175 protein-coding genes and 9 pseudogenes (2 of these 184 cut by a window edge) are annotated in these 230686 nt (G+C 70.6%); 107 read left to right on the top strand and 77 right to left on the bottom strand.

The window, feature by feature from the left end; all coding sequences use genetic code 11:
* A protein-coding gene (locus LNW72_RS02235) for a TetR/AcrR family transcriptional regulator (RefSeq protein ID WP_250973743.1) crosses the window boundary here: on the bottom strand, positions 1-180 show its start. It extends 444 nt beyond the left edge of the window; 180 of the gene's 624 nt are visible here — the first part of the coding sequence; the start codon lies at positions 178-180; its stop codon lies beyond the left edge, outside the window.
* A gap of 76 nt (positions 181-256) precedes the next feature.
* Between LNW72_RS02235 and LNW72_RS02230 the strand changes: the two genes are divergently transcribed.
* Genes LNW72_RS02230 through LNW72_RS02220 form a run of 3 tightly spaced genes read left to right on the top strand, consistent with a single transcriptional unit; the run spans position 257 to position 2253 of the window.
* Positions 257-949 (top strand): NAD(P)H-binding protein, encoded by a 693-nt coding sequence (locus LNW72_RS02230; RefSeq protein WP_250973742.1) that lies wholly within the window; start codon positions 257-259, stop codon positions 947-949.
* On the top strand, positions 946-1374 hold the full coding sequence (locus LNW72_RS02225) for a TIGR03618 family F420-dependent PPOX class oxidoreductase (RefSeq protein WP_250973741.1): 429 nt from the start codon (positions 946-948) through the stop codon (positions 1372-1374). The genes LNW72_RS02230 and LNW72_RS02225 overlap by 4 nt, the downstream gene beginning before the upstream one ends.
* Positions 1375-1380: 6 nt before the next feature.
* Positions 1381-2253: a haloalkane dehalogenase gene (locus tag LNW72_RS02220; RefSeq protein WP_250973740.1), complete on the top strand. Its 873-nt coding sequence runs from the start codon at positions 1381-1383 to the stop codon at positions 2251-2253.
* On the opposite strand, the gene LNW72_RS02215 is transcribed toward LNW72_RS02220, so the two are convergent.
* Positions 2213-3151: a LysR family transcriptional regulator gene (locus tag LNW72_RS02215; protein WP_250973739.1), complete on the bottom strand. Its 939-nt coding sequence runs from the start codon at positions 3149-3151 to the stop codon at positions 2213-2215. The genes LNW72_RS02220 and LNW72_RS02215 overlap by 41 nt on opposite strands.
* A 184-nt stretch (positions 3152-3335) precedes the next feature.
* On the opposite strand from LNW72_RS02215, the gene LNW72_RS02210 reads away from it, so the two are divergent.
* Both LNW72_RS02210 and LNW72_RS02205 read left to right on the top strand, forming a co-directional pair.
* A complete protein-coding gene (locus LNW72_RS02210; protein ID WP_250973738.1) occupies positions 3336-3692 on the top strand; it encodes a DoxX family protein in 357 nt (118 codons plus the stop codon).
* A gap of 107 nt (positions 3693-3799) precedes the next feature.
* Positions 3800-6934: a BTAD domain-containing putative transcriptional regulator gene (locus LNW72_RS02205; protein WP_250973737.1), complete on the top strand. Its 3135-nt coding sequence runs from the start codon at positions 3800-3802 to the stop codon at positions 6932-6934.
* Here the strand turns inward: LNW72_RS02205 and LNW72_RS02200 are convergent.
* Both LNW72_RS02200 and LNW72_RS02195 read right to left on the bottom strand, forming a co-directional pair.
* Positions 6915-7700, bottom strand: coding sequence for an ABC transporter permease (locus LNW72_RS02200; RefSeq protein ID WP_250973736.1), 786 nt, complete (start codon positions 7698-7700; stop codon positions 6915-6917). The two genes, LNW72_RS02205 and LNW72_RS02200, sit on opposite strands and share 20 nt — an antisense overlap.
* A complete protein-coding gene (locus LNW72_RS02195) occupies positions 7697-8668 on the bottom strand; it encodes an ATP-binding cassette domain-containing protein (RefSeq protein ID WP_250973735.1) in 972 nt (323 codons plus the stop codon). The genes LNW72_RS02200 and LNW72_RS02195 overlap by 4 nt, the downstream gene beginning before the upstream one ends.
* Before the next feature lie 177 nt (positions 8669-8845).
* On the opposite strand from LNW72_RS02195, the gene LNW72_RS02190 reads away from it, so the two are divergent.
* Both LNW72_RS02190 and LNW72_RS02185 read left to right on the top strand, forming a co-directional pair.
* Positions 8846-10048, top strand: coding sequence for an FAD-dependent oxidoreductase (locus LNW72_RS02190; protein ID WP_250973734.1), 1203 nt, complete (start codon positions 8846-8848; stop codon positions 10046-10048).
* Between the two features lie 113 nt (positions 10049-10161).
* On the top strand, positions 10162-11058 hold the full coding sequence (locus LNW72_RS02185; protein ID WP_250973733.1) for an RNA polymerase sigma-70 factor: 897 nt from the start codon (positions 10162-10164) through the stop codon (positions 11056-11058).
* Positions 11059-11163: 105 nt separating this feature from the next.
* Here LNW72_RS02185 and LNW72_RS02180 read toward each other — a convergent pair whose 3' ends face one another.
* The 4 genes from LNW72_RS02180 to LNW72_RS02165 form a co-directional block, all read right to left on the bottom strand.
* Positions 11164-11940 carry a helix-turn-helix domain-containing protein gene (locus tag LNW72_RS02180; RefSeq protein WP_250979988.1) on the bottom strand — a complete coding sequence of 259 codons (777 nt, stop codon included), beginning with the start codon at positions 11938-11940 and terminating at the stop codon, positions 11164-11166.
* 93 nt (positions 11941-12033) lie between these two features.
* Complete coding sequence (locus LNW72_RS02175) at positions 12034-12876, bottom strand: alpha/beta fold hydrolase (protein ID WP_250973732.1); 843 nt, start codon at positions 12874-12876, stop codon at positions 12034-12036.
* Between the two features lie 141 nt (positions 12877-13017).
* Positions 13018-13500 carry a MarR family transcriptional regulator gene (locus LNW72_RS02170; RefSeq protein ID WP_250973731.1) on the bottom strand — a complete coding sequence of 161 codons (483 nt, stop codon included), beginning with the start codon at positions 13498-13500 and terminating at the stop codon, positions 13018-13020.
* A gap of 215 nt (positions 13501-13715) precedes the next feature.
* The gene (locus LNW72_RS02165) at positions 13716-15128 is read right to left on the bottom strand and encodes a lamin tail domain-containing protein (RefSeq protein ID WP_250973730.1); all 1413 of its coding nucleotides are present in this window, start codon (positions 15126-15128) and stop codon (positions 13716-13718) included.
* A 680-nt stretch (positions 15129-15808) separates the two neighbouring features.
* Between LNW72_RS02165 and LNW72_RS02160 the strand changes: the two are divergent.
* From LNW72_RS02160 to LNW72_RS02135, 6 genes and pseudogenes are all read left to right on the top strand, one after another.
* Positions 15809-16795 (top strand): annotated as a pseudogene (locus LNW72_RS02160) (alkaline phosphatase family protein); the annotation flags it as partial.
* Positions 16793-18118 carry a chitosanase gene (locus LNW72_RS42010; RefSeq protein WP_374117392.1) on the top strand — a complete coding sequence of 442 codons (1326 nt, stop codon included), beginning with the start codon at positions 16793-16795 and terminating at the stop codon, positions 18116-18118. The pseudogene LNW72_RS02160 and the gene LNW72_RS42010, both read left to right, overlap by 3 nt.
* A gap of 87 nt (positions 18119-18205) precedes the next feature.
* Positions 18206-19495 (top strand): MFS transporter, encoded by a 1290-nt coding sequence (locus tag LNW72_RS02150; protein ID WP_285369205.1) that lies wholly within the window; start codon positions 18206-18208, stop codon positions 19493-19495.
* Complete coding sequence (locus LNW72_RS02145; protein WP_250973729.1) at positions 19492-20487, top strand: hypothetical protein; 996 nt, start codon at positions 19492-19494, stop codon at positions 20485-20487. Before LNW72_RS02150 ends, LNW72_RS02145 begins: the two co-directional genes overlap by 4 nt.
* Positions 20488-20690: 203 nt before the next feature.
* Positions 20691-21530, top strand: coding sequence for a methyltransferase domain-containing protein (locus LNW72_RS02140; RefSeq protein ID WP_250973728.1), 840 nt, complete (start codon positions 20691-20693; stop codon positions 21528-21530).
* Positions 21531-21746: 216 nt separating this feature from the next.
* Entirely contained in the window at positions 21747-22133 is a 387-nt protein-coding gene (locus tag LNW72_RS02135) for a hypothetical protein (RefSeq protein WP_250973727.1), read from the top strand.
* Positions 22134-22244: 111 nt separating this feature from the next.
* Here the strand turns inward: LNW72_RS02135 and LNW72_RS02130 are convergent, their stop codons facing one another.
* Complete coding sequence (locus LNW72_RS02130; protein WP_250979986.1) at positions 22245-22685, bottom strand: MarR family transcriptional regulator; 441 nt, start codon at positions 22683-22685, stop codon at positions 22245-22247.
* On the opposite strand from LNW72_RS02130, the gene LNW72_RS02125 reads away from it, so the two are divergent.
* Positions 22635-23225 (top strand): NAD(P)H-dependent oxidoreductase, encoded by a 591-nt coding sequence (locus LNW72_RS02125; protein ID WP_250979985.1) that lies wholly within the window; start codon positions 22635-22637, stop codon positions 23223-23225. The two genes, LNW72_RS02130 and LNW72_RS02125, sit on opposite strands and share 51 nt — an antisense overlap.
* Positions 23226-23320: 95 nt before the next feature.
* On the top strand, positions 23321-23638 hold the full coding sequence (locus tag LNW72_RS02120; protein ID WP_250979984.1) for an NIPSNAP family protein: 318 nt from the start codon (positions 23321-23323) through the stop codon (positions 23636-23638).
* Between the two features lie 108 nt (positions 23639-23746).
* On the opposite strand, the gene LNW72_RS02115 is transcribed toward LNW72_RS02120, so the two are convergent.
* Both LNW72_RS02115 and LNW72_RS02110 read right to left on the bottom strand, forming a co-directional pair.
* Positions 23747-24295: an FABP family protein gene (locus LNW72_RS02115; protein ID WP_250973726.1), complete on the bottom strand. Its 549-nt coding sequence runs from the start codon at positions 24293-24295 to the stop codon at positions 23747-23749.
* 254 nt (positions 24296-24549) lie between these two features.
* Positions 24550-25773 carry a serine hydrolase domain-containing protein gene (locus LNW72_RS02110; RefSeq protein ID WP_250973725.1) on the bottom strand — a complete coding sequence of 408 codons (1224 nt, stop codon included), beginning with the start codon at positions 25771-25773 and terminating at the stop codon, positions 24550-24552.
* Between the two features lie 211 nt (positions 25774-25984).
* Between LNW72_RS02110 and LNW72_RS02105 the strand changes: the two genes are divergently transcribed.
* Positions 25985-26341, top strand: coding sequence for a HEAT repeat domain-containing protein (locus tag LNW72_RS02105; RefSeq protein ID WP_250973724.1), 357 nt, complete (start codon positions 25985-25987; stop codon positions 26339-26341).
* Between the two features lie 256 nt (positions 26342-26597).
* Here the strand turns inward: LNW72_RS02105 and LNW72_RS02100 are convergent, their stop codons facing one another.
* Together LNW72_RS02100 and LNW72_RS02095 are read right to left on the bottom strand one after the other, a co-directional pair.
* Positions 26598-26981 carry a VOC family protein gene (locus LNW72_RS02100; protein ID WP_250973723.1) on the bottom strand — a complete coding sequence of 128 codons (384 nt, stop codon included), beginning with the start codon at positions 26979-26981 and terminating at the stop codon, positions 26598-26600.
* 103 nt (positions 26982-27084) lie between these two features.
* Positions 27085-28389, bottom strand: a complete 1305-nt coding sequence (locus tag LNW72_RS02095; RefSeq protein ID WP_250973722.1) for a GNAT family N-acetyltransferase — start codon at positions 28387-28389, stop codon at positions 27085-27087.
* A gap of 371 nt (positions 28390-28760) precedes the next feature.
* Between LNW72_RS02095 and LNW72_RS02090 the strand changes: the two genes are divergently transcribed.
* The gene (locus LNW72_RS02090) at positions 28761-29345 is read left to right on the top strand and encodes a TerD family protein (RefSeq protein ID WP_250973721.1); all 585 of its coding nucleotides are present in this window, start codon (positions 28761-28763) and stop codon (positions 29343-29345) included.
* A 118-nt stretch (positions 29346-29463) separates the two neighbouring features.
* Here the strand turns inward: LNW72_RS02090 and LNW72_RS02085 are convergent, their stop codons facing one another.
* Entirely contained in the window at positions 29464-30132 is a 669-nt protein-coding gene (locus tag LNW72_RS02085) for a DUF4097 family beta strand repeat-containing protein (protein ID WP_250973720.1), read from the bottom strand.
* 222 nt (positions 30133-30354) lie between these two features.
* Between LNW72_RS02085 and LNW72_RS42005 the strand changes: the two genes are divergently transcribed.
* From LNW72_RS42005 to LNW72_RS02060, 4 genes and pseudogenes are all read left to right on the top strand, one after another.
* Positions 30355-31098 (top strand): helix-turn-helix domain-containing protein, encoded by a 744-nt coding sequence (locus LNW72_RS42005; protein WP_374117113.1) that lies wholly within the window; start codon positions 30355-30357, stop codon positions 31096-31098.
* A pseudogene (locus LNW72_RS42000) lies at positions 31092-31503 on the top strand (phosphotransferase); the annotation flags it as partial. The gene LNW72_RS42005 and the pseudogene LNW72_RS42000, both read left to right, overlap by 7 nt.
* 395 nt (positions 31504-31898) lie before the next feature.
* Positions 31899-32474 carry an XRE family transcriptional regulator gene (locus tag LNW72_RS02065; protein ID WP_250973719.1) on the top strand — a complete coding sequence of 192 codons (576 nt, stop codon included), beginning with the start codon at positions 31899-31901 and terminating at the stop codon, positions 32472-32474.
* Between the two features lie 51 nt (positions 32475-32525).
* The gene (locus LNW72_RS02060) at positions 32526-33587 is read left to right on the top strand and encodes a low specificity L-threonine aldolase (RefSeq protein ID WP_250973718.1); all 1062 of its coding nucleotides are present in this window, start codon (positions 32526-32528) and stop codon (positions 33585-33587) included.
* Positions 33588-33896: 309 nt separating this feature from the next.
* Here the strand turns inward: LNW72_RS02060 and LNW72_RS02055 are convergent, their stop codons facing one another.
* Positions 33897-34235: a hypothetical protein gene (locus LNW72_RS02055; protein ID WP_250973717.1), complete on the bottom strand. Its 339-nt coding sequence runs from the start codon at positions 34233-34235 to the stop codon at positions 33897-33899.
* Positions 34236-34434: 199 nt separating this feature from the next.
* On the opposite strand from LNW72_RS02055, the gene LNW72_RS02050 reads away from it, so the two are divergent.
* The 3 genes from LNW72_RS02050 to LNW72_RS02040 all read left to right on the top strand — a co-directional run bounded on the left by LNW72_RS02050 (position 34435) and on the right by LNW72_RS02040 (position 37443).
* Positions 34435-35253, top strand: a complete 819-nt coding sequence (locus tag LNW72_RS02050) for a hypothetical protein (RefSeq protein ID WP_250973716.1) — start codon at positions 34435-34437, stop codon at positions 35251-35253.
* Positions 35250-36014, top strand: a complete 765-nt coding sequence (locus LNW72_RS02045; RefSeq protein ID WP_250973715.1) for a class F sortase — start codon at positions 35250-35252, stop codon at positions 36012-36014. Before LNW72_RS02050 ends, LNW72_RS02045 begins: the two co-directional genes overlap by 4 nt.
* Before the next feature lie 316 nt (positions 36015-36330).
* The gene (locus LNW72_RS02040; protein ID WP_250973714.1) at positions 36331-37443 is read left to right on the top strand and encodes an ABC transporter substrate-binding protein; all 1113 of its coding nucleotides are present in this window, start codon (positions 36331-36333) and stop codon (positions 37441-37443) included.
* Here LNW72_RS02040 and LNW72_RS02035 read toward each other — a convergent pair.
* Entirely contained in the window at positions 37431-38822 is a 1392-nt protein-coding gene (locus LNW72_RS02035) for a glucose-6-phosphate dehydrogenase (RefSeq protein ID WP_250973713.1), read from the bottom strand. The genes LNW72_RS02040 and LNW72_RS02035 overlap by 13 nt on opposite strands.
* A 272-nt stretch (positions 38823-39094) precedes the next feature.
* On the opposite strand from LNW72_RS02035, the gene LNW72_RS02030 reads away from it, so the two are divergent.
* Positions 39095-39271 (top strand): DUF805 domain-containing protein, encoded by a 177-nt coding sequence (locus LNW72_RS02030; RefSeq protein WP_308402135.1) that lies wholly within the window; start codon positions 39095-39097, stop codon positions 39269-39271.
* Here the strand turns inward: LNW72_RS02030 and bla are convergent.
* Together bla and LNW72_RS02020 are read right to left on the bottom strand one after the other, a co-directional pair.
* On the bottom strand, positions 39268-40194 hold the full coding sequence (bla, locus tag LNW72_RS02025; protein WP_250973711.1) for a class A beta-lactamase: 927 nt from the start codon (positions 40192-40194) through the stop codon (positions 39268-39270). The two genes, LNW72_RS02030 and bla, sit on opposite strands and share 4 nt — an antisense overlap.
* Before the next feature lie 245 nt (positions 40195-40439).
* Positions 40440-40835: a hypothetical protein gene (locus LNW72_RS02020; protein WP_250973710.1), complete on the bottom strand. Its 396-nt coding sequence runs from the start codon at positions 40833-40835 to the stop codon at positions 40440-40442.
* Positions 40836-41051: 216 nt separating this feature from the next.
* Between LNW72_RS02020 and LNW72_RS02015 the strand changes: the two genes are divergently transcribed.
* The 3 genes from LNW72_RS02015 (at position 41052) to gap (ending at position 45069) form a co-directional block, all read left to right on the top strand.
* Positions 41052-42707 carry a helix-turn-helix transcriptional regulator gene (locus tag LNW72_RS02015; protein ID WP_250973709.1) on the top strand — a complete coding sequence of 552 codons (1656 nt, stop codon included), beginning with the start codon at positions 41052-41054 and terminating at the stop codon, positions 42705-42707.
* Positions 42708-42998: 291 nt separating this feature from the next.
* Positions 42999-43955, top strand: coding sequence for a GlxA family transcriptional regulator (locus LNW72_RS02010; RefSeq protein WP_250973708.1), 957 nt, complete (start codon positions 42999-43001; stop codon positions 43953-43955).
* 103 nt (positions 43956-44058) lie between these two features.
* Positions 44059-45069, top strand: coding sequence for a type I glyceraldehyde-3-phosphate dehydrogenase (gene gap / locus LNW72_RS02005; protein ID WP_250973707.1), 1011 nt, complete (start codon positions 44059-44061; stop codon positions 45067-45069).
* 48 nt (positions 45070-45117) lie between these two features.
* Here gap and LNW72_RS02000 read toward each other — a convergent pair whose 3' ends face one another.
* Positions 45118-46020: a hypothetical protein gene (locus LNW72_RS02000; RefSeq protein WP_250973706.1), complete on the bottom strand. Its 903-nt coding sequence runs from the start codon at positions 46018-46020 to the stop codon at positions 45118-45120.
* A 74-nt stretch (positions 46021-46094) separates the two neighbouring features.
* Positions 46095-47537: a serine/threonine-protein kinase gene (locus LNW72_RS01995; protein WP_250973705.1), complete on the bottom strand. Its 1443-nt coding sequence runs from the start codon at positions 47535-47537 to the stop codon at positions 46095-46097.
* Between the two features lie 212 nt (positions 47538-47749).
* Here LNW72_RS01995 and LNW72_RS01990 point away from each other — a divergent pair, with 212 nt between their 5' ends.
* The 6 genes from LNW72_RS01990 (at position 47750) to LNW72_RS01965 (ending at position 50960) form a co-directional block, all read left to right on the top strand.
* On the top strand, positions 47750-48241 hold the full coding sequence (locus LNW72_RS01990; protein ID WP_250973704.1) for a DUF2975 domain-containing protein: 492 nt from the start codon (positions 47750-47752) through the stop codon (positions 48239-48241).
* A complete protein-coding gene (locus tag LNW72_RS01985; protein ID WP_095878373.1) occupies positions 48241-48462 on the top strand; it encodes a helix-turn-helix transcriptional regulator in 222 nt (73 codons plus the stop codon). Before LNW72_RS01990 ends, LNW72_RS01985 begins: the two co-directional genes overlap by 1 nt.
* Positions 48463-48699: 237 nt before the next feature.
* Positions 48700-49212 (top strand): methylated-DNA--[protein]-cysteine S-methyltransferase, encoded by a 513-nt coding sequence (locus LNW72_RS01980; protein ID WP_250973703.1) that lies wholly within the window; start codon positions 48700-48702, stop codon positions 49210-49212.
* A 94-nt stretch (positions 49213-49306) separates the two neighbouring features.
* Positions 49307-50035: a 2OG-Fe(II) oxygenase gene (locus tag LNW72_RS01975; protein ID WP_250973702.1), complete on the top strand. Its 729-nt coding sequence runs from the start codon at positions 49307-49309 to the stop codon at positions 50033-50035.
* 139 nt (positions 50036-50174) lie between these two features.
* The gene (locus LNW72_RS01970; protein ID WP_250973701.1) at positions 50175-50627 is read left to right on the top strand and encodes a hypothetical protein; all 453 of its coding nucleotides are present in this window, start codon (positions 50175-50177) and stop codon (positions 50625-50627) included.
* Between the two features lie 171 nt (positions 50628-50798).
* Positions 50799-50960: a hypothetical protein gene (locus tag LNW72_RS01965; RefSeq protein ID WP_250973700.1), complete on the top strand. Its 162-nt coding sequence runs from the start codon at positions 50799-50801 to the stop codon at positions 50958-50960.
* 196 nt (positions 50961-51156) lie between these two features.
* Here LNW72_RS01965 and LNW72_RS01960 read toward each other — a convergent pair.
* From LNW72_RS01960 to LNW72_RS01950, 3 genes and pseudogenes are all read right to left on the bottom strand, one after another.
* Positions 51157-51354 (bottom strand): annotated as a pseudogene (locus tag LNW72_RS01960) (cold-shock protein); the annotation flags it as partial.
* 73 nt (positions 51355-51427) lie between these two features.
* Entirely contained in the window at positions 51428-52234 is an 807-nt protein-coding gene (locus tag LNW72_RS01955; protein WP_250973699.1) for an alpha/beta fold hydrolase, read from the bottom strand.
* Between the two features lie 181 nt (positions 52235-52415).
* A complete protein-coding gene (locus LNW72_RS01950) occupies positions 52416-53153 on the bottom strand; it encodes an alpha/beta hydrolase (RefSeq protein WP_250973698.1) in 738 nt (245 codons plus the stop codon).
* A 319-nt stretch (positions 53154-53472) separates the two neighbouring features.
* Between LNW72_RS01950 and LNW72_RS01945 the strand changes: the two genes are divergently transcribed.
* The 3 genes from LNW72_RS01945 (at position 53473) to LNW72_RS01935 (ending at position 55513) form a co-directional block, all read left to right on the top strand.
* Positions 53473-53835: a DUF1304 domain-containing protein gene (locus tag LNW72_RS01945; RefSeq protein ID WP_250973697.1), complete on the top strand. Its 363-nt coding sequence runs from the start codon at positions 53473-53475 to the stop codon at positions 53833-53835.
* The gene (locus LNW72_RS01940) at positions 53832-54398 is read left to right on the top strand and encodes a TetR/AcrR family transcriptional regulator (RefSeq protein WP_250973696.1); all 567 of its coding nucleotides are present in this window, start codon (positions 53832-53834) and stop codon (positions 54396-54398) included. The genes LNW72_RS01945 and LNW72_RS01940 overlap by 4 nt, the downstream gene beginning before the upstream one ends.
* 146 nt (positions 54399-54544) lie before the next feature.
* A complete protein-coding gene (locus tag LNW72_RS01935) occupies positions 54545-55513 on the top strand; it encodes a YhjD/YihY/BrkB family envelope integrity protein (protein ID WP_250973695.1) in 969 nt (322 codons plus the stop codon).
* A 56-nt stretch (positions 55514-55569) separates the two neighbouring features.
* Here LNW72_RS01935 and LNW72_RS01930 read toward each other — a convergent pair whose 3' ends face one another.
* On the bottom strand, positions 55570-56205 hold the full coding sequence (locus LNW72_RS01930; protein WP_250973694.1) for a carbonic anhydrase: 636 nt from the start codon (positions 56203-56205) through the stop codon (positions 55570-55572).
* Between the two features lie 385 nt (positions 56206-56590).
* Between LNW72_RS01930 and LNW72_RS01925 the strand changes: the two genes are divergently transcribed.
* Positions 56591-57955 carry a diacylglycerol kinase family protein gene (locus LNW72_RS01925; protein WP_250973693.1) on the top strand — a complete coding sequence of 455 codons (1365 nt, stop codon included), beginning with the start codon at positions 56591-56593 and terminating at the stop codon, positions 57953-57955.
* Between the two features lie 43 nt (positions 57956-57998).
* On the opposite strand, the gene LNW72_RS01920 is transcribed toward LNW72_RS01925, so the two are convergent.
* Positions 57999-59204 (bottom strand): DUF2254 family protein, encoded by a 1206-nt coding sequence (locus LNW72_RS01920; protein ID WP_250973692.1) that lies wholly within the window; start codon positions 59202-59204, stop codon positions 57999-58001.
* Between the two features lie 177 nt (positions 59205-59381).
* Between LNW72_RS01920 and LNW72_RS01915 the strand changes: the two genes are divergently transcribed.
* Positions 59382-60053 carry a GAP family protein gene (locus LNW72_RS01915; RefSeq protein ID WP_250973691.1) on the top strand — a complete coding sequence of 224 codons (672 nt, stop codon included), beginning with the start codon at positions 59382-59384 and terminating at the stop codon, positions 60051-60053.
* Positions 60054-60132: 79 nt separating this feature from the next.
* On the opposite strand, the gene LNW72_RS01910 is transcribed toward LNW72_RS01915, so the two are convergent.
* The 3 genes from LNW72_RS01910 to LNW72_RS01900 form a co-directional block, all read right to left on the bottom strand.
* Positions 60133-61488 (bottom strand): glycoside hydrolase family 15 protein, encoded by a 1356-nt coding sequence (locus tag LNW72_RS01910; RefSeq protein WP_250979982.1) that lies wholly within the window; start codon positions 61486-61488, stop codon positions 60133-60135.
* 17 nt (positions 61489-61505) lie between these two features.
* Positions 61506-62027 (bottom strand): trehalase-like domain-containing protein, encoded by a 522-nt coding sequence (locus tag LNW72_RS01905; RefSeq protein WP_250973690.1) that lies wholly within the window; start codon positions 62025-62027, stop codon positions 61506-61508.
* Positions 62028-62111: 84 nt separating this feature from the next.
* Positions 62112-62729 (bottom strand): hypothetical protein, encoded by a 618-nt coding sequence (locus LNW72_RS01900; RefSeq protein ID WP_308401866.1) that lies wholly within the window; start codon positions 62727-62729, stop codon positions 62112-62114.
* A gap of 15 nt (positions 62730-62744) precedes the next feature.
* Between LNW72_RS01900 and LNW72_RS01895 the strand changes: the two are divergent.
* Positions 62745-63023, top strand: a pseudogene (locus LNW72_RS01895) (DUF2252 family protein); the annotation flags it as partial.
* Between the two features lie 133 nt (positions 63024-63156).
* Here the strand turns inward: LNW72_RS01895 and LNW72_RS01890 are convergent.
* Positions 63157-63408, bottom strand: coding sequence for a hypothetical protein (locus tag LNW72_RS01890; RefSeq protein ID WP_250973689.1), 252 nt, complete (start codon positions 63406-63408; stop codon positions 63157-63159).
* Positions 63409-63913: 505 nt separating this feature from the next.
* Positions 63914-64630, bottom strand: a complete 717-nt coding sequence (locus LNW72_RS01885; protein ID WP_250973688.1) for a TetR/AcrR family transcriptional regulator C-terminal domain-containing protein — start codon at positions 64628-64630, stop codon at positions 63914-63916.
* Positions 64631-64806: 176 nt separating this feature from the next.
* Here LNW72_RS01885 and LNW72_RS01880 point away from each other — a divergent pair, with 176 nt between their 5' ends.
* Positions 64807-66456, top strand: a complete 1650-nt coding sequence (locus tag LNW72_RS01880; protein ID WP_250979980.1) for a CocE/NonD family hydrolase — start codon at positions 64807-64809, stop codon at positions 66454-66456.
* A 227-nt stretch (positions 66457-66683) separates the two neighbouring features.
* The gene (locus tag LNW72_RS01875) at positions 66684-67355 is read left to right on the top strand and encodes a DUF5701 family protein (RefSeq protein WP_250973687.1); all 672 of its coding nucleotides are present in this window, start codon (positions 66684-66686) and stop codon (positions 67353-67355) included.
* Positions 67356-67544: 189 nt separating this feature from the next.
* On the opposite strand, the gene LNW72_RS01870 is transcribed toward LNW72_RS01875, so the two are convergent.
* Complete coding sequence (locus LNW72_RS01870; protein ID WP_250973686.1) at positions 67545-67991, bottom strand: DUF1772 domain-containing protein; 447 nt, start codon at positions 67989-67991, stop codon at positions 67545-67547.
* 91 nt (positions 67992-68082) lie between these two features.
* On the opposite strand from LNW72_RS01870, the gene LNW72_RS01865 reads away from it, so the two are divergent.
* Complete coding sequence (locus LNW72_RS01865) at positions 68083-68661, top strand: TetR/AcrR family transcriptional regulator (RefSeq protein WP_250973685.1); 579 nt, start codon at positions 68083-68085, stop codon at positions 68659-68661.
* 134 nt (positions 68662-68795) lie between these two features.
* On the opposite strand, the gene LNW72_RS01860 is transcribed toward LNW72_RS01865, so the two are convergent.
* Positions 68796-69278: a hypothetical protein gene (locus LNW72_RS01860; RefSeq protein WP_250973684.1), complete on the bottom strand. Its 483-nt coding sequence runs from the start codon at positions 69276-69278 to the stop codon at positions 68796-68798.
* A 212-nt stretch (positions 69279-69490) separates the two neighbouring features.
* Positions 69491-69760: pseudogene (locus LNW72_RS01855) on the bottom strand (winged helix-turn-helix transcriptional regulator); the annotation flags it as partial.
* A gap of 710 nt (positions 69761-70470) precedes the next feature.
* On the opposite strand from LNW72_RS01855, the gene LNW72_RS01845 reads away from it, so the two are divergent.
* Both LNW72_RS01845 and LNW72_RS01840 read left to right on the top strand, forming a co-directional pair.
* Complete coding sequence (locus LNW72_RS01845; RefSeq protein ID WP_250979979.1) at positions 70471-71445, top strand: PhzF family phenazine biosynthesis protein; 975 nt, start codon at positions 70471-70473, stop codon at positions 71443-71445.
* A gap of 69 nt (positions 71446-71514) precedes the next feature.
* Complete coding sequence (locus LNW72_RS01840; protein ID WP_250973683.1) at positions 71515-73014, top strand: carboxylesterase/lipase family protein; 1500 nt, start codon at positions 71515-71517, stop codon at positions 73012-73014.
* 151 nt (positions 73015-73165) lie between these two features.
* On the opposite strand, the gene LNW72_RS01835 is transcribed toward LNW72_RS01840, so the two are convergent.
* The 6 genes and pseudogenes from LNW72_RS01835 to LNW72_RS01810 form a co-directional block, all read right to left on the bottom strand.
* Positions 73166-73837, bottom strand: coding sequence for an IclR family transcriptional regulator (locus LNW72_RS01835; RefSeq protein ID WP_250973682.1), 672 nt, complete (start codon positions 73835-73837; stop codon positions 73166-73168).
* Positions 73838-74231: 394 nt separating this feature from the next.
* Complete coding sequence (locus LNW72_RS01830; RefSeq protein WP_250973681.1) at positions 74232-77090, bottom strand: LuxR C-terminal-related transcriptional regulator; 2859 nt, start codon at positions 77088-77090, stop codon at positions 74232-74234.
* A 345-nt stretch (positions 77091-77435) separates the two neighbouring features.
* Positions 77436-78622: pseudogene (locus LNW72_RS01825) on the bottom strand (ABC transporter ATP-binding protein).
* A gap of 34 nt (positions 78623-78656) precedes the next feature.
* Positions 78657-79487, bottom strand: coding sequence for a carbohydrate ABC transporter permease (locus LNW72_RS01820; RefSeq protein ID WP_250979977.1), 831 nt, complete (start codon positions 79485-79487; stop codon positions 78657-78659).
* On the bottom strand, positions 79487-80413 hold the full coding sequence (locus LNW72_RS01815) for a carbohydrate ABC transporter permease (RefSeq protein ID WP_250973680.1): 927 nt from the start codon (positions 80411-80413) through the stop codon (positions 79487-79489). Before LNW72_RS01815 ends, LNW72_RS01820 begins: the two co-directional genes overlap by 1 nt.
* Entirely contained in the window at positions 80410-81687 is a 1278-nt protein-coding gene (locus LNW72_RS01810; RefSeq protein WP_250973679.1) for an ABC transporter substrate-binding protein, read from the bottom strand. Before LNW72_RS01810 ends, LNW72_RS01815 begins: the two co-directional genes overlap by 4 nt.
* 234 nt (positions 81688-81921) lie before the next feature.
* Here LNW72_RS01810 and LNW72_RS01805 point away from each other — a divergent pair, with 234 nt between their 5' ends.
* Both LNW72_RS01805 and LNW72_RS01800 read left to right on the top strand, forming a co-directional pair.
* Positions 81922-82872 carry an aldo/keto reductase family oxidoreductase gene (locus LNW72_RS01805; RefSeq protein WP_250979976.1) on the top strand — a complete coding sequence of 317 codons (951 nt, stop codon included), beginning with the start codon at positions 81922-81924 and terminating at the stop codon, positions 82870-82872.
* A 66-nt stretch (positions 82873-82938) separates the two neighbouring features.
* Positions 82939-83766: a MarR family transcriptional regulator gene (locus tag LNW72_RS01800; protein WP_250973678.1), complete on the top strand. Its 828-nt coding sequence runs from the start codon at positions 82939-82941 to the stop codon at positions 83764-83766.
* Positions 83767-83831: 65 nt separating this feature from the next.
* On the opposite strand, the gene LNW72_RS01795 is transcribed toward LNW72_RS01800, so the two are convergent.
* Positions 83832-84650: an MFS transporter gene (locus tag LNW72_RS01795; protein WP_250973677.1), complete on the bottom strand. Its 819-nt coding sequence runs from the start codon at positions 84648-84650 to the stop codon at positions 83832-83834.
* Here LNW72_RS01795 and LNW72_RS01790 point away from each other — a divergent pair.
* A complete protein-coding gene (locus LNW72_RS01790; RefSeq protein WP_308402134.1) occupies positions 84539-85459 on the top strand; it encodes a PLP-dependent aminotransferase family protein in 921 nt (306 codons plus the stop codon). The two genes, LNW72_RS01795 and LNW72_RS01790, sit on opposite strands and share 112 nt — an antisense overlap.
* A 132-nt stretch (positions 85460-85591) precedes the next feature.
* Here LNW72_RS01790 and LNW72_RS01785 read toward each other — a convergent pair whose 3' ends face one another.
* The 3 genes from LNW72_RS01785 to LNW72_RS01775 are packed head-to-tail and all read right to left on the bottom strand — an operon-like array spanning position 85592 to position 88669.
* Positions 85592-86830 carry an alpha/beta hydrolase gene (locus tag LNW72_RS01785; RefSeq protein WP_250973675.1) on the bottom strand — a complete coding sequence of 413 codons (1239 nt, stop codon included), beginning with the start codon at positions 86828-86830 and terminating at the stop codon, positions 85592-85594.
* Positions 86831-86861: 31 nt separating this feature from the next.
* On the bottom strand, positions 86862-87734 hold the full coding sequence (locus LNW72_RS01780) for a serine hydrolase (RefSeq protein WP_250973674.1): 873 nt from the start codon (positions 87732-87734) through the stop codon (positions 86862-86864).
* Positions 87731-88669 carry a LysR substrate-binding domain-containing protein gene (locus tag LNW72_RS01775; protein WP_308401865.1) on the bottom strand — a complete coding sequence of 313 codons (939 nt, stop codon included), beginning with the start codon at positions 88667-88669 and terminating at the stop codon, positions 87731-87733. The genes LNW72_RS01780 and LNW72_RS01775 overlap by 4 nt, the downstream gene beginning before the upstream one ends.
* A 264-nt stretch (positions 88670-88933) precedes the next feature.
* Here LNW72_RS01775 and LNW72_RS01770 point away from each other — a divergent pair, with 264 nt between their 5' ends.
* The 3 genes from LNW72_RS01770 to LNW72_RS01760 all read left to right on the top strand — a co-directional run bounded on the left by LNW72_RS01770 (position 88934) and on the right by LNW72_RS01760 (position 92815).
* The gene (locus LNW72_RS01770) at positions 88934-90409 is read left to right on the top strand and encodes a penicillin-binding protein 2 (RefSeq protein WP_250973672.1); all 1476 of its coding nucleotides are present in this window, start codon (positions 88934-88936) and stop codon (positions 90407-90409) included.
* Positions 90410-90767: 358 nt separating this feature from the next.
* Positions 90768-91859, top strand: coding sequence for a D-alanyl-D-alanine carboxypeptidase family protein (locus LNW72_RS01765; protein ID WP_250973671.1), 1092 nt, complete (start codon positions 90768-90770; stop codon positions 91857-91859).
* 209 nt (positions 91860-92068) lie between these two features.
* A complete protein-coding gene (locus LNW72_RS01760) occupies positions 92069-92815 on the top strand; it encodes a hypothetical protein (protein WP_250973670.1) in 747 nt (248 codons plus the stop codon).
* A 91-nt stretch (positions 92816-92906) separates the two neighbouring features.
* Here the strand turns inward: LNW72_RS01760 and LNW72_RS01755 are convergent.
* The 3 genes and pseudogenes from LNW72_RS01755 to LNW72_RS01745 form a co-directional block, all read right to left on the bottom strand.
* Positions 92907-93134 (bottom strand): annotated as a pseudogene (locus LNW72_RS01755) (glycoside hydrolase family 27 protein); the annotation flags it as partial.
* Between the two features lie 116 nt (positions 93135-93250).
* Positions 93251-95311 (bottom strand): phosphocholine-specific phospholipase C, encoded by a 2061-nt coding sequence (locus LNW72_RS01750; RefSeq protein ID WP_250973669.1) that lies wholly within the window; start codon positions 95309-95311, stop codon positions 93251-93253.
* A 429-nt stretch (positions 95312-95740) separates the two neighbouring features.
* The gene (locus LNW72_RS01745; RefSeq protein WP_250973668.1) at positions 95741-97012 is read right to left on the bottom strand and encodes an ROK family transcriptional regulator; all 1272 of its coding nucleotides are present in this window, start codon (positions 97010-97012) and stop codon (positions 95741-95743) included.
* Positions 97013-98129: 1117 nt separating this feature from the next.
* Here LNW72_RS01745 and LNW72_RS01740 point away from each other — a divergent pair.
* Positions 98130-100616 carry an RICIN domain-containing protein gene (locus LNW72_RS01740; protein WP_374117109.1) on the top strand — a complete coding sequence of 829 codons (2487 nt, stop codon included), beginning with the start codon at positions 98130-98132 and terminating at the stop codon, positions 100614-100616.
* A gap of 433 nt (positions 100617-101049) precedes the next feature.
* Entirely contained in the window at positions 101050-101388 is a 339-nt protein-coding gene (locus LNW72_RS01735) for an RICIN domain-containing protein (RefSeq protein WP_250973666.1), read from the top strand.
* 458 nt (positions 101389-101846) lie between these two features.
* Here the strand turns inward: LNW72_RS01735 and LNW72_RS01730 are convergent, their stop codons facing one another.
* Positions 101847-104546 carry an RICIN domain-containing protein gene (locus LNW72_RS01730; RefSeq protein ID WP_250973665.1) on the bottom strand — a complete coding sequence of 900 codons (2700 nt, stop codon included), beginning with the start codon at positions 104544-104546 and terminating at the stop codon, positions 101847-101849.
* Between the two features lie 745 nt (positions 104547-105291).
* Between LNW72_RS01730 and LNW72_RS01725 the strand changes: the two genes are divergently transcribed.
* Positions 105292-106455 carry a ricin-type beta-trefoil lectin domain protein gene (locus LNW72_RS01725; RefSeq protein ID WP_250973664.1) on the top strand — a complete coding sequence of 388 codons (1164 nt, stop codon included), beginning with the start codon at positions 105292-105294 and terminating at the stop codon, positions 106453-106455.
* Positions 106456-106612: 157 nt separating this feature from the next.
* Here the strand turns inward: LNW72_RS01725 and LNW72_RS01720 are convergent, their stop codons facing one another.
* The gene (locus LNW72_RS01720; RefSeq protein ID WP_250979975.1) at positions 106613-107602 is read right to left on the bottom strand and encodes a LacI family DNA-binding transcriptional regulator; all 990 of its coding nucleotides are present in this window, start codon (positions 107600-107602) and stop codon (positions 106613-106615) included.
* A gap of 296 nt (positions 107603-107898) precedes the next feature.
* Between LNW72_RS01720 and LNW72_RS01715 the strand changes: the two genes are divergently transcribed.
* The 3 genes from LNW72_RS01715 (at position 107899) to LNW72_RS01705 (ending at position 111122) form a co-directional block, all read left to right on the top strand.
* Entirely contained in the window at positions 107899-109218 is a 1320-nt protein-coding gene (locus tag LNW72_RS01715) for a sugar ABC transporter substrate-binding protein (protein WP_308401864.1), read from the top strand.
* A 186-nt stretch (positions 109219-109404) separates the two neighbouring features.
* A complete protein-coding gene (locus tag LNW72_RS01710) occupies positions 109405-110262 on the top strand; it encodes a carbohydrate ABC transporter permease (protein WP_250973662.1) in 858 nt (285 codons plus the stop codon).
* Positions 110259-111122, top strand: a complete 864-nt coding sequence (locus LNW72_RS01705) for a carbohydrate ABC transporter permease (protein ID WP_250973661.1) — start codon at positions 110259-110261, stop codon at positions 111120-111122. Before LNW72_RS01710 ends, LNW72_RS01705 begins: the two co-directional genes overlap by 4 nt.
* A 150-nt stretch (positions 111123-111272) precedes the next feature.
* Here the strand turns inward: LNW72_RS01705 and LNW72_RS01700 are convergent, their stop codons facing one another.
* Entirely contained in the window at positions 111273-111680 is a 408-nt protein-coding gene (locus tag LNW72_RS01700) for an ATP-binding protein (RefSeq protein WP_250973660.1), read from the bottom strand.
* A 105-nt stretch (positions 111681-111785) separates the two neighbouring features.
* On the opposite strand from LNW72_RS01700, the gene LNW72_RS41525 reads away from it, so the two are divergent.
* The 4 genes from LNW72_RS41525 to LNW72_RS01680 are packed head-to-tail and all read left to right on the top strand — an operon-like array spanning position 111786 to position 114701.
* On the top strand, positions 111786-112439 hold the full coding sequence (locus tag LNW72_RS41525) for an STAS domain-containing protein (protein WP_308401863.1): 654 nt from the start codon (positions 111786-111788) through the stop codon (positions 112437-112439).
* The gene (locus LNW72_RS01690) at positions 112439-113122 is read left to right on the top strand and encodes a response regulator transcription factor (RefSeq protein WP_250973658.1); all 684 of its coding nucleotides are present in this window, start codon (positions 112439-112441) and stop codon (positions 113120-113122) included. Before LNW72_RS41525 ends, LNW72_RS01690 begins: the two co-directional genes overlap by 1 nt.
* Positions 113123-113127: 5 nt before the next feature.
* On the top strand, positions 113128-114261 hold the full coding sequence (locus LNW72_RS01685) for a PAS domain S-box protein (protein WP_250973657.1): 1134 nt from the start codon (positions 113128-113130) through the stop codon (positions 114259-114261).
* Positions 114258-114701: a response regulator transcription factor gene (locus LNW72_RS01680; protein WP_250973656.1), complete on the top strand. Its 444-nt coding sequence runs from the start codon at positions 114258-114260 to the stop codon at positions 114699-114701. Before LNW72_RS01685 ends, LNW72_RS01680 begins: the two co-directional genes overlap by 4 nt.
* Before the next feature lie 57 nt (positions 114702-114758).
* Here the strand turns inward: LNW72_RS01680 and LNW72_RS01675 are convergent.
* A pseudogene (locus LNW72_RS01675) lies at positions 114759-115402 on the bottom strand (dihydrofolate reductase family protein).
* 1142 nt (positions 115403-116544) lie between these two features.
* A complete protein-coding gene (locus LNW72_RS01670; protein WP_250973655.1) occupies positions 116545-117189 on the bottom strand; it encodes an NAD(P)-binding domain-containing protein in 645 nt (214 codons plus the stop codon).
* Positions 117190-117283: 94 nt separating this feature from the next.
* Here LNW72_RS01670 and LNW72_RS01665 point away from each other — a divergent pair, with 94 nt between their 5' ends.
* Positions 117284-117667, top strand: coding sequence for a helix-turn-helix domain-containing protein (locus tag LNW72_RS01665; protein WP_250973654.1), 384 nt, complete (start codon positions 117284-117286; stop codon positions 117665-117667).
* A gap of 24 nt (positions 117668-117691) precedes the next feature.
* Here the strand turns inward: LNW72_RS01665 and LNW72_RS01660 are convergent, their stop codons facing one another.
* Positions 117692-118249 carry a transposase gene (locus tag LNW72_RS01660; protein ID WP_285369961.1) on the bottom strand — a complete coding sequence of 186 codons (558 nt, stop codon included), beginning with the start codon at positions 118247-118249 and terminating at the stop codon, positions 117692-117694.
* Between the two features lie 449 nt (positions 118250-118698).
* Complete coding sequence (locus LNW72_RS01655) at positions 118699-118851, bottom strand: hypothetical protein (RefSeq protein ID WP_250973652.1); 153 nt, start codon at positions 118849-118851, stop codon at positions 118699-118701.
* Positions 118852-119353: 502 nt separating this feature from the next.
* On the opposite strand from LNW72_RS01655, the gene LNW72_RS01650 reads away from it, so the two are divergent.
* Positions 119354-119794 carry a hypothetical protein gene (locus tag LNW72_RS01650; RefSeq protein ID WP_250973651.1) on the top strand — a complete coding sequence of 147 codons (441 nt, stop codon included), beginning with the start codon at positions 119354-119356 and terminating at the stop codon, positions 119792-119794.
* Positions 119795-120132: 338 nt separating this feature from the next.
* On the opposite strand, the gene LNW72_RS01645 is transcribed toward LNW72_RS01650, so the two are convergent.
* Positions 120133-121620, bottom strand: a complete 1488-nt coding sequence (locus LNW72_RS01645; protein ID WP_250973650.1) for an MFS transporter — start codon at positions 121618-121620, stop codon at positions 120133-120135.
* Positions 121621-121780: 160 nt separating this feature from the next.
* Between LNW72_RS01645 and LNW72_RS01640 the strand changes: the two genes are divergently transcribed.
* A complete protein-coding gene (locus LNW72_RS01640; RefSeq protein WP_250979974.1) occupies positions 121781-122428 on the top strand; it encodes a TetR/AcrR family transcriptional regulator in 648 nt (215 codons plus the stop codon).
* A gap of 74 nt (positions 122429-122502) precedes the next feature.
* Here LNW72_RS01640 and LNW72_RS01635 read toward each other — a convergent pair whose 3' ends face one another.
* On the bottom strand, positions 122503-122811 hold the full coding sequence (locus tag LNW72_RS01635) for a hypothetical protein (RefSeq protein WP_250973649.1): 309 nt from the start codon (positions 122809-122811) through the stop codon (positions 122503-122505).
* A gap of 350 nt (positions 122812-123161) precedes the next feature.
* Positions 123162-123722 carry an NUDIX hydrolase gene (locus tag LNW72_RS01630; RefSeq protein ID WP_250973648.1) on the bottom strand — a complete coding sequence of 187 codons (561 nt, stop codon included), beginning with the start codon at positions 123720-123722 and terminating at the stop codon, positions 123162-123164.
* Positions 123723-124126: 404 nt separating this feature from the next.
* Here LNW72_RS01630 and LNW72_RS01625 point away from each other — a divergent pair, with 404 nt between their 5' ends.
* A complete protein-coding gene (locus LNW72_RS01625; RefSeq protein ID WP_250973647.1) occupies positions 124127-124600 on the top strand; it encodes a hypothetical protein in 474 nt (157 codons plus the stop codon).
* Between the two features lie 399 nt (positions 124601-124999).
* On the opposite strand, the gene LNW72_RS01620 is transcribed toward LNW72_RS01625, so the two are convergent.
* On the bottom strand, positions 125000-125890 hold the full coding sequence (locus LNW72_RS01620; protein WP_250973646.1) for a helix-turn-helix transcriptional regulator: 891 nt from the start codon (positions 125888-125890) through the stop codon (positions 125000-125002).
* A gap of 179 nt (positions 125891-126069) precedes the next feature.
* Between LNW72_RS01620 and LNW72_RS01615 the strand changes: the two genes are divergently transcribed.
* The 3 genes from LNW72_RS01615 (at position 126070) to LNW72_RS01605 (ending at position 130359) form a co-directional block, all read left to right on the top strand.
* Positions 126070-126993, top strand: a complete 924-nt coding sequence (locus tag LNW72_RS01615) for an alpha/beta hydrolase (RefSeq protein ID WP_250973645.1) — start codon at positions 126070-126072, stop codon at positions 126991-126993.
* 658 nt (positions 126994-127651) lie between these two features.
* Positions 127652-128875 carry an erythromycin esterase family protein gene (locus LNW72_RS01610; RefSeq protein WP_250973644.1) on the top strand — a complete coding sequence of 408 codons (1224 nt, stop codon included), beginning with the start codon at positions 127652-127654 and terminating at the stop codon, positions 128873-128875.
* 641 nt (positions 128876-129516) lie between these two features.
* The gene (locus LNW72_RS01605; protein ID WP_250973643.1) at positions 129517-130359 is read left to right on the top strand and encodes a hypothetical protein; all 843 of its coding nucleotides are present in this window, start codon (positions 129517-129519) and stop codon (positions 130357-130359) included.
* A 438-nt stretch (positions 130360-130797) separates the two neighbouring features.
* Here the strand turns inward: LNW72_RS01605 and LNW72_RS01600 are convergent, their stop codons facing one another.
* Entirely contained in the window at positions 130798-131814 is a 1017-nt protein-coding gene (locus LNW72_RS01600) for an Lrp/AsnC family transcriptional regulator (protein ID WP_250973642.1), read from the bottom strand.
* A gap of 407 nt (positions 131815-132221) precedes the next feature.
* Between LNW72_RS01600 and LNW72_RS01595 the strand changes: the two genes are divergently transcribed.
* On the top strand, positions 132222-132596 hold the full coding sequence (locus LNW72_RS01595) for a hypothetical protein (RefSeq protein WP_250973641.1): 375 nt from the start codon (positions 132222-132224) through the stop codon (positions 132594-132596).
* A gap of 390 nt (positions 132597-132986) precedes the next feature.
* Here LNW72_RS01595 and LNW72_RS01590 read toward each other — a convergent pair whose 3' ends face one another.
* Positions 132987-134375 (bottom strand): hypothetical protein, encoded by a 1389-nt coding sequence (locus tag LNW72_RS01590; RefSeq protein WP_250973640.1) that lies wholly within the window; start codon positions 134373-134375, stop codon positions 132987-132989.
* Between the two features lie 515 nt (positions 134376-134890).
* Here LNW72_RS01590 and LNW72_RS01585 point away from each other — a divergent pair.
* The 3 genes from LNW72_RS01585 (at position 134891) to LNW72_RS01575 (ending at position 140018) form a co-directional block, all read left to right on the top strand.
* Complete coding sequence (locus tag LNW72_RS01585) at positions 134891-138142, top strand: BTAD domain-containing putative transcriptional regulator (RefSeq protein ID WP_250973639.1); 3252 nt, start codon at positions 134891-134893, stop codon at positions 138140-138142.
* Between the two features lie 72 nt (positions 138143-138214).
* The gene (locus LNW72_RS01580; RefSeq protein ID WP_250973638.1) at positions 138215-139630 is read left to right on the top strand and encodes an FAD-binding oxidoreductase; all 1416 of its coding nucleotides are present in this window, start codon (positions 138215-138217) and stop codon (positions 139628-139630) included.
* Between the two features lie 169 nt (positions 139631-139799).
* Positions 139800-140018: a hypothetical protein gene (locus LNW72_RS01575; RefSeq protein ID WP_250973637.1), complete on the top strand. Its 219-nt coding sequence runs from the start codon at positions 139800-139802 to the stop codon at positions 140016-140018.
* Positions 140019-140181: 163 nt separating this feature from the next.
* On the opposite strand, the gene LNW72_RS01570 is transcribed toward LNW72_RS01575, so the two are convergent.
* Complete coding sequence (locus tag LNW72_RS01570) at positions 140182-141288, bottom strand: winged helix DNA-binding domain-containing protein (RefSeq protein WP_250973636.1); 1107 nt, start codon at positions 141286-141288, stop codon at positions 140182-140184.
* Positions 141289-141495: 207 nt separating this feature from the next.
* Here LNW72_RS01570 and LNW72_RS01565 point away from each other — a divergent pair, with 207 nt between their 5' ends.
* The 3 genes from LNW72_RS01565 to LNW72_RS01555 are packed head-to-tail and all read left to right on the top strand — an operon-like array spanning position 141496 to position 149862.
* Entirely contained in the window at positions 141496-141933 is a 438-nt protein-coding gene (locus LNW72_RS01565; RefSeq protein ID WP_250973635.1) for a group II truncated hemoglobin, read from the top strand.
* 53 nt (positions 141934-141986) lie between these two features.
* Complete coding sequence (locus LNW72_RS01560; protein ID WP_250973634.1) at positions 141987-149114, top strand: non-ribosomal peptide synthetase; 7128 nt, start codon at positions 141987-141989, stop codon at positions 149112-149114.
* Entirely contained in the window at positions 149104-149862 is a 759-nt protein-coding gene (locus tag LNW72_RS01555; protein ID WP_250973633.1) for an alpha/beta fold hydrolase, read from the top strand. Before LNW72_RS01560 ends, LNW72_RS01555 begins: the two co-directional genes overlap by 11 nt.
* Before the next feature lie 16 nt (positions 149863-149878).
* Here the strand turns inward: LNW72_RS01555 and LNW72_RS01550 are convergent, their stop codons facing one another.
* The gene (locus LNW72_RS01550; RefSeq protein ID WP_250973632.1) at positions 149879-150652 is read right to left on the bottom strand and encodes a 4'-phosphopantetheinyl transferase superfamily protein; all 774 of its coding nucleotides are present in this window, start codon (positions 150650-150652) and stop codon (positions 149879-149881) included.
* Between the two features lie 162 nt (positions 150653-150814).
* Here LNW72_RS01550 and LNW72_RS01545 point away from each other — a divergent pair, with 162 nt between their 5' ends.
* The 8 genes from LNW72_RS01545 to LNW72_RS01510 all read left to right on the top strand — a co-directional run bounded on the left by LNW72_RS01545 (position 150815) and on the right by LNW72_RS01510 (position 167422).
* Positions 150815-152047, top strand: coding sequence for a hydroxymethylglutaryl-CoA synthase (locus LNW72_RS01545; RefSeq protein ID WP_250973631.1), 1233 nt, complete (start codon positions 150815-150817; stop codon positions 152045-152047).
* Positions 152048-152050: 3 nt separating this feature from the next.
* A complete protein-coding gene (locus LNW72_RS01540) occupies positions 152051-152830 on the top strand; it encodes an enoyl-CoA hydratase-related protein (protein ID WP_250973630.1) in 780 nt (259 codons plus the stop codon).
* A 53-nt stretch (positions 152831-152883) separates the two neighbouring features.
* Positions 152884-155118, top strand: coding sequence for an ACP S-malonyltransferase (gene fabD, locus LNW72_RS01535; protein WP_250973629.1), 2235 nt, complete (start codon positions 152884-152886; stop codon positions 155116-155118).
* Between the two features lie 162 nt (positions 155119-155280).
* Positions 155281-161481 (top strand): beta-ketoacyl synthase N-terminal-like domain-containing protein, encoded by a 6201-nt coding sequence (locus tag LNW72_RS01530; RefSeq protein WP_250973628.1) that lies wholly within the window; start codon positions 155281-155283, stop codon positions 161479-161481.
* Between the two features lie 45 nt (positions 161482-161526).
* The gene (locus tag LNW72_RS01525; protein WP_250973627.1) at positions 161527-163068 is read left to right on the top strand and encodes an MDR family MFS transporter; all 1542 of its coding nucleotides are present in this window, start codon (positions 161527-161529) and stop codon (positions 163066-163068) included.
* Between the two features lie 184 nt (positions 163069-163252).
* Entirely contained in the window at positions 163253-164149 is an 897-nt protein-coding gene (locus tag LNW72_RS01520; protein ID WP_250973626.1) for a DUF6039 family protein, read from the top strand.
* Complete coding sequence (fabD, locus tag LNW72_RS41520; protein ID WP_250973625.1) at positions 164146-166440, top strand: ACP S-malonyltransferase; 2295 nt, start codon at positions 164146-164148, stop codon at positions 166438-166440. The genes LNW72_RS01520 and fabD (LNW72_RS41520) overlap by 4 nt, the downstream gene beginning before the upstream one ends.
* 49 nt (positions 166441-166489) lie before the next feature.
* Complete coding sequence (locus LNW72_RS01510; protein ID WP_250973624.1) at positions 166490-167422, top strand: DUF6039 family protein; 933 nt, start codon at positions 166490-166492, stop codon at positions 167420-167422.
* A gap of 74 nt (positions 167423-167496) precedes the next feature.
* Here the strand turns inward: LNW72_RS01510 and LNW72_RS01505 are convergent, their stop codons facing one another.
* Entirely contained in the window at positions 167497-167862 is a 366-nt protein-coding gene (locus LNW72_RS01505) for a VOC family protein (protein WP_250973623.1), read from the bottom strand.
* Between the two features lie 129 nt (positions 167863-167991).
* Positions 167992-168399: a DUF3224 domain-containing protein gene (locus tag LNW72_RS01500; protein WP_250973622.1), complete on the bottom strand. Its 408-nt coding sequence runs from the start codon at positions 168397-168399 to the stop codon at positions 167992-167994.
* A 212-nt stretch (positions 168400-168611) separates the two neighbouring features.
* Between LNW72_RS01500 and LNW72_RS01495 the strand changes: the two genes are divergently transcribed.
* Positions 168612-169328 carry a PIG-L deacetylase family protein gene (locus tag LNW72_RS01495; RefSeq protein WP_250973621.1) on the top strand — a complete coding sequence of 239 codons (717 nt, stop codon included), beginning with the start codon at positions 168612-168614 and terminating at the stop codon, positions 169326-169328.
* Positions 169329-169389: 61 nt separating this feature from the next.
* Here LNW72_RS01495 and LNW72_RS01490 read toward each other — a convergent pair whose 3' ends face one another.
* Together LNW72_RS01490 and LNW72_RS01485 are read right to left on the bottom strand one after the other, a co-directional pair.
* Positions 169390-170124: a methyltransferase domain-containing protein gene (locus LNW72_RS01490; RefSeq protein ID WP_250973620.1), complete on the bottom strand. Its 735-nt coding sequence runs from the start codon at positions 170122-170124 to the stop codon at positions 169390-169392.
* A gap of 8 nt (positions 170125-170132) precedes the next feature.
* On the bottom strand, positions 170133-172178 hold the full coding sequence (locus LNW72_RS01485; protein WP_250973619.1) for an alpha/beta fold hydrolase: 2046 nt from the start codon (positions 172176-172178) through the stop codon (positions 170133-170135).
* Positions 172179-172412: 234 nt separating this feature from the next.
* Between LNW72_RS01485 and LNW72_RS41995 the strand changes: the two genes are divergently transcribed.
* The 10 genes and pseudogenes from LNW72_RS41995 (at position 172413) to LNW72_RS01435 (ending at position 201060) form a co-directional block, all read left to right on the top strand.
* Positions 172413-172658, top strand: coding sequence for a phosphopantetheine-binding protein (locus LNW72_RS41995; protein WP_374117391.1), 246 nt, complete (start codon positions 172413-172415; stop codon positions 172656-172658).
* The gene (locus LNW72_RS01475) at positions 172655-174211 is read left to right on the top strand and encodes an AMP-binding protein (protein WP_250973617.1); all 1557 of its coding nucleotides are present in this window, start codon (positions 172655-172657) and stop codon (positions 174209-174211) included. The genes LNW72_RS41995 and LNW72_RS01475 overlap by 4 nt, the downstream gene beginning before the upstream one ends.
* Positions 174212-174308: 97 nt before the next feature.
* A pseudogene (locus LNW72_RS01470) lies at positions 174309-185930 on the top strand (SDR family NAD(P)-dependent oxidoreductase); the annotation flags it as partial.
* 113 nt (positions 185931-186043) lie between these two features.
* Positions 186044-195418 (top strand): alpha/beta fold hydrolase, encoded by a 9375-nt coding sequence (locus LNW72_RS01465; protein ID WP_308402133.1) that lies wholly within the window; start codon positions 186044-186046, stop codon positions 195416-195418.
* Entirely contained in the window at positions 195415-196674 is a 1260-nt protein-coding gene (locus tag LNW72_RS01460; protein ID WP_250973616.1) for a hydroxymethylglutaryl-CoA synthase, read from the top strand. The genes LNW72_RS01465 and LNW72_RS01460 overlap by 4 nt, the downstream gene beginning before the upstream one ends.
* A 61-nt stretch (positions 196675-196735) precedes the next feature.
* Positions 196736-197038, top strand: coding sequence for a phosphopantetheine-binding protein (locus LNW72_RS01455; RefSeq protein ID WP_250973615.1), 303 nt, complete (start codon positions 196736-196738; stop codon positions 197036-197038).
* Positions 197035-198315 carry a beta-ketoacyl synthase N-terminal-like domain-containing protein gene (locus tag LNW72_RS41515; RefSeq protein ID WP_250973614.1) on the top strand — a complete coding sequence of 427 codons (1281 nt, stop codon included), beginning with the start codon at positions 197035-197037 and terminating at the stop codon, positions 198313-198315. The genes LNW72_RS01455 and LNW72_RS41515 overlap by 4 nt, the downstream gene beginning before the upstream one ends.
* Before the next feature lie 106 nt (positions 198316-198421).
* Positions 198422-199663, top strand: a complete 1242-nt coding sequence (locus LNW72_RS01445; protein ID WP_250973613.1) for a cytochrome P450 — start codon at positions 198422-198424, stop codon at positions 199661-199663.
* A gap of 75 nt (positions 199664-199738) precedes the next feature.
* Positions 199739-200335: a hypothetical protein gene (locus LNW72_RS01440; RefSeq protein ID WP_250973612.1), complete on the top strand. Its 597-nt coding sequence runs from the start codon at positions 199739-199741 to the stop codon at positions 200333-200335.
* Positions 200242-201060: an aminotransferase class I/II-fold pyridoxal phosphate-dependent enzyme gene (locus tag LNW72_RS01435; protein WP_250979972.1), complete on the top strand. Its 819-nt coding sequence runs from the start codon at positions 200242-200244 to the stop codon at positions 201058-201060. Before LNW72_RS01440 ends, LNW72_RS01435 begins: the two co-directional genes overlap by 94 nt.
* 212 nt (positions 201061-201272) lie before the next feature.
* On the opposite strand, the gene LNW72_RS01430 is transcribed toward LNW72_RS01435, so the two are convergent.
* On the bottom strand, positions 201273-201962 hold the full coding sequence (locus tag LNW72_RS01430) for a Crp/Fnr family transcriptional regulator (protein WP_250973611.1): 690 nt from the start codon (positions 201960-201962) through the stop codon (positions 201273-201275).
* 421 nt (positions 201963-202383) lie between these two features.
* On the opposite strand from LNW72_RS01430, the gene LNW72_RS01425 reads away from it, so the two are divergent.
* Genes LNW72_RS01425 through mtnC form a run of 4 tightly spaced genes read left to right on the top strand, consistent with a single transcriptional unit; the run spans position 202384 to position 205815 of the window.
* Entirely contained in the window at positions 202384-202773 is a 390-nt protein-coding gene (locus tag LNW72_RS01425; protein ID WP_250973610.1) for an inorganic phosphate transporter, read from the top strand.
* Positions 202774-202788: 15 nt separating this feature from the next.
* Entirely contained in the window at positions 202789-204507 is a 1719-nt protein-coding gene (gene mtnA / locus LNW72_RS01420) for an S-methyl-5-thioribose-1-phosphate isomerase (protein WP_250973609.1), read from the top strand.
* 13 nt (positions 204508-204520) lie between these two features.
* Positions 204521-205099 carry an acireductone dioxygenase gene (locus LNW72_RS01415; protein ID WP_250973608.1) on the top strand — a complete coding sequence of 193 codons (579 nt, stop codon included), beginning with the start codon at positions 204521-204523 and terminating at the stop codon, positions 205097-205099.
* Entirely contained in the window at positions 205096-205815 is a 720-nt protein-coding gene (gene mtnC / locus LNW72_RS01410; RefSeq protein WP_250973607.1) for an acireductone synthase, read from the top strand. Before LNW72_RS01415 ends, mtnC begins: the two co-directional genes overlap by 4 nt.
* 276 nt (positions 205816-206091) lie before the next feature.
* Here the strand turns inward: mtnC and LNW72_RS01405 are convergent, their stop codons facing one another.
* The 3 genes from LNW72_RS01405 to LNW72_RS01395 form a co-directional block, all read right to left on the bottom strand.
* Positions 206092-206541, bottom strand: a complete 450-nt coding sequence (locus LNW72_RS01405; RefSeq protein ID WP_250973606.1) for a hypothetical protein — start codon at positions 206539-206541, stop codon at positions 206092-206094.
* Positions 206542-207187: 646 nt separating this feature from the next.
* Entirely contained in the window at positions 207188-209023 is a 1836-nt protein-coding gene (locus tag LNW72_RS01400; RefSeq protein WP_250973605.1) for an adenylyl cyclase, read from the bottom strand.
* A 482-nt stretch (positions 209024-209505) separates the two neighbouring features.
* Complete coding sequence (locus tag LNW72_RS01395) at positions 209506-210231, bottom strand: TetR/AcrR family transcriptional regulator (RefSeq protein ID WP_250973604.1); 726 nt, start codon at positions 210229-210231, stop codon at positions 209506-209508.
* 95 nt (positions 210232-210326) lie between these two features.
* On the opposite strand from LNW72_RS01395, the gene LNW72_RS01390 reads away from it, so the two are divergent.
* Both LNW72_RS01390 and LNW72_RS01385 read left to right on the top strand, forming a co-directional pair.
* Complete coding sequence (locus tag LNW72_RS01390; protein ID WP_250973603.1) at positions 210327-211451, top strand: FAD-dependent monooxygenase; 1125 nt, start codon at positions 210327-210329, stop codon at positions 211449-211451.
* A 374-nt stretch (positions 211452-211825) separates the two neighbouring features.
* Positions 211826-212101, top strand: coding sequence for a GNAT family N-acetyltransferase (locus LNW72_RS01385; protein ID WP_250973602.1), 276 nt, complete (start codon positions 211826-211828; stop codon positions 212099-212101).
* Between the two features lie 1252 nt (positions 212102-213353).
* On the opposite strand, the gene LNW72_RS01380 is transcribed toward LNW72_RS01385, so the two are convergent.
* The 4 genes from LNW72_RS01380 to LNW72_RS01365 form a co-directional block, all read right to left on the bottom strand.
* Entirely contained in the window at positions 213354-214274 is a 921-nt protein-coding gene (locus tag LNW72_RS01380) for a M48 family metalloprotease (RefSeq protein ID WP_250973601.1), read from the bottom strand.
* 3 nt (positions 214275-214277) lie between these two features.
* Positions 214278-214661: a BlaI/MecI/CopY family transcriptional regulator gene (locus LNW72_RS01375; protein WP_250973600.1), complete on the bottom strand. Its 384-nt coding sequence runs from the start codon at positions 214659-214661 to the stop codon at positions 214278-214280.
* Positions 214662-214839: 178 nt separating this feature from the next.
* On the bottom strand, positions 214840-215598 hold the full coding sequence (locus LNW72_RS01370; protein ID WP_250973599.1) for a polysaccharide deacetylase family protein: 759 nt from the start codon (positions 215596-215598) through the stop codon (positions 214840-214842).
* Positions 215595-216950, bottom strand: coding sequence for a UDP-N-acetylglucosamine--N-acetylglucosamine transferase (locus LNW72_RS01365; RefSeq protein ID WP_308401862.1), 1356 nt, complete (start codon positions 216948-216950; stop codon positions 215595-215597). The genes LNW72_RS01370 and LNW72_RS01365 overlap by 4 nt, the downstream gene beginning before the upstream one ends.
* A gap of 386 nt (positions 216951-217336) precedes the next feature.
* On the opposite strand from LNW72_RS01365, the gene LNW72_RS01360 reads away from it, so the two are divergent.
* Positions 217337-218065: a hypothetical protein gene (locus LNW72_RS01360; RefSeq protein ID WP_308401861.1), complete on the top strand. Its 729-nt coding sequence runs from the start codon at positions 217337-217339 to the stop codon at positions 218063-218065.
* A 457-nt stretch (positions 218066-218522) separates the two neighbouring features.
* Complete coding sequence (locus LNW72_RS01355; protein ID WP_250973598.1) at positions 218523-219983, top strand: alkaline phosphatase family protein; 1461 nt, start codon at positions 218523-218525, stop codon at positions 219981-219983.
* A gap of 280 nt (positions 219984-220263) precedes the next feature.
* On the opposite strand, the gene LNW72_RS01350 is transcribed toward LNW72_RS01355, so the two are convergent.
* From LNW72_RS01350 to LNW72_RS01340, 3 genes are all read right to left on the bottom strand, one after another.
* Positions 220264-221778: a S1 family peptidase gene (locus tag LNW72_RS01350; RefSeq protein WP_250973597.1), complete on the bottom strand. Its 1515-nt coding sequence runs from the start codon at positions 221776-221778 to the stop codon at positions 220264-220266.
* A 379-nt stretch (positions 221779-222157) separates the two neighbouring features.
* Positions 222158-223306: a ferritin-like protein gene (locus LNW72_RS01345; protein ID WP_250973596.1), complete on the bottom strand. Its 1149-nt coding sequence runs from the start codon at positions 223304-223306 to the stop codon at positions 222158-222160.
* Between the two features lie 220 nt (positions 223307-223526).
* Positions 223527-224144: a phosphatase PAP2 family protein gene (locus tag LNW72_RS01340; protein WP_250973595.1), complete on the bottom strand. Its 618-nt coding sequence runs from the start codon at positions 224142-224144 to the stop codon at positions 223527-223529.
* Between the two features lie 143 nt (positions 224145-224287).
* Between LNW72_RS01340 and LNW72_RS01335 the strand changes: the two genes are divergently transcribed.
* The 4 genes from LNW72_RS01335 to LNW72_RS01320 all read left to right on the top strand — a co-directional run bounded on the left by LNW72_RS01335 (position 224288) and on the right by LNW72_RS01320 (position 229483).
* On the top strand, positions 224288-224683 hold the full coding sequence (locus LNW72_RS01335) for a BlaI/MecI/CopY family transcriptional regulator (protein ID WP_250973594.1): 396 nt from the start codon (positions 224288-224290) through the stop codon (positions 224681-224683).
* A 12-nt stretch (positions 224684-224695) separates the two neighbouring features.
* Positions 224696-225637 (top strand): M56 family metallopeptidase, encoded by a 942-nt coding sequence (locus LNW72_RS01330; protein ID WP_250973593.1) that lies wholly within the window; start codon positions 224696-224698, stop codon positions 225635-225637.
* A gap of 395 nt (positions 225638-226032) precedes the next feature.
* Positions 226033-227856 carry a glycosyltransferase family 39 protein gene (locus LNW72_RS01325; protein WP_250973592.1) on the top strand — a complete coding sequence of 608 codons (1824 nt, stop codon included), beginning with the start codon at positions 226033-226035 and terminating at the stop codon, positions 227854-227856.
* A 310-nt stretch (positions 227857-228166) separates the two neighbouring features.
* Positions 228167-229483 (top strand): HAMP domain-containing sensor histidine kinase, encoded by a 1317-nt coding sequence (locus tag LNW72_RS01320; protein WP_250973591.1) that lies wholly within the window; start codon positions 228167-228169, stop codon positions 229481-229483.
* 7 nt (positions 229484-229490) lie between these two features.
* On the opposite strand, the gene LNW72_RS01315 is transcribed toward LNW72_RS01320, so the two are convergent.
* On the bottom strand, positions 229491-230204 hold the full coding sequence (locus tag LNW72_RS01315; protein ID WP_250973590.1) for a response regulator transcription factor: 714 nt from the start codon (positions 230202-230204) through the stop codon (positions 229491-229493).
* 451 nt (positions 230205-230655) lie between these two features.
* Between LNW72_RS01315 and LNW72_RS01310 the strand changes: the two genes are divergently transcribed.
* A protein-coding gene (locus LNW72_RS01310) for a CoA transferase (protein ID WP_250973589.1) crosses the window boundary here: on the top strand, positions 230656-230686 show its start. The gene runs 1163 nt beyond the window's last position; the window shows 31 of its 1194 coding nt (coding positions 1-31); it begins with the start codon at positions 230656-230658; its stop codon lies beyond the right edge, outside the window.

The following is a 230686-nucleotide window of genomic DNA, read 5'->3' as shown; positions in this document are numbered from 1 at the left end:
GTGGTACGCGATGAGTGCCGCGTCGACCCCGGCGGCGCCGGCCACCGCGCGCAGGGTGGTGCGCCGGTAGCCGCGCTCCAGGAACAGCGCACGGGCCGCCACGACGATCGATTCGCGGGTCGGCGGGTTGCCGCGCGGGCGGCCGCGCGTGCGTGCGGGGGAGGGGGCGGTGATATTCATCAGCGTTGAGCTTGCGATTCATGATCGGCACAGTCAAGGGCGTTCCGGAAACCACACGGAGGGATGACCCGACATCATGCGTATCGCAGTCTTCGGCGCCAATGGACCGACCGGCCGCCACCTCACAGAACAGGCCCTCGCAACCGGCCACGAGGTCGTCGCCGTGACCCGCCGCCCCGGCTCCATCGCCGAGCGGCCCGGCCTGACCGTGGCCGTCGCCGACGCCACCGACCCGGCAGCCGTCGACGCCGCGATCGGCGGGACGGACGCCGTCCTGTCCGCGCTGGGCGCGCGCTTCAGCAAGGAGACCATCACCACGTACTCCGCGAGCGCCACCGCCATCACGGAGGCCATGCACCGGCACGGCATCAAGCGGCTGCTCGCCGTCAGCTCCAGCATCGCCGACCCGGACTGGCGTCCCAGCGGAGCGCACTTCTTCAACCATGTGCTGGACCCGCTGGTGAACCGACGCCTCGGCCGCACCCTCCACGAGGACATGCGCCGCATGGAGGCCGTGATCCGTCGGACGGACCTCGACTGGACCCTCGTGCGGCCGTCCGGCCTCTTCGAGCACCCCGTCGTCACGGGTTACCACACCGAAGAGACCAGCGCCGACGGCGTCTTCACCGCCCGTGCCGACCTCGCCGCGAGCATGCTGCGCGAGCTGGAGGAGCGGTGGTACGTGCGTACGGCCATGGGGGTCGTCACCACGGACGTGAAGCCGAACATCGCCAAGCTGATCTGGAACGAGGGCGTGAAGAAGAAGTGACCCGGGCGACCGTTGAACTCCCGGTCGTCACCAGGGCGTTCTTCGCCCGTCCGCACACGGCCACCTTCACCACCCTCCGTCCCGACGGCACCCCGCACGTCACGCCCGTCCGCTTCACGTTCCACGCGACCACGGGTCTTGCCCGGGTGACCACCCGGGCGGGAGCCCGCAAGGCCCGGAACGTGGCGGCGGGCGGCCCCGCGGCCCGGGTCGCGCTCTGCCAGGCGGACGGCTTCGACTGGGTCACCCTCGAAGGCCGTGCGGCCGTCACCGACGACCCCGCGCGCCTTGCCGAGGCGGTCCGCCGCTACACCGTCCGCTACCGGGCGGCGCCGCCCGCCCCGCCGGACCTGGTCGTCATCGAGATCGCCGTCGACCGCGTTCTGAGCCTCAACCTTCCCCTCCCCGTACTGAAAGCGAAGTGACCCGAGATGCCCACCCTTCCTGTTCTCGACTCCACCGTCCACTACCGGGAGTCCGGCGACCCCGACGGGCTGCCGTTCGTCTTCCTCCACGGCAACCCCACCTCCTCCCACCTGTGGCGGAACGTCCTGCCGGGGGTGGCCGCGCCCGGCCGCCGCCTGCTGGCCCCCGACCTCATCGGCATGGGCGAATCCGGCAAGCCGGACCTCGCCTACTCCTTCGACGACCACGCCCGCTACCTCGACGCCTGGTTCGACGCGCTCGGCGTCACCGAGGCGGTCCTCGTCGGCCACGACTGGGGCGGCGCGCTCGCCTTCGACCGTGCCGCCCGCCTGCCGGGCACCGTCCGCGGCCTCGCCTTCACCGAGACCATCGTCAAGCCGCTGGTCGGCGATGAATTCCCGGCGACCGGACGGGAGTTGTTCACCCTCCTGCGCACCCCCGGGGTGGGTGAGGAGATGATCCTGGAGAAGTCACTGTTCATCGAGGGACTCCCGGGCACGCTCACCACCCCGCTCGACCCTGCCGACCTCGATGTCTACCGACGCGCCTTCCCGACCCCGCACAGCCGCCGGCCGGTTCTGGCGTGGACGCGCATGATGCCGCTGGACGGCGAGCCCGCCGACGTCGTGGCCCGCATCGAGCACTACGACGCCTGGCTGGCCACCAGCCCCGACGTCCCCAAGCTGCTCGCCGCGTTCGAGCCGGGCCCGGGTGCGATGACCGACCAAGGGGCCGTGGCCTGGTGCGAGAAGAACATCGCGGGCCTGGAGGTCACCCGCCACGGCCTGGCCGGCCACCACTCCCCGGAGGACCGCCCCGAGGAACTGGCCGCGGCGATCAATGCCTGGGCCGACCGCCACCGGCTGACCCGCCCGTAGTCGCGTTGGGGGGTCTGGTGTCCAGGCAGCAGCGGACGAAGTCCTGGATGACGGGGTCGGTGTCGTCGGCGGGTGCCCAGGCGACGCCGACCTGGCTGGGGCTGACTCCGCTGACGGGTCGGTAGCTGACGCCGGGGCGGGCATAGAAGCGGGCGGCGGACTCGGGGGCGAGGGCGACGCCGTAGCCGTTGGCGATCGCGCTGAGCCAGTCGTCTGGTTGGTCGGTGACTGCGCCGATGCGGACCGGGTGGCCGTCGCGTTCGTCGGTGGCCAGCCAGTGGTCCCGCCACCAGCCCGATTCGGTTGGGGCTGCCACGAACGGCTCGTCCCACAGGTCCGGGAAGGGGATCAGGTCGCGGGTGGCGAAGGGGTGGGCCGCCGGGAGCGCGACCCAGCGGGGCTCGGTGAACAGCGACTCCACCCGCAGGGCGTCCTGGCCGGGGAAGGGCAGCCGCAGCAGGGCGACGTCGACATCTCCGCCGGTGAGCCCGGCGCTCGGGTTCGACCATGAGGCCTGCCGCATCTCCACCCTCCAGCCCGGCCGACGGTGGGTGAACGCCGCGATGATGTGCTGGGTGGCCTCGTTGGCGGCGCTGGCCATGAAGCCGATCCTCAGCACGCGAGCTGCCCGGCCCGCCGCGCCCTTCGTCTCCCGCAGCACCTGGTCCCAATCGGCCAGCAGGGCGGGTACCCGCTCCGCCAGGGCACGGCCCGGTTCGGTGAGGGCCATGCCGGCCCGGGAGCGGGTGAACAGCGGGACTCCGAGCTGGGCCTCCAGGTGCCTGATCTGCTTGGTCAGGGCCGGTTGGGAGACGAAGAGCCGTTCCGCGGCGCGGGTGAGGTTTCCTTCCTCGGCCACGGCGACGAAGTAGCGCAAGAGCCGGGTGTCGACATCCATGCCGTCAGGTTATCGATGCAGGTATTGGACGCGGGACCGGGGCGCGGCGAGGGTTGATGAACAAGCGGGCAACGGCCCGCCCCCGTGCACCGACGATGACGGAGACGCCATGCCAGTCCCGGTACCCCTACCTCTTGATGCCCTCGGTACTCACCGCGTTCTCGGCTGAACGGAGGGCGTGCGCATGTTCATCGCCTTCGCCGTCGTCACCGTCATCACGATCGTGCTCAACGCTGGAATCGCCATTGCTGACTTCTCAAGGGCCGGGTTCGTGCTCGCCAACTCGGCTGAAGTCGGCCTTCCACCGTCCCTGCTCCCGCTGCTCGCCACGCTCAAAGCCGCCGGAGCTGTCGGGCTCCTGCTCGGGCTGCTGGGTGCTCAGTTCGTCGGCATCGCCGCCGCGATCGGACTGGTGCTGTTCTTCACCGGCGCCCTCGCCGTCCACTTCCGTGCCCGGGTGTTCTACAACATCGCCTTTCCCGGTGCCTACTTCTCCGCGGCCGTCGCATCGCTCGTCCTCGCCGTCATGAGAATTACGTAGGTGGTGGCCGGCCGGGGGCGTCCAGGGTGCTGGGGGCGGTTGGCGTGTCGAGCAACGGCCGGAGGCTGCGGCGTCCGCCCGGCCGGCGCCTTGGCTAATCTGCACGGGTGATGACCGACCTGAGCCTGCTGCCCCGCGTCGCCTATCGCGGGCAGGAGGTCACCGCGCCCCGGCTCCGCGGGCTCCTCGCACTGCTGGCGGGCGAGTTGCGCACGGGCTGCAGCACCGAGCGGCTGGTGGCAGGGCTGTGGCCGGACGAGTTGCCGGAGCGGCCGGGAAAGGCGCTGCAGGTCCTCGTGTCCAGGGCGCGGGCGCAGCTGGGCCCCGACGTCATCGCCAGCACGCCGGCCGGGTACCGGCTCACCCTCGCCGAGGAACGGGTCGACAGCTCCGCCCTGTTGCTGCATGCCACCGCGAGCGCGGACCGGGCCAGGGCCGGGGAGCACGCGGCATCGCTGGCTGCTGCCGAGGCCGGGCTCGCGCTGTGGAAGGACACCCCCGACGAGGCCGGCGACACCTACGACCCCGTAGCCGCGTTGCGCACCGCGCGCGTCCCCGTCCGCGACACGCTCCTACGCGCGCGGGCGCTCGCGCTCGCCCGGCTGGGGCGGCACGCGGAGGCGGCCGGGCCGCTGGCCGTGGCCGCTTCGGAGCATCCGCGCGACGAGGAGGTACTCGCCGAGCTGCTGCGCGGCGAGGCGGCGACGGCGGGCCCGTCCACCGCGCTGACGCGCTACGAGGCGTACCGCCGTGAGCTGCGCGACGAGCTCGGCACCGATCCGGGCGCCGGTCTCCAGGCCGTGCAACAGGAGCTGCTGCGCGGCGAGGCACCCGCCGTCCGGCACGGCGTACCGCACGAGCCGAACCCGCTCCTGGGCCGGGAGGAGGACATCGCGGCGGTGGAGCGATTGCTGCGCGCTTCCCGCGCTGTCACCGTCAGCGGCCCCGGCGGCCCCGGCGGCCTCGGCAAGACCCGGCTCGCGCACGCCGTCAGCCGCCGGGCCGAGCAGCGTGTGGTGTATTTCGTGCCACTCGCGGGCGTCACCGCGGACGCGGACGTGACCGCGGAGGTGGCCTCCGCGCTCGGCGCGGGCGAGGGGCGGCCCGGCGCCATGAGCGGCCATGCACCGGCCGACCCGGTGTCCGGCATCCTCGGTGTGCTCGGTTCCGGGCCCGCGCTGCTGGTCCTCGACAACTGCGAGCAGGTCATCCGGGGCGCCGCCGACCTCGTGCAGGCCCTCGTCTCGTCCTCCGGGGACCTGCGGGTGCTCGCCACCAGCCGGGCTCCCCTCGGCCTGACGTCGGAGGCGGTGTACGCGCTGCCGGAGCTCGGCCTCGACACCGCGGTCGAGCTGTTCACGCAGCGGGCCCGGGCCGCCCGGCCCGGCGTGGAGCTGCCACCGGACGCGGTCGCCGAACTGTGCCGCCACCTCGACGGGCTGCCGCTCGCCGTGGAGCTGGCCGCGGCGCGGGTACGGGTGCTCTCGGTGCCGGAGATCGCCCGCCGCCTCGGCGACCGGTTCGCGCTGCTGCGCGGCGGGGCGCGGGACACACCGGAGCGCCACCGCACGCTGCACGCGGTCGTGGAGTGGAGCTGGAACCTGCTCCCGGAGGACGTCAGGAACGCGCTGCGCACGCTGTCCGTCTTCCCCGGCGGTTTCTCCGGCGAAGCGGCGGAGCAGGTGCTCGGCGAGGACACGCTGTTCCTGCTGGAACAGTTGGCCGGTCAGTCGCTGCTCACCGTCGCCGACACCCCGGTCGGCGTGCGGTTCCGGATGCTGGAGACCGTACGGGAGTTCAGCGCGGCCCGGCGAGCGGAGACCGGCGGGGACGAGGAGGCCGTCGGCCGGTTCCTCGCCTGGGCGCGGGACTTCGGGGTGGCGTATCACGACGTCCTCTTCAGCTCGGAACGGCCGGCCGCCTGGGAGCGGATCAGGGCCGAGCAGGACAACCTCGTGCTGGCCCTGCGGCACGCCCTGGCCCGTACGGACGGCCCCGCCATCGCCGCCCTCACCGCCGTCCTCTCCGCTCTGTGGTCCACCGCCTCCGACTTCCCCCGTCTCGCCGCCCTCGTCGAGGAGACCGGCCCGCCGCTGTCGCACTACCACCCCGGACCCGAGTACGTCGAAGTCGCCCGCGCCGCGGCGGTGTTGGGTACGGCGACCGTGTTCATGGGCCCCGGCCCGCGCGCCCTACGCCAGCTCGTCACCCTCCGGCGGCTGCCCCTGGCCCCGCCGGACACGCTGCTGCGCGCCATCGCGGTCGTGCTGAGCGCGGTTCCCGAGATGCTGCCTCCCGACTACGCAGTGCTGCGGGCACTCTGCGACAGCGAGCAGCCGCTGGTCGCCGGCCTCGCCGAGTGCGTCGCCTGCTACGTCTGGGAGTACGAGCACGACATCGACCGCGCGCTGGACTCGGCCCGCCGGATGGTCGTCGCACTGGCGCCGGTCGACAATCCGTCCGTGCGGCTCACGGTGCACTCCCGGCTGAGCGAGCTGTGCTTGCGGACGGGGCAGGGCGAGGAAGCGTACGAGCATCTCCAGGCGGCGCTCAAGGTGCTGCCGTGGCTCGGCGACGGGCACGACTACATCGGCATCCGCTCGCTCCTCGTCCTCGCCTGCCTGCAGCGCGACGACCCCGAAGAGGCCGAGTACTGGCTGCGGCAGGCGGAGGGCGACGACACCCCGCAGCAGGACACCTTCTACCGGCCGGACCTCGGCGGGCGCGCCGAGATCGCGCTCGCCCGCGGACTGACGGAGGTCGGGCTGGGACTGTGGCGCAGCGCTGTCGAGGGCATGCTCGCGGCCGGCTCGATGCACGGCGGCGACGCCTGGCGCGACCCGTGGGCGTTGCAGATCCAGTCGGTGCTGGTGACGGCGCACGCGCACGCCGGCCGTCTCGAGCTGGTCGCGGACCAGGTCGACCGGCTGTGGCAGCGCCTGCGGAACCTGCTCACCGGTCCGCTCGGCCCGTCGGAGCTACCGCTGCTCGGGACGGTGCTGCACGCGCTCGGCATGGCGGGGCTCGCGTCCGGCGACGCCTCCGCCGTACGGATGATCGCGCTGGCCGAACGGCTGCGGGTGCTGCGCGAGTTCCAGCCGACGATGTCGGCGGACCGCGCCCGGCAGGCGGCCGAGGAGGCCGACAGGGCGGCGTACGCCGACGCGGTGTCGGAGTACGCCGCCCTGGGGCGGGACGAGCTGCGGGCGGCGGCCCGAGCGTTCACTTCGGGTCGCGGTTGAACGACGCCGTCGACCAGCGGTAGCCGAGCGCGGTCAGGCCGACGCACCACACGATCGCGATCCACCAGTTGTCGCCGATCTCGGTGCCGAGCAGCAGGCCGCGCAGGGTCTCGATGGCGGGCGTGAACGGCTGGTACTCGGCGATGGGCCGGAACCAGCCCGGCATCGTGTCGGCCGGGATGAAGGCGCTCGAGATGAGCGGAAGCAGGATCAGCGGCTGTGCGCTGTTGCTGGCCCCCTCGGCGCTCGGGCTGGCCATGCCCATCCCGACCGCGATCCAGGTGAGCGCCAGCGAGAACAGCGCGAGCAGCCCGAGCGCCGCCAGCCACTCCAGAGCCGTGGCGTCCGTGGACCGGAAGCCGATGGCCACGGCGACGGCGCCGACGAGGACCACACTGGCGATGCACTGCAGCACACTGCCGACCACGTGCCCGACGAGCACCGAGCCGCGGTGGATCGCCATCGTGCGGAAGCGGGCGATGATGCCCTCGTTCATATCGGTGGAGACCGACACCGCGGTCCCGATCACAGTGCCGCCGATGGTCATCATCAGGATGCCCGGGACGAGGTAGGCGATGTAGTCGGAGCGGTCGGCGCCGCCGATCCCCGTGCTCATCACGTCTCCGAAGATGTAGACGAAGAGCAGCAGCAACATGATCGGCGTGAGCAGCAGGTTCAGGGTGAGGGACGGATAGCGGCACGCGTGCAGCAGGTTGCGGCGCAGCATCGTGGACGAGTCGCGGACGGCGAGGGAGAGGGCGCTCATCGGACATTCTCCTTGGGCTGGTTGGGGACGGTGGTGACGGCTGTCAGGGCGAAGAAGACGTCGTCGAGGTCGGGGGTGTGCACGGTCAGTTCGTCCGCTTCGATGCCTCTCGCGTCCAGCCAGTCGAGGATGGCGCGCAGCTCGCGCTGGCTGCCGCCGCTGGGGATCTGCAGCGCCAGCGCCTCGTCGTTGCGAGTGGCGTCGCGCAGCGCGACGGCGGCGGCCTGGTACGCGGCCGGGTCGGAGAAGCGGAGGCGTACGTGCCCGCCGGGGACCAGCCGCTTCAGCTCCTCGGCGGTGCCCTGGGCGGCGATCTTCCCGTCGCTCAGTACCGCGATGCGGTCGGCGAGTTCGTCGGCCTCCTCGCGGTACTGGGTGGTGAGGAAGACGGTGACGCCGCCCGTGACGAGTTCGCGGATGATCTGCCACATGTTGTGCCGCGAGCGGGGGTCGAGGCCGGTGGTCGGCTCGTCGAGGAAGATGATGCGTGGGCCGCCGACGAGGGTCATGGCGAGGTCCAGGCGGCGTTTCATACCTCCGGAGTACGTCGAGGCGGGCTTCTTCGCGGCCTCGGTGAGGTCGAATTGCTCCAGCAGTTCGGCGGCGACCCGCCGTCCCTCCTGCTTCGGCAGGTGGTGCAGGTCCGCCATGAGGAGCATGTTCTCCTCGCCGGTGATGAGGCCGTCGACGGCGGAGAACTGTCCGGTGACGCCGATCGTGGCGCGCACCGCCTGCGGGTCGGTGGCCAGGTCGTGGCCGCCGACGTGGAGGGCGCCGGCGTCGGCGGTGATGAGGGTGGAGAGGATCTTGACGGCGGTGGTCTTGCCCGCGCCGTTCGGGCCGAGCAGGGAGAAGACCGTGCCGGCCGGCACCTCCAGGTCGATGCCGTCGAGGACCGTCTTGACCCCGTAGGCCTTGCGCAGCCCCTTGGCCGCGATGGCGAGTGCGTGCGATGTCGTTGTCGTCATGCCGCAGAGCGTGCGGCAGGGCGCATTCAGCGCGGTTTCACGCTGGTTTCAGCGCCCTGGAACCGGGGTGCCCCGGCCCGCGCTCCACCCCCGTGGAGTGATCTGGCTCACAAGCTGTCACAGGGGCTCATCAGGCGGTGTCTTGTGCCCGAATCGCTGGAAACGATGGGAGACACCGTGACTGGGAAGAGCAATGTGGTCGTGATCGGCGGCGGATACGCCGGTGTCATGGCGGCCAACCGCCTGACGCAGCGCGACGACGTGACCGTGACGCTGATCAACCCCCGCTCGACCTTCGTCGAGCGGATCCGCCTGCACCAACTGGTGGGCGGGTCCGACGACGCTGTCGCCGAGTACGGAGACGTCCTGCGTGCGGGGATCGAGTTGGTGGTCGACACCGTGAGCGGGATCGACGCGGCCGAACGCGGCGTGACGTTGGCATCGGGCGGCACGGTCGGCTACGACTATCTGATCTACGCGGTGGGCAGCGGCAGCGCCGACCCTCGCGTGCCTGGAGCGGCCGAGTTCGCCTACCCGATCGCCAGTCTGGAGGAGGCGCAGCGGCTGCGGCCGGTCCTCGACGCCGCGCCCGCGACGGCCGCGGTGACGGTGGTCGGAGCCGGTCCCACCGGCATCGAGACCGCCGCCGAGCTGGCGGAGGCCGGCCACACCGTGACCCTGGTCTGCGGTGGGGTGCTCGGCCCGTATCTGCACCCCCGGGGCCGGCGTTCGGTCGCCAGGCGGCTGGCGAAGCTCGGGGTGACCGTGCTCGACGGCCCCGGCACGAAGGTCACGAGGGTGGCGCGCGATGCCATCGAGCTCGGCGACGGCCGCACCCTGCCGAGCGCGGTGACCGTCTGGACCGCCGGCTTCGGTGTGCCGGACCTGGCCGCCCGCAGCGGACTGAGCACCGACGCCCTGGGCCGGCTGCTCACGGACGAGACGTTGACCAGCGTGGACGACGAGCGCGTCGTCGCGGCCGGGGACTCCGCGGCACCGTCGGACCTGCCGCTGCGGATGAGCTGCCAGGCCGCGATGCCGCTGGGCGCGCGGGCCGCCGACACGGTGCTCAGCCGGATCGCGGGGGAGCAGCCCTCGCCCCTCAACCAGGCGTTCGCCGGCCAGTGCATCAGCCTGGGCCGCCGCGCCGGCATCTTCCAGTTCGCCCACCGGTACGACGTCGCGCTGTGGTTCCACATCGACGGTCGCTCCGGTGCGCGGCTCAAGGAGTTCGTGTGCAAGGGGATCGTCAAGCATCTGGCCGACGAGGCGGGCAAGCCCGGCTCGTACAGCCTGCACCGCGTCTCCGGAGGCGCCAAGCGCCAGCAGTTGCTGCGGGCCCGGCGCGACGAGGCACCGGCCACCGCGGACAGGCCCTAGTCCGGCACCCGTCGGATCGAACGGTTGCCGACGGATGAGAATCTTGCTGTGGATGCACGCTTGAAGGCCGTCGGTAACCCGGGCGGCCGGCCGCGAAGGAGAGGGGTCGAGACATGAGCGACCAGGCCACTGACCCGGCGACCAAAACGTTCGTCGCCCACCGCAACCTGCTCTTCACCGTCGCCTACGAGATGCTCGGGTCGGCGGCCGACGCCGAGGACGTCCTCCAGGAGACCTGGCTGCGATGGGTCAAGGTCGACCTGGAGGAGGTGCGCGACCAGCGCGCCTACCTGGTCCGGATCACGACCCGGCAGGCGCTCAACCGGCTGCGCGCGATGAGTCGCAGGAAAGAGGCCTATGTCGGCCAGTGGCTGCCCGAGCCGCTGCTCACCGCCCCGGACGTGGCCGAGGATGTCGAGCTCGCCGAGAGTGTGTCGATGGCGATGATGCTCGTCCTCGAGACGCTGTCACCGACCGAGCGCGCCGTCTTCGTGCTGCGCGAGGCCTTCGACGTCACCTATGACGAGATCGCGGCCGCCGTCGACAAGAGCCCTGCGGCCGTCCGCCAGATCGCCCACCGCGCCCGCCAGCACGTCGATGCCCGCCGCCCCCGCCAGATGGTCTCCCGGAGCGAGACCCGGGCAGCCCTGGAGTCGTTCCAGCGCGTGCTCGAAACGGGGAATCTGCAGGAGCTCCTCGACGTACTCGCCCCGGAGGTCGTCCTGGTGAGCGATGGCGGCGGCGTCAAGCGGGCCGCACTGCGACCGATCATCGGCGCGGAGAAGGTGGGCCGCTTCATGGCCGGTGGTCTCGGCAAGAACAAGAGCCCGATCACCTTCGCTCCCACCATGATCAACGGCAACCCGGCACTCCTCGTGCACCTGGACGGGGAGCTCGACGGCATCATGGCGGTCCGCATCGAGGACGCCCACATCACCGGCCTCTACTACGTCCGCAACCCCGAGAAGTTGTCCCGCGTCGCATCCGAGACCCCGCTCACCCTGCGATGAACAGCGGTGGGGCGACAGCCGCCTGGGGAGATCGGACGGAACAGTGACGGTGCGGCGAGGCGCGGACGGACGGTGCGCAGCCCGTCACGGGGTCACAGGGGCCGGTCACAGGGGTGCAGGGGTCCGGGCCGGCCATGAAGCGGGCCACGCGACGTCGTCGATGGCGAGCCACGGCGCGGCGGCCACGGCTGAGGGCGTGAGCCCGGTGAACGCCTTGACTTCATGGCTGAGGTGGGACTGGTCGACGTAGCCGCTGTCGGTGGCGACGCCGGCGGGGGCGAGGCCCGCCGCGAGGAGGTGGGCGGCGTGGTCGAACCGCACCAGCCGGGCGGCGCGCTTGGGTGTGATGCCGAGCTGGGACCGGAAGCGGTCCGACAGGCGCTTGCGACTCCAGCCGGTCTCCTCCGCCAGGCCGTCGACCCGCATTCGCCCCCGGCTGGTGAGCGTCCGCCGCCAGCTGTGGGCGACCTCCGCATCGACCGTTGGGCGGCGGTCCGTCATCCGTCGGCCGAGGATCTCCGCGGCGATCGCGAAGCGGTCGTCCCACGACACGGCGGCGCGCAGTCGGTCCTCGGCCTGCTCGGCGTCGTAGCCCCAGACATCCCTGAGGGACTCCACCGTCCCGCAGAACTCGATCGACGAGCCGAGCACCGCGGCCGCCGCGACCGGGTCCAGCCGGATCTGGAGGCACGCGCCCACCCGGCCGGATGCCCGAAGATCTCCGGGGAGGAGCCCGACGATGACACTGCCGCGCCCCTGTCGGCCATGGGAGCCGTAGACGAGGCCTTCTCCATCGCTGAGGTCGACGAGCAGGGTGACGGACGGGTGCGCGACCATGGCGATGTCCACGAAGCCGGGGACACGTTGGCGGAACCCGGCCATGCTGATGCCCGGCAGGCGGTCCGACGGGCGGGGGACCGCGATGTCCACGCTCGCCCAGTCGAATGGGGCCTCGGTCGGTAACACGCAACCAGCCTAGTCCTTCGAGGGGATCACGGATGAGGCGTCAGCACCCATTGCTGCGAAGCCCAGCAGCAGTTGGCCGGTGATCTCGGGCGCCTCCCACAGGGGTATGTGGCCGATGCCCGGCAACATCTCGAGCCGCGCGTTCGGTACCGCGTCGTACCGGTGCGCCGACGACGGGTCCCAGCGGGGATCGGCGCTGCCGAAGACCACCAGCACGGGGACATCAAGGGCGGCCAGACGCTCGGGTACGTTCCGTTCGGTGAGGTACGCGAGGTTCCGGCGCAGCACCGTCCGGAACGCCCGGTAGGTGAGGTCGCGTAGGTCGGCGACCACGTCGTCCGGGATGTCGACCGGGCGAGCGAGCGTCGCGCCGAGCCCTTTGCGGATCATCGCGTCCGAACGCCGCGGCCACAGGAACGGGCCGAAGGGCGGGGCCAGCATGACCCGCAGGATGACCGGCTGCGGAAGGAACGCATCGATGCTCGGGCCGGTGCTGATCAGCGCGAGCGACCCCACCAGGTCGGGGCGCTGCTCCGCGAGCGCGGTGGCGACGTAGCCGCCGCTGGAGTGCCCGACCACGCTGACACCACGGAGCCCGGCATCGTCGAGCAGCGCCGCCACCCGGCCCGCCTGCACGGGCACGTCGTAGGACGCCGCGGGCGGTGACTGGCCGCACCCGGGGAGGTCGACCCGGATGACGTGATGGTGACCGGCCAGTGCCGGGACCAACGGACTCCACGAGGTGCCCGAGGCACCTGATCCGTGGATGAGCACCATCGGTGGCGCCTGCCGGGGGCCGTCGTGGACCACGTGCATTCCGTGCGCGGTGTACTCAACGTCGTCCTCATGCATGCACAGCATGATGCGGGGGCTGCCGACCACCGGTCTTGTACAAATGTCGTCGCGGAGGTGACGACCGCATGCGCCCTTCGTCCGGGCGCTGCGCGCCGGACAGGTGGCCGGGGCGTTGCTGCCGGACGTCGCTTCGCGGGGTCAGGAGGTCCGGGTGTGGTGGTCCAGCAAGCGGGTGAGCAGCTCCACGAACTGGTCGCGTTCGGCCTGACTCAGCGGCGCGAGCAGTTCGTCGTGGAGGGCGTCCAGAACCTTGTCGAGGCGGCGCAGGTGACGGCGGCCCTGGGCGGAGATCGTGATGATGTTGCGGCGCCGGTCGTCGGGATCAGGGCCACGTTCGACGAGGTCCCGCTCGACGAGTTCGTTGAGCACGCCGACCATGTCGCTGCTGTAGACGCCGGTGCGCCGGCTCAGCGCCGCTTGACTGGCCGGCCCGTATTCCTGCAGTGAGGCGAGCGCGGCGTAGTGCCACTTGCGGGCGTCGGCCTGGGCCAGCCCTTCGGTGATCAGCCGGTCCGAGCGCGTGGACAGCTGCGACAACAGTCGGCTCGCCCGTTGACGCAGCCTGTCGGGCGTCTGGGGCACGCCGTCATCGGGCAGGTCGGCAGCTTCGGCTCTGGTCATGGCGCCCATCCTACCCATTGCGTTAGTTCCACTAGCGATATACGGTCACTCGCGCCGACACAGCTCCGAGATCCATCCCGGCACGGTCCACGGCTTCACCACGTCCGACACCCCGGGGGAACGGCACGAAGGCCGTGGTCCTCGTGGACCACGGCCTTCGTCGGTACTCCGCCGTCACTACGGGGTGACGGCTGCCCCGTCACGTCCAGTCGGCGTCAGGGAGTGCAGTTCAGGGTGCCGGCGCGCAGTGCGTGGCCGCCGTCGTTGCTGTCGTCGGACCAGAGGACCGGCTTGTGGCCGCCGGTGCAGGTCGTCTGGGGAGCGATGGCGAAGCCCTCGTTGTTGTAGTTGCCCATCCCGGTGGGGCGGTTGTAGGTGTGGGTGACGGCGAACTGGCCCTGGGCGTTGATGTCGAGGGTCGAGGAGTGGCCCTGGCAGGTGTCGTCGCAGACTGCCCACAGGTGCCCGGTAGCGGGCTCGAACTCCAGGTCCATCACGCTCGGGAAGCCGCTGGCGATGGTGGCGATACGGGTGTAGCCGCCGCCGGACAGGTTCAGGGCGTACGCGTAGACGGTGCCGTTGGCCTCGACGCCGGCGAAGAACAGGCCGCTGCCGTGGCCGGGGTAGGCGGCCGGGTTGTAGGTGGCGCCGGTGTGTTCGTCGCGGAAGCCGTGCGCGGTCAGGAAGGTGTCCGGGATCCACGAGATGCCTTCGGGCCCGGAGTTGGCCGGCAGGGAGGGCAGGTCGGAGGCGAGGTTCCACTCGGCGGTCGCGTTCAGCGAGGACGCGGTGGAGGAGGCGTTGAAGCGCAGGATCTTCGGCAGGCTGGTGGAATCGTGGCTGCCGTCGCGTTCGGTGGCGACGAACAGGCCGTCGGGGGTGACGACCACGCCCTCGGCGTCGGGGTCACCGCTGCCGCCCGCGTAGCGCAGGGCCTTGCCCGAGGACCAGCCGCCGGCCGTGTCGGGGCGCCACGTCGTTCCGTTGGGCACCAGCCGGTAGAGCTTGCCCGGACCGTTGTCCACCGCCCACAGCACACGGGGGCTTTCGAAGGACAGGCCGCTGAGGTTCTCCCCGAAGACGTTCGAGGCGTCGGCGACGGTGACCGCCGAGCCGCCCGGCCAGGCGGTGTCGGAAGGCTGCCCGCCCCCGCCGCAGGCGTTCGCCGTGCCCTTGGTCGGGGCGGTCGTGGTGGTGAACGCGCCGATGCCGTCCGCGCACCGCCCGTAGGTGGTGGTGGCGTGGGAGGTCCAGGTGTAGGAGTCCACCAGGGTGGAGCCGTCCGCCGTGAACAGCCGCGCGGAGTCCGAGCTGCCCAGGCCGAACGACGACTCGACGTTCAGCGCCAGGAACGCGTGCGGGGCCAGCGATGTGCCGGAGGGGATCTTGTAGGAGTGGGAGTTGTCGTTGTCCTTGACGATCCACTTGGACACGTCGACCGCGGCGGTGCCGGTGTTGACGAGTTCGATCCAGTCGCCGGGGCTGCCGTCGCTCGACTCGACCTCGTTGATCCGCACCGTGGACGGGGCTTGCGCCGAGGCCGGCGCGCCGGACAGGCCGAGGGCGAGCCCGAGGACGGTCAGGGCGGCGGCGGAGTTGCGGACTTGTCTGCGCCAGTGTGTACGCAAGGTGGCCGGTCCTCATTTCGGGAGTCGGGCAGGGGGAAGCGCGCTCGCGCTCCCGGCGAAGCTTCGGGCATGCCGGCGTCCAGGGGCTGAGCGGGCTGCGAACGGCGCGGGTGACTTACGGAACGGGCTTGCTTCCTGTCCCCGGCCGCCGGATCTGCTTCGGTGAATGTCTGGTTCGGTGAACGCGGTGAACACGATGAACGCGGCGACAGGGCGAACACCGTGACACGGCGGAAACGGAGCGTCCCGGGTAGGGCCCGTGCTGCGGGCTCCGGGACACCTCACCGCCGCGGTTGTTCATGCCGGAATGGGGCGCTCGGGGGGTTTGCGCAGTCAGGGTCACGGTCGCCGCGTGCCCTGACCTTGCCGTGTCCCGTGATTCCCCTTGGGAGACATCTGTTAGTTAACTTTCCTATCCGGAAGAACTATCAGCGCTGCCGACACCTCGTCAAGAGGCTGCGCCAAGTCCAAGCGGACCGCTTGACAGGGCATCGTCGAGCCGCGTAAGAATCCGGTCAGCGGCTCGGCGCGGACGTTCCGAACCTGACGCGCTCACCTGCATCCGTGTGGATGCAGCTGACCCGGCCGTCGCGGTCGTAGTCCGCCATGCCTGTTGCCGTAGTGCCGCATGTCCCGCACGCGTTCACCACCCCGCGCGTGCTGGCTCGCCGCCCTGCCGGATGTCGCTCAGGCGCTGCTCAGGTCCATCGCACCGACAGCATTTCCCGCCTGTTCAAGGAGATCAGCATGACGCCTCCCTACCCTCCCCTGCGCTCCCGGCGCGCCGAGCCCCCACCCGGGGGCACGGGGCACACGCGCGACGCGGCGAGCGGTCCCGGCGCGCCCTCATCGCCGCCGGCATGAGTGTGGCAGTGGGCCTGCTCGGTCTGACCGCGACGGCCATGGCGTCCTCCGCCGGCACGAAGGGCACGGCGGCGTCCCCGGCCGCTGTGACCGCCAACGGGATCCCCCAGTTCGACCACGTCGTGGTCGTGACGGAGGAGAACAAGTTCTACGAGGACGTCGTCGGCAGCGCCAACGCCCCGTACATCAACTCCCTTGCCGCTCAGGGCGCGTCGTTGTCCAACATGCACGGCACGACACACCCCAGCCAGGGCAACTACATCGCGCTCTTCTCCGGCTCCACGCACGGCGTCAACGACGACGACTGTCCGCACGACTACACCACGGACAACCTCGGCAACCAGCTCCTGACGCACAGCCGCACCTTCGTCGGCTACTCCGAGGACCTGCCGGCCGACGGGTCGAAGGACTGCGGCGACGACGGAAGCAGCGGCTACGCCCGCAAGCACAACGGCTGGGTCGACTTCACCAACGTCCCGGCGGCCTCGAACCTGCGCTACAGCCGCTTCCCCACGGACTACAGCAAGCTCCCCGACGTCTCGTTCGTGACGCCGAACCTCGACAACGACATGCACGACGGCACCGTCAAGCAGGGTGACGCCTGGCTGAAGAAGAACTTCGACGGCTACGTCCAGTGGGCCAAGACGCACAACAGCGCACTCATCCTGACCTGGGACGAGGACGACGGCGACGACTCCGACAACAAGATCGCCACCATGGTCGTCGGCGCGAACGTCAAGAAGGGCGCCACCTCCAGCACCAAGTACAACCACTACTCGATCCTTCGCACGCTGGAGGACATGTACGGGCTGCCCGCGCTGGGCAGCGCGGCCACGGCGAAGCCGATCACCGACATCTGGGACGTGACCGGCACCCCGCCCACCACCCCGCCCACGACGCCCCCCACCACACCGCCCACGACGCCGCCTTCCGGGTCGGTGAATCTGGCCAAGGGGAAGCCGACCACCACCTCGTCCACCGAGAGCACGTCGTACTCCGGCGCCAAGGCCGTGGACGGCAGCGCCACCACGCGATGGGCCAGCAAGGAGGGCTCCGACGCGCAGTGGATATCGGTGGACCTCGGCGCCGACACCGCGCTCAGCCGCGTCAAGTTGAACTGGGAATCGGCGTACGGGAAGTCGTACAAGATCCAGACCTCGACGGACGGCAGCACCTGGACGACGGCCTACTCCACGACCACCGGCAACGGTGGCACCGACGACCTGACCGTCAGCGGTCACGGGCGCTACGTGCGGATGTCCGCCAGCCAGCGCGGCACGGCCTACGGCTACTCGCTGTACGAGTTCGAGGTGTACGGCGCCGGGTCCGCCACCACGCCCCCGACGACACCGCCCACGACTCCTCCCACCACCCCGCCCACGACTGCCCCGACCACACCGCCCAGTGGGTCGAGCGCCGACCTGACGGACCCGCACAAGAAGGAGATCGCGATGGAGCTCGTCTCCAGCGCGGAGAACTCCTCACTGGACTGGAAGTCGCAGTACACCTACATCGAGGACATCGGTGACGGCCGCGGCTACACCGCCGGGATCGTCGGCTTCTGCTCCGGCACCGGGGACATGCTCGACCTCGTCCGGCACTACACCGACCTCAAGCCCGGCAACGCCCTGGCCGCGTACCTCCCCGCGCTGGAGAAGGTCAACGGCAGTGCCTCGCACACCGGACTGGACCCGAACTTCGAGGCCGCCTGGCACACCGCCGCCAAGGACACCGTGTTCCAGCGGGCGCAGAACGACGAACGCGACCGGGTGTACTTCAACCCGGCCGTCAGCCTGGCCATGTCCGACGGCCTGCACGCACTCGGCCAGTTCGCCTACTACGACGCCATCGTGATGCACGGCCCGGGCGACGACCCGACCAGCTTCGGCGGCATCCGCAAGACCGCCATGAAGAAGGCCAAGACCCCCGCCCAGGGCGGAAACGAGACAACGTACCTCAATGCCTTCCTCGACGCCCGCGCGGCGGCGATGAAGACCGAGGAGGCGCACAGCGACACCAGCCGTGTCGACACCGAACAGCGCGTCTTCCTCAACAACGGCAACCTCAGCCTGAATCCGCCGCTGCAGTGGAAGGTGTACGGCGACCCGTACACGATCAACGACTGATCCACCTCCTGCTCACGGGCCCGCCGGCCGGAGCGCTCCGGCCGGCGGCCCCCCGCCCCGTGAAGGCTCCCGCACGAGAGGACAGTCATGTACATCTCGACGAGCCGGGCCGCCGGCCCTCCATCCTCCGAGGTGACTGCCGCACCCGTTGTCCCTGCCGCTCCTGTCACCTCCGGCCGGCGCCGGGCATGGGCCGGCGTGGACTCCAACGTGCTCGCGCTCGGATCGGTCAGCCTGGTCACCGACATCTCCTCCGAGATGATCACCGCGGTGCTGCCGATGTACGTCATCTTCACCCTCGGCCTCAGCCCCCTGCAGTTCGGTGCGCTCAACGGCATGTACTTCGGGGTGACCGCCCTGGTCCGCGTCGCCGGAGGCCACGCCGCGGACCGCTGGCAGCGCCGCAAGCTGGTGGCGGGCAGCGGCTACGCGCTGTCGGCGCTGTGCAAGCTGGGCCTGCTCGCGGCCGGCTCCTCCGTACCCGGCCTCGGCGCGGTGATCGCCGCCGACCGTACGGGCAAGGGCCTGCGCACCGGCCCCCGCGACGCGCTGATCTCGCTGAGCAGCACTCCGGAGACACTGGGCCGCTCCTTCGGCGCGCACCGGGCACTGGACACCACCGGCGCCTTCCTCGGGCCGCTGGCGGCCTTCGCACTGCTGCTGGCCACGCCCGGCCGGTACGACACGGTCTTCGTGGCCAGCTTCTGCATCGCCGCGTTCGCGCTGGTGATCCTGGCACTGTTCGTCCGCGACCGTCGGCAGCCGCTGGAACAGCACGAGCGGGCGACCGTACGCGACGTGCTCGGCCTGCTGCTCCGGCCCGGATTCCGCCGGGTGGGCATCGGCGTGCTGCTGCTCGGCGCGGTGACGCTCAGCGACTCGTTCGTCTACCTCCTCATCCAGCAGCGCCTGGACATCTCCGCGGAGTACTTCCCCCTGCTGCCCCTGGGCACCACCGGCGTGTACCTGCTGATGGCGATGCCCCTCGGACAACTCGCCGACCGCCTGGGGCGCTTGCGGGTGTTCGTCGCCGGCTACGGGGCACTGCTTCTCGCCTACCTGGCGCTGTTCGGCCCGGTGGGCGGCCCCTTGCTGGTGATCACCACGCTCGTGCTGCACGGGCTGTTCTACGCGGCCACCGACGGGGTGCTGATGGCGGCCATCGGTCCGATGGTGCCCGAACACCTGCGGGCCGCCGGCATGTCGCTGATCCAGACCGGCCAGTCGCTGGCCACGCTGGCGTCCTCGCTGCTGTTCGGTGCCGCATGGTCGGCGTGGGGCCTGCACACCGCCCTCGCGGTGGCCCTCACCGTCCTGGCCGTCGCGATCGCGGCGGCGCTGGTGACCCTTCCCCTGCGTGAGGAGAGCCCGGCATGAGCGCCAGGAACCGGCTTCTGATCCTGCTGGTGACGGCCCTGGTCGCGGCAACCACCGTCACCGGGTACGTGCTGCGGTCGCGTGCCGACAGCGGTGCCGGCGGTGCGAGCGGGGTCGTACGGCTGGACACGGCCGGGCAGATCCTCTTCCGCGACACCGCGCCGGGCACCTCGTTCGGCCGGATCGCCTCGGTGCCCTTCGACCGCCCCGACGCGGCACGGACCACCGGCACGGTGCTGTGCGACCGGCTCTACGCAGCCCACGGCACCGGAATCTGCATGCAGCGCAAGGGCCCGGTCCCCTCCACCCACGTCACGGTGCTCGACCGCGACCTGCACCAGGTACGGCAGGTCAAGACCGAGGGCTTCCCCAACCGCGCCCGGGTCTCGGCCAGCGGGGCCATGCTCTCCTGGACGACCTTCGTCCAGGGCGACTCCTACCTGCGGGACGACTTCTCGACCCGGACCTCGATCCTCGACACCAGGACCGGCCACCTGGTCAACAGCATCGAGGAGATCCCGCTGACCCTCGACGGAAAGCCGTACCACGCCGCGGACCTGAACTACTGGGGCGTCGGCTTCGCTTCCGACGACAACACCTTCTACGCCACGGTCCGCACCTCGGGCCGCACCTACCTGGTCCAGGGCGACCTCCGGAAGTGGACCGCCCACACCCTGCGGACCAACGTCGAATGCCCGTCCCTGTCACCCGACAACACCCGCATCGTGTTCAAGAAGCGGGTCAACGCCAGCGCCAACAGGCCGTGGCAGCTCTACGTCCTGGACCTGGCGACCATGAAGGAGACCCCGCTGGCGGAAGAGCACAGCGTCGACGACCAGGCCGCCTGGCTCGACGACCACACCGTGATGTACGGGCTGCCCCGCCACGGAGGCGGCTGGGACGTCTGGGCCGCCCCCGCCGACGGCAGCGGCACCCCCCGCCTCCTCATCCACGACGCCAACTCACCGGCCGCGGTGACCCCACAGCGGTGACCCCACAGCGGTGACGCATTCCCCGCGGCTCCGCGGGAACTCACCACGCCCGGCGCGTCAGGAGGCGGCCCGCTGCGTTGCCGATCGGCGTGGTGGTGGCAACATCACCCGCCACGGGGGTTGTGCCGGCGCCGGAATGCGCCGATACCTGAGGGTGCGGTCCGCCGAGCGGCGGAGCGCTCTTCAGCATGGAGGTGGCGCAGATGACGCAGCGTTCCGGGGCGACGCAGCCCCCGATCCCGCCGGCGGTCCAGGAGACGTACGGTCCGGCGGATCTCGGTTCGCTGTCCCTGTTCGGCGGAGGCTTCATCAATTTCGGCTCCTGGCAGGGCATCGACCTGGAGCGGCCGCTGACGGAACAGGACCGCATCAGCAGTCAGCGGGCCCTGTACCGCCACGTGCTCAGTACCCTGGCCCCCAGCAAGGGAGAACGGGCCCTGGAGGTCGGCTGTGGGCTGGGAGTCGGTGCCGCGGTGGCGCTCGCGGAGTACGACGTCGCGCATGTCACCGGCATGGACATCCATCCACAGCAGCTCGAGCGCGCCGGGCGGGTCAACGCCGAGCTGCTGGCCCGCGAACCCGAGCAGTTGCGTTTCGTGCGCGGCGCTGCCGAGGAGATGCCGTTCGGCGATGGCGAGTTCGACTGTCTGTACAGTGTCGAAGCCGCCCAGCACTTCCGCGACCTGGGGGCGTTCGCCCAGGAGACCGCACGCGTGCTGCGGCCCGGTGGCCGCGCCGTCGTCGCCAGTTTCTTCGTCCCCGACGCCGATCCCGCCCGTGCCGGCCGGCTGGCCGAGCTGCTCGACACGTTCGCCAACGGCCTGGACGTTGCGCACAGCATCCCGACGCTGGTCGGCAGTCTGGAACGGGCGGGCCTGGCCGAGGTGCGCGTCACCTCGATCGGGGCGTCGGTGTGGCCCGGCTGGGACCGCTGGCTGGCGCGAACCTGGGAGCCGGGCACCTGGCCCCGCAACTTCCTGCGGGCCTTCGAGGAAGGGACCCTCGACTACTTCACGGTCACCGCGCAACGCCCCATGGCGTGACGGGCTCACATCGGGTCGACGGAGTCCTGTCCCGACCCCGGTCGCAAGCCGGCTCATCGTGAGACCGACGCCACCGATCGCGGCAGCGTGCCGATGTTCCCGGCGCCGGTCGGCGACCGTCTCGGGTTGAAGTAGCGCCGGCTGCAACCCGAGGGGTGGGCCACCGCACAGTAACCAGTGGAGGCCCGCGTCCGCGGACCCGGAGGGGGGACCGGCGTGAGTCCGTTCGGAATCGGCCGTGAACGTGAACAGCTCTTTGGCATCGTTCTGGCGAACGTGGACCGGGTCCATGAGGCCATCTGCGAGTGGATCATGAGCGGGCCGCGGCCGTCGGGTCTGGTGGAGGGGGAGTTCCCCGTACCCGACCGGGAATGGGTCGCTCGGCGCACGAACCTGACGGACGGCATGGTGCTCACCGCGTTGACCACGATCGCGGCAACCGGGGCCGTCAGCGTCCCTGCTCCCGGTGTCTGGCGCTTCAACCCCGACAGCGACACCCTCGACGCCGATGCCGCCCGGGAGCGGGCCACGACCGTCATCGACCTGTTCATCTCGTACGGCATACCCGCGGGGATACCGCGGCAGGCAGGGCCCGTCGACTGAGCGAGCGCCCAGCCGGCCGACTACGTCAACGTCAACTGGTTCGACTTCGGTCACCGGGGAGGACCGAGGGCCTCTCCGGGCCCGCCCCCTGGAGAGGCCCTCCGCGGACCGTCACGGTCCGGCGACGTCGCGCGGGTCGGATGTGGCGTCGCACGGGGCAGCGGCCACGTCCATGTCCCGGACGTCGCAGGCGATCCGGCTGAGCAGGGTGCGGAAGGCCTGGCGGTCACTCTCATCGAGTGTCTCCAGGAGCCGGCTCTCGGCTTCCCGTACCTGCCGCTGCAGCTGCCGGAGGGTGTTGACGCCCCGGTCGGTGGCGACGATCTTGCGCTGGCGGAGGTCGGCGGGGGTGAGCCGGCGCTCGACCAGGCCGGCCGTGACGAGGTCGTCGATCAGGTAGGTCATCACCGTGCGGTCGATCCCCAGGTACGTGGCCAGGGCGAGCTGATTCCGCTGGGCACCTCGGACGACGACGGCGAGCGTCTGGTAGCCGCGCGCGCCCTGCGGGACGTCGTCGAGGGCCGGCGCGACGACGGTCCGGTACGCGCGCATCAGGACGAGGAGGGAGAGGCCGAAGTCCGCCGTGAAGTCGACATCGCCTCGCGCCGCGACGACGCCACGTTCGAGCTCATCGATCTGCGTGACCACCCGCTGCCGCACCTCGACGAGCCACTGCCGCCGTCACTCGGCCAGTACCAGCACGATCACACCAAGCAATGGGCGGCCACGATCGCGCCGTTGGACGGGATCGTCATCGTGACGCCGGAGTACAACCACGGCATCCCCGGCTCGCTGAAGAACGCCATGGACTTCATCTACGCCGAGTGGAACAACAAGGCGGTCGGCTTCGCGTCCTACGGCGGGGTCGGCGGCGTGCGCGCCGTCGAACAGCTGAGGCTGGTCGCCGGCGAGCTCCAGATGGCCGACGTGCGCCAGCAGGTCACACTGTCGATCATCACCGAGTTCGAGAACTTCAGCGTCTTCAAGCCCGGCGACTACAACCTGTCCGCCCTGAACACGATGCTCGACCAGGTCATCGCCTGGAGCACCGCGCTTGCACCGCTGCGCTCGGCGTCGGCCGTCACCGCGTGAAACGCCGGAGCGCCTGAGCCGCCTGTCGAAGGGACGGCGGTTCGCAGTTCCCGCCCGGCTCGGACCCGCACGGGTGATGCGGCATCATGGCGCTCGTGATCACCATTCATCTGAAGTATGAGATCGACGCCGACAAGCTCACGGACTTCGAGGAGTACGGTCGCCGCTGGGTCCGGCTCGTCAACCGCTTCGGCGGAACGCACCACGGTTACTTCCTGCCGAGTGAGGGCGACAGCGATATCGCGTACGCCCTGTTCTCCTTCCCCGGCTTCGCGGAGTACGAGCAGTACCGCAAGGACAGCCTGTCCGACCCGGAATGCCAGGAGACGATGCAATTGGCCCGCACGACAGGCTGCATCAAGCGCTATGAGCGCCGCTTCCTACGGCCGCTTGACGGGGATGCCGGGCAGTAGGGTCCGCCGGCGCCGGGTACCCCGGTCGGCGGGGCGGCGTACGCAGACGCGCTGTCGGGGTACGCCGCCCCGGGGCGGGGACGAGACGCTGACGCGGTCGGACACCAGCTACTCGGCGCGCTCGCGGCGGAGCCGGGCCGCGAGGTGGTGCTGGAGCGGTTGGCCGACGGCCGCCAGGTCGTGGACGAAGTCGAGGGTGTCCTCGTCGGCCAGGGTGTAGCGACGGCGGGTGGCGGTGACCTTCTTGGCGGTGGGGGCGAGGGCCACCTGATCGGTGGCGAGGTCGATCACGCCTTCTGCGGCGCTCCCGACGGAGATCTCCGCGATGCCGGTGGGCTGGGTGATCAGAGCCTCGACGCGCCCCTCGGGCTGGATGCGCCACCAGCCGCACTCCCGGGCCGACGGCCGCAGCGGGGCGCCGTCCGCGTCGAGCAGCCAGGCGCGCGCCTCGTAGTGGAGGAAGGGCCGCCCGTCATGGCTGAAGGTGACCTCCTGTGCGTACTCGAACTCCCCACCGATCGTCGGATACCCGCCGCGGCCCCGGCCGGCCCAGGTCCCCAGCAACCCGCTCACCGGGGCGAGCAGTGCGTGTGGTGCGGGCGCTTCGTCCGGTCCGAGGGCGTCGGGAAACGGGTACTGCCGGGCGGGATCGAGCATGGTGTGCCCTCCTGGGTGGGTCGAGGCCGGTGCCGGGCCGGCACCGGCCCAGCGTATGTCTTTCGGATCATGGCGTGCGCGAGTGAGCCTCCCGCCCCTGGCAGGGTTGGGAGGCTCACTCGCATCGGGAACCCGGATCAGCGGTCGTCGTCCTCGTCCAGGTCCCACCGGACGCGCACGCTTGTCAGGATCCGTGTGTTGCTGTGCCGCATCGGCCTCGGGAGCCCCGGCACCGGTCTCCGTTCGGGGACGGCTCAGCCGAAGTCGGGGATCGGGTGGCCCGGGACGAGGGCGGCGGCGATGCGCTGGGTGATCGTCTGGGCCGTGTGGCCGTCAGGGGTGTGGGGGCCCTTGGTGGTCGAGACCGCGATGGCCAGGTGCTCGCTCGGGAGATAGGCCTGGGCGGCGGTGTAGCCGAAGAACAACGGGTGCTGGGAGATCCAGTCGTTCAGGACGAGCAGACCCATGCCGTAGTGGGTGGCTTCGGTGTTCGCGATACAGATCGTCGCCGGGCAGGTCTTGGTCGGGTGCCCCAGGCCCACCGTTCCCGGGTTCAGCAGTTCCTGGTACGCGGACGGGGAGAGCAACTCGCCCGAGCCGATGCCCACGGCCGAGCGGGCCAGGTCGCAGATGTCGGTGGTCTGTACCGCGCCGGGGGCGGTGCTCCATGAGGGGTTCCAGAAGCTGGACTCCTCGTACGTCCCGCGTTCGGCGGTGAAGGCGTGCAGGACGGGTGTCGGAATGTCGGGCGTGAAGCTGTTGCGGGTCTCGCTCAGGCCGAGCGGGCCCATGACCTGCTGCTGGAGCAGGACGTCGAGCGGCTTCCCGGTGATCTTCTCCAGGGCGGCGCCGAGGAGGACGAAGTTGGCGTGCGAGTAGCTCCAGTTGGTACCCGGCTCGTACCACAGGGGCTTGCTCGTCGAGATGGCCACCAGTTCCTTGGCCGTCCACTGGCGGAACGGGTCCGCGTAGACGGTGTCGGAGAATCCGGGGGAGGTGACGTAGTCGATGAGGCCGGACGTGGAGGCGCCGAGCATGCGCAGGGTGATCCGGTCGCCGTGCGGAAGGCCGGGCAGCCAGCGCGCGACGGGATCGTCGAGGCCGACCTTGCCCTCGTCGACCAGCCGCAGGAGCGCCGTGCCCATGTAGCTGATCGCGACGTTGCCGTTCCGGAAGTGCATGGCCGGCTCGGCCGGGACGCCGGTCATCGACTCGCCGAGCGCGGTGGTGATGACCTCGCGACCGTCGACCGTGACCCGCAGGATCACGGACTTGAGGTCCATCTCTGCCTTGGCCTGCTCGGCGATCCGCAGGATGTCCCGTGCCGGGCCGCGGTCGGGCCGCGGAGAACTGACGCAGGGTCGGTGGTGGCCGCCGTCGCCCGCCGCACCGCTGGCGGTCGTGATCGGGGCGCAGAGGGCGAGGAGGGCGGTGGCCGCGGCGAGGCGCAGCAGGGTGATCGGGCGGGCGGGTCTCATGGCCGCAGTATCGGCCGGGCGTTCCCGCGCACCGGCCCAGCAGCCCGCCGACCCGCACGAACATCACCCATCGGGCCCGCACTGGGGGTCAGGGATGTGGCGATCGTTCGCAGCGCCCGCGGTGGCGCAGTGCGTGGGCTTGGGCGCGTCGTTCCGATCGACGTGCGCATTTCGGGGTCACGGCCCCGGTCGTGGTCGTAGCCTGACGGGCGTGACGCAGAGGTTCCGTGAGGCGATGCGGTTGATGCGAACTCGCGATCCGCAACGCCGCGAGGACGGGTTCCACCAACTCCTCCCGCATGCCGCAGAGCATCTCGACGAGCTTCTCGAGCAGTTCGCACAGGAGCAGGACGATCAGGGTTTGCGCCGCTGGCTGCTCGAACTCATCGGGGCCGCCCGATCTCCCGCCGCTCTGCCGACTCTCGGCGCCCAACTCAACAGCCCCGACGAGGCCCTGCGAATCCGGGCGGCCGTCGGCCTGACCGAGCTCGACACCCGCGAGGCCCGGACCTTGCTCTGGAAAGCCCGCGCCAACAGCACGATCGAGTCGGCCGCCGTCAGAGAGTGAGCACGCGGACGAGCAACACCACCGACGTGCCCGCTGTGAACACGGACCCCGACATGGTGAACAGCAGGTCGACGGTCGCTACGTCCCACCCCGTGATCGCAAACCGGCGGGGGTCTTCCGGGTCGTATCGGGCCATTGCCATTCACGTTCCATGTGCTGTGCGACGCCTTTGCAGGGTCGCCGGTTGCGCGTGGGGTGACTGTGGCAGCCTGCCACCCCTGTTCATCGGGCTCGGGGCACGCGAGGACTCAGGTGGTCAGAGGGGCTGGAGCCGGGTGCGCAGGAGGCAGAATTCGTTGCCTTCCGGGTCGGCCAGGCAGTGCCAGCTCTCGGTGCCGGACTGGCCGACGTCGGCGGGCCTGGCGCCGAGGGCGAGCAGCCGTTCCAGCTCGGCGTCCTGGTCGCGGTCGGTGGCGTTGACGTCGATGTGCAGCGGGAGCTTCCCGGACCGAGGGTCGCTGCTGGGGCTGAGGACGAGGGTGGGCTGCGGGCCGCCGAAACCGGCGTCGGGCGGGCCGATCTCGATGCTTCCGTCGTCCTCCCGGCCGAGTTCGACGTAGCCGAGGACCCCGCTCCAGAACGCCGCGAGCCGCTCGGGATCGGCGCAGTCGATGACCAGTTCACTGATGCGGCATGCCATGCCCGTCAGTGTACGGAGAGAACCCGGGAGTCGATCGTCGGCCGCATGCTGAAGAGCGACGCGCCACGCGATCGCGTCCTGTGCGGGGTCGGCGAGCGCGGGGTCAGAACCAGTGCAGGCAGTGCGGGGAGCGTTCGGCGCGGAAGAGGGCGTCGGCGAGGGCGGCCGCGCCCGGGCGGTGGGCGCGGATGTGTCCGGCCCGCACGAGCGTGCTCGGGGCGGTGCCGCCGAGGTAGACCGAGCCCAGGTCGCTCACGTCCAGGGACAGGTCGGGCTCCCGGTCCGTCGGGACGCAGTCGGCCTTGCCGTCCCGGACGGTCAGCAGGTAGCGGCCGTGCTCGCCGAGGAACGGGTCGTCGACGTCGAGGACGAGCTCACCGTCCATGAACCAGCCGCGCGCGGTCAGCGCACGCGGGATGTCCAGCAGCCGCACCCAGAGCCAGTCGGTGTCGCCGCTCACCTCGCCGGCGCGGAAGTCCGCGAGCTGCCAGCGCAGCGGGTGGCCGGGCGGGAAGTGCTTGAACACGACCTGGGTCACCAGGTCGTGTTCGAGGACGAACCGGGCCAGCGCCGTGGAGACGGCGTCGGCGGTGGCGATGGTCTCGTCGACCGTCAAGGTGCCGGGTTTGTCGAGCGAGTAGCTGGCGTACCCGTCCGGAGTGCCGTCGGCGTCCCGGTGGACGGCGACATAGCGCGGCGCCGGAGAGATCGGGGGCTGCCCCGCGCCCAGGGCCCACCAGCGATGCGGCCGGGACAGCGCGCCGGGCTGTGCGCGTCGGTACCGGTCGTAGACCTCTTCGAGGATCTCGCCGCACTCGGCACGCCGGAGCAGCTCGATCGAGCCGGTGCCGGAGTCCTGGCCGGTGCCGGTGGTTGGGACGTCGGCCGATCCCGTGCCGGTGCCGGTGTCCGGGCCGGTGGTTGTGACGGTGGTTGAGACGTCGGCCGATGCGCGCGCCCGGGGGAGGGCGAGGGCCGCTCGGTGGCGCGGCACCGTCAGCCGCTGCGTGTAGGTCGCCGGCCCGTAGCCGAACCTGCGGTAGATCAGGGCCTGCGAGGCCAGCAGTACGGAGAGGAACTCCCCTCGGGCCCGCAGCTCGGTGAGCTGATGCCGCATCATCGCGCTGAGCACACCCTGCCGTCGGTGCGAGGGCAGGACGCCGACTGCGGTCACTCCGGCGGCCGGGGCGAGGATTTCACCGGGCAGGGTGAGCTCGAAGGAATACGCACCGGCAGTGCCGACGGGCCGCCCGTCCGCCGTCATGGCGAGCAGGTTGCGGTCCATTTCCAGCGCCGACCACCAGACCCCGCCGCCCTCGGTGGGGGTTTCCGGGAAGCGCCCGAACGCGGCATGGAGGGTGTCGACGAAGACGTCGAGGTCCTGGTCGGTCGTGGGACGGATCTCCATTGCTGCCGCTGTCTCCTCGAGCTACCGGCACCACGACTCATGGTGCCCCGCCACAGTGCAGCGTTGACGCGTGGCCGGGTCAAGCGAATTATGGCCGGGGCCCGCGGCCGGTCACGGCGCGGCCCGGCACCAGCTCGGCTCCGGGCGCCTTCGCGGATGTCACCGCGGTCATTGATGCGTCACAACACGCCACCGTACGTAACCGCCGACCCGTGCTCGCCCTCGAAGGGACCGCGGGCCGGTCGGTGACGACGCACCTCAGAGGTCTTGAAACGGCGCGGCGAGCGCTGCTTTCCTGGACCTGGTGGGCCGGTCGGCGATGGCACCAGGCACACTGCTGGTACGCAGTCTCATCATCAAGAGGATCACGCATGATCACGCTCACGAAGGAAGACGGCCCGGCGGATCTGGACGGGGTGACCCACCTGTCCATCGGGGTGTCCTGGGACCCGACCGTCGGAAGCAGCGGTGGACTGATGGGGAAGCTCCGGCAGAAGACCGGCACCGACCTCGATCTGATCGCCATCGCCATGCAGGGGACGGAGCCGGTGCGGCTGGCCGGGCTGGACTCCCTGGATCCGCTGGGCAACGGATCGTTGGTGCACAGCGGGGACAACCAGACCGGCCGTGGGGAGGGCGACGATGAGACGGTGACCGTCGACTTCGCCCGGGTGCCGACCAACATCACCTCCATCGTGTTCGTCGCCGCCGCGTACAAGAAGCACAGCGCCTTCCAGAAGGCGCGGAACATCAGCTTCAAGGTGTACGACGCGACGGGCGGCAGCACCCAGCAGGTCGCCGACATCTGGCCGAGCCTGCTCAGCAACGACAACGGGTGCGCCGTGGCCAAGGCGATCCGCAACGGCGCGGGCTGGAAGCTCCAGGTGATAAACGAGACCGGGAAGATCAAGCAGGGCGACGAGATGGCCCTGATGCGCTTCGCGATGAGCAAGTAGGAGAAGTTCGGGCGGGAGCGGGAGCGGGGCCCACGGAAGCGATGCTGTTGCGTACCGCCTGGCGGATGTAGGCCACCGCAGCCTGTTCGCTGCGGTGGCCTGGTCGGTCGCGTAGGAGTCAGAGGCTGTGGGCGGTGATGTTGCCGTGGGCGCTGGTGGCGTGGATGGCCAGGTCGGCGGTGCCCTCGGTGTTCTTGAGTGTGTTGTGGATGCGGCCGTAGGTGGTGCCGGCGTCGAGGCTGGCGGAGACTCCGCGGGCGGCGCCGACCGAGATCTCGCCGGCCTGGGTGTGCAGCGTGACGGTGCCACGGGCGGCTTCGGTGATGCGGATGTCGCCCCTTGCGGTGCTGATCTGCGCGGGGCCGCCCAGCCGGCCGATCTCGACGTCGCCGTCGATCGCGGTGAGGCGGACGCTTGCGGCCTCGTCGAGCTTGATCTGGCGGTACGCGCCGTCGAAGGCGACGTCGCCGAGGCGTCCGACACCGCGGAGCTCGGAGCTGGCGGTCTTGGCCTCGATGTGAGAGCCGGCGGGCAGTTGGACGGTCACCTCGATGGATCCGCTGTTGCCGAGGACCCGGTTCTTCGCCGGTGAGGCCTCGATCCGCAGGACGTCGTGGTCGTATGCGACCGTGGTCTGTTCCGCCGCCTTCACGTCGCGGCTCTTCGTGGGGTCCGCCGGCAGGATCTCGACGGTGGTGTCGGCGCGGTCGGCAGCGATGAACCGGACGCGTCCCGCGGGGATGTTCAGGACGGCGGAGATCGGGGTCGGGGTGTCGAACTTCTGCATGATGTTCTCCTGCAACTCGTTGTTTCCGATGAGGGAAACGCTACGTTGCGTTCAGTAATCTGACAACATAGGCGTTGCGCATCAATAGAATAAGCCCAGGTAGGGGCCGGTAAATCGTTGCAATGGCTCCGGAATTGAATGCAACGATCGACGCTCTGGCGTTGCAATGAGTTGAGAGTGAACGCTACACTTGAGGCACCACGGAGCCCTAAGGAGACCGCGATGCCGGGAGGCAGGCTCACTCAGCAGGAACGCCAGCAGATCGCGCTGGGTCTGGCCGACGACCTCGCCTACGCGGAGATCGCCAGACGCCTCGACCGTCCGACCTCCACGATCACGCGCGAGGTGACGCGTAACGGCGGCCCCACCGCCTACCGCGCCGACCTTGCCCACCGCGCCACCGAACACCGCACCCACCGGCGCAGCCCGGCCACGCCCCGGGGGTCGGAGGCGCCTCCGCAACCCCATGGGCGGGACGCCGAGGCGGTGCGCGCGTACGAGGAGGTGTTCACCACCGTCCTGATGCAGGCGGGCACGCCCAAGATGATGGCCCGGGTGCTGGTCTGCCTCTACACCACTGACGCGGGCAGCCTCACCGCATCCGAACTCGTCGAGCGCCTGCAGGTCAGCGCGGCATCCATCTCCAAAGCGATCACGTTCCTCGACGGTCAAGGCCTCATCCGCCGCGAACGCGACGAACGCCGTCGTGAGCGTTACGTCGTCGACGATGACGTCTGGTACCAGGCGATGGTGGCCAGCGCCCGGTCCAACGCCCAGATCATCGAGACCGCGCGGCAGGGCGTGGGCATCCTCGGCTCCGACACTCCGGCTGCGGCCCGCCTGGAGAACATCGCCCGCTTCCTCGACTTCGTCAGCGAAAGCATCACCCGCGCCGCCGAGCAGGCCCGCGAGGTCCTCCACACACAGGCCGGAACAACGTCGGGCGGCACTGCCGGGCCGAACTGACCCTGCCTCCCCTTGCGATGAGGACTGCGGAGACAACGTCGGACCGGATTGCGGCGGTTCAGGGACCGCCCACTCTGTGTGCGGTGGATGTGACAGAGCTGTGGGACGCGGCGCTGGACGCCCCCGCCTGGGATCGACCTCCGGTCTGGTTCCACGGCGGTTTCCCCACGCCGGCAACCTGCTGACCAGCGACGGACGCCTCGGCGCGGTCATCGACTTCGGCGGGCTCGGCATCGGCGATCCGGCCTGCGACCTGACCATCGCCTTCACCCTGATGTCCGCCGGGAGCCGAGCTGCCTTCCGCGCCGCGCTCGGTGTCGACGACGCCACCTGGGCCTGGGCCGCGGCTGAGCCTTGGCCACCGGCCTGAACACCTACAAGCTGATCCGGTCCGGTCCCTGGTGAGCGGTTGAGCCGTGCGCAACGGTCGACTGTGTGGGGGGTAGCCAGGCGGGGCTGGTCCTCGCCGTCATCTGCGGGAACGTGTGCGCGGGAGCCTGGCGCGCTGGGGGTGCCAGCGCAGAGTCCGCTGGATCGTTCACTAAAACGAACGCTGGGTCTACTGCCTCGATGGGTTCGGTATAGTGAACGCATGGTTCACCCGATCGAGTCTTTACGGGTCGGCGCACAGGTCAGCGCCCACCTCGATGACACCTACCTGCACCTGGAGCACGTGGATACGCGAGTGATCGCGGTCGGCGAGAGGGACGGGACGCCCTGGGCGGCCGTAAGGGCCGTATCCGCGTGTTCTGCACCGCAATGCACACAGCAATGAAGACCGCGACGCACAGGAGCCAGGGATGACACCCCCGCCGTCCGGCCGCCAGCCGGTGAGCAGTACCGCGGCCGCGGTCGGCGCGAAGATCCGCCTGCGCCGGCAGCAGCGCGGCATGAGTGCCGCGGAGATGGCCCGGCGCGCCGGGCTGAGCAAGGCCACGCTGTCGCAGTTGGAGGCCGGCAACGGCAATCCGACGATCGACACCCTGGACGCGATCGCGATCGCCCTGCGCATCCCGATCGCCGACCTGCTGGCCCGTGACGCCGACACCGGGCCGGTCTTCCGGCCGGGCACGGACATCGAGCCCGGCGAGGTCTCCCGGGAACTGCTGCGCCGCATCAGCAGCGGCAACAGCCTGGAGATCTGGCGGCTGCGCATTCCGCCCGACACGGAGCTGGCCGGCGTCCCGCACGCCACCGGCACGATCGAGCACCTGCTCATCGCCACCGGGCACGTCACCGCCGGTCCCGTCGACGCCCCGCAGGATCTGGGGCCCGGCGACATGCTCGCCTTCGCCGGGGACGCCCCGCACTTCTACCGCACCGGCGCCGAGGAAGTCGACATCACCGTCGTCTTCGCCTCGCCCATCAGCACCTGAGACCACGAAGCGCCCCCATCGGGACCAGAGCGAGACCAAGGAACACCCCTCATGAGCAACACCATTGCCATCACTCCCGCCAGCCGTGCGTTCATCAGCGACAACATGGCCGGGGCGTCCGAGCAGATAGTCCGGGCCGTCGCCGACGCGGCCGTCGGGCAGGTCCTGCCGTACGGCAACGATCCGTTCACCGACAACGCCCGCCGCAGGCTCGGCGCGATCTTCGAGCGGGACGTCGATGTCTTCCCGGTCTCCACCGGGTCCGCCGCCAACGGCCTGAGCCTGGCCGCCCTCACCCCGCCGTGGGGGAGCGTGCTCTCGCACCCCGGCAGCCACATCAACACCGATGAATGCGGCGCTCCGGAGTTCTTCACCAACGGCGCCAAGCTCGTCGGTGTCCCCGGCTCCGACAGCAAGATCGAACCGGAAGCGCTGCGGGCGGCGGTGCGCCGCCGGGCCGGTGACGTGCACAGCGTGCAGCCGTCCGTGGTGAGCATCAGTCAGGCCACCGAGAGCGGCAGCGTCTACACCCTGGAGGAGATCCGTCGCCTGTCGGCCATCGCCAAGGACGCGGGACTGCGCGTCCACATGGACGGCGCGCGCTTCGCCAACGCCCTGGTCCATCTCGGTGCCACCGCGGCCGAGATGACCTGGAAGGCCGGCATCGACGTCCTGTCCTTCGGTGCCACCAAGAACGGCGCGATGACGGCCGACGCCATCGTCTGCTTCGACCCCGCACTCGCCGCCGAGCTCGCGTTCCGCGCCAAACGGGCCGGGCAGCTCGCCTCCAAGATGCGTTTCCACGCGGCCCAGATCGACGCGTACCTCACCGATGACCTGTGGCTGGACAACGCCCGCCAGGCCAACGCGATGGCCACCCGGCTCGGCGACGGCCTCAAGGCGATCCCCGGCACCGGCCTGCTGGCCACGCCGCAGGCCAACATCCTCTTCTGCCGCCTGCCTCAGCAGGTCACCGAAGGACTCCTGGCCGAGGGGTACGCCTTCTACCACGACCGCTGGGAACCGGGAATCGTCCGGTTGGTCACCGCTTTCTCCCACAGTGCCGACGACATCGACCAGCTTCTCGACGAAGTCCGCCGTCACGCCTGCTGACGGACAGATCAGGTGGCGTCCCCTTCGCTACTGCTGACGGCGTGTTGCCCCATCGGAGGGCGTCGTGGGCCAGCAGGCTTCGGGCGCGGTCCAGGTCGGTCTCCGGGGCGGGTCGGGGCTGCCAGTCCAGGATCCGGTGGGCCTTGTCGGTGCTGTGGCGGTTGCGGCGGCCCAACGCGGGGGTGATCTCGCGCAGCGAGGGGTCGCGGAACCGGGCGACGAGCCTGACCAGGAAGTCGGGCACCTGCCGGGTCGACACCTTCAGACCTTCGGCCCCCAGCCCCTCGCGCAGTGTCTGGGCCATCTGCGTCATCCAGGCTGTACCACCAGGAGATCCAGAAGGTCATCGACCTGGCGCACACCCTTGCGGCCGAACTTCCCCCGCCGGACGCCCCTCGTCGCCGGTTCGACGAAGTCGCCCGCTACGGGCAGCTCAAATACGGTGTGGCCGAAGTGATCCACGCCGCGACCAACGGCGGCCTCGACGACGAGAACTACGAGCCCATCCTCGGCGCCATCGCCGTCCTGCTGGCCACCGGCGTCGCCGAAGGCACCCTGAAACCGGGAACCGATCCCGAGGACGTGCTCCTGCAGCTCAGCGTGTTGTGGCGCATCCCCCGGGACCGGACGGCCAGAAGCGCGCCGCACGCATCCTCGGCCTCGTCATCGACGGACTGCGCACCCGCCCGTCGGCATCCTGACGATCCGGGTCGGAAAGTTTTCAAAGAACCACCAATCCAACGGCGTTGGGGCTCCGAAGAAGCAGAGAGAACCTCCCCGGGATCTCGCTTCACCCCCGTACGATCTGCGGCTCCTCCCCTGGGAAGGCCGCGGAACAGGAGCGAATGTGATAGCCAAGCGCACCGGTCGCCTCGTGGTGTTCGCCGCCCTGCCTGCCGCCATGTTCCTGACCGTGGGACTCTCCTCACCGGCTCTCGCGGAGGACGGCAAGGCCTATCAGATCGACCTGCAGCAGCTGAACAACTCCGGTTCCCGGGGCACGGCCATGCTGAGCATCAAGGGCAACCAACTGACCGTGCAGATCGAGTCCGAGGGCATGGTGCCCGGACAGCCCTCGGCCCAGCACCTGCACGGCTCGACCAACGGCCATGACTTCCACTGCCCGGACGCCAGCGACGACACCAACGCCGACGGGGTTCTCAGCAACACCGAGGCCACCGTGGACTACGGCAACATCAACATCTCGCTCACCACGTCCGGCGACACCCTGGCGACCAGCGGTCTCGCCGTGGACCGCATGCCCGTCTCCGACAAGCAGGGAAAGCTCTCCTACAAGCGGACGCTCACCGTTTCGAAGGATGTGGTCGACCACATCAAGGACCTGCACATCGTGCAGCACGGCATCGACCGCAACAAGAACGACAAGTACGACTTCGATGGAGCCGGGCCGAGCGAACTCGACCCGAAGCTCCCTCAGGAGGCCACGGCTCCGACCAACTGCGGAATGGTCATGGGCGCGTCCGTGGGGTCCATCCCGGTGGGCGGTATTGAAACCGGGGGCGGTTCTCCGCAGAGCTCGGCGGTGCCGACGGCCTTGGCCGGGAGCGCGGCAGCCGTATCCGTGGCGGTGGTCGGCGCGCTGGTCGTCGTGAGGCGCCGGCGTGCGCTCGCCGTCCGGACGGAGTCCCTGGGGAGCGCCGCGTGAAGCCCGGTCACCCCTCCGTACCGACCGCGCATCCCGCACCGGACGCCGCTACCGGCGGCGGGCGGACGCGACCGAGAGGCCGCGGGGTTGCCGGCCTGACCGCCGTCCTCACCCTCGCCGCGCTGACTCTGACCGGGTGCGCGGGCCGGGACGCCGCCGCGCCCCCGGAGCGCCAGGCCCAGAATGCCGCGCAGGGCCAGGCACCGGCCGGCGGCGGTTCTGATGGCTCGTCAGCCGGAGGCCGGAGCGCGTCGCCGGGGTCCGGATCGCAGGGCGGATCGAACGCGGGAAACGCCGCCCCCGCCCTTGCCCGATCCGAGCCGCAGACGATCACCATCCCGTCCCTCGGCGTCTCCAGCAACCTGGAGACGCTGCGCCAGGACAAGGACGGAGCCATGAAGGCCCCGAAGGACCCCGATCTCGCGGGCTGGTACGAACCTGGGCCCACACCCGGCTCCATGGGACCGGCCGTGATCGCCGGCCATGTCACCTGGAACGGTGCGGCGGCGGTGTTCGCGAAATTGAAGACGATGAAAGCCGGCGACACCATCGAGGTGACCCGGCAGGACGGCAAGACGGCCACGTTCACGGTCGACCGGGTCGCCGAGTATCCGAAGGCCAAGTTCCCCACGCTCGAGGTCTACAGGAACCTCGACTACGCGGGACTCCGACTGGTCACCTGCGGCGGCGAGTTCGACCCGAAGAAGCATTACTACGACAGCAATGTGGTGGTGTTCGCACGCATGACGGCTGCCGCGTAGCGAGGACGGCGAAGCCGCGCGCTGGCACGCACCGGCGCGCGGCGAGAACACTGTGGGGAAGGGGAAGGGGAACGAGAAGGGCAGGGGCCGGGATTGAGGGTGTCCGGGCTGGGCGTCGGCCGACCACGCGGCCAGTCTGCCGCCATGCGAACAGATAATCGGTTGCCTGCCGGCGATGTTGGTGGATGCAATGTCCGGCATGGTCACCCAGGTTCGCACGCCACGGCGCGATGAGATCAATGCGTAACGGCCCAGCCGTGCCACTCTGCGTACCGGGCGGACTGCAACCGACGCTTCGCACGGGAGAGGCCACGGCATGACTACGCCACCATCGCCACCTGGAGTGGAGCGGACTGACGGATCATCCGTCCGGATCGGCGCTCTGGTTCCGCTGACTCGGCCCGGCTGGGTCGAGGCGGGCCGACACCTGCTCTCCGGCCTCGAACTGGCCGTTCGCGAAGTCAACGACGCCGGAGGGATCGTCGGACGGCCCCTCGAGCTGGTGGTCCGAGACACCGCGGCTGATCCCCAGCGGGCCGCCGCTGCCGTGGATGAGCTGGATCGTCTGGGCGTGGCTGCCGTGGCGGGGGAGTATCACAGCGTCGTGGCTCGCGCCGCCGCCGCCAGGGCCGACGCCCTCGGCCTGCCGTTCCTCTGCTCGTCAGCGGTTCTCGACGCGCTCGCCGAAGAGCCGACGCAATGGGTCGCGCGCCTCGCTCCGGCACAGTCCCATGGCTGGCAGATCTACGCGGACTTCCTCCTCGGCGCGGGCCACACCCGAATCGCCGTAGCAGCTGAGCCAAGTGTCTACTGGGCATCGGGGACCCGCATTCTGCGGGACTACCTCGCTCCGCGCGGCGGCACCGTCATCGAACTCGACATGCGCGCGCTCTCCCCCTCGGCCGTGTGCGACGAACTCGTCGCCCACCGCGCGACCGCCCTCCTTCTCCTGGTCGGCCACCCGGAGCCGGCCGTGCCGATCGTCAGGTCCGTCCGCCGCGACCAGCGCCTCGCCGAGATCCTGATGGGCGCTCCGGCCGGGCAACCGGAGTTCGCCGAATGGGCGACGTTGCTGGGCGACGACGGAGCCGGGATCCCGTTCCTGCGCTACCTGCCCGAGCGCCTCACCCCACTCGGCGCACGAGTCGGGACGGCCCTCCGCGAGCGCCTTGGCGAAGCCCCGTCGTTCGTCGCCTTCGAGGGCTACGACACGGTCACCGTCCTCGCTGATGTGCTGCGTTCCCACGGCGAGGACCGGGCGCGCACGGCCGAATCCTGGTCACGCGTTGCCGTCGAAGGCACCCGCGGGCAGATCCGGTTCTCCCGCGTGCCAGGCATCAACGTTTGGCAGTGGGCCCGGCCGCCGATCCAAGTCGTCGATCGAGATCCGGCGGAACCCGCTCGCTTTCGGATCCTTCACTCCGGCTGAGGCCCTTGGCCGGGCTGTGAGAGCCAGGGCAGCCGCCAGGACGTGTGGTCCGGGTTCTGTGTAGGCCCCCAGGAACCCCGTTCGTAGGGCACCGGCGCGGGCGGGTGATCCACCAGTGGCTGGATGACGCGCCAGGTCTCCTCCACGACGTCCTGTCGGGTGAAGAGCGAACGGTCGCCGGTCAGCGCGTCGTTGAGGAGCCGCTCATAGGGCTCGGGGGGCTTGCCGAGCTCGGCCGCGAAGGACAGGTCCAGGTGTACGTCTCCGGCCGAGTGGCCGGACGCCTTCTTGGACAGCATGTTGAGCCGCAGGCCCGCGTCCGGGTCGATCCGCAGCACCAGCTCGTTGGGGTCGGGATGCTGGGGCTGGTCCAGGAAGGCCAGCCGGGGCGGGCGCTTGAAGACCACACGCACCTCGGTGATCCTGGCGGCCAGCGCCTTGCCCGCCCTGATGGAGAACGGCACGCCACTCCAGCGCCAGTTGTCCACTTCCAGGGCGAGTTCGACGTACGTCTCGGTCAACGACCCCGGCTTGACTCCGGGGACGTCCAGATAGCCCTCGTACTGACCGCGCAGGCAGCGGGCCGGATCGACGTCGGCCATGGCCCGGAAGACATCGACCCGCCTGTCCCACAGCGCGTCGGGTCCGGGGCCGACCGGCGGTTCCATGGCGATCAGGGCGAGCACCTGGAGGAGGTGGTTCTGGACCACGTCGCGCAGCGCGCCGACCGGGTCGTAGAACGCCCCTCGGTCCTCGACCCCGAAGTCCTCGGCCATGGTGATCTGTACGGCCGCCACATGATCGCGATTCCAGACCGGTTCCAGGAGCGCGTTGGCGAACCGCAGGAACTGGATGTCCAGTACGGGCTGCTTGCCGAGGAAGTGATCGATGCGCAGGACCTGCTCCTCGGCGAGCACCCGGTGGAGGCGTGCGTTGAGTGCTCGGGCGGAAGCCAGGTCGTGGCCGAAGGGCTTCTCGAGCATCACCGTGGCCTGTGCGGTGAGGTTCGCCGCGCCCAGTGCCTCCACGACCGGGGCGAACAGCGAGGGCGGGATTTCCAGGTAGAACAGCGGCTTCTCGACGCCCTTCAGCCGGCCGGCCAGCGCCTGGTACGTAGCCGGGTCGGCGAAGTCGCCCTGCAGGTAGGTCAGCCGCCGGGCCAGCCGCTCGAAGGCAGCGGCCTCCACCGGCTCGCCGACCGTGTGCAGGGCCTCGCGCAGGGAGGAGACGAGGTGGTCGTGCGACCAGTCCTCGCGCGCGACTCCGATGATCGGGCAGTCCAGGAGCCCGGTCGCCTCCAGGCGGTAGAGCGACCGGAAGGTCATTTTGCGCGCCAGGTCACCGGTGATGCCGAAGATCACCAGGGCGTCGGCGTTCACCGCTCCGCGCCCCACGCCCCGGCAGGCACCATCGCCGTCACGGTGAGGGCGGCGTCAAGGCCGAACAGAAGTGTCCGAACCCGCCCAGGCAGACCATTGCTCATGAATAGGACCTTATGGCCCATTCTGTAAACCTGCTGGCAACGCAGCCATGCCGACCTGGCAATCCGCAGAGTCGGCTGACAGGAGCCTCGCGGTCCCCACCGCGCCACCCAGGACGCGCTGGGCTGTCCAGGGCCGGAAGCCGCGCTGGACCGAATGGGTGACCCTGGATCCTCACGACCTACGCCATCGCGACGACGCTGCCCACGCCGGCCGTCACCTGCCGACGCATGCACGACGCCGACCGGACGGGCTGGAACGTCCTGCGGGGCCTGATCCCGTGCATCGGCGGCGCCATGGTCATCGTGTTCCAGGCAACCGCGGGCATGCCGGGGACCACCGTCTAGGACAGTTTCCGGGCGATCACGGACGCTGCTTCCGCGAGGAGCTTGTTGTCGTAGGGGGCGTTTTTTGTGCCGCGATTGGTCATGATCGCCATGACGATGGGCGCGGCGTTGGGGGGCCACACCACGGCGATGTCGTTGCGGACGGCGTAGACACCGCCTCCGCCGGTCTTGTCGCCGACCGTCCAGCCTTTGGGGATGCCTGCCCTGATCAGCTCGTCGCCGGTGGTATTGGTCCGCAGCCACTTCGTGAGCTGAGCGCGTTCGTCGTTGCCGAGCGCGTTCTCGAGAACGTAGGCCCGCAGGTTGCCGGCCCATGCGCGGGGTGTGGTGGTGTCCCGAGTGGCGCCGGGGGTCCATTCGTTGAGGTCGGGCTCGCGGCGCTCCACCCGGGTTGCGGTGTCGCCTGCCTGGGCGAGAGCTGCTGCCAGGCCCTTCGGCCCACCGAGCGCATCGAACAGAAGGTTGGCCGCGGTGTTGTCGCTGTAGCGGACTGCGGCGTCGCACAGCTCACGCAGAGTCATCCCGGTTCCCGTGTGCCGCGCGGTGACCGGAGAGTGGTCCAGCAGGTCGTCGTGGGAGTACTTGATCACCTTGTCCATGCCGGCCAGGGAGTACTTGCGCAGAACGGCAGCGGCGGCGAACGCCTTGAAGGTGGAGGCATAGGCGAAGCGTTCGGTGTCCCTGTAGGCCAGTTCCCTCCCGTTGCCGGTGTTCACCGCGTAGACCCCCAGCCGTGCACCGTACGTGCGCTCGAGCCGCTGGAGGTCGCCGACGGACGGCTTCGCGGCCGGATCCGGCCGCGAAGCCGTGGCGGACGGAGCCGGTGAGGTCGGGGTACCGCCAGAGCCGCAAGCCGCCAGCGGGAGGACGGTGAGCACGGCGAGCCCGCCGAGAACGGCACGTCGCGCACGTGTGTACGGCATGGTTGAAACCTCCCGGTATCCCGTGACAGGGGCATCGGCGTCCCCTGCAAGACCTCGATCGATCTTAGGGACAACCGCTGCACGGGTTTTCCGGGATCAAGTGCTGGGCGTCGTCAGCCGTTCCGCTGCATCGACGGTCGGACTCGGGCCGGCCGGGCCTGTCCGCTCCTGTGGGAGGAACGAACAGGCCCGGCCGGGTTGGCTCGCCTGTGAGCTCAGTGGATCGGGTGGGCTCGTCGGTGGGCTCAGTAGATGATGTCGATCTGGGTGCTGCGGACGTTGCTGGGCCAGGGGCACTGCACGTCGGTGCGGCCGTTGCCGTAGAACCAGCTCGAGTACTGGGTGCTTCCTAACGTGCACGACACGTGCAGCCGCCAGTGGCTGGAGCCGCTGACTCCGGTGCACGAGCCCCAGGCCCAGTTGGTGGTGCCGCTGTCGACACCGCTGTAGCAGGCGCCGACGGAGGCCGAGGCCGGTTGGCTGACGGCCAGCGGCATGGCCAGCGCGGCGGCCGCCGCGAGCAGCCCGATCAGCGTGCTGCGCCGTCGGATCCTCGCCGTCCTCGCCGCCTTCGGCAGCGCCGGTACCCGTCCGCTGGTCGCGGCGTTGTCGCCGGTTCCCCGGCTGTGCTGTGTGATCATGGTCTATCGCCCTTTCTCGGGTTCCTGCCACGTTCCCTGGGTTCCTTTGTAGAGGTGTCGATCGCCTCTCGGGTCCGGTGTTTCCCCCCGGATTTCCTCGTGCAACGGCCGCCCCGCCGTGCCCCGACCTCTGCTACGTCCGGTCTGTCCGGCGCGTCCGGAAACCGTCTCGCCGTGGCGGAGAAAGGGGGCCACGTTGGAGGGACCCGGATAGCGATGGGTGAAGCCCGTGCGGGCGAGGGGGACGACGTGGTGCGAACGGCTACAGCCAGGCCGGCTGTCATCCGGTGGACTCCGTGGCAGGTGCGGGCCGGCTGGCTGCTGCGGGCACATCGACTGCGTCATGCCGAAACCGGGCTGCGGCGTCTGCCGGGGTTCGCCCGCGCCTACTGCAAGGACCTGCGGCACGCGGGCGGGATCAGCCCCAGCTCCCTGTCCCGCTGGGAGAACGGCCTCGTGCCGGTGACCGCCGGCTGTGTCCGCCGCTACGAGGATGTGCTCGGCCTCGCCCCGCACCGTCTGCTCCTGCCGATCCAGACCATCGCCCGCCACGAGGGAGGTCCCGCCGCGGCGGCGTTCCTGCGCGGAGGCGATGGCGCGCCGGACACGGACTGGGACCGGCGCATCGACCCGCTGCTCGATCAGGTCCTGGACGGGGGAGTGCTCACCGGTGCCGACTGGGACGGACTGACCCGATGGGCGGCCTATGGCGGCGGGCGGGTCTTCCCGGGCCGCATCCGCGAAGCGGTGGTGCACAGGCTGCTGGAGGAGACTCTGGTGTCGGACGGCAGTTCCTGGATGCGCCGCTTCGAGGCGCTGAGCCGGCTGATGGCCGACCCGCTCTGGGGGCCGGAGGCCATCGCCGTCTGCGCCGGTGTCGCGGAGCAGTCCGAGCACGCCGGTTCGATCGAGGCCGTGTGCGCGCTGGACGGCAGCCCGCACCCCGACGCCGGCCGGACGGTGCTACGGCAGCTCACCGACCCCACCACCGCCGACAGCCTGTACGGCGCCCTGCTCGCCGCCGCACGCAAGACGCGCAAACGCCACTTCACCGCCGAGCAGACCCGCACGCTCGTGGACGTGGTGGACGGCCTGCTCACCAGCGGCGCGCGCGTGGCTCTCCCGTTGTGCACCGTCGAGGCCGCTGCGGTCCTCCTGCACAGACTGCCGCTGTCCGCCGCCCACACCGCCCGGCTCACCGCCACCGCGGCCGACCGCTACCCCATCGTTCGCACCGTCGTCGCGCACGGCTCGCTGGCCGATCCGGCCACCGCCTCGATCATCACCGGCCGCTTCGTCGCCCAACTGGGGGACGATGAGGCGCCCCCACCGGCGGCCGCCGTACTGAGCGGCATCGTGGACGACCTCCTGCATCACCCTGTCGCCGATGTCCGGCTCTATGCGGCGATGCTGCTCAACGCCAGCCCCTACGGATCGCAGACCGCCATCGCCCTGGCAGCGGAACTGCGGCACAGCGCGACCGTACGCTCCGAGGCGCGCGCCGTTCCGGTGCTGCACGCTCTGCGCGTGCTCGGCGAGCCCGGCCAGCGCTGCGTGGTCGCCGACCTCACCCTGGCGGGCGGCCTGCCCCAGGGGGTCGTCCTCGCGGCCGTGCACGCGCTGGGGCACATCGGGGGCCGCAGCCCGGAAACCTACTGGCGCGCGGTCTTCCACCAGCATGCCAGGGCCGCCGCGGACGCCGCTGAGCAGCACCGTGTGCTCAAGCGGCTCGTGTACGGCTTCGCGATGGCCGATGAACTCGACCTGCTCACCGCCCTCATGGAGGACCAGGTCGAAGCCGCGCCCGCCCAGCACCTCTCTGGCTGGTGGAGTGGTCTTGCCCGCCACGTCCGCGACAGCGCCCGGCGCTAGGGCCTGTCCGGCCGATCACGAACGGCCCCTTCGCCGCCTGGCACGGCCCCTCGCGGCGTTGCCGAAACGCCCGAATACAACCGGTATACGGGCGCTTCGGCGCCTTGCGAGGCACCGCACCAGACGACGCCTGGGCCGCCCATGATCGACCGGACAGGCCCTAGCCGGCAAAGGCTGAAGGAGCTGAAGGAGTTCGACACGTACAGCTTCATCCCCCTGGGGACGAGCTGCCGGCAGGCGTCGGCGACCCGGAGGAGCTTTTGGGCGTCACGCCCCACGTACCCTTTTCCCGTGCCAGCCTCTCGCCTGTATCGGGTCGCCGTCCTCGTGCTTCAGGGTGCGAAGCCGCTCGATGTCGGAATTCCCGCGCAGGTTTTCACGACACGCGCGAGCATGCCCTACGAGGTGCGGGTGTGCGGGGCGACACCCGGTCTCGTGAACGGCGGCGATGGCCTGTCCTACCACGTCGCCCACGGCCTCGAGGCGCTGGTGTGGGCCACCATCGTCTTCGTCCCCGGTTACCGGTTCCCGGACCGCGACGACCCGCCGAAGGACGTCGTGAACGCGCTGACCGCCGCGCACGATCGGGGTGCGCGGCTCGCCGCCATCTCGACGGGCGCCTTCGCGCTCGCCGCCACGGGCCTGCTCGACGGCAAGCGCGCCACAACACACTGGCACTACACGCGGGCGCTGGCGGCGAAGCATCCCCTCGTGCAGGTCGACGAGAACGTTCTGTTCGTCGACGAGGGCAGCGTACTGACGTCGGCCGGCGCGGCCTCGGGCATCGACCTGTGCCTGCACATCCTGCGCGGCGACCTCGGAGTGGCCGCGTCGAACCATGCGGCCCGGCGCCTGGTCGCGGCTCCCTACCGCAGCGGCGGGCAGGCGCAGTACGTGCCGCGTAGCGTGCCCGAGCTGCTCGGCGAGCGGTTCGCGGCCACCCGCGAGTGGGCCCTTCTCCGGCTGGGCGAGCCCCTCACCCTCGAGCGGCTCGCCCAGCATGCGGCGGTGTCGCCGCGCACGTTCTCGCGGCGCTTCGTTGACGACACGGGATACACACCGATGCAGTGGGTCATGCGTGCCCGCATCGACATGGCCCGTGAGCTGCTCGAGCGTTCGGAGCGGAGCGTCGAGCAGATCGCCGCCGACGTCGGTCTCGGCACCGGTGCCAATCTGCGGCGGCACTTCCAGCGCATCCTGGACACGACGCCGAGCGAGTACCGGCGCACCTTCACCCGGGGCGAGTAGTCCGCCACCACGTGGCGCGATCCTTTCGAACCGTGGCGATCACGCCGCTGCCACCGGCCGATGATGCGCGAGAACCTGGTGGTGAACCGAAGGGACACCACTCATGACTCGCATCGCCATCAATGGATTCGGCCGCATCGGGCGCAACGCGCTGCGCGTGCTGCTCGAGCGCGACAGCACCCTTGAGGTCGTCGCCGTCAACGACCTCACGGAGCCGGCCGCCCTCGCGCGGCTGCTCGCCTACGACACGACGGCCGGCCGGCTCGGCCGGCCGGTCACCGTCGACGGGGACGGGGACGGGGACGCCCTCGTCGTCGACGGACGTCGCATCACGGTGCTCGCCGAGCGCGAACCGGCGCAGCTGCCGTGGGCCGAACTCGGCGTGGACATCGTGCTCGAGGCGACCGGCCGCTTCACGTCGGCCAAGGCCGCCCGCGCCCACCTCGACGCGGGCGCGCAGAAGGTGCTCGTCAGCGCGCCGTCGGACGGCGCCGATGTCACGCTCGCGTTCGGGGTCAACACCGACGCGTACGACCCGGCCGTGCACACGATCATCTCGAACGCCTCGTGCACGACCAACGCGCTCGCGCCGCTCGCCGCGGTGCTCGACGAGCTCGCCGGCATCGAGCACGGTTTCATGACGACGGTGCACGCCTACACGCAGGAGCAGAACCTGCAGGACGGCCCGCACCGCGACGCCCGCCGGGCCCGCGCCGCCGCCGTCAACATCGTGCCGACCACGACGGGTGCCGCCAAGGCCATCGGCCTCGTACTGCCGAACCTCGAGGGCAAGCTGTCGGGCGACTCCATCCGGGTGCCCGTTCCGGTGGGATCGATCGTCGAACTCAACACGACCGTCGCCCGCGACGTGACGCGGGACGACGTGCTGGCGGCGTACCGCGTCGCCGCGGAGGGGCCGCTCGCCGGCATCCTCGAGTACTCGGACGACCCGCTCGTGTCGTCCGACATCACGGGCAATCCCGCCTCGTCGATCTTCGACTCGGCCCTCACCCGCGTCGACGGCCGACACATCAAGGTGGCCGCATGGTACGACAACGAGTGGGGCTTCTCGAACCGCGTGATCGACACCCTCGAGCTCATCGCCACCCGCTGACCGGATGCCGGGGGTGTGGCGCCCGGTCGGGGCGTTGTGCGGGGTCGCTCATTGCCCTGGTTGGGGCGGGTTCTGGCTGCTGATGATCCATAGGGTGTTGTGCGGTACGCCGAGGAAGTCTGCGACGGTGCGGGGGTCGACCGATCGGGTGGTGGGTGGTGGGTTGACGGTGACGGGTTGGTCGTAGTCGGTGAAGTCGGTGCGGCTGCCGTCCTGGTAGTCGATGCGGACGGGGTAGGGCTTGCCGGTCAGGGCGACGTAGACGGTGCGGGCGCCGGCCTTGTCCAGGTCGCCGGTGATGTCGACCGGGATGACGCGTGTCCCGTTGAGGGTGATGGGGGTGCGTTTGGTGAAGGTGGTGATGTCCGGGTAGTCGGTGTCGTGGTTCCTGAAGGCGGCCAGGGTCTGGCACGGCCCGGTGAGTGTGCGGAAGGAGAGGGCGTCGGGACTCAGGTACGGGGCGGTGATCGCCTGTCCCGTGAAGTGTCCTGCTGCCTGGGTTCCGCGTTCGCCGGGCCCGTTGCCGGTGTTCTTCCAGTAGGTGTCGTCGAGCGTGGCCCACATCTGTCCTGAGCCCATGCCGAACCGGGCCTTCCCGCCGGGGCCGTAGTCGAGCCGGGCGTCGCAGTGCGGCGGGGTCTGCACGGTCTTCTGGCGGTCCACCCGTACTGAGATCGCGGGCTGTTCCCGGGTGGCTGCCGGGCGGGAGGTGACCGCGTGCACCGATGTGGCGTCCTGGGTGTACACCGCGAAGGACCGTGACAGCAGTGCCTTGGAGTCGAGCTGTTCCACTCCGTTGGGCGCCGCCGGGGTGAGCGGGGTGGAGGCTGTCGGACGTGGTGCCGGACCGTCCGTGGCACCGCCTGATACTGCGGGGCTGTCCACCGCGCCGCACGAGGCGAGCGCCAGCACCGCCAGCGGGCTCATGGATCCGATCCATCGACTCTTCATCACCGAAACCTACCCGCTGCCCGCTCTTGCGCCGCAGGTGGGAGGCGCGCCGCCCGGTCGCGGGCCTGAACGGGCTACCGCACAGCGACCCTGTTGGAGCGGCTGCCGGGGACCTTCCACCACAGGAGCCAGGCGCCGGTGCCGTAGAGCAACAGGTTGATGACCATGTCGCGCGGGACGTCGCTCAAGCCGGTTTCGGTCTCGCCGTGAAACAGCGCGGGCACGACAACTTGCTTGACGAAGAAGTACAGGGCCAGATCGAACACGACGAAGACGAGCCAGGCCACCGCCGGGTGCCAGCGGGGCCGGGGCACCGCGTTGATGAGTGAGAACACGCCGGTGATCGCGAGGACCGTGGGCAGGAGCTCGGACGGCACGGTGTCGAGATAGTTCCACGGCAGTATGGAGCCGAGGGCCCACAACAGCGCCATGCAGCCGATGAAGCGCAGCACCACCGCCCCGAAGGGGCTGACCTCCGAGCCTGCCCCAGCTCCGGCCCCGGCCCCGGTCGGGGCTCCGGCGGCGGCCGTCGGCTGGAAGTGGAGGCCGGGGCCGACGGGCGGGAAGGACTGCGCCGGCGGCCGGGCGCCGATCGACGGTGCGTGGGACGGCTGGGGCGGGAGCCACGCCCCGGCCGGCGCCGGAGTCACGACCTCGGTCGCGGTCGGGATCGGGATCGGAGCAGGCACCGCTGCTCCCGTTCGTGCCACCCCGTCCAGTACGGAAAGTGCCTGCTCGGCCGTGGGACGGCGGGCCGGGTCCTTCGTCATCAGCACGGCAAGCAGCGGCTGCAGGGCGCCCGCTCGCACCGGTGGTCGTGGCTCCTTGGTGACGACGGCGATGACGAGCGCACTGAAGGTGTCCCCGTGGAACGCCGGTGCGCCCTCGACGGCGCTGTAGAGCGTCGCGCCCAGCGACCACAGGTCACCCGAGGGGGCCGGCGGCTTGCCCTCCAGTTGCTCGGGGGACATGTAGGACGGGGTGCCGATGACCGCGCCGGTGCGGGTGAGGGCCGTGGTCGCGTCGGCCATGTGCGCGATGCCGAAGTCGGTGATGATCACCCGGTCGCCCATCAACAGCACGTTGTCCGGCTTGAGGTCACGATGGACGATGCCTGCCGCGTGGGCCAGTTGGAGCGCCTTCAGCATCGCCGCGCCGATCTCGGCGACCCGCTGGACCGGCAGCGCGCCGTCCTGGGCGAGCAGCGCCCCCAGCGACGTACCAGTGACGAGTTCCATGACGATGACGGGCGCGCCCTCGTGCTCGACCACGTCGTGCACGGTGATGATCCCGGGGTGGTTGAGCCGCGCGGCGGCGCGCGCCTCACGCGCCACGCGCTGGAGGAAGTGCTCGCGTTCGCCGCTGGTGAGGCCCTGCGGGAGCAGCACCTCCTTCACTGCCACGTCCCGTTCGAGAGCCCTGTCCCGCCCGCGCCACACCCGGCCCATACCGCCTTGGCCGATCAGCTCGACAAGCTGGTACCGGCCCCCGATCAGCGCCCCGCTCACTGCTTCCACAGGACGCCACCCTAGCGGGATCTCCCGCTGGGCAAAGGTGCTTTCGATCACTGCTGACGGGTCCGGTCACCTCCAACCATTGGTCGGTGTGACCGAGTTCGGCGGCGGTGTCCTGCCGCGGTGTGAAACCGCTGCCCACTCGCCGTCCCCGGACTTGCCTGGCCTATCGATATTCGATAGATTCCCATCGTAAGTCGATGGAGGGATGGGTCATGGGAAAGCTGACAGTGCGGGCGCTGCGCGCCGTGCTCGTGGTGGTGCTCGCAGGCACCGTGCTCGTACAGGTCTTGATGGTGTGGACGCTGGTCAGCGGGAGCGACCCGGAGGACGGGTCGGTCCCGCTGACCGCGTTTCGCGTGATCACGATCCTGGGCCTGGTGTCGGCCCAGGTCGCCCTGTTCTGCGTATGGCGGCTGGTGGCGATGGTGCGACGCGGAACCGTGTTCTCCCACGCCGCCTTCCGGTACGTGGACGGCGTGATCGGCGCGATCGTGGCGGCTGCCCTCGTGTGGTTCGCGGTCACGGCCGTCAACGCGCCGGGCCAGCGGGACGACCCGGGCGTCACCGTGATCATGGCCGGGATCGGCGTGGCCATCCTGGGGGTCGCGCTCATCGTGCTCGTCCTGCGCATGCTGCTCGCCCAGGCCCTCGTGCGCGACGTCGAAGCAGCCCAGATGCAGGCCGAGTTGGACGAGGTGATCTGATGCCGATCACCGTCGACATCGACGTGATGCTGGCCCGGCGGAAGATGTCGGTGGGCGAGCTCGCGGACCGCGTGGGGATCACTCCCGCCAACCTGGCGGTACTCAAGAACGGCCGCGCCAAGGCGGTACGGTTCGCGACGCTCGCCGCGCTCTGCGAGGTGCTCAAATGCCAGCCGGGCGACCTGCTGCGCTGGGAGGCCGAGGACGCCGCGAGCGGATGACGTGCCCCGGGCGGGCCTGAAGACGTTCGCCACCAACGGCCCGTGCCGCGGCTGGACGGGGGTGTGGGTTCAGGGGAGCAGGCCCAGGGCGCTGTACCGGAGCGGGCCGGGGTTGAGGCGGTCGCCGCCGCCTTACAGCGGCCGCGGGCACTGAACGCCGTGTCCGATTTCCGCCAGCTGCGGTGCCTCGTCCCGCGCATAGTCAGGGGTGAGAACAGTTAGGAAAGGACCACGATCATGACGCTCTACAGCATTGCCGAAAGCCAGCTCGGCGACCTTCTCCTGGTGGGTGAGGCGTCCGCCACGGCAAGGAGCGGCGTCGCGCTCGCGTCGCTGTCGATGCCCGGCCAGAAGGGCGCGGTGGTCGTGCAGGACGGCTGGCGGCGTGACGATGAGGTCTTCTCCGACGTGGCACGCCAGCTCCGCGCCTATTTCAACGGGACCGCGAAGAGCTTCGAGCTGGAGTTCGCGCCCACGGGAACGGAGTTCCAGCAGCGCGTCTGGCGGACGCTGGACGACATCCCGTACGGCACGACGACCACCTACGGGCACCTCGCGGATCAACTCGGGGTCGAGCGGGCGGAGATCCGCGCCGTGGGTGCGGCGATCGGGGCCAACCCGCTGCTCCTGGTCCGCCCCTGCCACCGGGTCATCGGGGCCGACGGCTCGCTGCGTGGCTACGCGGGCGGTGTCGAGCGCAAGCGGGACCTCCTGATCCACGAAGGGGCCCTGCAACCCGTTCTCATCTGACACGTATCCCGCCGGACGGCGGCGCCACCGCCGTACGACCGCGAGCCGCACAGACCGCGGATCGACCCCGGCACCACCCACTCCGGAGAACCGTATGCGTACCGCTTTCACCGTCGCCGAGGCCCGCCGCAGGGTGGCCGCCGCCGACTGGACGACCGTGGCCGCCGAGCTCGACGCCCAGGGCTGCGCCCTGACCCCGCCGCTGCTCACCCCTGACGAGTGCCGTGCCCTGACCGCGCTGTACGACGATGCCGACCGTTTCCGTTCCACCGTCGACATGGCCCGTCACCGCTTCGGCTCCGGTCAGTACCGCTACTTCACGCATGATCTCCCGGAGCCGGTACGGCAGTTGCGGCGAGCGCTGTACCCGCGCCTGCTCAGCGTCGCCCGGGACTGGGCGCAGCGGCTGGGGCGGCCCGCGCCCTGGCCCGACGACCTGGGGGAGTGGATCGAGATGTGCCACGCGGCCGGCCAGGACAGGTCCGCGCAGATCCTGCTCCGCTACGGTCCGGACGACTGGAACGCGCTGCACCGCGATGTCTTCGGCGACATGCTCTTCCCGCTCCAGGTGGTCGTCGGTCTCGACGCCTACGGGACGGATTACACCGGTGGGGAGTTCCTGCTGGTCGAACAGCGGCCCCGGGCCCAGTCGCGCGGCATCACCACCGTGCTGCCGCAGGGGCACGGCCTGATCTTCACCACCCGGGACCGGCCCATCCGCTCCACCCGCGGCTGGTCGGCCGGCGCTATGCGGCACGGCGTCAGCACCGTACGGTCCGGCCGCCGGCACGCCCTGGGCCTGGTCTTCCACGATGCCGCCTGACCCGGACGCGGCGGTGGCCGCGGGCTACCGGCCGTGCGCCGTCTGCCTGCCGGGGGAGTACCGGCAGTGGAAGTCCCAGCAGGAGAGCCCGGTAGGAGAGCTCCGCGTGCGGAGCACGCGGGGAAAAGGAGGGTACGACATGACCGGACGGCAGTCGCGGGATCTCGCCCGCTCCCCGCTGATGCCCGCGGCGCAGGCCGCTCAGTACGCCGCGGCCTCACCGCCCGCTCCGCACACCGAGGCCGAACTCCGTTCGCTGCTGGCCCTGTTGAGGGCGCCTGCCGCCGGCATCTCGACCGTCGCGGTCGGGCACAGCCGGGACGGGGCCTCACGGGCGGCGGCCGAAGCCTTCACCGCCGCGTGGCAGGCCGGCGGGGGCACGGTCGTCGCGGTCGTGGACTGGCCGGAGCAGGCGGCCTCCTGGTTACGGTCGGCCGTGCGGCTCACGGCGCAGAGCCCGGACGCGTGGGTCATCGCCGCCGCCCCGCTCGGCTGGGCCCAACTGTGCCGCAGGCTCAAGCTCAGCATGGACTGGGATCCGCACCGCACCTTCCTCCTCGCCTGCCGGGAGACGGACGTCAACGGGGTGTAGGCCTTCGTCATCGACCGTCTCACCGAGCGCCGCGAGTGGGGGGCGGCCCAGAGGACGTTTGGGGCCGCCGGTTGGTCCGCGGTTCAGCGGGGCGAACCGCAGGTCTTCGGCAGCATCGCTCTGGCCCGGGACGGGATCGACGTCGGAGGCGACGACCTCGCCTGGGACCTGGTGGAGGATCTGGGCGTCCGCAAGGGCTCCTTCGAGGTGACCGGCGGGGGCCGCCGCCGACCGCTGACCCGGCAGACCGACGACATCCCCCGGTTCACCCTGATGAAGGCCACGGCCGAGGCACTCCTTCAACACCAGCGGACTCTCCCGCGGATCGACTGACCGACCGGGGCGCCTCGTTGCGTCACGGAAGGACGATCACAACGATCGCGATGGCCAGGACGACGAGCGACAGGATGGCGGCCCCAGCACGTGGCGACCGCCATACCGCGGCATGGTCGGCCCCGTTCGCGTGCTGGTCCGGCACGGACGGTCGGGGCGGCCCACCGAGCGGGGTGACGCGACGAGCGATGAATGTCCCCTTCGCGTTCCGTTCGATGGCGAAGGAGACGTACTCACCGTCCTCAAGTGTCTTGTAGCCAGCCGTCTGAATATCCGCGTAGTGGACGAAGACATCCTCGCTACCGACCCGGATGTCCTCGTCCCGATAGCCCTGCACGGTGAGAAAGCCGTAACCCTTCACACTGTCGAACCACTTGACCCAGCCCTCAGCCATGCCCTGCCCCCACGTGCTCGCCGTGCACCGCCGTTGCCGGTATGCGGCCGATCTGGTTCCGCTTCCCGATGGTTCACCGTAGGGGATCGGCCCCGAAAACGTCGGAGCCGAGGAGGAGTTCGAGAAGTCGCCCTGGCGCCCGTAGCGGCAGGTAGTGGTCGGCGTGGGCGACCACCTCCAGGCGTGCGCCGGGGATGCCGTCGGCGAGGCGCCGGGCGATGACGCCGATCTCGGGGTGGTCGTGATCGCCGACGACGACCGTCGTCGGTGCCTCGATTCGGTCCAGACGGCCGACGGCGTCCTCCTCGGGGTCGAGCGCGTGTCCCTTCTCGGCGACGGCTCTGAGTTCGGCGTTCTCCCGCACCATGGGCTCGATGAGGTCGAAACCCGGGGCCCGGTCACCCAGGCCCGCCCAGAGGGTGAGCTCCGCCTCGGCAATGCGGCATGCGTCCGATCCGCGAAGGGCCGCGACATACGCGTCCATCGCAGCGCTCCGGGGCCACTCGTGCCCGCCGACGGACGCCGCGATCAGCGTCAGCGAGCGGACCCGCTCGGGATGTTGCAGGGTGAAGTCGAGCGCGACCTCTCCTCCCATGCTCAGGCCCACGAGCTCCGCGGCCTGGAAGCCGAATCGGTCCAGGACCGCCAGCAGGTCGTCTTCATAGAGGAACGGCGCGGTAGGAAGCGTCGAGCGTCCATGACCCCTGGCGTCGTAACGAACCACGGTGTGGTGCGGTGGCAGCGCGGCGAAGACGCGGTTCCACAGGCGGCTGTCGTGGACCGATCCGTGGAGCAGGACGAGCGGGGGGCCGTCCCCGGCCCGCTCGGCCCAGATGTGGCCTCCGCCGGCGACGGGGATCAACTCGGTGGTCGTCGTCATACCTCCGATTCGATCACACCGCCGCCGTCAACGGCGCCTCCACCGGTGGCAGGAGCCCACCCATGCGTGCCGACTGCCGACCGCTGGCCGCCAGCGCCCGGGCCGGGCCCGGGCGCTGACGGTCGAGTCGGGCACCCGCCTACCGGCTGCTGCCGGTCTGACGGCGGGGGTTGGTCGGCGGCTAGCTCAGATGCCGGGTGAAGAACCGGGCCGCGGCCTCCCCTGCGAACTGCGGGACGCCGGTGTGCCCGCCCATGTTGGCGTGCAGCGTCTTCTCTTTGGAGCCGAAGGCGTCGAACAGATCCAGGGCCACCTGCCGGTCGTTCCCTTCGTCGTCCCACTGCAGCAGGACGTGCAGCGGAATGGTGACCTGGCGGGCCTCCTCGAACATGACGGCGGGAACGAAACTCCCGGCGAACAGAACGGCGGCCTCGATGCGCGGCTCGACCACCGCAAGGCGGACGCCGATGGAGATCACACCCCCCGAGTACCCGACCGGGCCGCCGATCTCCGGCAGCGAAAGGAGGGCGTCCAGGGCGGCCTGCCATTCCGGGACCGCCTGGTCGACCAGCGGGAGGACGAGCCGGTCCACGATGTCCTCGGTGACCGGCTCGCCGGCCTCCAGCGCCCGGCGCATGTCGGCGCGGGCCTGCTCGGTGGCGGCGGAACGGGGCCGGTCACCGCTTCCGGGGAGCTCGATGGTGGCCGAGGCGAAGCCGTCCGCCGCGGAGTGCCGGGCCCGCCCCGCCAGCCGGGGGTACATCTTCTGCAGTCCGCCGGGGTGGCCGAGCAGGATCAGCGGTGCCGGTGCGGACGCGGATGCGGATCCGGGCGTCCACAGGGTGCCGGGGATCTCGCCGAGGGTGAAGTCGCGTTCGAGGACGCCGTCGTCGAGGCGTTGTTCAGAAGTGAAGTTCATGGTCGTGCCTTTCGGGAGAGCTCAGTAACGGCGCTCCCGGACGACCTATCGCCCGACCATGACCCCGGAGGGGAGCACCCATGTCGATAGTGCGTTCACGGGTACCACCTCCTCGTTCTCTTGCACGGCCTCCGGAAAAGTAGCAGTGGTCTCCGTGGTTCGCCAACGGGTTTTCGCGGCGGATCCGTGGCCGGATGCCGGCGCACCACGCAGGACAGCGGTCGCTTCCTTGGGCGGTACAGCGAGCGCGGATATTCTGGACGACTGTCCATGTATGATGGACACCTGTCCATAAAGCTTGCGGTAGACGGGAATGACAATGGAAACGACGGCGAATGTCCTGGTCGGCCTGGTGGCCGCGCTGCACGCGTACATCCTGGTTCTGGAGATGTTCCTGTGGGAGAAGGGGCCGGGCCGCAAGCTCTCCGGTTTCGATGCCGACATGGCCCGCGCCACCGCGCCACTGGCCGCGAACCAGGGCCTCTACAACGGCTTTCTGGCGGCCGGGCTCGTCTGGGGCCTGATCGCCGGCGACCCGACCGGATTCCGGGTCACGGTCTTCTTCCTGGTCTGCGTGCTGGTCGCCGGGGTGTACGGCGGCGTCACCGCGAACCGGCGCATCCTGATCGCCCAGGCGCTGCCCGGCGCGCTGGCCCTCGCCGCCGTCCTGGCGGCCCGGTGACAGCCCCGCCGGCAGACCCCCGGGCGGCCAGGACCAGGGCCCGGCTGCGCCAGGCCCTGCTCGACGAGTGCGCGCAGCACCCGCTCGCGGACGTCAGCGTCGCCGCCCTGGTACGCCGGGCCGGGGTCGGCCGTGCCACGTTCTACCTCCACTACGGCGGCCTGGAGGCACTGGCCGTCGACGCCTGCGCCGACGTGGTCCGCGACGCGGTGGACGCCCTCCACGCCTGGCGCGGCACCCCCGACCCGGAAAACCCGCCGCCCGCACTGGCCGCCTTCTTCACCGGCCTCGTCCCGCACGCCGGCCTCTACCGGACCCTCCTTCGCCCCGGTGGTGGCGGCCCCCTCGGCCAGGTACTCCATCAGGATCTGCGCGCCCGCAGTCGCGCCGAGCGCGCCCTGGTCGGGGCACCACGGCCCGACCTGATCGCCTCGGCCGTGGCCGCGACCTTCGCCGGCGTGCTCGCCGACTGGCTGCACGGGCTCATCGAGGCAACTCCCGAAGAGATCACCCATCAGATCTGGAACCTGCTCGTCACCCTGCACCGCACCCGACTGCTCTGACGGACCGGCACTGCTTCGCTCTTCACCACCCAAGGGCCGAGACGCACTGTTCGCAGCTCGGGGAAGCATCCGTGTCGCCCGTCGTGGACCTCCTGACCGTCCGTTAGGCTCGGCCGCCATACAGGATCCGCTGTACAGGATCCGCCATGCAGGTTCCGATCTTCACGGAGGGCAGGACGTCAAGGATCAATCGCGAGCGGCTGGTCAGAACACTGACGTTCTGGCTGCGTCCCGTCTTCGCGTTGCGAGTCATCAACCGGTTTCAGAGGATCGTCGGGTTCGACCGCTCGATGGCCCTGGCCTCCAGCGCTCTCACCGCACTGGTTCCGCTCGCGATCCTCGGCGGCGCCGCCCTGAGCGGAGTCGTCGACTACGACTCCGCGGACCGGATCATCAAGCGCTACGGCCTCTCCGGGGCGGGCGCCGATGCGGTCAACTCCCTGCTCTCCCCTGCCGAGAGCACCACCACGAGTGTGGGCGTCTTCGGGGTGGTGTTCCTGACGGTCTCCGTGCTGAGCTTCGCGCGGGCGTCGCAGCGGCTCTTCGAACAGACATGGGAACTCAAGCCGCTCAGCGTGCGCAACACCCGGAACGGCCTGTGGTGGATCCTCACTCTTGGCGCCTACGCACTGGTCACGGGGTGGCTCGCCGCAGCTCTTGGCGGGCGCCAGCTGAGTCTGGTGACCGCGGCCTGTGAGGCATCGGTATCGGGCGTGTTCCTTGTCTGGAGCGGCTGGATCCTGTCAGCCAAGCGGATCCCCTGGCCCGACCTGATCCCTTTCGGCGTCACCGCAGCCGTGTTGACAGCTGTGTATTCGTGGGGCGCAACCCTCTACCTGCCGCGTCTCTTCAACTCCTCCACCTCACGCTACGGGGTGGTGGGTGCGGTCTTCGCGATGATCTCGGCCCTCTTCGCAGCCATGCTCGTCCTCGTCGCATCGGCCGCACTGGGACGAGAAGTGCGGGACGAGCTCAGCCGGATCCGTCAGGGCCATCGCCCTTCAGACCATGAGGTCCGCCAGCAGTGGGACAGCCTGGTCGAGCAGACACGGTCGCGTTGGCGCACGGCACGGGAACAGGTCTCTCATCGTCGGACCAAGGGTGCGGACCACTGAGTCAGGTCGTTGAGGGATTCCGCGGTACCGCATCGGTGGCGCACACCCCGCGGGGTTCACGCTTGGTGGAAGTCCACGGCTCCCGAATCCAGTGAGTAGTAGGCACCGATGACGCGGGCCCGTCCCTGGGATTCGAGTGGTTCGAGCATCGAGTCATGGTGCAACTGCTCCACGGTCAGGCGGATCTGCGCCCGTACGGTGTTGTCCACTTGGTCGCCCGGAAGCGCCTTGGCCGCCTCGTAGGCCGGTCGGAGGGCCTCGACAACGTCCTCGAGGTGCGCGGGCGCCGCCCGGCCCGCGTTGAGTGTTTCCACCGCGAGACCGACCGCGCCGCAGCGTTGGTGGCTCATCACGACGAGCAGCGGCGTCAACGCCTCGTCCACTCCGTACTCCACCGCGCCCTGCACCAGGCCGTCGTTGGTGTGGGCCGCGGTCCGCACCACGAAGAGATCTCCGACACCGCAGTCGAAGACGATTTCCGGGGGCACGCGGGAATCGATGCACGAGAAGACGGTCGCCATGGGGTCCTGCCCAGCTGCCAGGGCCGCACGGCGCGCGACCGTCCCGTGCGGATGGACGAGCTGCCCGCCGACCCAGCGCCTGTTCCCCTCCAGCAGCCACTGCAGGACGCCCTCGGGCGTGATCGGGCCGCGCTCCCGTCCGCTGCGGGGAGGGACGGCGGGCTCCATCATGTGGGCGTCTCCTCAAGGAAGGCGGTGCCATGGCGTGCGACATCTCATCAGTAGTGACTCGAACGGCATGGCCGGGTCGACGGGCAGAGACGCGGCATCGCGACCCGCGCTCCGCGCTCCGCGCGAACTGCTGACGTCCAGTGAAATCCGTCGGTTCGACGCCCGCGACTCGTGCAGACCCCTCCGGGCACCCTGGGGGGCCGACCGGGGCGGGGTACCAAGCCCCGTGGTGCTCGGCACCGGGACGGGGACTCCGGATGCGGAGGGGTTGTCGTTGTGTTCGGATGCGACAAGGTGGCCAAGCGGAGCGTGGTTCGGCCGGTCGGGTGAAAGGGCTGCTTCATGGGGCCGGCGGACCCTCCCCACCCACCGTGGAGGAACGGTTATGGACACGAGTGATGGCGGCACGATGGCGGGTGCCCGGCTGCTGGCGCGGCTTTCGCTCCTGTGCGGGCTGGCAGCGGTGGTGATCCTGCTCGCGTTCACCGGGGCGGGCGGTCCGCTGATCCTCCTGATCGGGCTGGCGGGCCTGGTGGTCGCGGCGGTGGGGGTGTGGTGGGCGCTGGCGCATCGGGGCGTGGTGCGCGGCGCGGGTGCGCTGCTCGCTGTCGGGGCTCCGGCGGCGGTGCTGGTGTTCTATGCCCGGACGGGCCTCTGGGTGGTGGCGCTGGCGTCGTTGTTGCTCGGTGGCGCCGCGCTGACCTGCGGGCGAGTGGCTCTGCGCCGGGCGCGGCCGCACGTGGGCATGGCGGCGATCGTCCGTCCGGCGCCGGTACGGCCGGTGCTGATCATGAATCCGATGTCAGGGGACGGCAAGGTGGGGCGTTTCGGGTTGGTGGAGAAGGCTCAGCGGTTGGGTGCGCGGGTGCTCCTGCTGGATACCGCCGTGAGCACCGATGTGGCCGCCTTGGCGCGCCGGGCGGTGGCCGAAGGGGCTGACCTGCTCGGCGTGGCGGGCGGTGACGGCACCCAGGCCCTGGTCGCGGCGGTCGCGGCGGCACACGACCTCCCCTTCATGGTGATCAGCGCCGGGACCCGCAATCACTTCGCGATGGACCTGGGTCTGGACCGCACTGACCCCTCTCGCTGTCTGGACGCGCTCACCGATGGCGAGGAGCTCACGGTCGACCTCGGCGTCGTGGCGGGCCGCCCCTTCGTCAATACCGTCTCGTTCGGGGCCTACGCGCAGATCGTCCAGAGCCCGGAATACCGCACCGCCAAAGCCGGCACCGCCCTGAACGCCCTGCCCGACCTCCTCCTCGGCGACCAGGGCGAACGGCTCGACGTCCACGCGGACGGCACCCGGCTGGAGTCCCAGCAGGCGCTGCTCGTGAGCAACAACCCGTACGCCGCCGTCGACCCGCTCGCCGCCGGCCGCAGAACCCGGCTCGACGGGGGCACCCTGGGCGTGCTCGGCATCCGGGTGGACGGCGCGGTCCAGGCGGCCGAGCTGGCGGTGCGCGGAGGCCGGGCAACTGGGCTGCACGTACTGACCGCTCACCAGGTCACGGTCCACGCCGCTGCGGAGACCATTCCCGTTGCCGTCGACGGCGAAGCCCTGAACCTGCCGACCCCGGTCACCTGCAGCATCAACTCGGGCGTACTGCGGGTGCGGGTGCCCAGGAGCCGTCCCGGGGCGCCGACGGCCAACCCGCCCCTGAACTGGCGGCACCTCATCGCCCTGGCATTCTCCCGGTCGCGGTCGACTCCGGGCAGCGGTGATCGCACGGGGGAGGCGACCGGCACGTAAGCCCAGAATCAGGCCGACGCCCGCAGGGCAGGTGCCGCCATGGTCAATGGCTGTCGGTGTCGGCTGCCGGGTTCGGTGCCGAGGAGGCAGGGAAGCAGCGCGCAATCAGTTGCTCCACCCGGGTGAGCCGTTCCCGGAGTTGCGGGCGGCGTGTCTCGGGGCCGGCGTCCAGGACGTGCTGCAGCAGAAGACGGATCCGGTGGAGGGCCAGGGGGATGGTCTGCGCACTGTTGATCACGTCGTCGAGGGCGGTGCTGAGGTACCGGTCCCAGTCCGGGCCAGGCACCATGACCCGCAGCGTGCCGTCGGCGTCGTGGACCCGGCCGACGTCGAGATCGCGGTCGGCCAGCAGGAGCAAGAGGTCTTCGATGTGGTCCAGGGCCTGCACGGCGGTGGCCGGGTCGTTGATCGCCGGGGACAGACCACGCAGGGCGATGTCCGCCAGTAGCCGCATTCCGATCTCCGGGTCCTGGTCGAAGGTGCGTTCCACTCCTGGTGCCAGGGCTGCCAGGAGCGCGTCGGGTGGAAGCGTGCCCGCGTGGATGCGTGCCACGGGACGGTTCCTGACCAGCAGTTGGCCAGGAGCCTGGCACAGCACGATCAGGCAGTCGTGCGTGCGAGCCACCTCCACCAACGTGGGAACGTCGATCCCGCACAGCACTGCCCCGTAGTCGGGCCAGAGGACAGGAGACCCGTCGGCCTCGGCCGGCAGGCCGGACCCGGCCGAGGCCTGGTCGCCCAGCGGACGGTCGTGGACGGTGTTGACGACGTGTCGTGTCCGGTCGCTGATCGCGTGCAGGCAGGGGCCGAGTTGGATCGAGGCGAAGGCACGGCTCCGCAGCGTGTACATGAACGCCAGCGTGACCAGTGCCAGGATCATCGCGATCACCGGGACCGCGATGGAGACTTCCGTTCGGCTGATGATGGACAGCGCCGCGGCGATGCAGAAGACGAAGACCCCGAGGGAGAAGGCGAACGTGCGCCACACGATCGGGTCGTCGCGGAACAGGCCCAGACGCGGTGTGAACGTCGTCGCGGCCCACTGAACGACCAGGAACAGCAGCGAGAAGATGATGCTGACCAGGCCGATCACTCCGAAGCCCAGGGCGAACAGCAGATCGGCCGCGCGATCGGCACCGATCATCGGGTGAAGCGCGACGTGGGGGAGGAGCAGTCCCGCTCCCAGGCCGACCGTGACGCACAGGGGCCTGTGCCAGACTCCGTCGCCGTTCCCGCTGTCCGAACCCACCTGCCGACCAGGTGGGGCCGGGTCGGAGGCTGCCGCGGAGTGCGCTGAGATTGGCCACAATCTGCATTCTCGGCCCCCGGCCGGTCGAGCGACAGGCGGGACCGCCGCAGGAGTGGTGCAGGGCCGGACGAGGCGTGAACATGAGGGGACGGCCGGCCCGGTGAGAGGGGTGTGACGATGGTGCTCGACCTGGTCCTCATCGGTCTGGCCATCACGCTCTATCCCCTGCCGATCATGGCTTTCGTGCTGGTGCTCTCCTCACCCGGCGGCGTCTGGAAGGGGCTGGCGTTCATCCTGGCCTGGTTGGCGTGTCTGGTGGCCGTGATCGGTGCGGTCCTGATCCTGACCGGCGGTGAGCCGCCCGCGCCCAGGAGCCCGCCCTCCACAGCCGCACTGGCCGCCAAGCTGGCCATCGGCGTCTCCCTGGTCCTGTACGGCGAACACCGACGCCGCAGCCGCCGCTCCTCCGCTCCCATGGACACGGCTCAGCCCGCCCCGGACGCGGCCGCGCCGCCATCCCGGATGCACCAGGCGTCCGTGTGGTCGGCCGCCGGGCTCGCCGTGCTGCTGCAACCCTGGGGGATGGTCGCCGCCGCGGCCTCCACGGTCGTGGAAGCGGACCTCGCCCACGGCGCGACCTACGTCGCCCTGCTGGCCTTCTGCATCCTCGCCACCGCCAGCCTTCTGACGATGGAACTCCTGATGGTCTTCACACCAAGGAGGGCCGAGCGGATCTTGACCGGCCTGCGCTCCTGGCTGGCAGCACACCAGGACCAGGCCATTGTCGCCATCTGCTTGTTCCTGGGGATCATGCTGGCGGGCAGGGCCATCTTCGAGCTGACGAGCTGACGAGCTGACGAGCCGACGAGCCGACACGTTGACCCGAGCCCGCACGAAGCCCTTTCGGCACCGCCGGGCCCTTTGCGGCTCACCTCCCCTTCAGGTCCTTCCACCGGTCGATCCAGAAGGCGTCGGCGCCGGGTTGGGCGTGAGCGGGGTTCAGTACTGCTCCGATGACGCCGAGATGGCTGAAGCCCTGAGGGAAGTTGCCGAGCTGTTCTCCCGTGCCGGGGTCGATCTCCTCGGCCAGCAGTCCAAGGTCGTTGGCGCAGTCCAGGACCCGGGTCAGGTACGTCTCGGCGGCGTCGGTACGGCCGGCACGGGCCAGGGCGGACGCCATCCACAGGGTGCAGAAGACGAAGGTGCCCTCCTCGCCCTGCAGCCCGTCCTCGCCGAGGTAGCGGTAGACGTGACCGTTGCGCGTCAGTTCGGCTTCGATGCGGTCGATCGTCGCCAGGATCCTCGGATCGTCGGGCGGCAGGAAGCCCCGCAGGCCCACCTGCAGGGCCGAGGCGTCGAGCTCATCGTGTTCGAAGGCCCGCAGAAAGGCACCGGTCTTCGGGTCCACCCCCCGGGTCTCCAGGGCGGTGCGCATCTCCTGGCGCGCGTCCTGCCAGCGCTCACGCACCCCCGGGTCCTGGGTCAGCGCAGGGTTCAGGTCCAGGATGTGGAGACCGCAGTCCACGGCGAGCCGGGCCATCAACTTGGAGAAGACGAAGTGCCGCCGTCCTCCGCGGATCTCCCAGATCCCCTCGTCGACCTCCTGCCACCGCTTGATGTTCAGCTCCACCACGTCGCACAGAAAGGCGGCACCGCGCGGCGTCAGTGTCTGCGCGCCGCGCAGCTTCAGGACGAGGAAGGCCGCGGCCAGCAGTTCGCCGTAGGTGTCGAGCTGGAACTGGTCCCAGGCGCCGTTGTCCACCCGTACCGGGCGCGACCCGCGATAGCCCTTCCGATGGTCGAGGTCCACTTCGTGGAGCAGCCGCTCCCCACCGATGCCGTACATGATCTGCAGGTCCTCGGCCCGGCCTGCGGTGGTGCGCAGCAGCCAGTCCGCGAAGTGCTGGGCCTCTTCCAGGTACCCGATGGCGCCGAGGGCGGCCAGCATCGCAGCGGAGTCACGCAGCCAGGTGTAGCGGTAGTCCCAGTTGCGCTCGCCGCCGATCTCCTCGGGCAGCGAGGTGGTGGGTGCCGCGGCGAGGGCTCCGGTCTCGTCGTAGATGAGCCCCTTGAGGACCAGGGCGCTGCGCACCACGGCGTCGCGGTGCGGGCCTTGGTAGGTGCACCGGGCGGCCCAGTTGGTCCAGAAGGCGATGGTCTCCGCCGATCGGCCGCTCAGGTCCGCGCGGGAGAACCTGCGGACGGTCAGCGCCCCGGCCGCCGCGTAGGTGAGGGCGACGTAGGCCACCTGCCCCTGGTCCACGCTCGCACGAGACGTGCACATGCCGGTCTCGTCGGTGCTCAGCGCCCCCAGTTCGCTCTGCAGGAGCAGGGAGTCGGGGCCACCGGTGACCACGGCCAGGTCCTCGTCCGGGTGTTCGACGAAGGGAGTGGTGAGCCCGTACTCGAATCGGGGAGCGAACTCCAGCCGCAGTTCCACGGTGCCTGTCTCGCCGCGCACGGTGCGCAGGAGCAACCCGTCCGGGGGTCGGCGCTCGACGCGGCCGGGACGGGTGAGGTCTCGCGTACCGGCAGACAGTCGGTGACCGTCACGGCCCCGGTGGCGGTCTCGAAGCGGGTTTCCAGGACGTTGGTGTCCGGCAGGTAGCGCCGGGTGGTGGTGTACTCCGCGACCGGGGCGATGCGAAAGTAGCCGCCTCGTTCGCGGTCCAGGATCCGGGCGAATACCGAGCGCTGGTCGAAGCGGTGGAAGCACGCCCACTCCACTGACGCGTCGCGGCCCACCAGGGCCACCGAGTGGCAGTCGCTGAGGAACGCGTAGTCGGAGATCGGGGGGAAGCCCGTGTCGGTCGCGTCGGTCATGTCGGTTCCTTTGTGCGAGGGTCCGGCGGAAGGACATCTGTCGGGGGAGCGGATTCGCGGGGTGAGCGACGGTCGGAGTGCCGGTCAGGCGGTGAAGTCGAGGATGACCTTGATGTCGTCCGGGTCCCGGTGCAGTGCTTGGACGATGTCGTGCGGGGCGACGCGCCGGGTCACCAGTCCCTCCAGCCAGCCCCGGTCCGCCCGGCTGAGTGCCCGGGCGGCCAGGTAGTAGTGGCGGCGGTTGGCGTTGACGGAGCCGAAGAGCACGAGATTGCGCAGGACCGCGGTGGTGGCGAGCCCGCTCTCGATGCCGCCGGCCGAGCGGTCGGTCAACGACCCGACACCGGTCAGACACACGATGCCGCCGGGCGCCGCCACCTCGGCGGACTGCTGGATCAGCGCGGGCACCCCGGTGCACTCCACGACGATGTCCGGACTCAGCCCCAGGTCCGCCACCGCCCCGTTGTGATAGCGAGCCCCGAGCGCCTCGACGAGCACGGGTTTGGGGCCACCCGTGACCTGGTCCATCACATGAACCTCAAGCCCCCGCTGCCGAGCCAGCAGAGCGGCCAGCAGCCCGATCGGACCGGCTCCCACCACCAGCACGGTGCGCGGGTCCCAGAACGTCCGGTGACCGATCGCGTAGATGTGCTCCCACGCCTTGGCCACCACCGAAGCCGGCTCCAGCAGGACCCCCAGCACGCCCAGCTCCGGGTCCACATGCGTCAACTCCACGACTGGAAGGGCATCTTCGAGCCCTCCCTGATGGTGCCGAGGGGCATGCGTACGTTCGCGGAGCTCTGCGGCGCCACCCTCGCCCGCGCCCACGCCAGGTCCGGGGACCGCATCGCCATCGCCTCGTACCTGGGCCGCCGCGACACGTTCGACCGAGCCCTGGTGACGTTCTCCGAAAGCTACGCCGACCAGAACGAGAGCGACCACCGGGCGCTGACCGAAGCCGTCACGTCCGGCCGCGTCAGCGCCGAAGCCACCTAGCCTGCATGCGGCCGTCCTGCTGACGGCAGGCAGCCACTTCATCCCCGGTACCGCACTACGAGCCCAGCGTCGTGGCCCTGCTCGGGCCGGGACCGCTGATCGCGCGTAAACCCCGGTCGGCACCGACGACGTGTCAGTAACCCCAGCGCCCCCGGCTGCCGTCCTGGCGGCAGTAGATCATGCGCCCGTTCCCCGCGTGCGTGGAGTTGCCGATGTCGGCGTTGCGGCAGAACTGGCCCGCGTTGTAGCAATTCCCCGCGTTGGAAACGATCTCGCACTCGGCGGGCGCAGGCTTTGTTGTGTGCGGGGCCTTGGTGGTGGGCCTCGGTGTGGCCGTGTGCCGGGTCGTCGGGGCGGTGGTCGGCGTCTTCTGGCCGGTGCTCACGACGGGGGTGATCGAAGGGGAGGGTGCGGCGGTGGTTGAAGGCGACGGTGTCGGGACGGGGGAGGACGTGGTCGGGACCGCCGAAGCAGCGGTCGAGGACGGGGCGGTGGCGGGTGCGTCGCTGGGGACTGGGCCGCAGGCCACGGCGATCCCCGCCACCACCACGGCGACCAGTGCCCGTCGGACAGCTCCCCTGCGCCGTCCGCGCCGGATGCCGCCATCATTCATGTCGCTTCGGGCGTTGGTGTCGCTGTTCGGATCGGCGCTGTGCATCGGTACCCCCACCAGAAGCCCGCCAGAGAAGGCACATCATATGAACGGCCGTCCGGCTCTGGCGGGTTTCGGTTGAATCGTGACCAACGCTCCATGTACGGCAGGAGGCGGGGGTGGCGGCCACCGATCCGGGTGGTCGTCGCCACCGCGGCGGCCGGCGGGTGTCGGATCCCCCCTCACAGCCCTCGCAACCGGTCATTTGTGAGAACGGGCACGGTGCGACGGGGCGGGATCAGTCGGTGTTCAGGCCGTCGATCAGGCGGTTGAGGAACCGGGTGAAGGTGGCTTCGGGTGTGAGGGGGCGGCCGGGGGCGGCGAGGGCTTCGGCGAGTTCCGGGTGACGGCCGTCCGCAGCGACAGCGGTGAGGTAGCGGACTTCGGCTGCGACTCGGTCGGGGGACCGCAAGGCTGCGGCTCCCGCGATCTCATGGGCGACGTGCCCGGCCACGAATGCGGTGAGTTGGGCGAAGACCTCCAGCTTCGCCGCACCGTCCAGCCCGGTGGGCCGCAGGGCGGCAAGCGCGCGTTCCAGGAAGGCCAGGGTGTTGGGGCCGGGGATGCGGCGGCCGGCCAGAGCGGCGGGCAGCCAGGGGTGCCGCAGCATGTGGGCGCGCTGGAGGTGGGCGATGGCCTTCAACTCGGCACGCCAGTCGCCGGTGGGCGCGTGCGCGGTCGGCAGTTCGCCGCTGACGTGGTCGACCATCAGTTCCAGCAGCGTCTCCTTGTCGGGGGCGTAGCTGTACAGCGACATGGCGCCGGCTCCGACCTCTGCGGCGACTCTCCGCATGGTGACCGCTTCGAGCCCCTCCGCGTCCGCCAGGGCGACGGCTGCCGCCGTGATCGCCTCTCGGCTGTAGGCGGGCTTTCGGCCCCTACGGGGCTTGGTGGAGCCCAGCCAGAGCTGCTCAGGGTCGACACCTGGGGTGCCGGCCTCTCCTGCACGGGGCATGGTCCGCGCTCCTCCCTTGATCGAGGCGGCCCTTGCGGGTCTCATCCAAGCATGAGGTATTCTCGTACATCGTACGGATAAAGAGGAGGGGAACGATGGCAGCACGCACGAACGGTTCCGCGACGAGGCCGACCTGGGCACCACCTTCCGGTAAGCCGCCACTGGCCTCACGGATCATGAGGGCGACCTGGCGCGGCCTCCCGGCCAAGCGGCACGATGTCGGGTGGGAGCCCGGGCTGCTGGTGCCGGCCGCCGACGGCAGCCCGCTGATCACGGACCACTACTTCCCACGCGCCGAGGGCGACTTCCCCACCCTCTTGGTGCGCTCGCCGTACGGCAGGGGCCTGCCCTGGTCCCCCATGTACGGCATGCTCTTCGCCGAACAGGGCTTCCACGTGGTGCTGCAGAGCTGCCGCGGCACCGGTGGTTCCGGCGGCGAGTTCGACCTGTGGCGCAACGAGGCCGCCGACGGCCAGGCCACCGTGTCCTGGCTGCGCGGGCAACCCTGGTTCAACGGAACGCTGGGGACCGTCGGCCCCAGTTACCTGGGCTATGTGCAGTGGGCCCTCGCCGAGGACCCGCCACCGGAGTTGAAGGCGATGGTGGTGCAGGTGGGACTGCACGATCCGCACGCCTTGTTCCACGCAGACGGTGCGCTCCGCCTGGAGAACGCCCTCGCCGTCGGCGTCGGCATGACGTACCAGCACCAGGGGATGGCACCGTTCCTGAGGGCGACTCTGCGTCTGCAGTGGCGGCTGCGTGCTGTCACCGCCGCGTGGCCGCTGCGCGGGGCGTACGCGTCCGCCCTCGGGGGCGATGTGCCCTGGCTGGACGACGTGATGTCACACCCGGACGCCGAGGATGCGTACTGGCGCGGCGCGTCGTTGGCAGCGGTGGCGCAGCGGCTGACCGTGCCGACCAGTTTGATCACCGGATGGCACGATGTGCTGGGCGACCAGACCTTCGAGCAGTACCGCCGACTGCGTGCGGCCGGCTGCGAGACCGCCTTGCTCGTCGGCCCCTGGACCCACACATCCGCGCTGCAGCAGGGGTGGCCCGAGGTGTTCGCCGAGAGCCTCGCCTGGCTCCGCGCGCACCTGTACGCCGATCCCTTCGACCTCCGCCCCACCAGGGTGCGCGTGCACGTCGGCGGCGAAGACGACTGGCGGGACATCGACGACTGGCCGCCTGCCCCGGTCGTCAGCCCGTGGTTTCCCACCGCGCAGGGGGACCTCGCCCAGCAGGCTCCCACGGAATCCGCACCACTGATGTCGTTCCGCTACGACCCGAGCGACCCCACCCCCTCGCTCGGCGGCCCGCTGCTCTCCCGTACGGCCGGTCCTCGCGACAACAGCACCCTGGAGATCCGGGACGACGTACTGACCTTCACCGGCCCCCCGCTGACCGAGCCCCTGGACATTCTCGGCCCGGTCTCCGCGCGGCTGAGCATCTCCACGGACACCGGCCACGCCGACGTCTTCACCCGCCTGTGCGACGTGGACGCACAAGGCCGCTCCGTCAACATCTGCGACGGGCTGGGCCGACTGCGGACGGACGGGCAGGAGCCGTCGCAGATCACTGTGCCGATGAGTCACGCCGCCCACCGCTTCGCCGCCGGTCACCGCATACGCTGGCAGATCAGCGGAGGCGCCCATCCGCGCTACGCCCGCAATCCCGGCACCGGGGAGTCGCCGGTGGACGCCACCACCTTCACACCGGTGCGCATCACGCTCCATGCGGACTCAGCGCTGATGCTTGCGGCACCTGCCCACGGTTCCGGGCTCAGCCCCACGGTGAACAGCAGACACGCCGGACTCGACGGTTGACCGAATCACCCCAGGGCCTCGTTCTCCGCCTCCGTCGGGAAGTGAAACCGCCATCTGCGACAAGACCGGCAGCATGGCGGTTTCGGGCGGCAAATACATCGCCCGGAACAACGAGTGGGGTGCGGGAGCGGATCGCGGGCAGCGCCGGAGGTGGCAGGGGTGGGAATGTTCCGGCGGGCCGCCTCGTTCACTCGGGGCTCGTCCACGTCGCTACCCCTGGGAGCATTGTGCCTGAAACCATCCCCGTCACCTCCACCGTTCTCCCGGCCCTGCCGCCCTTGGGCGTGCAGGCCGAGCGTCTGATCGAGTTGGGGGTGCATGAGATCGCCGGGCTGCCCGCCGCCGAGTTTCGTACGTTCGCCGAAGCCGCCGAGAGTGCTGGCGCCGGCGAGGGCGCCCTGCTCGCTGTTCACCCGGACCAAGCCCCTGCCTCCGCCCTGGCGCCGCTGCTCCACCGCGACGGCAAGCCGGGTTTCGTCGTCACCGACATGCCCGACGTCGACGTGTTCGCCCCACTGGAAACGGTCGCGCTGCCCGACGCCCCCCTCTACCTCCTCATCGGCCTCGACCGCGGTGACCAGATGGCCAACTGGAGCCCGGACGAGGCGCTGCCCGCCCTCACCGCACAGGCCCGCACCCCCTTGGCGCTCACGGAGGGCATCCACTGGGTGATGCAGCAGCCCGCCGTCCTGGAGCGTAATCACTGCTTCATGACCATCGGTTCCCGGCTGCGCAAATCCAACGGCGCCCTGGACGCCCGTACTCCGGCGATCTGGATCAGCAACGGCACCGGGCGGGACTGCCGCGAGCGCCGCAACGCCCCCAAGGTCGGCTGGTGCTGGGCGGGCAACCGGCACACCTGGCTGGGCTTCGCCTCCGCAACGGCCCGCCGGGTCTAGGGCGGGTATCGGGCCGTACTCGCCGATCGGCGAGTACGGCCCGTACTCCGAGTGTTGCGCCGGCAGTTCGAGGGCGTGGCCTGGTGGGTCAGGGTCGGCAACCGTGTTCCCGGATGCCGGGATTGCGGTGGCTTGCTGCCGCCCGGGGAGTGGGATGGTGCGGCGCGTGCGCGGTGTCGGCCCGCGGGGTCAGACGAGGGCGGCGACCAGCAGGGTGAAGGCGGCGATGAGTATGGCGACGCGGACGTAGTGGAAGCGGTCCCATCGGTTCATCTGCTGCTTCCAGTCGGCGGGCCGGTTGTCAGGGGTCCACGTCTTGCTCCGGTTGTTGATCGGGACGAGCAGCAGGATCGACATGATCACGCTGAGGACCAGCAGTGCGCCGGCGGTGACGACGAGGCCGGTCCCGTCGTGGTGCCATCGGGCGATGGCCCAGACCGCGGCGAGGACGAGTGAGGTGATGTACCAGAACGGCATCACGGCGCCGAGCATCCGGCCCCCGTGGGCGCGGCCGAGTTGGCCGCTGTCCTCGGGGAGTGCGTTGAGGATCCGGTTGATGACGAAGGCGACGGAGAACTCCACCCCCACCATCACGCCGACGACCACGGTGGTGATGATCTCGAGTGCGTTGAGCATGATGGCCCCTCCTGGTATCTAGCATTGCTAGGTGATGAGGCAACGCTAGTACTACTGCCGCTCCATTGTCTAGCGGTGCTAGGATCGAATCATGTCGGTACAGGAACGCAAGGAGCGCGAACGGGCGGGCCGCGAAAGTCTCATCGTGGCGACGGCCCGCGAACTCGCCGAGCAGCAGGGCTGGGACGCGGTCACCACCCGCCGGCTCGCCGAGCGCATCGAGTACAGCCAGCCCGTCCTCTACAGCCACTTCCGCGGCAAACGCGAGATCATCGGCGCCGTCGCCCTCGAGGGCGCCGCCGAGATGGCCGCCGCGCTGCGGGCCGCGGCCCCCGTAGCGGATGGCCCGCGCGCCCGGGTCACCACCCTCGCCCGCACCTACCTCGACTTCGCCGAACGCAACCCGGCGGTCTACGACGCCATGTTCCAGCTCGACGGCGGCCTGGCCTTCGCGAACGAGGACACCCCGGAACCTCTCAAGGACGCCTTCGCCGCCCTGCTGGAAAGCCTCGGTGAGGTCGCTGGGGACGGCGTCCACCCGGGACTGTTCACCGAGGTGTTCTGGGCGTCCCTGCACGGGCTGGCCACCCTGACCCGAGCGGGACGGCTGCCGCCGGAGGACACCGAGCCGAGGGTGGAGCTGCTGGTGGACCGGCTCGCCATGATCTGACAAACACCATCCCGGCGGGCACGCGGCGGGCCCTCGGGCCCCGCCGCTGCCTGCCTGCGGCATCGCTTCCGGTCACTCGCGCCCACCCGGCGCAGCCGCGGATCGCCGGGTGACCTCGTCGCGGTCTTCTGTGGTCAGCCGCGTACGGGCATGATCCCGTGGATCCGGCGGGGTTTGGGGGCGTCCAGCATGGTGACGCCGTTGTAGCGGCGGCCTTGGAGGAAGAGCACGGGAGCGGCGACGAACGTGACGAAGATCGAGGCGACGCTGACGGGGAACAGGACCGGAAGCGACTGGCCCTCGGGCAGGGTGCGGCCGCCCTCGTGGATGGCGTATCCGAAGGCCAAGAAGAAGATGATGACGCTCAGGGCAGCCAGGATCAGCAGGGCGGCGCTGGTTCGGCGGGTGCGGGCCTCTGTGCGGACCTCGGCCAGCAGGGAGGCGTCGCACACGGGGCAGGTCAGTTCGACGCTCTGCTTGCCGGACGCCGGCCGGCGCACCCGGGACAGGTTGTCCTGCCAGGTGATCCTGCGGGTCCGGGTGAGGAACCCGGTCGTCCGGTCGCTGAGGATGTGGCGAACCGAGACTTCCACGGTGCCGGGTATCGGTCTGTTCATGTCCCTGCAGCCCCCTCCGTCGCACACCCCGGAGCGGGTGCGCAGAGAACACAGTGTCGGTTCGCGACGGCGGGGATCAACAACTCGCGAAAGGCTTTGCCTTGGCCATGCCTTCGGGGTGAAGGAGCAGCCGGTGCGGGCGCTGGTCGGACCTCTCGGTCCCGCTTCAGCGGCTGGCCCGTGTGGTCGGCCCGCTCATCGTGTTCGTGTTCCTGTTCCTGCTTCCGCGCCCACGTGTTCGCCCACTGGTCGAGCGGAGCGAGGGCGCGGCCGAGGTCCGCTCCAGTGGGGGTGAGCTCGTAACCGTCGGTGGAAGGGCTGATGATCCCGCTGGACGTGAGCTCGCGCAGCCGCTGGTACAGGACGCTGGAGGACAGGCCCTCGCACCGCGCGAGCAGAGCACGGGCGCCGATCGGGCCCGCGCGCAGTTCCCAGAGGATGCGCAGCGCCCAGCGGCGTCCGAACAGGTCCATCGCGGCCATGATCGGACGGCCGGTCGTCGAGCCGCGGACCGGCCCGCCTGGGCGTGGTGTCGGCATGACGCTCCTTGTGTTTCGTTATTCGAAACACTGGCATCGTTCGCCCCTGCTTCAGAATCCGGATCAGCACAACGGGAGGACCGATGGCACGGATAGAGCCGCTGGAGCCGCCGTACACCGAAGAGGCCGGCGCCCAGCTCGCGCACATGATGCCGGCGGGTGCTCCGCCGATCGGGCTGTTCCGGATGTTCGCCAGGAATCTGCCGACGACCGGCGCCATGCATGGGTGGGGCCGCTACGAGCTGGGCAGGCAGCTGACCCTGTCCCTGCGGGAGCGCGAGATCGTCATCGACCGGACGTGCGCGCGGTGCGGCTGCGAGTACGAGTGGGGCGTGCACGTGATGATGTACGCCGACCGGGTCGGTCTCACCCGCCAGCAGACGGCGTCGCTCGTCCACGGCGGACCCGCCGACGAGTGCTGGGCGTCCGAGCGGGAACCGGCTGCTCATCCTCGCTGTCGACGCCCTGCACGACCGCTCCGACATCGACGACGCGCTGTGGGCGCGGCTCGCATCGGCCTTCGACGCGCTGCAGTTGATGGACCTGCTCCTGCTGTGCGGCTGGTACCACGCCATCAGCTTCGCCGGGCGGGCCGGGCGCCTGCCCCGCGAGCCCGGCGCGCCCCGCTTCGCCGACGTCGTCCCCCGCACCCGATGAGCAGGCCCTCGCGTCGACCGGCGGTCCGCACCGGCCTGCCCGTCACGATCGTGCACGCGTGCCTGCGCGAGGGCGGTGGCGGAAGCCCGACCGCGGTCCTGGACGAGGCGTCATCATCCCTGTCCGGCCGCCTGTTGACCGATGACGAGCGCCGCGCGGCACCCGCCCTGGCTGGCACGTCCCACGCGGTTTTCCTCTCGCGGGACGGCGAACCGGCGGCCGGGGTCGGGCACGACCGGCTCGTGGTCGCGGCGCGGTTCTTCACCGCGGACGGGGAACTGCCCGCGTGCGGTCACGGCACCGTGGCCGCCTTGGCCTTCCTCGCTCAGCGCGCGGGCGGGGGCGAGCACCGGGCCGGACTGCGCGTGGCCGGGCGCGTCGTCGAGGGCCGCGTAGTGTGCGGGGCATCGTCTGTCGAGGCCGCCTTCGAGGCGGGACCGGTCGGCCTGCGTGAGCCCACGGCAGGCGAACTCGCGCTGCTCCTGCCCGCACTGGGGCTCGGTACGGCCGTCGCCGCCGAAGCGTGCATCGCCACGCTGGGACGTCCGCGGCTCCTCCTGCCCGTTCCCACCCGCTCCGCTCTCGCCGCCCTGGCCCCGGACCTCGACCGGCTCGCCGCCGCGTGCGATCACCTGGGCCTGCTGGGCGCCTTCGTCCACGCCCCGATGTCGCCCTCGGGCCGGGTCGTGGCCCGTATGTTCGCCCCATCGATCGGCGTACCGGAGGACATCGCCAACGCGAACAGCTCCGCCTGCCTGGCCGCCCACCTGCTCGGCCGACAGGGCGCCACCGGGATCTCCGTCGACATGGGCGATGCTCTGGGCCGCCCCTCCACCGTCACCGCCGACACACGCCACACTTCGTCGGGTGTGGTGGTCGACGTCAGGGGCGCCGCACGGATCGGGCACGAGCTCCGCTTGCCGGGACGGTTGGCTCCTCCCGGTGGGCGATGGGAGATCGAACAATATTGACGTCCGCCATAATTGCGCAATAACTTGAGGAGATCCAAGTCCCGCTCCTGATCTGGAAGGTGGCACTGCATGGGTCTCGCTCAGGACCGCACCGCACCCGTCGTGAACACTCGCTCGGGCCCGGTCCGTGGTGTCGCCGAAGATGACCTGGCGGTGTTCAAGGGCGTGCCGTACGCGGCGCCGCCCGTCGGGCCGCTCCGGTGGCGCCCCGCGCAGCCGCATCCGGGCTGGAGCGACACCCTCGACGCGACGGCGCACGGCCCCAGTTCGCCGCAAGCCGTCCGTCAGGTGGACCCGATACTCGGCGGCCACGGCCTTCCGCCGTTCGACGAGGACTGTCTGACGCTCAACGTGTGGACGCCCGGTACCGATGACGCCCGCCGTCCCGTCCTGGTCTGGATCCACGGCGGCGCCTTCATCTCCGGTTCCGGCGGGATGCCGAACTACTCCGGCGAGACCTTCGCGCGGGACGGTGACCTGGTGGTGGTGACCCTCAACTACCGGCTCGGACCGCTCGGCCTGCTCTACTTCGCGTCGGATGACGGCACCGAGCAGGGCAACCTCTGGCTCACCGACCAACTCGCCGCACTGCGCTGGGTCCACGACAACATCGCCGCGTTCGGTGGAGACCCCGACAACGTCACGGTCGCCGGCCAGTCCGCCGGCGCCCTGTCCACGGCGGCACTCGCGGGCCACGCCAGTGGCGGCAGGCTCTTCCGGCGTGCCGTCCTCCAGAGCGTCCCACTGGCCATGCCCCTCGCCACACCTGACGAGGCCCTGGCCCGCACTGCCGCCTACCTGGAGATGGTCGGCGCAAAGGACGGGGACGAACTGCGCGCGGTGCCGTGGCCGCGCCTGGTCGAGGCCACGGCCGGACTCCTCGCGGCCACCATGGAATGGGGCCACTGGACCGTGCCGTTCATGCCGGTGCTCGACGGGGGGACGCGGGCCCGGCAACCCGTCGACAACCTGCTCGCCGGTCCGGGCGCGGATATCGACGTCCTCATCGGCTGGACCAGGGAAGAGTGTGCTTTCACCTTCGCGCTGGGCGAGGCCTACGCGTCGACGACGAAGGAACAGGTGCTCCGCCGGGCACAGGACAGCTTCGGTGACGGTGCGGCCGAGGCGTACGCGTCGTACGAGGCCGCGCGCCCAGGCGCTCGGCCGATCGACGTTCTCATCGACCTGACCACCGACGAGCTGTTCAGGAAGCCCGCCCTGGCGTTCGCGGAAGCGCGGGCGGCAGGGGGTCGCCCGGTCTGGACGTACGAGTTCGACTTCCCCACACCTGCACACGACGGCCGACTGGGCGCCCCGCACTGCCTGGAACTGCCGTTCGTCTTCGACAATTTCGACAAGTGGGCGCACGCGCCGTTCCTGGCGGGGATGGACACCAGGATCAGGGACGGTCTCGCCAGGAGCATGCACCAGGCGTGGATCTCGTTCATCCGCACCGGCGACCCCAACCACCCGGCCATGCCTCACTGGGACCGATACGACCAGCGATCCCGCAGCACGATGCACTTCGACACCGTCACCCAGGCCGTTTCCCATCTCGGCCCGCACTGACGGAAGACCACAGCACTGGGGGCTCGGTCCGGGCTGAGCCCCCAGGGACCTGGACGAGGGGCCTGCCTTTGGGCTGCCACTACATCGCCTGATGGGCAGTGGAGCGAACGTGGCGGTGGTTGATAGGTCGTGGTCGCTGCGCGGTCGGCTCTCACCGGCCGCGCAGACCGGCGCTGATCGCCCTGCCGGTCAGCCGGACGGCGTCGGCAAGCTGTTCCAGGTTCTGTGCGGGATCGGTCAGGACGCACAAGGAGGCCACCGGTACACCGCCCGCGTTGTGCAGGGGCACCGCCACACAGCACACCCCCGCGGTCACCTCCTCCCGGTCGAACGCGACACCGCGGTTCCGGATCTCCGCCGCCTCCCGGCGCCAGACCGCAGGGAGCGGATCGAGGGGGAGGGCGGGGTGCACTCCGGCCACAAGGACCTTTCCCGCCGCGGTGAACCACGGCAGGGGCGTACCGCTTCGGGGCGGGGCCAGGGCTCTGTCCCCGCCGGAGGCCCAGTACATGACCAGGGTCCGTCCTTCCCACAGCACACTGATCCCCACCGACGTGCCGGTGGCCGCCGCCAGACGGCGTACAGGCTCCCTCGCCGCGGCCCGCAGTCCGGGATGCGGCTGCCATTCCTGCCCGAGCCGGAACATCCGCGGACCCATGCGGTACCCCGTGCCGCAGCGCTGGACGGCGCCCAGTTCGACCAACTGCTCCAAAAGCCGGTACGTGGTCGACTTGGGCAGGCCGCTCTGCGCCGCCAACTGGGTCAGCCGCGCCTCCCCGGCCCGGTCCACCGCCTCCAACAGCCCGAAGGCGCCCTGCAGCACGCCCCGCCCGCCGTCTCCCGGCGGCGATGGGGCCGGTCTGTCCAGGAAATCGTTCGGCTGCCTCACCGATGGGCCCCCGTTTTCGTGATCGTCGCTCGGTCGTGTCCACCACGGCGCAGGACGCGGCGAGCGTGCCGTTTGGTCACACAGCCGATGCCTGTGGCTGAACCACCCTGCGTCGGATCCGGCCGCCCAACATCCGTGGCCGCCACGGACCGAGGATTCCGTGGCGGCCACGGATGCCCGCCTCCTACGTCGGGACGCACACTCCTACCCGCAGGTGGATCGGGGACCGGCGCCGAAGAGCGGAGACGCGAATGATCACAACAACCGGCACCGCCGAGCGCTGTGTCCCGGCACCGGGCCGGACGAACCTATGACGGCCCGTCGACGGTCACTCCGCACCACGTGCGCCGGCCCCGGAAGCCGGACCGGCTGGAGGCAGGACCATGGCCGTCGCGCCCATCGTCGCGAGCACGGCCTCGCCCTGTGCTTGCTGCTCTCCGCCGAGGAACACGAGCGTGCGGGCCCACTGGTAGCGGCACCCGGCATCGGCAAGGGTCGCGGCAGCGATGGTCAACGCGTCGCGGCCGCCGTCGCGCCCGTTCACGGCCGCCGCACGGTCGACGATGGCGGCCGCGATCGAGTTGCCCGCCGTGGCCGAACGTGCGCGCTGGATGCGGGCTGTGGCGTCCTCGTTCCCGGACATGACGGCGGACTCGGCCCACAGGGCGGCGTACCAGGTACGCCACACGCTGTCGCCCCAATGGTTCATCTGCTCCGGGGGCGTGTTCAACACCTGCATCGCCTGCTGGGGCAGGCCGCGGTGCAGCAGGGCCAGGGCGTCGAAGACTTCGCCGCAGCGATGAAGTTCCGCCGTCGAGACCGGCGTCCTGAGGGCGTCCACGATGTCCAGCCACACATCCCGGGCGTCGTCGTCCCCTCGCAGCCCGTGGACCGTCGCCGCCGCGTACGCGGGGCCGCTGAGGTTGCCCGCACGTGGCCGACCGGCCCGCTCCCAACCCTCGCGGAATCGCCGCGCCAACGTGACCGTCTCGTCCCAGTCGCCCGCGAGTGCCGTGACGACGAGCAGCCGCCGTGTCGTCAGGTGGCCCTCCTCGCGGTAGAACGGCAGGTCCCCCAGCCGCTCGGCATGGCCCCTTGCGGCTCGTAGGTCACCGGCAGCGAGAGCGCAGTTGCAGGCCATGCCGAGCGCGTCGAAGAGCTCCACCGCAGACGCGGCCGTCACGTGCAGCGGGGCCAGCAGTTCGATGCGCTGCAAAGCGCCGGCCGCCGCGCCACGGATGTCCCCGCGAGCCAGCCGTACCGCGGTGAGCTGGTCGAGCACGGCGCTCTGGATCAGCGGGTCGTCGACGCGGCGGGCCAGTGTGAGCGCACGCTCGATCAGCTCGGCGGTGACCGGATCGGCCGGTGAGCTGTTGCAGGCCTCAGCGGTGAGCAGCCGGGCCTGCGCGGTCAGGTCGTCGCCGGCCAGCGACCACCCCTCGGCGATCAGCGCCTCCACCTCCCCGACCGCGGGCCCGGTCGCCATGAGCCCGGGGATGCGGTTGATCAGCTCGGCGTTCCGGGCGAGGTCACCGGCCGCACCGGCCCGGTCGCCGGCGCGCAGGGCCGCGTCGGCGGCGGCCCTGCGCAACCGAAGTGCCTCGTTGCCGACATGTCGTGACTCGGCGGCGCCCGCGGCGTTGCGCAAGGCATCGGCGGAGTCCCGGTCGTCCGCGGCGAGCTCGGCCGCCTGCTGGTAGCGCCGCTGCGACTCGCCGGGCAGGCCCCGGGTGAAGCTCAGTTCGGCCAATCCGATGGCCAACCGGTAAGCGTCGGGGCGGTGTTCGGAATTGCCTGCCGCCCAGGCCAGGGCGCCCCGCAGCTCGTCGGCGAGCCGATCGTAGGCAACTCGCCAGGACGGGATGGGCTCGTGGGAGGTGACCTGGAGATCCGTGCTCCTGTCCAGACACCAGTGGAGGTGGCGTGAGAGTGCCTCGTCCGACTCCTCTGCCTCTTCGAGCCGGTCCGCACCGTACTGACGGATCGTTTCCAGGGCGCGGTAGCGCGTCCCACCGGGCTCGGTGACGGCGATCAGCAAGCTCTGGTCCGCGAGCCCGGCCAGGACGGTTGCCATCGCGCCGGCCGACACCGGCGGCCAACCGGCCAGAACCGTAGCCGCGGCGCCGGCGGTGAACGGTCCGGTGAATACCGAGATCCGGCGCAGCACCGCCTGATCGGGGCCGGCCAGCAGCACATAACTCCAGTCGAGCGTCAAGCGCAACGAGCGGTGCCGGTCATCGATCCGTGGTCCGCCACTCAGCAACCGCAGCCGGTCGGCCAGCCCGGCTTCGAGCCCGTCGAGCCCTAGCGAGGCGTACCGGGCAGCCGCCAGTTCGATCGCCAGCGCCATGCCGTCCAGGCTCCGGCACACCGCGCCGATGCGCTTCCTGTCGACGGACACCGGCAGGCTCCCGCCGGCAGCGGCCCGCCCGAGAAACAGCTCGACCGCGTCACCCGGACCGCCGTCAGCGGCTTCGATGGACAGCCCCGGCACCGGAAAGACCCGTTCGAAGGGCACCAGCAACCGGGCCCGGCTGGTGGCGAGCACCGTCAGCCGGGGGCCGGCGGCGAGCAGCCGCTCCAGCAGGACCGCCACACCGTCCAGCAGGTGCTCGCAGTTGTCCAGCACGAGCAGCGTTTCCCGGCCTGCCATCCAGCCGGCGACGTGGTCCGTCGCCGAGAGGCCCTGACTCTCCCCGAGGCCGAGCGCGTCCGCGATCGCCGACGCGACCATCAACGGGTCGACCGTCGGTACCAGGTTGACGTACCACACGCCGTCGGCGAAGCGGTCGTTCGCGTCCGCAGCGACGCTCAGGGCCAGGCGGGTCTTGCCGACCCCGCCCGGTCCGACGGCCGTGACCAGTCGGTGCTCGTGCAGCGCTTGGGAGAGCGCCGCACGTTCGGCCGCGCGTCCCACGAACGACGTCAACGGCGACGGCAGTGCGGCGCCCGCGGTCGGCGTGCCCGCCGGACCGGAGGGCAGGTTCGCCGATACGGCGGCCAGGTCTCGGCGATCGTCCGCCTGTAACTTGCGCAGCAACGAGGAGACATGACTCTCGACGGTACGGACGGAGATGAACAGCCGAGCCGCGATCTCGGCGTTGGTCAGATGTTCGCCGAGCGCGGCAAGAACCTCGGCCTCACGGGCCGAGACGCCTACCTCGGGAGGAGTCCCCTGATTGGCCACGTTCAGATTGTGCACATGGGTGGGCCGGATGACGCAGGGGTTCGGCCGGAGTGAGCATTCGTTGCACCGAAATCCGGCCGACCGCATTCGCCGTCGGCGACCTCAGGGGACCAGGGTTACGGCGCCACGAGCCGGACCATCTCGCGCGGGCGCGATTCGCGCTCGTCGTAAGCGATGTCCAGCCCTGCCGCCTTGACGCGAGCAGCGTGCCTGGGTGCCGCGGTCCCGAACGGCACGTTCCGCGCAGCCGGCGCGTCAGGGCGTTCCCGACTGTACTCCGGAGGCCTTCGCAGCGCGGCTGTGCCTGCGCACCTGATGCGAGTCGAGCCGCCCCCGGGTCGCCGGTCAGGCCTCCGCTCGTTCGGGGTGGGTCAGGTTCGTCCCGGTGGCGGGGTCGAACACGTGGATCCGAGGGGTGTTGATCCACAGCTCCAGGGGTTCGCCCTCGGCGGCGCGGGTGGCGGGGCTGAGGCGGGCGACGATCTGGTGTCCCTGCATGCCGGTGTCCGCGCGGCCGGAGTCGGCGGCGAGTTCGGCGAGTTCGGAGGAGCCGGCGGGCCCGCCCTCCTCGGTGAAGTGGACGTACACGTCGGAGCCGACCGATTCACGCACCTCGACGGTGGCGGTGCACACCACCCCGGCCCCCGCTGTTCGGTCAGGGCGGCGTCCTCGAAGTCCTCGGGCCGGATGCCGACGATGAGTTCGCGGGACGCGTTCCCCCGTTCCAGCACGCGCCGCGCCCGGTCCTCGAGCGGGAGGTCACCGAGCGAGGTCCGCAGGACACCGTTCCCCAGGGTGGCATTGAGGAAGTTCATGCCGGGGGAACCGATGAAGCCGGCGACGAAGAGGTTGACCGGTGCGTCGTAGAGGTGCTGCGGCGTGCCGACCTGCTGGACGAGGCCGCCGCGCATCACCACGACACGGTCGCCCAGCGTCATGGCCTCGACCTGGTCGTGGGTGACATAGACGGTGGTGGTGCCGAGGCGGCGCTGCAGGGCGGCGATCTGCGTGCGCATCTGGACACGGAGTTTGGCGTCGAGGTTGGAGAGCGGCTCGTCCATCAGGAAGGCCTTGGGGTCGCGGACGATGGCGCGGCCCATCGCGACCCGCTGGCGCTGGCCGCCGGAGAGGTTGGCGGGTTTGCGGTCCAGGTGCTGGGTGAGGTCGAGGATGCGGGCGGCCTCCTCCACCTTGGCGTTGATGACGGCCTTGTCGGTCTTGGCGAGTTTGAGCGCGAAGCCCATGTTCTCGCGGACGTTCATGTGCGGGTACAGGGCGTAGCTCTGGAACACCATGGCGATGTCGCGGTCTTTGGGGGCGCGGTCGTTGACGACCTGTCCGTCGATCCGCAGGGTGCCCTCGGTGATGTCCTCCAGGCCCGCGATCATGTTGAGAGTGGTGGACTTGCCGCAGCCGGAGGGGCCGACCAGGATGACGAACTCCCCTTCGGCGATGGTGAGGTTGAAGTCGTTCACGGCAAGGGCGCCGTCGGGGTAGCGCTTGGTGATGCCGTCGAGGACGATCTCGGCCACGGTCTGCCTTCCTGGTCCCGCCCGGATGGGCCGGTTATCCCTTGACTGCGCCGGCGGTGAGGCCGGCGACGATGCGGCGTTGGAACAGCAACACGAAGATCACGATGGGTACGGTGATCACCACGGCGGCCGCGGCGATGGACCCGGCGGGCTGCTGGAACTGCGAACTGCCGGTGAAGAAGGCGATCGCCGCCGGGACGGTGCGGGCGGCGGTGGTGGAGGTCAGCGAGATCGCGAACAGGAAGTCGTTCCAGCAGAAGATGAAGACCAGGATCCCGGTGGTGAACACGCCGGGCGCGGCGAGCGGCGCGATCACCAGGCGGAACGCCTGGGCCGGGGTGGCGCCGTCCATCTTGGCGGCCTTCTCCAGGTCCCAGGGGATCTCCCGGAAGAACGCGGACAGCGTGTAGATCGCCAGCGGCAGGGAGAAGGTCATGTAGGGAATGATCAGACCCGGCCAGGTGTCGAAGATCCCCAGTACCCGCTCGATGTTGAACAGCGGTGAGACCAGCGAGATCGGTGGGAACATCGCGATCAGCAGCGACATCCCGATCAGCAGCCGCTTGCCGGGGAATCGCAGCCGGGCGACCGCGTAGGCGGCCATCGTGCCGAGGACGACCGCGATCGTGGTGGCGATCAGGGCGATGCCGATCGAGTTGATCAGCGCCCGGGTGAACTCCGAGGTCTGGAAGATGCCGCGGTAGTTCGCCCAGGTCCATTTGCGCGGGATGAAGTTGCCGTCGCTGAGGGTGCTCGGGTCCTTGAACGAGAGCGCCACGATCCACCAGACCGGGAACAGCGCGTACAGCACCACGATGAGGTTGACGATGCTCCAGCTGGTCAGGGTCTTTCCGCGGTGGGACATCATCGCCGCTCCGGTTCGCCGCCCGGCGCCGCGGCGCCGAAGATCTTGATGAAGATGAAGGCGAGCACCGCCACGCACAGGAAGATCAGCACCGAGATCGCCGACCCGATGCCGAGGTTGAGGGCGGTGAACAGGTTGTCGTAGCCGAGGATCGAGACCGATCCGGTGTCGTTCGAGCCGCCGGTCAGGACGTAGATGTTGTCGAAGATCCGGAACGCGTCCAGGGTGCGGAACAGCAGGGCGACCAGGATGGCCGGTTTCATCAGCGGCAGGATCACCAGCCGCAGCCGCTGCCAGAACGTGGCACCGTCGACCATCGCGGCCCTGACCGTCTCACCCGGGACGAGCGCCAGTCCGGCGAGCAGCAGCAGCGCCATGAACGGCGTGGTCTTCCACACCTCGGCGAGGATGATCAGTCCGATGGCCTGCCACTGGTCGGTCAGCGGCGCGCTGCCCGCCGGCAGCAGCGCCGCGAGGTAGCCGGTGCCCGGGGTCCACGCGTACTGCCAGGAGTACGCGGCGACGACGGTGACGATGCCGTACGGGATCAGGACGGCGGTACGGACGGCGCCCCGGCCGAAGACGGCCCGGTGCATCACCAGCGCCAGCGCCATGCCGAGGACCAGCTCGATCGCCACCGACACCAGCGTGATGAGGGCGGTCACCCACAGGGCCTGCCACCAGAACGGCGAGGACAGCACAGCCGCGTAGTTGTCGAACCAGATCCACCGGGCCTGCCCGGGGAACCGCAGGTCGTAGCGCTGGAGCGAGAGGTAGACCGCGTAGGCGATCGGGTAGGCGGTGACGGCGACCATCACGATCACCGCCGGCGCGCAGAGCAGCAGCCCGAGCCGCCGCTCCTGGCGGGCGCCCTCGGACAGTTCGGCCCGGCCGTGCCCGGCGGCGGCCTTCGTGGCGGTGCTCACGGGATCAACCCCTTGGAACCGAGGGCGTCCTCGATCTGGCCCCGGAGGTCGGAGACGGTGCTCGCGGGCCGGATCGCGGCCGGCGGCGAGAGGGTGTGTGCGATGGCGATCGACACGTTCTGGTAGGCGGGGGTCCGCGGTCGCACGCTCGCCGTGTCCAGCGCGTTCAGCACGTCGGCGGCGAAGGGGTAGCTCTTCGTCAGTTCGGCGGCCTGGTAGAGGCTGCGCAGCGAGGGCGGCAGCCCGCCCTTGAGGGCGTTGGTGAGCTGGTTGTCGCGGTCGCGCAGGCACAGCGTGGCCTGGAACGCGAGGTCGGGGTGCTTGCTGTAGGCGCCGACGGCGAGGTCGATGCCGCCGATGGTCACGGTGGCCGGCCGGCCGGCGGTCACGCCGGGGTAGGGGGCCCATCGGAAGTGTTTGAAGAGCTTCGGCTGGTTGGCCTTCATCGACGGGTAGACGAACGGGTAGTTGAGTTCGAAGGCCGCCGTTCCGGACTCCATGGCGAGCCGGTTCTCGTCCTCCATCTGGTTGGACAGCGACGGGTCCGCGGCGGCGGACCGGGCGGTGTCGCGCATGATTCCGGCGGCGACGACGGCCGGCGGGCCGAGCGAGGGCGCCTGGGCGTCCGGGGTGAGGATCGACCCGCCCGCGCTGGTGACCAGAGTGTTGAACCAGACCGTCAGGCCCTCGTACTGGGCGCCCTGGATCTCGACGTGGTGCGGCTTGCCCGCCTTCGCCAGCGCGTCGGCCTGGGCCAGCATCTCGGCCCAGCTCTTCGGGGGCACCGGCACCAGGTCGTCGCGGTACCACAGGAGCTGGGTGTTGGAGTTGTAGGGGACGGCGTACAGCCGGTCCTTCCAGGTCGCGGTCTGCACCGCGGCCTTCAGGGTGTCCGTGGTCGCCTGTTCCCTCAACGCCCCCGTCCACTCGCGGACCCAGCCCGCCTCGGCGAACTCCGCGGGCCAGGTGACGTCGAGGCCCATGATGTCGACCCCGGCGTCGTGTGCGGCCAGCCGCCGCACCAACTGCTGCCGCTGCCCGTCCGCCGTCCGCGGCAGTTTGTTGTACCGGATCTGGTACTGACCCTTCGAGGCCTGGCTGCACCGCTCGGCCGCCTGTTGCAACGCGCCGGAATCGTCGGGGAAGTTGTACCAGTTCAGCGTCACCGGACCGCCGCCACCGCTGCTTCCGCACCCCGCGAGAGCGGAGGCGAGCAGCGGAAGGGCCGCGAGGGCGGCCGGCCACCGCGCGCGCAAGGTCCGGCGCCTACGCATCTCACACTCCAGCTGTGGGGAACCCTCCTGGGGTGCTCACGGTAGGGAGACGATCGGCATCCGTCCGGTGACACTTCCGAAGTTCCGCCCGAACCGACCGGATGGCGCAGCGCCCGTGCCTTTCGTGGCGCCCATCTGCCGGCCTCGGCACGCAGGACGTTCCGCTTGACGACCCTGGACGGCGATCACCGCGGCCTCACGATGGTCCGGTCGTAGGGTGGCCCCGTGACGAAGATGGCGGAACAGACAGAGACCGGCCGGCTCATCTACGGGTGCATGGGGCTGGGTGGCAGCTGGGGCCACGAGCCCTACACCGCGCAGGACATCGCGGTCGCGGAAGCCGCCGTGGAAGCGGCCCTGGACAGCGGCATCAACACGTTCGACCACGCGGACATCTACCGGAGCGGCAAGGCGGAAGCGGTGTTCGGCGAGATCCTCGGCCGCGACCCGGAGCTGCGGAAGCGCATCGTCGTGCAGACCAAGTGCGGTATCCGCCTCAAGGACGGGGACCGTCCGGGGATCTACGACCTGCGCGGCACCACCATCGTGGAGCGCGTGGAACAGAGCCTGGCCCGGCTGCGCACCGACGTTCTCGATGTCCTGCTCCTGCACAGGCCGGACCCGCTGGCGGACCCCGACGATGTCGCCGAGGCACTGACCTCACTGCACCGGCAGGGCCTGGTGCGGCGCTTCGGCGTCTCGAACATGAGCGCCGCGCAGATCGCGCATCTGCAGGGGTCGCTGGAGATGCCGCTGGTCGCCGACCAGTTGGAGATGAGCCTGCGGCAGCGGGGCTGGGTCGAGGCGGGCGTCGTGGTGAACACGCCGCAGGTAGCGACGGTCGGGTTCCCGCTGGGAACGCTCGAGTACTGCCGCGCCAACGGAGTGCAGCTCCAGGCGTGGGGAGCCCTCGCCCAAGGGCGCTACTCCGGTCGCCAGGAGACACCCGACGAGCAGGCGACCGCGCGGCTCGTCGAGGCGCTGGCCAAGGAGAAGGACACGAGTGCCGAGACGATCCTCCTGTGGTGGCTGCAACGACACCCCGCAGGCGTGGTCCCGGTCGTCGGCACCGTCCGTCCCGAACGCATCCGGGCCTGCCGCGACGCCGCAACGGGGGAGCCACAGCTCAGCCACGCGGAATGGTACGACCTGTGGCTCACCGCCCGCGGAGCGCCGCTGCCGTAGAGCGTCGGCGTGGCCGCCCGTCCCGTCCTGCTCCACGGGGGCGTGACCGCGGGCATGATGGAGGCCATGACTCACACCGCCCGCCGCATGTTCGAGCTCCTGGAGCCGATCTGCCTGGTCACCTTCCTTGCCGACGAGTGCAACGAGGAGTTGGCCGCACTCGGCCACCGCACCTACTGGGACGGCTACTTCGCCAGCCGCGCCGCGCCGCTGGGGCGGGTGCCGGCGCAGGTCGTGCACGCGGCGTTCTACAGCTTCGCCGACGGGGAAGCCGCGCGGCACATCCCGAGTGCGTGGGAGACGATCCCGCCCGAGGCGTCCGTCGCCGCGCGGGAGCGGGGCAGCGCGGCCTCCCTACGGCGGATCCTCGGCCCCGAGCTGGCCGGCTCCCCGGGCCTGGTGCGCGCCGCCGACCTGACCACCAAAGCCGCGACGAACGCGCCCACGGAAGGCCGGGTGATGTACGCCGGGATGCGCGCCCTTCCGGTGCCCAGCGACCCGGCCGCCCGGCTGTGGCATTCAGCGACGATGCTGCGCGAGCACCGCGGTGACGGGCACATCGCCGCTCTCGTCGGCGCCCGCATCGGCGGCACCGAGGCCCATGTGCTGTCCGCGCTGGAGCAGGGCATCCACCCGCCGGAGTCGTTCGGGCGCATCCACCACCTGCCGAAGGAGCGGCTGGCCGCGGTCATGGACGGCTTGCGCGAGCGCGGGCTCGTCGACACCGACGGCCGGTTCACCGACGCCGGCCGCGAGGCGAAGGAACGCATCGAAGCCCTCACCGACGAGCTCGCCGCCCCGCCGTACGACGCCCTGTCTCCCTCCGAGCTCGACGAGCTGGTCGCCGAGCTCGAACCCATCACCGCGACGCTGGTGGCCGCGGGGTCGCAGTGACGAGCAGCGACTGACGGGACGAGGAGTCCGCCGTCCGGTACGGCGCCAGACCAGAGAACACAGGCTCATCGACGGTCCTGGCACGCCGGCCACAACGCGAGCAGCATCAACGCGGCGGTCAGTGCGAACGCTGCCGGATACCCGGTGTGTGCGGCGATCGCGCCGTAGCCGACGGCGCCGACTCCCATCCCGGCGTCGTACGCGAAGTTCCACAGGGCGCTCACCGTGCCGTAGCCGGACGCGGGCACGCGGGCGTACATCAAGGTGAGCGTGGCGTTCTGCGCGATGCCGAATCCGATGCCGAACAGCGTCACTCCGGCCAGTACCGCAACGGCGCTGCCGGTCAGCGCGGTGATGAGCAGTCCGGCCGCCGACAGGAGCAGGCCCGGCAGGACCAGCCCGGCGGCCCCGCGGCGGTCGCCGATCCGTCCCGCGAACCACCGCGCCACTGTGGCTGCGGCCGGCTGGATGAACAGCACCGCGGTGACCAGCCCGGACATCGACGCCGGGACGGCCAGCGGCAGGAAGGTGACGACGATGCCGGCGCCCAGCGCGGTCGTCGCGAACACGACGGCGGGCCGTGCCAGGGCGCCGGTGCGCAGGCCCGCGACCACTCCGACCGCCTCGTCCGCCGAGGGACGTCGTCCTGGCAGCGCCGGCACCACCACGGCGGAGGCGAGCGCCACCAGTCCACCGGCCACGCAGACCGGGGTGAAACCGGCCCTGTCGGCCAGCCAGACGCCCAGCGGCAGGGCCACCAGCGACGGCACCCCTGACACGATCCCGGCCAGCGCCAGCCCCTCGCCGCGGCGCTCCGCCGGGATCAGCGCCGCGGTCAGCGCGCCACCTGCGACCACCGTCAGCGCGAAGCCCAGCCCGCGCACGCAGCAGACCGCCACGATCCGCCGCCGCGGCGCACGCGGGCCTGACGTCCGTGCCCGTACCCGTCGACGAGTACGGCATCGATGTCCGGGCGCTGGAGGCGACGGGCGCCCGCGCGGTGCTGGTGACGCCCGCTCACCAGTGGCCGACCGGCGTCGTCATGGCCGCCGAGCGGCGCCTGGCCCTGATCGACTGGGCCGAACGCAACAACACCTTCGTCATCGAGGACGACTACGACGCCGAATTCCGCTACGACCGCGAGCCGGTGGGCGCGCTGCAGGGACTGGCCGCGGACCGGGTGATCTCCATCGGCACCGTCAGCAAGTCCCTCGCACCCGCCCTGCGCATCGGCTGGGTGCTCCGCCCGCCCGCGCTGACCGCGGGCATCGCGGCGAACAAGCACCTCGCCGACCGGGGTTCCCCCACCCTGGACCAATTCGCCCTGGCCCGGCTCGTCGAGTCCGGGCGCTACGACCGGCACCTGCGCCGCATGCGCGGCACGTACGCGGCCCGCCGAGCGGCGCTGGTGACCGCGCTCGCCGAGCAAGCGCCGGGCGCACGGCTGACCGGACTGGCGGCCGGCTTCCACGCCGTCCTCCACCTCGATACCAGTACCGGAACCAGCACCGGCAGCGGCACCGGTGAGGAGGCGCTCATCGCCGCGGCCCTGACCCGCCGGGTGGGCCTGTACGGCATGAGCGTCCACCATGCCTCACCGACGACGTCGCCCCGACTCGTCCTGGGGTTCGGCAACGTCAATGAGCGGGACATCACAGCGGGGATCGCTGCCGTCGGCGACCTGCTGCCGTGACCCGGTCGCCACCAGGTGCCGCATTCGAGCGGGACCGGGCCACGGCGTTGCAGGACCCCCGCCACCGCTACCACCGCACCCGGGGCATGGGTGCGGACGATGAGGTCGCCCGGCCGATGTCCGGTGGGTGGATCAGGGGCGGGTGAAGAGGCGGCCGATCCAGTCGATGAGGGCGTCGGCGTCGTGGTTGATGGTCGTGAAGTGCGCGCCCAGCGGCTCGTCCTTGGGGACGACCTGGCCCTTGGTGTAGTGCTGGTACTCGACCTCGATCCCGTGCTTCTTGTTGGTCTCGTTGAGCTCGTCCACGAGGTCGTTGGTGCCCTTCAACAGGGCCGGAAACGAGGCGAACACGCGCTTGTCGTCGTCGGACTGGGTGATGCGTACCGGGACCTTGATCTCGACGTCGGGGTTCATCCTGGCGAGCTCCTGGTCGAAGAGCTGCTGGTGGTCGTTGGGGCCATCCGGATAAGTGCCCCTGAACTGGGCGTTGCCCTTGATGCCGCCCCAGGACAGTGGATCGCTCAGCTCGGCGCGGGAGAGGTGCCTGACCTGCGGCCACAGGTCGAACGCCGCGTCCGAGAGGACCTGGGCGGGTACGATCGAGGGCTCTCCGCCGATCGCGCCGGCCAGGAACAGCGGGGTGAACGCGAAGCCTTCACCCGTCTTCGCGTCCTTGGCGCCGAGCCGCACCAGGCCGAGGGAGTGGTTGGACGGGGCGATCGCGGCGACACCGACCAGGCCGCTCTCGACACGCTCCGGGGCATGGTGGGCGGCGAACAGCGCCGCCTGGCCGCCCTGCGAGTGGCCGACGATCGCGTACTCCTCCCCGATCGCACCCCGGAACAGGCGCCGGGCCGTCAGGACGATGTCCAGCACCCCGTTCGCCTCCGAAGCCCCCAGGAGGTAGGGGTGGAGGTGCTCCTCCGTACCGGTTCCCAGAGCCTCGTAGTCCGTCATCGCCACCGCCCAGCCGCGGCGCAGGAACGAGTTGAGCAGACCGTTCGGATAGGCGTTCATCGGAGAGGCCCCGGTGTCGCTCCGGTCCCGCGACGGTGCCACGGAATTGGCGACCCCCACGGTGCCGTGCGCCCAGGTGATGAGCGGGAAGCCGCCCACGGGCACCGGGTGCTCGTCGCGGTCCGGCAGCACGATGATGCCGGAGGTCGAGACGGCCTTGCCGCGCACGTCCTGCGAGCGGTAGAGGACGAGCCGGTTCTCGCCCGACTCCAGCGCCGCCACGTTGTTGTCCAGCCGTCGGCTATGGACAGGATCCCCCGGGGTACCACCGGGCAGTGGGGACGTCGGGGTGTAGAACGCGTCCCCCGCGGGGGCGTTCTCCACCGGGTCGATGACCGGCGAGGCGCCGTTCACAGGCCGGCGGCGCGGTCGGTGGTGCGTGACGTCAGAGGCCGCGCAGCGCGTCGACGGCGAGGCGGGCGGTGGTGCCGATGACGGCGTCGGCTGTGGGGAGCGTGACGGCGGTGTTGGCGGCGCGGGTGAAGACGGCGACGGCGTAGCGGCCGCCGTCCGGGTACTCGATGACGCCGGTTTCGTTGCGCACTGTCGGCAGGCTGCCGGTCTTGCCGGCGACGTGGACGTCGTCGAAGGGGAATCCGGAAGCCATGCGGTGGGGCCAGACCTGCAGGCTGAGGAGGCGGCGGATCGCGGCGCCGTGTTCGGGAGTGCAGGCTTCGTCGCGCCAGATGGCGCCGAGCAGGTGGGTCATGTCGCGTGGGGTGCTGCGGTTGGTGCGGGCCGGGTCGAGGGCGCGGAGCCGGGCGATGACGTGCGGGTCGGCCAGGGCCTGCCTGCCGCCGTGACCCGCGTCCTCCTTGATGGTGGCGAGGAGCCGGCGGAAGGTGTGGGTGGCGTGGGTGCGGGGGAGGCCCAGCCGGGCGGTGGTGCGGTTGACGGTGTCGAGGCCGACGCGTTCGAGGAGGTGGTCGGCGGCGGCGTTGTCGCTGACGGCCGTCATCAGGTAGGCGATGTCGCGCAGTGACATACGGGCCGGGTCGAGCATGGCGCCCAGCCCCGTGGGGCCCGCCGTCCGGTCGGCCGGGAGGCATTCGGCCTGTTCGGTGAGGTCCAGGCGGCCCGCCGCTGCCTCTTGGTGGAGGGCGACCAGTACGCAGAGTTTGTGCACGCTGGCGGTGACGACGGGCTGGTCCGCGCCCGCGTCGATCTCCGCACCGGAGTCGATGTCGACGGCGTGCAGCCAGCCCGTCACGCCGGCGTCGGCGAAGGCCGTGCGGATCCGGCCGGGGACGTTGGTCATACCCAGTACTCCGCTGCCGGGCGCAGGTGGATCGGGTGCCGGGGCAGGTCTGAGCTCACTGCGGCAGTGTTCCACAGGGCTTGGGTGGTCGCTTCGGCGAAGGCGCTGACGGCGGCGTCGCTGCGGCCCTGCGGCCAGGCGACGGAGTGGCGCCAGGCCAGTGGGGTGCCGGTGAGGGGACGCCAGGCGGTGTCCGGGTCCTGGAGAGCGGTGTCCGCCAGGTGGGTGTCGCGGGGGCTGAAGGCGACGGAGTTCGCGGAGAGGATCAGGCCGCGGACAAAGCTGGCGCCTTGGCCGTGGCGGACGGCGGCGGGAGCGTAGCCGTTGCGGGCACAGGTGGTCAGGACGTCGTCGTACAGTGCCGGAGCACTGGCACGCGGGAAGAGAACCAGGTCGTATCCGGCGAGGTCGGCGAGCGCCACGTCCTCGAGCTCGGCTGCGGCGGCGCGGCGCGGCAGCAGTACTCCCACCTCACGGCGCAGGACCGGGCCCAGTTCCAGCCCGGAGACATCGCAGGGGTGGTGGATGAGTCCCACGTCCAGGTCGTGCGAGGCGAACCGGGCGAGCTGTTCTGCGGTGGACAGCTCATGCAGTTCCAGTTCCACGCCGGCGTGCCGCTGCTGGAACTCCGCCAGGATCGCGGCGACGGTCTCGCCTGCCATGTCGGGCGGCAGCGCGGCGCGCAGCAGCCCGTTCTCGCCGTCGCGGATGCGTCGGGCGGTGGCCATCAGCGCGTCGGACTGGGCGAGCAGTCTGCGGGCCTCGTCCAGCAGCAGGGTTCCGCCTCTGGTGATCGTCACGTGTCGGCTGGTGCGCTCGAACAGGCGCACTCCCAGCTCGCGCTCCAGGCGCTGGATGCGCTGCGACAGGGGTGGCTGGGCTGTCCCCAGGCGGGCTGCGGCTCGGCCGAAATGTGACTCTTCTGCAACAGCCACAAAGCACCGGAGATGCAGGATGAGGTCCACAAGCAGCAATGATATCTCATCTGCATCATTGCCAGATCGATATCCGTCTTGGACACACGGCGGATGATCCTGTTCTGCTCTGGGCATGTCCTCGCACCTTGCCCCACCTCCCAGGCACATCGCGCGCACCTGGCACGGCGGTCGCGCTCCAGGCGGCCGGCCGATCCGGGCCCGCCCAGGGCTTCTCGGCGCCGTCGGCAACCACACCAGAACTCATGCGGAATGCGGAGAGCGATGAACAGGCCACTGGGGCACATAGCCGTCTTCTGCGGGGCGATGATCATGGCCCTGCTCGTGCGGGTGACGTGGGTGCAGTTCGTCCAGGCCGACACGCTGGCCGGCGACCCGGGAAACCGGCGGGTGCAGATCGAGGCTTTCGCCCAGCCCCGCGGCGACATCATCGTCGCCGGCACCGCGATCACCGGCTCACAGGCAACCGCCGGCTCCGACCTCAAGTACAAGAGGGTCTTCAAGGAGGGCCCGATGTACGCGCCGGTCACCGGCTACCTCTCCCAGGTCCACGGTGCCACCTTCCTCGAAGGCGTCGAGAACGGCGTGCTCAGCGGCAAGGACGACCGGCTCTCCCTCGCCCGGGGCACGGACATCCTGACCGGCGGGAAGCCACGCGGCGGCGATGTCGTGACGACCATCGACCCCAAGGCACAGAAGGCCGCCTACAAGGGGCTGACGGACCTCGACGCCAAAGGGGCGGTCGTCGCCCTCGACCCGCGCACCGGCAAGATCCTCGCGATGGCGAGCACGCCGTCGTACGACCCTTCGTCGTTCGCGGGCATCACGCCCGGGGAGAGCCGGCGATTCACCGCCCTGGAAAGGGACAAGGACGAGCCGCTCAGCAACCGGGCGATCCGCGAGACCTACCCGCCCGGCTCGACGTTCAAGATCCTCACGGCGGCCGCCGCCATCGAACACGGTGCGGTCACGGACATCAACGCGCCCTCAGGGGCCCCGGCTCCGTACCAGCTGCCGCTCAGCACGACGAAGATCGGCAACGTCGTCCCCAACTCCCAGTGCGACAAGGTCTCGATGAGAACCGGCATGCAGTGGTCCTGCAACAACGTCTTCCTCGACGCCGCACTCAAGGTCGGCAAGGACAAGATGCGGGAGACGGCGGAGAAGTTCGGCTTCAACAAGGAGCAGTTCACCCCCGTACGCGCGGTCGCCAGCAGCTATCCCGCGCGGCTGGACGAGCCGCAGACCGCACTGACCGGCATGGGCCAGGGCAGCGTGACCAGCACGCCACTGCAGATGGCCATGGTCACCGCCGGGCTGGCCAACGAGGGAAGGGTGATGCGGCCGTACCTGGTGGAGGAACTGCGCGGACCCGACCTGTCGACGATCGAGAAGACAGTGCCTGAGCTGCTGCACCAGGCCGTCTCCCCGAACACCGCGAAGAAGGTGCAGGAGATGATGGAGTTCACGGTGAGCGATGGCTCGGCGGGCAGGGCACGGATCGACGGCGTCACGGTCGGAGGAAAGCCGGGCACCGCCCAGCACGGTGCCGACGTCCGCGACGAGCGTCCGTACGCCTGGTTCGTGTCCTACGCCAAACAGCGCGACGGCTCCTCCCCGGTCGCGGTCGCCGTCCTCGTCGATGCCAAGGACATGGGCGTCTCCCGTGCCGACATCGCAGGTGGCCGGCTGGGTGCCCCGATCGCCAAAGCGGTCATGGAAGCGGTCCTGAACCGGTGACGCCGGACAAGTGGCGGACAGGGGTCGGACAAGGCCCGGACAAGGCCCGGACAAGGGTCGGACAGAGAAAAGGGACACGACGGCAGTGCGGAAGACGAAGGAGATGTCAAAGGAGATGCCGGAGGAGATGTCAGTTGCGAGCGAGGTCCCCGAAGAACCCGGGCAGGCGTGGACCGATACCCCGCGCCCACCCGGCACTCCGGCCCGTTCCGTCGCCCGCCGGTTCAGGATCTGGGCACCGGTCGTCCTGCTCCTGGCCGTAATCTTCGTGACCGTGCAGGCGGTCCGCCCTCTGCCGTCCCCAGCCCTTGTGCCCGGCGCCGCCACATCCTCGTACACCTTTGCAGGAACGTTCGGCATGCCCTGGCCCGCGAAGGGCCAGGGCGCCGTCCAGGTCCAGGGTGCGGGCAGGATCGGTACGTTCGGGGAACAGAAGCCCGTGCCGATCGCCAGCGTCGCCAAGGTGATGACGGCGTATGTACTCCTCAAGGAGCATCCGCTCAGGAGGGACGAGCCGGGGCCGATGATCGAGATCGACGCCAAGGCCGTCCAGGACGGCAACTCACCCGACGAGTCGCGCATCGAAGGTCTCACGGCCGGCACGGAGTTCAGCCAGCAGGACATGCTGAAGATGCTGATGATCCCGTCGGGCAACAACATCGCCCGGCTGCTGGCGCGCTGGGACACCCGGAGTGACAACGAGGCCGCGTTCGCACGGAAGATGAACGACGCCGCCAAGTCCCTCGGTATGAACGACACCGTGTACACCGATCCCAGCGGCCTGGACGCCAAGACCGTCAGCACGGCCGTCGACCAGCTCAAACTGGCCGAGGCGGTCATGAAGTTCGATGCTTTCCGGCCGGTCGTCGCGCTGCCGAACGCCACCGTCAAAGGGCTGCCGAAGCCGCTCAACAACAACAACGACCACCTCCTGCTGGCCGGTCTGAGCGTCAAGGGCATCAAGACCGGCTCCAACACCCCGGCCGGCGGCGCCCTGATGTGGGCCGCGTACAAGACCGTCGGCGACACGACGCCGCTGATCCTCGGCACGATGCTGGGCCAGCGCGCCGACGGCCCGGACCTCAACGGCGCCAACAGTCTCATCCTGGTCAAGGACAACAGCAAGAAGGTCATCGAGGCAGTGCGCGACGCGCTCACCTCAGCGGTCGCTGTCACCAAGGGCCAGGTCGTGGGTCATCTCGACGACGGGCTCGGACGGCAGGTCCCGCTCGTCGCCACCCGGGACCTCAAGGTCCTCGGCGTGCCGGGCCAGAAGCTGGAGCTACAGCTCACCGACAACGGCAGGCCCGTCCCCCACACGGCCCGGGCAGGCACCGAGGTGGCGATGCTCACGACCGGCAGCGGGCCGGACTCCCCGAAGGTCCCGGTCGCCCTCCAACAAGACCTCGCCGCGCCGGCCTTCGTGTCGAAGCTGACCCTCCTGGGATGACGTGCTGGGCCGGTGCGGGAGAGCCGTGGCCGAACTGTTCGCCGCGCGGGCGTCGTCACGGGGGTTTGGTCGGCCGGGGGTGTCGGGTCCTGTCGGAGCCTCACTGCTGATCCAATGTCCGCTGGGAAGGGAACAACCGGATCCCTGCGGCTTTCCCGTCGGGCGTCCTTGAGAGAACGGGCTCATCAGTGGACAGCATCACCCGAGTCGTGCGGGGCACCGCGAATGAACCGCTCGCCTACTACGAGGCGGAGTTCCGGGACGGTGTCCGCTGGGCGGAGGACCTGCGCCTGGCGGACGGCGCCAAGCCCTCCGACGCTGCCGAGCGGGTCATGGTGGCACTGGTGGGTTGGGGTGTCACGGCCCAGGCAGCACTGGCGTCGCAACTGGTGGGGCTGGGCGCGCGGGCGGTCCGCGAATTCGACACCTACACCCACGCGTTGGCGGCATCCCCGCAGCCGCCTGAACCGGTGCGCCTGCCCGACAACCTGGCGCCGCTCCCGGCGAGCGCCGTGGACCCGGGCAAGCTGCGAGCCGCGTACGAGGCGGCCTACCCGGCCAGGCACCCCGACCACGGCATGAGCACCTTCAAGGACCTGAAAGCGCTCATGGACGGCACCTTGATGGGGCCGTTGCTGCCCGCCAGCACCGTCCTGGTCGACACCGAACGCGACAGCTGCGTCGCCGCCGCACTCGCCCACGACTGCCCTGGCGCCCCACCCCTGGAAGGGCCATGGATCTCCGAGATCTTCCGCGACCCGGCCCCCGCCTACCGCACCGCGGGCGCCCTCCTGCTGCGCCGTGTCCTATGGCTGTCCGCCGAGGCCGGGCTCCCCGCCATCGGCCTCTCGGTCACCGGGGGCAACCACGCTGCCCGACTGTACGAAGCCGTCGGGTTCGTCCGGACCGAGCAGTGGGCGGACCTGCACATCGGTCCGCCGGCTGCATCACGTTGAGCGGGCCAGGCCGCCTTGCTCCGTCGGCCCCCTGGGGTCGGCGGGGTCCAGTCGGCGGGCAGGCCGGACTGGATGAGGACGGTGGCGAGGTTGTAGTGATCCTGGTTGGAGGCTTGCCCAGCAGGTCCTGGTCGACCGCGATCACGTCGGTGTTCTTCAGGATGGCCAGGGTGGCCGCGCTGGCGGTGCGCAGGTCACTGCCGATGAGCAGGGGAGCGGCCATCTCGGACCAGAGGCTGAAGTGAGTGCGGTACTCGGTATCGATCATGCTGGACCAGTTGTCGCTGATGTCACCGGTCGTCCGCCAGGAGTTGCCGATCGCGCGAATGCCATGAGGTCCTGCTCCTCCGTCCGGCGGTGGCACGCGCCGGCGACACCGACACCGACAGCCCGTCCCGGCACTTCGCCGATCTGTACGGCAACGTCAGCATCGCCCTAATCGGTGGCGGTGGCGGGGTCGCTGGTGCTGGGCGCACCGGTTTCGACGTGGCCGGCGAAGCGGCGGCGGTAGGCCGTGTCGGTGCTGGTGGTGACGGTGATGTCGTACCAGTGGTTGGCCGGGGCGACGCCCCAGTCGGGCACGGTCCGCGAGGCACCGGGGTTGAGGGTGTAGGTGTAGTGCTGAGTGGGGGCGTAGGCGTCGGTGGCGGTGAAGGTGACCGCCTGGGTGCCGGGGTTGCTGAAGGTGAGCGTGACGTGTCCGGTGCTCGGGTCGTGGCGGGCGGTCACTTCGGGGCCGATCTGGCCGACGGTGCCGGCGAGGCGGCGCAGGAAGCCGTTGGGCCCGTACGTGGAGAAGTCGTACCGGGAAGTGGCGCCGGGGAGCGCCCAGCTGTCGGTCAGCGTTTTGCCGGCATCGACGGTGTAGGTCCAGGGGCCGTCGGAGCGGACGGCGGAGGTGACGTGGAACGCGGCACCCACGGTTCCGAGGTTGGCGAAGGTGAACTGCATGCGCCCGTTCACCGCCTTGGTGTCGACGGCGAGGTTGTACGGCAGCGGGCGGGCGCCGCGCAGGCCGGCCTCCTGTTTCGGCAGGGCCGGGCTGGCGGGGGGCGTGGGCACGTAGTCGCCGTGGCGGTTGTGGTCGGGCGGGAGATAGGCGCCGGTGCCGGGCAGCGTGGGGATCGGTGTGGAGGAGCGGGTGAAGTCGAAGGCGGTGCTGAGGTCTCCGCAGACGGCGCGTCGCCAGGGCGAGATGTTGGGGTTGTGTACGCCGAAGCGCTTCTCGATGAACTGGACGATGGAGGTGTGGTCGAACGTCTGTGAGCACACCCAGCCGCCCGTGCTCCACGGCGAGATGGCCAGCAGCGGAACGCGCGGGCCGAGACCGAACTGGCCTGCGGAGTAGCTGCTGTTGCCGGCGAAGTTCTCGCCGGTGACGGCGGCGGTGGACAGGCCCTGGGCCGCGGAGGCGGGCGGAAAGGGAGCCACGACGTGGTCGAAGAAGCCGTCGTTCTCGTCGTAGGTGAGCAGGAGGACGGTCTTGCTCCACACGTCCGGGTCGGCGGTCAGCGCGTTCAGGACCTGCGAGACGTACCAGGCACCGTAATTGGCAGGCCAGTTGGGGTGTTCGCAGAAGGCCTCGGGGGCGGCGATCCAGGAGACCTGGGGGAGGGTGCCGTTGAGAACGTCGGCCTTGAGCCGGTCGAAGTAGCCCTCGCCGTTGGCGGCGCTGGTGCCGGTTCTGGCCCTGTCGTACAGCGGGCTGCCGGGCTGGGCGTTGCGGTACTGGTTGAAGTACAGCAGTGAGTTGTCGCCGTAGTTGCCGATGTAGGCGTCGCTGGTCCAGCCCCAGGAGCCCGCGGCGTTCAGGCCGGTGCCGGCGTCCTGGTAGACCTTCCAGGAGACACCGGCGCTCTGCAGGATTTCCGGGAAGGTCGTCCAGCCGTAGTCGCGCTCCTCGTTCCCGAGCACCGGGCCGCCGCCCTTGCCGTCGTTGCCCGCGTAACCGGTGTACAGGTAGTAGCGGTTGGGGTCGGTGGCGCTGAGCATCGAGCAGTGGTAGGCGTCGCAGATGGTGAACGCGTCCGCCAGGGCGTAGTGGTACGGGATGTCCTGCCGGTTGAGGTAGGCCATCGTGGTGGTGCTCTTGGCCGGGACCCAGTTGTTCCACTTTCCGTTGTTCCAGGCGCTGTGGGTGCCGGCCCAGCTGTGGTCGAGGTCCTGGAGGAACTGCATGCCCAGACGGCTGGCGGTGGGGTGGAAGGGCAGCGTCTCCCTTCCGGAGCCGTCCGCCTGATACCAGACCGCTTTGCCGCTCGGCAGCGTGACCGGGCGCGGATCACCGAAGCCCCGCACGCCCCGCAGCGTGCCGAAGTAGTGGTCGAATGAGCGGTTCTCCTGCATGAGCACCACGACGTGCTGCACGTCCTGCAGCGTGCCGGTCCCGGCCGCGGCCGGGATGGCCGCGGCGCGGGCGATCCCTGCGGACAGCGCGGACGCGGCGGCCGTTCCGCCGGCGAGTTGGAGGAACTTCCTGCGGTTGACAGAGGGCACGGCTCTTCTCCAGGGGTGGGGGGAGGCGCGGGGTACCCCGGATCACGCAAGGGCGATACGGAGACCGTGCGGCTGCCGGGCCCAGACGGCTACGCCGACGGCACAAGGGAAACCGATTCGCCACGGGGCTCACTGGCGCGCAGCACTGTGCAGATTGGTGATCAATTGCGTGATGTTTTACGCATATTCAATCATTCAGGCCTGGAAGGATGATGATGTACCTTCAGTGCCCTGTCAACCCTGCCGGATGGTCCTTCGGGGACGTCAAGAACGGGAAGGGGAAGTCCAACTCCTACTGGCGAAACAGGTCTTGACGGCGGCACGATCGCTGCTCAGGATTACTCGGGCTTGTGGACAAGGAAAGGGAGGAACATGGCCGGGGCCACCCACCGGGCATGGCGATCCATGACGCTTTGCGACGGGAGTCGATCAGGACTGCCGAATGCCGGGCGACACCGTCCCCCGCGTGGGATCACGGAAAACCGGCTGAAGGGCCAGTCCGGCGGCCCCGAGTGACGCCGCTCCGAAACCGAGTTTCGACGGGACGACTGCTGTCTGCGGCACCACTGGATGAATGAGGGCACGCTCGTCGAAGCGGCGCTGCAGCGCGGGGATCAGGTATTCCGCGAAGCGGGCGAAGTAGCCGCCCAGCACGATGACTCGCGGATTGAGGACATCGCTGAGGACTTCCAGACCCTTGCAGAGGCTGGCGGACACCTGATGGAGGGCGTCCAGGACCCGGGCGTCGCCGGCCTGGGCCCGTGCGTACAGCTCATCGAGACGTTCCTCGATGGGGCGCAGCGCGTCACGGACGGGATCGTCGGCGTCTGCCGCCTGATCCAGCAGGGCCTGCATTCCGACCTGGGTCTCCCAGCAGCCGTGCCGGCCACAGACGCAGGCGACATCGGGAGGTCCGAGGGGCGTGTGGCCGATCTCCCCGGCGAATCCCGCGGATCCCCTGAGGAGTCGTCCGTTCGCGATGATTCCGCCGCCGACCCCGCGCTCGCCGGTGAGCAACAGGAGGTCCGTGACCCCGTCACGGGCGTACTGAGCCAGCTCGGCGACCGAGGCCGCGCGGGCGTCGTTCTCCACTTCGATCGCGGGGGTGGGCCGGCCCAGGCGCTGACGCAGCATTGAGGTGACGGGGACGTCGTGCCAGCCGAGGTTGGCGGCGAACCGCACGATGCCTTTCTCGACATCGACGACGCCTGGCGTCGCCACGACGACCCTGAGCAGGTCGATCTGTCGATCCGCGGTGTCGTTCAGACAGCTCTGGATGAGTTCGGCAGTCGTGTCCATGACCTGCTCGACCGGCATCCGGCCGACATCGAGGGGCTTTTCCGCACGAAAGACGGTCTTTCCCGGGAGATCGAGTGCCACCGCCCGGACATAGGTGCTGCTGATCTCGACTCCCAGGCCGCACACGCCGCGTCCGTCGAGCTCGACCTGCTGGCTCGGGCGACCGATGCCGCGGCTCGCGGTGAATCCGGCCTCGCGCACCAGCCTGCGGTCCAGGAGCTCCAGGACCAGAGCCGAGACAGTGGCCTTCGGCAGTCCCGTCTCCCTGCCGATCTGACTCCGCGACCTGGCCCCGTGGTCGCGGAGCAGTCGCAGGATGGCACCCAGATTGGACCGGCGTACGGACGCCACATGGTTCGCCTCGACACTCACTTCGTCGGCAGCGGGTCTATCGCGTGGCATGGGGAGCCTTCCTCGTTTCGGAACGCGGCGGACGGCGATCGCTCCGCCGGCCGCACCGGGCCTGCCGACCCGAGGGCATCGCAGAACTCGGCGTCGACCATCTGGAGAGGCATCGACCCTCAGGCGGTGGCGTTTCGGGAGTGCGGGCGGATGCTGACGGGGACGACATTTCACCGAATGTCGGTACTCACCCCTTGACGTGAGCGTGCGTGGGTACGCAGGCTTGCGTGCGAATTAGTTCGCACTTTAGTCGAACTAACTCAACCCAGCAAGAAGCCCTCCTGTGGAGATGGGCCCGCGCCGTCGCGACCGGCTTCGAATCCGTCGGCTGCCTGGTCCGGACCCTGCCCTCCAGGCCACTGCCGTCCGCTTCCACGGCCGGCCGGACCTCACTACCGCCCTCAGCGAAGGATCAAGAGGCGAGGCCTCCTGGGGAAGGGGACTGGTTCGACGAATGAGGCCTGTCCGAGCCGTGAGGCGCTGCCCGCGAGCTGCGCCTGGCCGTCTTGCTCGCAGTGGTTCCAGTGATGTTTGACCAGTTACCAGTTCGCACAATATCGAGCATCGACTGGGGGATTGGCCGGCGGAGGCGATGCCTGACGAGGTGAGATCGGGCCCTCTTCACTCCGTCCTTTACCGGGAACTCGCCGGTAATGTCTGCCTTTTCGACAAATGTGAGCCGGTGAGGCCGTCCTGATAACCGGGAAGATTCCAGACAAAAGCGCAGTTATGACGCGCCATGACGCGCTGTGCACGCCATCTGCTCGTGCTCTGTTCATTTCTGCTTGAAACTGTTGACACGCAAGCATGGGCGGTGGATTATTCCAGCCGAGCACAGCCATCCGAGTGGACGACGTTGCTCCGCCCAGGCCGACCGTGATCGACGCGACATCGGAGATGGCGGCATCCCCGGCTGTCGGCGACGGCACGCAGGCGAGACGCGGGCGGCGGCAGAACTCCCGTGCAGTGGTTGAGGAATGGCACCACAGCAGGCCGGTCACGCGACACAGCCGATCATTCCGGCGTCGCCCTGTCCGACGCCGGCGCGGGCCGAGGGTTACGGATCTTTCGCTTCCGGCGCCGCCGGAACCGCACACTCCCAGAGAAGGGACCACCCATGTCACGCCTCCGAAGAGCGCTCATGGGCGTCACCGCAACCGCCGCCCTCATAGCAGTGGGCACCATGGGGTCCACCGCGTCGGCCCTCCCGCCCGGCGCCACCTACTCGGTCTCGGTCGGATCGACGGGCTCCTACGCGTATCCGACCGACACCTCCGCGATCCCCTACATCGACAAGGACGGCACGTTCTACTTCCAGCAGTCCGTCGCGGACTACGGTGCGAGCGCCCCGCGGACCTGGGATTTCTTCACCGGTACGAACTTCGATGACGCCACGCGGTCGAGTGCGATCAGCAACGCGGTGAACCCGGCGAACTCGAACGACCGGAACAACGACACGACCTGGCGCTGCAACAACAGCCCGACCGGCGTGACGGCGACCGCCGCGCCCGCGGGCTCCGGTTACTCCCAGAAGAACTACTGCGATCTGACCGGGGTGTGGGTCGACCCGGACACCGGTGACTGGTACGGCCTGGTGCACAACGAGTTCACCCCGCAGCCGTTCGGCGACGGCCTGCACTACGACGCGATCGACTACGCGCGCTCGACGAACCAGGGCAAGGTCTGGAACATCCTGGGCCACGCCATCACCACGCCCTACAGCACCACGCGGGGCGACACCACGGCGTTCCCGAACCAGACGTACGACTACGGCGACGGCGACCAACGGCTCTTCGTCGACACCGCGTCCGGCTACTTCTACGCCACGTACGGCTCGCGCATCGTGGACAAGGGCGGTAGCTGGAAGGCGTTCTATTCGCATGTGGCCCGCTCTCCCATCTCCTCCAAGATGGCGGCCGGCTCCTGGCAGAAGTGGTACAACGGCTCCTGGTCGCAGCCCGGACTGGGTGGCCAGGAAAGCAACATGGTGCCGACCTCCACCAACAGCAGCGGATACACCCCGGCCGCGCAGGAGTACAACCCGGCCAACACCGGCACGGTGGACCAGCAGGTCGCGGCCGGCACGATGCCGCCGACCTCACCGCTGTTCGTCATGGACATCACCTACAACGCCTATCTGGGCCTGTACATCGGTGAACCGCAGGCGGTCGACCAGAGTGGCAACGCCCCGCAGCAGTACTACGCCACCGACAACCTCGCCACCCAGAAGTGGACGCTGATCGGCAACTCCGGCGGCTACACCGGCGCCTCGTGGTACCGGTGGTTCCTGGACGGCGTGAACAAGACCAGTTCCACCATCGTCGGCAAGAACTTCCGCTCGTATTGCTCCATCTCGTGCCCGGGCGGCGGCGACGGCAACTACCTGAACCTCACGATCAACTCGAACTCCCCGGCGCCCTCACCGGTCGATCCGTCGAAGACCTACACGATCGGCAACGGGTCCGGCCGGGTGCTCGCCCAGAGCTCCGGCAGTTCGGCGACCACCTCCGTGGCCTCCGCGACCGGCTCCGGCCTGGAAGCGTGGAGCTTTACCAGCAACGGCGACGGCTCCTTCAGGATCACCAACGCGTCCACCGGCCAGGCGCTGGGCGTCGACTCCAACTCGACGGCCAACCGTGCCTGGGCGACCAAGCCCACGGTGACGAACCTCGGATCCGGCCCCACCGTCGGGCAGCAGTGGTTCATCATCCCCGGCAAGAACACCTCCGGCGGTGCGACCGGCGCCTACCGGCTGGTGAACCGCTACAGCGGACTCGTCCTGGGACTGTCCTCGGACTCCGGCCGGCTCGCTGAGACCACGCCGACCCGCGCCTGGACCAACGGCACGGGCAACTCCGTCGGAGGATCGCGAACCGCGGCGGAGCAGACCCTGACCCTGACGCAGGCGGGTTCTTCGGGTGCTGAGTCGGTGGGTGTGTCGAACCCGGGTGGGCAGAGCAGCACGGTGAACACTGCGGTGTCCTTGCAGATCAACGGCTCCGACTCGCAGGGCAAGGCGCTGACGTACTCCGCCACGGGTCTGCCGGCCGGACTGTCCATCAACTCCTCGGGGCGGATCACTGGCATGCCGACCGCGACCGGTACGTCGAACGTCACGGTCACCGCGACCTCCGGTACCGCCAGCGGCTCGACGTCGTTCAGCTGGACCGTGAACCCGGTCGGCAGTGGCAACCTCAACGGCACCCACACCCTGACCGCGTCCGGCAAGGCACTGGACAACCCCGGCGGCTCCACCACCACCGGAACCCAACTCATCACCTGGACACCCAACGGCGGAACCAACCAGAACTGGACCTTCACCCAGCAACCCGACGGCTCCTACACCATCACCAACAACGCCTCCCACCTGTGCGCCGACGACTCCGGTAACGGCACCACCCCCGGCACCCCCGTCATCCAATGGACCTGCAACAGCGGGGCCGTCAACCAGCACTGGACCGCAACCAAACTCCCCACCGGCACCTACACCCTCACCAACAACCGCAGCGGACTCCTCCTCACCACCGCCAACACCACCGACGGCGCCCTCACCACCCAACAAACCAACACCAACACCCCCCTCCAACAATGGACCATCAACTGACGAACGACCCACGTCACAAGCCCCACGAGAACCACCGGCCCTGCCCGCGTCCAGGGGACCCCCTGACGCTGCCGGCCTTCGCCTGACCTGTACGGCGACGGCCTGCGGCCCCGCAACCGGCGGCCCCTGACCTGACCCAGGGGCCGCCACCCACGTCACCTCCTGCCCGCCCCACCGGAAGGAAGGACACCTCATGTCCGAGCGCACCGTCCCGTACCCCCGGCCTTCAGTGACGACACCCCGGAAATGACGCGACGCGCCGTACTGCGAACCGCGTCCGGCATCGGAGCTCTGCTCGCACTCTCCTCGCTGCCGGAGTTCACCGCACGCGCGGCCGGTCCGGTCCGGCCCACCGCGGTCTCGCTCGTCCCCGACCGTGCACGGCAGAGTCGGCGCGGCCACCACTGTCGTGGCGGGGTCGTGGAGCCAGGCCGTGACCATTCCGTCCGGCGGCTCGGTCACGCTTCAGCCCGGTTCGACCACTCCCCCGGTCACGGTCTTCCAGATCGTCAACCGGCGCAGCGGCAAGGCCATCGACGTCGCCGAAGCCTCCACCGACCAGGGCGCTCAGCTCATCCAGTACACCCCGCACACCGGCGCCAACCAGCGGTTCAGCTGTACTCCCGGCACCGGCCGGCCCACCACGGTCACCTGCACGAACAGCTCGCTGGTCTGGGACGTCAGCGGCGGCTCGACAGCCGCCGGTGCCAAGATCATCCAGTGGACCCCCAACGGGGGCGCCAACCAGCAGTGGCAGCTCATCCCGGGCTGAGACGTACAACGCAACCCCACCGGCAGGCGCGGACCGGTCCGCGCCTGCCGGTGGGGTTTCTGCGGGTGCGCCGATGACGATGTGCCTGCTCGGGTTCAGCACCGCCGTGCGGGCCCGCGACCGTGCCCGTGAGCAGTCAGAAAGGCGAGCACGGCCGCGTAACCGGCAGCCGTGGTCGGGAATTCGGCGTGGGCAAGGTGGCGACCGCGGTGAGTGATCACACCAACGTGAAGGGTCTCGGCGTGGGAGACAACCCCACCGATCGCCATGCGAGCGGTGCTGTCGGCGACAACTGTTCCTGTCATTGCGGACCTTGGCGACGTCGGCCCAGCCCCTTGGCGGACAGGAGTGGGGGCGGTCGTACGTGATCGTCTGTTGAGAACGCCTGAAGCCTGCCGCAGCGAGTGGTCCTCGCTGCCGCAGGTCAGGTCGTGCGGGTGGTGCGGATCAGTCGTTCGTCAGTTGATGGTCCATTGTTGGAGGGGGGTGTTGGTGTTGGTTTGTTGGGTGGTGAGGGCGCCGTCGGTGGTGTTGGCGGTGGTGAGGAGGAGTCCGCTGCGGTTGTTGGTGAGGGTGTAGGTGCCGGTGGGGAGTTTGGTTGCGGTCCAGTGCTGGTTGACGGCCCCGCTGTTGCAGGTCCATTGGATGACGGGGGTGCCGGGGGTGGTGCCGTTACCGGAGTCGTCGGCGCACAGGTGGGAGGCGTTGTTGGTGATGGTGTAGGAGCCGTCGGGTTGCTGGGTGAAGGTCCAGTTCTGGTTGGTTCCGCCGTTGGGTGTCCAGGTGATGAGTTGGGTTCCGGTGGTGGTGGAGCCGCCGGGGTTGTCCAGTGCCTTGCCGGACGCGGTCAGGGTGTGGGTGCCGTTGAGGTTGCCACTGCCGACCGGGTTCACGGTCCAGCTGAACGACGTCGAGCCGCTGGCGGTACCGGAGGTCGCGGTGACCGTGACGTTCGACGTACCGGTCGCGGTGGGTGTGCCGGTGATCCGCCCCGAGGAGTTGATGGACAGTCCGGCCGGCAGGCCCGTGGCGGAGTACGTCAGCGCCTTGCCCTGCGAGTCGGAGCCGTTGATCTGCAAGGACACCGCGGTGTTCACCGTGCTGCTCTGCCCACCCGGGTTCGACACACCCACCGACTCAGCACCGCCGCCACCAGTGGTGACCGAGAAGTTGTCGAACTGGTCCGTCTGGTAGCCGACGACGCCCAGGCCGGCGTACCCGGAGGCGTAGGAGCTGTCGTTCGCGCTGCCGACGGTGGAGCCGTCGATCCTGGCCGAGATGGTGCTTCCCTGGAACGTCAGGGCGATGGTGTGCCATTGACCGGTGCCCAGTGCGCCGGCATTTCCGCTGGCCAGGGTGGTGAAGTTCCAGCTCTGGTCGCTCTTGAGGATGGACCAGGCGCCGTTGCTGCCGACGCGCAAGTGGTACGCGTTGAGGCCGTTGTTGTTCTTGTTCTGCTGGTTCAGACGCCCGATCACTTCTACGCTGCCGGCCTGTTCGAACAAGGTGTCCGTGCTGACCGTGTAGTTGCTCCAGTTCTGGTCGCCCATGAACGTGTAGGGGGCGTTGTAGGGCTCGTCCGTCCAGCGGATCGGTGTGGTGGGTGCCATCTGCCGCACGCACTGACCGTTGCGTCCGCCGCCGCAGGCCACTCGGGCGAAGGCGCCGTTCATGTCGGTGAAGTACTTCGGCGAGGTGCTGGCTGCCGCGGTGTCGAAGGTCTCGGAGTAGGGCAGTTGCAGGGAGGTGGAGCCCGGCGAGGTGGCGGTCCCCTTGCCCTGCCCTGAGGTTGTGGTGACGCTGTAGACGTAGCCCGGCTGGAGGGTCAGGGAGTAGCTGCCGCCCGACGGGGTCACATCCGGCTGCCGGACGAAGTAGTCGGCGGAGTTGCCCGAGTTCAGGTTGGTGGCCCATACGTGGACCGTTCCGGTGGACAGGCCGCCGGCGATCGTGAAGGTGGCGGTCTGGGACGACGTGGCGTCCATGGTCTCGATGATGCTGCTGTAGTCGGTGTTGTTGGGCGACTTCAGCGACACGTAGCTGCCGTTGGTACGGTTTCCGCCCAGGTAGCCGCTTGCCGAGTCGATGTAGTGCCATCCGGGCTGGGCGAACTGTGTGGTCTGGGCCGTGACCCAAGTCGTCCTGCCGATGTTGTACGCACCCGACCAGGGCTGATTCGCGAGGGCCAGCCCGTCAGTGGAGAAGTAGAGGTTCGGGTACAGCGCCGCGACGACCGGCCAGTTGAAGTACGCGGTCATCTTGCCGTCGATGTAGTCGCGGTTGATCGCCCGCGCGACCGCGTTCGCGCCGCTGTTGTAGTCCTGCGAGCCGTTCTCGCTCGCCCACAGCGGCTTGCCCAGGTTCCGCGCGGTGGACGTGCTAGGGCAGGACGTGTAGGCGCCCAGGTAGCCGCAGGGGTAGTGGGCGCCGACGACATCGACCGCGTTCTTGAACGCCGGGTCCGAGGCCATGGTGTCCGCGACACCCCAATCGCTGTCCGCACCGACGACTTTGGTAGCGGGGCTCGTCGAGTTGAGGGCCGACTTGAGGTTCTTGTACCAGCCGGTGTCGTAGTTCCGCTCGTTCCATCCGCCGAGGTAGTCGACCGCCAGGCCGTGACCCTTGGCGCAGCCGATCCAGGACATCAGGTAGTTGATCGTGTTCTGGGACCAGAAGTTCCCGCCGATCCACCCCGGAGCGCCCCAGGCCAGCCCGGCGATCTTGATGTTGGGATTGCGGGCCTTGGCCTGCGCCATCAGCCACCACTCGTAGCCCTGGTTGCAGTCCACGACGCCCGCGGAGTGCTCGATGCTGGGCTCGGCTCCGTCGGTCGAGTTGGTGTCGCCCCCGATCTCGACCTTGAGGATCTGCAGCGCGGCACCGTAGCCGGGCTTGAACAAGTAGTCCAGGACCTGGGTTCGCTGCGGTTCCGGGTAGTCGATGAGCAGGCGTGAGTTCCCGCCACCGCCACTGATCGCGCCTATCCCGTCGAACGCCAGGCCCTGCTTCGTGCCGTTGACCGTGATCGCGGTGGACGTGCCCGCCGCGTGGGCTGCCGGCGGGCGCCACAGTCCCGTCAGGCCGAGGAGCACCAGGGCCAATGCCACGCCCACCGCGACCATGCCGTGGGCTTGCCGGACATTCCAGGACTGGAACATGGAACCCAACCTCCTAGGTTGGCCCCGCGATCCGGGGCGGGAAGCGAGAGGGTTGACCGCACAGGAACCCAGATCGCTGCTGATCAAATCTGATTGGTTACGGCTGCTGCGGGAGCGTATACGCAACAAAGAGCCCCGTCTACGAAACTTCGGACACAGAAATCATCAGAAATAAACACGGGTGTCTTTGTCGACGCCATCGATCCCGGCAGGGGCCTGTTACTCGTGGGTCCGAGAACGCCGACGGCCCGGAGCGGTCCGGTGTGCCGCACTCGGTTGCTGCTCGCGACTCGGGCATGGCGGGCACTGTGAGCGAGTCTTCGCACGTCGAGTGACATAAGTTGCTCATAACTGCACTTGAGTAAACGTTCACTTGCAGAGAGAGGCTTGACGGGTGTGACGGCGGCCACTTGAATGTGGGGCGCCAGACCAGGTCGTCCGAGTGATCACCGTGGCTACAGCCGTATCGGTGAGCGATCGGCCGGCCGGCGCCACCGAGAGGTCGGCAGTTAACCCCGCGGGGCCCGATTCGCATCTCGGCCCTTCCACATGGCCCTTCCACTCGGCCCTTCCACACGACCTCCTGTTCCACCGCACCGCGTTCCTGAACTGCGGTGGAACGCGGTGCGGTTCCTCCTTCAGGCCATGGCCGTGTCCCCTGATCGGCGCGTGTGCAGACGCGGCTCACGATGCGGTTCGCCGCGTCGTCGGCGCGCGTCATCCCCCCACAATTCAAGGAGAACCAATGTCCGCAGCTCGAATCGCACGCCGATGTGCCGTGGTCGCCGCGGGGGTGGGGATGGCGGTGGCGGCACCGCTGTCCGCGTCCGCCTCCGTCGGCGGCGGGAACGTGTCGACGAGTTGGTCGATCCCCGACGTCCCGTCCGCGGGGATGACCAACCTCACCTTCCCCATGACGGTCAACGCGCCCACCGACCACCACTACGGCATCTACATGGCCGAGCAGTACAACTTCACCAACCAGCGCGACGTCGGCTACACCGGCCTCCAGCCGCAGCCCAACAACGGTGGCACCGAGCAGCTGCGCGCGGTCTTCTCCAACTTCATCACGGGCTCGTCCACCAACGACCCGAACTGCCACTCCGGGGCGGACGGCGGCGACGGAGTCAGCTGCGGGGTGGTCTTCAACGCCGTCTACGGCCACCAGTACAACATCAAGGTCGCCCAGACCGGCACCGACACCTGGAGCGGCACGGTGACGGACGGCGTCACCGGCACCGCCACCCACATCGGGACGTACATCCTGCCCACGGGCAGTGGAAAGCTCCGCGGTTCGCAGGGTGGGTTCCTCGAGTACTACGCGGGGGTGCCCAGCTGCGCCACGATGCCCAGGGCCGACGTGGTCTACGGCGCGCCGACCTCGACCGACGGCAGCGGCCTCAGCGGCACCGCCCGCGCGGAATACGAGTACAGCGACTGTGTGGGATCGGCCAACTACCAGGCCGTGAACGTCGGCAACGGCGTGCACGTCACCCGTGGCTGGATTCCCGGGGGTGGCGGTGGTGGCACCGGTCTGGGTCTGGTGTCCTCCGCGTCCGGACGCTGCCTGGACGACCCGGGCTCCAGCACCACCAACGGTACGCAGACGGTGATCTGGGACTGCAACGGTGCGGCCAACCAGAAGTGGGCCGCCACCGCAGGCAAGGCGCTGACCGCCGTCGGCGGTAAGTGCCTGGACGCCGCGGGGACCAGCGCGGGCAGCAAGGTGGACATCAACACCTGCAACGGAAGCACCGCCCAGCAGTGGACGCTGAACGCCAACGGTTCCATCACCGGAACCCAGTCGGGACTCTGCCTCGACGTCACCGGAGCCGCCACCGCCAACGGCTCACCCGTCGGACTGTGGAACTGCACCGGGAGCTCCAACCAGAAGTGGGCCCGTAACTGACCCGCTCCGAACTGAACCATCCCTGACGGTGGTCCACCGTTCCGCCCCCTGGACGGTGGACCACCGTCAGGCGGGACCGTGCAGGACCACTTCGCGATCCGCCCCGAACTCGGTTGGATCGAGACCCCGTTGGATCGGGTCTCCATTGGATCGAGACTCAATCGGCTCGAGGCGGCCCGGTGCTGGCGCGGACGACGAGAGTCGGTTCGACCCGCTCGGGCTCGCTGCCGGCCACCGGGTCGTCGATGTGCCGCATGAGGTGCGACACGGCCAGTTCTCCCATCCGGGCGAACGGCTGGGCCACGGTGGTGAGCGGCGGAAAGGAGTACGCGGCCAGCGCGATGTCGTCGACACCGACCACGGAGATGTCCTCCGGTACCCGCCGGCCCAGGTCGCCCAGTGCGCGGATCACACCGAACGCCATCTCGTCGCTGGCCACGAAAACCGCGGTGACTTCCGGGATCCTGCCGAGAATCAGTCCGTTGCGGTATCCCGAGACCGGTGACCAGTCCCCGTGCAGTTTCGGCGGCACCACGCGCCCGGCCGCCTCCAGCGCCGCCTGCCACCCCTGGGCCCGGCTTGAGGCGTCCAGCCATTGGCTGAGGCCGGCCACATGCCAAACGGTCTCGTGACCCAGTCCGAGCAGGTACTGCGTCGCGAGGTGCCCGGTGGAGATCTGGTCCACGGCCACGATCTCGGTCGACGGTGTGCGCGAACCGTCGATGGTGATGGTGGGCACCGCACTCGTCAGCCGCTCGATCTGCCTGCTCACATGCATGAGGGGGACCGCGAGGATGACCCCGTCCACTCCCTGGTCGGCCAGTCGCTCCAGTGCGTCTTCGATGGCGGAGCTGTCCAGGGACGCCGTGGTGGCGGTCGCGACCGCGTACCCGTGTTCCTGTGCCGCCCGCTCGATGCCGAGCAGGACCGTCATCCGCGAGTAGAAGGGCGTCTGGAGCGTCACCACCCCAATGGTGCGGCTGCGGCCCGAGGACAGAATGCGGGCCGCATGGTTCTTCCGGTACCCCAGCTGTTCGACCGCGGCCGTCACCTTCGCGCGGGTCTCCTCCCGCACGTTCGGGTGGCCCCGCAGCACGCGCGACACCGTCTGGGCGGAGACTCCGGCGACTCTCGCGACGTCAGTCATCTGGGGTGAGCGGACGGCGTCGTCGTCGCGCGCAGTGTTCTTCACCGGGAGTCCTTCCATGTGTACTCCACATGATGATAGCGCTCACCATGACGTCCCCTCAGATGCCCGTCCCGTGGGTGTTCATACCGGATCGTTGTCGCCTATTGGCATCGATAACATTGTGTGCGATCGTGTGCCCACATCACCGTGAACCAACATTGCGGCTGGCTCGAGGCGAGGTCATCTCTCTCGGCGGATCGTGAGCGATTCGTGCCTCTACCAGAGAGATGTTGATCGAATCCAAGGAGTCGAGCATGCATAGGTCCATGTTTCTAAGATCTGGAGTGGCGTGTTCCCTGATACTGGGGCTGGCCCTCGCCGGGTGCTCGAGCAGTGACGATACGGCTGCCGGTGGCGCCAAGGCTACGAAGTCGTCGGGGCAGAAGGCATCGATAACATTCTGGGGCTGGGCTCCGGGTTACGCGGATGCGGTCAAGGCCTTCAACGCCAGTCACCCCGACGTGCAGGTCACGTACCAGGAGGTGCAGCCCGGCTCCAAGGGCGGCTACCAGAAGATGCTGAACGCGGTGAAGGCCGGCACCGAGCCGTGCCTGGCCCAGGTCGGCTTCGAGACCCTGCCGAGCTTCGCGGCCCAGGGCGCCCTGCAGGACGTCGCCAAGTACGCCGGCGCCGACCAGAAGGACTTCCAGCCCGCGGCGTGGAAGTCGGTCTCGCTCGGCACCAGCGTCTACGGCGCACCGGTCGACACCGGCCCGATGGCGCTGTTCTACAACAAGCAGGTGTTCGACTCGCTCGGCCTCAAGGCGCCCACCACCTGGGCCGAGTACGCGGTCGACGCGGAGAAGATCCACGCCGCCGACCCGCACAAGTACATCTCGTCCCCGTACATGGACTACGACTACGCGGGACTCGCATGGCAGACCGGCGCGAGCTGGTTCGGTGTCGACGGTGACTCGTGGAAGGTCACCCTCGCGTCGGAGGCCAACAAGAAGGTCGCCGACTACTGGCAGGGCCTGGTGGCGAAGGGGCTGATCAGCGGCGCGCCGATGTACGACCCTTCCTGGTTGAAGGGGCTCGGCAACGGTGACATCGCCACCGTCGTCGGCGCCGTATGGCAGGCCGGTGTGATCAAGGGAGGCGCCAAGGACGGCTCGGGGAAGTGGGCCGTGGCTCCCATGCCGCAATGGACCCCGGGCGCCGACCAGGTCGGCAACGCGGGTGGCTCGGCCACCGCCGTCCTCAAGGGATGCAAGTCGCCGGAGGCGGCCTGGACGTTCGCCCACTGGCTGAGCACGGACCGCACGGCCTACGGAAGCCTCGTCGAGAAGGCTTCGCTCTACCCCGCCGCCAAATCTCTCGCCGACCTTCCGCAACTGACCGCCGGTGACCCGTACTTCGGCGGCCAGAAGATCTTCGACGTGTTCGCGGCGGCCGGTCCCAAGGTCAACCCCGACTGGACGTGGGGTCCGGTGATGACGAAGACCGCCGCGGACCTCGACGACGGCCTCGGCAAGGCTTGGGCAGGCCACGGGACCATCGCGGACGCCCTGCACACCGCCCAGGACAAGACGGTCGCCGAGCTGAAGACCCAGGGTCTGAGCGTCTCCCAGTAATCGTGATGCACCCGGGCAGGGCGGCCGTGTCCGGACGGCCGTCCCGCCCGGCTCTGCCCCCGTGAGGAAGTAAGTTCCGTGACCACTCGACTCGCCCCTCTGCTGGAAACAGCACCTGTCCTACCTGCCCGACCGCCGCGGCGCGCCCGAGCTTCTCTGACCCGGCGGCGCACCCGTCGCACCGCCTTGGCCTTCTTCGGCCCGTTCGCCGTCCTGTTCGCCGCGATGTACATCGCGCCGATCATCTACGCGGCCTGCAGCAGCATGTTCCGGGTCCACCGGTCCGGCCTGGGCCTGTCGGCGCCGACCAAGATCTTCGACCCTCTGGACAACTACCAGCAGGCCTTCGGAGACGCGGACTTCCTCGCCTCGCTCCGGCGGGTCGCCACGTTCGGCATCGTGCAGGTGCCCGTCATGCTCGGTCTCGCGCTGGTCCTGGCCCTGCTGATCGACTCCCGGTCCGCGCGGGGCAAGGGCTTCTTCCGCCTGGCGAGCTTCGTCCCCTACGCGGTCCCGGGGGTGAGCGCCGCCCTCATCTGGTCCTTCATGTACTCGACCCAGTCCAGCCCGATCAACAACCTGATCTCACCGGCCGGCCTGCACATCCCGTTCTTCGGTGGACACGTGGTCCTGTGGTCCGTGGCGAACATCGTCACCTGGAGCTGGACCGGCTACAACATGATCATCATCTACGCCGCACTCCAGTCCATCCCCGCCGAGGTACTGGAGGCATGCCGGATGGACGGAGCATCGGCGTTCCGGACCGCGTGGAGCATCAAGGTCCCCATGGTGCGCAGCGCCATCATCCTGACCGCGGTCTTCTCGATCATCGGATCGGCGCAGTTGTTCAACGAGCCGGCCGTGCTGCAACCCGTCTCCAGCGGTTCCATCTCCTCGACGTTCACCCCGATCATGTCCGCCCAGGGAGCCGTCAACGCCGGCAACTACAACTACGCGGCTGCGCAGTCGGTCATCCTCGCGGTCCTGGTCGGCGCGATCTCCCTGGTGTTCTTCAAACTGACCGGCAGGAGTGAGAACACATGAGCGCGCACGCACAGCGCAAACCGCACCGCGACACCGCGCTCACCAGCCGAGCCGTCGTCACCGCGCTGCTGGCCGTGTCCACCTTCTACTTCCTCTTCCCGCTGTGGTGGCTGCTGGTATCGGCCACCAAGCCGTTCGGCAGCCAGTTCAGCGGCAACGGACTGTGGTTCAGCGACTTCAGTCTCCTGGACAACCTCCGCCGGCTGACCGCGCAGGAAGACGGCATCTTCTGGCGGTGGATGCTCAACAGCATCATGTACTGCGGTGCGGGAGCCCTCATCGGCACCGTACTGTCCGCGCTCGCCGGCTACGCACTCGCCAAGTACGAGTTCAGGGGCCGTGGAGTGCTCTTCGGAATGGTGCTCGCCGCCGTTCTCGTACCGAAGATCCTCTTCACCCTGCCGCTGTACCTGATGTTCTCCGGCATCCACCTGGTGAACAACCCGCTCGCGATCCTGCTCCCCAGCGTCGTCAGTCCCTTCGGCGTGTACATGTGCCGCATCTTCGCGGCCGCGACCGTGCCGGAGGAGGTCCTCGAGGCGGCACGTCTGGACGGCGCCGGGGAACTGCGGATCTTCCGTACCCTCGCCACCCCCATGATGCTGCCCGCCCTGGTGACGATCTTCCTGTTCCAGTTCGTGGACATCTGGAACAACTACCTGCTGCCCGCGATGGTGCTCAGCGACGACCACCTGCAACCCGTCACCGTGGGCCTGGTCGGCTGGAACGCCCGACACGTCGCGGTGCCGCCCGGGCTGGTCGTCATCGGGTCACTCGTCTCCGTCGTGCCCCTGCTCATCGCCTTCCTCGCCCTGCAGCGGTTCTGGCGCGCGGGCATGACCGCCGGAGCCGTGAAGTGAGGCCGCAAGCAAGGTCGTCCGCGTAGCTTCCGCGTAGCTGAGGACGGGAGTTGTTGCGACCTGACTGCGGGGCGGGTGGGGGTCCGAGCCGTCCACCCTCGTCGTGGGCCTGCTCGCGCGACTCACCGCCGGGTGGCGGGTGGTGCGGGGTTACCAGGCCAGTTCCGCGTGGACGGTTTTGCCGTCGTGGTCGGGGATGACCCGCACGTCGCAGGCGAGGCTCTGGATGATGGGCCATCCGCGACCGCCGGTCGGGTCGGGGGTGCGGGGAGCCGGGGATCTGGGGTCGGTGTCCCGCACGGTGATCTCGATCCGGTCGCACAGCAGGGCGAGGCGAAGGGTGAGGGGCCCCGGGGCGTGGCGGACGGCGTTGGTCACCAGTTCGGAGACGACCAGCAGGACGTCGTCGTGAAACGTGGGATGAGCGGGCGGGGCGTGGCCGTGCAGAAACGCGGAGGCTGCATCCCGTGCTGCGGCGATGCAGCTCGAAGCGCCGTCGAAGTTCACGGACACCTGCTTCGGGCGGGCGTCGTGCGCCGCGGCCCGCGGGAGTTCCATCGAGACTCCCTTTCCCCTGCGCCGTGTGCTTCACCGATCGGGTGACGCCCGCTGCCGATCACCCATTGTGCCAACCGCGGTGCCCCGTGGTCCCGTGGCCCTGTCGTGCTGCCGGACCCTGGTCGCGTGAGCTCCCTCGCCCAGGGTACCCAGCCTGTACGGGCCGTTCACGCGTTCGCGTTGTCCTGCCGTCACGGGCCTGTGCACCGGTCCGCCCCGCACGTCTGGGCGGTCCCCGTGCACCGGGCGGCGATCCACCGGTGCGGCCAGCTGATTACTTCGGGCATTTGTGATGATTCGTCCGTACCCGGCGGTGATCCGTCGCGCGGAGCGGGTTTGCTTCTAGTGCAAATTCACTATTCTGTAGTGGTGTCCATTGCTCAGTCCGAGGGCTGTCGGAGGAGGGGGCCTACCGTGACGGGTCCGTTGTTCCAGGTCAGTACCGTGTTGGATACCGATGTATGTGCTCTGCGATTGGTCGGTGAGCTGGATCTCGACGGGACCGCGCAGTTGCGTGCCGCCCTCGCCGACTGCTTCGCGCGGCGGCCGGACCGCGTCGTGCTCGACCTGCGGAGCCTGCGGTTCTGCGACTGCGCGGGACTGAACGTGCTGCTGGAGGCCTTGGCCACGGCCGGTAGGGTGGGCAGCGAGCTGTGCATGGAGGGCGCCCAGGCACGGGTGGCCCGGCTGTTCGCCCTGGCGGGCATCGACGAGTGCTTCGGCGACACCGTGCCGCGACTACCCCCGAGGACCGTGTGATGCCGTCGAGCCCCCACAGCGCGCCGGGCAGCGTGCCACATACCGCCGGTGGGCGTATCAGCATCCTGCTGGTCGAGGACCACGACATGGTGGCCGAGGCGATCCGGCTCGCGATGGACCGCACCGACGATCTGGAGGTGGTCGGCCGCAGTCTGTCGGTCCAGGACGCGCTGGCCGATGCCGCCCGGCTGCGTCCCGCTGTGGTGGTGCTGGACCGGCGTCTGCCCGACGGGGACGGGATCGACGCGATCAGCCCGCTCAAGGCCGCGGCCCCCGGCGCCCGGGTGCTGGTGCTGACGGGGGAGGGGAGCCCGGCCGTGGCCGCGCGCGTGGCTGAGGCCGGCGGGTCGGGACTCATCCTCAAGGTCGGTAACCTCCGTGAACTGCAGGACGGTGTGCGCCGGGTAGCCGCCGGTGACGTGGCCTTCAGTGAGGGCCTGCTCGACGGGGCACTGGATCGGCTGACCGGTCGGACCGCCGATGTGGGTGCCACTCTCACCCCGCGCGAGCGGGAGACCCTCGGCCTGTTGGGCGAGGGGCTGGGCGCCGCCGAGATCAGCCAGCGGCTCGGCGTGGCCGTCAACACCGCCAGGAACCATGTGCAGCGGGTCCTGGAAAAGCTCGGTGCCCGCTCCCAATTGGAAGCGGTCGCCGTGGCCCGCCGCGAGGGCCTGCTGCGGTGAGTGCCATGACCCCCGCCGAACACGGCGGCCCCCTGGCCCCGACGGAGACGGCGTTCACGTTGCTGGTCACCAGCGTCCTGGACTACGGCATCTTCATGCTGGACCCCGGGGGACACGTGTCCACCTGGAACGCGGGTGCCGAACGCATCAAGGGTTACAGCGCCGCGGACATCATCGGCCAGCACTTCTCGGTCTTCTACCCGCCCGAGGACATCACCGCCCGCAAACCCCAATGGGAGCTGAAGGCGGCCATCGAGGAGGGCCGGCTGGAGGACGAGGGCTGGCGCATCCGCAAGGACGGGTCCCGTTTCTGGGCAAACGTGGTGATCACCCCGCTGTTCGACGCCGCCGGCGAACTGCGCGGCTTCGGCAAGGTCACCCGGGACATGACCGAGCGCCGCAACGCGGAGCAGGCACTCACCGAACGCCGTCGCCTCTTCGCTCACCTGGTACAGGCACAAGAGGCGGAGCGCCGCCGTATCGCCTGGGACGTGCACGACGACTCCATCCAGGCCATGGTCGCGGTCGGCATGCGGCTGCAGCTCCTGGCCGAGCGGGCAGGGGAGCCGAATGCCGGCGAACTCTTCGAACTCGACGCGTCGGTACGCGAGGCGGTGGGCCGCCTGCGCAGCCTCACCTTCCGGCTTCAGCCGCCCGGCATCGACCGGCACGGGCTGCTGGAGTCCCTGTCACAGCACCTCAACGACGTCGTGGTCGGCAGCTGGGGCCTGGAGTCGTCGCTCGAGCACACCCTGGCCAACGAGCCGGCCCCCGAAACCGCGATCACCATCTTCCGCATCGTGCAGGAAGCACTGCTGAACGTGCGCAAGCACGCCCGAGCGCGCACCGTACGCGTCAGCGTCAGCACCGAAGACCGGGGCCTGCTCGTGCGGGTGGTCGACGACGGCACCGGGCACGCCGCGATCACCCACCGGCGAAACGAGCACTTCGGCCTGATGGAGATGCGTGAGCGGGCCGAGACCGCCGGCGGCTGGTGGACCTTGCGCAGCGAGCCGGGCACCGGCACCACCGTGGAGTTCTGGGTGCCCGACCTGCCCACCCCCGCGCTGGACGAACCGCTGCCCGGAGCACCCACCAGGAGCGTCGACATCCACACCGCTCCCCAAGCGCCCTCATGACACGGCCCACCCGGCCCACCACACCCCCGCGCCCCTTGCGGGTATTGATCTGCGACGACAACGACACCTTGCGCGCGGCCCTGGCCGATGTCGTCCGCGCCCAGGCCGACCTCACCTTGGTCGGCTGCGCGGCCGATGCCGACGAGGCGATCGCTCTCGCCGGCGCCCACCGCCCGCACGTGGTGGTACTCGACGTGCGCTTCCCCGGCGGGGGCCCGCACACCGCCCAGCAGATCGTCCGTGGCGTCCCCGGCGTGCGCATCGTGGCGTTCACCGCCTACGGTGACCAGGGTTCGCGCACTGAGATGGCTGCCGCCGGCGTCGCGGGATACCTCGTCAAGGGCATCACCAACGCCCGGCTGCTGGCCGAGATCCGGACCCTGGGAGCCCAGGCCCTGGCCTCCCCTGCCTTCGCCGCCGAAGGAGAGGCCGGGGCGTAGCCACGCCGGACGGCAGGCACCATCGGTGCCTGCGGCCGCGGGCCGCTGGGGGAGCGGTCACTTGCGCCAGAACAGGTGGTGCGACACCCCGCTCGGGCTGGGAACCACCTCCAGGTGGAACCGGTCGAGCAGCTCATCGGGGGAGTCCCAGAGTCGTACTCCGGACCCGAGCTTCACCGGCGAGACCGCCACGTGCAGGGTGTCGACGAGGTCGGCGTCGAGGAACTGCCGGATGGTGGTGGCACCGCCGCCGAGTCGGACGTCCTTGCCCTGTGCCGCCTCCCGGGCCTGCTCGAGGACCGTTGCCGGGTCGCCCTCGACGAAGTGGAACGTGGTGTCGGACAGCGTGAGCGAAGGACGCTGGTGGTGGGTCAGGACGAATACCGGGGTGTGGAACGGGGGCTCGTCACCCCACCAGCCCTGCCACTCATGGTCCTGCCAGGGCCCGCGCTGGGGCCCGAACTTGTTGCGGCCCATGATCTCGGCGCCGATATTGCGCGGGTAGTCCCGCGTGAGGTAGTCGTCCAGGCCCCGGCTCCCCCGGGGTCGGTGCGCATGGGCCAGCTCGCCGTGGCTCCGGCCCAGGCGAACAGCCTCCCGGGATCGACATGACCGAACGGCCTCTCGAGGGTCTGGTCCTCACCGGCAGCGATGCCGTCACTCGAGACGCCGAAGTTCTGGACTCTCAAGAGCTGTGCCATGCGTTCCTCCTGTGATGGGGGCGGTGACAGTGGTGAGACTCTCCGGGCCGGGCAAACTCATCGCTGCCTCCGTGACCGGCCGGACCCGCTACTGGCTAGCGTACTGACCTGTGAGGTTTGCGCGGTTTTGGCAGGCTCGTGTGGTGAGAGGCGTCCCCCTGCGGCGCCTTGAGGCGTGAAAGGAGCCGATGCAGGGAGGTCAGGAGAAATCGACGGAAGTCGCTGACCTGCTGAAACGCGACTCACATGGTGCCGAGATTCCCTGCGGGCCTGCGGGCCTGCGGGCCTGCGCCGTGCGCCGTTCGGGTGGCGTTGCGGCGGCGGCAGGAGCGGGCGCGGGTCGGCGCGTGCGAAAGCAGGTTCGCTTCTTGCGTTCGCTCCCATCCCAGTACAGAAGTGGAACGAGGTCCCACGTGCGTAGTCCCCGCATTTCGGCGGCGGTTGCCGCCACCGCGGTGATCGCTCTTGCTCCCCCCAGACGACGTTCCGCGGCGACGTACAGTCCTACTCCCTCCATGGCGGCTCGATCACCGCCGGCCCCTTCGCCGGAGGCACCGCACGCGCCCACGGCCGGACCACCAGCAACCTGATTGAGCTCGGCGCAGGGTGCGTGCTGCAGGGCATCGCCAACTACACCGCGACGATCGACGAGTTCGCCGTAGGCGACATCTAGCCATCAGCGCGAGGAGGCCGCCGCGCGACCGGCTGCCGCTCGGCGTGACCGTACAGGCACGCCTGCAGAAGATGCGTGAAGCGATGGAAGACGACGCCGTCCGGACGTGCGGGCGAACGAGCGAGGTACGTGGTCAAAGGGGAGTAGGTGCACAATGTCGGATCCGGTGAGAGCACTGGCAGTAGCGCGGGCACAGGTCCCGGTGATCATGAAGGTATGACGCTCAGTGACGACCGGGGCCTGTGCCCGTCCTACCATCGTGGCGGCTGTACGTGCAAGATTCTGTTGGGGGCCACACGGTCCGGGATCGGCTTTCGGCCGGTGGCGCTGGCGGCGTATCCGGACTGGGATGAGTGGCTCGATCTGACTCACAGTCCGTCAGAGATCGTGACGGCACTGCATGACCTCGGATGGGTGCTGCCCGATGTGAGTGCTGGGCGTCTCGCAGCACATGCGATGAGCGACGTCGTCAGTCCCGTGACCGGTCGACGACGGGCACGGCGGTGACGGGGTTGTGGCCCGCGGCGACCAGCCGCATGACGAAACCCGCCACGTCTTCAAGCTGCCGGGCGTGCTCCAGTCCGCCTATCACGGCAGGCGCGCCGCCGAGGTCGCGGATCAGCTCGGCGGCGATGTCGAGCGCCGCGTCGTCGTCGCCGCACATCGCCACGGTCCGCTTCGGCTGTCCCGTCGGCGTCGGCGTCAGCCAACTCGTCCCCGCGAAGAGGTGAAGCGCCTTGACCACGTGGCTGCCCACGGCTCGCTCGGCGATGTGCTCCACCGCCGACCCGGTTGGCAGCTTGAGCAGGCCGTCGGCGTAGTCCACCGCGTTGGTGCAGTCGATCACGGCCTTGCCGGTCAGTGACCCCTCGCCGGCTCCGGCGAGATCGAGCACCTGGTCGATCCCCTCCCACGCCACCGCGACGACCACGGCATCGCTCGCCTTGGCCACCTGCGCAGGGTCGACCGCCTCGACCGCGTCGCCGAGCTGCTCGGCGATCGCCCGGGCCTTCTCCCGTGAACGGCCTCCGACGAGGATGTGGTGTCCACGTCGCGTCCACGCCTCCGCCAGTGCAGAGGCCATCACGCCGGTGCCCAGAATTCCGATTCGCACGTTGCTCTCCCCGTCCTTGAAGGCCTGATACCTCGTTACGGTAGAGACCTCGGGCCTACCGATCGGTAGGCCCGAATCCGGTAGGAAGAAACGTATGGACGACCATTGCGAGCCCTTCGCCGCCGACTGTGCGGTGCGCCTGGCAGCTGAGCTGATAGCCCACACCTGGGACCCGGTGGTGCTGATGACGCTGCGGGCGGGCCGGCGCCGCCGGATCGACCTTCTGGGCGCAATCGTGGGCGTCAGCGACAAGGTCCTCACCCAGACGCTGCGCCGCCTGCACACCAACGGCCTGATCGTACGGATCACTACGCCTGGCGACCGCTCCGTGGCCTACGAGCTGTCCGAGTTGGGCGGCAGCCTCTCTGACGGACCGCTGGCCGCCCTCGGCCAGTGGGCGCTCGATCACGTCGATCAGGTCCTTGCCGCTCAAGAGCACCACAACACTGGCATCGGCAACCGAGCAGCGGTCAGATAGGAGGTCGTGTGGATAGGCGTGCGGTCATGGTCGGCGTCGCGGGCGCTCGTCCCAGCGGTGAGTCGTCCATGCCTGCCGGATCAGGCTACGTACGGTGATGATCGTGTCGGCGAGGTCGAAGAAGGCGTCGATCACGGTGGTGCGCCGCTCGTACCAGCGGACGAGCCGGTGGAAGGCGTTCTGCCAGGCGTGGGTGCGTTCGACATGCCAACGCTGACTGGCCTGGATGGGCGCCTTCTCGCCCTTGTGCGCGATGCGATCGAGGACGAGGCCGACGATCCGGTCGTGGGAGTCCAGCGCGATCTGTTTGAGCCGGGCGAACACGCCGAGTTGTATCCACTCCTCGCGGCGGCTGCGGATCGTGGTGGCCGAGCAGGTCGTGTCGGCGATCGTCTCGTAAGAACAGCCGAAGCGCAGCAGCTGCAGCATCTTGTCGAAGACGATCCGGTCACTGATGCGCCGACGGTGGCAGCCGAGCGGATGGTCCGGGTGGAACTCCGGCTGCTCGGGCAGCAGGGCCATGAATTGATCCCAGAGTGGTTCCGTCAGCCATGATGGAAGCGCGGGTACAGGTCTCCCCAGTGATCACAGAGCATCGCAACTCCATGATCGTCAGGACCTGTGCCCGTTCTGCCGCCGGGGCTCCAACCGCGCCTGTCCGCGCGACCCCTAAGACCGCAGGTCACGGAGTCTGCTCCCCGCACGCGCGGGGAGGGACCTGCGGCTTGCGGCTAACGCAGCTTGGACCGTCCGCCGCCGGGTGCGGCTCCAGCTCGCCGACCACGGGCTTTGCCGCCGCTGCGTACTGGTTCTCGCGCGTCACTTTGGGCGTCTGCTGCTCGCCCGGCGAGCATGGCCAGGACTTCTACCGGCAGCCCTGCATCCCCGGCCGCTACCGCGGCTGCGCATTCCGGCTTGGCGCAGTGCACGGGTGAAGCTTCCAGCTGCAGGGCTGGATACTCCATGCCTTCCGGGGGCAGGTAGTGCACGCCGCAGATCACGCAGCAGTAAGCGGATCGCATCCCAGCCTCCTAGTCGACCGTGCCGTTGCCGTGGCAGGTGCCGCACGGTGCCGTGTACTCGCGAGTCTTCGACACCTGGTTGCCCTGGTCATCCAGCTCCACCGCCACGGTGGTGTGGGCCGTCACCCGTTGGCCCTGGCAGCCCTGGCACGTCTCGCTCATGGCACCACCATGGCACTACGCGGGCGGTAGCGCACTCGAACTGGTGACGCGTCAGGACCGTTGGCCCGATGATCGGAGCCCGCAAATCCGTGTCGACGGCAGGTACGGACAGGGTCCCGTTGGGCGGCTCGGTGGTGGCCACCGTGTGTGAGCTGGACGGCGACCACGGTGCGGACTTGCTGCCGCTGGACCGCGACGGCCTCGACGTGGCCGACTCCTTCGGACCGGACGAGCAGGCGTTCGCTTCCTGCGTGGAGGTCATGGAGCGCCGCGGGTGCCTGGCGGTACTTCGCGTTACGCCGCTACCGACGGCGGCCGGCACCACGTCGACCAGGCGTTCGGCCGCGTCGGGCCTGCGGGCATCGCGGGCCCGCTCCGCCGTGGTCGTGCGGCGGTCGGAGGCTGTGAACAGGGGTTCGCCGCGACTTGCAGGCTGTCCGGTGTGAAGGCCTTGCCGGGCCCTGGTGCGCGGGGTGGTGGCCGGACAGGCTAGTTTGCTCGGGTGAGTCTCCTTGATGATGTGGCTGAGCGCGACGGTTGGCGCTGCTGGGTGTGTGACGAACCGGTCGACCCCGACGAGTCGGTGAACGATCCGCGCGGGCCCAGTGTCGACAGCCGGACCGCCGACCGGAAGGCCAAGGTCGCCGAGCGGCTCGCGCACCGTGGGTGCAACAGCCGTAAGGGCGCGGTCAAGGTGGTCGTCGCGTGGCCGGAGCGCCTGTACGTGGTCGAACCCGCGCCGCTGATCACCGTTGCCGGGAGGCTTGAGCGCAAGGGGGGCCGCGAGATGGTGGGCCGTTGTCCGACCAGGCGGGACGCCCAGGCCGCGGCGGAGTGGCTGGTGGACCGGTTCTCCCGACTGGTACCGGGGCTCCCGGTGACCGCCGACATCGAGCCAGGCGGCGGCCAGTTCCTCGTCATCCTGGCCGCCGGCCGCCGCTGACCGGGGATCACCGGCGCACACGCGCCTCGAGCTGAACCGTCGGTCCACATCGCGTCGGCCAGGCGTCAGGTGTCAGGTGCCGGGCGGGGGCGGGCGGCGCAGGCCATGGTGACGGGGCTGCCGGAGCGCTCGGCTACCTGCCCCCGCGGTGCCGCCGTACGTGACGCCGGCCGCCACGCGTACCGCGCCACCGCCGCCGGCACTCCCCGCCCTGGCCGCGCCGCCCCGCCCCACACCCCGGGCGGCCGGTTCGTCCAGCCGGCCGCACGGGGGTGCTCAGGTCCGCGTAGCCGGCATGGGTGGATTCGCGGCGGACCCCGAGCCGGGGGTGTGGCCGGTCAGGCAGTCGTCCGTGCCTCCTGGACGTCTTGGGCGGGCTCTTCGGTGACGTGGGAGTCGGTGAGCGTGAGTGCGCCGCCTGCCGCGACCAGGCCGACGATCACCGCCAGCACGGCGTAGGTGATCCGCTCGCCGTGGAAGAACGACGCCACCAGGGCGTCGCTCCAGGTGCCGGCGGGCAGCTGTGTGGTGACCAGTGCGGCGATCAGGGTGCCGACGACGGCGGTGCCGATGCTGCTCCCGACCTCCTGGGCGGTGTCGTTGAGCGCCGTGCCGATCGAGGTGCGGTTGCCCGGCATGGCATCGACGAGCGCGATGGCGCAGATCGTCATGACGGTGCGCAGCCCGATGGTCATCACGACCATGCAGGCCGCGATGGCGGCGTACCCGTGGTCGACGCCCCAGGACAGGCCGGCCAGTGAGCCGGCCAGGCAGGCCGCGCCGACGAGGCAGGCGATGCGGTGGCCGAACCTTCCGGCGAGCCACTCGGACAGGGGGGTTGCGGCGATCATGGTCACGATGAGCGGCAGGTTCGCCAGGCCGGCCCGTACGGGGCTCCACCCGTAGGCGTACTGGAAGTGGAGGATCAGCCCGAACATCACGGCGGCCATCGCGATGGCCGTGCCGATCTGCGCGATGGCGGCGCCGCGGACGGTGCCGTTGGAGAAGAGGCGCAGGTCCAGCATGGGCGATGCGCTGCGGTGCTCGTGCCACACGAACGCGATGCCCGCGGCGATGGCGCCGAAGACCGATGCGAGGGTGGTCGTGGAGAGCCAGCCGTGCTCGACGCCGCTGGTCAGCGAGTAGCAGGCGAGGCCGATGGTGGTGACGCTCAAGGCGGCACCCGGCAGATCGAGCTTGTCGTGGGTCAGGTCCTGCGGCCGGTCGGCCGGGACGCCCAAGCGGACGCCGATGGCCGCGATCAGTGCGATCGGGGCGTTGACGACCAGGAGCCACTGCCACTGCACGTGGGCCAGGGCGGTGCCGCCCAGTAGCGGGCCGAGGACGAAGCCGGACATGCCGACGACGATCATCAGGGTCATCGCGCGCATCCGCAGTGCCTTGTCGTCGAACAGCCGGAAGACCAGCGAGTTGGTGATGGGGGCCATCGCCGCCGCGGCGATGCCGAGGCCGGCCCGCAAGGTGATGAGCTCCCCTGTGGTGGAGACCGCGACGACGCCCAGGCTCAGAAGACCGAACACCGCCAGACCCACGAGCAGCACCCGTCGGCGCCCGAGCCGGTCGGCCATCGATCCTGCCGTCAGCAGCAGGCCGCCGAACGTCAGCGAGTACGCGCCGGTGACCCACTGCAGCGCCGTGGTGCCGCCGCCGAGGTCCCGGCCGATCGTGGGGAGCGCGATCGAGAGCAGCGTGTTGTCGACCATCTCGACGAAGAAGGCCAGGCAGAGCGCGGCCAGGGGTATCCATGCCGCGCGCAGGGACGGATAGGTGCGCGAGGCAGCGGGCGGGGTGGCGGTCGTGGTCATGGCGGGCCCCTCTCGGAACGTCGCCGACTATCGAACGACGTTCTACGATAGAACGAGGTTCGATAATTGTGCAAGCTGTGATTGGATGTGCACCATGACAGGCCCGCGACCCCGACCCGCCGAGCGTCCTTCCCGAGGACGTCAACGTGCCTCGCACTCCATCGAGGCCGTTCTCACCGCGGCCGTGGCCCTCCTCGACGAGGCGGGCGAGTCGGCGCTGACCCTCCGCGCCCTCGCGGCCCGACTCGGCACCGGCGTCGGCAGCATCTACTGGTACGTCTCCAGCAAGGACGAGCTCCTCGACCGCGCCATAGACCACGTGCTCGGCGGGGTGCTGACCGCCGTCGAAGGGCAGACCAGCAGCGGCGACCCCATCGATGACCTGCGCGCGATGGCCGTCACCCTGTTCGACGCGATCGTGGACCGGCCCTGGCTGGGCGCGCACTTCATGCAGGACATCGACGCCCCGGGCAACTCGTTGCGACTCTACGAGGAGCTGGGACGACAGACGCTTCGACTCGACCTCACACCACGGCAGCGGTTCCATGCCGTGTCGGCCATCGTGGGCGTCGTCGTCGGCAACGCCGCCGACATGGGGCAGGAGCCCCCCCAGGAGGTCCTCGACGGCAGCGTGGACCGCGATGAGTTCCTCGGTCGCTACGCCGAGGCGTGGCGTGCGCTCGACGCTGAGGCGTTTCCCTTCGTGCACGACATCGTCGACGAGTTCGACGGGCACGACGACAAGGAGCAGTTCCTCGCCGGGCTGGAACTGACGCTGGCAGGCCTCCGCCTTCAGGCCGGAGCGTGACGTCGATTCACCCGTTCACGTCCTACCCCTGACAGACCAGGCCCGTCCCACCGCTTTGGCGGCGGAGACGAACATCAGGGCGATGTCGCCGACCGACAACCCGTGATGCGCCGGCTGAGGTCCACTCCGCGGATACCCAAGCGGAGGTTCACGGTAAAGAACCGCAGTCCGAGGTCGTTGGTGAGGTCCGCCAACCTGCGCTGCTCCGCACCACGATGCGCTCGGCACAGCGGCAGGTCCGATTCCAGGGCCCGGAACACGCTCTCGGCACCTGCGGACGGATGGGCCGCCAGCGTGGTGCCACCCGGTAGGACGTCGTCCTTCCAGTTGAACAGCTGGGAGACCCCGACGGGTGCCGTCTTGCCCCCGATGATGTCGATCACGTCTTGGCACGCCACCGGCGTGAGGGGCGGACCTGCGCCGCCGCCGGAGGACGGTGTCAAAGCCGACACCGGCATGCCGTGCGTACCGGGGGTGCCTTCCTCCGGGCAGGGGAGCGCCGTCAGCAGGAGTTGGCTGCGGGCCCGACACCGAAGTACTCGGCCACGGTGGTGAGGGTGATGTTCTTGGACCGACGAAGGCCGAAGGCCGTAGATCGGCGATGCCGGGGACAGCGACCGTGGTGGTGAGGTCCTTCGGCCGGCTGCGGTCTCCCGTGCCACGAATTCGCTTGTGCGCTGGTCTTGGCCATGCGCACGAGGACCATCCTGGTAGAGGGCCAGATGGGACCCGGTCAACGCCCCGGGAGAGGCGGTGGCCGATGGGTCTTGCCGCTCGAGGTCGGTCCTTGGGGACGCCCCTGCGCCTTCAGGGCCATGTACCGGGTAAATGCGTCGCGGCTGTCCGACACGAACGTCCAGGCTGCCATGGCGTTCACCAGTTCCGCTTCGGTCAGCCAACCGTGCCAGGCAGCATCGTCTTCGCACGGCGCGATGGTCGCAGGGTCAACGACGGCTTCATGCACCGCGAACCAGTAGGGGCTCAACTGACCGTCACACAGAAACTTGAAGACGGACCGCACCGGGGCATCGACCCCCATCTCCTCCAGGAGTTCTCGGCGTGCCGCGGCCTCATAGGACTCGCCCACGCCCACGGCGCCCGCGATCATCCAGCTGTACTCCCCAGGAAATCGTGGGCTGTTCTCGGGACGCCGATGCACCAGATACCGGTCCTCGAAGTCCCGGAGGATCACCATGGACATCCGGTACAGGTGCCGCCCGCGGACCGCTGTCCCACGCTCCATGACACCCACGACCCGGTCCTGCCCGTCAACATGCTCCACCAGTTCGCCCATGCAACCACTCTCGCAGAGACTGTTCGGTTGCTGACCTGCGCGCCCTCACCACGGTCGGTCGACCGGCCGCTCGGGCCTGCACCCCGACATACAGCCGCCGGACCTCCGCAAACGCGTCCTTCTCACAGCAACAGCAAACAGCTGACCCGGTATGCAGGACGGTCAGACTCCTGCGGCACGGACCAGGCATACGAACGCATCACCGGGGAGGAGTGGACCCGCGAAGCGCGCTACTCCTACGAGTCCTGCTCGGACACCGAGGGCTGGGCTGATCGAACGGGGTGACCCCTTCTTGTCCTGGACAGGCGCTCCGCCCGGTGACATCACCGGCTACGCGCCGTGGACGAGGAGGTGCAGGAGCAACGCGCCTGACATGTCGGAGGGTGCCAGTAGCCTCTGGAACCATGGGAATTGAGATGGATGTCGTTGCGGCTTACCCGATCAACGATGAGGTGGAGAGGGTACTCGGGCTGGCCGAGGCTGTCGGCGAGCCCGTCACCGTCACGTTCATGTGGGAGGGGCGTGCAGAGGCCGAGCGCGCCGTTCTGGTGCCCGCAGCCACGTTGGCGCTCTGGGAGCATTGGGCCCCCACTGCCTATCGGGCGAGCGACGCCAGGGACGAGAACGGGGCCGACGCGGAAGGGCCGGAACTGGCTCACCCAGAGGAATTCGGCGCGTTCACGCTCTTCCGTCGTCGCGTGGGAACGCGCACAGCGGTCGCTCGTGGAGGGGTGGTGGTCGCCGAGCTTCTTGTCCCTGACGAGGCGCACTGGCTCGAGGAGCAGGCCCGCAATGTCCGCCAAGGCTTCATGGATCCGAAGCAGAAGGCGGCGTTCGAGGAGTTCCTCGCCCGACAGCCACCTATCGATGAGCAGTGAAGTGCCGACCTGTGCTTCGGCCGCGGCATGCGCGCGCCGCCAGATCACCACCGAGCCAGTGCCGCTGCGGACTATCCGCAGCAACGGCCGACCCTCGGCGTCATCGATCCCGCGAAGGCGCGCTCCTCCTGCCACCCACGTAGTTCGGCGGCCCGATGTCGCCGACCTCCAGCTTCGATGGGTCGACCGGAGCGACGGTCACCTGCTGCCGACTGCGTATCAGCGGGACCATCGAGGTGCCGCTGGGCCGGAACACCACGGTGACCCCGCCGGCAACCCTGCCTGCCACTGCGTCCAAAGCACCCATCCGATGATGGTGGCAGAACCCCTGCATCCCCCCACCGAATTAGGCGCGAGCCGGCGCGACTGACCACCGGACGCCGCTGCGGCCGCGAGGCCCTAGTCGCGGCGGCCTCGGTTCGTGGTGTGGTCGTCCGGTTGGGCGGACCACTGGAGGAGGAAGCGCAGTGATTCCTGGGAGGGGGAGTCCGGTGGGGCTGTGTAGGCGACAAGTTGCTGGTCGGGCTGTGTGTCGACGCGGAACTGCTGGACGTCGAGGGTCACGGTGCCGATGACCGGGTGGCGGTAGGTCTTGGTGAGCTGGCGGGGCCCGCGGACCTGGTGGCTTGCCCACCAGGTGCGGAAGTCCGGGTCCCGGACGGTGAGTTCGCAGACCAGGGCGGTGAGCGCCCGGTCGTTGGGGTTGCGCCCGGCCTCCATCCGCAGGACCGCGACGCACTCGCGGGCGGCGCGTGGCCAGTCCGCGTACAGGGACCGGTAGGTGTCGTCGAGGAACGTCAGCCGGATCAGGTTGCGCTCGGATACGGGCAGCGCGGCGAAGTCGGTCAGCAGGGCTGCCGCACCTCGGTTCCAGGCCAGAACGTCCATGCGGCGGTTGAGGACCATGGCGGGGATGTCGTGCATGCCGTCGAGCAGCTGCTGCAGTTGCGGGTCGACCTGCTGCCCGGCGGGCTGCCGGGCGGGGGAGGCCTGCGTGACGTCGGCCACGGTGAACAGATACGCACGTTCGTCCGGGGCGAGTTGCAGGGCGTCGGCGAGGGCGTCGAGGACCGGGCGGGAGACCCGGCGGGTCCTACCCTGTTCGAGCCGTACGACGTAGTCGATGCTCATGTGTGCGAGCTGGGCCAGTTCCTCCCGGCGCAGGCCCGGGACCCGGCGCAGGCGGCCGTCGTCGGGCAGGCCGACGCGCCGCGGGTCCAGGGCGGCGCGGCGGGCGCGAAGGAATTCGCCCAGGGCGTTGCCGCCTGGAGGATCGCCGGGGTTGTCCATGGTTCCCAGTGTCCGCCAGGTCGCGGCCGCGTGCCTGGTACTGGTCTGCACAGGCAGCGCCCTCCCTGGTACCGCGTACCGGGCGGAGCGACGGTGGTGGAGGTGGCCGGCGGACTCGACGCCGTCACCGGATCCCGCCCCGGGCCAACCGACCCCCTCCACGACCGGAGAGCACCACTATGAAGACGGACGTCACCTTTCCCAGCGACGGCCTGAAGATCGCCGGCCACCTCTACACCCCCGACGGCGAAGCCGGCGGCCCCCGCCCCGCCGTCGTGGTGGGTCATCCCGGCAGCGGCGTGAAGGAGCAGGCCGCCGGCCTGTATGCGCGGCGCCTGGCCGGGCAGGGCCTCGTCACCCTCGCCTTCGACGCCGCCTACCAGGGCGAGAGCGAGGGCACCCCGCGCGGCCTGGAGGACCCGGCCCACCGGGTGGAAGACATCAAAGCCGCGGTCTCGTTCCTCACCACCTGTGACGAGGTCGACCCCGACCGCATCGGGGTGCTGGGCATCTGTGCCTCCGGCGGGTATGTGCTTCCCGCCGCCGCCACCGACCACCGCATCAAGGCTGTTGGCACGGTAAGCGCCGTCGACATCGCCCGTCAGTTCCGCCTGGGCGCCGACGGCGCCCAGGATCCCGCCGTCATCCAGGGCATGCTCGACGCGGCCGCGGCCGCGCGCACCGCCGAAGCCCGCGGCGAGGGCGTGCAGAGCTTCCCGCTCTTCCCCGACGCCGCCGAGCAGGCCCGCGCCCTGGGCGGCCGGCACGGCTTCGAGGGCTTCGAGTACTACCGAACCGACCGCGCCCGGCACTCACGCTCGGCGAAGTTCTTCACCTGGTCCAGCGTCGATCGCCTGGCCGGCTTCGACGCCTTCCGCTGCGTCGACCTGATCGAGCCCCGCCCGCTGCTGATGATCGTCGGAAGCGAAGCGGTGACCTCCTGGATGGCGGTGGAGGCGTTCCAGAACGCTCGCAACCCCAAGGAACTGCACTGGATCGACGGGGCCAGCCACGTCGACCTCTACGACAAAGAGCAGTACGTCGGCCCCGCGGTCGCCAAGCTCACCGACTTCTTCGGGACCCACCTGGCCAAGGCCAACTAGACAGGCCGCCCCGAGTACCGCGGCGCACCGGCTCGGTGGATCCGAAGTGTCCCAGCAGCCGTTCGCGCGGGCGCCTGCCGCAGGCCGCATCGTGCACGGCTCCCATCGGCAGACCGGGGGTGCTCACCCCACAGGCCTCTGCTCCGCGTCCACCCAGTTGCGGGCTGACGCGCTGTCTCAACGCCACGCCGCAGGACGTACCCGCTCAGGTCCTGCCGGACGAACTCGCCCAGCAGGGTGGTGGTGCCTCCCGCCGAGGGCGGTGATCTCTCACTGTCGGCGGTCCAGGCCGGCAGCCAGGCTCAGTACATCGGCCGAACGAGCCCTCGCCCTACCGCCGACCGAGGCCTCATGGCTGGTCGCCGGCGCTGTGCTCGACAACGGTGAGGGCAGCCCCACCTCACCCGGGCCCCCAGCACACCTGGGGGCTACCCCCCGCAACGCCTCGGAGGCTGGCTCCCTGTCCTGGCCGCGTAATCGAGGCAAGGATCTTCACGTCGCACGAAACACAATCTGAGGAACACAGCACATGGATACACGCTTGATAGGCATCGGCCGTCGGGGATTGCTGGCCACCGCAGTGGCAGCGGTAGGAGCGTCGCTCATTCCCGTGGCAGCGCAGGCGGCACCCGCCGACACGGTTCAGAGGAAGCCGAACGTGGTTCGCGCGCTGGAGCGCGCGGCGCATCCGCTCGCCTCGACGGAGCCCGGCGGGAACACCGCTGACCTGCGTCCGCTGGCCTCGATGATCGGTGACGCCAAGGTGGTCGGCCTCGGCGAGGCCACTCACGGATCCCACGAGTTCTTCACCATGAAGGAGCGGGTCTTCCGCTACCTCGTGGAAAAGAAGGGGTTCACCACTTTCTCCCTCGAGATGAGCTGGTCCTCAGGGCTCCAGATCGATGACTATCTCCAGACCGGTAACGGCGACGTCCGTGAGATCACCCGGCAGGCACTGGGCAACTCCCCCTGGGAACGTGAGGAGTTCTTGAGCCTCATCGAGTGGATGCGGGCGTACAACCGCAGCCACCCCAGTCGCACCGTCCACTTCATGGGCAACGACGTCGGCGCCCCTCAACTGAGCGACGCGTTCTTCGGCCGGGTGACCGGCTACGTGCAGCGCAACCATCCAGCGGCGCTGCCCCGGCTCAACGAGCTCTACGCCGGCCTGCGCCCGATCGACGACGTCTTCGCCTACCTGGCCAAACCGCTCACGGAACGCCAGCAGCTCGCCGCGAAGGCACAGCAGGCCCTAGAACTGGTCAGCAGCCAGAAGGGCTCGGGCACCGAGGCCTTCATCTGGGCGGAGCAGAACGCCCGGTCCATCGCCCAGACCACCAAGTTCCTCACGATGGACGTCACCGACCCCAACTCGGTGGCCACCTCTCAGCGCTTCCGCGACGAAGTGATGGCCCAGAACGTCACGTGGTGGCAGCAGAAGACCGGCGCCAAGGTGCTGCTCTCGGCACACAACGACCACGTCGGCTACACGGCCAGCGATGCCACGATGTATCCCAAGACACAGGGCTCATTCCTGCGCGACACCATGGCCAACAAGTATCTCGCGATCGGCTTCACCTTCAACCAGGGATCCTTCCTGTCGAAGGACGCGGCCCTCGGCGGCGAGTGGAAGAAGTTCACCGTAGGCGCCGCCGGTCCCGGCAGGAACGAGTACATCCTCGACCAGGTCCGCTACCGGGACTTCTACCTTGACGTCCGGCATGCCCCGGCCCCCGCGCGTGCCTGGCTCGACATCGCCCGGCCCACACTCAGCCTCGGCACCCAGTTCCCCGCCGAACCGCGCGATGTCGCGATCGCCAAGTCTTTCGACGTCCTCATCCACCTGCACGAAGTCAGGGAAGCCGACAAGCTGAAGCCGTGACCGTGGTCCGGAGCTAGGGTCTGTCGTCTGGATCTCCGTGGGGGAAGGAGCGGTGTCCGGTGCGTGCAGCTGCAAGGCGGAGGAGGGAGGCGACGCGGAGCGTCGTCGACCGACGACAACGCGGCAGATGTGCGTGCTGGACACCGCGACGCCGCGACGCCGCGGAGATCCAGACGACAGGCCCTAGGGGTGACGGCGCCCGGCGGACCGAATCGCGGGCGCCGTTCCCGACTACTCTCATCACCATGCCGGGCTGCGGGACTGGTGGGCTCCTATGTTGGGGCGTCGCCTATGCGTCAGCGGCGAGGTGCTCATGACCTGACGGTGAGACGGGCAGCATTCGAGATCGAGTCCGTCGGCCGCTGATGCTCCACCCACCGCATCACGGGTGAGCCGGCGCCCGCCAGACGCTTCGACTTGACCTCACGCCATCCCCGGTACCCCGCAGGACGCCCTGTGTTGTCCCGCCCCGGGTGAAGGCTGCCGTTGTCTTTCCCGGCCGGCGCCCGCGCTTGTGCGAGCCGGCGCGGCAGGGGGCCGTTCGGCGGGTTCGTACGACGCCCGCCGCTCGGGAGCCAAAGGGACACGCTCTAGTTGAATGGTCGCAGCGGCCGTTGGTTGAGGGGCCTCAGACTGTCGCTATGAGCGACAGCCTTCCGGATGACCGGTCACCAGCAGACAACCCGTACGCGATCGCGGTGTCGGAGGCGGGCTTGCTGAAGGCCACCGTCGTCCTGACCGTCCAGCGTATGCACAGCGATGACCAGCCGACCGGCTGGTTCGGCTCTCGCCAGATCGACGCACGGACGCTGATCGTCGCGCTGCGCCAGTTGCTTGCGGCGGTGAAGCTCGAACAGATCGCCCTGAAGGCTCTCGGAATGGGTCCGGGCGTCGTCGATGCGCTTGAACTGGCCCAACAGCGTTACGAGGCCGCTCTGCCCGCCATCAAGCATGTCCGTGACGGGCTGACCCGCTTCGAGGACTGGGCACGCGGCAAGGGCGGCGGACCACAGGCTGGAGCTCGGGAGGTCGGCGCGCCGCGTGACGTGGCCCGCGACTCCTGGAGCTTTCGGTATGACTCAGCAACCGACACCGTCATGATGGGGCCGTTCACCCTTCTGGTCGGCGCGGCGATACCGGCCGCTACCGAACTCTGCGCCGCGATCTGCACCGCAGCACGCGCAGTCGACCTGAAGATCGCGGCCGAGGTGCACAGCCGGGTGATCCAAGCAATCACCGGCGCGGGGATCCCCTGCGATGGTCCGAAGGGGCCTGTCGTGGTCTCCCCGGACGACGACACGGGGATCTACCTGTTCTTCAACCTCAGCACCATCCCGGAGATCGAGCGCACGGAACTCGCGGCGCGGGTGGTCGCAGCGCTCGCGGGTGCCGGTCTGCAGCTCAGGCCGCAGAGGTTCCCGCACTCATGCGACACGCAGGAACGCCTGGTCGTCGGCGAGGCTCTGGTGGTGGGGTGGGCCTGATCGCGTCATCGCCTCGGTGCCGCCAACGTCATTTCGGAGGGCGGGGCCATCGGCGGCCCGGTGGCCCGCCGGATCACCGCCACAGGCTTGTGGCAACGCGCGGATGCGTGTCGGCGCCGGCCCTGACTGGGCCCAGGGCGGCCGGGCGCCGGCCAGGGACGGTCAGCCGAGGTCGGTGGAGGAGCGGGGTTCGCGTTGGGCGCGGGTGTCATGAACGCCAGACCGGTGATCAAGCGGCCCTCGCCGCCGCTGTGTCCGTCGGCGGTCAGGTGCAGAAGGGCTTCGTGTCCGAACGAGGCGTTGAGCGGGGCCACGATCACCGCGCCGGGGGCGGCTTGGTCGAGCCAGGGTTGCGGGATTTGGCGGACCGCGGGGGTGGCGATGATCCGTGTGCGGGGGGCGCCGGAGTGAGCTGCCGATCCGTCAGAGGGGGTGCGCTCACCTCGACGGGACCGGTCGGACCGGCACGGAGGGGCGTTTGGCGGCACGGCTGACGACGGCCGTCTCGACGTGAGTGATGCCCAGGCCGACCAGGTCGCGGGAGAGGAAGCCGTAGAGGCTCGTCAGGTCCGGGAAGTACGCGGCGGCATGCAGGTTGGCAGGTCCCGACGTCGCGAACGCGCCGTGCACCGAGGGATGGTCGGCCAGTGCCTGCCCGGCGGCGGTCAGATGGTCGGGGGGCACGTGCAGCAGGAGTTTGGCGTCGATGGGCAGCCCGAGGCGGCGTGGATCGACCAGGACCTGGGTGATCAGACGGCCCTGGGCCGCCAGTTGGGTCAGGCGCCGGCGTACCGTGGTCTCCGGATGGCCGGTGCGTGCGGCGAGGGCCGCCGCGGTCAGACGCGCGTCGGGTATGAGGGCGTCGATAAGGGACTGTTCCACGCCATCGGTGTCGACGCCATATGGTCCCGGGGAACCGGAAGGGCTCGCCCCGGGGGCCGGCTCACCCTTGCTGAGCGCCGCGCGTTCGGGCGCGGTCAGCACCTGGTGACGCCACTCGGAGGTGAGCCGGAAGACGTGCAGGATCGTGGCACTCTCCAGGGATGTCACCGCTTGAGTAGAGGGTAACTGGCGGAAGACCAACGGGTCGCGTGAGCCCGGTTCGGTTCGGGCGATCGCGAAGATCTCGTCACCCGAGGTGGTGACGTCGATGAAGGGGATGTCTTCGCGCGCCGCGAGCGCGGCGACGATCGTGTCGAGCTTTCCCCGCAGGACCCGGATGCGCAGGAACAGGGCCCCGGCCGAGCCCCCGTTGCGCGGTCGCGCCACCGGTGAGATCACCACGCGCATGACGCCATCGGTGTCGAGCGCGCGCAGGCGGCGGCGGACGGTGGCGGGGCTGAGTCCGAGGACGCGGGCCGCCCGCTCCGCGGTGAGGCGGCCGTCCCACTGCAACGCGGCCACCAGCCGCTGATCCATGAGGCTCAGTACGGAATCCGCCGATGTGCGTGTCATGAAGGCAAGTTTCGCCCATTCCGTCGCCCTGCGACGTCCGCCCCGGGGATGACGCCCCCAGCATGGATGTCATCCACTCCGCCGTCCCCGACATACGTCGGTGGACCGAGCCACGGAAGGAGCAACCGATGATCATCGAACCGCGTATCTGGTTCCCCAGCCTGATCGGCTGACCGGGGCACCTCCAGCGCCGCAACCGGCGGTCAGGCACGGGCCTGCGGTGCGACGAACCGCAGGCCCGCGGCCTGCACAGCACCTGGAGAACGGCGGATCCCGACCGCAGACAGACGGGACCCCGTAGCGGTGCCAGGCTTCGTCAGACGTTGCAGCGATCAGTTCGCCCTCAGCGAGGAGCGAAAAGCCTACTTCTTCCGTGCAACACCGAAGGACGACAGGGAGAGACGCAAGTGAAGGTTCTTCATGTTCTGACAGGACTCGTCGCTGGGGCACTGGTATTCGTCGGGGCCGGGGGTGCCACAGCACAGACCGTCACGCCCCACACCGGATCAACTGGCTGCACCTCCTTCGGCTACCTGCGCCAGCACACCACCTACCACGGCGTCATCTGCTACACGAACACCGGAGACGACGACGTTTCCAGCTCTGGGTTCTGGACCAGCATGATATCGACCGGCTGCAACGCCGGCTATGTCGACGTCAAGAAGACCAACGGCACCAAATCCACATGGTATTTCGGACCAGCCCAGGTCCTGGACTTCGCCAGCTACCCCTCGGGCGTGGCCTCCCTCCAAAAGGTGCACATCGAGGCCATGACCTGCTGATACGCCTATTGCCACAGCAACATGACGGCCCGTCAGTACGCCTGGGCGGGGACCGCTTCGCCGCCTCGCCCTGGCCTTAACCAAACCGTGGGCGGTCGCGATCGCGACACGCAGATTGCTTGCCTCCAGCCGGCCGCAGCCGCCCCAGCGCGTGAGTGGGAGCACCGGCTCGCGCGAAGGTGCCGCTGTGGCCGTCCTGCCCGGCCAGGGCGGCGCGTTGACGTTCGACGGCTGAGACGGCCACGCCGTAATCGGAGATCGCGGGAGCAGCCCCGTGGCACCCCCAGCAGCTCCTTCGAGATGGTTGTCCAGGCCGCACGACGCGGGATGTGGAAGGGTCCGCGCGCCACCTGGGCGCCGTAGGCACGCGTCGGGAGTTCGAGGTTCCGGTCAGTGGCCGTGGGGGTCGTGGAAGGGGTTGATGACCTCACAAGTGATGTCCATCCAGCGCTTCAGCTCCTGGCAGATGGCTTGGTCGCCTGCCTGCTCGAACGCCCTGACCAGATCCCGGAGCAGGTACATCCAATGACGTGAGTTGGCCACGTGCCACGCCGTGACGTCCTCGGCTACGGCCAGTGAGGACGCGTACAGGAGGTGCGCCTCCAGCCCGAGCGCGGCCACCAGCTGCGGATACCGCTCCAGTGGTGCCACGATCCGGGCCAGTTCCCCGGCCGAGGCGGCCCACTGCGACTGCGGGCAGCGCTGGTTGGTGGTGAACCTGCTCCGTGCGTTGTCCGGGCCGCCGAGCAGCAGGACCTCGTCCGACACCTGCCCGACGCCGAGCAGCTCGCGTGCCTGGTGCAGTGCCGTGCTCATGGTCATCGGCCCGATCCCGATCCCGAGCCAGTTCTGCTCGGCCCGGCCGGCGACGTCGGCGTCCACGCTGCGCGCGAAGTCGCGATAGCGCTCCGACAGTTCCTGCTGCCCGAGCGCCTCTGTGAGCTTGCCGTAGTACGCCGCAGCCCGGACGATCGAGATGCGGTACATGGACGGTATCGCGCCCATCTCGCGGATCAGCTGCGGGAACTTCGACCGCTCGACCTCGACCCAGGTGTCGACCGCGATCCGCCCGGCCGACACGGCTGTCTCGGCGCGCCCCTGCCCGGCGTGCTCGCGCATCGCGATAGTGGCCGCGCTGCGCAGCACATCGATGTAGTAAGCGCGATCGCCCTCGAGTGTGTTGACCTTCAGGCCGTTCGAGGTGATCAGCCGCACCACGGTGTCCGCCGAGCTCAGGATCAGATCCGGGTCGCCGTACTGGCCCAGCACCAGGGCGTTGGTGTACAGGAGCCGGCTGAGGCCCAGCTCGAACTCGAACACGTTGCCGTCCGGACCCGCCAGCACCGCTGCCCGGACCACACCGTTCATTTCGAGGATGGAGTCCGTCACCCGGCCCAGCTCCTGGAACGTCCTGGCGCGGCGCACCTGCACATCCGTGATCCGCTGCACCATGTCTCGCCTGCCGGTTCCGAGCACCTCGCCATAGGCCTCCTCGGCAGCATCGAGCGCGGCCAGTGCGTCGTCGGGACGGTCCACCGCACGCAGGCTCGAACCCAGCCCGTACTGCAGTGAGCCCAGCATCACCAGGTCGTCGGGAGTGGCCCCGGCCTGGGCGTCGATGATCGTGCGGACAAGCTCGACAGCCCGTTCCTGCAGCGGCACGGCCTCGGCCGTGCGGCCCTGCTGGAACAGGCTGAGCGCCTGTTCCTCCAACAGTGCCACCTGCGACCTGAGTGCGTCGTTGGAGTTCCGGTCCCATGACGTGCGTCCCGATCGCATGGGCAGGATGCTTCCACACCGTCCGGCAAGGGACAATTGGCCGAGCATGAGGCGGACAGGTTCTTCGAGTTCGCCTTGCGCGGCGATGATGCAGACTCATGCTCGGATGACTCCGATGCCGACGGATCCCAGCGAGGATCACCGTCCGGTGACGCGCTGGCGGAGTGAGGCCCCGGCGCGGGCGTCGGGGGCAGGGTGCTCATGACGCTCCAAGGGGCAGGCGCGGCGGCCTGCCGTTACTCACCATCGGCAGTGCAGTCGAACGCTGCCGCACGTGGAGCCAGGCCTCCCGGTCGGGCAGGCCGACCCGACCCGGCTCGTTGCGACGTCCGGCGTAATTCCGTCGGCCGGGGCCCGGGGTCGGGCGAGGCGCCCCTGTGCGTGGCATGGATGGGCGAGCATGGGGTCGTCAGTCGTGGGGACACTCCGGAGGTGGTGGCCGTGCTCAACGAGGTCAATGCGTTCTCGGCTTCGGAAACCCGTCCAGCGCGGGGTTCGGCGGGGCTGCTGCCGTGATGGCGACGCGCCCGAGCTGGCGCATCCAGCTGCTCGGATCGTTCGCCGTGACCGTGGACGGGGTCATGATCGAGGCGAGGGCGTGGCGGTTGCGGAAGGCGAAGGCGCTGGTGGCGATGCTGGCGCTGGCGCCGCGCCAGCGCTGTCATCGCGAGCACGTCCTGGACCAGCTGTGGCCCGATCTGGAGCCGGCGGCCGCGGCCCGAAATCTGCACCAGACCCTGTACGTGGCGCGCCGCGCGGTCGCCGGCGGCGGGCCCGCGGAACCCGGACGGCTGTCGATCCGGGACGAGCAGGTCGTGCTGGACGTCGCTGGACCGGTCGAGGTCGACGTGTTGCGGTTCGAGGAGTCCGTGCAGGAGGCGTCGGCGGGGGACGATGCGGCGACATTGCGCGCCACGGCCGACCTCTATGCCGGGGATCTGTTGCCTGATCTGCCGGACGCGGACTGGTTGACGACGCGGCGGGACCAGTTGCGGACGGCGTCCCGTGAGATCTCGGTGAGGTTGGCGACCGCGCTGGCGCGGACGGCACCGGAGGAGGCGCTGCTCCTCCTGACACGGGCGCTGGACGCCGATCCGGTGCACGAGGGGGCTGTCCGCGCGACGATGGTGGTGCTGGCAGGCCTGGGCCGACGATCCGAGGCGCTGGCCCGGTACGAACGATTGGTCGACGACCTTCTGGACGCGTTCGGGACCGACCCGGATGCGCAGACGGTGGCGCTGTTCCGCGAACTGTTGACGGGTGCGCCGGCGGCGGAGCGCCCTCGGTCGGCCGATGTTGCGACCGCTGATGAGGTGGTCGGCCATCTGCCGGCCCCGTTGACCAGTTTCGTCGGGCGCGAGCGTGAGATCGCCGACGTGGAGAGGCTGACCCGGCAGGCCCGGCTGCTCACGCTGACCGGGGCCGGTGGCAGTGGCAAGACACGACTCGCCGTGCAAGCCGCGCGGCGAGTGCGTTCGAGGTACCCCGACGGGGCGTGGTTCGTTGATCTGACGGCCGTCGCTGACCCGGTGATGATCGCCGACGCGGTGGCCAAGGCGCTCGGGCTGGACTCCGATGTGGCGGATCGGGGGCGGGCGCTGGTGGACCAGCTGCGCTCCAGACGGCTGCTGATCGTGCTCGACAACTGTGAACACCTGCTCGCCGCCTGTGCCGGGCTGGTCGGTGCGATCCTCGCCGGATGCTCGGGTGTCGACGTGCTGGCGACGAGCCGTGAGCCGCTGCATGCGCAGGGCGAGTACACGCTGCGCGTTCCCTCGTTGACCCTTCCGTCACCCGACTGGGACCGCGCGGCCGGCTTGGAGCAGCTTGCACACCTGCCGAGTGTCCTCCTCTTCGTCGACCGTGCGGCACAGGTGCGGCCCGGTTTCGCGCTCGACGCCGACAACGCGCCAGGGGTGGTCGAGCTGTGCCGACGGCTTGACGGGATGCCACTGGCGTTGGAGCTGGCGGCGGCCAAAGCCGCCGCTCTCGAGCCGGCGGAGATCGTCCACCGGTTGAGTGACGTGCTGTCGCTGCTCGGCGGGGGAGGCGTACCCATCACCCGGCACCAGACGCTGCGTGGCACCTTGGAATGGAGCCACAACCTGCTCGCCGGACCTGAGCAGGTGCTGTTGCGCAGGCTTTCGGTGTTCGCGGGCAGTTTCACCCTCGAGGCGGCTGAGGCGGTGTGTGGTGATCCTCCGTTGGGACGAACGGGGGTGTTCGAGCTGCTGGTCAGATTGGTGGAGCAGTCCTTGGTGGTACCGGCGAGAACGGCCGCCACGACCCGCTACCGGCTGCTGGAAACGGTTCGTCAGTTCGCGCACGAGAAGCTCGTTCTCGCCGGAGAGGCGGAGCGGTCGGCGGCCGTCCACGGTGCGTACTTCCTTGCATTCGCCATGGCCCACAACCCCGAACGGGCCGCAGGCGTGGTGAGAGAAGAGCCGAAACTGTTGGACGGCGAGCATGACAATCTGCGCGCAGCACTGGGGTGGGCCTGCAAGCACGATGCCGAGACCGCCTTGCGCCTGGCCGCCAATCTGTGGCGCTTCTGGTTCCTGCGCGGCCATGCCGTCGAGGGCGCGCGGTGGCTCGAGCGGGCGTTGGCCATGGCACCCGAACCGACTCGGCCCCGTGCGGCCGCCCTGATCGGGCTGACCGGGCTCGACAGTCGCCAAGGGCGCTCCGACCGGCATCGGGCGCTGGGGGCGGAGGCGGTGGCGATCGTCCGCCGGATCGGCGAGCCCGACGAGGTGGTGATGGCCCGGATCGCGGAGGCCACGCTGGTGTGGAGCACCTTCGACCTGGACGAAGCCGAACGGATGGCCATCGAGGTACGGGCCGAGGGCATCGCACGCGGTCGGCCCGAGCATGCCGCCGCCGGTAGCTGGCTGCTGGGCCATTGCGCGCTGTTCCGTGAGGACGGCCCCCTGGCCGTCCGGCATCTCGACTCCTGCCTCATCGAGCTGGCCCACGCTGATACCGGCACGCGCCCCTTTCTGCCCGTGATCACTCCCTGCTTGCTCCTCGTCCCGATCGCCGGGCGACTGGTCCCCTACATGGAAGAGACCATGCTGCTGGGCCGGCGTGTGGGCGTCGTTCAGGCCACGGGGTACGCGGAGGCCGCCCTGGGCTACGCGCACCGGCTGACCGGAAATCAGCAGGCGGCCCTCTCCCTCGTCGCCGAGGCCGTCGACCAGTTCGCCGACCTGGGCGATGACCTGGCCAGGGCGCAGGCACTGCACCAGATCGGCTGTCTTCACCGTGACATGGGTGCATTTCGGGAAGCGGGGCTGGCGCTGTCGATGGCGCGGGATGTCCGCAGCGCGATCGGCGATCGTCGAGGGGAGTTGCTGACCGACATCAGCCTGGGCCTGCTGCAGGCCATGGCGGGTGACATCGGCGACGGCCTTGGCAGCGTTCGGCGGTCGCTGTCCGGATTCGAGGCCGCGGGTGACGTGGTGGGCATCGGCGCGACACTGACCGCGCTCGGGGCCATCGAACTACTGTCCGGCGAGACCCGGGCCGCGCGTGAGTTGTACCGACGGGCCGCGGAGAGGTTCGCCCCGTGGCCACGGTTCGCCGGATGGCTGAAGTTGGCCATGGCCGAACTCTCCACCGAGCTGGAGGACCACCGTCGAGCCGCCCGCGAGACCGCTGCGGCGGCAAGCATTCTTGATCGTATGCGGTGCGTCATCGCCGGTCGCCATTTGGCCACGCTCCGTGACGGCGGTGCGGGCGGCGACGCACGGGCGGCCGCACGTTGAGATCGTGTTGAGTTCTCGTTGGGGCGGGGTCCCTAGGGTCGGTTCTCGATACGACGGCCCATGGGAGGAATCATGACCACGACCCAGAACGCGGCAAGCCCTATCGGGGACGCCACGCTTGCCGAGTTCACCGCAGGCCTGCGCGGCACCGCGGTGCTGCCGGGTGAGGCGGAGTACGACCAGGCCCGCAGTGTCTGGAACGGGGCGCATGACCGGCGTCCGGCGGTCATCGCCCGGTGCGCGGGTGTGGCCGACGTGATCCGCACGATCGACTTCGCCCGCAGTGAGGGGCAGCCGCTCGCGGTACGCGGAGGGGGCCATTCCATCCCCGGGTTCTCCACTCTCGACGGCGGCATCGTGCTGGACCTCTCCCCGATGACGGGAGTCCAGGTCCATCCGGAGTCCCGCACCGTGACCGCGCAAGCGGGATGCACGTGGAAGGACCTGGACGCGGAGACCCAGCAGTTCGGGCTCGCGGTGACCGGTGGTCTGGTGTCGTCGACGGGCATCGCCGGTTTCACCACCGGCGGTGGCATCGGCTGGCTCATGCGCAAGTACGGACTGGCCTGCGACAACCTCGTCGGAGCCGACGTCGTCACCGCTGACGGTCAGTTCGTGCGGGCGAGCGAGCGGGAGAACGCCGAACTGTTCTGGGGTCTGCGCGGTGGAGGCGGCAACTTCGGGGTGGTGACCTCCTTCGAGTTCCAGCTCCATGAGATCGGCGCGACGGTCCTGTCCGGCCTGGTCTTCTACCCGGCCGAAGAAGCCCAGCAGGTACTGGCCGGGTACCGTGCGGCGTGCGCGTCGGCTCCTGACGAACTGACCACGCTGGTCAACCTGACCACCGCCCCGCCCGTGCCCTTCCTGCCCGCGTCCGTCCACGGCACGCCGGTCATCGGGGTCGGCGGCTGCTGGTCCGGCGACCTTGACGCCGGCGAAGCGGCCACCGCGCCCTTCCGCTCCCTGGGCACCGTCATCGCCGACGTGTTCGCGCCCCACCCGTACGCGGGATGGCAGCAGGCCCTCGACCCGCTCTACCCGCGGGGGATCCACAACTACTTCCGCTCGGCGCTCCTTCGTACGGTCGACGACGATGCCTTGCGCGTCCTGCGGGACTTCTTCGCGGCGCTGCCCAATCCGCTCACCGAAATCCACCTGCAGCACCTCGGCGGTGCGGTGGGCAGGGTGCCCGCGTCGGAGACGGCCTACGCGCTGCGCGACCAGGAGTTCATCGTCAACGTCATCGCCCGCACAACGGACGCCGACGGTTTCGGCAAGGTCGTCGACTGGGCACGGCAGCTGACCGCCGCGCTCGGACCGGATGCCGGCGCCTACGTGAACTTCACCGGCGAGTCGGACCCGTCCCTGGTCCGGGCGTCCTACCCGCCGGACACCTACCGGCGACTGGTCGAGCTGAAGAACCGCTACGACCCGGCCAACCTGTTCAGGCTGAACCAGAACGTCGTCCCCTCAGTCTCCTCAGGGTGACCTCTGTCCCGTCAGGCCGACCCTGACGGGACGCCGCCCCGGCCGGATTGCGCGACACATCACCTCCCGGCCGGGCCTGTGGCGACCGACAGTTCGACGTGCGCGGACCGCACGCGTACGACACGCACCATCCACCATCGAACAGACCACCATGTGTGCGGCAGCCGCCGTGACAACAGGCATCGTCGGTGCCGGGTTAACCTGGGCCGCCGCGCCCGCGTCGGCCGATGTACCCGCCTCCCAGCCCATCCAGTACGTGACGCAGTCCTTCTACGGCAGTTCAAGCAGCGGGTTCCCGTACGGGACCGGCTTTCGCCGGGGCGTGGTGTACTGCCCGGCAGGGATGCGCGCCTTCGGCGTCGCGCTTTTCGGCGTCGTCGAAGACTGACGCAGGACCGCGGCCGCAGCTCACAGTGACATCCGCGCCAGAGGGTGCAACGGGCGGCGGGAGCCGTCGCGTCATGTCCGGGGCAGGCACCGTAGCGGGCCACACCAATCGCGACAATCCGCGCCGAGAGTCCGGCTGGCTTCCCGGGCCGACGACGCCGAGGTCAGCCGCCGGCCACGACGACGTCGACCGTGGCCTCGTCGCCCTCGGCGGCGAAGGCCACCAGCCGCTCACCCTCGCGGGCGATCGCGTCCCGCTCCCGCTTGGGGGTACTGCCGAAGAGCTCGACCGTGAGCCGGGCCTTCGAACGCGCGCGCTTGATGTTCCACACGCCCTGCACGAAGCCGTCGACCAGGACGGTGGGGAGCACCCGGGCGCCCGGCCGGAAGACCTTCGGGCGGTCCTCATCGGCGATGATCCGGGTGCGGTCGGCGTGGGACAGCAACAGGTTGTCCCACTCGGGGAGGAACCTGGGTTCGGCCGGGGAGTCGCCGTCGGCGAGCCGCGCGTCCGCAAGGTCGAACAGCTCGGTGCCGTCCTCCGCGCGCAGGACGCGCAGTTGGGGGCGGAGGCGCTTGAACACCGAGGCCACCCCCGTCAGCCCCGACCAGGTCTGGACGTCCTTGGCCGTACCCGGGCCGAAGGCCGCCAGGTGGCGCAGGACCAGCGCGTCGGGTGCGTCGTCGCCTACGGGCTCGGAGCCGAGCCACTCGGCCGCGTTCACGTACGTGGCGCTGGAGCCCGATCCCCAGGTCCCGCCGGGCGGCTTCTGGACCACGGGCAGGTGGCAGCGCAGCGTGATGTAGGCCAGCGCCGACGCGTCACGATCGGGGCGGTCCTCGAGGAGCGCCTCGCCGAGCTCCGTGTACCCGTAGGGGCGCTCGGCGAGCAGGGCACGCGCCTGCGCCACCAGCGCGTCGAGGTCGAGGTCGGCGGCGCGTTTCCCCATGAAGCCGCGCATCGCTTTGGACAGCGCGGGCTGCAGCGCAGGCCGGAGCCGGAGGAAGTCCCGGGCGGTGACCAACTGGAGGGTGGCACGCAGCATGCTCGCGCGGACCACCGCGCGGTCCTCCATGAGCGCGCTGAGCGAGTCCTTGCTGAAGTCCTCCAGACGGCTCCACAGGCCGACGTACGGGGCGTTGGGGGTCTGCGCCTGCAAGGCCACCAGCTGCTCCACCGCCTCCGCCACCGGCCGCTTGTCACGGCGCAGCAGCAGCTGCCGCTCCAGCGCGGTCCGGTTGAGTACCCGTCGGCTGACGGTGTCGCCCATGGTCGCCCTCCCGTTCGTGGTGCAGCGGTCGATGTCAGCTAATCACGCGTCGCCTACCGGTGCACGGAACCTGCCGGAGTGCGCGAGCCCGGGCCCGACGCCCGGTCCCGGAACCCCGGAGCCCGATGCACACATTTGAGCAGCCCCTGTCTCCCGGCCCCCGGTAGCGTCCGGCTGCCGGAGCGCGGTGTACGGGAGGGCTGACGTATGACCACCATGTACGAGCATGTCGGCGGCGAGCAGGCGCTGCTACGTTTCGCCGAGCATTTCCACGCCTCGATACAGCGGGACCCCCTGGTGGGACCGTTGTTCATCGCCGGATCGCCGGACCACGCCGACCATCTGGCCGCCTTCTTCTGCGAGATGCTCGGCGGGCCCGCGCGCTACACCGACGAACTCGGTGGCTTCCTCAGTCTGATGAAGGCCCATCTGGGCATGCGCATCACCGAGGAGCAGAGCGAGAGCTTCGTCCGGCACATGCTCGCGTCCGCGGACGCCGTAGGCCTGCCGGACGACGAGCGGTTCCGTACCGCCTTCGTGGCCCAGATCGAGAAGGCCGCCGGGTTCACCAGAAAGGTGTCCCTGAAGGACGACTCACCGATGCTCGACGCACCCCATCCGGAGCTCGGCCGCTGGAAGTGGTGAATCCGCACGCCGATCCGGCTCCGACGGAGCCGGATCCTCCACCTGGGGGACCGATGAAGCCTGCAACAACCACTGTGCCGCAGCGGGCGGACAGCACCTGCGGGCGCCTGGTGGACATCCTGTGCCGCCTGTTGCCCGAGAGCGGGAGACTCACAGCCGACACGGTGCTCTCCGACGCGGGCCTGTCCTCCCTCGCCGCCGTCCGGCTGGTCCTGGAGGCCGACGCTGAATTCGGCGTCGAAGTACCGCTACCCCGGCTGCTGCAGTGCCGGACCGTGGGCGATCTGGCCGCCTGGATCGACGAGGCCGGCGGCCGTCCCGGCACCGGCGAGGCGGCCGCGCCGCCCGGTGTGCCGACGGAACCGGAGCGGCGCCACGAGCCGTTCCCCGCCACGCCGCTCCAAGAGGCGTACGTCGTCGGCAAGTACGCCGAACTGGACTCCGACGCGATCGGGTGCCATCACTACCACGAGTTCGAGCTCGACGGCCTCGACGTGGAGCGGCTCAGCAGCGCCTGGCAGCGTGTGGTGGCCCACTTCGACGCTCTCAGGCTGACCGGGGTGGGCCGCTCCCAGCGGGTGCTGGAGACGGCGCGTGCCCCGGAGCCCGTGGTGCACGAGACCGAAGGGCCCGACGACTGGGCGGCCACGGCTGCGGACGTGCGCAGCCGGATGTCGCACCACCGCTATCCGCCGGGCGAATGGCCGCCGTTCACCATCGAGATCACCCGCCGGTCACCGTCGGGCCGCGCGGTGGTGCATTTCGGCATCGACGGCGGAGTGACCGACGCGCACGGCACCGAACTGCTGCTGCGTCACTGGTGGGGGGCGTACGAGAGCGACGAGCACGAGCTGCCCCTCGCACCCTTCTCGCTCCGGGACAGCGTTGTGTTCCTCGCCCGGCGCCGCGAGAGCACCGGCCACCGCGCGGACCTGGAGTACTGGACGGAACGGCTCAAGGACCTGCCCGGCGGCCCCGACCTGCTCCTGTCCGAGCCCCCGGAACCGCCGGCGGACCTCGACTGCCACCTCCGACGCCCCCGGCGCGCTCGGCTGGTACCGGCCCAGTGGCGGGCGTTGCGGCGCAGGGCCACAGAACTGGGCGTCTCGCCGACCACCCTGGTGCTCTCGGTCTTCACCGACGTACTGGGCGGCGGCGCGCCCGCGGGCCCCTTCTCCCTCGTCCTGACGACCACCGATCGGTCGCGGATGCCGCGTGAGGCCGAGCGGCTCATCGGCCCCTACACCTCCAGTTGCGTGCTCGTCGTCGACGACGAGCCGGGCGCCCGGACGTCCCGGGAAGCGGTGGGCGCGCTGCACCAGCAGGTGTGGGAAGCCCTGTCGCACAGCTCGGTCAGCGGTGTCGAGGTGCTGCGCGAGCTACGGGCCCGGGGTACGGAGGTGCCCCGGCTGCCCGTGGTCTTCACCAGCCTGCTCGACATCGCGGTGGAGGGAGCCGACGCCGGGAGCATGGCGGACCACGAGCGCTACGCGGTCGGCCAGACCTCGGGCGTCGCCCTGGACCACCAGGTGCGGTTGCGCGCCGGGGGACTCGAAGTCCGCTGGGACACGGCGGACGCCCTCTTCCCGACAGGTACCGTCGACGCGCTGTTCAGCCGGTACTGCCAGGCATTGCAGGGGCTGTGCGAGCCCGCCGAGCCGGTATCGACGGCCGTCGCCGCGCCGCTGAACGGGCTCCAGCAGGCGTACTACGTGCCACGCGTCGCCGGCGACCGCTCACGGGGCTGTCAGCTCCACCAGAGCTTCACGGTGACGGGGTTCAACCCCGGCCGGCTGCAGGCCGCCTGGCTGCGCCTGGTGCGCGAGCACGACGTACTGCGGACTCGTGTCGGCGACGACGGGCGGCAGCGGGTGCTGCCGGACGCCCCCGCCGACCAGTGGATACCGGTGGTGGACCTCGCGGACGCCGGAGACGCCGAGGCCGAGGCCGTGGAACACGCGCTGCGCCACGACATGACGCACCGCCCCTTCCCTCTCGGCCGCGGACCCCACGCCGATCTGCGGGTCGTCCGCCGCGCGGCGGGCCGGGCCACCGTGCACCTGGCGGTGGATCTGCTGGTGGCGGACGCGCGCAGCATCGTCCTGCTGGCCAGGGAACTGTTGTGGCGGTATGCGGACCCGTCCGCCGACATTCCTGCCCATGTACCGACCTCTGTCGCTGCGCTGGCCCCTGACACCGCCCCGGCCGCCGCCGCACCGTCCTCGGGCGCGGAGCCCGCAGAGGCATCCGGCCGGGAGCACTGGCGCGCCCGGCTCGTGGACCTGCCGTCGGGCCCCCGGCTGCCCGAGGGAACGCCCGGGGCGCACGACCCGGTACGGCGCACCGGCCGGCTGACCGAGCGGGCCGCGCTGCTGCGGTGGGCAGGACGGCACGGCGTGGAGCTGGACACGGTTCTCCTCGCCGCGTACTGCGCGGCGCTCGCCGCCGAGTGGGACGAACCGTTCACGGTGCCCGTGGTGCGCTGGCAGGAGGGCGACGACTCCCGTCGCCCCGCCGAACTCACCGCGCTCAGCTGGGTGCGGTCCGCCGCGCCCGGCACCCCGCCGCCGGACGCGGCCCGCGCCTACGGCCGGATCCTGGCGGAGGACGCCGCCACCGACGCGTCCGCCGGCCTCGCCGAGATGCGCCGGCTGGTGCTGCGACGGCGCCGTGACGAGCCCTTCGCGCACCCAGTGGTCTTCACCAGCGTGCTCGACGTCTCGGACCATCCGCTGCCGTCCGGCACGGTCATGGCGCCCTGGGGGACCGCCACCCCCGACGTGGCGCTGGACTGCGTCACCGTCGACGACGGCGAAGCCCTGCACGTGGCGTGGGACGCGGTGGCCGACCGCTTTCCCGACGGCTTGCTCGACGCCGCCTTCGCACGGTTCCTCGACACGCTCCGCGAGCTCACCGAGCAGGCGGACGACGAGTCGCGGGACCGCCCTGCGGATCGCCCCGAACCGGGCGGCGAGCGGCACCGGATGGTGTACGAGTGGAACGACACCGCCGTGCCGTACCGGGCCGAAGGACCCGTCCACCTGCGGTTCGAGGAGCAGGCGGCGCTCCGCCCCGACGCGGTGGCGCTGCGCTGGCGGGGCGGGACGATGAGCTACGGCGAGCTGAACCGGCGGGCCAACCTGGTCGCCGGAGCGCTGCGGCGCCGGGGCGTCACCGCCGGGACGCCCATCGCCATCTCCGTGCGCCGCGGGCCCGCGATGGCCGTGTCGGTCCTCGGCGTGCTCAAGGCGGGCGGCGTCTACGTCCCCGTGGACCCGTCCCTGCCCGCTGAGCGCGCGGCCGGGATGTTGGAGGACACCGCGGTACGGACCGTCCTGACCACCCCCGCCGCGCCCGCGTGGGCGGTCCCGCCCGGCATCGGCGTGCTCGACGTGGAGTCGGACGACCTCAGTGGCGCGGACGTGCCCGACCCGGGGAACGCGGAGCCGGTCACCGGCCCGGACTCCACCGCCTACCTCATCTTCACCTCCGGCAGCACCGGCAGGCCCAAGTGCGTCTCGGTCGCGCACAGGTCTCTGCACAACCTGTTCGGCTGGTGCGAGCGGACCTTCGGCTTCGGGCCCGAGGACACCGGACTGTGCGTCACCTCGCTCGGCTTCGACCTGTCGGTGTTCGACATCCTCGGCCTGCTCGGCACCGGCGCCGGCCTCTACATCGCCGACGAGACCGAGCAGCTCGACCCGGAGCTCCTCACCGAGGTGCTGCTGCGCGAGCCCATCACCTTCTGGAACTCCGCGCCGACGACGCTGGCCCAACTCGCTCCGCTGTTCGGCCGGTACCGGGAGCACCCCGGGAGGCACGACCTGCGGCTGGTCTTCCTGAGCGGCGACTACACGCCGCTGTCCCTGCCCGGCGTACTCCGCGAGGTCTTCGACCAGGCGGACCTCGTCAGCCTCGGCGGCGCCACGGAGGCCACCGTATGGTCCAACTGGTTCCCGGTCGGCGAGATCGACCCGGAGTGGCGCAGCATTCCGTACGGCAGGCCCATCGACAACGCCCGCTACTACATCCTCGACGAGCGGATGGAACCGTGCCCCGTCGGCACCGAGGGCGACCTGTACATCGCCGGTGACTGTCTGAGCCTGGGCTACCCCGGCCAGCCCGGGGTGACAGCGGAGCGCTTCGTGCCCGATCCGTTCCACGGTGGTCCCGACGAGCGGATGTACCGCACCGGGGACCGGGCCGCGTTCCGTCCCGACGGTGTCATGACCTTCCTCGGGCGGCTCGACCACCAGGTCAAGATCCGCGGCTTCCGGGTCGAACTCAGCGAGATCGAGCACCGGGTGCGCGCGCATCCCGCCGTGCGGGACGCCGTGGTGCTGGCGCGCCAGGACGGCACCGGGGACCGCCGGGTGGTGGCCTACCTGCTGGCCGAGCCGGGGCAGCCCGAACCGTCGGTGGGTGACCTGCGCCGGTTCGCGGCCAGGACGTTGCCGGACTACATGGTGCCCAACTTCGCGGCCTTCCTGCCGTCGTTCCCGGCGACCGCGAACGGCAAGCTGGACCGCGAGGCCCTGCCCTGGCCGCTGCCGGGGCCACAGGAGCCGGCGCCAGAGCCGGTGCCGGTGCCTGAACCCGGGCCCGTGGCCGAACCGGCCCTGCGTCGCGGCACGGGAACGGCCACCGGCACGGGCACGGGTGCGGTTGCGGTTGCGGGGAAGGACGTCCTGCCGTCCGCCGGTGCGCTGCAGGACGAACTGGTCTCCCTGTTGGCCGGCCTGATCGACGTACCGGAGGTCGACCCGACCCTGGACCTGTGGGACCAGGGCGCCACCTCCTTCACCCTGGCCCAGCTCTCGTCCACGCTGCGCGAGCGGTACGGGCGCCGGGTCCCGGTGTCGGCGCTGCTGGCCGAACCGACGGTCGCGAGCATGGTGCGGCACCTGACGGGCCAGGGCGCGGGAGGTACGGGGACCGCCGCTGCGGCCTTCGCCGTCCCCGATGCCCCCACGGCGCCGGTGGTCCCCGCCGTCGTGCCGGGTCCGACGGACGAGCGGCCCGCGGACGAGCCCGGGGTCGTCCCCGGGCCCGCGGACGAGCCCGGGGACGACCCCGGGGACAGCGTGGAATTCTTCTCCCCGCAGGCCCGTGCGGAGTTCAAGTCCGCTGCCCGGCACCTGCGCCCGCAGAGCGACCAAGAGCCCGTGCTGCGGCTCACGGGCGAACAGCTGCCCCCGGAGCGGTTCGAGGAGCGCGCCACCCGGCGCGACTTCGACGAAGGACCGCTGGCCTACGCCGACTTCTGCCGGTTCCTCACGGTGCTGCGGCAACGGCCCGAAGGACACAAGCCCAGCAGGCTGTACGCCTCCGCCGGTGACACCTACGCGGTACAGGTCTACCTGCATGTCAAGCCGCACGGCGTAGCCGGCGTGCCCGAGGGCGTCTACTACTACCGGCCCGGCGAGAACGCGCTCCAACGGGTCGGCGACGGCGGCGGCATCGACCGCACCACGCACTTCCAGTACAACAGAGCGGTATACGACCGGGCGGCGTTCGAGGTCTACCTGATCTCCGAGCCGAGGGGCATCGCGCCCTTGTACGGGCCCGAGTCGGAGCTGTACCTCGCGCTGGAGGCGGGCTACATCGGGCAACTGCTCATGAGCGAGCAGCAGGACTCGGCCGTCGGGCTCTGCCCGGTGGGCGCCCTGGCCTTCGCATCGGTGCGCGACCAGTTCCGGCTGCACCCGGGTCAGCGGCTGCTGCACTCCTTCATGGCCGGCCCCGTCACGCGTCGCGCCGCCTCCGCGCCGACGGCCGCACCGGCCCCCGTCCGAGCTGCCGCTCCCGAACCGGTGACGGCGGAGGTCGCCGTCACCGGAATGGCGGGGATCTATCCCGGCGCGCGTGACCTCGACAGCCTCTGGGAAGGCCTCAGCCTGGGCCGTAGCGCGCTGGGAGCGCTGCCCGCCGCGCGGGCCGCCGCGTTCCGCGCCGTCACCGGGTCGGACGGGCCGTCGTCCGGGAGCTTCCCGCACGGCTTCCCCCACGGCGGATACCTGACCGGCACCGAACCCTTCGACAGCCTGTTGTTCCGCATCTCGCCCCGCGAGGCCGAGCTGCTCGACCCCCAATTGCGGCTACTGCTGCCCGTGGTGTGGCAGTGCCTGGAGGACGCGGGACACACACCAGCGTCGCTGCACCGCTCCGCGCCCCGGGTCGGCGTGTTCACCGCCGTGATGTGGCACGACCACCGGCAGTCCGGCGAGGATCGCCGACGGGCCGGCGCGCCCGCCGAACTGTCCGGCGCCGCCTCCGACATCCCCGCCCGTATCGCCCACTGCTTCGGCTTCGAGGGACCGGCCGTCGCCGTCGACACGGCCTGTTCGTCCTCGCTGACGGCCCTGCACCTCGCGGTACAGAGCCTGCGGCGCGGCGACTGTGACGCCGCCGTGGTGACCGGGGTCAACGTCGTGGCACACCCGTACCACCTGGCGCTCCTGACGGACCTCGGCCTGGCCGCCACCCTCCCGGGACCCGGCGCCTTCGCCGAGGAGAACACCGGCTGGTCGCCCGGCGAGGGCGCGGGCGCCCTGCTGCTGCGCCCGCTGCGCGCCGCCGCCGCGGACCGCGACGTGCTGCACGGCGTCATCGAGGCGACCGGCGTCGGGTCGGCCGGGGGCGCGGGACGCTTCGGTACACCGGCCGTCGACGCGCTGGCCCGTTCCCTGGAGCACATGCTGCGACAGCACGGCATCGCCGGCCGCGACATCGGGTACGCGGAGTGCGCGGCGTCCGGCGCGACACTCGCCGACGCCGCCGAGGTCGAGGCCCTGCTGCGGGCGCTGCGCCCGGCGGAGCGGGCGGACCAGCCGGCCTCGGCGGGCGGCCCGCTCCCGCTGACCGTGGGCACCGTCAAGCCCAACATCGGCCACCTGGAGGCCGCTTCCGGGCTCTCACAGCTGACCAAGGCCCTGCTCCAGATGCGGCACCGCGCGCTCGTGCCCACAGCGCTGGCCGACCGGCGTACCCCGCTGGTCGACTGGGAGGACGCCCGGCTCGACATCGTCGACGGCGCCTCCCGTCCCTGGGAGCCGCTCGCCCCAGGCGCCCCCCTGCGCGCGCTGGTCAACGCCATGTCGGCGTCCGGGTCCTACGGCCACGCCGTACTGAGGTCGGCGTCCCCCGACGACCACCGAAGGAGCGACCGACATGACCGGTAGCTGGCTCAGGAACGGCGACGCCACCACGGACGCGCCGCTGCGGCTGTTCTGCTTCCCGCACGCCGGGGGCGGCGGTGGCTTCTTCCGGCCCTGGCGCGCGCTGCTGCCACCGCAGATCGAGGTGTGCCCGGTGATCCTCCCCGGCCGGGAGGCGCGGATCGAGGAAACCCCTTACACCCGCATGGCCGACCTCCTCGACCCGCTCTGCGAGGGGCTGGCACCGTATCTGGACCGCCCCTACGCGCTGTTCGGGCACAGCATGGGCGCCGCGGTGGCCTACGAGGTGGCCCGGCGGTTCGACGGCGACCCGGTGCGCGCGCCCCGGCGGCTGCTCGTCTCCGGACGCCGCGCCCCGCACCTCGCCGCCCGCCGCCGTGCTTTCGCCGGTCTGGACGACGCCGACTTCCTCCAGGCCGTCGCCCAACTGGGGGGCATCCCCGAGGAGGTGCTGCGCCACCGGGAGCTGGTGCGGATGTTCCTGCCGGGGCTGCGCGCCGACTTCGCCGTGAACGAGACCTACCGTCCGTCGGAGGGGCCGCCGCTGACCTGCCCCGTGGCCGGCTTCACCGGCGAGCGGGACCCGGAGGTGACACCGCTGGAGATGGGTCTGTGGAACCGGACCACGAAAGGGCCGTTCCGGATGACGGTGTACGAGGGCAACCACTTCTACCTCAAGGACCTGCCCGTGCCGCTGAGGGCCGGGCTGACCGGGGAGCTGGAGGAGGACGTACGCCCGGCGGCGGCCTGAGCGGCGGCCGCCACGCTCACCCGGGGTGCCGGACCAGGGCCAGGTCGCCGGCCGGTCCGCGCCGCATCGCCACGGCCACCATGTGGCCGGGACCGTGCAGCCACTGCCCGAACTGCCAGTCGGCGCCGTCGTCGTCCGACGCGTGCAGCCGGGCGGGACCCGGCGGCCCCAGCCGGAAGCTGTACGAGCCGGTGGGCAGCGAAAGGCCGAGCCCACGGCCCTTGCTGTACGCCTCCTTGAGCGTCCAGTAGCGGATGAACCGCTCGGTGGTGACGTACCCGCCGGGGGCGGCGGCGACGTCGTCGGCCTCGGCGGCACTGAGCATCGACCGCGCCAGTCGCACCGGGTCGAAACTGCGGTCCAGGCATTCGACGTCGAGCCCGCAGTCGATCTCCGGGCAGACCAGGCAGGCGGCCAGGCCCCGGGTGTGCGAGATGTTGAAGCGCAGCCGGGGTGCGGTCCTGGGGGACAGCACCTCGGGGCGTCCGTGGGAGCCCGTACGGAAGGCCCACTCGGCGGGGCCGACGCCGGGCACACAGCGGCTCAGGGCGGTGCGCAGCAGGACGCGGGCCGTGACGAACAGCGCCCGGTCGCTCTCCAGCAACAGGGCGTCCAGCCGGTTGCGCTCGTCACGGGATAGCCACTCCCGGCCCGCCACGGTCCCGCGGGGCGCCGGTTCCGCGGTCCAGAGGTGGGCGACCGGATGTCCCGTACCCGGGCTGTACAGCGCGAGCGGTCGCGTCGCGGCGAGCGCGCGTTCCCCGGGCGGCGAGCAGGACGTCGGCGGCACGGCGGGCTCCCTTCTCGTCCCGCACACGGCGGCACCCTGCGAGCGTGTGCCGCGACCGGTTGGCCCCGCCGTTCAATAGTGAGCAGACCCCCCGTACTCCAGCGGACTAGAACCGACACCACCGGGGTCCTCGCGGGTGACCCCCCGAGGGCGGGAGCGTGTATGGCCGTCGGTATCGAGGCGCTCAACGCCTATGTGGCGCGAGCCCGCTTCGACGTGGAGGAACTGTTCCGGGCCCGGGGTCTCGACCTGGCCAGGTTCCAGAACTTGATGATGCGTCAGAAATCGGTCAATCTGCCGTGCGAGGACGCCATCACCAATGGTGTGAACGCGGCCCGGCCGCTGCTGGACCGGATGACCCCCCAGGAACGCGACTCCGTCGAACTGCTGGTGGTCGGCACCGAGTCGGGCCTCGACCTGGGCAAGCCCATCAGCACGTACATCCACCACTACCTGGGACTGAGCTCGCGCTGCCGGTCCTTCGAGGTCAAACACGCCTGCTACGGCGGCACCGCCGCCCTGCAGACCGCGGCCGGCATCATCGGCTCGTCCCCGGTGCCGACCGCCAAGGCCCTGGTGATCGCCGCCGACGCCCCCAGCGCCGCCTCGCGCGGTACCTACTGGGAGCCGTCGGAGGGCGGCGGCGCCGCAGCGATGATCGTCAGCCAGCGGCCCGACGTGCTCGAACTCGACCCGGGCGCCAGCGGACTGCACACCTTCGAGGTGATGGACACCCTCCGCCCCCGGCCCGACCTCGACGTCGTGGACGCGGACGTCTCCCTGCTGTCGTACATGACCTGCCTGGAACAGAGCTTCGCCGCGTACCGCGACCGCGTCGCGGGCGCCGACATCGTCGACAGCTTCGCCCACCTCGTCCTGCACACCCCCTTCGCCGGCATGGTCAAGGGCGCGCACCGCATGCTGCTGCGCAAGCACCGTGGCCTGCCCCCGAACGAGTCGCAGGCGGACTTCGAACGTCGGGTCGTGCCCACGCTCGAGTACAGCTCCAGGGTCGGCAATCTGTTCTCCGCCTCCCTCTACCTCGCGCTGTGTTCGCTGATCGACACCGGCGGCCCCGTCGGCCCGTGCCGGATCGGGCTGTTCTCGTACGGGTCGGGCTGCGGCTCGGAGTTCTTCAGCGGAGTCCTGGGGGCCGACGCCGTCCGCAACGTGGGGGAGCTGCGGATCGGCGCGGCCCTGGATGCCCGCCGCGAGCTCACCTTCGCGGAGTACGACGCCGTCACCGAGCTGGGCGGCGACCGCGCGTTCGGCGTGCAGGAGCGGGACTTCGACCCCAAGCCGTACGCGGACCTCTACGCGGACCTGTTCGACGGCGCGGGCCTGCTGGTGCTCGATCGCATCGAGAACTTTCACCGCGTCTACCGCTGGAGCTGAGCCATGACCTACAGCGCCATCGAGGTGACCCGTACGGGACCGGTGCTGCGTGTCACGCTTGCCTGCCCCGACCGGGGCAACACCGTCGACGCCACACTGCTGGCCGACCTGGACCGGGCTCTGGACGAGGCGGAGGCCGCCGCCGAATGCCGCGTCGTCGTCATCGACGCGCGGGGCAGCGTCTTCTGCAACGGACTCGACATGGCCGAGGCCGCCGCGTCCGGGTCCGCGCCCGGCGGACCCGACGGCGCGTCGCTCAACGGCACTGCCTTCTTCCGCCTGCTGCGGCGGTTCACGCACCTGCCGCGCACCATCGTCGCCAGCGTCGACGGCCGGGTGGCGGGCGGCGGAGTGGGACTGGTGGCGGCCTGCGATCTGGTGCACGCCACCGAGCGGTCCACCTTCAGCCTCCCCGAGGCGCTGTGGGGCCTGCTGCCGTGCAGCGTCCTGCCGTACCTGATCCGCCGCACCGGCTTCCAGACCGCGTACGCGATGACGCTGACCACCCTTCCGCTCACCGCCGCAGAAGCGGCCGAACGTCGGCTGGCCGATGAGGTCTCACCGGACGCAGACCCCCTCGTACGCCGTCTCGTCTCGCGGCTCACCAAGGTCGACGGGCACGTCATCGGCGACGCCAAGCGCTACTTCTCGTCACTGCACCCCGTCACCGAGCAGACCGAACGTCACGCCGTCGACGAATTCGCCCGGCTGGCCTCGGCCCCCGGGGTGCGGGACGGGTTCGCCCGCTTCGCCGCCACGGGGCGCTACCCGTGGGAGAAGTGAACGGACCCCGCGCGGCCGGCGCCCGGGGCACTGACACTGGGGAAGGGAACCGAATGGCAGTCGTATGGGCGTTTCCCGGTCAGGGCTCCCAGCGCAAGCACATGGCGGAGGGGTTGTTCGAACGTTTCCCCGCGATCGCCGCCGAGGCCGACGCCGTGCTGGGGCGGTCCGTCCGCGAGCTGTGCGACGACCCGGCGCTGCTCCAGGACACCCGCAATCTGCAGCCGGTCATGTTCACCGTCAACGCACTGAAGTACCTCGACCTCGCAGGCCGGTCCCCGCAGCCGGACTTCATGGCCGGGCACAGCCTCGGCGAGTACAGCGCCCTGTACGCGGCGGGATCCGTCGACTTCGGCACCGGGCTGCGTCTGGTCGCGGCCCGCGCCGACATCATGGCCCGTGCCACCAGGGGCGGCATGCTGGCCGTGGTGGGCCTCGAGGCCGGCCGGATCGAGCGGGTGCTGAGCCGCGTGGGTGCGAGCGACGTGGACGTGGCCAACTACAACTCCCCGCTCCAGACGGTGCTCTCGGGCCCCGAGGAGTCGGTGCGCGCGCTCGCGCCGGTCCTCCGAGGGGAAGGCGCGGGCAAGTGTGTGCTGCTCTACGTCAGCGTGGCCGCGCACTCCCGGTACATGCGGGACGCGGCGGACGAACTCGGCGAGCTCCTCGGCACGGTGGACTTCCGCGAGCCACGGGTGCCCGTGCTGTCGAACGTGACGGCCCTGCCGCACCGGGCCGAGGAGATCGGGGCGCTGCTGCGTGACCACATGTGCCGTCCGGTCCGCTGGTGGGACAGCATCGAGTACCTGGTCGGGCACGGCGTCACCGAACTGGTGGAGGTCGGGCCGGGGAGCGTGCTCCGCAAGCTCTGGGCGATGGCGGAGGAGCGGATCCCGGCGCGGCCCGCCGAGGCCGTGCCCGTAGCGGTTCCCCGGCCGGCACCTGCTCCGCCTGGTCCGAAGCAGGAGCAGGAGCAGGAGCAGAAGCAGAAGCCGAAGCAGAAGCAGAAGCCGAAGCCGAAGCCGCGCCCGGGGGCCGGGCAGTTGGGCGCGCCCGGCTTCCGCGAGCGGTACGGCGTCCGCCTCGCCTACGCGGCCGGAGCGGGAGGTGCCGGGGCCGGGACCCGGGAGCTCTGCGCGCGCATGGCCGGTGCCGGTCTGCTGTCCTTCGCCGACCGCGCCGCCGACGTCCCCGAAGGCGCCGCGCGCGGCGGATGGGGCATGGCACTGCGCGACGACCCCGCCGCTCCGGCGGCCGTGTCCCGGTTCCTGGACCACGGTGTCCGCCACGTGGAGGCGGACTTCCCCGCCGGCCCCACCGCCGACCTGGTGCGTTTCCGGTTCAGCGGTGCCCGCCGCGACCGCGACCCGGTGGCGGCGCACCACGTCATCGCCAGGGTCACGGGCGTCGAGCAGGCCGCCGCCTTCCTCGCCCCGCCGTCCCCCGCCCTGCTCATGACCCTGGTCGCCGGGGGAGGCCTCACGGAGGAGGAGGCGGAAGCGGCGCGGGGCCTGCCGGTCGCCTCGGACCTCGCCGTCGAGACCTCCGCCGGATGGAGCACGGACTGCGCTGACGCGTTCGCGCTGCTGCCCGCCATCACGGCCCTCGTACGGCACCTGAGCCACCGGCACGGCTACCCGGAGCCGGTCCACGTCGGGGTACGCGGAGCGGCGGGCACCCCGGAGCGGACCGCGGCCGCCTTCGCGTTGGGCGCCGACTTCACCGTCACCACTTCGGTGAACCAGTCCACCCCGCAGGCTCGTTGGAGCCGGCCGCTGAAGGAGAAGCTGTCCGGTCTGCTGGACCACGATCTCTGCTGGGCGCCCGGCGAGCGGCACTTCGCGCTCGGCGCGCGAACCCGTGTGATGCGTGTCGGCACACTGTTTCCGGCCAGGGCCAACCACCTGTACCGGCTCTACCGGGACCACCGGTCCTTCGACGAGATCCCGGCGGCGACCCGGGCCCATGTCGAGCGGGCCTGCCTCGGCCGGTCCTTCGACGAGGTGCTCGCCGGGCTCCCCGCCCTTGGACGGGAGGGCCTCGACGGGCCCCGGCACCGCATGGCGTCCGTCTTCCGCTGGTACCTGCGCGAGGCGGGACGCGTGGACGAAGCGGGCGAACCGGCCCGGCCGCTGGACCACCGGCTGGACTGCGAGACGGAACTGGCCGACTTCAACCGGCGGGTCGCCGGGACGGAACTGGCTTCCTGGACGGCGCGGGACGCGGACACCGTCGCCGAATACCTCCTGGCCGGCGCCGCGGAACTGATCGAGGCGGCCGGTCGGTGATGTGGGCCGAAAAGAGCCCTCCGATAGAGACACACCAGCGAACCGCGGTTACGGTCTGCGGCGTGTGCCATCCGGTCCGTGCCCCAGTCGGGCGGATCCGTGGAGCGCGCCACCTGTCGGGCCGACGCGGACGAGAAGTCGAGACCCGTGGAGTGAGACGGTATGGAGTGGAATGACAGCGTGTTCGCCGACGGCACCCCGGTGACCGGCGGCGACCAGCCCTCAGGAACGGCCCTTCGTGACCCGGCCGTCGTCCTCGTCTCCGCAGGCGACCCCGGACGGCTGACCCGCTCCGCACGGTCCCTGCGCGACCACCTCGACCGCGTGGTGCGCGAGGGGTCCGCCTCCGGCGTGCTGCCCGCCGACGTTGCCTGGACGACGCAAACCGGCCGGACACCGCTCCGGCACCGGCTCGCCGTGGTCTGCACCGGGCTGGCCGAGGCCGTGGCCGCCCTCGACGCCTACCTGGCCGGGCGGCCGGACCCCCGCGTCCACACCGGTTCGGCCCACCCGGCGACCGCCGGGGCCCACCCGCGACAGCCCGCGACGACCGCGGAGGCGGCCGAGCTCTGGGCCGGCGGCACCGACCTGCCCTGGCACCTGTACTGGCGGCAGCCGCCCGCGCGGGTGAACCTGCCCGCCTATCCGTTCGCCGAGGAGGATCCGCACACCGGTCCCGGGGCGGGTACGGGTGCGGGTACGGCGGCGGAGCCGGAACGTGTACCAGAACCGGCCGACTCCGCCGCGCGCGCCGCGGAGTTGGAGGAGTACCTGCTGGGCCGCTACGCCGAGGTGTCGGGGATCCCCCTCGGGGATCTCGACGCCCACACCTCCTTCGACCAGTACGGACTGACGTCCTTACAGATCAACCTGCTCAACGCCGACCTGGAGCGCGACTGGGCCGTCACCACCCGCACCCTGTTCTTCGAGTGCCGCCACCTGTCCGAGGTGGCGGAGCGTCTCGTCCGGCGGCACGACGCACGCCGTACGGCCGCCGCGGCCCCCGCCGCCGCTCCCGCGGTCGCACCGGTGCCCGCCCCGGCACCCGGCCCCGTGGCCGTCCCCGTCGGCAACGGAACGATCGCCGGCAACGGGGCGATCGCCGTCATCGGCATCGCGGGCCGCTATCCCCGATCGCCCGACCTGGAAGCCTTCTGGGCCAACCTCGTCGGCGGCCGGGACTGCGTCACCCCGCTCCCCGAGGAGCGGCACAGGCCCGGGTGGCCGGTCGACCGCATGGTCGGCGGCTTCCTCGACGACGTCGACCGCTTCGACCCGCTGTTCTTCGGCATCACCCCGCGCGACGCGGCCCTGATGGACCCCCAGGAGCGGCTGTTCACGCAGTCCTGCTGGGAGGCGCTGGAGGACGCGGGCCTGACCCGCGAACGGCTGCGGGAGGAACACGGTTCCCGGGTGGGCGTGTACATCGGCTCGATGTACAGCGACTACGCCTTCTTCGGCGTCGAGGAGACGCTGCGTGGCAACCCGTCCTACGCGGGCGGCGCCATCGGCAACATCGCCAACCGCGTCTCGTACCTGATGGACCTGCACGGCCCCAGCCTCGCCGTCGACACCATGTGCTCCTCCTCGATGACCGCTCTGCACCTCGCCGTGCGCAGCCTGCGCTCCGGGGACTGCGAGGTGGCCATCGCCGGCGCCGTCAACCTCTCGCTGCACCCCAACAAGTTCATCCAGCAGAACAAGATGTCCCTTACGTCCAGCTCCCTGCGCTGCCGCAGCTTCGGCGCGGGCGGCGACGGATTCGTGCCCGCCGAGGGGGTCGGTTCGCTGGTCCTCAAGCCGCTCGCCAGGGCCCTGGCGGACGGTGACCGCGTACGCGCGGTGATCCGGGGCACCGCGGTGGTGCACGCGGGCAGGACCAACGGCTACATCGTCCCCTCGCCCGTCGCGCAGAGCGAAGTCGTCCGCGAGGCGCTTGCCGACGCGGGCCTCCGGCCCCAGGACATCGACTACGTGGAGGCGCACGGGGCGGGGACCGCGCTCGGCGACCCGGTGGAGATCGAGGGGCTGAACCGGGTTTTCGACACGCCGGACCGGGCGGTGGGCAGCCTCCCCCTCGGCTCGGTGAAGTCGACGATCGGCCACGTGGAGGCGGCCGCCGGGATCGCGGCGTTCACCAGGACGCTCCTCCAGCTGGAACACGCCACGCTCGCCCCGAGCCTGCACGCCGAGGAACTCAACCCGAACGTCGACTGGGCGGCCACCCCCTTCCGGGTACAGCGCGAGGCCGCGCCGTGGCCCTCCGCGGCCGGTCCTGACGGTCTCCCCAAACCCCGGCGCGCGGGCATCAGCTCGTTCGGCGCGGGCGGGACCATCGCCCACGTGGTGCTGGAGGAGTACCCCGCCGCACCGGCGCCGGAGCGCCCCTCGCCGACGGCGGGCCGTCCCCAGCTGATCGTCCTCTCCGCCTACGACGAGCAGCGGCTGCGGATGGTCGCGAACCGGCTCGCAGAGCGTCTGCGGCAGGGCGGTGCGGCACTGGCGCTCGCCGACGTGGCCTGGACCCTCCAGTCCGGGCGCGAGCCGCTCAAGGAGCGGATGGCCCTGATCGCGACGGATGTCGCGGACCTCCGAGGCCGGCTGGAGCGGTTCGCCGGGGGCGACGACACCGGGCTGCTGCGCGGACGTGCTCCGGCCCAGGGCCGGACGCAGGGCCGGGTGCGCCCCGGACGCGCGGACGAGGGAGAGGGGCTGTGGGAGACGGGGGAGCACTGGGTGAACGGCGGCCCGGTCGACTGGCCGATGCTGCACCGGACCCCGAACGGGACCGGGACGCGGCCGGGCGTCGTGTCGCTGCCGACGTACCCCTTCGCGCGGATGCGGTGCTGGATCCCGGAGACCGCCGAAGTCCCGGCACCGGGGCCGTTCCCGGCCTCCGTTGTCTCCGTACCGGCGCCCGCTGTGTCCGTGCCGGCGCCCGCCGGACCTGCCGACGAGGCCGAGCTCCTGCACCGGGAGTGGATGCCCACCGGGCAGGCCTCCGCCGCGACGGGGCCCTCCGGCACCGTGATCGTATGCCTCCACACCGAGGCCACCCGCCGCCTGGCCGAGGAGCTGGCCCGCACCGCGTCCCCCGGCTCCCTGGTCCTGGTCCGCGAGGGCCCGGGCACGGGGGAACCGGGCTACTCCGACGACGCGGGCGCCGACGCGGTGGCGGAGACGCTGTTCGCCCGCCGACCGAACATCGGGGGCTGGATCGACCTCGCCGACCTCGGCGGCCCGTCCGCCACGTCAGCCGATGGCTGGACCGCGCGGTTGCTCCTCATCCGGCGGCTGATCGGCGCCCGCCCCGGCGTCCCGCTCCGAGGCATCCAAATCGTCCGCGGGCTGCAGGACCTGGAGGGCTCCGAGCCCGATCCGGCGGGCGCGCGCGTCGCGGGCTTCCTGAGGATGCTCGGCGCGGAGTACCCGCGGCTGGACACCACCGTTCTCGACACCGACCTGCCGGTCGGCGACCCGGCGGCGCTGGCCGGCTCCATCTGGGGTGAGTGGCACGAGCGGGGGGCCCAGGCCGAGGTCTGCCACCGGCACGGACTGCGCTACGAACCCGTGCTCCGTCCCACACTCGGCCGCTACGCCCCGCTCGCCCCCGACCCCGCCAAGGCTTACGTCGTGACGGGTGGCACCCGGGGCATCGGAGCGAAGGTCGCCGGCCTCCTGGCAGACCGCGGCGCCCGCCGGATCGCCGTGCTCGGCGGCCGCCCGCTGCCGCCGCGCGACCGGTGGCGCGAGCCGGGCGCACTGGACGCGCGCGCGGCCGAGACCGTGGAGGTGATCGGGCGTCTGGAGGGCCGTGGCGTCGAAGTCCTCGTGCACACCGGCTCGTTGACCGATGAGGCGGCCATCGCCGGGTTCCTGGAGCGGGTCCGCACCGAACTGGGTCCCATCGGCGGTGTGGTGCACTGCGCGGGGGGCCATGGGACGGGCAGGCCCGCGTTCGTGGGCAAGGACTCCGCCTCGATCCGCGCTACGTTCGCCCCCAAGATCGACGGCCTGGAGACGCTCGCCGGGCTCTGCGCGGCCGACCGCCCCGACTTCTTCCTGGTGTTCTCCTCCGCGTGCTCCCTCGTCCCCCGGCTGGCGGTAGGCGTCAGCGACTACGCGGCAGCGAACGCGGCGATGGACTTCTTCGTCGCCCACCAGGTGCGGGAAGGGCGTGACTGGTTCCGCTCGGTGGCCTGGCCCATGTGGACCGAGAGCGGGGCCGCGCGCGGCAAGGACAACGTCTGCGCCCCGGCGGGGCTCGCCGCGCTCGGCGACAGCGAGGGCCTGCGCGTCCTGGAACGGGCGGTGGCCATGCCCTGGGGCGGCACGGTGCTCCCGGCGCGGCCGCTGTCCGGTGCGCTGGACGTCGACGAGCTGGTCAGGGCCAAGTCCCTGCCCGCGCCTGAAGCATCGGTCGTGCCGGAGCCGCCCGCCGTGCCCGAGCGGCCTGCCGTGCCCGAGCGGCCTGCCGTGCCCGAGCCGGTGATGGCTGCCGCGCCGCCGGTGGCCGCCGCCGGGCACGCGTGGCTGACCCGGTTGGTCGCCGCCGTCCTCGGCACTCCGGAGGCCGATCTGGACGTACAGGCCGACTTTGCCGATCTGGGGGTGGAGTCGGTGATGCTCGGCGAGCTGCTGGAGAGCGTCGAGGAGACGGTGGGACGGCGCCTGCAGCCGGCGCTTCTGCTGGAGCACTCCAGCGTCGAACAACTGGCCGCCTATTGCGCCTCCCTGGGGCTGCCCACGCCGCCGCCGGCCGCCGCCGCTGTCCGGGCCCCGGCCCAGGCCCCGGCCCCGGCACCGGTGCGCGTCCCGGCCGACGCCCCGACGCCCGTCCCGGCGCGGGAGCCCGGGCGGGGTGCCGTGGCCGTGATCGGGATGGCGGGCCGCTTCCCCGGCGCGCCCGACGTGGCGACGTACTGGCAGAACCTGCTCGACGAGCGTTGCGCGGTCACCGAAGTGCCGCCGGGGCGCTGGGACGTCGAGGCGGTGTACCGGCCCGAGTTCGAGTCCGGGTACAGCACCGGCAAATGGGGCGGGTTCCTCGACGACCTGGAGATGTTCGACCCCGGGCCCTTCCAGCTCGGCGACGCGGAGGCCACCGGACTCGACCCGGGCATCCGGCTCTTCCTGGAGACCACGGCGGACTGCCTGAGCGACGCCGGCTACACCCGCGAGGAGCTGTGGGGCCGGGACGTCGCGGTTTACGTGGGCGGGCGGATCTCGGACTACGCCCGCAGAGCGCCGCTACGGCCCGAGGTGCTCCAGTCCGACCAGAACTTCCTGACCGCCCAGGTCGCGCACCGCTTCAACTTCCGTGGCCCCAACATGGTGGTCGACAGTGCCTGTTCCTCGTCGCTCGTCGCCGTACAGCTCGCCTGCCGCGCGCTTCAGGCGGGCGACGCCGAACTGGCCCTGGTCGGCGGTGTCGAACTGCTGCTGGATGAAAGGCCCTACCTGGAGTTCAGCGTCGCCCGCGCGATCTCGCCCACCGGCCGGTGCCGCAGCTTCGACGAGGCCGCCGACGGTCTGGTGCCCGGCGAGGGCTGCGGCGGGGTGCTGCTGAAGCCGCTGGAGGCCGCACTCGCCGACGGCGACCGCATCCACGCGGTGATCGAGTCGATCGCTGTCAACAACGACGGTCACACGATGGGGACGACCACCCCCAACCCCGCCGCGCAGTCGGACGTCGTACGCCGGGCGCTGGCCGCCGCGGGCCGGCAGGCACGGGAGATCGGGCTGGTCGAGGCGCATGGGACCGGCACCAGGATCGGCGATCCGATGGAACTCCAGGCACTGGCCGAGGTGTTCCGGGAGAGCTCCCCGGACCAGGGCTTCTGCGCGATCGGCAGCGTGAAGTCGAACATCGGTCACCTGCTGTGCGCCGCCGGAGTCGCCGGGCTGATCAAGGTGGCACTGTGCCTGCAGCACGGCCGGATCCCCGCGACGCTGTTCTGCGACAACCCCAATCCCCGGTTCGACTTCGCGCACTCGCCCTTCGTGCCGGTCACCCGGACCCGGGACTGGCCGGTGGAGGCGTCCGGGCGGGTGGCGGGGCTGAGTTCCTTCGGCCTGGGCGGCACCAACGCGCACCTCATCGCCTCCGCCCTCGACCCGGCACGGCGACCGGCCGGGGTGCCCGTGCGCGGGCCCCTGCCGGCTCCGGTGTACCGGCGCCGCAGGCTGTGGCTCGACGCGCCCGCCAGGAGCGCCGTATTCCCGTCCGTCCCGTCGGCCCCGCCCGTCCCTCGGCCGCTGGGGAACGCCCCGCGCGCCGCGATCCTCGACCTGCGGTTCACCACCGGTGCGCGCGCGGGACAGCAGAACGAGGGAGCGCCCCTGGCCGGCGGACACCGGTAGCCCCAGGCACGTTTGCCACGTCCCACGGAAGGAACAAGGACCACCATGGAAAACCCCGCACAGGCGTCTCCCGCGGCGGAGGACACGTCGCCCCAGCCGATCGGCCGGCAAGCCAAGCTGGCGATCGGGGGAGTGATGGCCGCGATGCTGCTGTCGGCTCTGGACCAGACCGTCGTCAGCATCGCCCTGCCGAGCATCGTCAGCGACCTCGGCGGACTCGACCGGCTGCCCTGGGTGGTGACGGTGTACCTGGTCACCTCCATGGCCGTCACCCCGCTGTGGGGCAAGATCTCCGACCTGTACGGCCGCAGGCCGGTCGTGCAGGGCGCCATCACGGTCTTCGTCCTGGGCTCGGTGGCATGTGCCGGGGCGCAGAGCATCTGGCAGCTCATCGTGTTCCGCGGCGTCCAGGGCATCGGGGCCGGTGGCCTGTTCGTGCTGGCGCTCGCCGTCATCGCCGACGTGGTGCCGCCCGCACAGCGCGGGCGCTACCAAGGGATGTTCGGCGGGGTGTTCGGTCTGGCGAGCATCGGCGGACCGCTCGTGGGCGGCTGGTTCACGGACGGTCCCGGCTGGCGCTGGATCTTCCTGATCAACGTGCCGGTCGGCATCCTCGCCCTGGTGGCGACCGCCGTGGGCCTGCGGGCCCGTAACGAGCAGCGCCGCCACGACATCGACTACGCGGGAGCCGCCCTCATCGTCGGCGCCGTCACCTGTGCCCTGCTCTACCTCAACTGGGCGGGCGAGGAGTACGGCTGGACGGCCGCCGGCCCGCTGCTGCTCATCCTGGGCGCCGTGCTGCTCGCGGTGCTGTTCGTCTGGGCCGAGCTGCGGGCCGGTGAACCGGTTATCCCCATGGCGCTCTTCCGCAACCCGGTCTTCGGGATCGGCGCGCTGTTCGGCTTCCTGGCCGGTGCCACCATGTTCGGCGGCATCGTCTTCCTGCCCCTGTGGTTCCAGTCCGTCATGGGCCTGTCCTCGACCCGCTCCGGACTCGCCATGCTGCCGGCCATGTTCGGGCTGATGGCCACGTCGATCGGGTCCGGCCAGCTGATCAGCAGGACGGGCAAGTACAAGATCTTCCCGGTCGCGGGCTCCGCGGTGCTGGTCGTGGCGATGCTGCTGCTGGCCCAGCTCGACGTGGACACGCCGTACTGGCAGGCCGGGCTGTCCACGGCACTGTTCGGTGCCGGGGTCGGACTCGTCATGCAGCCGATCATCACCGCCGTGCAGAACTCGGTCGAGATGAAGGACATGGGAGCGGCCACCAGCGCCGTCAACTTCTACCAGCGCATGGGATCGGCGATGGGTGTCGCGGTGCTCGGCTCCGTGCTGACCACCCGGCTCGCCGACCTCGGCGCGGGCGGCGGTTCCGGTGCTGGGAAGGTCGCGGACATCCAGGGGCTCGCCGAACCGTTGCGCAGCAAGGTGCTGAACGGTTACGCGGACGCCCTCTCCGACGTGTTCCTGCTCTGCGCCCCGCTGATCGCCGTGGCCTTCGTGGTGTCGCTCTTCCTCAAGGAGATGCCGCGCACGGCGCCGCAGCAGGCCGCTCCCATCGCCGAGGAGGCGACCGCCAAGGACTGAGAGGACGGACGCGTCGTCTCGCGTCCCGCCCGTCCAGCCGTCAGCAGGCCGGTCCCACCGCACGTGGTGGGACCGGCCTGCTCAAGTTTGTGCAGCCGCCGTGCCACCGCCCGTCCTAGCGTGGCTGGCGCCGTCTCGGCAGCTCCGGGACGAGCCCGTCCACCGTCGACCGGAAGGGCATTACATGACTCAGCAGACGTCCCGGCGGGAGCCCGGCCTCAACACCGCCGCCGCCCAGAGCCCGGTGCCCGCCGACAAGTTGCTGCACTCGGGCAACGCCGGATTCATCATCGCCCGGAGCGCGCAGCTCAAGTACGAGCACCGGGCCGAGGGACGCAAGCTCTTCGCCGACGTGATCGCCTACATGAACCAGGCGGACCTCAACGGCGCCTCCTTCTTCTTCTACGAGGAGGCGTTCGGCCGCCAGGACCGCGTGCACTGGCTGATCCACTGGAAGACGCCGAACGACTTCGCCATCAGCCTCCACATGGTCGATCACGACGAGAAGATGATCGACATGCTGGAGAGCGACCGCGTCGTCGACGACGCGAGCGCCGGAGTCTGGGGCCGGGCGGTCGTCGAGGGTTCCGTCAAGGAGCGCATCCTCGTACCGCAGCACGGGCTGGTGCACGAGGAGGGCGAGCACCAGGGCGACGTGTGGGTCGACCCGGCGCGGCTCCAGACCGGCCAGTCGGAGGACCAACTGCTGCATTCGGCCAACTCCGTGCTGACCCTGCACCGGGTGGGACAGGCGTCCCATGAGTTCCGCAAGGAGGCCAGGCACTACGCCTTCGCCTGGCAGAACGAGATCAATACCAAGCTCGCGGGGCGGGCGACCTCGTACCTCTACGAGGAGACCTTCGGCGTGATGGACCGGCTGCACTGGCTCATCCACCTCAAGGACTTCGACACCTACCAGGAACTGCTGGCCATGGAGCGCGAGGACGAGGGCTTCCAGAAGCTCCAGGGACGGGAGTTCGTCGCCGAGAGCAAGGGGGGCGGCCGGTGGGGCCGGACCTTCGTCCAGGGCACCATCGAGGACACCCTGCTGCTGCCCTACCAGTACGACACCGCCCGGTGAGAGCCTGGGTCTTCGGCGGTCAGGGCACACAGCGCAAGGGGATGGGCGAGGAGCTGTTCGCCCGGTTCCCCGACCACACGGCCACCGCCGACCGCGTCCTGGGCGAGTCCGTGGCGGAACTGTGCCTGCGTGACCCGGACGGAAGACTCGGCCGTACGCGATGGACGCAGCCCGCGCTCTTCGTGGTGAACGCCCTCGCGCAGCTCGCCGCCCGGGAGGAGGGCCCGGCGCCCGACGTCCTGGCCGGACACAGCCTGGGCGAGTACAACGCTCTCGCCGCCGCGGAGTGCTTCGACTTCGAGACCGGCCTTCGGTTGGTGAAGCGGCGCGGGGAGCTGATGGCGCAGGCCGACGGCGGCGGCATGCTCGCGATCCTCGGACTGACCGTCGCGCAGGTGGAGGCGCTGCTGGAGCGCACAGGCGTCACCGACGTCGACCTGGCCAACTACAACACCGCGACCCAGGTGATCGTGTCCGGCTCGGCCGCCTCCATCGCCACGGTGCGGACCGCCGCGCGGGCGGCGGAGGGGGCCCGATGCATCCCCCTGGCCACCAGCGGCGCCTTCCACTCCCGGCACATGGCGGCGGCCGCCGGGGAGTTCGCCGCGTTCCTGGCAGCGACGGAGTTCCGGGAGCCCCGCGTTCCGGTGATCGCCAACGCGACCGCCCGCCCCTACCCGCCGTCCGGGGTGGCCCGGCTGCTGGTCGACCAGATCACCTCACCGGTGCGGTGGCACGAGACCATGCTCCACCTGATCGGCCAAGGCGTCGGCGAGCTGCGGGAGTTCAGCCCTCAGCCGGTGCTCACCCCGATGTGGCGGGCGGCGCTGGCAGAGCCGTCCGCACCGGCCCCGGCGGCCGGGCCCGCACCAATGGCCGCTCCCGCACGAGTGACCGCTCCCGCACGAGTGCCCGCACCGGCTCCGTCGGCCGCCGCCGACCCGGCGGCGGCCCGGCTGGGCAGCGCCGAGTTCCGTGAGGACTTCGGACTGCGCTACGCCTACCTCGCCGGGAGCATGTTCCGCGGCGTGGCCTCCGTCGAACTCGTGGCCAGGATGGGCCTGTCCGGTCTCATGGGCTACTTCGGCGCGGGCGGACTGCCGCTGTCCCAGGTCGAGGAGGCCGTCGCCGAACTCGGCCGCACACCGCACCTCGACGGCCGGTACGGAGTCAACGTCCTGCACGACATGTCCGACCCCGGTGCCGAGGACGCCATGGTGGATCTCCTGCTCCGGCAGAGGGTCCGGCACATCGAGGCGGCCGCGTTCACCACGGTGACCCCGGCACTCGTGCGCTTCCGGTTCAGCGGTGCCCACCGGGGCCCGGACGGCGTCCCGGTGGCTGCCCGGACCGTGCTGGCCAAGTGCTCCCGTCCCGAGGTCGCCGAGGCCTTCCTCTCGCCGCCCTCGCAGGGCGTTCTCGACCGGCTGGTGACCGGGGGCGGGCTGTCGGAGGCCGAGGCGGCGGTGGCGCGTGAGCTTCCGCTGGCCGGGGACATCTGCGTCGAGGCCGACTCCGCCGGGCACACCGACGGCGGGGTGTCACTCGCCCTGGTACCGGTGATGACCGCGCTGCGCGACCGGCTCACGGCGCGTCACTCCTACCCCCGCCGGCCGAGGGTGGGCGCCTCCGGCGGGATCGGCACCCCTGAGGCCGTCGCGGCCGCCTTCGTCCTGGGCGCGGATTTCGTCGTCACCGGCTCGGTCAACCAGTGCTCACCGCAGGCCGGGACATCGGACGCGGTCAAGGATCTGCTGGCGACGCTCGACGTGCAGGACACCACGTACGCTCCGGCCGGCGATCTCTTCGAAATGGGCTCGAAGGTACAGGTCGTCCGCAAGGGAACCCTGTTCGCCGCCCGCGCGAACAAGCTCCACCAGCTCTACCGGCAGTACCCCGGACTCGACGCCCTGGACGCCGCGACCCGCCGGACCCTGGAGCGTGACTGCTTCCGCGCGCCCCTGGAGCAGGTGTGGAAGCAGACGCGCGAGCACTATCTGGAGACCGGCCGCCCGCACGAGGTGGACCGCGCCGAACGCGACCCCCGCCACCGGATGGCGCTGGTCTTCAAGTCCTACTTCGCGCGCACCAACCGGGCCGCGCAGGAAGGCGACCCCGCCGAGCGGGCCAACTACCAGATCCACTGCGGACCCGCCGCCGGCGCGTTCAACGGCTTCGTCCGGGGCACCGATCTGGAGCCCTGGAGGGAGCGGCACGTGGATCTGATCGCCGAACGGCTGATGACCGGGGCGGCCGAGGTGCTGCGCCTCCGGTGGGCGGCGTACGGCTGAGCCCCAGCACCACCGCGTTTTGTGTACTCGACGTCATGAGGAGACTCGTATGACCGTGGACAGCAGCAGGCCCGTCGTTCCGCCCGCCCTCCACCAGACCTCACAACCGCCGGAGAAGGTCCTGCACTCGGCGAACGCCGGCGTGATCGTCGAGCGTGTCGCGCAGATCGCCGCGGGACAGAGCGGCACGGCACGCGCGCTGGCCCGGGAGGCGGCCGAGTTCGCCAACGACAAGCACCCGGGTCTGGTGACCGTGTTCGTCTACGACGAGACCTTCGGCGTCAAGGACCGCATCCACTGGCTGATCCACTTCCACTCGCTGGAGGACTACGAGCGCCTCCTGCACATGGGCGGCGCCCAGGACTTCAGGGACGGTGTGCTCGGCGGCTTCGTGGCGCACCAAAGGGCGCGGGAGTGGGAGGCCTCGTTCGTCCCCGGCAGCGTTCAGGAGACGATGATGTTCCCGCACCGCTGGGGGATGTTCGGCACCGCGACCCAGAAGATGGCGCAGGACCCGGCGATGAGCCCGCTCGACACGGCGCACGAGGGTCCCTGGTTCGAGGTGCTTCCGGCCGCACACCAGACCTCGGTGGCGCCGGAGTCGTTGCTCAACACCGCCACCGCCGGTGTGGTGATGCACCGGACCGTGGACTTCAGCTACGAATTCCGGGCAGAGGCAAGGCTGTTCGCCCGCACCGTCACGGAGAACACCAACCTCAACTCGGGCGGACAGGCCTCCGCCTTCGTGTTCGAGGAGGCGTTCGGGAAGATGGAGCGCATGCACTTCCTGATCCACCTGCAGTCCCTGAGTACCATGTACGCGCTGATGGGGATCGACGCGCGGACCGATCCGTCGTCCCCCCGTGCCACGTACATGCAGGACTGGGTCTCCCCCGAGAAGGGCGGCGGCCGCTGGGACCGGATGATCGTCGAGGGCGGTGGCCGGGACAGCGCGCTGACCCCTCAATTCTGGGGCGGCTGACCCCGAACGGCGAACGGGCCGCGGCGCTCCTTGCGGAGCGCCGCGGCCCGTTCGTTCACGCCGGGTACGGGGTCTCAGGCGGCGGTCGTCACGCAGAAGGGGTGACCGGCGGGGTCGGCGAACACGCGCCACTTGTCCCCGCCGGGCTGGAAGTCCGGCTTGGTGGCGCCCAGGGCGAGCACCCCCTTCTCCGCCTCGTCGAGGTCGCTGACGCTGAAGTCCAGGTGCATCTGCTTGTCCTGGCTCGGCCACTTGGGGGCGTGGTGGTCGGCCTCCCGCTGGAACCCCATCTTGCCGGTCCCGTCCTCGCTGGCGATGAACGCGAAGTCCTCGCTGGTGAACACCGTCTTCCAACCGGTGATCCCGCAGTAGAAGTCGGCGAGCGCAGCAGGCTCGACCGCGTCGAGAGTGACTGCGGCCAGCTGGCCAATGGGACTCATCTGAAGCTTCCTTCCTCAGGACAGTGCCCACGGTCGGCCGTCCGGCGAACGGACGGCCCGGTCGGGGCCGGTCATGGCACATATCGAGACTATGCGGGCGCGCCGCGGGGCGCACGCCGATCAGCCGGATTACCCGAAGGAGTGATCAAGCGTCACCGCCGCGTTCCCGTTGGGGCCCGGGTTGTCGCAGAAGTACTCGCCCTGTCCGCTGATCCCGGCCAGGGCCCCGGTGCCCGATCCCTCCACGACGGTGAGCTCAGCATTGGCCTTGCCTCCCGCCGTGCTGCCGCTGATCCGCAGGACGAAAGTGCCCTCGCGGTCACCGACACGGCCGGTCACCCGCTCCAGGCCGGTGAAAGTGCTGGTGCCGTCCGGGCCCAGTGCGATGAGCACGTGCTGGCTGCCCTCGGCCTCGATCCCGCCCCGGTAGTGGTTGGACACGATGCCGTGCATGAGCATCGGAGCGCCCTCGGCATCGGCGTAGGGCGCCGGCTGCCAGGGGTTCCAGGTCATATCGCTGGTCGAGTGTGTCGCCATGCGGGTTCCTCTCGCTCGCGGACTGCGGCATCGGGCCGGTCGCAACGGGCCCTCGCCCGCCGTACGGACCAACGAATTCTCCCGGCTCCCGGCACCCCGTTCTGCTCACGATTGAGCATTCTGCGCGAGCGGATTAAAGGGGGAAAACAATAGCAGCTGACAGCGCCGATATCTCTGTCGATAAGCGAACTCCCGATGCTACGTTGACCCGTATGAGCCAAGATTTGGAAATCATGCCTGAGGACTGGAACCGGGCACTCGCGGTGGTGGCCCACCCCGACGACATGGAGTTCGGGGCGGCCGGGGCGGTCGCGCGCTGGACCGCGGCGGGCAAGGCCGTCACCTATCTCGTCGCGAGTCACGGGGAGGCCGGGATCGACACCCTGCCGCCCGAGCGCGCGGCCGCGCTGCGCGAGCGCGAGCAGCGGGCCGGCGCGGCCGTCGTGGGCGCGTCCGGCGTCGAATTCCTCGACCACCCCGACGGGGCGATCGAGTACGGACTGGCGCTGCGCCGCGAGTTCGCCGCCGCGATACGCAGGCACCGCCCCGAGCTGGTGATCGGCTTCTGCCACCACGACCACACGTCGAGCGGCCGGTGGAACTCGCCCGACCACCGCAACACCGGGCGGGCACTGCTGGACGCGGTGGGGGACGCGGGGAACCGCTGGGTCTTCCGGGACCTGGGCCTGGACCCCTGGCAGGACGTGAAGTACGTGGTGATGTCCAACTCCCCGCAGCCGACGCACGCCGTGGACGTCAGCGACGTCCTCGACAAGGCGATCGCCTCGCTGGAGGCGCACAGCAGCTACCTGGCGGCGCAGCAGCCCCCGATCACGGATGTGAAGGGTCCGCTCATGGGTCTGGCGCAGGCGACCGGGGCCCGCTTCGGCGGCGTGCCGGCCATCGCCTTCGAGATGATCCCGCGCTGACGGAGCCGGGTCCGGGCGGCGGCCGCAACCGGGACGGGTTGCGGCCGCCGCCCGGACCACGTCAGGGCTTGCGGTACACGCTGTGGTGCACCCGCCACTGCTGCGGGCGCGGGCGGTCCTGGTCGGGGAGCGCACGCAGCTCGGCCAGCGCGGGTTCCACCACGCGCGCCCAGGTGGCGTCGTCGATGTCCCACAGGAAGGGCGGCAGGCGCTGCTCCAGGCTCTCCAGCAACTGGCGCGGCGAAGTGGCCCGGTCGTAGTCCGGCGCGAAGTCGTGGCCGACCGGCAGCAGGCCGGCCTCCCCGGCTGCGGTGTCCAGTCCCCCGGGGGTGTCGGGGCGCGGCGGGTGCAGCTCGCTGAGCCGGTCGAGCACGGCGACCAGTTCGTCGGGGTCGGCCGCCGGGTCGCCGTGTGCGGCCAGCAGCCGTCCGCCGGGCGCCAGCACCCGCGCGGCCTCGCGCAGGGCCGCGGGCATGTCGGCCACCAGGTGCAGCACATGGACGAAGACCACGTCCGCGAAGACGCCGTCGGCGAAGGGCAGCGACTGCGCGTCCGCCACGGCGACCCTGCCTCCCAGCCGGCCGTGGGCGCGCGAGAGCATCGGCGGCGACAGGTCCACGCCGTACACCCGGTGGCCCAGCTCCGTCAGGCCCGCGGCGACGATCCCGGTGCCGGTACCGACCTCCAGCACCGGGCCCGGCGCGAGATCGGCGACGAGCCGGGCGGCGGCCTGGCGGCCGCGCTCGATCCCGCCCCGCATCCGGTCGTAGTTGTCCGCCACGCGGTCGAATGCCATCGACTCCGTCATGATGCAGCCTCTCGTGCTGGGTTCTGTTCCGGGCCGGGCGGTTCGACACCCCACCGGATCTCGGGATGGGCGACCTCGCGCGCGATGCGTCCCGGCGCCCGGACGAACTCGGTGATCAGCTCCGCCACCAGCGCCGACCTGTCGTGCGGGGCGTAGTGCCCGGCGCCCGCCAGCTCGGCGTACCTGGCGTCGGGGAAGCAGCGCGCCGCGGCCCGCGCCCGGGCGGGCGAGGAGATGGCGTCGAACTCGGAGCCCACGAAAAGGACGGGCACCTCGACTGCGGGAGCCTGCTCAGCGGTGTCCAGCGTCCACAGGTCGACGAGCTGGCGGGCATAGCGCACGAGCTTCTCGGGTGCGAGGAAGGGCCTGCGCACCTCCTCGGCCAGCGCCCGGCTGAGAACGCCGAGAACTCCGGCGTCCTGCCCGGGCCCCGTCTTCTCCCCGCCGCCCGCGCTGCCCGGTGCGAGCAGCCCGACCAGCCGCTCCGCCTTCTCCGGCCGGCGGGCGAGGGCGCGGCAGACCGCTTCGAGATTGCGTTCGTACGGTGTGTCCATGCCGTCCCACAGGCCGTCCTGCTTGAACGTCGCGTTGAGGAAGACCAGGGAGGCGACGTCGCCCGGGTGGCGCCGCTGGTACGCGGTGGCGATCTTGGCACCGGTGCACCAGCCCACCAGGTGGAAGCGTTCGGCACCGGTCAGGCCGAGCACCGCGCGCAGGTCGTCGAGCTGGTGGTCGATGTCCCAGGGCGGCAGGTCGGGATCGGTTCCGCGGACCTGCCACGACACCACCCGCCGGTGAGCCGCGAGCTCCCGCGAGAGGCGGTCGAGGAAGCCGTGTCCCTGCCCGAGCGCATTGATGAGGACCAGGGGCGCCTGGCCGGCCGCCCTGGCGGCTCCCGCTTCGAACAGGGTCAGCGGCGCGCCGGCGACCTCGACGGTACGGGCCGGACCACGGGGCGGCGTCCGCGCCGCCGAGCGGTCCTGGTTCTCGCGGACCGCGCCGAGCAGCTCCCACTGGGCGGCTACGGAGAGCGCCTCGGGCGCGTCGTCGGCGGCGCTCCCGCCGAGCCGGACGGCCGCGCTCCGTACCGCGTCGAGCCGTAGGTCCAGCAGCCGTTCCGCCGCGGTGAACCCGTCCCGCCCGGTCACGGGCCGCAGATCGATCCCGTACACGGCGCCCGCGCGCGGCAGCAGCTCCTCCAACGGGGTCGGCACGGGACAGGGCAGGGTGGCGAAACCGTCGGGCAGGCCGGGCGGCCCCCCGGTGGCCCACAGCCACTCGGCGGCCCGTCCGGCCGGGAGCAGCGCGAGCCCGCGGCCCCCGAATCCGGCCACGCGCAGGGGGTGGCGCTGGAACCAGTCGGGTATGCGGTCGGCGACCTCCGACCTGACCGAGCGCAGCGCTTCGAGCAGCTGGTGCGGTCCCGCCGGGCTCTCGCCGAGCAGGGGGGCGGCGGCGTCGGCCACCGGGGGCGTACGCAACACGCGCCAGGCGGCTCCGTGGGCCAGACAGCGCTCCACGGTGGTGCGCTCCAGTTCGCGATAGGGCGGGGGCGGCGGGGTCAGGCGGTCCGCACCCCCCGCCCCTGAAGGACCGACGTGCACGTACTTGGCGGCCCGCAGAGCGGGAAGGGCGGCGAGCAGCGCTCCGGCGACGACGCCGTCGGCCCACGCCCCGCGCGCCGGGTCGCGGTCCAGGCCCGGGGTCACGCACCAGACCTCATCGGCCGTCTCCGCGGCGAGTGCCTCCGCCAGCGCGTCTGGGTCCAGCCGCAGGATCCGCAGCCGGTCGCCCGGGTCATCCGGCGCGGTGCCGGGCGCGCTGCCGGCCACGTCGTCCCGGACGAAGGACCGCAAGGCCGCGGCGTCGGGCCCCGGTGCGGTCGGGCGGCTCCTGGCCGCCAGCAGCAGCAGTACCGAGGGGCGGTCGGGCGCCGCTAGCCGGCGGGCCGCCAGCCGCCCGGTGAGAAGGGCCGAGGTGCCGACGAGCAGCACATGGTGGGACATCGTCCTGTCCTCCTGGACCAGTGCTGCGGGCCGCACGGCGGGTCACCTGTTCCCGGAAATACGCGGGATATGAGAAGACCATCAATGATGCAGGATTTCACCATCCCTTTCTGCTCAAAAGTGAGCACGCCGGTAATTGCCATGAATGGCATTGTGGAGAACGCTTCCGTGCCGTGTGGAACCCGGTTCCGGAATTGCTGATTTCTCCGTGACCGAACATCTCCGGTACCCAAGGACCGACGGAAGGACGCGCGGCATCGTGACAGCTCACTGGGACGCGACATTCGAAAAACTGGTCAGGGCGGCGCTCACCGACTACCCCGCCGATGCCCCCTCGAGCCCGGAGTCCCGCTGCCGGCCCACGGCCTCGACTCACTGGGCATGGTCGGCCTCTCCGCATCGCTGGAGGACGCCTACGACTTCACGTTCCCCGACGCGGCACTGGTCCCTGCCACCTTCGCGTCACCGGAGAAACTGTGGGACACCGTCAGCGCCTGCCTGCAGGGCACGCCATGACCGGCAGGCCGCTGGACGGCTGGTTCAGGGACGGCCTCGCGCTCAACCCGCACGGCCCCGCGCTGCGCATCCTCGACCGCAGCTGGACCTACACCGAGGTGGACCGTATGGCGCGGTCCTGGGCGGCGGCGCTCAGCGCGCGGCACAGGCCACGATCCGTGGCCGTGCTGGCCGCGAAAACGCCCGAGGCGTACATCGGCCTGCTGGCGGCACTCTACGCCGGCGCGACGGCCGTGCCGCTCAACCCGGAGAACCCGCCGGCCCGCAACGGCGCCGTGCTGCGGGCCGCCGGGTGCGAGGCGGTCGTCGCCGACCCGGCCGGCGCGGCCGGGCTGGCGGAGGTGATCGCCGGGGCACCGGTGCACTCGGTCCTGGCGCCGCGGGTGGCAACGGACCTTCCCGGCACGATTCTTGCCCTGCGGGTCACTGCGGACGACGCGGCGGCGGACGGCTTCGTCACGCCGCCGCGCGCACCCGACGACATCGCCTACACCCTCTTCACCTCGGGCTCGACCGGGACACCCAAGGGCGTTCCCATCAGCCACGCCAACGTCTCGTCCTTCCTGCAGTCGGCGCTGCCCCGCTACGGCGTACGGACGGACGACTGCTTCAGCCAGGTGCACGAGACCACCTTCGACCTGGCCCTGGCCGACATCTTCCCGGCCTGGGCGGGCGGGGCCTGCGTGTGCGTGCTCTCCCGCCTCCAGGCGCTCGACCCGGCGCGCTGGGTGCGCCGGTACGGACTCACCGTCTGGCACAGCACCCCCAGCCTGGCGCGCGGCCTCCAGCGCAAGGGCATGCTCGCGCCCGGCAGCCTCGCCGGACTGCGGCAGTCGGTGTTCGCGGGCGAGGCACTGATGACGGACACCGCCAGGTACTGGCAGCGGGCCGCCCCCGACGGGGTGATCGACAACATCTACGGCCCCACCGAACTCACCATCGCCTGCACGGCGTTCCGCTGGGACCCCGCCGTGCCGGACGCCGAGTACGGCGCGACGGTGCCCATCGGCACGCCCAACGACGGCATGGAGGCGCTGCTGCTGGGGGCCGACGGCGAGACCACCCCGCGGCTGGGCGAACTGTGCCTCACCGGCGGGCAGATGTTCGCCGGCTACCTCGACCCGGCCGAGGACGCGGGCCGTTTCCTCGAACGCGGTGGACAGCGCTGGTACCGGACGGGCGACCAGGTGCGCGCCGACGACGGCGTGGGCTTCATCCACCTCGGGCGCGGGGATTCGCAGGTGAAGATCAACGGTTATCGGGTAGAGGTCGGCGAAGTGGAGGCCGCGCTGCGCGAGGTCTCCGGCACGGACGCGGCCACGTTCGCCGTCGAGGCCCCGTCGGGCGCGGTGCTCGCCGCCTACGTCCTGGGCGACGCGGAACCCGACCTGAAGGCGCTGGTGGAACGACTGGCCACCCGCCTGCCGGCCTACATGCTGCCCCGGTACGTGTGGTGGCGCCCTGAGGCTCCGCTGAACGCCCACGGCAAGACGGACCGGAACCTCCTGCGCGAGGAGGCGGCCCGCGAGGTCGCCGACCGCGCTCAATTCTGAGCAGGCGCGGCCGGGCCGCCTGCCTAGGGTCGGACCCCGCACGATCGCGATGTGACCACTGCCCGCGGGCGACGGATGAACGAGGGGATGTGCGGCCATGAACGACAGCCCGATCGAGTGTCAGTTCTTCCTGCCTCACGACGACTTCGTCATGCTGCACCACCGCATCCACGGGGTGTCGGTGATGCCCGGTGCCACCTTCCTCGACATCGTCTACCGCATCCTGCGGGCGCAGGGGTACGACCCGGCGCGCGCGGTGCTGAGGAACATCCTGTTCACCGCCCCGATGGCCACGGAACCCGGGCACGACCTGGAGGTCCGGATCACTGTCGGAAGCCCGGACGGCGAGGGGTCGCGGCCGGTCGCCGCGGACAGCAAGGTTGCGGGGGAGAGCGACAGGGCGCGGGACGACGGCTGGCGTCACCACTTCTCGTGCCGGCTGGAGTTCACCGACGAGCCCGCTCCCGGGCCGGTGGATCCGAGGGCGCTGCTGGCGGGCCGTACCGGCGGCAAGGACATGGCGGACCTGTACCGCCAGGCCAGGGACGAGCACATCGAGCACGGGGCGCCGATGATGGGCTTCGGCCCCGTCCACCAGATCGGCCCCGGCCTGCTCGCCCGGCTGGAACTCGACCCCGGATCTCGCGCACAGGAGGGCGAGTTCCACATTCATCCCGCGAAGCTGGACGCCGCCACCCTGGTCGCCTTCGGGCAGCTTCCGCCGCCGGACGGCGATCCGTTCATCCCCGTCCACCTGGAGGAGTTCCGGGCGCCGCGGGCACTGGAGGGCCCGTGCTGGGTCCATGTGCCTGGGCCCGAGACCACCGCCCCGTCCGGCGACGTCATGCACAGCGATTGCCTGATCTACGACGAGCAGGGCAGGTTCGTCGCCCGCTTCCTGAAGCTGACGTGCAAGCGGGTGCGGAACGCCGCGCTGATCACCCGGCTGCTGCACCCCGAAGACGCCGGAACGGGCCCGCGAGCGGTGCCCGCCCCGGCCGTCGCGCCGGCTCCCGCCGCGCCGCCCGCCAACTCCGCGGCGCGCCTGGCGGCGCACCTCCAGGCGATGATCGGCCAACTGCTCGGCAGGCCGCCCGGATCGATCGACACCACCACGGGCTTCTACGAGCTCGGTCTCGACTCCATCACCATGCTCTCCATCAGTTCGGACCTGGAGAAGCTGGTCGGCAGCCGGCTGTACCCCACCCTGCTGTTCGAGTACAGCGACATCGCCGGTCTCGCCCGGCACCTCGCTGAGACGTACCCCTCCGCCACCCTCCCACGGCTGCCGGACCAGGCCGGGGCCACCGGCCCCGACGAGCCCCCCTCCGACGCCGAACTCCGTTGCTACCGGCCCGAATGGGTGCTGCGCCCGTCCGGGCGGTCGTCGCCGGACCTTCCCGGCGACCTACTGGTCGTCGCCGCCGATCCCGCCCTGCCCGTCGAACTGCGCCGCCGTGCCGGACCGGGACGCCGTACGGTCCAGGTGACCCCTGGCCCGGAGTACGCGAGGACCGGCCCCGACACCTACCGGCTGCGCGCCGGCAGCCGCGCGGACTTCGGGCGGCTGCTCACCGAACTGCGGGCCGACGGGGCGGAGCCGGCGCTGTTCGCGGTGGTCCCGGCCCCGGCCGGACACCCCTCGGCCCGGACCGCGGACGGCTACGACGTCGTCTGGGCCCTGGCGGCGGCCATCGCGGAGAACCGTCCCGCGGACGACTGCCGGCTGCTCGTCCTCCATACCCGGCCCGACGGCGAGGAGGTGCCGCAGCATTCGGCGCTCGCCGCGCTGGCCCGCGGCATCACCGCGGAGACCCCCTGGCTGCGCTGTCGCAGCAGTTGCCTGGACGGCAGGCCGTCGGCCGGCGAACTCGCCGCCGTCCTGCTGGCCGAGGCGGGCGACGGCCGGGACGACAGCGAGACGTTCCACCGGCGCGGTGGCACCGACCACGAGTACACCAGGACGACGCGGCAGCTCGTCCCGTACCTGCCCGCCGAAAGCGACGGCACGGAACTCGCCGAGGGCGCCGTCTGCCTGATACCCGGCGGCGCGGGCGGCGTCGGCTCGCTGCTCGCCGAACACCTGGCCGCCACCCGGCGGGCCCGGATCCTGCTCTGCGGGCGCCGCCCGGCCGACGGGACCGTCATCGCCGTCCTGGACCGGTGCCGGGCGCTCGGCGCCCAGGCCCACTACGTCCAGGCCGACGTCACGCACCGCGCGGGCGCCGACGAGGCCGTCGCACGCTGCCGTGAACTCTTCGGGCGCGTCGACGCCGTGCTGCATTGCGCGGGAACCACCGCCGACGGGGTCCACTTCCGCAAGGACCCCGGGGACACCGAGCCCGTCCTCGCGCCGAAACTGGCCGGGACCGTGCACCTCGACGAGGCCACCGCCGACTGTGACCTGCGGCTGTTCCTGCTGTTCTCCTCCCTGTCCACCGCCGTGCCCAACCCCGGCCAGTGCGACTACGCCTACGCCAACGCCTTTCTCGACGGATTCGCCGAATGGCGCTCCGCCAGGACCGACCGCCAGGGCGTCTCCCGGTCCGTCGCGTGGCCCTACTGGGCCGACGGCGGGATGCGCGTCGGCGCCGCCGCGCTCAACCGCGCCGCGGCCTCCGGAGTGCACCCCATGCCCGGCCGCGAGGGCCTCGCCCTGCTCGAACGATGCCTGGGCGAGGGGCCGTCGCGGGTGGTGGCGGTGTACGCGGAGCCCGGCGCGGTCCGTACCGGACTGCTCGCCCCCGACGATGCCCCGGTCCCTGCCGATGCGCCGGCGCATGCCGATGCCGCCGTGCGGCCCGGTGAGGCCCGCGCGACCACCGTGCACCGCGCCGACGGCGCTGACATCGCCGTCATCGGCCTGGCCGGTCGCTATCCGCAGGCCCCGGACCTGGAGACGTTCTGGGAGAACCTCGCGGCCGGCCGGGACTCCGTCACGGAGGTGCCGCCCGACCGGTGGGACCACGAGGCGATCTTCGACCCGGAAGTCGGAAAGCCCGGCAGGACGTACGGCCGCTGGGGTGGGTTCCTCGATGGCGTGGACCGCTTCGACCCGCTCTTCTTCGGCATCTCACGCCGTGAGGCCGAGCGGATGGACCCCCAGGAGCGGCTCTTCCTGACCATCGCCTGGCAGTCCCTGGAAGACGCCGGCTACCCGCCCTCCTCGCTCGCGGCCGAGCAGGTCGGCGTCTTCGTAGGGGTGATGTGGAACGACTTCCAGTTCGTGCGGGACGCCGGGGACGGGGTCGCGCCCGTCGCGATGCACTCCTCGGTCGCGAACCGCGTCTCGTACACCTTCGACCTGTCCGGCCCCAGCATGGCCGTCGACACCGCCTGTTCGTCCTCGCTGACCGCAGTGCACCTCGCGGTCGAGAGCATCCGCAGGGGTGAGAGCACCATGGCGCTCGCCGGTGGTGTCAACGCCATCCTGCACCCGCAGAAATTCCTCCAGCTCGCGCAGGGCCAGTGGCTCTCCCGCGACGGCCGGTGCCGGGCCTTCGGCGCCGGGGGCACCGGCTACGTGCCGGGCGAAGGCGTCGGGGCCGTCCTGCTCAAGCCGCTGGACCGGGCGCTGGCGGACGGCGACCACATCCACGGCGTCATCAAGGCGAGCCGGCTCAACCACAGCGGTCGCACCAGCGGATTCACCGTTCCCAGCCCCGCCGCCCAGGCGACTCTGGTCCGCGCCGCGATCGAGGACGCCGGGGTGGACACCGCGACCATCGGCTACGTCGAGGCGCACGGCACCGGGACCTCGCTCGGCGACCCCATCGAACTGGAGGGGCTGCGGCGGGCGTTCGCCGCCCTCGAACCGTCACCGGCCCACCGCACCTTCGGCTCGGTCAAGACCAACATCGGCCATCTGGAGGCCGCGGCGGGCGTCGCGGGCCTGACCAAGGTTCTGCTCCAGTTCCGCCACCAGTCCCTCGCCCCCTCCCTGCACGCCGGCGATCTCAACCCCCAACTGGACTTCGGCGACGGGTCCATGAGCGTTCAGCGCCAGGTGTCACCCTGGCCGCGCCCCGCGTCCGGGCCGCGCAGGGCGGGGCTCAGCGCGTTCGGTGCGGGCGGCTCCAACGCCCACCTGGTGCTGGAGGAGGCACCCGACGCCGTCACCCCGAGGCCGCCCGCCACCGGACCCGAGCTGTTCGTCCTGTCGGCACGCGACGAGGAAGCGCTGCGCGCCCGGGGGCGGGAACTGCTGGCCTTCCTGACGCCCGTACGACAGGACGCGGGCCATGCCGAGCGGCACGCCGACCAGGTGCGCTCCCGCGTGCGGTCGCTGGTCGCCGAGCGGGTCGGCGTGGACGCCGGTGCCCTCGACGGCGGCGAGACGTTGGAGGACCTGGGTCTCGATCCGGCGGGACTGCTGGCCGTTGCTGTCGCGGCGGCCGGTGTGGTCGACGGGGGACCGGCGGACCGCTTCCACGCCTCCCTCGCCCCCGGGTCCACCGTGGCAGGACTCGCCGACGCGTGCGCGGCGGCGGCCGTTGCATCCGGCTCGGAGCAGTACCTGCCCCGTATCGACGATCTGGCGCACACCCTGAGGGCCGGCCGGGCGGCGATGCGCACCCGCTTCGCCGTGGTGACCGGCGATCTGGCCGACCTGCGGGTCGCCCTGGAACGCCTCGCGTCCGGAGAGAACGCCGGGCCCGGTGAGTTCCGGGGTACGGCGTCCACCACGGGCACGGGCACGGGCACGGTCATGGGCGTGGAACCGGAGGCGGGCCACGAGGGTCCGGCCTGCCGTGAGGAGTTGGAGAAGCTGGCCGAACTCTGGGTCGCGGGGGCGGGGACCGACTGGTCGCGCCTCGGCGCGCGGGCAGGGCAGGCCGGACCGCGGCGGATGGTGCTGCCGGGTTATCCGTTCCGCGAGGAGCGGTGCTGGCCGGGCGGCTGGCAGGCGTCGGGCGCCACCGAGGCGCAGCCGCAGCCGCATGTGGCGGAAGTCGGCACCGACTGGCTCGTGAGCGACGGAGGGGACAGCGGCGACATGCGGGACGACGGAGTGGAACTGAGCGAGCTGGAGCACGGTGTGGCCCTGGTGCGCCTGGTTGCGCCCATGTTCACCGACCGGCTGCTGCGTCAGCTGCGGGAGGCATTCGCGACGATCGACCGGCGCCCCGACATCCGTGCCGTGGTCGTGACCGGCGTGGAGGGCGTGTTCAGCATGGGAGCCACGCCCGAGGCGCTCGAAGGACTGGCCGGCGGCCGGGGCAGCTTTACCGACCAGGCGTTCCTCTACGAAGGGCTGTTGCGTTGCGAACGGCCTGTCGTCGCCGCGATCCAGGGCCATGCGTCGGGCGGCGGACTGGCCTTCGGGCTGTACGCGGACCTCGTCGTCATGGCCGAGGAGGGCGTCTACAGCGCCAACTTCGTGAACTACGGATTCACTCCCGGCATGGGTGCCACCTACATCCTGGAACGCAGGTTCGGTGCCGCGCTCGCCGCCGAGATGATGCTGACGGGCGCCCCGATGAGCGGCGGTGACCTGCGCGACCACGGGGCGATGGTCACCGTACTGCCGCGTCAGGAGGTGCTTCCGTCGGCGCTGGACCGTGCCAGAGCGCTGGCGGACAAGCCCGAGACGGCGGTCCGCCGTCTCAAGAAGGAGCTCGCGGGGCGCGTGCTCGCCCGGCTCGGCGAGGTCGTTGCGAGTGAAGTCCGCATGCACGAGGAGGTGTTGGGCGACGAGGCCGGGGATCTGGTGCGCGGCCACTTCGCCCGCGTCGAGGCGTTCCGCAGCCCGGCGCCGCGCGTCGTCTCCGCCCCGGTGAGCCCGCCGGAGCCTGAGCCGGCCCCGGAGCCGGCACCGGAGCCCACGCCTGCCCTTGCCGCTCCGCCGGTGCCGGAGCAGGTCCCGGAACCGGAGCGGGAACCGGAAACGACGGCCGCAGAGGTCAACGAGGCCATCGTCACCGCCCTCACCCAGGTGCTCTACCTCCAGCCTGCCGAGATCGACCGGGAGCTCACCTTCTCCGAGATGGGCCTCGACTCCATCGGAGCCGTGGAGGTCGTACGTGACCTCAACCAGCGCTTCGGCACCGGGCTCGACGCGGTCGCCGTCTACGACCACCCGACGGTGCCCTCACTCACGGCGGCGCTGTTGACGGCGTCACGCCAGTCGCGTGCGCTGCACCAGGAAGCGGTGCGCCAGCAACCGCCGACGCCCGCTCCAGCCCCGGTCCCCGCTCCAGCCCCGGTCCCCGAACCCGCCCGCCTCGCCGAACCCGCCCCGGTCCCTGAACCCGCCCACCTTCCGGAACCTGCGACCGTGACGCTCCCCGCTCCGCCCCCGGCCGTGCCCGTGCCCCCGGCGCCTCCCGGCATGGTGACGCTCCGGCCGGTCCAGGCACCTGTGACGGAGCCGTCGGCCGGCGCGCCGCCCGCGGACCCGCCGGGCAGCGGCGCTCCACGCACCGGGGACATCGCGGTGATCGGCATGTCAGGCCGCTTCCCCGGCGCCCCTGACCTGGACGCCTTCTGGCGGAACCTGGCCGCCGGACGCTGCGACATCGCCGAGATCCCCGCCGACCGCTGGGACGCCGAGCGCTGGTACGACCCCGACCGGTCCGTGGCGGACAAGTCCGACAGCCGGTGGGCGGCGCTGCTGACCGGCGTCGACGAATTCGATCCGGCCTTCTTCAAGCTGTCACCCCTCGAAGCCGAGGCGATGGACCCGCAGCAGCGCCTGTTCCTTCAGGAGGCGTGGAAGGGCCTGGAGGACGCGGGCCACGCGGCCGGTCAGGAACCCCTCCCGCGCTGCGGTGTCTTCGTCGGCTGCGGGACCGGGGACTACGACACGGTCCTCGCCGAGGCGGGCCGGGCCGACACCACCCACGCCTTCCTGGGCACGTCGCCCTCGATCCTCGCCGCCAGGATCGCGTACCTCCTCGACCTGCGGGGACCGACGATGGCCGTGGACACCGCCTGCTCGTCCTCCCTCACCGCCGTTCACCTGGCCTGCGAGAGCATCCGGCGCGGTGAGTGCGAGACGGCACTCGCCGGTGGCGTCGCCGTGATGCTCACCCCGCGCCTGCACATCAGGTCGAGCAACGCCGGAATGCTCTCTCCGACCGGTACCAGCGCCCCCTTCGACGCCGCCGCGGACGGGATCGTCCTGGGCGAGGGCGTGGGTGTGGTCGTCCTGAAACCGCTGGAGCGGGCGGTCGCCGACGGCGACCACATCCACGGCGTCATCCGCGCTTCCGGCGTCAACGGCGACGGACGGACGAACGGCATCACGGCGCCCAGCGCGGGCTCCCAGGCCGACCTGATCCGTCGTGTCCACAGCGCGGCCGGTGTGACCCCCGAGGACATCGGCTTCGTGGAGGCCCACGGCACCGGCACACCGCTGGGCGACCCCATCGAAGTCAAGGCGCTGCACCAGGTGTTCGGCGACGGAGGGTCGCGCACCGGGTTCTGCGGGCTCGGATCGGTCAAGGGCAACATCGGCCACACCACCATGGCCGCGGGTGTCGCGGGCCTGATCAAGGTGCTGCTGGCGCTGCGGCACGGCCAGTTGCCGCCGTCCGTCGCGTTCACGACGGCCAATCCGGAGATCGACTTCGAGCACGGCCCGCTGCGGGTCGTGACCGAGCTCACCGACTGGCGGCCGGGTCCCTCAGGGCTCCGGATGGCCGGGCTCAGCAGCTTCGGCTTCAGCGGCACCAACGCCCACCTCGTGGTCGCCGAGGCCCCGGGCACATCCCCCACCGATGACACGGCCGAGGACACAGCGGAGGGCTGGCACCTGATCCCGGTGTCCGCACGCACCCGGGGCGCGCTCAGCCGTGGGCTGGACCAGCTCGCCGACGCGCTCGGCGAGCGCTCCGCGGTCCCGCGCGCGGCCACCCTGGCGGATCTGGCCTTCACCCTCGCCACCGGGCGTACCCACTTCCCGGTCCGCGCCGCCTTCGTCGTCCGTGACCGCGCGGAACTGGTACGCGCGCTGCGCTCCGCAGCCGTGACCGGCGACCACGGCGCGGACCCCGCCGGGCCCGGCGAGCTCCTGCGGCTGGCGGCGGCCTACGTACGGGGCGACGACATCGGGTGGGCGGCGCTGCACGCGGGCACCGCCGCGCGGCGCGTGCCGCTGCCGACGTACTCCTTCGAACGCCGCCGCTGCTGGGCCGTGCCCGAGGCACCGGCCGCCGGCACGGTGCGCCGCACTGTGGACCCCTCGGACTGGATGGTCGCCGACCACCAGGTGGGAGGGCGGCCCGTACTGCCGGGTGTCGCGAGCCTTGAACTGGCGGCGGAGGCCGCCGCCGCGCACGGCATCACGGGTCCGGTCCGCGTCTCCGCCGTGCGGTGGCTACGGCCCCTGGAGGTCACCGGGCCCCGCGGACTCGTCTGCACGACGTCCGTCCACCCGGCGGGCGGCCTGCGCTTCGAAGTCACCGACGGCGCCGACCCGGCGGTGCCCTGCGTCCAGGGGCGCGTGGCGGCGATGCCACCCGAGGAGCCGCCCGAGCCGCTGGACATCCGGGCCGTACGGGAGCGGTGCCCCCGCCTGCTGACCGCCGACCGGCTCTACACGGCGTTCGAGGCCGCCGGGATCAGCTACGGCCCGGCGTTCCGGGTGCTCGGCGAGGTGTCCGTCGGTGAGGGCGACGACGGGACCGGGGCCGGGACCGGGGACGAAGCGCTGGGAACGCTGCTCGCCCCCGCCGGCCGTCCGTTGAACCCGGCCCTGCTCGACGGCGCGCTCCAGACGATCGCCGCGTTCACGCCCTCGGACGGCGAAGGTCCCTTCGTCCCGTTCGCGCTGGAGTCGCTGGAGGTCTTCGGACCGGTCGGTACACCCGCGTACGTGCTGGCGGCCAGGGACGGGCAGCGAGGTTTCACGGTGCGGGTGACGGACGCCGAGGGCCGGATCGCCCTGCGCTTCACCGGCGTGGCCTTGCGCCGGCTGTCCACCACCCTGTCGCGCACCCTCCCCGTAAGCGATCTCCTCTTCGTCCCCGCGCTACGCGACGCTGCTCCGCTGCCCGTCCAGGGCGCCGGGGCGGGCGGCGGAGCGCGGGTGCTGGTGTTCGGCGCGGACGGGGCCCTGCCACTGGCCGACGCGCTGGCCACAGCCCACGGGTCGGCGGGCGACACGGCCGAAGTCCGCCCGCCGGGCGCGGCCCTGGACGATGGCGGGCTGCCGGACGTCGTGTACTGGTGCGGCGGGGACGCCGGACCCGAACCGTCTCCCGTCGGGCTGTTCCGGCTGTGCAAGGCCCTGATCGCCCAGGGTGGCGGAAGCCGTGACCTCACGCTGAAGGTGGTGCTCAACGGCGCGGTGCCCATCGGCGACGGTGGCGAGGTCCGGCCGCACGACGCAGGCCTGCTGGGCCTCGCGCGGAGCGCGGCGGCCGAGTACCCCCGGTGGCGGGTCGGCTGCGTGGACGTCGGGCCGGTCGCGACCGAGCCGCGGGTGACGGCCGGACGGCTGCTCCGGGAGCCCTGCGCCGAACGGCTCGTCGTGCTGCGCGGGGACCGTCGTGCGGTCCGCGTACTGGAGCCGCTGGCCGAGGCCCTCCGTACCGGTTCGTCCGCCGGAACCGCACCCTCCCAGGCCTTCCAGGACAACGGCGTGTACCTCCTCGTCGGCGGCACCGGCGGGATCGGGACGGTCCTCGCGCGCCATCTGGCGAGCGGTTTCCGGGCGAGGCTGGCCCTCGTCGGCCGGCGGCCACTCGACGCCGCGATCCAGGCGCAGCTCGACGAGATCGAAGCGCTCGGCGGGCAGGGCGTCTACCTGCGCGGCGACATCACGGACGCCGCCGCGACGCGCCGCGTGGTCGGTGCGGCACGCGAGCGTTTCGGCCGCATCGACGGCGCCTTCCACAGCGCGCTCGTCCTGCGTGACCGCACCCTGGCGAGCATGGACGAGGCCACCTTCCTCGACGTGCTCGGCCCCAAGACCACGGGCGTCGTCACCCTCGCCGAGGCGCTGGAGGACCAACCCCCGCGCTTCCTCACCTTCTTCTCCTCCGCGATCTCCTTCACCGACGCCGCCGGACAGGCCAACTACGCGGCGGCCAGCACCTACGAGGACGCATGCGCGGCCTCGCTGCGCCGGCGGCTGCCCTTCCCCGTGTCCGTCGTCAACTGGGGGTTCTGGGGGAGCGTGGGCGCCGTGGCCGACTCGCGGTACACCGAGCGGCTCGGTGCGTTCGGTATCGCGTCCCTCGAACCGGCGGAGGCGATGACGGCGCTCGGCTTCCTGCTCGGCGGCGACGTCCCGCAGGCCGTCGTCGCGAAGGGGACCCCCGAAGGGCTGGCCCGCCTCGGCGTGGTCGGCGGTGCGACCGACGGTCCCCCCGCCACCACCGCCACCACGGCCACCACGGCCACCCGGCCCACTCCGGGGCCCGGCCTCGCCTCGGCCAGGGAAGGGTTCGCGGCGCTGGAGCGGCTCGCCCCGGTCCTGCTCCGGCACGCACTCGTCCGACGGGAGGTCCTCCCCGGACCCGGGACGACGACCACCGTCGACGAGCTGAGGGGCCGGCTGGGCTGTGTCCCCGCGAACGAACGCCTCTTCCAGGCCCTCCTGGAGATGCTCAGGCGGGCCGGGATGCTGCGGATGGACGGCGAGAACGTCGGGCTGGCGGCCGAAACCCCCGCCGGTGACACCCCGGACGGGGCCACGGCCCAGCTGGTGGCGGACCACCCCGCCATGCGCCCCCACGTGGAGCTCCTGCGGCGGTGCGTGGAGGCCCTGCCGTACGTCCTGGACGGCTCGCGCAATCCGACGGAGGTGCTCTTCCCCAAGGGCTCCGTGGCTTCCGTCGAACAGGTCTACCGGGGTCAGCCGGTCTCCGACCACTACCACCGGCTGCTCGCGGGACAGGTCGTCGAAGCGGTGGAACGGTTCGCCCTCGCGGGAGCCCCGGCGGTCCGCGTCCTGGAGGTCGGCGCCGGGACGGGCGCGGGTACGACGTTCGTCCTTGAGGCGCTTGCCGCCTGCGGGCGGAAGGTCGAGTTCTGCTACACCGACATCTCCACCGCGTTCCTGCGGCACGGCGAACGGGAGTTCGGCGCCCGCTTCCCCTTCGTCACCTTTCGTCCTCTCGACATCGAGCGGCCGCCGACCGCGCAGGGCTTCGGGGAGAACGGGTACGACCTGGTCCTGGCCACCAACGTCCTGCACGCGACCACGGACATCGGCCGGACCCTGCGGCACGTCCGCGGCCTGCTCAGGCCCGGCGGGGCGGCGCTGGTCAACGAGGTCACCCGCGCCTCCGACTTCCTGACCCTCACCTTCGGTCTGACACCCGGCTGGTGGGCCTACCAGGACGCGGACCTGAGGCTGCGCGACGCACCGCTGCTGGACCCGGCCGGGTGGGGCAGCGCCCTGGCGGCCGGCGGATTCGGCCCGGTGCGCACCCTCGGCATCCCGGGGACACCGGAGCCGGAACTCGAGCAGTGCCTGTTCGTCGCCGAAGCGGCACCGGCGCCCGCACCGGAACGGGCAACGGCCGCGGCCCCCGCGCCGCGGTCGGCAGGTGGGCGCGAGGCGCCCGACAGGGCTCAGGTGCGCAGCTATGTGCGCCGGGTCTTCGCCGAGGTACTCAAGTTCGGGGAGGAGGACATCGACGACCGGGTCACCTTCGAGAACTACGGTGTCGACTCCCTCGTCAGCCTCACCATCATCAGCCGCTTCGAACAGGATCTCGGTGACCTTCCGGCCACGCTCCTCTTCGAACGCCTGACGCTGGCCCAGCTGACCGACTACTTCATGACGGAACGTCAGGATGAACTCGCCGAACTGATGCGGCCCGAGCCCGGACTCCCGACCGAGCCCCGGCCCGTCGCCGCCGTGCCCGCCGAACCCGCATCCACCCCCGCACCCGAACCCGCATCCACCCCGCACCCGAACCCGCATCCACCCCCGCACCCGTCGCCGCGAGCCGTCCCGGCGACATCGCCGTCATCGGGGTCAGCGGCCGCTACCCCGGGGCCCCCGACCTGGACAGCTTCTGGCGCAACCTCGAATCCGGCACGGTCAGCGTCACCGAGGTGCCCGCCGACCGCTGGGACTGGCGTCCGACCTTCGATGCCGAGCGCGGCAGGCCGCAGCGCAGCTACAGCCGGTGGGGAGCGTTCCTCGACGGCGTCGACCGCTTCGACCCCGCCTTCTTCGGCATCCTCGCCCGCGACGCCGCGCACATCGACCCGCAGGAGCGGCTGTTCCTGGAGACCACCTGGAACCTCCTGGAAGAGGCGGGGTGCCTCGGGGAGCACACCCGCGAGACGAGCACCGGTGTCTTCGTAGGCCTGATGTACGGAACCTACGGCCAGCTCGCCGCCACCGGATGGCCGAGCGGAAAGCTCTCGGGGGCGCACTCGGCGCACTGGTCCGTCGCCAACCGGGTCTCCTACTTCTTCGACTTCCAGGGCCCCAGCCTCGCGATCGACAGCGCCTGTTCGTCCTCGCTGAGCGCCGTCCACCTCGCCTGTGAGAGCATCCGGCGCGGTGAGTGCCGGACCGCCGTCGCGGGCGGCGTGAACCTCGTCCTGCACCCCGCCCACCATGTGTCGCTGAGCGCGCTCAACATGCTGTCCGCGGACGGTACCTGCAAGGTGTTCGACGCGCGCGCCGACGGCATCGTCCCGGGCGAGGGGGTCGGCGCGGTCCTCCTGAAACCGCTGGAGCGGGCAGTCGCCGACGGCGACCGGATCTGGGGCGTCATCAAGGGCGGCTCGATGAACGCGGGCGGCAAGACCGGCGGTTACACCGTGCCCAACCCCAACGCCCAGACGGCGCTGATCAAGGACGTGCTGGCGAGGGCCGGCGTGGAGCCGCGCACCGTCTCGTACGTCGAGGCCCACGGCACGGGCACCTCGCTGGGCGACCCGATCGAGATCACTGCCCTCGCGCAGGCGTTCGGCACCGGCCCTGAGGACCACGCGTGCGCCGTCGGGTCCGTCAAGGCCAACATCGGTCACCTGGAGGGCGCGGCGGGCATCGCCGGCCTGACGAAGGTGCTGCTCCAGCTACGGCACGGCAAGCTGGCGCCCTGCGCCAACCTGGAGGTCGACAACCCCAGGATCGACTTCGCATCCGGGCCGCTCCGCCCGGTCCGCCGGCTCACCGACTGGCCGGCGCCCTCCGCAGGCGCCGCTCCGCGCCGCGCGGGCATCAGCTCCTTCGGCGCCGGCGGGGCCAACGCCCATCTCGTCGTGGAGGAGTACGTGCCACCACAGGCGCGGCCGCGGCCCGAACCCGTACACCCCGGACCCCACCTGTTCCTGCTGTCGGCCCGGTCCCCGGAGCAACTCCGACACCACGCCCGTCAGGTGGCCCGTCATCTCGCGGGCTCCCAGGGGGAGGTCGACGCGCTGGCCGCGCTCGCCTGGACCAGCCAGACCGGACGCAGGGAGTTCACCGAGCGGCTGGCGGTCGTCGCCCGGGACACCGCAGGACTCGCCGCGGAACTGCGGGCTTTCGCCGACGGCGGACCGGTGCGCGGGTCCGCGACGGTGGCGGGGCGCGCGGGCCGTTCGGCGAGCGGCGCGGCGGACGAGCGCGCCGACGCGCCGCTGCGGGACGCGCGGACGCAGGCGCCGACGGACACGCGCAGGGAGCAGGCCCTCGCCGACCTCGCGGCGCTGTGGACCGAAGGCACCAGGATCGACTGGCGCGACATGTGGTCCGCACACCCTCCGCAGCGCGTTTCCTTCCCCACCTACCCCTTCGAGCGCACCCGGCACTGGCTGGACACCGGCGTGGCGGATCCCACCCTGGGCGGGGACCGGACCGTGGCCGCCCACCGGTATCTGCTCCCGGTCCACGAGCCGACGCCGTTGAGCGGGCCCGAGGACCCGCCGGACACCGTGCTCCTGCTGTCGGCCGAGCCGTCCGTACGCCGGGCGACGGCCGAGGCGTTCGCGGCACGGGGCGTGCGCTGCGTCCACGTGGTCCCCGGCGAAACGTTCGAGGAGCGGGACGCCGACGTGTTCACCCTGGTGCCGGGGGACAGGGAGCACTTCCGGCGGCTGGCCGGTGCGCTCGCCGCCCGCGACCAGCTCCCCGACGCAATCGTGCTCGCCTGCCCCGCATCCCCGGACGGGGATGGCCCGCCCGAGCCGGGGGCGCTCGCCGCCGACCTCGCCGCAGGCCCGTACGCGCTGCTCTGGGCGGCGGCCGCGGTGCTGGGGCGCGGCAGGAGGGTTCCGCTGCGGGTGGCCGTGCTGCACGGTCCGGCAGAGCGGCAGCCGCAGTTCTCGGCGCTCGGCGGCATGCTGAAATCCCTGGCGCTGGAGCACAGCACCTTCCGCGCCGTGCGCGTGGAGCACGACGACAGCGGCGACATCGGCTCCGCCGCCGCGCTCGGCGCCCTGCTCGCCGACGAGACCGTCCGCGTCGGCGAGAGCGTCACGGAGGTGATGTACCGCGATGGCGTGCGCGCCGTCCGGCGGCTGACGGACCGCGCCGACGACCCCGATGGCCCGGGGGACGACCCTGACCGCCCTGGCGGCGCTCGGGTACAGGCCGGCGGCACCTATCTGGTCACCGGCGGAGCGGGCGCGCTCGGGCTGTTGTTCGCCGAGTTCCTGGCGGACCAGCAGCCCGTCAACCTGGTGCTGGCGGGACGTTCACCGCTGGACGCGGAGATCGAACGGCGGACGGCCGCGCTGTGGCGTGGCGGCTCCACGGCCTGGTACCGCCCCACCGACCTGCGCGACGCGGACGACGTCACCGGGCTGGTCGACGACATCCGCGCCCGGTACGGCGCGCTCAACGGCGTCCTGCACGCCGCGGGAGTGCGCCACGACAGCCGGGCCGTCCGCAAGACCGTGGCGGAGGCGGAACAGGTGCTCGGTCCCAAGGTGGCGGGCACGCTCCTGCTCGACCTCGCCACCCGCGGGGAACCGCTCGACTTCTTCGCCGTCTTCGCCTCGCTCTCCGGAGAGACCGGCAACCTGGGCCAGACCGACTACGCCTACGCGAACGCCTTCCAGCTCGACTTCGCCGGTGCCCGCGAGCGGCTCAGGCGCTCCGGAGCCCGGCCGGGCCGCGCCCTCACGATCGGCTGGCCGCTGTGGGCCGACGGCGGTATGGCGGTGGACGACGCCACGCGGCGGCTGTTCGCGCGGCGCTGGTCGATGGTGCCGATGCGTACGGAGACCGGCCTCCGGGTCTTCCAGGAGGCCCTTGCCGGTACGCACACCCGGTACCTGGTCGTGGAAGGCACCGCGGGCCAGGAGCCGCCCGACGACAACCCGCAGGACCCGCCGGTGGCAGCGCCTGCGGCTGTGCCCGCGACAGTGACAGCGACGGAGAGGACGGCCGTGGAACAGGAGCAGAGCGTGGAGGAGATCCCCGAGGTGTCGGCTGTCCCTCTGGTCGAGGCCCGGCTCCGTTCCTTCGCCGCCGCGTACCTGATGGTGGCCGAGGACGAGGTGGACCCGGAGGCCGAGCTGATGGACCTCGGGTTCGACTCGATCTCCCTGGGTGAACTGATCACTCAGATCAACGACCTCTACGGGCTGGATCTGCTGCCCACCGTGCTGTTCGAGAACCCGACCCTGGGCGACGTCGCCCACTATCTCGACGACCGGCACGGCGAAGCGGTCCGGAGCACACACGGCCCGACCCCCGGCATTCCCGCCGCGGCCGCGGCCACCGAGGAGGAGCCGGTGACGGAACAGGACCGCCGCCCGGCGGTCCTGCCCCCGGCTCCGTCCGTCTCCGTACACGGGGACGTCTCCGTACGCAGGGACGTCGCCGTCATCGGCATGGCGGGGCGGCTGCCGGGCTCCCCGGACCTGAAGGCGTTCTGGCACCACCTGGTGGCGGGCGACGACCTGGTCACCGGTCCCCCCGCCGACCGCGCCGAGCTGCTGGCACATCCCGACGCCGCCTCGATGCGGGGCGGCTTCCTGGAGGACGTCGGCGACTTCGACGCCGCGTTCTTCCGCATCTCGCCCACCGAGGCCCGGCAGATGGACCCCCAGCACCGGATCTTCCTGGAGACGGTGTGGCGGACCCTGGAGGACGCCGGCTACCGGCCCGACGAACTGGGCGGGACCGCGACGGGAGTGTTCGCGGGTGTGGCCACTGCGGACTACGCCGAACTCGTCGCCCGCTCGGGCGTCCCGATGCAGGCCCACATGGCGACGGGCATCGCCAGGTCGCTGCTGGCCAACCGGATCTCCCACCTGCTCGACCTGCACGGTCCCAGCGAGACCGTCGACACGGCCTGCTCCAGCTCGCTGGTCGCCCTGCACCGGGCGGCCCGCGCCGTGGCCGAGGGGGAGTGCTCCATGGCCCTGGCCGGAGGCGTCAGCCTCCAGCTCAGCCCGGGGCTGTTCACCGTGTTCACCCAGGCCGGAATGCTCAGCCCCAGCGGACGTTGCCGCACGTTCGACAAGGACGCCGACGGGTACGTACGGGGCGAGGGCGCGGGCGCCGTCCTGCTCAAACCGCTCGACCGGGCGGAGGCGGACGGCGACCGGATCATCGCGGTAATCCGTGGCAGCGCGGTCAACCACTGCGGCAAGTCGCCGTCGCTGACCGCCCCCAACCCGCGCGCCCAGGCGGACGTGCTCGTCCGCGCCCATCAGGCGGCGGGCATCTCGCCGTCCACCGTCACCTACCTCGAAACCCACGGCACCGGCACCCGGCTCGGTGACCCGATCGAGGTCGAGGGTGCGAAGGACGCGTTCGCACGGCTGTACGCCGAGGCGGGGGAGGACGTACGGGAGGCGCCGGGCGTCGCGATCGGCTCGGTGAAGACGAACATCGGCCACCTGGAGGCGGCCTCGGGGATCGCGGGCGTGCTCAAGGTGCTGCTGAGCATGGTGCACCGCACGCTCCCCGCCCATCTGCACCTGCGGGAACCCAATCCGTACCTGCGCCTGGCGGACACCCCGTTCCGGATCAACGACCGGACCACCGAGTGGGAGGGTGCCAAGGACGAGAACGGCCGGCGCACCTGGCGCGCGGGCGTCAGCTCCTTCGGATTCGGCGGGACCAACGCCCATGTGGTGCTTGAGGCGTGGAACCCGGCTGTGGACGACCCGGCGGACGAGCGTACGCGCAGGCAGTCGTTGCCCGCCGCGCGGTTCACGCCCCAACGCCACTGGTTCAGCGAGGCGCCCCGCGACTCCGCGGACTCCACAGCGCCCGCGCCGACGGGTGAGCGACCCAAGGTGAAGCTCGCCCCCCTCGCGCAGGCCGCTGCTCCCGCCCCCGTCCTCGCTCCGGTCCCGAAACCGACGCCGCCCGCACCGCCAGCACCGTCCGCACCCCCCGCAGCGGCCGGGGAAGGCCCGGGGGAGATCCTGCTGGCAGTCCGCGGACTGCTGGCGAACGTCCTGGGCCTGCCCGTGGACGGGGTGACCGATGACGCGGTCTTCGCCGACCTCGGTCTCGACTCCATCTTCCGGATGGACGTGGCCCGCGCCCTCAACGACCGGTACGGGCTCGACCTGAAGGGCGCCGACCTCTACGAGTACGACTCCAGCGGCCGACTGGCCGCCCACGTCGCGGCGCTGGCGGCGCCGGCGCCCCCGGCGGCCACAGCCGCCCCCGTGGTCCCGGTGGTTCCCGTCGCGTCCGTCGCGTCCGTCCCGTCCGTCCCGTCCGGTGTGGACGAACCCCAGGAAGCACTGGTCCGGCTGCTGACGGACATTGTCGGGCACGACCTCGACCGGGAACGCACCTTCGAGGCGAACGGCCTCTCCTCCTTCGACATGCTCCGGGTGGTGAGCGCGCTGGAGAAGAATCTCGGGACCCTGCGCAAGACGCTGCTGTACGACCGGCCCACCGTCGCGGACCTCACCGAGCACTTGAGCGACGTGTACGGCGCGGAGGCGCTGGCCCGGATCCGCGTCGACGATCCGCAACCGCACGCCGCGGAAGAAGCACCTCCCGGCCCCGCTTCCGCTCCCGACGACGGCGGACTCGCAGCCACCGCGCTGCTGCTGCCGCGCGACGAGGCGCTGCTCGACCCGGAACTCGGTCCGGTCATGGCCCGCCTCGAAGCCGAGCACGGCAAGGAGAGCGGCCTCGCCGGCCGCGACATTGCACCCCTCGTCTTCGTGGGGGCGGAGCGGCGCGGCTTCTACGCCTGCTCCCGCAAGGGCCCGGCCATGCTCGTGTGGGTCTACACCGGTCCCGGGGAGCACTTCACGGAGCTGGCCGCCGAATACTTCGCTTACGCGCGGCGTCACGGCCTGCGGCCCAACCTGCTGTCCCTGGTCCGGCTGGACGAGATCGGCGGGGCGCCGGTCACCTCGACACCGTTCGGCGCGCTCCAGCGCATCGAGGACGTCGGCTCCTTCTCCCTCAAGGGCGGGCGGATGAGCCGGTTGAGGTACATGGTCAAGCGGTTCGAGCGGGCCGGTACCTGCCGCACCGACGAATACCGCAGCGGAACCGATCCGGCCGTGGACGCGCGGCTGGCCCTTCTTGTCGACCGCTGGGCTGCCACGAAGCAGATGGTCAACCCGTACGTCGGCAGGGTTCGCGCGGAGCTGGCCGGCGGTGTGCTGGACGCGCGCCACCGGATCTTCCTGACGTACGTGGACGACACGGTCGTGAACGCCGTCGTCGTCACGAAGATCCCGTCGGAGAACGGCTATCTGCTGGACGTGGAGTTCTACGCCGACGATATGCCGCTCGGCGGCCTGGAGTACGCGATCGTGGCGATCCTGGAGCGGCTCGGCGCGGAGGGCTGCGAGATCTTCAGCTTCGGCGCCAGCTTCGGCGGGGAGCCGGGGAACTCGCCCAACGCCTCGGAGCAGGCAGAGCGCGGGCTGGCCGAACTGCGGTCGGCGGGTGTCTTCGGAGGCGGGAACTACCAGTTCAAGAGCAAGTTCCGGCCGGTCGCGCAGCCGCTGTACCTCTGCCAGCCGACAGGCAACGACGCCACCGAGGTGGGAGACGTCATCCTGATGATCGCCGACCCCCACCCCACCGCCGCCACCGCGCCCACCCCGGCGCCCATGCCCGCCGCCCTGCCCGCCCCCACTGCCGTCACCGGTCACCGTCCCGAGGCCGACAGCCCCGCGGTCGCCCGCCGGACCGCCGAGCTCGCCGCCCACGGGCACAATCCGATCCGGATCGCGCACCCCCGCGTCGACGTGGACCTGCTCACCGACTCCTGGGCGGAACGGACCGATCCGTGGCAGCGGGACCGGCTGCGCGCGCTGGCCGACAGCGCGTCGTCCGGCGCGGCGGACACCGTGGGCGCGGAGGCCGTCGGTGGTGACGGCGCCACCGCGCCCTGGCTGCCGTTCGCCCACGCCTTCCTCACCGCGTCGGGCCGTTCCGCGGAAGCGCTGCTGTGCCGGGCCTGGCCGGGTCGGCGCGGTCTGGTACTGCACAACGAACTGTTCCCCACCTGGCTGTACAACCTCGCGGACGAGGGCTTCGACCCGTCCACCGTGCTGCGCGCGGGAGGCGGAACGGGGCCCTTCACCGCGGACCTGGACACGGTGGCCCTGGAGGAGACCCTGGAACGGCTCGGGGGCAAGGTCTCGTTCGTCGCCGTGGAGACCGCGGGCAACGCCCGCGGCGGCGCCCCGCTCTCCCTCGGCAACCTCAGGGCGGTGGCCGCGCGTGCCGCCGTCCACCAGGTACCCCTGGTCCTCGACGCCACCCGGCTGCTGGACAACGCGGTGCTCATCACCGCCCACGAGCCGGGCCAGAGCGGGCGGAGCCCGTGGGACGTCGCCGAGGAGATCCTCGCGCTGGCCGGTGCCGTGACCTTCAGCCTCTCGAAGGACTTCGGCGTCGACGCCGGCGGTCTGGTCGCCGTCCGCGACCGGGAGCTGGCGGTGAGCCTGGACGAGCAGCTGCTGCGGCGGGGGCGCGAACCGGGACTGTCCGCCCGCCGGTCCCTCGCCGTCGCCCTCGGCGACCAGAGGGCCGTCATGGACCTCGTCCGCACCCGGGTGGACCAGGTGGCCGAGCTGCAAGCCCGGCTGGAGGCGGGGGGCGTCCCGCTGGTCCCTGGCACCTCGGCGCACTGCGTGCTGCTCGACCTGGACCGGCTGACCCGCTTCGACGGGTTCCAGCATCCGATGCAGGCGTGTCTGGCCTGGCTGTACCAGCACACCGGCATCCGTGGCGGCCCGCACCTGTCGCCGTACGGTCCTGACACGCCCGGCACCGCCGCCGGGGCCGACCGTCCGACGCGGCAGCTCGTCCGGCTCGCCGTGCCGGTCGGCATGGACCGTGAGACGGTCCTCCTGGCCGCCGACCGGCTCGTGGACCTGGTCGCGGGACCGGTCCCCGGCACCGATCTCCTCGAGATCGGCGGCCCGTCCGACGCGCTGGGAGCGGCCCGCGCCCACTACCACCCGGCCGAGGCGCTGCCGCCGGACGTCCGTGAGGCGCTGGCGGAAGGGCGCCCGAGCGGTTCGGGGACCGGCAACTTCGACGTGCTGCGCGAGCGCGCCCCGTCCGCCGTCCGCCATCTGCTGCGCCTGCCCGACGGCGAGGTGGAGGTCTTCGACTGCGGCAGCGGCCCGACCGTCCTGATGATGCCGCCCTTCAACATGGGCGGCGGAGTCTTCGCGGGCCAGTTCGCCGGCCTGGCCGACCGGTACCGGATGCTCGTGGTGCACCACCCGGGGGTCGGCGCCACGACCAGTGCGAGCGACATCTCGCTGGAAGGCATCGCGGGGTTGTACCGGAGGGTCCTGGACCAGCTGGGGCCGGCCGGTCCGGTGCACGTGGTGGGCACGTCGTTCGGCGGGTTGCTGGCCCAGAGTTTCGTGCTCGCCCATCCCGGGCGCGCCGCCTCCCTGACGCTGCTGTGCAGCTCGTACAAGTACGCCAACCGGGCGGGCGAGGTGAACCGGCTGGAGACCATCATCGAGGAGGACCTCGACCGGCACGCCGCGGCGGACGTTCCCGGCTTTGGGCAGCGCCGCGCGGAGTACGCGGACGTGCTGAGCCGATGCGAAAGCATGGCCCCGCACATCGGGCTGCGCTACCTCGACGTCTTCGCCGAGCAGCCCGACCTGCTCGGCAGGCTCGGGGACATCGCGGTCCCGGCCCTGATCGTCGCCGGGGGCCTGGACGCCGTCGTGCCGCTGAAGACCTCGCACCTGATGCACGGCGCCATCCCGGACGCCCGCTACCGGGAACTGCCCCACGCCGGCCACTTCCCCACCGTGACCGATTCCGACGGGGTGAACGCCGTGCTGGCCGAGTTCCTCGGCGCGTGCGAGACACGGAGGGCACAGCGATGAACGACACCGCCCAGGAAAGCCGCGGGACCTTCGGCATCGAGGCGATGGACGTCTACGGCGGCTCCGCGTCGATCAGCGCGCAGGCGCTGTTCGCGGGCCGGGGCCTGGACCCGCAGCGGTTCGACAACGTCGTCCTCAACCGCCGTGCGGTGGCCCTGCCCTTCGAGGACCCGGTCACGCACGCGGTCAACGCGGCCCGCCCGCTGCTCGACCGCATCCCGCGCCGTGACCTGGACCGCATCGAACTCCTGGTCACCACAACCGAGTCGGGCATCGACTACAGCAAGTCGGTCGCCACGTACGTGCACGAGCACCTGGGACTCGGCCGCAACTGCCGCCTGCTGGAGATGAAACAAGCCTGCTACTCCGCCACCGGCGCGTTGCAGCTGGCCGTCGGCCAGCTCGCCGCCGGGATCTCCCCGGGGGCCAAGGCCCTGATCATCTCCACCGACATCTCGCTGGCCGACGAGCGCGCCCAGTACGCCGAACCGGCCACCGGCACCGGGGCAGTGGCCCTGCTCGTCGGCGACCGTCCCCGGGTCCTCGCGGTCGATCTCGGCGCCTTCGGGCTCTACAGCTTCGAGACTCTCGACTCGGCCCGGCCGCTGCCCGACCTCGACATCGCGGACGCCGACCGCTCGCTGCTCGCCTACCTGGAGTGCCTCAGCCACAGCTTCGCCGACTACCGGACCCGCGTCGAGGGCGCCGACTTCGCCACCACCTTCGACCATCTGGCGCTGCACACACCGTTCTCCGGCATGGTCAGGGCGGGCCACCGACGGCTGATGCGCGAGCTGTACGGAACCTCGCCCAAGGACATCCAGAACGACTACGAACGGCGCGTCGAGCCGTCGCTCAACTATCCGGGCGAGGTCGGCAACCTCTTCTCCGGCTCCCTCTACCTCGCACTGGCCAGCCTCATCGACCACGTTCCGCTGCCGGGGCAGACGCGGGTGGGTCTGTTCTCCTACGGATCGGGCTGCTCCTCGGAGTTCTTCAGCGGCGTCCTGGGCCCGGATTCGGCGGCCGAGGTCGGGCGGGCCAGGATCCGGGAGCGGCTCGCCAACCGTGCCGAGCTGACCTTCGCCGAGTACACCGAGCTTCTGCCGGAGACCCTCGGCTGCCTGCGCCCGGTCAGTGACCGGATGGTGGACCCCGCCGGATACAGCGCGTATCTCGACCGGGTCGTGGACCGGCCCAAGATGCTCGCGCTGACCGGCGTCGAGGGCTATCACCGTCGCTACGAGTGGATCTGACCAGGCGGTCCGGAACCATCGGCCCGGATCCAGCACACCCCACCCTCCGAAGGAGTTCACCGTGACCCGACCGGCCATCGGCCCCGAGAGCATCGACGACACCCACAGCACCCCCAGCATCGAAGACACCGGTGAGCGCGTCCTGACCACCCTGCGGCAGAACACCGCCGAAGTCGTCCCCGAGCTCGACCTTTCCCTGTTCACCCCGGAGCGCACCCTCGCGGAACTGGGCTGCAACAGCATCGACCGCGCCGACATCGTGACGATGACCATGGAGACGCTCGGCATCGTCGTTCCCGTCCACGAGTTCCACCAGGGCCTGGACATCGGCACCCTGGTGGAGATCATGCGGAAGCAGCTGTGAGCCCGGCCGCACGGATCGCGGTCACCGGGCTCGGTGTGCTGTGCTCCGTCGGCGACGGCGTCACGGAGTTCACCGAGTCCCTGCGCACCGGCCGCAGCGGGCTGTCCGCACCGGGCCCGGGGCCGGCGCCCGGCCCGGCGTTCACCGCGCCGCTGCGTGACTTCGCTCTCGACCGGTCCCTGGACGCCCTGCGACAGCTCCCCGCCCCGCTGCGCGACCTCGCACTGCGCACCGCGCGCCGCTCGCCGCTCCCGGTACAGGCGGCCGTCACCGTGGCCCTGCAGGCGTGGCAGCAGGCGGGGCTGCACGAGGTCGCACCGCCCGGCGACCGGACCGGCGTCGTCGTGGCGGGCAGCAACCTCACCGAGCGCTACACGGAGGACAGCCGTGCTCGCGCCACCCCCAACCCCGCCTACCTTCCAGCCCGTTACGCACTGCACCACCAGGACACCGACCACGTGGCGACACTGAGCCGCGTCCTGGGGATCACCGGCGAGGGCTTCACCGTCGGCGGCGCCTCGGCCAGCGGCAACGTGGGGCTGGTCAGCGGCGCGCGAATGCTTGCTGTGGGCGTGGCCGACGTCTGTCTCGTGGTCGGCGCGCTCAGCGACCTCTCGGAACTGCAGATCCGCGGCTTCCTCACCCTCGGCGCGATGGCGGTGGCCGATGCCGGGAACGGAGGCCCAGGTGAACACCCCGCCGCCCCGTTCGATACCCGCCATCGGGGCTTCCACCCCGGCCAGGGCGCGGCCTGTCTCGTACTCGAGACGGAGGAGTCGGCGCGGCGCCGTGGCGCGGCGGTCCTGGGCCGGTTGGCCGGTCACGCCATCGCGCTGGACGGCAACCACCTGGCCGACCCCTCGGCCGACGGCGAGGCCCGGGCGATGCGGGCGGCCCTCGCGGCAGCCGGTCTGGCGCCCCGGGATATCGCCTACGTCAGCGCCCACGGCACCGGATCGCCACTCGGTGACGCCACGGAGACGACCGCGCTGCGCGACCTCTTCGGCGAAGCGGCGGACGGGCCGTGGGTCAACGCGACCAAGGGCCTGACGGGTCACTGCCTGGCCGCCGCCGGCGTCGTCGAGGCGGTCGCGGTCATGCTCCAGATCCGCGAGGGTTTCGTGCACCCCAGCCCCGGCCTCGACAAGCCGGCTGATCCGGGGTGCCGGTTCTCGGGGCCGGTGGCGGCACGGACCGACATCGCGTTCGCGCTGTCCAACGGATTTGGCTTCGGCGGCATCAACACGTCGGTGGCGCTGGCACATCCGGATACATGACCGCGACTTCCGGGGCAATGCTCAGTAGTGAACAGACGTCCGCTCCGGCGCCCGTTAGCGTCCGGTGCGGTGCCGGGCGCCGCGCCCGGCCGAAGCGGAGGGCACCATGACGGAGACGACGGGGGCGGGGCGCGGCGGGCTGAGCGAGGGCCCCGACGGACCAGCCTTCCCGCAGGAGAAGGCACCGGGCTGCCCCTTCGACCCGCCGCCCGACTACCGCCGGATGCGCGCGGAGGAGCCGGTGGCCCGGGCCACCCTGCCCAGCGGCCAGCAGGCGTGGATCCTGACCGCGTACGAGGACGTGCGCGCCGTGCTGGAGGATCCGCGCTTCAGCGCGGACAGCGCCCACCCAGGCTTTCCCCGGATGTACCGGCAGGCCGTGCCGCAGGTTCTCAAGGGCACCTTCCTGCGTATGGACGGCGCCGAGCACGTGCGCTATCGGCGGATGCTGGCCAGGGACTTCACCGGCCGCCGCGCCGCGGAGATGCGCCCCCGGATCGAGGCGGTGGTCGAGGACCGTCTCGACCGGATGACGGCTGCGGGCGACACCGCCGACCTCATGGAGGCACTGGCCTACCCGGTGCCGTCGACCGTGGTGTGCGAACTGCTGGGCGTACCGGAGGAGATCAGCGGATTCCTGGAGTCCGGGACCAGGGTGCTGATCAGCGGCCGGAGCACACCGGAGGAGATGGGGCAGGCGAAGGCCGACATCCTCGGCCACCTCGAAGCGGTGGTCACGGCCAAGGAGAAACAGCCGGGCGACGACCTGATCAGCCGCCTGCTCTCCGAACAGGTCGCCCCGGGCCGTCTCGACCGCGAGGAAGTGGCCGTCCTGGCCTGGTTGTTGCTCGCCGCCGGACATCACACCACCGCGACGATGATCGGTACCGGAACTCTCGCCCTGCTCCAGCACCCCGACCAGCTCGCCGCGCTGCGGGCCGACCCCGCCGGCTATCCGGACGCGGTGGAGGAGCTGCTGCGGCACCAGACGGCCATGCAGATCGGTATGAACCGCGTCGCCGTCGAGAACACGGTGGTCGGCGGCCGCGAGATCCTGGCGGGGGAGGGCGTGGTCTGCCAGCTGGCGGCCGCCAACCGCGACCCGGAAGTCTTCAGTGATCCCGACCGGCTCGACGTCTCCCGCGCTACCCGCGGTCATGTCGCCTTCGGCCACGGGCCGCACCAGTGCCTGGGACAGACCCTGGCCCGGGTGGAGCTTCAGATCACCCTGTCGAAGCTCTTCGAGCGCTGCCCGGGACTGCGGCTCGCTGTGCCGTTGGAGGAAGTGCCCTTCTGGCACCACCTGTTCGGCATCAACGGCGTCCAGCGGCTGCCCGTAGCCTGGTAGCGCAGGGCAGCCGCCGCCGGCCCGTCCATTCCGTCGCATCGGCCGCAGGGGGTTTCGTTGTCGCAGGTCCAGAGTGTGCTGCTGAATCAGTTCGACGCGCTGGAGGTGCCCGCGCTGTCGGAGAGGCAGAGCGAGAAGTGGAATCGCTACCCCTTCGACGTACTGCCCGCGTACATCGCGGAGATGGACCTGCCGGTGGCCGAGCCCGTTCTCGACGCCGTCCGCGCCATGCTGGAACGTGGCGGGGACCTCGGCTACGCCTACACCTACACGACCGATGCGCCGGTGCAGCGCGCGTTCGCGCGGTGGGCGCGGGCGAGGTTCGGGTGGCGGATCGTGCCGGAGCGGGTCGTGGTCTTCCCGGACACGATGCGGGTGATGGAGGTGGCGCTGGAGCGGTTCACCGAGCGCGGTGACGCGGTCGTGGTGGACGTCCCGGCATACCCTCCGTACTTCGACGCGATCCCGGCGGCCGGCCGCGAGCTGGTGCTCAACCCCATGCGGCTGCGGGGGGCGTGTGGCGGCTGGACCTGGAGGGCCTGGCGAGGGCGTTCCGCGAGGGGGCGTCCGCCTACTTCCTGTGCAATCCGCACAACCCCACCGGCCGGGTCTTCACCGTGGTGGAACTGCGGGAAGTGGTACGGCTCGCCGCCGACCACGGCGTCGCGGTGATCGCGGACGAGGTGCACGGGCCCCTGGTCCACCCAGGGCGTCGTCATGTGCCGATCGGTTCGCTTCCCGAGTCGCTCCGGATACCGCTGGTGACCGCCGCGTCGGCAAGCAAGGGCTGGAACGTGTCCGGGCTGAAGTGCGCCATGGCAGTGCCCGGTTCGGCTGCCGACTTCGAGCGGTTCATGGGGATGCGGCCGAGGGACCGGGACGGGGTGGGGATCCTCGGCGTGGCGGCGAGCATCGCGGCCTTCACCCACGGCGGGCCGTGGCTGGAGACTGCCGTGCACTACCTGGACGGGAACCAGCGGATGCTCAGCGAGCTGCTGGAGTGTTTCGGCGGCGACATCGGGCACGTCCCTCCGGAGGCCAGCTATCTGGCCTGGCTCGACTGCCGCGGTCTTGGCGACCGGCTCGGCTGCGACGACCTGGCCAAGTTCTTCCTGACCCGGGCGAAGGTGGCGGTGAGTGACGGCCGGGAGTACGGGCGGGAGGGATTCGTCCGGCTCAACTTCGGCACGTCGCGCCAGTTGCTGGAGGAGATGGTCAGGCGGATGGAGAAGGCGGTGCGGGAGGCCGGAACCGGCAGCGGGGGAGCCCGGCTCTCCGGAGGGCGCCGCTCCGCTGTCCCGCAGATCGGCCCCTGGGGTGGAAGTGGCGTGTTCTCACCTGGCAGCGGCTCAGCTGAGGTGACGGGTTTTCAGGCTGCCGCCGGTGACTGGAAATGATGGCGTATGGGGTTGACGCATCCGTGGTGAGGAGTTGCTCGAGCCCGTCGAGTTCATGCAGTCCCCACTTGCGCACGGCAGATTGACAGGACTTGACGACCGTGAGGTCGATCATTGGCTGGAGGATCCGCCAACAGCGCGCGTATGCCTGTGAAATGCAGAACGGCCACTGTCCGCAATTGCCTGGTGACGGTGGCCGCCCTGTTCTCCGTCTATCTCTCCACGAGTTTGGCACTGTCCAGATAATCGGTTAGTTCTGGCACGTGAATGCAGAGGTATGACTCCTCGGTGCGGTGCAATGCGCCTGCGAGGGTGAATCTCTTCAAGAAGTAGCCGATACGTGAGCGGGTGGTGCCGACCATCTCGGCCAGCTCCTCCTGGGTGAAACGTTCCCGGACCAGTATCGTGGTGTCCCGTTGTTTTCCGAATTTGTTGCCCAGCGTGACGAGCAGGGCGGCGAGCCGATGTTCGCTGTCCATGGTCACCAGGTTGGCGATCGCCTCCTGCTGCTGCAGCAGCCGGGCCGCCATGTGATTGACCAGAGCGTTACGGAGCGACGGGTCGGGAGCGTTCATGATCCGTGCGACCGGTATGCGAATCAGCGTCGTGGCCTGCATGGTCTGCGCTGTTTCGGTACGGGCCGAAAGGAGGACGCTCGACTCGCCGAAGACGTTGTCGGGGCCGTGGATGGAGAGAATGCACTGTTTCCCGTTGCGGGTGTATGTCAGGGTTTTCACCTGACCGCTCTCGATGAGATAGACGTTGCCGTCCGATTGGCCGCAGTTGTACACATGTTCGTGGCGGGAGATATGGATTCGGGCGGCGCTTGCACAGATGCCGTCATCAGCGGCTTCCTGTAACTTGTGCGCAAAGATTTTTTCAGCCTTACAGAAGGGTTCCATTCTGCTCCACTAATGCCGTGTCCACGCCCCGGACGAGGGAATCACGTCCGGGCTGTCCACTGCCTATCTTTGCCCGTACGCGGGTACTCAACCGGAAATTTTGCCATTGGTTTGTGACCCTGGTGCGCTGTGGCCTCGAGCTGGACCGGTGGTGCGTAATTGGTTGGTGACCGCTAGGTGGACCGGTGGTGCGCATGCTTCGCTTGAATCTGTTATCGAATCTACACCGTTCTGTCACTGAAGCCAAAAGTTTGAGGTGGACTGACGCGATCGTTCGCTAAATACCTGAAATCGACGCGCAGGAATGGGTGTTATACCGGAAATATCTCATACGTATGGATATCCGCTCAGTGCTTTCTGGCCATGATCGACCAATGGCTCCGCCGAACGGGCGGGTGGCGGGAATCGTCATGGCGTCGCCGTGCTCGCCGGCGCCGCGCGCCGGGTCGCCCTTGTCCCGGCGGACAGGAAGACCTGGCAGATCATGATCCTGGTCGCCGCCGCCAGGGTCCTCGGAACCGTCAATCGGCGGCATGCGCGTGCCCAGCGCCTCGGCGAGGGCGTGGTGAAGACGCATCACAAGGAAGGATTCCTGGCCAATCTCACCGCCGCGACCCTGGTCGGCAGGGGGGCGGGTTACGGTCGGCCCATGTCCACCGCCCACGTCTCCACCGGAGTGATCGCCGGGACCGCCGGCCCCGACCTCGGCCGCCTCAGCGGTAGGACGCTGAGTCCCTTTCTGCTCGCAGGGCCGGTAACACCCTTCGTGGCGAAGGGAGTTGCCGCTCTAGTGGCCCCGCACCACATCTGACTGCGAGGAAACCCCATGCCAGCAGATCCTGCGCCTCCCGCCCAGCACACGAGCGGCAACCTCATGGGCGCCCCGACCGTCCCCGACACGCGTTCGTCGATCACCTGGAACGACGGTGCCGTCGTCACCCTCGACCAGCGCGCGCTGCCCCATCATCGCCGTGAGCTGACACTCCGCTCGGTCGACGAGGTCATCGAGGCGATCACCTCACTCGCGGTGCGCGGCGCTCCCACGATCGGCCTCATCGGCGCACTCGGTGTGGCCCTGTCCGCCCGGCTGCACAGCAACGCCGGCTTCCTGGACGAGGACGCGGTGCGCACCGACGCCCGGCGGATCGTCCGGGCCAGGCCCACCGCCGTGAACCTGTCGTGGGCCGTGGACCGCACACTGGAACAGCTGCCGAACGGCCCGGGAGCCGTGCTGGCCTGTGCCCTCGAGCTGCTCGCCGAAGACGCCGCCACCAACCAGGCCGCAGCCGAGCGTGCCGCGCACCTGGTCACCGAACTCCTCCCACAGGGCCAACTCCGCATCCTCACCCACTGCAACACGGGCCGGCTGGCCACGTCGGCTGTGGGCACCGCACTGGGCGCGATACTCCACCTCGCCGCCTGGGGAGAAGTACGGGAGGTCCTGGTGGGCGAGACCCGGCCGCTGCTGCAGGGCGCCCGGCTGACCGCGTGGGAACTCGGCGAGGCGTCCGTGCCCTACCGGCTGTGCACCGACTCCGCCGGCCCCGCCGCGATGGCCCGCGGAATGGTGGACTGCGTGCTCGTCGGAGCCGACCGCATCGCCGCCAACGGGGACGTCGCCAACAAGATCGGTACGTACGCGCTGGCGGTCGCCGCCGCCCGGCACGGGGTCCCCTTCCTCGTCGTGGCCCCCGAATCCTCCTGGGATCGCACACTGCCGGACGGCTCCGGCATCGTCGTCGAGGAGCGTGACCCGGCCGAGGTCACCGGATTCGGCGGCGTGGACATCGCACCAGCCGGATCCGCCGCCTACAACCCCGCCTTCGACGTGACGCCGGCGGAACTGATCACCGCGATCGTCTCGGAGCGAGGGACCGTGCGGCCCTGCCGGACCACCTCCGGCGGACGTGAACGTGATCACCTCGGTGACCAACTGGCGGTCATGTCAGCAGCGTTGTACGAACGCGGCTGGATGCCCGGAACGGCCGGCAACCTCTCCGTCCGGATCCCCGGACCGGATGACCTCGCACTGATCACGCCCAGCGGGCGCGACAAGGGTGACCTGTCGTTCACGGACATGGTCGAGGTGACGGCGACAACGGGGGCCGCGGCGCGGCCCGGCTCACCGCGACCCTCCGCCGAGACCGTTATCCACGCCGCCGTCTACCGGCACACGTCGGCCCGAGCGGTGATTCACGTTCATTCCCCGTACGCCACCACCGTCGCTTCGCTCCAGGGGCACGGCGCCGGCATCCTCCCGGTACTCCTGGAACGGTACGAACTGATCAAAGGGCTGGGCCGCACGGAACCGGACGGCGTCCTGGTTCCCGTCTTCGCCAACTGGCCCGAGGTGCCACGCATCGCGGACGAAGTGGCGGCACATCTGCGACGAGAGACCAGCGCTGTCTGTGGTCTGTTGATCGTGGACCACGGCATCACGGTCTGGGGTGAGGACCTCGCCCAGGCCAAGAACCGGCTGGAGTGCTTCGAAGCGATGTTCCAACTGCGCCTGCTGGCCGGAGCCCACCCGATCCCCGCTCTGTGAAAGGACCCACACCATGACACTGCTTCAGGTCATGTCCGCAGAAGACGCCGAAACCGTCGTGCTGCGGACCCGGGACGAAGCCGAGATCACCCGCGCCCTGGAGCCCCAAGGCGTCGCCTTCCAGCGCTGGCCGTTGCGTATCCAGGTCACCTCGGATGTCGACTCCGACGCGCTCCTGGGCGCCTATGAGGCGGAGGTCGACGAACTGTGCGCACAGCAGGGGCTCCGGCTGGTCGACGTCGCGCGCATCCATGTCGAGGACACCCCGCAGTGGCAGGAGAAGGCAGACAAGGCCCGCTCCACCTTCCTGGAGGAGCACCGGCACGCGGAGGACGAGGTGCGGTTCTTCGCACACGGCACAGGCTGCTTCTACCTGCACCTGGACGGACAGGTCTTCGCCGTGGTCTGCGAGGCGGGCGATCTGCTGTCGGTGCCCGCCGGCACCCCGCACTGGTTCGACATGGGACCGCGCCCGGAGTTCGCCGCCATCCGCTTTTTCGAGAAGGAGGACGGCTGGGTCGGAGACTTCACCGGCGAGCCGATCGCCCAGCACTTCCCCCGCCTGGACGCCCTGCTCGCGGACAACCGGTGAGCGGGGCCGCACACGCGGCGCGAGCAGTCGTCCTCGACATCGAAGGCACCACCGGCTCGCTCTCCCATGTGCATCGCGTGCTGTTCCCCTACGCCCGCAGCCGCCTGGCCAACTGGATGCGGGACCACGAGGAGAGTGATGCGGGCCATGCGGTACTGGCCTCCGTACGCGAGGCGACGGGGACACCCCAACTGGCGACCGACCAGGTCGTTGCGGTTCTCCAGGAGTGGTCGGACCACGATGTGAAGGCCGCTCCGCTCAAGACGATCCAGGCTCTGATCTGGGCTGACGGATACCGCACGGGCGAACTGACAGGCCATGTCTACCCCGATGTACCAGTCGCGCTCGCGCGCTGGAAGACGTCCGGCATCGCACGCTACATCTACTCATCCGGCGCCGTAGCCGCGCAGCGCGACTGGTTCGCCCACACCGCCTTCGGCGATCTGACGCCGCTCCTGGACGGCTACTTCGACCTCACCACAGCGGGCGGAAAGCGTGACCCCGCCTCCTACCGAGCCATTGAGAACGCCCTCGGGATGTCGGCCGACCGCATCATCTTCGCCAGCGACATCGGTGAGGAACTCGACGCCGCCGCGACGGCCGGCTGGCAGACGGTGGCGGTCCGGCGCGACGACGATCCCCGGGGCCCGGCCGTCCCCGGCTACCGATCCCGCAACTCGCTCGATGGACTGCTGTCCTCCCATCCAGTCGGCTGACCTGCGGCACTCGCCCGAACGGAGACCGATGGCGTGAACCGGGCACCATGAACCAGAGATAGTTGACAGCGCCCGCCGTGGGGGTGACGACCCGGAACGTAGTGATCGGCAGGGATTGCCATCCCGTCCGCGTGGGCGCCCGGTGCTCGCCGGGAGCCCTCGTCGTGCTCCCCTGTGCTCAGCCGCGTACGGGCCGCTCGACGGTCGGCCACGTGATGATCGATCGTCTGCTTCTCGGTGGGATGGATCGCCGAGTACCGGGGTTGCGGGTCGGCCCTATCTCCCATGCCTGCCGTGGTGGCTCCGGGATTGGGTGGGTTCCAACGCGTGTGGTCTGGGCGGGGCGCCCAGGGCGGCGAGGAGATCATCCAAGTCCGTGTGGAAGTGCCGGCTGACGTTGTACCGGTGGGTGGCGCCTGTGGCATCGGTGAACCGCAGCCGGGTCCACATCCAGCCGCCGCGGACGTCGTCGATGCGCATCTGCTCCAGGGGAGTGATCGAGACGATCTTCTTGGGCGCGAGGGTGACCTTCGAGATGGCGACCACGATCACAGCGTCGCGGCTCACAGCCAGGAAGTGAAACTTCCACCGGTGCAGGACCAGGGCCGGCAGTACCGTCCAGACCGTAAGGAGCAGGCAGATCCGCAGATAGGGGCTGGGCCCGGTGAGGGCGAAGACTCCCTCACCTGTGTACCCGGCGACCTGCCCGACGCACCATGTGTCCACACGCCGATCACCTTGCTGACGCGCCGGGCCGAGTGTACCCACCGCGCGCGACGCCCCTGGCGGTCCGGCACCCATCGCACCGCACCCTGCAGGAGCGACTCGAAGGAGCCGGGTTCCAACCTCGCTTTGCCAGGAAACGAATTGCTGACCTCGAAGCCCAACGGCGTGGGGGCGGCCTTCTTGGTGCGGCGGCTCACCGCAGGTCCTGTGCGCCGCGGTTCCAGGAGGCGTCGCGCAGCAGCCGCAGCCCGTTGAGCCCTCACCCACGCAGCCAGTTCTGATCGTGGTTCAGGCGGGTCTTGCCCTGGCGGGGTATATCTGTCCGAGGGCGAAGTGTCGGCGGGCACGCGACGGGGCCGTACCGGTACCGGAGTGGGCCGAGCCTCAGCGCGAGCGGACTGTTCACGCTGGCTGTGCGTGCAGCCCGACGAAATCGTCGTGGCCGTTGAGGCCGGCAGACGGAGTGGCTGTGGCTGATGGTGCGGTGGTGGCCGCCGTTGGCGATCGGCCGGACCAGTGCCCTGCGACGCGATCCGCATGGGCGAGCAATTGACCTACGTCGGCCCCGAACTGCCCTACGGCCGCCGGCGCGGGCGGGCCCGTTCGAGGGGCCCACCCGCGGCGTGCGTTGGCGCGATGCAGGGCGTCAGACGACGCTCTCGCCGTTGCTGTACGCCTTCATGTTGTATGTCCCGAAGCCGTTCTGGACGGGGTCGCCGGCATCGTTGATGCAGTGCACGATGCCGCCGCCGCCCGCGCCGTTGAGGCAGACGGTCATCAGGTCGGTGAAGACGACGCCGGGCGTGTCGGGGACCTCATAGGCGCGGTCGGTGTAGATGTCCGCGTTGAGGTTGAAGAAGCAGTAGCTGCCCAGACCCCAGGCGTGGTGCTCCCTGACCCGGTCGGCGACCTTGTAGGCGGCGTAGCCCTTGGTGGAGCCGTGCACCCAGGCGCTCTGCGTGGGCACGTCGTACGGGTGCTCGTTCTGGTAGAAGTACGTGCGGCCGTGGTCGCCGTTCCACAGCACTTCGTACTTCTGGTAGTGCTCCACGAACAGCCCGTACGTGGTGACGTGGTCGCCGTTGACCAGGATGCCGGTGTCGGCGGGGTTGACCGCCCAGCCGACCGTGTCGTCCAGGCCGTGGTCGGCGCGCCACAGCCACAGGTGGTCGCAGAAGACGTCGTTGCTGTCGATCTGCACGCTGACGCCGGCGCCGCCGGCGATGGCGCCGCCGATCCGGGCGAAGACGTCGAAGAGCGCGGTGGGGTCCGCGTCGTGGCGGCGCCGGCTGCGCCCCTCGCCGACCCGCAGCAGCACCGGGGTGTGCGCCGAGGCCGCCTCGACGAGCACGCCGGCGACGGTCACTCCGCTCACGTCGGCGACCTCGATCAACGTGTTGCCGTGCGTCGAGCGCAGGGTCGTGTAGCCCAGGCCCAGCACGACCGTGCCGGGGCGGGTGACGCGGATCGTCGAGGACAGGTTGTAGATGCCGGGTGTGAACAGCAGGTGCTGCCCGCGTTCCAGCGCGCGGTTGATCTCGGCGGCGGAGTCGCCGGGCCTGGCCACGAAGAAGCGGGACAGCGCGATGGTGCGGCCCGCTGCAGGTCCGCTCGCCCAGGTGGTGCCGGTGGAGTTACGTCGCAGCGCGGGCACGAAGACCTGGTAGGACCCGTGCCGGTCCACGGTCAGGAACGGCTTCTCGCGGACGACCGGGGTGCGGTCGATGGTGGTGTGGGGCGGCGTCGGGAAGGACTGGGCGGGTGCGCCCTGGACGCCGACGAAGACCATGTTCCAGTTGGCGCCGGTCCAGCTGCCGATGGTGTCGTTGCGGGACAGCCACTGCTGCTGCGATCCGGACTCGACATAGCCGTCCACCACGCTGTCGGCCAGGTAGCCGCCGCTGGACCACCGGTTGCCGGGCGGGCTCGGCCACAGGGTGGCGTTGCCCTTGATGTGGACCCGGCGCAGCGGGCACGCCTGGGCGACGGCCCAGCGATTGAGGCCGTCCGGCGGCACGATGGTCAAGTTCTCCGCGGCACGCCAGAAGTTCTGCGTGCCGTTGCCCTCGAACCACTGGGCGTCGACCGTGACATGACCGTTGATCACCACATCGCCGGGGGCGGCGCCGAGACCGAGGACATGGGTGTAGAAGCCGACGTTGATGTCGACGTTGTACGTGCCCGGCCGGAAGGCCAAGGCGAAGCGCTCGTTGCCGAACTGGTTGGACTCCTGGAGGGCGAACACGGCGTCGACCTTGGCCTGGATCGCGGCGTCGCCCATGGACGGGTCGAAGACCAGGACGTTCGGGCCGAGTGCTGCGGCGGTGTGACCGTAAACGTTTCCGGACTCGTGCGGCGACGGCGAGGCGGACGCGGACGACGACGCGAATGCCGATCCGGCGGAGATGCCGCCGGCCAGCGGCACCGCAGCGGCGACGGCACCGCCGCGCAGCACGGTACGGCGAGTGGGAATGACAGACACAGCTCTCCCTGGACGTGGTGGATGGGGCGGCCGCGGCTGGTCCCTCAGCCGCGGGAGAGCGCTCTCAGGCTGGAAGTGAATCACCGTGGGTATGCAGCGTCAATAGGCGGGCAGCCGCCTGAGGTCCGGGAGTTGGCGGCCGGCCCGCGACAACTGTTCGGCACCCAGGACCGACCGGGCGGGCCGGAGCAGTGGTTGAACTTCGGGCTCTCGCGGCCTTCGCCTCCAGCTCGGCCCCGAGGGGCCCGGCGTGTCCGGACCGTTAGGTGCCTGGACCGACAACGACGACCAGGAGCACGAGGCACCGAAGACCGACCCGGACGACGCGGAGCTGTGGTGTTGACCAGCACCGATGGCCGCTGGGGGTGAACGAACACTCAGCGGCCAGGGCCGTGCGCCGATCGTTCAGGGTGAACGGACTTCCCTGTGCCAGATGCGACGTGTCATCGTCGCGGCACCAGGTGGCCACCGCACGCCGCAGGTCAACCGGATGCGGGCCCCAGACTGTTCATGAGCAGGCCGAGGGCGAACTCGAAGCGGTCGTGTCCGGTGCCGGAGATCAGCTCGGCGGCATGGCGTCGAGTGTGCGGAAATCTCTCGGCAGGCAGTGTGGTGAAGCGCTCCAACAACTCCTTGTGGCTGAGCACCCATTCGTGATCCTCGCGCCGGCGCCGTTGCCGGACCAGTGACTGCTCCAGTGCATAGGCGCTGACGTAGAGGGAGAGCGCGTCACGGGCCCATCCGGCCGTCCTCGGCTCGATGCCGCCCGCGAGCAGGATCGCCAGGATTCCTTCGCCGACCCGCAGCGTTTCCAGGTTGGTCGGCACCATGGCCAGCGCGGCGCGTGAGACCCCGGGGTATTTCAGGTACAGGTCGCGGATCTGCGTGTACACCCCGAGCAGCTGCTCGCGCCAGGCGGCCGGGTCCGGTTCGGGGAGCACGACCTCGGCGAAGAGCCTGCCGATCAGCAGATCGTCGATGTCGTCCTTGTTGACGATGTGCGCGTACAGCGACGACGGACCGGTGCCGAGCACGGCGGCGACCCGGCGGATGGTCAGCGCGTCGTACCCCTCGGTGGCGACGACTTCCAGGGCGGCGTCGGTGATCCGTTCGACGGTGATCGGCTTCTTGCGTGGCGCCGACGCGGCGACCTCCGCCGCAGGTTGGACGTGGCGAGCTGCGCGGCGTTGGCGGGGATCGGCGGACATGCCGACCACTATACCTTGACACGATCTAAGTTCGTTGAGTAGAACTTAGATCGTCAGAACGAACTAAGTTCGCATCGATGTCTTGGAGGTATGTGATGCGCGTTTCCGTTGTCGGAGCCGGTCTGGGAGGTCTGGCCCTCGCGCAGGGTCTGCGTGGTGCCGGGATCGAGGCCGACGTGTTCGAGCGCGACCCGGGGATCGCCGCACGGTTCCAGGGCTACCGGCTCGTGCTGGACCCGATCGGTTTCCAGGCGGTGCGCGACTGCCTGCCGACGCGCTGGCACCCGCTGCTGGACGAGATCGTCATGGACGCCTCCGCCGAGCAGCTGATCCTGGACCCGCAGCTGAACGCGATCGGCAAGCTCGGCGCGGGCCGCACCGGCATCGTGGTCGACCGGCAGGTGCTGAGACACCTGTTGCTGACCGGCCTCACCGTGCACACCGATGCCGCGCTGACCGGCTACGACGTGCTGGCCGACGGCAACGTCCAGGCCCGGTTCGCCCGCCGCGACCCGGCTATCGCCGACCTGCTCGTCGGCGCGGACGGCGTCACCTCCGCGGTCCGCGGGGTGCTCTCGCCGCAGACCACCCCGACCGACACCGGCGTCCGGTTCGTCATCGGCCGCACCCCGCTGACCGATGAGTTCGCCAACCTGTCCAAGGCATACGGCTCGAAGATCGCGGGTGACGGCGTCAGCCTGCTGCTCGGCGCGATGCGCTTCCGTACCCCACCGAAGCAGGCCGCCGAGCAACTGGCCCCCGAAGTCACACTGCCCGACATCGGCGACTACGTGCGCTGGGCCATGATCCTGCCGCCGAACGGCTCGCTGGAGAACCTGACCGCGCAGGACGCCGTGCTGTCCAGGATGGAAGGGTGGCATCCGGAGCTGCGCGCTCTGATCGAGCAGGCCGACCCGGACAACAGCACCCTGCTGTCCATCCGGGTGGTCAAGCCCGGCGAGCGCTGGACGTCCGGCCCGGTCACGCTGCTCGGCGACGCGATCCACGCCACCTCCCCGACCGGCGGCAACGGCGCGAACACCGCACTGCGCGACGCCGACCTGCTGCGCCGCTGCCTGACCGAGGCAGGCGAAGGCCGCCAGGATCTGCTCAGCGCGGTCGACGACTACGAGCGGCAGATGTTCGAGTACGGCGCCGAGGCCGTGCGCAGCAGTCTCGAGAAGCTGCCCGCCTTCGCCCCCGAAGCGAAACTGTCCTGAGGTCGAAGTTCACCTTGTCCAATCGACCGGACCCACCCGCTCGTGGACATACTGATCCCCGCCGCTGGTCGGAGCGCAAGGACGAACCCCTCCTCGTCGGCGACGCGCAGCAGGACGCCCGCCGCACCCTGACGCCCACCCTCACCGACCGCGGCGTCCTGCGCGTCCACCTCTATGGCGCCGGCGAGCACCACAGGCGATGGAGACGGCCGCCAAGCTCGCCGCCGTCCACGACGCCGCCACTACCCGCGTGGTCTGATTCCCGGCCGACTCCGACCCGGCGGCCGCTTCCACCCGCGTCCAACTCCGCACCTTCGACCAGCCGGCCCTACCGGTCAGCGGGATCCAGCACCTGGACGCCCTGCCCGAGGCCCGTGCGCGCCACCTTCACCGCCTTCGCCGCGAAGCTGGCCGGCGAGGGCTTCGCCTTCCTGCACTCCCGGATCCACAGCGTCGGCCCCGTCCTGACCGCCGTCCGCGACGGCCTCGTGGTGGGCGCCATCGGCCCCATGGAGACCATGCCCGCCCCGATCAGCAAGGCCCGGATGCCGCAACACTTCGGCATACTGCCCGAGTACCGGGGTCTCGGCCTCGGCCGCCTGCTGTGGCGCGCGGCCATGCACTGGGGCAGCGCCGACGGCGCCGACTGATGCCGATCGTTACGACCGTCCTTCGATCAGTACGCTGCTCATTGGCAGCTGTCCTGGGCCACCAGCGTGCACAGCGGTGCACACGTACCTTTTCGTCGATGGCCTCGACATGATCTCGCGTAGAAACAGCAAGGCGGTCGGATTTCACCCGAGGCAGCTTCTTCGGGCCGGCGGCCCCCTTTACCCGATGGACGTTGCTCGAAGCGTGAGCGTGGCATGTCATGGGCAGTCCGAATCGGACCTGGGCGCACTTCACATCCGAGTGCAGCTACGGGGCGAGACGGTTGTTTGGGCCGACTTGTTGTACCCAGGCCGCGAAGGCGAGGCTATCGTGGGAGTGCGCTTCCATCTGGGGCAGGACGCGGGCGAGATTGAGCGTGCGTACTCCTCGTGGAGAACCTTGCCGACTGAGTGAATTCCATTGCTCTGGGGCCACTTTGGGACCACCCATGCGCGCTGCCGAACAACGCCAGTCCAGGTGAACAAGTGATCGTGACAAAGAGCCGCCCTGAGCTGCGGAAACCCCTAAACTCGCCGTCTGGGGTTGGGGGTCGCAGGTTCAAATCCTGTCGTCCCGACGGTTTTTACGTGGAGCAGAGGCAATCTCCGCTGTGCGGAGGTAGCCCTTCCCTTTGGCTTTCGAGGTGTTCCCTGAGGGCTGTTGTTCGCCCTGCTTTTGCGGGTCAGCGATGGTTGGCGCACCCTGACTCGGGCAATGGGGGTTACGGGCTGCTGCGGGCTGCCGGGATCGTTCGGAAGGTACCCAGGCCGCGTGGTCGCGGCAGACTTGCTCCGCTCCGAGTGCTAGGCATCGCTGCCTTGGTGGGGGAATCCGCTCTCAACCGGGCCGAATAGCTTCTCGCCCCATGCGGGCCGTGCACGCCTCTGTCGTCCGTTCCCGACCGCGGCCACCGTGAGGACGGATGGCTTCTGACAACCTCGCCCCTGCGACGTTCCGAGGAAAGCGGTGTCGGCTCTTGTTGACGTTAGCCGAGGCTAGCGAACGATCACAAGATTGTTGAGACGCTGCATGCCGCCTGATGAGCCAGAACTTCCCCCAGCCCTGATCTTGCGACTGTCTCTCGGCACCACATGGCACAGGTCGTAGAGACCGTCCAGGGGCGTCCACTGGGTACAGGGGGAGTGGCGTAGTGCCAGGTGGGGTCCTTGTGGTCCGGGGGCGTCGGTGTTGTTGGTGAGACGCGTGTGAGAGGTGAGGGCCCCGCCGGATGCGTCCGGCGGGGCTCCGCCGTCAGCGGAGGGGCGGGTGCGAGGTGGTGCACGGGGGTGAGGCGGCGTCGAAGAGGCCGTCCATGTCCTGGGCGGCCACGGCCAGGCTGGTGCAGCAGAGCACCATCAGGGTGGTGATGGCTGCGACCAGGTTGCGGCGTGCCGGTACTGGCGGTGCCAGCAGGGCGCGAACCCGTTGGGGCACGGGCCCTCCGGTGGCGGCGAGGGCCGCCCTGGGCGCCCGTTTCGCGGCGAGGGCCGCTCGGGCGACCGCGCGGGCAACCAGTTGCCGGTCTCCGACGACGGATCCGGCCTGTTCGTCGGCCCAGCGTTCCAGGGTGAACGCGCCCGCGCGGGTGAGGGGCCGCAGCAGCGGATTGGCCGCCGCGGCGAGGTGGAGGACGAGGAGGAAGAGATGGTGACGGTGGGACAGATGGGCGCGCTCGTGTGCCAGTAGCGCGCGCCGCTCGTCGATACCGAGGGCGCGCAGCATGCCGGAGGACACCACTACCTTGCCGGGAGTGCCGGGCAGGGCGAAAGCGGTGGGCACTGGGTCGTCGACCACGGCCAGGTCTCCGGCTGCGACCAGGTCGCGGCATTCGCGGCGGGCGTCGACCAGCATGCGTGTCTGCCGCCAGGCGGTCACGGTCAGCGCCAGCGCGCAGCACAGGACGCCGATGGCGCAGGCGGCGGCCACCGGACGGTCAACCGGGGCGTCGGTGGCCAGGACTCGCGCCGACCACCGGCCTTCGGCGGCTACTTGGGGGACCTGTCCGATCAGGGTGAAGCCCAGCATGGCCAGTGCCGTCAACCAGGCGCCCGCGGCGACGACCGCGGCTGAGGTCAGCGACCACGCGGCGGTTCGGGGAGGCAGCCGGCGTCCGGTCCAGGGTGCGGCCAGCGCCAGGATCGCGCTGAACAGCAGCGGCAGGCCGATCCACACTGTCTACGCCTCCGGGTGTCCGCGCAGGAGTTGCTCCAGCAACTTCTCGTCCTCGGCAGGTAGTTCGGAGACGAACCGGGCCAGGACCGCCGCCCGGTCCCCGCCGTGCTCCAGCAGGTCGCGCATCCCCGCCGCGGCGTGTCCGGCCTCGTCCCGTACGGGGGAGTACAGATACCCGCGGCCTGCCTTCTCGCGGGTGACCAGTCCCTTGTCGTGCAGCCGGGACAGGATGGTCAGCACGGTGGTGTAGGCGGGATCGCCGGTCACGTGCTCGCGCACGATTCCCGCGGCAACCGGCTCCCCGACCGCCCACAGGGCAGCCAGGACTTCGCTCTCCAGCTCGCCCGGCGCGCGCCGCCCGGCTGCCGCGTCCTTCTGGTCGCCCACGCTGTCCGCTCCTTCGTCGCCGGCCCGTCGCCCACATCGCCGCCGCGGCCTGGAGTACCGGCGCAATCAGCGGCGTCCGTGACCGCAAGACCAAACTACTACAGCACGTAGAGGTACGGCAGAGCCGGTGCGAACGGGGCATGGACGGCACGGGGCGCCGGCAGCGGGCGGTGTCCCGTCAGCGGCCGCCCGCGCCGGACTGCCATCCGTGGTCGCGCAGCGGGCCGATGCTCAGACCGCGCTCCGCGCAGGTGTCCAGCAGCCCGGGGAGCGCAGTGAGGGTGGTGCGCCAGGAGCCGGTGGCCGAGGTGCAGTCGGAATCGTGCAGCAGCACCGTGCCGCCGCCGCGCAGATCCCGGGCGACGGTGTCGTGCACGGTGCGCGGCGTCGCGCGGGCCCGCCAGTCCTCTCCCCAGGCCGTCCACAGGACCGGGGTGAGTCCGAGGCGTCGGCAGGCCAGGTGGGTTCCGGTGGTCATGACGCCGTACGGGGGCCGGAAGAGCCGCGGGGGCGCGCCGGTGATGTCGGCGAGCGTGTCACGGGCGCGGGCCAGGTCGTCGTACGTGGCGCGTGGCCCGCGCAGCAGCAGCGGTCGGTGCGCCCAGCCGTGGAGGGCGATCTCGTGTCCGGCGTCGGACATATCCCTCGCGAGCTGGGGGGAGCGCACCGCCATGGAGCCGAGCAGGAAGAACGTCGCGCGGATCTTGCGGCTGTCCAGCAGCCGCAGAAAGTGCGGGGTGGACAGGTGGTCGGGCCCGTCGTCGAAGGTGAGGGCGATGTGGTCGGGCCTGCCCTGGCCGGACAGGGCAGGCATGAACCGGTTGCGCAGTGGGCCGAAGCAGGAGACGACCGGCGCGGCGTGGGCGATGGCGAGCGCGGGCAGCGCCAGGGCACCCGCTCGCAGGACGATGCGGGTCAGCCGTGGACGAGTCGTCACCGGTCCCCTTCCAGGACATGACTGAACGGCCTGAAGTGGGCGGGGGAGTCGCCGTAAGCCTCGGCGAGCGGAGCGCCGATGCCCAGCGCGACGGTGCCGGCCATGGCGGCCGCCACGGCCAGGACCGGGATGCGGCGCCGGTCACGACCGCGGGGGAGCAGGGACCGTGACGCCCGCGGTGGCGAAGTCCAGGTGTCGGACGGCCGGCCCGCGGCGTCGGCGACGGCCTCGGCCGGACCGCGGTCGGTCCGGAACAAGGCCAGCCCCCGGGCCCGCTGCTCACGGCCCGCCGGTCCGTCGATCAGCTCCGCCAGTACGGCTGCCAGACGGGACGGTTCGCGGACCCAGGTGGCGAGTCCCGCATCCTGCAGGGCCTGGGCGTTGGTCTGCCCGTGACCGGGTATGCAGCGGTAGCTGGTGACCGGCAGACCGCTGGCGAACGCCTCCAGCGAGGTGAGGCCGCCCGCGTTCTCCACCAGGGCGTCGCAGGCCCGCATCAGCGTCGGCATGTCCGGGACCCACCCATACGTGTGCTCGATGCCCTGGGCGCGCAGTCGCCCGACGAGCGCCGCATTGCGTCCACAGACCACGACAGGAACGGCCACACCGCTGTCGCGGATGTCGGCTGCGGCCTGCTCCACCGCCCCGACCCCCCACGACCCCGCGACCAGCAGTGCCAGCGGCGCGTGCCGAGGGAGTGCGAACTGTTCACGCGCGGACCGGCGTTGCCCTGCACTCGCCGGAGCGAAGCGGGAATCGACCACGGGACCTGTCACCGTTACCCCGGACGCCCCCTGTACGCGGGCCTGCCCGGCGGGTATCGGATGGGCGGCGAGGTGGCGGTCGACGCCGGGTGCGATCCACAGTGCGTGGACGGAGAAGTCGGTGAGGTACGTGAGGACCGGGACCGTCAGCCGGCCGCCGGCGCGGAGCGCCCCCAGGACCTGGCTGGCGCCGGGATAGGTGGAAACAACGGCGACGGTGTCCGGGGTGATCGTCCGCAACGTCTTTTGTTCCGCGGACCGCAGCAGCGCCCGGACAGCTGAGCCGGGGCGCCCGGTGCGCTCGGTCACCGCGTAGATCCGCTGATAGCTGTCGGGAGCCCAGGTCAGCAGCTGGTGGTAACCGCCGGACAGGAGCTTCCCCAAGCCGGCGGGGAGGAGATCGAGGAAGTCATGCCTATCCACGTGGAATCCGTCGGACCGAAGGCGGCGGGCCAGTTGGTCGGCGGCGCCGTCGTGTCCCGCGCCCACACTCGCGGAGATGATGACGATCCGCCGGGCGGCCATGCGCGGCGGGGAACACGGCGGCGGCAACGCCCGTGCTTCCGACGGGTCTTCACGGTAAGGCACAGCCGATCAGCCTCCTTGCCGGGCAGCGGCATGACGGGGGATGGTTCGCACTCGGTGACGACGCGCCGACGCCGACCCCCTGGTTGGCGGGCGCGCGAGGTCGATACCGCCCGGTCCGGCCAGAGATGAGGACCGGAGCCCGGGGGCTATGCGGCGAAGCTACTACATGATGTAGAACTAAGGGAATGCATCTTGTGTCCGCCGGGAGTCGACCGGGCGGAGACTTGGATACGGCGCGAGGCGCCGGGAGAGTGGCGGTACTCATGGAACAGTCCGGACACGGGTTCGCGATGAGGACCGGGACGGGCGCGGGAGCTCCGTCCCGGCCTGCCGCATCCGGGCCGGGGCACCACCGGTACGCGGCCGCCTGGAGCAAGGTCCCTGAGGTGACGGCCCTGTTCTGGGTCACCAAGGTCCTCACCACGGGGATGGGCGAGACCACCTCGGACTTCCTGGCACGAGTGCTCGGCCCGGTCGTGGCCGGCGCGCTGGGATTGTTCGGGCTGGTGGCACTACTGGTGATTCAATTCCGCGCCACCCGGTACTCGCCCTGGCTCTACTGGTCGGCGATCGTCATGGTGAGTGTGTTCGGCACGATGGCCGCCGATGTCGCCCACGTGGTGGTCGGTATCCCGTACACGGTCTCCACCGTCGTGTTCTCACTGGCCCTCGCGGCGATTCTGACGGCCTGGTACGTGAGCGAGCGCACGCTGTCCATCCACAGCATCCGTACCCCGCGCCGCGAAGCGTTCTACTGGGCGACCGTGCTGGCGACCTTCGCCCTGGGCACGGCAACCGGCGACCTCACCGCTGGCACCCTCCACTTCGGCTACCTCTCCTCAGGTGTCCTGTTCACCGCCCTGATCGCCGTACCCGCCCTGGCCTGGCGCCTCCGGTGGCTCAACCCGGTCGCCGCCTTCTGGGCGGCCTACGTACTGACCCGCCCGCTCGGGGCGTCCTTCGCCGACTGGATGGGTGTACCCGCCCGGCGCAGCGGGCTCGGCTGGGGCACCGGGCCGGTCAGCCTGGTCCTGGCCCTTCTCATCGCCGCACTCGTCGCGTACCAGGCCGTCGCGCATCAGCGCACCGCCGTGCCGGTCAAAGCACGGAGTTGAGGAGTGTCAGGTGGTGATGGCTGCCGGCGAGGCCCTTTGTGGCGTCGCTGAGGCCCATGTCGTAGGCGAAGGTGACGGCACCACGCCACGTCGGAAGGCCGCACGGTGGCCTGACGCTTGTGGGCCGCACGGCATGCCATTGCGTGCGACGTTGCGCGGTCAGCACCGGCAGGCCCGGCAGGCCCGGTCACGGCTCGCGCTGCGGTCCGGACCGGACCCGCAGCTTCGGAGGAGCAACCAAGCGAAGAGCGGTGAGTGCGAAATGCGCGGGAGCGCTCAACACTCCCGGTGGGACCACGGCGTGGACGGACCTTGACCCGGAGCACAACCTTCCGTGGTCTGTTGGCCGCCCGCCCTTCAGACCGTGGATGTGAACGTGCCATGACCCGTACCCCCCGCCGACGGCAGGGGCTGGTTCGCTCGGCGGCGTCCGATCCACGAGGTACGGGAGACCACGATGAGACGTCGCATCACTGCCTCACTGACCGCTCTTGCCTGTGCCACCCCGCTGGCGATTGCCGCGGCAAGCCCCGTCCAAGCGGCCACCGGCCACCACGTACTGGTGATCAGCGTCGACGGACTGCACGCCGCCGACCTCCAGCGGTATGTCGCCACCCACCCCGGATCCGCGCTGGCCGCGTTGTCCCGGCGGGGCACCACGTACACCGACGCCCGCGGCTCCGAACCGTCCGACTCCTTCCCCGGGCTGCTCGCCCTGGTGACCGGCGGCACACCGCGCAGCACCGGCGTCTACTACGACGACTCCTACGACCGCAAGCTCTCCCCGCCCGGGTCCGGTTGTGCGACGGTCGGTACCGAGGTGGTGTTCGACGAGTCGATCGACCGCAACCCCGACGCCCTGGACGGCGGAGGCGGCATCGACCCGGCCAAGCTGCCGCTCGACCCGGCGAAGGGCTGCACGCCGGTCTACCCGCACCAGTTCCTCCGCACGAACACGGTCTTCGAGGTGGCCCGGCAGGCCGGACTCAGGACCGCCTGGTCCGACAAGCACCCCGCATACGACCTGGTCAACGGCCCGTCGGGCAAGGGTGTCCAGGACCCCTACAACCCGGAGATCAACGCGGTGGCCGGAACGGCCGCCACCGAGGGATACGACGACCTCAAGGCCGCCGCCGTCCGCAACGAGATCGACGGCCGGGACCACACCGGCACTCACTCCGTAGGCGTCCCAGCGGTGTTCGGCCTCAACTTCCAAGCTGTCAGCGTCGCGCAGAAGGACGCCGCGGGCGGCTACACCGACGGTGGCCGTACTCCGAGCACCGAACTGGCCGACGCCCTGGAGCACACCGATCGCTCCATCGGCACACTGCTGGCCCGGCTCACGGCCCGCGGCCTGGACCGCAGCACCCAGGTGGTACTCACCGCCAAGCACGGCCAGTCGCCCACCGACCGGGCCCAGTTGAAGCCGGTCGACAAGAAGCTGCTGACGACCGTGGTCAACGGCGTCACCCCGGGCCTCGTCGCGCAGACCACCGCCGACGACGTCGCTCTGCTCTGGCTCACCGACCACAGCAAGGCCCAGGCCGCGGCCGATGCGCTGCGCGCACACGCCGACGAGCTCAACATCGACCGGGTGCTGGTCGGCAAGGACATCACCCGCCGGTTCGGCAACCCGGCCAAGGACTCCAGGACCCCCGACGTGCTGGTGCTTCCCCGGCCCGGGACCGTCTACGCCAAGCCCGGCGCGACGAAGATTGCCGAACACGGTGGCTTCAGCGCGGACGACACCCATGTCGCCCTGCTGGTAGCGGGCCCTGGAGTACGGCGAGGTGAAGAGGTCGACGACCGGGTCACGACCACCCAGGTGGCCCCCACCATCGTCCGCTTCCTCGGCCTCGACCCGCGCTCCCTCGACGCGGTCCGGGCCGAACACACCCAGGTACTGCCCAAGCGGTAGCGTCACCGGCCGCGCGGACGGCCGTTCGAGGGCCGCCCCGGCCCCGCGGGTTTCCCGGCGGGCCCAGTCAGGAGGACTTGGCCAGGTTGCCGCTCAGCCGGCCCAAGAAGGGCAGCAGCAGCCGGATCCAGGTCGTGAGCAGTGGGGCGGCGCTCGTTGACGGTGCCGCTGCGGTGGCCGGCGCCAGGGGAGGAGGGGCGGGTCACCGCAGCGCCATGGTGCGGCCAGTTCGGTGGAGCTCCGGTGTCACCAGTGACCGGAGCCGGTGGTCCCCACGGACCTACAGTTGTCCGTCGCCTCCATCCGCGCCGGTCATGGCGCCGGTGGTGGAACCAGCACCCGCGTCAGTGCCGTTCGCGTCACCGGAACCAGCACCCGCGTCAGTGCCGTTCGCGTCACCGGAACCAGCACCCGCATCAGTGCCGTTCGCGTCACCCGCACCAGCAGTTGAACCAGCACTTGAACCCGCACTCGCGTCGTTGCCGGTGGCGTCACCGCCACCAGTAGCGTTGCCGGAACCAGCACTCGCGCCGTTGCCGTTCGCGTCATCACCGCCGGCCGCGCCGGCGTTGTCACCGGCGTCGCCCGCTCCGATGACGGCTCCGGTGGCCACGAGCGCGGCCGTGACCGGCTGGAAGAAGGTCTCGCCGCCCTGCGTGCAGTCACCGCTGCCGCCCGAGGTCAGCCCCACGGCCGCGTCGCCGGCGAACATCGGGCCGCCGCTGTCACCGGGCTCCGCGCACACGTCGGTCTGGATGAGTCCGTTGACGATGTCGCCGTTGCCGTAGTTGACCGTGGCGTTGAGACCGGTGACGGTGCCGTCCTTGAGACCCGTTCTGCTGCCGGAACGCTGCACCTTCATGCCCACGGCCGCGTCCGCGGCCTGGGTGATCTGCTGGGTGCCGCCGTTTTGGAGGTCGACCGCGCTGGACGGCTTCGCGGTCGGGTCGTCGTACTTCACCAGGGCGAAGTCGGTCTTGGGGAACCGGGAGTCCGCGACGGTGCCCAGCGGCTGACGACCTGCCTGGTCGGCCGCCCAGGTCTTCGATTCGTTGCCGCAGTGGCCTGCTGTGATGAAGGCGGGCGCTCCCTGCACGGTGACGTTGAATCCCAGTGAGCACTGCGCCCGGCCACCGAAGATGGCGGATCCGCCGATAGCTCCCGTCGTGGCGTTCGCGCCGCCCGTCTGGCCTCCCGTCCCTCCCGCCGCCGGGGAGCTGCCGCCGGCCGCGCCTTGGCGGCGGCCGCCTGAGTCGTTGGGTGTGAACTCGCCCGGGGTCCGTTTGACGCTCACCAGACCGGCCAGGCGGTCCGTGGCCCGTGTCAGGTTGGCCATCTTCGTGCCGGTCACCGTCCGGTCGGCGAGGACCACGATCTGGTTGGTCTTCGGGTCGATGGACCAGGCGGTGCCGGGTATCGAGGCGGTGTCGCTCAAGGTGCGGACGCCGTCGCGCAGTGCGGGCATGGTGTTCCGCACGACCTTGGCGATGGCCCCCTGGGACTGGACCCGCCGGGCGTCGTCGTCGCTCAGTACGTTCACGACCAGGTGCCTGGCGGGAGCGTCCAGGTACCAGCCCGCTGTCTTGCCGCCGAGGTCCGCGTTCAGGGATGCCGCGAGCAGCGCGGCCGACTGCGAGGAGAACGTCTCGGGGGGTTGTGGCGTGTTGGTACTCGCGTTGGCGTGGGGGAGCAGGATCGCCACCCCCGCGACGACTGCCGCCACAGCGCCGGTGATGGCGCCGGTCCGCTTGTTCACATGTCGGTGGCTCAACTCAAGGACCTCCAGCTGGATCATGCAGGAAGCACACGGGCGTCCGCCCTGGCGTTTTCCTTCAACACCTGTGCACGCTTGCCACCCCGTACTACGTAGCTGCGTGTGAGTCGGCCTCACGGCCACTCAAGCTGTGATGAATTCCGGCACATGCCGCAGTGAGCACCTACCCTCCGCCGATTCGTCTCGTACGCAGGAGAGTTGACCGGCGTTCGTGATCGTTTCGCGGGGCCGCCCGGTCCCCGGAGCAGGGCGGGACGCAGCGACGATTCCGACGGTGTGGCGGGCGGCCACCGTCCACGGGAGCCACCGCGGACGCGCACACTCCATTACAGCGTGGTGGCGGCCCAGTGGGGGTGGGTCGGTGCGGGCACGTCCGTTGCCGGTATGTCGGCGATTATCGTCAGGTGGGGCGGGGGGAGAGGGGCGGACGGAACTGGGGGCCGTAATTCCCCGAGGTGCCGGGGATGCCGATCTCCATCAATTCGACGGCTGGGGCCTCCAGTCCCCGCATGGCGTGGACGGCCGCTCGCAGGGCGCTGGGGTCGCCGCCATCCCATGCGGTTTCGAGGGTGTCGAGCACGGCGTGGTAAGTGGTGTCGAACTGGTCGAGGAGCCGCCGGACCGGCACGGACGCCTGGGGCCAGCCGCCGGCAGGGACCCTGGCCATGGGGCGGGCGTCGGGGAAGGGTACGGGGGCGCCGGTGAACTGCGTGCTTCCGCCGACCTTGAGCAGCCGCCGTCCGTGGTAGATCTCACCGAAGGCGTAGTAGTGCGCCGGGTGGTCGTCGCCGAAGGACTCGTCCGGGGAGGTGATCGTGCCCTCGCCCTGCTCCTTGATGACTTCGAGGCAGCCTTCGACGTCATCGAGGTTGTCGACCGGCTTCAGCACGGCGGAGCCGATGTGTTCGGACAGTTGCCCCCGCGCCGACAGTTCCGGCGCCGTCTGTCGGAACGCCTGCTGCAGGGTGGTGTAGAAGTCAGCAACGCTCGGTGAGGTGGCCCTGCTGCGGGTGAGCGGAGCGTCGGGGGCCTCGATCGCCATCATCACGTCGTGGACGACGGACTTGGTCAGGCCCGACAGGTAGACGTTCACTCCGGGGCGCACGCCGCCGGGTAGCGGGCCGGGGTAGGTGGGGGCGGCGTTGCTGATCCGGGGCCGCCCGCCCACAGCCACCAGGAGGTTGCAGACCACTCCCAGGTGGTACATCTCGTCGCCGACGATGCGCCGGATCAGCTGCGCGGCCTCACTGCCGCGGTCCTTGACCGACCACCAGCCGCACAGATACGGCGGGATGGTGGAGAGTTCGAGTTCCACGGCAACCTGAAGTGCCTGCCTGAGCCAGCCCACGTCGCGGTCGATGGCGGGAACAGCCATCAGACGTGCGACCGACCCGAGCGCTGCGGCCTGCGGCGGCCCGGCCGCGCGCGCCGCTGCGGCGGGCCCGGCCAGCGAGACCGGCGCGGCCGCCAGGGCTGCCGCCGCCACGAAGCTCCTGCGCTTGAACGGGGAAGCCTCCGGCTTGGCCGGGTCGCTCGTTGTACCTGTCACCGTTGTCTCCGCTCGTCGCGGTGGGCCCCGCCTGCTCCCGGGGCTTCTCGGGTCTTCCGAAGGTTCGCGAAGCTAGCAGCGGTTGTCACCGTTCCCGAGGTGCGGGATCCGCGCGGCGCAATTGCCACCCGCTCGGCCCAGACGAGGCGAAGCGGCACCCTTGCGGAGGAGGTCCGAAACAACCCCTCGCGAACCCGCGGGGCCGGGGGGTACGCGGGTCCTATCGTCGGGCCAATACGGGGCGCAGGCGACTGGTGCGAAGTCGTTCGACGGCTGGAGCGCCGTAGCGGCGGCCGAGGAGCACAGTCGGGACGGCGATGGCGGCACCGATGAGGGCGGCGGTGATGACGTCGTGGGGGTAGTGGGCGCCGACGTAGACACGGGAGGCGGCCATCAGTACGGCGAGGACGAGGGCCAGTGCGCCGAGGCGGCGGTGGATGAGCAGCAGCGCGGTGGCGGCGGCGAAGGCGACGGTGGTGTGGTTGCTCGGGAAGGCGTAGTCGTTCAAGGGTGGGCAGGCTTCGACGAGGAAATCGTGGGGCAGAGCACGGCAGGGGCGTGGTTCGGCGAAGACATCCTTGATGCCGGAATTGAGCAGGTAGGCGAGGATGACAGCGACCCCTCCGGCCAGGGACGCGGCCATCGCGGCGGCGTCGGCGCGGCGGGCCATCCACCAGCCGGCGAGCAGGGCCACAGCGAACAGCAACGCGCCGTAGCTGGTGAAGGCCAGCATCGGTGCATTGAGCCAGTGGGTGTCGCGGGCGAAGTCGGTGATGGTGGTGTACCAGCCGCCGTCGATGGCTGCGCCGTCCAGCGCCTGGAACGAAGGTGCGGTCACGGAGGTGCCTTTGCGCTGGGGAGCAGGCGCCGGGGCTGCTCGCCAGGCGCGGGAGGGCGTGGCACACTCGGGGTGCCAATGACTTCTACAGTCACGTAGAAGTACTACGCGACTGTAGATGATGAACGGAAGGTAGCCAAGTCATGAATGACGACGGCGAGGCGACCGTGGCGGCCGGGCGGCGCCCCAACGGCGCTCTGGAGGCCGAGGTTCTGGCGATCCTGCAGGCCGCCGAGGAGGCGCTGACCCCCGCGCAGGCCGCCGAGCGGCTCGGCGGCGGACTGTCGTACAGCACGGTGGTGACGATCCTGTCCCGACTGCACGCCAAGGGCATTCTGGAGCGCACCCCTCGCGGGCGGGCCTACGCCTACACGCCCGTCACCGACGAGCCGGGCCTGGCCGCTCGCCAGATGCACCAGGTTCTGGGGAGCAAACCGGATCGCGAGAGGGTCCTGACCCGGTTCGTCGACGACCTTTCCGCCGCTGACGAGCTGCTGCTGCGCCGCCTGCTCGGCGCCGAACTGGACCCCGGCCGGTAAGGACCGCCCCGGATGCATCTCGCCGTCTATCTGCCGTTGCTTTTCCCCGCCCTGGCCGTAATCGCCGCCCGGCCACTGACCGACCGGTTGGAGCCCCGTCTGGCCACCTGGATCCTTACGGTCGGCTCGGTGGTCCTGGCGATCGGCAGCACCACGGTTCTGGGGCTGCTGGCGCTGGCCGTCTGCGTACGGATCCCGACGGTCGCGGACCTGGGCGGATTCTCACTCCAGGTGGTGCAACGCCATGACCCGACCGCGTGGGCCGTCGGGCTGCTTGCCGGCGTACTGCTGACCATCGCGGTGACGGCTGCGACCCGCATGGTGTGGCGGCGGGTGCGGGCGTTGTTCAACGCGGCCCTGGAGGCGGCTTGCTTCCCCGGCACGAACCGACTGGTCGTCCTCGACGAACCGGCCGCCGACGCGTTCGCCATGCCAGGGCTGCCCGGCCGCATCGTCGTTTCCACCGGCATGCTCAGCGCCCTGGACGACGGCGAGCGCGCAGTTCTGCTCGCCCACGAACGCGCCCATCTACGCGGACACCACTACCTGTTCACCGCCGGCGCCCAACTGGCCGCCGCCGCCAATCCCCTGCTGCGCCCCGCGGCCACTGCCGTTACGTACACGGTAGAGCGGTGGGCTGACGAACGCGCCGCCACGGTGATCGGTGACCGCCGACGCGTGGCCCGCACCGTGGGCAGGGCCGCCCTGGCGGCCAAGAGCGGCGAGGGTCGCCGTCGCCTGCCCGCCGCCGCAATGGGAATCCTCGGCCGCGACCGCGCACGGACCGCTGTCGGGCCGGTGCCCCGCCGTGTAGCCGCTCTGCTCGCCCCGCCACCGCGCAACCAGATGCTCGCGCTGTTGGGTGTGGGCGCAGTGCTGGCGGCGACGGCGCTGTGCACGCTGGAGGCCGCCCAGGACCTGCACGAATTGCTGGAACTCGCCAAGGGCGGCTGACTGGCGGTGAGGAATCCGAACCACTGCAGTTGCCATAGTCGGGAGTCCCCGTAATGCTCGGACAGTCAACCATCAGGCCGTACTTGTGATCCGCGTTCCGCGGCTCCGCAGAGTCGAGCCGACTGACCGGTGAACGGCAAGATGTCGTAAACAGACCACACGGTGGCCGCTTTCGTCTGAAGATCGTCCTTATGGCTTCGATTGTGGTCACCCAGGCGTCCCGTTTCGCGACCTGCAGCGCCCGTAACCGGCGCCGATTTTGGCGTTCGCCCGCCGGGCAGCCCGCCTACGTGCGTCCCTTGCTGTTGGTGATCACGGCCGTCGCTACCGCGTTGTACGGGTGGAACATCGACCGTGGTCAGTTGCATCCGTTCTACGCCGACACCGTGCTCAGTATGAGCAGGAACGGGAAGGCGTTCTTCTTCGGTTCATTCGAGCCCGGCAACTCCATCACTCTGGACAAACTGCCCGGCTTTCTGTGGCCGCAGGCGGTCTCCGCGCGGCTCTTCGGATTCCATCCCTGGGCGCTGGCGCTGCCCCAAGTGATCGAGGGCGCGCTGAGTGTGCTGGTGCTGTTCCGGCTGGTGCGCAGGCAGGCTGGAGCTCCTGCGGCGCTGGTGGCCGCGGCCGCGTTCGCGAGCACCCCGGCGGCGACCGGACTGTTCCGCTCGGCTGTCGAGGACGCACCGTTCACGCTGCTCCTGCTGCTCGCCGCCGACGCGGCGTTCCAGGCGGCCCGCACGGCACGGCTGCGCCCGCTCATATGGAGCGCGCTCTGGGTGGGGCTCGCTTTCCAGGCGAAGATGCTCGAAGCGTGGGCCCTCGGACCCGTCCTGGCCGCCGTCTTCCTCATCGCGGCTCCCACGACACTGCGCCGCAGAGTGGCCGGTACCGCTGTCGCGGCCGCCGTGACGTTCGCTGTGTCGGCGTCCTGGGTCCTGGTGGTTGCACTGATACCCGCGGGCGACCGGCCCTACATCGACGGGACCACCAACAACTCGCCGGTGAGCATGGTCGTGGGGTACAACTTCCTCAACCGCTTCCCTCAGCTGGGACTGACCCCCGCCGACACCGGCAGCGTCAACTCCGTACCCAGCGGCCCCGCGGCGAAGGGGTCGTCAGGAGCCGGTCCCGGGCCGGCCGCTGCCACGGGCGACGAGGGCGGCTGGACCAAGATGGTTCGCGCGCCCCTGGCCTCGCAGACCGGCTGGCTGTATCCGGCGGCGGCCCTCACCGTGGGCTGCGGCCTGGTGTGGCTGCGGCACCGGCCGCGCACCGACCCCGAGCGGGCCGCCCTGCTTCTCTGGGGCGGCTGGCTCACGACGTTCCTCGCCGTCTTCAGCGCGGGGACGGTCGCGGGGCACACCTACTACATGGGGGTCGTGGCGGCCCCGCTCGCGGCCCTGACCGGGATCGGCACCGTCCAGTGCTGGCGCGCCCACCGGGCGGGCGGCTCCCGCGCGTGGACGCTGCCCGCGATGATCGGCGGCACCGCCGTGTGGGGTGCCGTGGTGGCCGGCGCCTGGCCGCACTTCTGGCCCGGCCTGGGAGTCGCTGTTCTGGTGCTCTGCCTGGTCGCGCTGGTACTGCTGGCCTGGAGCCGCCCGAGCGGTGCGGGACCGGGGCACCCGGGCGGACATCGGGCGGCGGTAGCAGGGCTCCTGGTGGGGTTGACTGCCATCCTCCTGGCCCCCGCGGCCTGGTCGGTCTCGGTCGTCATGCCCCGCTACAGCCAGTCCGCCAAGGGCACGGTAGGTCCCGACAGCGATGCGGATCGCACCCGCCTGCGGGCTCCGGCGGTCGCCGCCCTGGGCGACCGGGCCTCGGCCCCCGGTCCCAGGGCGCGACGACGGCTGCTCGGCTACCTGCAGACCAACCGGCACGGCACCGACTACCTGGTGGCGACCGCCAGTTGGAACATCGCTTCCCCGTACCTACGGGCAACCGGCGACGCGGTGCTGCCCATCGGCGGTTACATGGGCCAGGCCCCGGCACCCACCCCGGGCGAGATCCAGCGGTACGTAGCCGCGGGCCGGCTGCGCTACGTACTGCTCCGCCGGGCACACCCACGGGGTGCCTCCGCCACGCCCGCCGCCCGCGTCGCGTCCTGGGTCCGAACGTCCTGTGCTCGGGTCCCGGACAGCGCCTACGGCGGCACGGTCACCGACGCCACCGACGGCGCGCCGTTGCAGCTGTACCGGTGCACGCCCGCCCCGTGAGTGCCCGGCCCCGGCACCTGCGCGAGGAAACCGACGGCCACCTCGCCCACCACGGCGTGCCGGTCGGGTAACGACGGTATGGCACCGCTCGTTGAGACGGCATGCTCGAATTGCCTTTCTCCGAGAATGCCGACGCCGCTCCCAAACCTGGCCGAGGCACGTGCGACCAGTTCGACGCCGGTGTTGGGGGAGGGGGCGCTTACGGGAGAACACCGAATATGACGGTCCTTGTGGTACCGCGCCGGTGAGCGGCGGCGACGGCCATGTCCCTCTTGGTCGGGGCGTCGTCGGGTCGTCCGTCCGCGGCAGAGTGCTGGTCTCGATCGTCACCGTCACCGCGTGCGCTGTACTGGTGTTTACTGTGCCGTTGGCCATCGCGGTCTCCCGGATCTACCGCGACGGGGCTGTGGCCCGCCTGGAGCGCGACGCCATCTGGACGGCGGCCGGCTTGGCGGGCGGTGCCGTTGGCGCCCCCGATAGCCCGACCACGCTCCACCACCCCTCGCACGGTGTTGACGTGGGGGTATACAGCCCGTTGGGCCGGCGTATCTACGGGAGGGGGCCTGCCCGGTCCCCGGGAGCGGCCGCCGCCCGTGACGGGGTGCTGCATCGAGGGGTGGAAGGCGGAAATCTCGTGGTCTCCGCTCCGGTCTTCCGGGGCGGTGCCGTGCGGGAGGTGGTGCGGGCATGGATGCCATGGGACCCGGTCGCCGACAGCACCGTTCTCGCCTGGCTTCTGCTGGCCGCTATCGGTGCGGTCGTCGTCGCGTTGGCCGCGTTACTCGCCTGGCGTGTCGCGGGCCGGGTTGCCATTCCTTTGGAGCGGTTGACGGCTAGCGCCCAGGCCTTGGGATCGGGGGACTTCAGTATCCGGGCGGAGCGTACCGGCATACGCGAGGCGGACGCCGCATGGCAGGCACTGGCCATGACGGCGCGGCGGTTGGGATCTCTCCTGGAGCGAGAACGCCGGTTCAGTACAGCGGTCTCCCATCAGTTGCGCACCCCGCTGACGGCACTCGTTCTGGGCTTGGAGACGGCGCAGTCACTCGACGACCGGGGCCGGGGACAGGCACTGGCCACCGCGTTGCGCCGGGCTGAACACTTCGGTGACACGATCGAGGATCTGCTGCGACTGGCGCGCGAGACCCACCACCGTGCCGACATCGTCGAGGTGCGGGGGCTGCTGGACGACATCGCTCAGCGCCACCGTGACGCTGTTGGGGAGGCCGGGCGCCGCCTGACCGTGCGGTGCGAAGCCGGTCTGCCGCCGGTCAGAGCCTCGGCAGCGGCAGTGGCGCAGATCATGGGCACGTTGATGGACAACGCTCTGGTCCACGGCAAGGGGGAGATCAGACTCAGTGCGACGGACGTGGGCGCAGGCGTGGCTTTGGAGGTGGGGGACGACGGACCCGGTCCCGCCGGTGACGGCGACGCGGTCTTCGCAACGGCACGGCGTGACGGTCAGCGCCACGGTATCGGGATGCCGTTGGCCCGCTCTCTCGCCGAAGCCGAGGGCGGCAGACTGCTCCTGCGTAGGCCCGGACCCCAGCCCGTGTTCAGCCTTCTGCTCCCGGCCTGCGAACCGTCACCGGCCACGGGCGCGGGGGATGAGTCACTGCGAGGGTGACGGGCGATCAGCGTACTGGTGGTGCGCCTGTCTCGTACCGGTACCCTTTGCCACGCACCGTGGTGATGCACTCTCCTCCGCGGTCATCGGCGTCGGCGAGCTTACGTCGCAGCGCCGAGACATGCACATCCAGGGTCTTGGTAGGGCCGAACCAGTGTTCGTCCCAGACCTCCGCCATCAGATGTTCACGGCTCACGACGGCTCCGGCCGACCCGGCAAGGGTAGCGAGCAGGTCGAACTCTTTGGGGCGCAGGTGGACTTCGCGGTCGCCGATGTGCACCCTGCGGGTGTGGGTGTCGATTCGGGTGCCGCCGATCCGTATCACTGGCGGTCCGGCCACAGTGGCTCGGCGGCGCAGGTGCGCGCGCAGCCGGGCCAGCAGTTCGGTCAGGCGGAACGGCTTGGTGAGATAGTCGTCCGCGCCGGCGTCGAGGGCGACCACTACTTCGAACTCCAGGATGCGTGCGGTGAGGACGACGATGACGGTCTCCACTGGTAGGAGGGCGCGCAGTCTGCGGCATACCTCCACCCCGTCGACGTCCGGCAGGCCGAGGTCCAGCAGGACCAGGTCCGGCGGGCGACGTCTGGCCTGCTCGGCGGCCTGTCCGCCGGTAGCGGCCCGAGCCACCTGGTATCCGTGGCCGACCAGCGCCCGGTTGAGTTCGGACGCGATCTCAGCGTCGTCTTCGACGATCAACAACTCCGCGAGCGCCCTACGCACGATTCCGCCCTTCTCCACGAGTCCTGACCAGGGATGATACGGAGAGCACGCCTATCCGGCGTACGTTTCGACCGCCACGGAGAGCAGAGGTGGGGTGGTGGAGAAACCGGGTGCGAAGTCCAAGGATATTGATTTAGCGGCGGATTGTCGAAGAGGCCGTGATTGCGGCTGCCGAGGCCGAGTCGCCATTTCTGTCCGGGCTGGAAATGTTTCCATCCTGACTGCGAAGACCTGGGCCGACGCGAGTTGGCCCACTTTCCCCGGTGGTGACCAGGTGTCCTCGGCAGGGCTGGAACCAGCAAAACAGATCACTTATTCGCATGAACCGCGTCGATCATCGTATCGCGGAGGTTAAAAAGGTTTTAACCCTCTTCGGTGATTCCCCTGATGTTCGTTTACATACGGTGGCCCCACGTCCTACGCACGGATCGACGAAAGGGCCCACATCAGCATGTCCGACTCTGACCCGTCAGGAAACGGTC

The sequence above is a fragment of the Streptomyces sp. RKAG293 genome (genome assembly GCF_023701745.1).
Classification (GTDB): domain Bacteria; phylum Actinomycetota; class Actinomycetes; order Streptomycetales; family Streptomycetaceae; genus Actinacidiphila.
This window is presented reverse-complemented; position numbering and strand designations above follow the sequence as displayed.

Excerpts from the sequence above, each read along its gene's own strand:
- LNW72_RS02230 (WP_250973742.1), top strand. The coding sequence starts at position 257 with ATGCGTATCGCAGTCTTCGGCGCCAATGGACCGACCGGCCGCCACCTC.
- LNW72_RS02220 (WP_250973740.1), top strand. The coding sequence starts at position 1,381 with ATGCCCACCCTTCCTGTTCTCGACTCCACCGTCCACTACCGGGAGTCC.
- LNW72_RS02215 (WP_250973739.1), bottom strand. The coding sequence starts at position 3,151 with ATGGATGTCGACACCCGGCTCTTGCGCTACTTCGTCGCCGTGGCCGAG.
- LNW72_RS02210 (WP_250973738.1), top strand. The coding sequence starts at position 3,336 with ATGTTCATCGCCTTCGCCGTCGTCACCGTCATCACGATCGTGCTCAAC.
- LNW72_RS02200 (WP_250973736.1), bottom strand. The coding sequence starts at position 7,700 with ATGAGCGCCCTCTCCCTCGCCGTCCGCGACTCGTCCACGATGCTGCGC.
- LNW72_RS02195 (WP_250973735.1), bottom strand. The coding sequence starts at position 8,668 with ATGACGACAACGACATCGCACGCACTCGCCATCGCGGCCAAGGGGCTG.
- LNW72_RS02185 (WP_250973733.1), top strand. The coding sequence starts at position 10,162 with ATGAGCGACCAGGCCACTGACCCGGCGACCAAAACGTTCGTCGCCCAC.
- LNW72_RS02180 (WP_250979988.1), bottom strand. The coding sequence starts at position 11,940 with ATGGCCGGGTTCCGCCAACGTGTCCCCGGCTTCGTGGACATCGCCATG.
- LNW72_RS02175 (WP_250973732.1), bottom strand. The coding sequence starts at position 12,876 with ATGCATGAGGACGACGTTGAGTACACCGCGCACGGAATGCACGTGGTC.
- LNW72_RS02170 (WP_250973731.1), bottom strand. The coding sequence starts at position 13,500 with ATGACCAGAGCCGAAGCTGCCGACCTGCCCGATGACGGCGTGCCCCAG.
- LNW72_RS42010 (WP_374117392.1), top strand. The coding sequence starts at position 16,793 with ATGTACGGGCTGCCCGCGCTGGGCAGCGCGGCCACGGCGAAGCCGATC.
- LNW72_RS02150 (WP_285369205.1), top strand. The coding sequence starts at position 18,206 with ATGTACATCTCGACGAGCCGGGCCGCCGGCCCTCCATCCTCCGAGGTG.
- LNW72_RS02145 (WP_250973729.1), top strand. The coding sequence starts at position 19,492 with ATGAGCGCCAGGAACCGGCTTCTGATCCTGCTGGTGACGGCCCTGGTC.
- LNW72_RS02140 (WP_250973728.1), top strand. The coding sequence starts at position 20,691 with ATGACGCAGCGTTCCGGGGCGACGCAGCCCCCGATCCCGCCGGCGGTC.
- LNW72_RS02130 (WP_250979986.1), bottom strand. The coding sequence starts at position 22,685 with ATGCGCGCGTACCGGACCGTCGTCGCGCCGGCCCTCGACGACGTCCCG.
- LNW72_RS02115 (WP_250973726.1), bottom strand. The coding sequence starts at position 24,295 with ATGCTCGATCCCGCCCGGCAGTACCCGTTTCCCGACGCCCTCGGACCG.
- LNW72_RS02110 (WP_250973725.1), bottom strand. The coding sequence starts at position 25,773 with ATGAGACCCGCCCGCCCGATCACCCTGCTGCGCCTCGCCGCGGCCACC.
- LNW72_RS02100 (WP_250973723.1), bottom strand. The coding sequence starts at position 26,981 with ATGGCATGCCGCATCAGTGAACTGGTCATCGACTGCGCCGATCCCGAG.
- LNW72_RS02095 (WP_250973722.1), bottom strand. The coding sequence starts at position 28,389 with ATGGAGATCCGTCCCACGACCGACCAGGACCTCGACGTCTTCGTCGAC.
- LNW72_RS02090 (WP_250973721.1), top strand. The coding sequence starts at position 28,761 with ATGATCACGCTCACGAAGGAAGACGGCCCGGCGGATCTGGACGGGGTG.
- LNW72_RS02085 (WP_250973720.1), bottom strand. The coding sequence starts at position 30,132 with ATGCAGAAGTTCGACACCCCGACCCCGATCTCCGCCGTCCTGAACATC.
- LNW72_RS42005 (WP_374117113.1), top strand. The coding sequence starts at position 30,355 with ATGCCGGGAGGCAGGCTCACTCAGCAGGAACGCCAGCAGATCGCGCTG.
- LNW72_RS02065 (WP_250973719.1), top strand. The coding sequence starts at position 31,899 with ATGACACCCCCGCCGTCCGGCCGCCAGCCGGTGAGCAGTACCGCGGCC.
- LNW72_RS02060 (WP_250973718.1), top strand. The coding sequence starts at position 32,526 with ATGAGCAACACCATTGCCATCACTCCCGCCAGCCGTGCGTTCATCAGC.
- LNW72_RS02040 (WP_250973714.1), top strand. The coding sequence starts at position 36,331 with ATGACTACGCCACCATCGCCACCTGGAGTGGAGCGGACTGACGGATCA.
- bla (WP_250973711.1), bottom strand. The coding sequence starts at position 40,194 with ATGCCGTACACACGTGCGCGACGTGCCGTTCTCGGCGGGCTCGCCGTG.
- LNW72_RS02020 (WP_250973710.1), bottom strand. The coding sequence starts at position 40,835 with ATGATCACACAGCACAGCCGGGGAACCGGCGACAACGCCGCGACCAGC.
- LNW72_RS02015 (WP_250973709.1), top strand. The coding sequence starts at position 41,052 with ATGGGTGAAGCCCGTGCGGGCGAGGGGGACGACGTGGTGCGAACGGCT.
- gap (WP_250973707.1), top strand. The coding sequence starts at position 44,059 with ATGACTCGCATCGCCATCAATGGATTCGGCCGCATCGGGCGCAACGCG.
- LNW72_RS02000 (WP_250973706.1), bottom strand. The coding sequence starts at position 46,020 with ATGAAGAGTCGATGGATCGGATCCATGAGCCCGCTGGCGGTGCTGGCG.
- LNW72_RS01990 (WP_250973704.1), top strand. The coding sequence starts at position 47,750 with ATGGGAAAGCTGACAGTGCGGGCGCTGCGCGCCGTGCTCGTGGTGGTG.
- LNW72_RS01985 (WP_095878373.1), top strand. The coding sequence starts at position 48,241 with ATGCCGATCACCGTCGACATCGACGTGATGCTGGCCCGGCGGAAGATG.
- LNW72_RS01980 (WP_250973703.1), top strand. The coding sequence starts at position 48,700 with ATGACGCTCTACAGCATTGCCGAAAGCCAGCTCGGCGACCTTCTCCTG.
- LNW72_RS01975 (WP_250973702.1), top strand. The coding sequence starts at position 49,307 with ATGCGTACCGCTTTCACCGTCGCCGAGGCCCGCCGCAGGGTGGCCGCC.
- LNW72_RS01970 (WP_250973701.1), top strand. The coding sequence starts at position 50,175 with ATGACCGGACGGCAGTCGCGGGATCTCGCCCGCTCCCCGCTGATGCCC.
- LNW72_RS01955 (WP_250973699.1), bottom strand. The coding sequence starts at position 52,234 with ATGACGACGACCACCGAGTTGATCCCCGTCGCCGGCGGAGGCCACATC.
- LNW72_RS01950 (WP_250973698.1), bottom strand. The coding sequence starts at position 53,153 with ATGAACTTCACTTCTGAACAACGCCTCGACGACGGCGTCCTCGAACGC.
- LNW72_RS01945 (WP_250973697.1), top strand. The coding sequence starts at position 53,473 with ATGGAAACGACGGCGAATGTCCTGGTCGGCCTGGTGGCCGCGCTGCAC.
- LNW72_RS01935 (WP_250973695.1), top strand. The coding sequence starts at position 54,545 with ATGCAGGTTCCGATCTTCACGGAGGGCAGGACGTCAAGGATCAATCGC.
- LNW72_RS01930 (WP_250973694.1), bottom strand. The coding sequence starts at position 56,205 with ATGATGGAGCCCGCCGTCCCTCCCCGCAGCGGACGGGAGCGCGGCCCG.
- LNW72_RS01925 (WP_250973693.1), top strand. The coding sequence starts at position 56,591 with ATGGACACGAGTGATGGCGGCACGATGGCGGGTGCCCGGCTGCTGGCG.
- LNW72_RS01915 (WP_250973691.1), top strand. The coding sequence starts at position 59,382 with ATGGTGCTCGACCTGGTCCTCATCGGTCTGGCCATCACGCTCTATCCC.
- LNW72_RS01910 (WP_250979982.1), bottom strand. The coding sequence starts at position 61,488 with ATGTGCACGTCTCGTGCGAGCGTGGACCAGGGGCAGGTGGCCTACGTC.
- LNW72_RS01905 (WP_250973690.1), bottom strand. The coding sequence starts at position 62,027 with ATGACCGACGCGACCGACACGGGCTTCCCCCCGATCTCCGACTACGCG.
- LNW72_RS01885 (WP_250973688.1), bottom strand. The coding sequence starts at position 64,630 with ATGCCCCGTGCAGGAGAGGCCGGCACCCCAGGTGTCGACCCTGAGCAG.
- LNW72_RS01880 (WP_250979980.1), top strand. The coding sequence starts at position 64,807 with ATGAGGGCGACCTGGCGCGGCCTCCCGGCCAAGCGGCACGATGTCGGG.
- LNW72_RS01870 (WP_250973686.1), bottom strand. The coding sequence starts at position 67,991 with ATGCTCAACGCACTCGAGATCATCACCACCGTGGTCGTCGGCGTGATG.
- LNW72_RS01865 (WP_250973685.1), top strand. The coding sequence starts at position 68,083 with ATGTCGGTACAGGAACGCAAGGAGCGCGAACGGGCGGGCCGCGAAAGT.
- LNW72_RS01860 (WP_250973684.1), bottom strand. The coding sequence starts at position 69,278 with ATGAACAGACCGATACCCGGCACCGTGGAAGTCTCGGTTCGCCACATC.
- LNW72_RS01845 (WP_250979979.1), top strand. The coding sequence starts at position 70,471 with ATGAGCAGGCCCTCGCGTCGACCGGCGGTCCGCACCGGCCTGCCCGTC.
- LNW72_RS01840 (WP_250973683.1), top strand. The coding sequence starts at position 71,515 with ATGGGTCTCGCTCAGGACCGCACCGCACCCGTCGTGAACACTCGCTCG.
- LNW72_RS01820 (WP_250979977.1), bottom strand. The coding sequence starts at position 79,487 with ATGTCCCACCGCGGAAAGACCCTGACCAGCTGGAGCATCGTCAACCTC.
- LNW72_RS01810 (WP_250973679.1), bottom strand. The coding sequence starts at position 81,687 with ATGCGTAGGCGCCGGACCTTGCGCGCGCGGTGGCCGGCCGCCCTCGCG.
- LNW72_RS01805 (WP_250979976.1), top strand. The coding sequence starts at position 81,922 with ATGGCGGAACAGACAGAGACCGGCCGGCTCATCTACGGGTGCATGGGG.
- LNW72_RS01800 (WP_250973678.1), top strand. The coding sequence starts at position 82,939 with ATGACTCACACCGCCCGCCGCATGTTCGAGCTCCTGGAGCCGATCTGC.
- LNW72_RS01780 (WP_250973674.1), bottom strand. The coding sequence starts at position 87,734 with ATGACCAACGTCCCCGGCCGGATCCGCACGGCCTTCGCCGACGCCGGC.
- LNW72_RS01770 (WP_250973672.1), top strand. The coding sequence starts at position 88,934 with ATGAACAGGCCACTGGGGCACATAGCCGTCTTCTGCGGGGCGATGATC.
- LNW72_RS01765 (WP_250973671.1), top strand. The coding sequence starts at position 90,768 with ATGCCCTGGCCCGCGAAGGGCCAGGGCGCCGTCCAGGTCCAGGGTGCG.
- LNW72_RS01745 (WP_250973668.1), bottom strand. The coding sequence starts at position 97,012 with ATGCCACGCGATAGACCCGCTGCCGACGAAGTGAGTGTCGAGGCGAAC.
- LNW72_RS01740 (WP_374117109.1), top strand. The coding sequence starts at position 98,130 with ATGTCACGCCTCCGAAGAGCGCTCATGGGCGTCACCGCAACCGCCGCC.
- LNW72_RS01730 (WP_250973665.1), bottom strand. The coding sequence starts at position 104,546 with ATGTTCCAGTCCTGGAATGTCCGGCAAGCCCACGGCATGGTCGCGGTG.
- LNW72_RS01725 (WP_250973664.1), top strand. The coding sequence starts at position 105,292 with ATGTCCGCAGCTCGAATCGCACGCCGATGTGCCGTGGTCGCCGCGGGG.
- LNW72_RS01720 (WP_250979975.1), bottom strand. The coding sequence starts at position 107,602 with ATGACTGACGTCGCGAGAGTCGCCGGAGTCTCCGCCCAGACGGTGTCG.
- LNW72_RS01715 (WP_308401864.1), top strand. The coding sequence starts at position 107,899 with ATGCATAGGTCCATGTTTCTAAGATCTGGAGTGGCGTGTTCCCTGATA.
- LNW72_RS01705 (WP_250973661.1), top strand. The coding sequence starts at position 110,259 with ATGAGCGCGCACGCACAGCGCAAACCGCACCGCGACACCGCGCTCACC.
- LNW72_RS01700 (WP_250973660.1), bottom strand. The coding sequence starts at position 111,680 with ATGGAACTCCCGCGGGCCGCGGCGCACGACGCCCGCCCGAAGCAGGTG.
- LNW72_RS01690 (WP_250973658.1), top strand. The coding sequence starts at position 112,439 with ATGCCGTCGAGCCCCCACAGCGCGCCGGGCAGCGTGCCACATACCGCC.
- LNW72_RS01685 (WP_250973657.1), top strand. The coding sequence starts at position 113,128 with ATGACCCCCGCCGAACACGGCGGCCCCCTGGCCCCGACGGAGACGGCG.
- LNW72_RS01680 (WP_250973656.1), top strand. The coding sequence starts at position 114,258 with ATGACACGGCCCACCCGGCCCACCACACCCCCGCGCCCCTTGCGGGTA.
- LNW72_RS01665 (WP_250973654.1), top strand. The coding sequence starts at position 117,284 with ATGGACGACCATTGCGAGCCCTTCGCCGCCGACTGTGCGGTGCGCCTG.
- LNW72_RS01655 (WP_250973652.1), bottom strand. The coding sequence starts at position 118,851 with ATGAGCGAGACGTGCCAGGGCTGCCAGGGCCAACGGGTGACGGCCCAC.
- LNW72_RS01645 (WP_250973650.1), bottom strand. The coding sequence starts at position 121,620 with ATGACCACGACCGCCACCCCGCCCGCTGCCTCGCGCACCTATCCGTCC.
- LNW72_RS01630 (WP_250973648.1), bottom strand. The coding sequence starts at position 123,722 with ATGGGCGAACTGGTGGAGCATGTTGACGGGCAGGACCGGGTCGTGGGT.
- LNW72_RS01625 (WP_250973647.1), top strand. The coding sequence starts at position 124,127 with ATGGGAATTGAGATGGATGTCGTTGCGGCTTACCCGATCAACGATGAG.
- LNW72_RS01620 (WP_250973646.1), bottom strand. The coding sequence starts at position 125,890 with ATGGACAACCCCGGCGATCCTCCAGGCGGCAACGCCCTGGGCGAATTC.
- LNW72_RS01615 (WP_250973645.1), top strand. The coding sequence starts at position 126,070 with ATGAAGACGGACGTCACCTTTCCCAGCGACGGCCTGAAGATCGCCGGC.
- LNW72_RS01605 (WP_250973643.1), top strand. The coding sequence starts at position 129,517 with ATGAGCGACAGCCTTCCGGATGACCGGTCACCAGCAGACAACCCGTAC.
- LNW72_RS01600 (WP_250973642.1), bottom strand. The coding sequence starts at position 131,814 with ATGACACGCACATCGGCGGATTCCGTACTGAGCCTCATGGATCAGCGG.
- LNW72_RS01590 (WP_250973640.1), bottom strand. The coding sequence starts at position 134,375 with ATGCGATCGGGACGCACGTCATGGGACCGGAACTCCAACGACGCACTC.
- LNW72_RS01585 (WP_250973639.1), top strand. The coding sequence starts at position 134,891 with ATGGCGACGCGCCCGAGCTGGCGCATCCAGCTGCTCGGATCGTTCGCC.
- LNW72_RS01580 (WP_250973638.1), top strand. The coding sequence starts at position 138,215 with ATGACCACGACCCAGAACGCGGCAAGCCCTATCGGGGACGCCACGCTT.
- LNW72_RS01570 (WP_250973636.1), bottom strand. The coding sequence starts at position 141,288 with ATGGGCGACACCGTCAGCCGACGGGTACTCAACCGGACCGCGCTGGAG.
- LNW72_RS01565 (WP_250973635.1), top strand. The coding sequence starts at position 141,496 with ATGACCACCATGTACGAGCATGTCGGCGGCGAGCAGGCGCTGCTACGT.
- LNW72_RS01560 (WP_250973634.1), top strand. The coding sequence starts at position 141,987 with ATGAAGCCTGCAACAACCACTGTGCCGCAGCGGGCGGACAGCACCTGC.
- LNW72_RS01555 (WP_250973633.1), top strand. The coding sequence starts at position 149,104 with ATGACCGGTAGCTGGCTCAGGAACGGCGACGCCACCACGGACGCGCCG.
- LNW72_RS01545 (WP_250973631.1), top strand. The coding sequence starts at position 150,815 with ATGGCCGTCGGTATCGAGGCGCTCAACGCCTATGTGGCGCGAGCCCGC.
- LNW72_RS01540 (WP_250973630.1), top strand. The coding sequence starts at position 152,051 with ATGACCTACAGCGCCATCGAGGTGACCCGTACGGGACCGGTGCTGCGT.
- fabD (WP_250973629.1), top strand. The coding sequence starts at position 152,884 with ATGGCAGTCGTATGGGCGTTTCCCGGTCAGGGCTCCCAGCGCAAGCAC.
- LNW72_RS01530 (WP_250973628.1), top strand. The coding sequence starts at position 155,281 with ATGGAGTGGAATGACAGCGTGTTCGCCGACGGCACCCCGGTGACCGGC.
- LNW72_RS01525 (WP_250973627.1), top strand. The coding sequence starts at position 161,527 with ATGGAAAACCCCGCACAGGCGTCTCCCGCGGCGGAGGACACGTCGCCC.
- LNW72_RS01520 (WP_250973626.1), top strand. The coding sequence starts at position 163,253 with ATGACTCAGCAGACGTCCCGGCGGGAGCCCGGCCTCAACACCGCCGCC.
- LNW72_RS01510 (WP_250973624.1), top strand. The coding sequence starts at position 166,490 with ATGACCGTGGACAGCAGCAGGCCCGTCGTTCCGCCCGCCCTCCACCAG.
- LNW72_RS01505 (WP_250973623.1), bottom strand. The coding sequence starts at position 167,862 with ATGAGTCCCATTGGCCAGCTGGCCGCAGTCACTCTCGACGCGGTCGAG.
- LNW72_RS01500 (WP_250973622.1), bottom strand. The coding sequence starts at position 168,399 with ATGGCGACACACTCGACCAGCGATATGACCTGGAACCCCTGGCAGCCG.
- LNW72_RS01495 (WP_250973621.1), top strand. The coding sequence starts at position 168,612 with ATGAGCCAAGATTTGGAAATCATGCCTGAGGACTGGAACCGGGCACTC.
- LNW72_RS01490 (WP_250973620.1), bottom strand. The coding sequence starts at position 170,124 with ATGGCATTCGACCGCGTGGCGGACAACTACGACCGGATGCGGGGCGGG.
- LNW72_RS01475 (WP_250973617.1), top strand. The coding sequence starts at position 172,655 with ATGACCGGCAGGCCGCTGGACGGCTGGTTCAGGGACGGCCTCGCGCTC.
- LNW72_RS01460 (WP_250973616.1), top strand. The coding sequence starts at position 195,415 with ATGAACGACACCGCCCAGGAAAGCCGCGGGACCTTCGGCATCGAGGCG.
- LNW72_RS01445 (WP_250973613.1), top strand. The coding sequence starts at position 198,422 with ATGACGGAGACGACGGGGGCGGGGCGCGGCGGGCTGAGCGAGGGCCCC.
- LNW72_RS01430 (WP_250973611.1), bottom strand. The coding sequence starts at position 201,962 with ATGGAACCCTTCTGTAAGGCTGAAAAAATCTTTGCGCACAAGTTACAG.
- mtnA (WP_250973609.1), top strand. The coding sequence starts at position 202,789 with ATGCCAGCAGATCCTGCGCCTCCCGCCCAGCACACGAGCGGCAACCTC.
- LNW72_RS01415 (WP_250973608.1), top strand. The coding sequence starts at position 204,521 with ATGACACTGCTTCAGGTCATGTCCGCAGAAGACGCCGAAACCGTCGTG.
- LNW72_RS01395 (WP_250973604.1), bottom strand. The coding sequence starts at position 210,231 with ATGTCCGCCGATCCCCGCCAACGCCGCGCAGCTCGCCACGTCCAACCT.
- LNW72_RS01390 (WP_250973603.1), top strand. The coding sequence starts at position 210,327 with ATGCGCGTTTCCGTTGTCGGAGCCGGTCTGGGAGGTCTGGCCCTCGCG.
- LNW72_RS01355 (WP_250973598.1), top strand. The coding sequence starts at position 218,523 with ATGAGACGTCGCATCACTGCCTCACTGACCGCTCTTGCCTGTGCCACC.
- LNW72_RS01350 (WP_250973597.1), bottom strand. The coding sequence starts at position 221,778 with ATGATCCAGCTGGAGGTCCTTGAGTTGAGCCACCGACATGTGAACAAG.
- LNW72_RS01335 (WP_250973594.1), top strand. The coding sequence starts at position 224,288 with ATGAATGACGACGGCGAGGCGACCGTGGCGGCCGGGCGGCGCCCCAAC.
- LNW72_RS01330 (WP_250973593.1), top strand. The coding sequence starts at position 224,696 with ATGCATCTCGCCGTCTATCTGCCGTTGCTTTTCCCCGCCCTGGCCGTA.
- LNW72_RS01325 (WP_250973592.1), top strand. The coding sequence starts at position 226,033 with ATGAGCAGGAACGGGAAGGCGTTCTTCTTCGGTTCATTCGAGCCCGGC.